Consider the following 230,686-nt stretch of genomic DNA (forward strand, 5'->3'; position numbering starts at 1 on the left):
GCGATGGCGCGCTCGATCGCGGCATCCACGCCGTCGACGGCGATGGCGTCGGTGCGCGCGATCAGGAAGAAATCGGCGTCGGTCTTGGCATCGGCGGCCGCCTTGACGCGATCGGCCATTTCACCGGCGGAGACGATCTCCTTGCCGGGACGATGTCCGCAACGCTTGGCGCCGACCTGATCTTCGATATGACAAGCCGCGGCGCCCGCCTTGATCAGCGACTTCACCGTGCGCGCGATGTTGAAGGCGCTCGGCCCGAAGCCGGTGTCGATATCGACCAGCAGCGGCAGCGGGCAGACGTCGGTGATGCGCCGCGTATCGATCAGCACATCCTCGAGCGTGTTGATGCCGAGGTCCGGCATGCCCAGGGAACCGGCCGCGACGCCGCCGCCGGACAGGTAGATCGCGCGGTATCCGGCGCGCTGGGCGAGCAAGGCGTGATTGGCGTTGATGGCGCCGATGACCTGCAGCGGCGATTCTGCGGCAAGCGCGGCGCGGAACCTTGCGCCGGCGGAAGACTGGGACATCTGTGAGCTCCGTACGGATTGACTCGTGACGGCGGCATTTTACCCTGACGCGCCCGTGACGGCCTCGTCGTAGCCGACGATGCTGCGTCCTATCCTGCCTCGGTGCCGGCAACCCGGTGCTCAGCCTCCCGCGTCCGCCCCCCGAGCCAGCGCCTGCTTCACTTCCTCCAGCGCGTTCGGATCGTCCAGCGTGGACAGATCCCCAGGATCGCGCTGTTCCGCCAATGCCTGCAGCGAACGCCGCAGCAGCTTGCCCGAACGCGTTTTCGGCAGCGCGGCCACCACATACACGCGCGCCGGTCGCGCCAACGCGCCCAATTGCCGGCTCACGCAATCGCGCATTTCCTCCGCGGCCGTCGCCGCGATGCCCGCCTGCTTGAGCGTGGCGAACACCACGGGCACCTGCCCCTTCAGTTCGTCGCGCACGCCGATCACCGCGGCTTCGGCGACGTTGGGATGGCTGGAAACGGATTCCTCGATCTCGCGCGTGCCCAGGCGATGGCCGGCCACGTTGATCACGTCGTCGGTGCGGCCGAGGATGAAGGTGTAGCCGTCCTCGTCGCGAATCGCCCAATCGAGCGAGCTGTAGACGAGTTGCTTGAAATGCGAGAAGTAGCTCCGCACGAAGCGGGCGTCGTCGCGCCAGACCGTCGTCATGCAGCCCGGCGGCAACGGCGGCTCGATCACCAGCACGCCTTTCTGGTTCGGCGCGACTTCCTCACCGCTCACCTCATCGATCACGCGCAGGTTGTAGCCGGGCGTCGGCAAGCCCGGCGATCCGAACTTGACCGGCTTGAGTTCCAAACCCGGCATCAATGCAAGCACCGGCCATCCGGTTTCGGTCTGCCAGTAGTTGTCGATGATGGTCTTGCCGATACCGTCGGTGATCCAGTGCGCGGTCGGCTCGTCGAGCGGTTCTCCGGCGAGGAACAGATACTGCAATGACGACAGATCATGCTTCTTCAGCCACGACGCATCCTGCTTCTTCAGCACGCGGATACCGGTCGGCGAGGAGAACATGGTGCGCACGACGTAGCGTTCGCAGATCGACCACCAGATGCCGGGATCAGGCGCCGTGGGCAGACCTTCGTAGAGGATCGAGGTCGCACCCGCGATCAGCGGGCCGTAGACGTTGTAGGAATGACCCACCGCCCAGCCGACGTCGGACGTGGAGAACATCACCTGCCCCGCGCGCACGTCGTAGATCGACCACATCGACAACGCCAATGCCACGGCGTAGCCGCCGACATCGCGCTGCACGCCCTTCGGCTTGCCGGTGGTGCCGGAGGTGTAGAGCAGATAGCTCGGTTCGTTCGATTCGAGCCAGGTGACGTCCACCTGCGCATCGGCGTGTCGTTCTCGCAGCGTTGCGTAATCGACGTCGCGGCCTTCGACTTTCGCGTAATCGGGATCGAGCCCGCGATCGACCATCAGCACACGCGGCGGCGGAAACGATGCTTCCGCGCAAGCCGCATCCACCAGCGGCTTGTACGGAATCACCTTGCCGCCGCGGCTGCCGGCATCGGCCGCGATCAGCAGTTTCGGTTCCGCATCATCGATGCGCAGCGCCAGGTTGTGCGCGGCGAAGCCGCCGAACACCACCGAATGCACCGCACCGATGCGCGCGCAGGCCAGCATCGCGAACACCGCCTCGGCGATGTTCGGCATGTAGATCACCACGCGATCGCCACGGCCGACATCGAGCGACTTCAGCACGGCGGCGAAGATGTTCACTTCGCGATGCAACTGGTGATAGGTGATCTCGCGGGTAAGGCCGGTCTCGGTGGAGATCGCCACCAGCGCGAGCTGATCGCCCCGTGCCGGCAGATGCCGATCGACCGCGTTGTAGCAGAGATTGGTTTCCCCGCCCGCAAACCAGCGCCGGAACGGCGGGTTGTCGTATTCGAGGATCTTGTCCGGCGTTTTGTGCCAGTGGATCGCCTGCGCCTGTTCGGCCCAGAACGCCTCGGGGTCCTCGATGGAGCGGCGATGGAAATCTTCGTAGCGCATGGCGCGTCTCCGGCTCTTTCCCTTCTCCCACCGGGAGTAGGTGGCGCGCAGCGCCGGATGAGGGCGGGAAAATCACTAGCCGGGGAACGATACCGCGAGTGGGATTCCCCCGCCCTCATCCGCCCCTACGGGGCACCTTCTCCCAGAGGAAGAAGGAACAGCAGAGACGAAGACTAAACTGCACGTTCGTATACCCGCGCTACGACCTTGGTCGTACTCAGCCATGCTCCCGCAGGCGCGCGATCACGGGCGCGACCTGGGATTCACGACCGAGCCCTGTCCCGACAGCCAGCAATGCCTGTGTCAGCGCTTCCACGGAATCCGCGCGCAGCGTGGCGTGTCCGACCTTGCGCCCCTGGCGCGGCGATTTGCCGTAATCGTGCCAATGCCCGCCGGCTTCTCGCAACACGGCGCCAGCATCCGGCATCTCCCCGATCCAGTTGAGCATGCAGGCATGCCCGCGCATGCGCGTGGAGCCGATCGGCAATCCGAGCACGGCGCGCAGATGGTTCTGGAACTGCGAAGTCTCCGCGCCCTCGATGGTCCAATGACCAGAGTTGTGCACGCGTGGCGCCAATTCGTTCGCGAGCAATTGGCCCTCCCGGCAAAACAGTTCGAGCGCGAACACGCCGACGTAATCCAATGCTTCCGCCAGCGCACGCGCGTGGCCGAACGCCTGCGCAGCGAGCGCCTCGCCCGCACGCGCGGGCGCGAGACTGGCGGAGAGCACACCGTCGACGTGCCAGTTCTCGGTCAGCGGCCAGGCCAGGAATTCGCCGGCGCGGCTGCGCACCGCCACCACGCTCAATTCACGCTCGAAGGGAATGAACGCCTCGACGATCAATCCCACCGTCTGCGCCTGCGCGCCCAGCGCTTCCCATGCGGCATCGATGTCGGCGGCGGTCTTGATGCGGAACTGGCCCTTGCCGTCGTATCCCAGGCGCCGCGTCTTGAGAATGCACGGGGCGCCGATGCGAGCCACTTCGGCGTCGAGCTGCGCGCGCGTATCCACCGCCGCGAATTCGCCCACCGGAATGCCCAGGCTGCGGAACAGCGTCTTCTCGACCAACCGGTCCTGCGCCGCCGCCAACGCATGCGGATTGGGGAAGACCGGCACGCGCTCGGCCAGCCAGCGCGCGCTTTCGGCGGGCACGTTCTCGAAATCGAAGGTCGCCACGTCGACGGCGGCGGCGAACTCGGCCAGCGCCTTCTCGTCACGATAATCGCCTACCAGCAGCGGCGCGAACTGCCCCGCGCAGGCATCCGGCTCGGTATCCATCGCCAGGAAGCGCAATCCCAGCGGCGCGCCGGAAAGGGCCAGCATGCGGGCCAGTTGCCCGCCGCCGAGGATGCCGACCGTGGTCATTTGCGCGGATCGTCGTTATTGGCGACGTCGTCGGTCTGTTTGCGGCGATACGCCGCGAGCGCTTCACCGATCGCAGGATGATCCGCCGCCAGCAGCGCCGCGGCGAACAGGGCCGCGTTGGCCGCGCCGGCCTGGCCGATGGCGAAGGTGGCGACCGGAATGCCGGCCGGCATCTGCACGATCGACAGCAGCGAATCCAGCCCGTTCAGCGCCTTCGACTGCACCGGCACGCCCAGCACCGGCACGGCGGTCTTGGCGGCCAGCATGCCCGGCAGATGCGCGGCGCCACCGGCGCCGGCGACGATCGCCCGCAAGCCACGCGATTGCGCGCTGGCGGCGTATTCGAACAGGACATCCGGCGTCCGATGCGCCGAAACCACGCGCGCCTCGAACGGGACGCCCAGCGTCTCCAGCATCTGCGCGGCGTGCTGCATCGTCTCCCAGTCGGAGCGCGAGCCCATGACGAGGCCGACGAGCGGCGCGGCGGCGTTGAGGGCAGCAGTGGGCTGGTCCGGCATTGGTCGTCCCCAGTCGCAAAGACGTATTCTACCGGCCCCACGATGTAGATGGCTGTATCAATACCCCCATGGATCGCAAACTGCTCGACATCCTCGTCTGCCCGGCCACCCGCCAGTCGCTGTCCCTGCTCGACAAGGCCGGCCTGGACGCGCTCAACCGCACGATCGACGGCGGCGGCATCAAGCGGGCCGACGACAGCCTGCAGTCCGAAGCGCTGCGTGAAGCCCTGGTGACGCGCGATCGCAAGCTCGTCTACCGCATCGACGACGGCATTCCGGTGCTGCTGGCCGAAGAAGGCATCGCGACCGCGCAGGTCTCCGACTTCCCGAAGGCATGACCCAGACGACATGACGGCCGACGACAACCGCTTCGCTCCGCCGCCGGCCGCGATCGTCGAGGCCGACGTCGCCCGCGCGCTCGCCGAGGACCTAGGCACCGGCGACGTCACCGCCGCGCTGCTGCCCGATCACGACGACATCGCCTATCTGCTCTGCAAGGAGGACGCCGTGGTCTGCGGGCGTCCCTGGTTCGACGCCTGTCACCATGCGCTCGACCCGCGGGTAAAGATCGACTGGCGCGTGGCCGAAGGCGACCGCGTCGCCAAGGGCACCGTGCTGGCCACGCTCGCCGGACGCGCCCGCAGCCTGGTCAGCGCCGAACGCACGTCGCTGAATTTCATGCAGACGCTTAGTGGCGTCGCCACCGTCACCGCGGCGTATGTCGAAGCCGTGCGCGGCACGCGGGCGAAGATCCTCGACACGCGCAAGACGATTCCGGGCCTGCGCCTCGCAGAGAAATACGCGGTGCGCGTGGGTGGCGGCAGCAACCATCGCATCGGCCTGTTCGATGCCGTGATGCTGAAGGAAAACCACATCCGCGCCGCCGGTTCGCTCACGGCCGCGATCGACAAGGCGCGCGAAGCGCAACCGACACTGCCGCTGATCGTGGAAGTGGAAACGCTGGTGCAGCTGCGGGAAGCGCTGCAGGCCGGCTGCACCCGTATCCTGATCGACGATTTCGATGCGGCCACGCGACGTGAGGCGGTGCGGATCGCGGCGGAAGCGCCTTTCAACGGTTCGATTCCGCTGGAAGTTTCCGGCGGTGTCGACCTGACCAGCATTCGCCCGGTCGCCGAGGACGGTGTCGACTGCATTTCGATCGGTGCATTGACCAAGCACGTGCACGCGATCGATCTGTCGCTAAAACTCGGCCCTCCACCCGGCTGAGCCTGCCGACATGCCTACCCTGGTCATCCTCATGATCGTCGGCGCCGCCGCATTCGCGTACTGGAACGCGGCGCGCGCGGCGACCGAACGCGCCATCGAAGTCGGCCGCAACGCCTGCCGCGCCACCGGCGTGCAGTTGCTCGACCAGACCGTGCACGCCAACGGCCTGCGCCTGCGTCGCAACGAGGATGGGCGGCTCGGTTTCGAGCGCAGCTTCCGCTTCGAATATTCGTACGACGGGCAGGACCGCCATGTCGGCCGCCTGATTCTGCGCGGCGACGAGCTGGTCTACTTCAGCGGGCCGACGCAGGCGGAGAACGTGATCAGTCTCAACTGATCCGGGCGGCGTAAATTCTCAGGCTTCACACGGAATCGAAGCCGAACAAACCGATTACTTCACCACGCGCAAATGCCCGCCACGACGCGGCGGCGGCGTCTCGTCATCATCCGGCGGGCCGTCGGCGATGTCGCTTTCACTTTCGGAGATCGGCATTTCTTCATCGCCCTGCGCGTCGCCGTTGCCGGGAATGTCTTCCGGCAGCGCCATCCCCTGCCCCGTCTCGCGCGCGTAGATCGCCAGCACGGCGGAAATCGGCACCGCCACCGGATGGCTGACACCGCCGAAACGCGCGGTGAAGCGAATGCTCTCGTTGTCCATCTCGAGCATGGCGACAGCGCGCTCGGCGATGTTGAGCACCACCTTGCCTTCCTTCACCGTGTGCGCGGGCACGCGCACGCCGGGCTGGGTGGCATCGACGAGGACGTGCGGCGTCATGCCGTTGTCGATGATCCATTCGTACAGCGCCCGCAGCAGGTACGGACGATGGCTGGTCATCACGAGGGGCGCATCGCTCATGGCGCCAGTGTAAAGCCGGGAGTCGGAAATGGGGAATCCGGGCGAGTCAAAAACAACGGTGAAACAGGATTCGATTCTTGCCGGAATGACGATTTTCCGGCGAATCTTCTCTCGGTTTTAACGATTCCAGATTCCGGGCTTCACGCCGGGATTTCGCGCAGGCTCTTTTCCTGCGGTGTGAGGCTGCGCACGAATCCGGGATTGCGGAAGATGCGGTTGCCGTAGTCCTCGATCGCCTTGCCGTCCTTCGGCAGCGGGATGTCGAGCGATTGCAGGCGCCAGATGATCGGCGCCATCGCGCAGTCGGCGAGGCTCATTTCCGGATTGAGGAAGAACTTGCTGGCCTTGAACAACGGAACCGCCGCGGTGAGCAGTTCTTTCAAGCGCTTGCGGCCGGCTTCGGCCTGCTGCTTGTTGCCGAGTTGGATCGCCTGCACCTGCGGCACCCAGTCGTGCTCGATGCGCAGCATCGCCAGGCGCAGGCGCGCGCGGGAAAGCGGATCGACCGGCATCAGCGGCGGATGCGGATAACGCTCGTCGAGGTATTCGCTGACCACGCTGGCCGCGTACAGGACGAGGTCGCGCTCGACCAGGGTCGGCACCGAGTGATAGGGGTTGAGGTCGATCAGATCCTCCGGCGGACTCTGCGGGTCCACCGCGATCAGATCGTAGGTGACGCCCTTCGCGGCCAGTACCAGCCGGGCCCGATGGCACAACACGTCGTCGACAGAGGAAAACAGGGTCAGGGCATTACGCATACGCGGACTCGTCGCCATCATGGGCATTCTCCAACGGCCGGAATCCGCCAGCCGTACCAACGCCGCCTGCCCCTCGCAGACGGTCGCCACGGTTCCCCCGGTCTGCGGATCCTTCCGCAAGAGTCCGCGCGCCCCGCCGCGCCGACGACGCGGCCGCGATGCGCGAACTTTCCAAGAAGCGCCGCGTGGGGCGGCATTCCATTCCTGGAAACGCCCTTCACCTCAGTGCACGTCTTTCCAGTATTCCTTCTTCAAGAGCCAGGCGAGGAACGTGAAGAACGCCAGGAACAGGATCACCCAGACGCCAAGGCTCTGGCGCTTGAGCGCGGCGGGCTCGCCGGCGTACTCGAGGAAAGTGGTGATGTCGCGAACGGTCTGGTTGAACTCGACTTCGTTCTGCGTGCCCGGCTGCGCCAGCTCCAGATGCTCGACCGGCGCATCGCCGGCCGCATCCTTCTTGCCGTAGACCGGACGCTGCAGGCCCTGCATTTCCCACAGCGGGTTGGGCATCGACGCGTTCGGGAACACGGTGTTGTTCCAGCCGAGCGGGCGCGACGGGTCCTGATAGAACGACTTCAGATAGGTGTAGATCCAGTCGCTGCCGCGCACGCGCGAGATCACGCTCAGATCCGGCGGCATCTTGCCGAACCACTGCTTGGCATGATCCTCGGTCAACGACACCTGGATCTGCTCGCCGAACTTGGCGCCGGTGAAGTTGAGGTTGTTCATCACCTCGTCCTCGGTCAGACCGAGATCGGTGGCGATGCGCGAGTAGCGCAGATACTTCAGCGAATGGCAGCCGGAGCAGTAGTTCATGTACAGCTTGGCGCCGCGCTGCAGCGATGCGCGATCGCCGATGTCGGTACCCGACTGCAGCAGGCCGCCGCCTTCCGAAGCGAAGGCCCCGAAGGAGATCAGCAGGCCGGCGGTGACAGCGGCGAATTTCCGGGCGAGATTCCGCATAGCGTTCTTAGTCATGCATCGTCACCCGTTCCGGCACCGGCTTGGTCTTGTCCGCCTTGGTCCACAGCGGCATCGTGATGAAGAAAACGAAGTACAGGAACGTGAGGACGCGACCGATGATGGTCTCGACCGGATCGGTACCGGGACCAGCGCCGATCTTGCCCAGCCACACGAACGACACGGCGAAGATACCGAGCATCAGCCAGGACAGCTTGCCGCGCGACTTGAACGACCTCACCGGGCTCTTGTCCAGCCACGGCACCAGGAACAGCACCGCGATCGCCGCGAACATCACCAGCACGCCCCAGAGCTTGATGGCGAAGAACGACGGCACCACGCGCAACATCGCGTAGTACGGGGTGAAGTACCACACCGGCTTGATGTGCTCCGGCGTCACCAGACGGTTGGCCTCGGTGAAGTTGTCGTGCTCGAGGAACCAGCCGCCGAAGGTCGGCGCGAAGAAGATGATGAAGGCGGCGATGACCAGGAAGAAGCCGACGCCGAAGGTGTCCTTCACCGTGTAGTACGGATGGAACGGGATACCGTCGGCCGGCGCGGTCTTCGACCAGCGGTTGCCCTTCGGGCCGTGCTTGATATCGACGCCTTCCGGATTGTTGGAACCGACCTCGTGCAGCGCGCCCAGGTGCAGCACCACCAGCAGCAGCAGCACCAGCGGCAGCGCGATCACGTGCAGGGCGAAGAAGCGGTTGAGAGTGGCGTCGGCGGGCAGGTAGTCGCCCATGATCCATTCGGTCAGGCCGTTGCCGATCACCGGGATCGCGCCGAACAGCGAGATGATCACCTTCGCGCCCCAGAACGACATCTGGCCCCACGGCAGCACGTAGCCCATGAAGGCTTCGGCCATCAGCACCAGATAGATCAGCATGCCGAGAATCCACACCAGCTCGCGCGGCTTCTGATAGCTGCCGTACATCAGCCCGCGGAACATGTGCAGGTAGACGACGATGAAGAACAGCGAGGCGCCGGTGGAGTGCATGTAGCGGATCAGCCAGCCCCACTCCACGTCGCGCATGATGTACTCGACCGAGGAGAAGGCTTCCGCCGCGCTCGGTTTGAAGTGCATCGTCAGGAAGATGCCGGTGACGATCTGGTTGACCAGCACCAGCAGGGCCAGCGAGCCCATGTAGTACCAGAAGTTGAAGTTCTTCGGCGCGTAGTACTCGCTCATGTGCTTGCGGTACATCGGCATCAATGCCGGCGCGCGCGCATTCACCCAGTCGAACACGTTGTTGGCGGTACGGACGATCACGTTCGACATGGCTTACGCGGCCCCCTTGCCGTTCGAGGGATCAACGCCGATGACGATGGTGTTGTCGTCCTGGTAGTGGTGCGGCGGCACCAGCAGGTTGATCGGCGCCGGCACGCCCGCGAACACGCGGCCGGCCATGTCGAAGCGCGATTTGTGGCAGGGGCAGAAGTAGCCGCCCTTCCATTCCGGATCGAAGGGTTCCGGCCGGATTTCGGCCTTCAGCTCCGGCGCGCAGCCCAGATGAGTACACAGGCCGACCAGGACCGAGATTTCCGGCTTGATCGAGCGCAGCTCCGGGTTCGCCTCGCGGACGTACTCGGGCTGCTGATCCGTGGTCGACTTGGGATCGGCCAGGCGCGGATCGAGCGTCGGCAGGATGTCGAGCACCTGCTTGGAGCGCTTCACGATCCAGATCGGCTGACCACGCCATTCATCGACCAGACGCTGGCCCTCGGCCAGCGCGGTGATGTCCACGGTAACGGGCGCGCCGGCCAATTTGGCGCGTTCGCTCGGATTCCAGGACTTGATGAACGGGACTGCGACGAACCCTGCACCAACAGCGCCCACCACAGCGGTGGTCGCGGTCAGGAAGCGGCGGCGGCCGTGATCGACCGTCCCTCCACCTTCACCAGGGTCAAGAACTGCTTCATTGGCCATCCGGCACTCCGCAAAACGTTCGGTAGCTGATACTTACTGGCTGCCGCGAGCCGGTTCCGACTCCGGAACGGCCGCAAAAGACGACAAAGTGTAACGGAACGCTGAATCGGCCGACAATGCTTCGGACCTTCGCGCGGGAATTCCGGCGCATCGCGACGGGTCAATCGCCCCCGCCTCCACCGCCGTCGCCACCATCCGAGCCGCCATCGCCGCCGGAAAACTCGAGGCGGCTGCTGTCGAAGACCAGGACGACGCCCAGCAGCAGCAACACCGCGCCGATTTCCCACGACGCCTGCGAGAACAAATAAAAACCACCCGCCACCGCGGCGAATCCGATCAGACGCCTGATCATTCCCCTCGCCCCGGTCGATTACTGTTTGGTCAAACCGCCCCGATAGCGCTGCGCGAGGATGGCGACGCGCTGCACGTAGCGCTGGGTTTCGCTGTACGGCGGCACGCCGCCATAGCGGTCGACCGCGCCCTCGCCGGCGTTGTAGCCGGCCGCGGCCAGGGTGAGATCGCCGTTGAAGCGCTTCAGCAGCCAGGCCAGGTACTGCACGCCGCCCTGGATGTTCTGCGCGACATCGAAGGCATTGGAGACGCCGAAACGCCGCGCCGTCGCCGGCATCAGCTGCATCAGCCCCTGCGCGCCCACGCGCGAGAGCGCGCTCGGGTTGAACGCCGATTCGGCATGAATGATCGCGCGCACGACCGCCTCCTCCACACCGTACTGGCGCGCCGCGGCGCTGATTTCGGCGGCATAGGCGGAGGTGTTCAGGCTCAGCGTATTGAAGTTCACGCCCGGATCGGGAGCGCAGGCGAAGCAGGTCTCGATGAACTTGTAGCGGATGGTCCGCATCGCGGTGGCGCCGGCGAGCCCCTTGGGCGGCTTGCTGACGTAATGGCGCACGCCATCCTTGATATAGGAGTAGAGCTGGCCCTGGACGACCCGGGTCTGCCCCCGCTTCTGCAACGGAAGCGGTGCGGGAAGCGGGGCCGCGGAAGCGGGCGGCGCCGGAGACGCGGTCGCGCCGCCGCCCATGAACGTGGCTGGCGGGTTGGCGTCCAGATTCGCGGGCGAGCCCGGCACAGCATTCGAGGCGATGACGGCCCCGGCCGCCGGCGCGGGTGTGGCGACGGGCTTGGGCTCGATCGAAGCCGTCTTCCGGCGCGGACTCGGCGCCGCCGACGCGATCGCCTTGCAGGTCGCCCCAGGCACGCGCTTGCTGCCGTAGGTGAGGCCGGCGGCGCTTTCGCAGCGGTAGATGGTTCCGGCGGCAAAGGCCGGCGCGGCCGCAAGCAGCCACAGAATCGCCGACAGTCCCAGAGCCCCCTTCATCCGGCCGAGTGTCCCGTGTTCGCCGCTGGTTGCCAAGTCCTTGATTGGTGAATGGAGCAGGCGGTCGCGGCTCGGGCGCCCGCATGGGTTCAAACCGGCGTCCTCCATGGGGATAATGGCCGCCCACCAGCTATCCGGCCCGGAATCACCTCCGCGCCCCGGAACCGCCATGACTGAAACCCTCCTTACGGGCGCCGAGCCCGTTTCCGCAGCCTCCCCCGTTCCCTCCAAGGGCAAGCTGTTCATCCAGACCCACGGCTGCCAGATGAACGAGTACGACTCGGCCAAGATGGCCGACGTCCTCGCCGCCAGCGACGGGCTCGAACTCACCGACAACGTCGAGGAAGCCGACGTCGTCCTCGTCAACACCTGCTCGATCCGCGAAAAGGCGCAGGAGAAGGTATTCAGCCAGCTCGGCCGCTGGAAGCGCCTGAAAGCCGACGGCAAGCCGGTGATCATCGGCGTCGGCGGCTGCGTCGCCTCGCAGGAGGGCGATGCCATCGTCAAGCGCGCGCCCTACGTCGACCTGGTGTTCGGCCCGCAAACCCTGCACCGCCTGCCGGAACTGATCCGCGCCCGCCGCGTTTCCGGCCGGCCGCAGGTGGACATCAGCTTCCCCGAGATCGAGAAGTTCGACCGCCTGCCCGAGCCGCGCGCCGAAGGCCCGAGCGCCTTCGTCTCGATCATGGAAGGCTGCAGCAAGTACTGCAGCTTCTGCGTGGTGCCCTACACGCGCGGCGAGGAAGTCAGCAGGCCGTTCGAGGACGTGCTGGTCGAAGTGGCGCAGCTCGCCGCGAAGGGCGTGCGCGAAGTGAATCTGCTCGGGCAGAACGTCAACGCATACCGCGGCCCTTACGGTGAAGGCGAAGTGGCTGATCTCGGCCTGCTGATCCGCGCCATCGCCGAGATCGAAGGCATCGGCCGCATCCGCTTCACCACCTCGCATCCGCTGGAATTCTCCGATTCGCTGATCGAGGCCTACCGCGACGTGCCGCAGCTGGCCAATTACCTGCACCTGCCCGTGCAGTCCGGCAGCGACCGCATCCTCGCGGCGATGAAGCGCGGCTACACCGCGCTCGAATTCAAGCAGAAGCTCCGCAAGCTGCGCGCGGTGCGGCCGGACATCTCGATCTCCTCCGACTTCATCGTCGGTTTCCCCGGCGAGACCGAGGCCGATTTCGAGAAGACCATGAAACTGATCGAGGACGTCGGCTTCGACCAGTCCTTCTCCTTCATCTACTCGCGTCGTCCCGGCACGCCCGCGGCCGATCTCGAGGACAACGTCTCCGATACCGAGAAGCACGCGCGCCTGTCGCGCCTGCAGGCACACATCAACGACTATTCCGCCGGCATCTCGCGCACGATGGTCGGCAGCGTGCAATCGGTATTGGTGGAAGGCCCGTCGAAGAAGAATCCGAACGAACTCACCGGCAAGACCGAGAACATGCGCTCGGTGAATTTTCCCGCACCCGCGCGGCTGGTCGGTCAGTTCGTCGATGTGGTCATCACCGAGGCATTGACCAATTCGCTGCGTGGTCGCATCGCAACGATCGCATAAACCGCTGCGACACGACCTAAGCCTCTACACATTCTTTCTCTTCACGGAGAAGAGCCCTTTAGTAAGGGGGCGCGGCGAAGCCGCAGGATTTGGAAGCAATGCGCTGGGGCCCAAAGCTTGCTTCCACCAACTTTGGGGTTTCATCTGGCGCCTCGCCAGATGAAACGCGCTGCGCTGCAGCGAGGCTTCATCGCGCATCTGCGCTATGGTTCCGCCCCGATGGTGGCGAGCAAGACGCAAGCACGCGCGGAACCCGTCGCGCGATCCGAACGCGAGACCGTGCTGGTCAGACTTGATCAGCGCTACCGGCCCGCGTTGATGTCCTTCTTCCTGCGCCGCGTGCCGGACCCGAGCGAAGCCGAAGACCTCACCCAGGAAGTGTTCGCCAATCTCGCCGCTTCGCGCGAGGGCGCGACGATCGGCGTCGACGGCTACGTGTTCCAGACCGCGGCGAACCTGCTGCGCGATCGCCAACGTCGCGAGAAGGTGCGCTCGCTGCACCGCGCGCACCTGGCACTGGACGAAAGCGCGAATGTCGAGGCGCTGGAACCGCCGCGCGTCGTGGCCGGCCGTCAGGCGCTGGATGAAGTCGCCGAAGCACTGGACGAACTCCCGTCGAAGACACGGGCGATCTTCCTGCTGTTCCGGCTGGAACACATGAAACAGGCCGAGATCGCCCAGCTCTACGGCATCTCCGTCAGCGCGGTGCAGAAACACCTGCTGCGGGCGATGGCGCATCTGACCTCCCGACTGAGGGAGTACGTGTGAAACGAACAGAAGGCCCATCCGATCGCGACAGTCTCGAGCGTGCCAGCGCCTGGTGCCTGCGCCTGGCCGAAGGCGAGTTGTCGGCAAACGAACAGGCCGATCTGCAAGCCTGGCTCGACGCCGATCCGCAGCATCACGATCTGCTGACTGCCGCGCAGCGCGCCTGGCGCATCACGGGCGAACAGCCAACGCATCCGCGGATGCAGGCATTGCGTCGCGCCGCCCTCGAGGACGCGCACGCCAGCCGCCGCGCGCGCCGCAGAACGGCCATGCTCGCCACGGCCGCCTGCTGCCTGCTCGCAGTTGGCCTCGTCTGGTGGTGGTGGATGCCGCGCGTCTACCAGACCGGCATCGGCGAGCGCACCAGCGTCACTCTCGCGGACGGATCGACCCTGCTGCTGGACGCGGCAACGCGCGTGGAAGTGCGCATCCGCGCGCAGCGGCGGGACCTGCGGCTGGAATACGGCCGCGCGACATTCGCGGTCGCCAAGGATCCTTCACGCCCGTTCTCGGTCAGCGCCGGCGACAGCACGGTGATCGCGACCGGCACCCGCTTCAGCGTCGAACGGCTGCCGCGACAGCTGCGCGTGGTGCTGTACGAAGGCCGCGTCGAGGTGGCGGACAACGGCGTGGCCGCGAGCGGCATCGCCCACACGGATGCCAATCACAACCGCACGCTGACTCCCGGCCAGGAACTGATCGCCTCATCAGACGCCACGCGTGACACACGCATCGCGCGCGTGGACACAGGCAACGCCCGCGCGTGGGAACGCGGGCTGCTGGTGTTCCGCGACGAATCGCTCGACCTCGCGGTGGCGCGCGTGAACCGCTATTCGCGGCAGACCCTGCGCATCGGCGACACGGCCGCATCACGCATCCGCATCAGCGGCGTCTTCAAGGCCGGTGATACGCCCGCCTTCGTCGCTGGCGTCACCTCGGCATTTCCCTTGCGGGCGAACCGCGGCGATGACGCGATCGTGCTCGAATCCCGCTCGCACTGAGAACCCGGTCAAAATTGCCGTCAGCGCCAAGTGAGGGTTTTCCGCATTCATGCGTACTACCTCTATCGAAACCGTCGCGACACTTGCGGCGGACGGGAGGAGAAACCACGTGGTCAAGACTTTTCAGTACCGGACATTTCCGTACCGCAACACCGCCCTCGCCTACGCTCTGGCGGCGATCCTGACCTCGGCGCCGACCGTGGCCGATGCGCAGACGGCCGACACGCAAACCGCGCAGGCCGGCAATGCGACCTTCGCGTTCGACATCCCCGCGCAGGAACTCGGCGCGGCGCTTCGTCAATTCGGCCAGATCACCGGACAACAGCTCGTCTTCGACGAAGCCTTGGTAAGCGGCCGGCGCAACGCGGCGCTCAACGGCAGTTTCAACGCCGGGGAAGGCCTGCAACGGTTGCTCGCGGGGACCGGTCTGACGGTGCGGCCCGCCGGCAACGGCGTCGTCACGATCACCGATTCCAATTCAACGCGTCCCAATCCCGCGCAGTCCCAGCAGTTATCGACGGCCACGCCCGCGCAGGCGCCTCCGGGCGGACAGGAACCAAAATTGCTCGAGCGCGTCGTGGCCACCGGCACCACCGCGCGACATCGCACCGTGCTCGAATCCTCGTCCGCGATCACCGTCGCCGATCGTCAAGCGCTCGACCGCAAAGCGCCACGCAGCACGGCGCAGGCGCTGGAGCTGGTGCCCGGCATCTTCGTGGAAGGCACCGGCGGCGAAATCTCGAACAACTTCTCCGTGCGCGGCATGCCCGGTGGCGGCCAACAATTCGTGCAGCTGTCCGAGGATGGCCTGCCAATCTTCTATACCGATGCGCTGTCGGACACCATCCTCAAGCAGGAACTCTTCATCGATCGCCTGGAAGCGGTGCGCGGCGGCACCTCTGGCATCCTCACCGTCAACGGCGCGGGCGCCAACATCAACTTCATCACCCGCAAGCCCGGGCCGGAACCGGCTGGGTCGATCCGCGTGACCGGCTCCGACTTCGGCACCGCACGCGTGGATTTGTGGCAAGGCGGTCCGATCAACGACGAATGGAGCTACAGCATCGGCGGCTTCTTCCGCCATTCCGACAGCATCCGCGACAACGGCTTCACCGGCGATCACGGCGGCATCTTCCGCGCCACCATTGGCCGCATCTTCGATCGCGGTGAGTTCGGCTTCAATCTCAAGCTCGTCAACGACCACAACACCTTCCTGCTGCCGATTCCGCTGCAGGACCCACGCAATCCGCGCAGCGTTCCGGGCCTCGACGCCAACGACGGCACCATGATCAGTCGCGACAACATGATCATGAACGTGCGCACATCACCCTATTCCGGCCGGCAACTGCAACGGCACGATCTGCGCGACGGTGTCGAAACGGTCGCCTTCGCGCCGGGCTACCACTTCGAATACGACCTGACCGACACCCTTACCTTCCGCAGCAAAGGCCGCTACACCGACTTCAAGAACAACTTCAATTCGGTGTTCAGCAGCGACAACAACTCGCTGGTGCCGGCGACCTACCGGCTCGATCCGGCCAATTTCAGCGACGTCGCGCTGATGATGAATCGCTTCGGGCCACAGGGCGCGGTCAGCGCCGGATTGCGGCGCGTGTCCACCGGCGAAGTCATTTCCGGCGCCGACGCGCTCAATGCCCTCAATGGCAACGGCCTGGTGACCCACAGCATCACCGGCAACAACCGCAAGGAAGTGAAGGAGTTCGTCAACGACGCCAGCCTCACCTGGGAAACCGACCGCAATGCGTTCACCGTCGGCCTGCTCTATTTCCATACGCGCGCCAAGGATTCCAACATTGGCGCGTCGAGCTTCGTCAGCGAGGTGAAAAATCATCCCGATCGGATGGACATCGTCGCGCTGGACGCCAACGGCAACGTGGTCGGCTCCCTGACCGAGAACGGCCTGCTCAACTACAGCAACTGGGGCGACTCCAACACCCACTACACGGCCGACTCCTACTCGCTCTACCTCAACGACGAATTCCACGTCACCGACCGGTTGCGCATCGACGGCGGCGTTCGGGTGGAGAAATACGACATCACCTTCTACGAAGGCATCTCGACACCGATGATGCCGATCGACGGCGCATTCGATGCCAGCGGCAATGACGTGGACAACATCATCGCCAACAACTATCTCGCGCAGTTCGGCGGTGGCGCCTTCACCGGTCAGTACAACCGCTACAACGCCGGCTTCACCGAGACCGCGGCGACCGTCGGCGGCACTTACCTCATCACCAACAACTTCTCCCTGTATGCACGCTACGCCCGCGGCTTCCAGGCCAACGGCCGCTTTGATCCGGTGAAAATCGACTTCGGCGAAATCGGCTTGCGCTTCCAGAACGATGTCGTGAGCGCGTCGCTGACTGGCTTTCGCACCACCTACAAGGATTTCCTGTTCTCGCGCCTGCCGCCCGGCGGATCGACCGAAGTGCGGTTCTATTCCGACATCGTCTCCACCGGCGTTGAATTCGACCTGCTGTGGAAGCCGGTCGACTGGTTTCAGTTGCAGGCCACCGGCGTGGCGCAGAAGTCCGAAGTGGAGATCACTAACGACCAGAACAGCGGCTTCGCCAGCGCGTTCGATGGTAACAAGCCCGAACGCACGCCGCCGCTGAACGTCACGGTGACGCCGAGCTTCCTGTTTCCGAACGATCGCGGCGAGGTCTATGTGTCCTACCACTACCTCGACAAGATCTACTCGGACATCGCCAACACACTGGAACTGCCGAGTTACGGCGTGTGGAGCGCGGGCGTGATCTACAACCCGACCAAGCAGTGGCAGCTGCAGGCCAGCATCGACAACATCACCAACGAGATCGGCCTGACCGAGGGCAATCCGCGTTCTGGATTCTCGGAGAATCCGGCGGTCTCGGATTTCTTCTACGCACGTCCGATCGTGGGGCGCAACCTGGTGTTCAGCGTCACCTACAACTTCTGATGCGACGTATGAGCATGCGATATTCGATCATGGGCAGGCTGTTGGCCGTAGCCGTGTTTGCTTGCGTCTCCCTTGCCGCCAATTGCGCGCCATCACCCGCCGATGGCGCGGCACGCACGACAACGGATGAAACGCTGCGCTTCACCATTCGTGAAGGCGACATCCTCAATGCCTTCTACCGGCAAGGGCCGATCGCCGCGCATCTGCTTTTGAGTTCAGGACGGCAACCGCGCGCATTGGTGGCCTTCCCCGCCGGCAACAGCGGTGTCGGATTGTGGTTCGCCCCCACCTCGGCACCGGTCGAATGGCGTTTGCGCGGCGAGCCTCGCGGCATCACACGGCGCGATCCACAAGGCCGGATATTGCGCGGGATCGAGGCGGAAGTCGAAACCAACGCGTCACGGCTGGTACCACGGGAAGCGGTGCTGGGCAGCGTGCGCGTGCTGCGCGACTACCAAGTCCTCGGCACGCGCCCGGACGCAGTCGCGACGAAGCCTCAGGTGAAATCACGCAGTCTGCGCTGGGCGCGGCCGCGGCTGGATGGCGCACCGGGCTATGCGCTTTCGGTCGAGGTGCTGGCTGGCGAGATCGCCCATGAGTCCGTCAAGCAGCAGAACAGTTCGATCGCGATCACGGCGCCACGCAATCGGCCACTGCGGCTGCGAATCACCGCGCTCACCGGCGAAACACCGCTGACGCCACTGTCCTCGTCACAACTGCTGACGGAAGCGGCCGCGAACGACACCCGCAGCCGCGACGCGCTGACCTTCCTCAGCTACCAGGAAAAATTCCTCGCCGGCTCCTGGCGCTTCGACACCTACTTCGGCCGCGACACGCTGATGTCGATGCGCCTGCTTCTGCCCGCGCTTGCTCCCGAGGCCGCCGAAGCCGGTCTCGGTTCGGTGCTGGAACGCTTGAATGCCGACGGTGAAGTCGCGCACGAGGAGGACATTGGCGAATTCGCCGTGCTGCGGCATCGTCAGGAAGGCGGCACCGGCGACGCGCCGGTCTACGACTACAACATGATCGATGATGATTTCATGCTCGCGCCGGTGGCGGCCTCGTACCTGCTCGATCACCCGCAAGGCCGCACCCGCGCGGTCGCTTTCCTGGCGCGCAAGACCGGCACCGGCGAGCATTTCGGCGACGCGCTGGCGCGCAATTTCGCCTGGGTGACGGCGGCGGCGGCGCCGTTCACGCGCGAACAGAAAGCAAACCACCTGATCGCATTGAAATCAGGAAAGAACACCGGCCAGTGGCGCGACAGCCAAGATGGCTTGGCCGGCGGCCGTTATCCCTACGACGTTAATGCGGTTCTCGTGCCAGCGGCGCTGTCGTCGATCGCGCGACTGCGCGCCGCCGGATTGCTGAAGCCCTACCTCATGCCGCAGCAGGACAACACACTCGCCAACGCCGATCAATCCGCGAGCGTCTGGCTGCGCGCCGCGCCGCCATTGTTCGTCTTCGAGATCAATGCCAAACGCGCGCGCAGCGCAGTCTCCGACTATGCCAAAGCCCAAGGCGTGGATCCGGCATCGGCACTCGCGTCATTGCCGAAGGGCGCACTGCAATTCAACGCAATCGCGATCGACGCCAAAGCACGTGCGATCCCGGTGCTGCATTCCGACGATGGCTTCGACCTGCTGTTCCTCGATCCTCCGGCACCGGCCCTGGAACGCTCCGTGCAGGCGCTGATGCGTCCGTTCCCTGCTGGCCTGATGACCGACATCGGTCTGCTGGTCGCGAATCCCGCCTATGCCGACGCGCACATCCAAAGCCTGCTCGGCCGCAACGCTTATCACGGCACGGTGGTCTGGGCCTGGCAGCAAGCGGTTCTGGCCGCGGGCCTCGATCGGCAACTGCAGCGTAACGATCTGCCCGAAACGACACGCGCACGCCTCACCGACGCACGCACGCGACTGTGGTCGGCGATCGAGGCCGCGCACGATGTACGCACTTCCGAACTGTGGTCGTGGTCCTATGCCGACGGCCGCTATCGTGTCGAGCCATTTGGCCAGCGCGGCGGCGATCAAGACGAATCCAACGCCGCGCAGTTGTGGAGCACGGTCTTCCTGGCCCTGAAACCGCCGGCACCGCGATAGCGCCGGCCATTGATCGAAGCCGTTCGCATGAGCGGCTGATCACCAGGTCAGATCATCAGAATCAGGAGTAATGTAACTGTCCTCCGATACGATCTTTTGACGTCATGCCGCAACCGCCACGCGCCTTCTCGCCGGTCCGCCGTTATGCGCTGGCCATCTGGTTCTGCGGCATCGCGGTGATCGGCGCGATGGAATTCCACCGCACGGCGTTCGCCGCGGGCCATTTCGCGCCAACCTTCATTGCCTGGCTATGGCTGGCGGGCACGCTCGTGACCGCGGTGATCGGCATCCTCTTGGCGCTGCGTGAACGCCGGGCATCTCGATCGGATCGCTAACGCGGCTCCCGCAATCGCCAGAGAACACGTCGCCCCTCTTCCTCGAAGACCCACCAGCGACCGTCGGGAGAGATCGCGATAGGCGCCGACGGCAAACCGACGGCCGGCTTGCCTGAAACGATCACACGACGCGCCTCGATCTTCCACGGCAAGCCCGGCGGCAAGGCGCGCGTGGACAGCGTCGCATCGCCCTTGGAAGCGGCGACTTTCGTGTCGGTGAGCGGCTCGTAAATCTCGCGTTCGAGGCGACAATTCGCATTAAGCCGAACTCGATGGGTGACGGGTCCCACGCCATCCGAGTAGGTATCGGCGGCGGCGTCGATTCCAACATCGTCGACCGCGAGAAGACGATCCAGTTCCACCTCGCTGCTGCACGCGCGCGCGCCATCGCGCCAGCGCGAGGCATGACCGGCAATCACCCACAAGTCGCCATTGACGGCGTAACCGAGATCGGACACCCAACCGCCCGCTGGATGCTCGCTCGGCGCATTGCCATCGAGATCGAGCACCTGGAACTTCTCGCCATCGGCCCACACGAGTCGCGGATGCCGTGGATCGAACGCCACCGCGCCAGCGCCGAGCAAGGGCGTGCGATCGCGCAAGGCCACCTGGCCGTTTTCGCTCGGCAGTTCCACGGGCGGTGATGGCCAGGCCTTCGCGTTGGCAGAAGCAGGCGCATCGTTCGATCGCGCGGCATGCTCGGCACGACAGGCCGGTGCCAGCGCGACCAGCAGCGCCATGAACAAGGAAACAGATCGCGGCAAGGACATCCCGGGCCTCGATGGTGACAGCAGCAAAGCCTGCGGGCTCAGATTACTGCGATCACGCACGATTTGTGATCATCGCTGCCCGATTCCCATGCGATCCCAGACGCCTTCCAGCCCGTCGCGATTATGGGTTCCGGCCATCCCACCTGCGTCGCCGGCACCGAAGCCTGGATGGTATTCGACGTGCGGCCGATCCGGACTGCGCCAGTTGCCGCCCCAGGTCAGGCCGTTGTCCGCTGCGATCTCGCCGTAGCGCGACCAGTTGTTGTTGGCCGCCCAGGCGTCCGCGCCCGGGCGATTGCCGAAGGAAAGGTCGACGGCGAGACCATAGTTGTGCCAGGACTGGCCGCCTCTTGCATTGGTCACGACATTGCCCGGCGCGGTCCGTCCCTGCGCGTACAGCTGATTCTGCTCGGCGAAGGTACGGAAGCCGGTATCCACGCGCAGGCTCATGCCTTCACGACGCGCCTGCTCGATCACATCCTTCACGCGATTGGTGAAATCCTGATTCAAGTTCGGATCGCCCAGGCGATTACGGGAATCCGCCGGGCGCAGATCGAGCACGGTCTGCATGTTTACGCCGAGCTGCTCCCGCAACTCCACGCGCGCATTGATGTCACCGTAGACGCTGCGTGTCTGCTCCTCGCCGTTGAACTGCACGGTGCCGTTGTTGCTGATCGTACCCACCACCTGACCATCGGCGTTGACGAGACTGCCCTGGTCGATGCTGTAGGTCTGTCCATCCATCGTCAGCGTGCCCGCATCCGGTGACATCAGCGAATGCGACGCGGCCAGATTGACGCCGAGATCCTGCGCGACGCGCCCCTCGACGTAAGCAGCAGTGGCGGCATTGGGCGCGGTCATGAAATCGTTGAGCGCCTGGACCTTCTGCTCCTCGGTCATGTTGTAGCAGCTGAGGTTTCCGGCCAGCCTGTCGAGCGCCTGCACGGCTTGCGGATTGTTGGCCAGCTCGGAACGGATTTCCTGCTCGCGCGTCCTGGACGCCGAGGTCTGTTCCTGCGACAACGCATCGGACAATGACGATGACGATTGCGCGGAAGATGAAGAATCAGAAGAGTTGGTGCCGTCGACAGCCATGTGCCCGTCCTCCCATCCGTAGTCAGGGTCGCGCGCCTCGCAATGCGGCAAGACGCGCAGCGAGACATCGTTGTATCGCATCGAATCGCACGCGCCACCTGGGGTAGACCCTAGCCGCCGATGTAATCGGCGGTGTAACGCCTCATTTTTTGAACGTCATCGCAGGGCTTCACATTCGAAAAGCGATCGCGTGCACGCTACGCCATGAATCCCAGATTGCGGCTGGCGAAATTGCCGAGATTCGGGAAGATCAGACCGAGATCGGTATCGGCCACGCCGAACCAGCGCGCCAGCGTCGCGGCGTACTGATCGACCGATGTCGTCGGAATGATTTGTCCCCAGCCCGCATCGTCGGGACCATCGTTCTGCAACACCGGCATCGTTCCGTAGAAGCGCCCGCCGCGCACCGCGCCGCCGACCACAAAATGATGGCCGCCCCAACCGTGGTCGGAACCATCGCCGTTCGATGAAAGCGTCCGTCCGAAATCGGAAGCCGTGAACGTGGTGACACTGTTGGCGACGCCGAGCTCGACCGTCGCGGCATGGAACGCGGTGAGCGCCTGCGCCATCTGCGCCAGCAGAATTGGCTGCTCGCTGAGCAGACGATCGTGATGATCGAAACCGCCGATCGAGACGAAGTAGATCTGGCGCTTCAGTCCCAGCGTGGCGCGCACCTTGATCAGGCGCGCCACCATCTTCAGCTGCCAGGCCAGATCGTTGTCCGGGAAGATAGTCGTCAGCGGCGTGGAAGCATCCAGCGCGGTTCCGACGGCATCCGCGTTCTCGCGCGCACGGCGGAACGAAGCCGCATAGCTGCGCCCGAAGGCATGCGTCTGCACTTCCGGTGCCATCATTCCCAGGAAGGCGCGGCGGCTGTCGCTGTCCCATTCGAAACGGCTGAAGTAACGCGGCCCGTCGTTGCCGATCACATACGGATTGCTGTTGGCGGCACGCTGCAGCACGCTGCCGGAGTTGAGGGCGATATTCATCGGAATGAAGGCGCCCGGATTGGCATCCTGCAGCAGATCGGCGATGCGCCCGCCCCAGCCGAGATTTCGGCCGTCGTCGGTACGCGAGATCTGCCAATAGGCCTGCTGGTTGTTGTGCGAGAACAACTGCGGCGGCAGCTGCGCGGAGCTATTGCGGTATTCGGTCTTGGTGACTGGCCGGATCAACGTGCCGACATTGCCGAGGATCGCCGCCTTGCCGTTGCTGAACAGTCCCTGCAAGCCGGCGACGCCGACCGTGTCGCCATCGCTGGTCGACTTCTGCAATCCGTAGCTCGCGCCATCGGAGGCGCCGCCACCGGCCTGCGGCGTCAACGACAGCAGATCACCTTTCGCCACGGCGAGCGTGGCGCGCGCCGCCGCGTATTGCGCGTAGTGCGCGTCGTCGCGTGGGATCACCATGTTCAGGGCATCGTTGCCGCCGAACATGAAGACGCACACCAGCGCCTTGTAGTCGTCGAACGCCGTCGGCCCGTAGGCGCGCGTGGCCGCTTCGACCAAGCGCAGATTGCCCAGCGCCGAATACAGCCCGGCACCGCCAAGGCCGGCACAGATCGCGTTGCGCAGGAAATCCCTTCGATTCATCGCTGCGTTCTCCTGTGGTTGTCCGCGCTCATTTCTGCACCACGTATTCGGGCGAATTGACGATCAGGTACAGCGCTTCCTGCACCCGCGTGCGCCGCTCCTCGGCGGTGCCCGCCGGCATGCCGTTTAAGCGTTCGAGCAGAAGCTGGCGCATGGTCGAGGACATCTGCCCCGACAGGAACAACACGTTGTAGCGATCGAGCAGCGCGCCGGGATTGGCCGCGAGCGGCGTGTCGCGATTGAGGTCGATGGCGTACTCGTTCGGCCCGACATCGGGATTTCCGACGTAGACGTCGTAGATCTTGCCGCCGAAATAGCTCTCCGTGCTCGGCATCATGTAGTCGGTCGCCAGCTGCAGTTCCGGTGCGGCCAGGCCGAGCTGGGTCAACTCGCCCGTCGGCCGGTATTCCGGACTGAAGAAGTTGAACACCGATGGCGCGTACTGCGGCGACTGGCCGAGATTCATCTCCAGCGTCCAGAACTCGTCCAGATGCCCGGACTGCGAGTGCGCGTTGAGCGCGCGCCACAGATGCGTCAACCGCAGCAACGGCTCGCGCACCTTGCCGAAATGTGGCGGCTGCGATGCCAGAACACGCGCTTCGGCGTCGTACAGGATCGCCTTGATCACCGCCTTCATGTCGCCGCGCACACCTGAGCCGTTGTTGTTGAATACCGCCGCGACACGCGACACATAGCCCGGACTCGGGTTGCTGGTGACCAGCCGCTGGATCAGCTGCTTGCCGATGAACGGCCCAACATTGGGATGATTGAAGATGTTGTCGAGCGCGGCTTTCAGATCGCTCTGCGCGGTGCCGCCACCGGCCAGGACGCCGTTCGGCAGTGCCACACCCGGATACACCAGCAGCTGCTTGCTCTGTGCCGAGGCGTGATACGCCGCCTGGCTTTCCATCCGCGTCACCCAGGCGGGATCGGCGGAATCGTAGATGTAGCAATCGGTGAAATACCCCATCGCCTCGCAGCCATGGAACGTCCAGCCGGTGAAAACGTGGGCGAAGCCCTTGACCGTGTTCTGGTTGTAGGTCGGGATCGGATTGCCGGCGCTGTCGCGCTTGAGCGTGCCGTCAGAATTCAGTTGCACCAGACCGACGCTGAAAAGCTGCATCACCTCCCGCGCGTAATTTTCGTCAGGGCGAATGTTGCGCGTCTCGTCCGGCTTTTGATTGCCGAGCATCGACAGGAAGATGCCCATCACCGGATGCAGGGTGACGTCCTCCAGCAACGTGCGGAAGTTTCCGAAGGCATCGCGTGCCAGCGTGTCGTAGTAGTGCGTCATGCCGTGCGGCGCATTGCCGAGCTCGTCCGAAGCGGCATCGGACACGACGAAGATCTCGCTCAGCGCGAAGGCCACGCGCTGACGCAGCTGGTCCTTGTGCACGAACGATGCGTCGAACGGGTCCTGCCCGCCGATCGCGTTCATGAACCACGCATCCACGCGCCAGTCGCGCTGCGTATCCGGGCCGGCTTCCTTCAGAAATTTCAGCTGCGAGGACACCGGCTGCGCGATCTGATCATCGATCCAGGCCGCGTAACCCATCTGACGCACGCGAGCCATCTCCTCCAGCGTCGGGCCGAAGGTCGCCTGCGTGAGGAAACGCGCCGCGTCGGCGTCGGTGAGCGCCTTGCGAACCGGCGGCGTCGGCCCCGAGACCGGCGGAATCCTGATCGCACCCCCGGACACGATCGGCACGGGCGCCGCGATCGGCAACGCCCGCCGCCTGGTGTCCTCGCGCACCGTCACCGCCACCACCACGAGCAGGAGCACGCTCGGCCACCACGCACTCGACCACCATGCACCCGGCCGCCACGCGCTCTGCCACCAGGACAGACGCGTCCACCAGTCCCAAACTCTCATCGCCACGCTCTCCCCTGGGCGTCGGCGTGCAATCTAGCGTTCGGACGAAACCTTGAACGTGATTCTCGACACAGCTTGTACGGGCGTCCAGTGCGTGCCCAGCATTTAGTCGAGGCGCTTGCGGAAGCGCAGGATCGCCAGCGTCATCATCACCGTGGTGAAGGCGAGCAACGCGAGCACGTCCGGCCAGAGTTCGAACAGGTTGGCGCCGCGCAGCATGATGCCGCGAATCAGGCGCAGGAAATGCGTCAGCGGCAGCACCTCCGCCAGCCATTGCACCACGCGCGGCATGCCGGCGAACGGGAACATGAAACCCGAGAGCAGGATCGACGGCAGGAAGACGAAGAACGTCATCTGCATCGCCTGGAACTGCGATTGCGCGCGCGTGCTGATCAGCAATCCCATCGTGAGGTTGGCTAGGATCAGCAGCACCGCGGCCAGATAGACGTCGAAAATGCTGCCTCGGATCGGCACATCGAACAGCCACATGCCGAGCAGGAGCACCACGCTGGTCTGCACCAGCCCGATCACCGCATACGGCAGTACCTTGCCGATCATCAGCTCCGAACGGCTGACGGGCGTGGCGATCAGCAGCTCCATGTTGCCCCGCTCGCGCTCGCGCACGATCGCGACGCCGGTGAACAGCACCATCGTCATGGTCAGGATCACGCCGATCAGGCCGGGTACGATGTTGATCGCGGAACGCCGCTCCGGGTTGTAGAAGCTCACCACGCTGATCTGCCCGCCACCCGACAGGCCGCTGCCGGCTTGCGCGGCGCCGACGCGCGGTGAAATCAGGTTGGTTGTCGGCGTGCCATCGAGCGGCGTCTGCGCCAACTGGATCGCGGCACTCTGCACCACCGTGTCGCTGCCATCGACCAGCACCTGCACCGCCTCGCGACCGTCGTAGCGGCGGCGCTCGAAATCCGGCGGGATCACGATACCGACACTGATCTCGCCGCGGCGCAGATGCTCCATCAATTCCTGCGGCGCGGTGGTGCTGATCTCGGGCGCGATCACGCCCGTCGCCACCATATCCATCACCAGCGCGCGCGATGCCGCGGTATTGGCCTGGTCGGCGACACCCGCCGATAGCCCGCGCAGATTGAGATTGATGGCATAGCCGAACAGCACCAGCTGCATCACCGGAATGCCGATGATCATCGTTAGCGTGATGCGATCGCGCCGCATCTGCCGCACTTCCTTCAGCATGATCGCGAAAAGCCGGCGTAGTCTCATGCGTGCGTCTCCGGCCGCGTGTCCTCGCCCCTACCACGGGTGGCGGAGACGAACACATCCTCGAGATTCGGTTCGGCGGTTTCCACATCCGCTTGCAGGCTTGCCGCCGACAATACTTCGCGCAATCGACCGACGGCATCGCCGTCGCGCTCGGACAACACGCGCAGACTGTTGCCGATCTGCGCCACGCTCAGCACGCCCGGTACGTCGATCAAGGCCTGCTGCGCGGTGCGCGGCTGCGCCGCATGCACCACCGCCGTGCGACCTGCCAGCGCACGCGTCAGTTCGATCGGCGTGCCGTCGGCGACCAGCACGCCACGATCGAGGATGGCCAATCGGTGGCAACGCTCGGCCTCGTCCATATAGTGCGTGGACACGAGGATGGTGGTACCGCCATCGGCGAGATCGAAGAGCTTCTCCCAGAAATCGCGGCGCGATTCCGGATCAACCGCGCTGGTCGGTTCGTCGAGGAACAGCAGCTCCGGCTGATGGATCACCGCGCCGGCAAGCGCGAGACGCTGCTTCTGTCCGCCGCTCATCGTTCCAGCTAGCTGCTTCTGGCGATCGGCGAAGTGGTACTGCTCGACCAGCTGATCGATGCGCCGTGCCGTCTCGGCCTTCGGCACCTCCTGCACGGCGGCGAGGAATTCCAGGTTCTCGCGCACGCTCAGGTCCTCGAACAATGAGAACTTCTGGGTCATGTAGCCGATCCGGCGACGCAACTCCTCAGCCTGCTCCGGAATCTTCAGGCCGAGCACCTCGATCTCGCCATCGGTCGGCGTGAGCAGTCCGCACAGCATGCGAATGGTGGTCGACTTGCCGGAACCGTTCGGGCCGAGGAAGCCATAGACATGCGCCTTGGGCACGGTGAGATCGACGTGGTCGACGGCGACGAGCTCGCCGAAGCGCTTGGTCAACCCGCGAGCACGGATAGCGACGTCGGCAGCCATTACGCAACCTCGATCCCGATCACTTGCCGCCGCCAGGCACGAATTCGACCCGCACCGGCAATCCGGCAGGCAACTCTCCCGCCCCTTTGTCCAGCTGGATCTCGGTCAGCCAACTCAAACGCGTCGCATCCTTTCCGGACAACGCGTAGTAAGGCGTGAAACTCGGATCACTCCGAATCATCCGAACCCGCCCGTTCAGCGCCCCATCGCGCCCGTCGACGAATACCTGCACGGCCTGCCCCACGCGCACATTCGCGCGAATCGGCTCCGGCACGTACACGCGCGCATACGGCACCGACCCCACCAGCATCACCACCAGCGGCGCTCCGACCGGCGCCTGATCGCCAAGCTTGTAGGGAATCGTATCGATGCGCCCATCGCGCGGTGCGACGAGGTCGAGCTTGCCCAGCGTCACCGATTGCGCCTTCGCCTGTGCTTCCGCCGCGGCGAGCGCGGACTCGCCCTGCGCGATCTGCTCGCTGCGCGTGCCACGCTCGAGTTCCAGCAACGCTTCCTGCGCGGCGCGTACCTGCGCCTGCGTGTTGCCCGCGTTCGCGCGCGCGCGATCGACGTCCGATGCCGCCACCAATCGTTGCCGCCCCAGCGGCAACAAGCGTTCGTAGTACGCCTGCGCATCGCGCGCCTGCGCTTGCACGGCCGCCAGGTTGGCGCGCGCCTGCGCGATGTCCTCGCTGCGTGGACCGGCCTTCAGTTCGCCCAGCCGCTCGCGCGCTTCGCGCGCCTGCGCTTGCGCGGCCGCGAGCTGCGACTGCGTGAGCGCCAGTTCCAGTTGCATCAGCGGCTGTCCCGCGGTCACGCGCTGGCCTTCGCGCACGTCGATGCGGGCAATGCGCTCGGAGGCGGGTGCCGGCAGGGTGACGCGATCGTATTCGAGCGTTCCCAAGGCATGCGGAGTTTCGCCGGTGCAGGCGGCAAGCGACAACACCAGGGCGGCCGCGACACCAGCGCGACGCATCGGGGAAATCCGGTCTGTCGTGGCGAGCATCATGATTTCAGCTCCAGTCCGCGATCGAGCAATGCGATCGCATGGGTTCGAACATCGTCCAGGTCGAGATCGTCGGCATCGAACAGGCGGCGCCAGATCGGCGCACCCGCGACCGGGAACAGGGTCAGCCCGACCAGCGAGGTCATCAGCAGGCGCGGATCGAGATCGGGATTGAGCTCGCCGCGCGACTGTGCATCCGCGAAGCGCTTGGCGATCAGACGCGCCACGCCCGGCGCCGCGTGCTTGATCAGCAGATCGCGCAGCGCTCCGCCCTCGCTCAACACTTCCCGCACCCATAGTTGCGGCCACCACGGGTTCTGCTTCATCACTTCGGTGACGCTGCAGACGAAGCCGGCAACGGTCGCGGCGATGTCGTCACCGGCAGCCTGGACGCGCGCGCGCACCGACTGCAACGCAGGCAACATCCGCTCCGCGACCAGGGCCTCCACCAGCATCGCCTTGTCGCCAAAGTAGTAATGCAGCAGCGCCGGCGTGACCTTGGCTTCGGTGGCGATGTCCCGCAGCGAGGTCGCCGCGATGCCGCGGCGGACGAAGCAGGCCAGGGCCGCGTCGAACAGATGGTCCCGCGAAACGGGCGCCGCGCCTTTCGGGCGTCCGGGTGCGCGCTTCTTGGCGACTGGGGCGGGTTTCCCGCCCCCCGGCGGTGAAGCAGCGGCGCGTTTGCGCATCGGGGGCTGGCGAGCACTCATGGCTAATATTTAATTCAATAGTTAATTAAAATACAAGCCCCGCTTTTCCTGCCCGCCTGGCCCTGCTTCAGGCTCGTGCTGCCCCACCTCAGATCAGCGGCCTTGCCCGACCCCACGACCGGTACCACGCCTGGCTATTGATGCGCCCATTCACGCCAAAAATCCCGAATCCGCGCCCCAAACCCGCCCGCACCGCCTCCCTCGCGGCCCCTCGGGGGGCGCCACGATCTCTCGCAACCCCTTCACTTTCCCGGTGTTATCGATAACGGAACGCCCGCCACAGGGCCGACAGCGTGCATCGCCATGTCGATCGCGCGGGCATCCAGTGCTGCAGCAGGACATCCCGATCCCATCTCTTCGAGGAGCGTGCTCATGACGTCGAACCAGAACCGATCTCCAGCCCTGATCCTGCCGCCCGAGCGCGAACTGATCGATCCCTCGCGCCGCTCCTTCCTGGGCTCCACCCTCGCGGCGGGCACGGTCGGCGCGCTGGCGGGAGGATGGTCGCCAGCGAGTTCGGCCGCGCAGGCGAGCACGCGCATCGTCGCCAAGCTGACCGGCCCGAACTCCTGGAACGACAAGTGGGCGCTGGTCGGCACCGACCTCGGCGTGATGTGGGACGACATGCGCGGCAACGTGCTGTTCGCCTTCGGCGACACCGCCAACACCATCAATCCGAATGGCGGGCCGGGCAATTTCCAGGCGAAGAACGCGCTGGTGCGCAGCCGCGCCACGTTCGAGGACATGCGCAACGGCATCATCTTCGATTCCGGCGTGCGCGATCAGTGGGGCAACGTGCGCACCATCTTCGAACCGCAGTATCCGCAGTGGTCATGCATTCCCACGTCCGGCTTCGCCGCGGGCTTCGGTTCGACCTCGCGCCAGATCATGAGCTACATGCAGGTCTACGACTGGAACGACGACGGCCGCTGGAGCTGGAAGACCGATCACAGCGGCCTGGCCTGGTCCGACGACGACGGCGAGCACTGGTTGTGGATGGAAGGCGCGTCCTGGGCCAACAATCCCGATCGCGCCGATGTGTTCCAAGTGATGGCGCTGGCGCCGGACGACGACGGCTGGGTTTACCTGGGCGGCACCCAGAACGGCCGCCGCAACGACGGCCTGCACATGGCGCGCGTGCGCATCGATCGCATGCACGATCGCACCCAGTACGAATATTGGGACGGGCGCGAGTATCGCGTCGGCGCGCCGGCGGTCTCGATCGTGCCCGGGCCGGTGGGCGAACCGAACCTGCACAAGTTCGGCGCGCTGTGGCTGCTCACCTATATCAACGTGTTCGCCAACTTCTTCACGGGCGCGATCCAGTTGCGTACCGCGACGCGTCCCGAGGGCCCCTGGTCGGCGCCGCTCAACCTCATCGGGCCGGCGCAGCTGCCCGGAATGTATGGCGGCTTCATGCACCCCTGGAGCCGCGGCAACACGCTCTACACCACGGTGTCGCAGTGGAATCCGTACTGCGTCTATTTGTGCGAGCACATCCTGCCGTTCAACATGAACACCGGGCCGGGGCTCTGAGCACGTCGCGACCGCGATAGCCAAGGCCAGTTGGAGCGGACGCGCCGGTCCGGCCGGCCAAGCGTCGTCTCGCCCCGCCAGGAAACAATTCTCGCGCCGGCGTGAGAGGGCGTAGTCTTGATGTCCCCTCAGGCACGCCCCACATCCCTGTCGATGAGTACTCCGCATCAACGCGACTTCACCCTCGATCCCGCCGACAACGAACGCCTGGCCAACCTCGCCGGCCCGTTCGATGGACATCTGCGCCAGATCGAACTGCGGCTGGGCGTGGAGATTGCCAACCGCGGCAATATCTTCCGCGTGACCGGCGCCGATGCCGACGCCGTCGAGCGCGCCGAGAAACTGCTGCGCACGCTGTACGCCGAAGCCAGCGAGGAAGTCTTCGATGGCCAGAGCATCAACCTCCGCCTCAACGCGGCCGGCGCCGACAAGATCGACGGCACGGACGCGGGCTACGCACCGCAGGAGGTCGCGATCCGGGTCAAGCGCGGCACGATTCGCGGACGCGGCCCCAACCAGCAGAAATACCTGCACGCCATCGCCACCCACGACATCAACTTCGGCGTCGGCCCGGCCGGCACCGGCAAGACCTTCCTCGCCGTCGCCAGCGCGGTCGAAGCACTGAACGAATCGCGCGTGCAGCGCCTGATCCTCGTGCGCCCCGCCGTGGAAGCCGGCGAGAAGCTGGGCTTCCTGCCCGGCGATCTGTCGCAGAAGGTCGATCCCTACCTGCGCCCGCTCTACGACGCCCTCTACGAAATGATGGGCGTGGAAAAAGTGCTGAAGTTGCTGGAAAAATCGGTGATCGAGATCGCGCCGCTGGCCTATATGCGCGGCCGCACGCTCAACGATGCCTACGTGATCCTCGATGAGGCGCAGAACACCACCATCGAACAGATGAAGATGTTCCTGACGCGCCTGGGTTTCGGCAGCACCGCCGTGGTGACCGGCGATCTCACCCAAATTGATTTGCCCAAGCACGTGAAATCAGGGCTGCGCGATGCCGTCGACGTCCTGCGCAACGTCGATGGCGTGAGCTTCACCTTCTTCGAGGCGCGCGACGTGGTGCGACACCCGCTGGTGGCGCGCATCGTCGATGCCTACGACCGGCGCGACACCAGCGATGCCGAGACCGGGCCGTCGGCGTAAACTCGTCATCATGCTTTCCGATACCAGACACCAGTCTTTCTCGGTATGACCAAAGGCCCGATCCGCCTTGATGTCTCAGTCGGCTACGCGCTGCCCCGCGCTGGACTGCCCGCGGCCGTGAGTTTCCGCCGCTGGGTCGCGGCGGCACTGGCCGGACGCATCCGCGAAGCCGATCTGGCGATCCGCCTGGTCGACGCCAAGGAGGGCCGCGCGCTCAACCGCCACTATCGCGGCAAGGATTACGCCACCAACGTGCTGAGCTTCCCGGCGGAGTTGCCGGAAGGCGTCAAACTTCCCCTGCTCGGTGACCTGGTCCTGTGCGCGCCCGTGGTCGCCCGCGAGGCGCGCGAGCAGAAGAAGACGCTGGCCGCGCATTACGCCCATCTCACCGTGCACGGCACGCTGCATCTGCTCGGCTGGAATCATGAGGATTCCCGCGAGGCGGAATGCATGGAGGCGCTGGAACGCGAAATCCTGGCGTCGCTCGGGATCGCGGATCCCTATCTGCTGTCTTGACCGGCGTCAGGCCCCTCGGCGATTCCGATCGATCGGAATCACCCTTTCCGCTATTTCTCGTCATTCCCGCCTTAGCGGGAATGACGAGCGCGTGAACCAAAACTTTCTAGAGGCAGTCGATCAACCCGTCATAGATGGATTGATCCGATCCGGGAAGGGTTGCGTAGAGCGGTCGGCTACCCTGCAGCGCAGCCAGGAAGGACTCGATCGTGGTCCCCGGCGCCAATGGCGTCTTGCATCGCCAGAACGCCTGACGCACCGAAATCTTGCCGGTAGCCGGATCGATTTCCTCGATGCTGCCGGCGAACACCCAGACGCACATGCCGATGCGGCCGCTGGCTTCGTCTACCGAACAGGTGTATCTCAGCGATTGGATGTTGCTGTAATCGCCTTCGCAGAAGGTGTCGCCACAGATGTCGTCGAAATTGCGGCGAAGACCATGCTGAATGTCGAACCAGGCTTCGTATTCGGCATCGGTATCCAAATAGGAAATCGCCTCGACATAGTTCGCGCCCGGTTCGCTTTGCGCATGCGCAGGCAGGCTCATGCTCACGACGGCAAGCACCGCGGAGACGGCCAGGGAGTACAGAAATCTGAAACGTGGATGCATCGGAATCCTCTCGATCATGTCAGTAGTGTTCGCGTCCGCCATTCCTCGGCGGGCACGAGCAGAGTGCCGGGACGCACGAACGGCCGGTATCGCGAATCCGAGCACTGGCGCATCGGGGTGCCGGGCATCGCGCGGTCGGCTTTTCCTGACAGCGGCGCAAATCAATCACTTACGAAACAGATTCCGCATATCACAGCATTTCTCAACGTGTGGCCTATGGTTCGCCGGCAGCCTGCTAAACTGGGGACAAGGCCCATCTGGGCACTGATATGACCGCAATGTCTGAGGACGACAGTAGTAAGCCCTCCCCCGAGGTTCCGGAAAAACGGGACGCTCCCGAAAAAAGACGCTCCTGGCTGGACCGGATCGGTTCCATGCTCTCGGGCGAACCTTCCTCCCGTGAAGATCTGGTCGAGTTGCTGCGCGACGTGCAGGCCGACGGTCTGATCGAGGCCGACACGCTGCGCATGATGGAAGGCGCGCTCAACGTGTCCGACCTCTCCGTCGGCGACGTGATGGTGCCGCGCGCGCAGATGGTGGCATTGCCGGCGGACGGTAAGTTCCTCGATCTGATGAAGCAGGTGGTCGAATCCGGGCACTCGCGCTTTCCGGTGCACGGCGAGGACAAGGACGAGATCCTCGGCATCCTGCTCGCCAAGGACCTGCTGCGCGGTGTGGTGGCCGACAACGGCCCCGGCACGATTCGCGAACTGCTGCGACCCGCGGTGCTGATCCCGGAAAGCAAACGCCTGGACGTGCTGCTGCGCGAGTTCCGCCAGTCGCGCAACCACATGGCGATCGTGATCGACGAATACGGCGGCGTCGCCGGATTACTGACGATCGAGGACGTGCTGGAGCAGATCGTCGGCGAGATCGACGACGAGCACGACGACGCCGAGGACCCGAACGCCCTGATCGCGGCCCAGGCCGACGGCCAGTACGTGGTGAACGCGCTCACGCCGATCGCCGACTTCAACGAGCGCTTCGGCGCCGATTTCGACGACGACGAGTACGACACCATCGGCGGCCTGGTCACCGCCGCCATCGGCCACCTGCCGGAAGCCGGCGAGGAACTGACGCTGGGCCGTTTCGGTTTCCGCGTCGCCCGCGCCGATGCGCGCCGCCTGCATGCCTTGCATGTCAGCGTCCTGAGCGACAATTGATGCTCCGCTTTCCTTCTCCCCTCGGGAGAAGGGAAAACAATTTATTTCCCTCTCTCGCCTCTTCCCTATGCGCCCAATCCTGGCCCTGCTCTTTCTGTGCCTGTTGCTCCCCGCGGCCGCATCGGCCGCGCCGCGCATCGGCGTGATGACGATGGAGCCCGGCACCATCTTCTTCGAGCGCTTCGGCCATGACGCTCTCGTCGTCGACGATCCCGCGCGCGGCGAAACCATCTCGTACAACTACGGCTTCTTCGATCCCGGCGAACCCGGTTTCGTCGGACGCTTCGTCCGCGGCGTGATGATGTATCAACTGGTGGCGCTGCCGCTGGCGCAGGATCTGCAGTACTACGATGAAACCGGTCGCGGCGTGTCGATCCAATGGCTGAACCTCAGCGACGCCGAAGCCAAGCAGCTCTCCGCCGCGCTGGCCGTGAACGCCAGGCCCGAGAACGCGCGCTACCGCTACGACTACTTCACCGACAACTGCTCCACGCGCGTGCGCGATGCCGTCGACAAGGTGCTGGGCGGCGCGCTGAAGCGGCAGATCGAAGGACGCTCGCACGGCAATACCTATCGCGGCGAATCGGTGCGGCTGGCCTCGCCCGCCTGGTGGATGTGGCTCGGCTTCGACATCGGCCTCGGTCCCGCGGCCGACCGGCCGCTGTCGGTGTGGGAGGAGTCGTTCGTGCCGATGCGCCTGGCCGATGCCCTGCGCGAGGTGAACGGCAGCGACGGCAAGCCGTTGGTGCGCTCCGAACAACGTCTGCTGCCACATCGCATCGCACCTGAGCCGGCGGAATTCCGCTTGGCCTGGTGGCCCTGGCTGCTGTGCGGGTTGCTGATCGCCGCCGTCGCGGTGTGGGCCGCCAGGCGTCGTCCACGCACGGTCGCGGCCGTGGCGCTGCCGTTCTGGGCCCTGTGCACGATCCTCGGTGTGCTGATGGGCTTCATCTGGCTGTTCACCGCGCACCGTTTTGGTTGGAGCAACCACAATCTGCTGCTGTTCAATCCGTTGTGCCTGTTGCTGCTGCCCGGCGGCTGGCGCATCACGCGCGGGCGCGAGGCCGGGCCCTGGTTTGGCCGTTGGCTCACGGCGATCGTGGTCTGCGCCGTCCTGGCGCTGTTCCTGCTCTGGCTGCCGGTCGAACCGCAGCGCAATGCGCACTGGCTCGCGCTGTTGTTGCCGGTCCACTACGGTCTGTTCCTCTCATTGCGTCGCCGCTGACTTGCGGACAAGCGCCACGCGGCGCACGATTTAGCGATGAACGACGCCGTACAAGCCCCTGTCACGCCCGCTCCCGCAAGGCCCACATGCGTGGTGAACTGCTCGCTTTACAACAAGCAGGGCAAGCTGCGCGATATCTCCCTCGACGAAATCAGCGATGTGCTCAAGGTCGACGACGACAGCTTCCTCTGGGTCGGCCTGTACGAGCCCGAGGACGAGGTGCTGGAGAAGCTGCAGGAAGAATTCTGCCTGCACGATCTCGCCATCGAGGATGCGCAGAAAGCGCATCAGCGTCCGAAGATCGAGGCCTATGGCGATTCGTTGTTCATCGCGGTCAACACCGCACAGGTGATCGACGAGCGCATCCGCTACGGCGAAACCCATGCGTTCCTCGGCCCGCGCTACCTGGTGACGGTACGCCACGGCGCCTCGCTGTCGTACTCGCCCGCGCGCGCGCGCCTGGAGCGCGAGCCGGAATTCCTGGAGATGGGCCCGTCATACGCGCTGTACGCGGTGCTGGATGCCATCGTCGACAACTACCTGCCCATCGTCGACGAATTCAAGGACACGCTGGTCACGCTGGAGCAGGACGTCTTCACCGAAACCTTCCGCCGCGGCATCCTCAAGCGCCTGTACGATCTGAAGCGCGAACTCACCTACATGCGCGTGGCGGTGACGCCGCTGCAGGACGTGCTGTCGCAGCTGGTGCGCACCACCAGCCCGCTGGTACCCGACGAAGTGCATCTGTATTTCCGCGACGTGCTCGATCATTCCGTGCGCATCAACGAAACCATCGATGCCTTGCGCGACATGCTGGGCACGGCGCTCGGCGTGAACCAGGCGCTGGTGACGCTGGCACAGGGCGAGGTGGTCAAGCGCCTGGCCGGCTGGGCGGCCCTGCTCGCGGCGCCGACCCTGGTCGCCAGCTGGTACGGCATGAACTTCAAGCACATGCCGGAACTGGACGGGCCCTACAGCTACTACATCCTGATCGGTGGGCTGGCAGTGGCCTGTTTCGGGCTCTATCGCTATCTGAAGAAGATCAAGTGGCTTTGAAATCGTACCGGCACGCTCTCCCCTCTTCTTCTTGTCGACTGCAATCGCTCTTTCATTTTTCCTGACTCGTCGACCCCGCTAGAAAACCATCGATCGTCGCGATTTCGATGCGCTGCCCCTGATAGTCGGTAGCGATACTCTCGAAGAAGTCGCCGAGCGCTTCGTACAAGCGCGCGGTGGCCGGACTATCGCTCGCGAAAGCAGCAATCTCGCGCATTTCGGCTACCCAGCGATATGCCTTGGGATACATGTCCGGAAGCGTCGTCGTTAGCCGCTCAAGCAGCTGGGGCTGGCTGGCCTGCAATTCTTCACGAAGAGCAACGGTCGCACCGGCACGACCGGCCGCCAGCACCATGGCGGCGGCGATTCCGGTCAACCCCTTGTTGATGCCGGCATAAGACATCTTGAGCGCGGACGCGGCGCCAACAGGCCCTTCGATGATCCGCGCATTCAATCCAAACTCGGCGAGACCGCCAAGCTCCCGCGCCGGCTCGCCGGAAAAATAGAAGGTCGGGCCGACCGCATCGGGCACGGGTGGAAAGCCGATGATGGCGGCGTCCGCGAAGCGCGCACCGCTCGCGGTCACGATGTCGCCAACACGCTGGACCGTTCGAACATCGATGGCATTGCAATCGACGAAGATAGGCCGATGGACATTGCTTCGGAGAAAGGGAGCAAGCTCCACGGCAAGAACGACTGCCTGAGCCGGCGGAACGATCGACAGGATCACGTCGGCTTCGGCGATACGTTGCATCTCGACGCCAATCATGCCGGCTGCTTCGGCTCGGCTTCGCGTGCCAGCACTGCGCCCCTCAAGCACCGTGATCACGCGGACACCGTGATCGGTCAACCGACGTGCCACGGCACTTCCCATGGCGCCCGGCGCGATGATGGCGATCTCCCGAAACATGAACATTCTCCTTTTATCGAATCAGATCTGACATCACGGCATAGAGCGCCGGCTGCGCCTCGAAGCCGATGCCCGGCAAGGCGGGAAGTGTCGCTCGACCGTCCGCGATCCGGACCTCATGACTGAACCCGCTAAAGACACCGAACTGTTCCAAATAAGCCTCCACACCACCGAGACCCAGGCCAGCCACGGCATGCAATGACATCAGGTTACCGCCATGCGGGTAGATCGAGGCATGTGGCACGCCATGCGTCTGGGCGGTTGAAAGAATATCGAGAAGACCTGTAATGCCGTAAGCAAGTGGCGGGTCTGGCTGCAACACGATATTGCTTCCCAATCGGGCATAACGCAGGAAGTTGTCGAACTCGCGTGCGCCGAAGAGGTTTTCACCGCCTGCGATCCCGACACCCGTCTCGCCGACGGCATGGTAGCCATCGTAGTCGAGCGGATCGCACGGCTCCTCGAGCCACCAGAGCCCGTAAGGTTTCACGTCCTTGGCGAAGGCGACGCCAGCCTGCGCATCGAAGGCACAGCTCAGATCGAGAGCCAATCTTCCGCCTGATGGCAGCAGGTCGAGAGCTGCTTCGATGCGTTTTCGATCGAGGTCCAGCGAAACACCGCCCGCCTTGATCTTCGCGTCCCGATAGCCTGCATCGACCCAGCGGGAGACTTCGTCGCGCAACGTAGCGACCGGATCTTCAGCGCCATAGAAGCCGCCCCCGACATACACGGGGACAGTTGTGGCACTACGGCCCGTTCCAAACCGATCCGAGAGCACTTGATAAAGCGGACAACACTCGATCTTGGCGACGATATCCCACAATGCGCAATCGAGTGTCCCCAGCGCCATTGAACGTTCGGCATGCCCACCGGCCTTTTCGCGCGCGAGCAGCGACGCCAGGATGCGTGGCGGGTCCAGGTTGGTTCCCTCGTCATCGAGGAAGCTTTCGGGTTCAGTCGCCAGCAACCGTGGAATGAAGCGCTCCCGAAGCGGCCCACCGCAAGCGTAGCGCCCATAGGAATTGAAGGCGTAGCCGACGACTGGGCGCCCTTCCTGAATCACGTCCGTGACTACGGCCACGATGGTCGCGGTCATTTCGCTCAAGTCCACGCGAGCGTTCCGGATTTTGCTTTCAACCTTGATCGTTCGCTCGATGACGCGCGTGATCCGCATGGGAGTTCCTTTGATTTCTGGATGATGGCCGTCAGGCCCGGCCGTATCGGACGGAAACGTCATCGGTCTCGGGTAACCCGGATCGACGCGAGTCGTCGAAGGCCTTGTCTCTGATCTCGACGGAAGTACCGCCATTCGCGCGACCGGCGAAAATGGCAATCAACGCCGACAGCAGGGACCAACCGGCGAGGACATAAAGGCCAGACTCGAAACTGCCGGTCTGAGACTTGATCCATCCAACGCAGAATGGCCCCATGTAACCACCAAGCTGGGCTGTCGCATTGATGAAAGCAAAAGCCACGGCCGCCTCGCGACCGCTCAGAAAAGATGAGGGAATCGCCCAGAAGACGGCGCGGATTCCGAACAAGCCAATCATCGCCACACTCATGGCGGCAAGCGCCCACCAGCTCCCAACGATGAACCCAGCGGCAAACAGGCCGACCGCTCCCAAGGCACAAGCAGTGACGGCATGCCATCGCCGCTCATTCATGCGATCAGACGACCAGCCCCACAGAATCAGGCCAAATACACCCACGATGGATGGGATTGCATAGAGAGTCCCCAGCATCATCTGGGAGACATGCAATCCCTCGATGATCTGTGGCAGGAAGAACACGACGCCATAGTTGGCGGTGACGGTGCTGAACCAAAGAAGGGCGAGCGCCAGAACCCGGCGATCGAGGCAGGCCGCTATCCAGTGACGTTGGGGTTGTGACCCGCCATCACGCGCCTCTGCAGCGAGAGACGTCTGCAGCCAAATTTTCTCACTTTCCGCCAGCCAAGCCGCGTCGGCCGGCCGGTCTGGCATGGATCTCAAGATCACCAGCGCCAATGCAATCGGCGGGATTGCTTCGATGAGAAAGATCCACTGCCAACCGTGGAGCCCGAAAACACCATCCAGGCTCAGAATTGCGCTTGAGGCGATGCCTCCCACCGCGTTGGCGACCGGCTGAGCGAAGTAAAGCGCCGCGAACACTCGCGCACGGTAACGCGAAGGGAACCAGTAAGTGAAATAGAGCACGAGGCCCGGCAGCAACCCCGCTTCTGCGACACCGAGCATGAAACGCGCCGCATAGAAGCTGGCGGGCCCGTTAACGAAGGCGGTCAACCCGGAGACGACGGCCCAGGTCAACATGATGCGGCCGATCCAGATTCTGGCGCCCGTGCGCACCATGATCAGGTTGCTGGGAATTTCAAAGAGAAGGTAGCCGATGAAGAAAATCCCGGCCCCGATTCCGTAGACATACGCCGAGAAACCTAGATCCCGGTTCATGGTGATGGCGGCAATGGAAATGTTCGTACGATCCACATAGGCCAGAAAAAAACTCAGCATTGCGATCGGCAACAAGCGAACCGCGATCTTTCGAATGACCGCACGCTCCAACGCATCCATTGACGCTTCGGACATCACGTTTCTCCACATTGCTTCTGATCCGCCAGGCTCTTTTCTCTATTCGTTCTCATGCCTGGCTCGTCTGACGGTGACTCGCCCTACTCGTGTGCGGGCGGACGCGTGGCTTCGTATCTGGCCTTGGTCTCGACATTCATGGGATAAAGACCTGGCAGCGGCACGCCCCGATCAACTTCCTGCATGATCCACGCCTCCATGCGCTCCTGCTCGGGGGCGAGTTCGACGACATCCGCGATCAATGCGCTCGGAATCACCACGGCGCCATCGTCATCCGCGACGATGAGATCATCCGGGAAGACCGCGACACCGCCACAGCCGATTGGTCTTTGCCAGTCCACGAAGGTAAGGCCGGCCACCGAGGGCGGCGCGGCCGCGCCGCGGCACCAAATGGGTAAGCCGGTCGCGAGGACACCCGCCACATCCCGCACCACACCGTCGGCGATCAATGCAGCGACGCCGCGCTTGCGCATGCGGGCGCACAGGATGTCGCCGAAAATTCCGGCATCCGACACACCCATCGCATCGACAACGGCGATGCATCCTTCCGGCATCTCCTCGATCGCGGCGCGAGTCGATGTTGGCGACGACCAGGATTCCGGCGTCGCCAAATCCTCTCGGGCAGGCACGAAACGCAGAGTGAAGGCACGGCCAACAAGGCGTGCTTGACCGGAACGTATCGGGCGCGCTTGCCGCATCCAGACGTTGCGCAATCCTTTCTTGAGCAGGATCGTCGTGATCGTCGAGGTGGAAACCGAGCGGAGAATATCCGCCGCCCGTTCAAAGTTCGCTGGAATGGTCTGTTCCATGAGAGGCCTCGCGATACCCTTCTGTTGTCAGATGCTGGGGATGAGCCCGCCATCCACGCGCACGAGCGAACCTGTCATGTACGAGGCCGGGGCGCTTGCAAGGAAGGCGACCACATCCGCGTATTCCTCGGGCGTGCCGTAGCGGCCCGCCGGGATCGATGTGACGCTTTCAGCGGTGACGTTCTCGATGCTTTTCTTCTGTCGTCCCGCTTTTTGCTGATCCAGGAAGCGGGTGCGATCGGTGGCGATACGCCCGGGAAGGACGACATTCACCGTGACACCGTCCGCCGCGACCTCCCGCGCCAAGGTCTTCGACCATCCCAGCAGGGAAAGGCGCAATGCATTGGAGATCGCGAGGTTCTCGATCGGCGTGACGACGCCTGAAGATGCCGACGTGATCACCCGTCCCCAGCGGCGTTCCCGCATTCCGGGCAGCACGTGGTCGGTGACGGCGATGATGGACATGACCATCGATTGGAACGACCTCTGCCAGAGGGCTGGATCCTGGCCCGCTGCCGGCGTCGGCGGCGGACCGCCCGTGTTGTTGACGAGAATGTCCACGGGACCGAGCGCAGAAGCGATCTGCTCGATCTTCGCCGTGATCAGGTCAAGGTTCGAAATATCCCAGCCGAGCGCTAGCGCCCGTCCACCGGCGGCTTCGATCTTGGCTTGCACGCCTGCCGCCGCGGCCAAGTCGAGATCGGCCAGGGCCACGACGGCACCTTCACGTGCCAACGTTCGCGCGATCGCGCTCCCTAAACCGCCGCCCGCTCCCAAAACCAATGCGGTCTTACCGTTCAGCCCCAGCTCCATGATCTGCTCTGTTCGCGTATCTGTGTTGTTCCAAACGATACGCTGGGGTGTGAAGCGGAAGAATGTATTCTGCGCTGTATCAAACCGTAATTTTTTTGGGTTATGGATACTCGCCTTCTCGACAGTCTCGTCGCCGTGATCGAAAAGGGGTCGCTGACAGAAGCGGCCCAACATCTGAATCTCACCCCGACGGCCATCGCTCAGCGCATTCAGGCGTTGGAAAAAGATATCGGAGCGCGATTGATCCAGCGTGCCGGACGAACGGTGCGTCCCACGCCCGCGGGCTCCGAACTCGCGGAACGATCGCGTGTCATCTTGCAAGACATCCGTGCGCTTCGATCCATCGTGACCGAAGGCGTCCCGGTGGGAGAACTGCGGCTCGGCGCCATCGCCACGGCGATGACCGGTCTTCTGCCGGCGCTGCTCACACGTTGTAACGCCGAGTTTCCGGGAATCGACGTCCACGTGACGCCGGGCACTTCTCGTGATCTGTATCCCCGCGTGCTCGAAGGCGACCTCGACGCGGCCTTCATCGTGCAGCCGGACTTCGCCCTGCCGAAGTCATGCGCCTGGCGCACGCTGCGCGTGGAGCCGATGATCGTGATCGCGCCAGCCACCGCGCCTCAGGACGAACCGCACCATCTTTTGAGCACGCAGCCCTTCATCCGATACGACCGATCGAACTGGGGCGGGCGCCTCGCCGATATCTATCTGCGCCGCGCAGGCATCCAGCCTCGGGAACGGTTCGAACTCGACTCTCTCGATGCCATCGCCGTGATGGTGGACCAGGGGTTGGGCGTGTCACTGGTGCCGGACTGGGCGCCGCCATGGCCCACGGGACTTTCTCTTCGCAAACACGAACTTCCCGACACGGATCTTCGTAGAAGTCTCGGCGTGGTCTGGCTCCGCACATCACCTCGATCACGTCATGTCGCTGCATTTCTCGGCTGAGCCCGCTGACGCCCAGAGCCTGCGACCAAAGTCGTAGGCCCGAAATCCCCCTCATTGCGGCATTGCGCATTGACCTTGGCCCGTCCCCGCGCGACCCTGCGCCATCGCTCGGAGAACAGGGCCTATCGTCAGGTATGGAAGGGGTCGCGTTGCTTCTCAAAGGCCGTCAGGTGGTGTCGCGCGGCGCGGCGCCTTGCTACCTGCAAGGTCAAGCCGTGCGGCGCCGCACGGCGGCCTTTGAGAAGCAACCCGAAAGGCCGGGTCTGCGGACGCGCGATGCCGCGTCATCGCTCGGTCGTGGATCGACATCCACTCCTTCGCTCTTCCTTGCCTCGCACGTCCGCAGACCCGGCGCGACCCCTTCCATACCTGACGATAGGCCCTACCAATGAAGAACGGTTTCGGCAAGCTGACGTGGGCGGCGCTCGCCATCATCGGCGCCTTCTGTCTCGGCACGATCGCGCTGCGTCGCGGCGAACAGATCAACGCCTTGTGGATCGTGGTCGCGGCGATTTCGCTGTACCTGATCGCCTACCGCTACTACGCGCTGTTCATCGCCAACAAGGTGTTGCAGCTCGATCCCACGCGCTCGACGCCAGCCGTGCTCAACAACGACGGCCTCGACTACGTACCGACCAACAAGCACGTTCTGTTCGGTCACCACTTCGCCGCGATCGCCGGTGCGGGCCCGCTGGTCGGCCCGGTGCTGGCGGCGCAGATGGGCTACCTGCCCGGCCTGCTCTGGTTGATCGTCGGCGTGGTGTTCGCCGGCGCCGTGCAGGACTTCGTCGTGCTGGTGCTATCTTCGCGCCGCAACGGCCGTTCGCTGGGCGATCTGGTACGCGAGGAGATGGGCCAGATTCCAGGCACCATCGCCCTGTTCGGCGCCTTCCTGATCATGATCATCATCCTCGCCGTACTGGCGATGGTGGTGGTGAAGGCGCTGGCGGTGAGCCCGTGGGGCATGTTCACCGTGGTGGCAACGATGCCGATCGCCATCCTGATGGGCGTGTACATGCGCTACATCCGTCCCGGCAAGATCGGCGAGATTTCGATCGTCGGCGTGGCCCTGCTGCTGTTCTCGATCTGGCTGGGCGGCAAGGTCGCCGCCGATCCGGTCTGGGGACCGGCTTTCACCTTCAGCGCCACGCAGATCACCTGGATCCTGATCGGCTACGGCTTCGTCGCCTCGGTGTTGCCGGTGTGGCTGCTGCTGGCGCCGCGCGACTATCTCTCCACCTTCCTCAAGATCGGCACGATCATCGCGCTGGCGATCGGCATCTTCGTCGTGATGCCCGACCTGAAGATGCCTTCGCTGACGCAGTTCACCAACGGTGACGGCCCGGTGTGGAAAGGCGGCATCTTCCCGTTCCTGTTCATCACCATTGCCTGCGGCGCGGTTTCCGGTTTCCACGCGCTGATTTCTTCCGGCACCACGCCGAAACTGTTGGCGAGTGAAGGCCATGCGCGCTACATCGGCTACGGCGGCATGCTGATGGAATCGTTCGTGGCGGTGATGGCGCTGGTGGCGGCATCGATCATCGAACCGGGCGTGTACTTCGCCATGAACAGCCCGCCGGCCGTGGTCGGTACCGACGTGCAGGCCGTCGCGGCCACCGTGTCGCAATGGGGTTTCACCATCACGCCCGACCAGCTGGAAGCCACGGCACGCGAGATCGGTGAGACCACCGTGCTCGCCCGCGCCGGTGGCGCGCCGACGCTGGCCGTCGGCATCGCGCAAATCCTGCACAGCGTGCTGCCCGGCGAAGGCATGATGGCGTTCTGGTACCACTTCGCGATCCTGTTCGAAGCATTGTTCATCCTCACCGCGGTGGACGCCGGCACGCGCGCCGGCCGCTTCATGCTGCAGGACCTGCTCGGCAACTTCATTCCGCCGCTGCGCCGCACCGAATCGTGGACCGCCAATCTCATCGCCACCGCGGGCTGCGTGGCGTTGTGGGGCTATCTGCTCTATCAGGGCGTGGTCGATCCGTTCGGCGGCATCCAGACGTTGTGGCCGCTGTTCGGCATCTCCAACCAGATGCTGGCGGGCATCGCGTTGATGCTCGGCACCGTGGCGCTGTTCAAGATGAAGCGCGACCGCTACGCCTGGGTGTGCGCGGTGCCCGCGGCATGGCTGGTGATCTGCACGAGCACCGCCGGGTTGATCAAGATCTTCGACAGCAATCCCGCGCAGGGCTTCCTGGCGCAGGCCGGCAAGTTCCAGAAGGCGATCGCCAGCGGCGAGATCGCCGCGCCCGCGAAGTCGGTGGAACAGATGCATCAGGTGGTCACGAACGCCTACGTCAACACCGGGCTGACCGCGCTGTTCCTGTTCGTGGTGTTCAGCGTGCTGATCTATTCGGTGCTGAGCATCGTCAAGGCACGTCGCAATCCACAGCGCACTGACAAGGAAACGGCATACGTCGAACTCGATCCGCGGCAACTGGCGAACTTGTGATGGGCACTGCACTCGTCACGCTCGACCACTACCAGGCGCACAAACGCGTCTGGCGACGACTGGTGCAGACCGCGCGACTGTGCTGCGGCGTGCCGGACTACGACAACTATGTCCGGCACATGCTGGAGAAGCATCCTGATCGCGAGGTGATGGATTACCCCACTTTCTTCCGCGAGCGGCAGGAAGCGCGGTATGGCGGCGGAAAAGGCTTTCGCTGCTGCTAGTTTCGTGGAGCGGGACACATCCCGCTCCGTGAAATGATTCGCGCATCACGGGCGCTCAACGCTTCCTGATCACGCACTCTTCCGACGGATGGCAGACCATGCCCCGAGAACCGTCGCCGCGCGGCAGGCCTATCCGGCGCCTGCCATGGCGCGCAAAGTGATCCCTACGATATAGGCCAGCACCGTCCCGGTCGCATAACCCAATGCACCGAGCAAGGCGCCTACCGGCGCGAGCGAGGGATGAAACACCGACGCCACCACCGGCGCCGAGGCTGGTCCGCCAATATTGCTTTGCGAACCGAGCGCGAAATAGAAGAACGGCACGCGCAGCAGTCGGCCGACCAGATACAGCAGCGCGATATGCACCAGGATCCAGATCAGGCCCAGCGCGAACAACCAGGGCTTGTCGGCCAGCGCCCGGATGTCCATCTGCATGCCGATGCAGGCGATCAGGAAATACAGGAACAGCGTGCCGATCTTGGACGCACCGGCGCCGTCGAATTCGCGCAAGCGGGTGAAACTCAGACCCAGGCCGATGAACGTGGACAGCACCACGACCCACACGAAGGGTTCGTGCAAGCTCACCGTTTTCGCCCACGATACGTTGGCCAGGAACCAGCCGGCGATGGGCGTGGCGATCGCGTGCGAGAGCCCGACCGCACCCAACGCGATGCCGACGATGATCATCAGGTCCGACAGGCTGGCGATGCGCTGGTGCTGCTTCTGATAGCTGATCAAGCGCTGCTTCAGATCCTCGATCGCGCGCGTATCCGCGCCGCTGCGCGCATCGATCGCCTGCGCGCGGTTAGCAAGGAAGATCAACACCGTCATCCACACATAACCGACGCCGACGTCGATCACCACGAACTGGCCGAACGTGGTTTCGTCGACGTTGAACACTTCCTTCATCGCGACCATATTGGCGCCGCCGCCGATCCAGCTACCCGCCAGCGCCGCCATGCCACCCCACGTATCACCGGCCACGGTGTCCGGATGCACCAGGCCCATGATCCAGAATGCGGCGAAGGCGCCCAGCATCACGCTGATCGATGCCGTCGCGTACATGACCAGTAGTTTCGGGCCAAGCCGGAGCACGCCCTTCAGGTCGATGGTCAGCGTCAACAGCACCAATGCCGCGGGCAGCAGCACGCGACTGGCGACCGGGTTGTAGAGCTTGCTGGCATTGCCATCGATCAAGCCGACGCTGTTGTAGATGCCCGGAATGAAGTAGCACAGCAGCAAGGCCGGCACGTAGGTGTAGAAGCGCCTCCAGAAGCCCGATTCACGCGATTCGGTCCAGAACACCAGTCCCAGCGTTCCGGCGATCAGGCCGAGCACGACGATGTCGTTGGTGATCAGGGCAGTGCCGGCGGGTTCGCTCATCGTTCTCCCAAAACGGTTTCGGACGCGACTCGGGGTTCTGGCCGAAGGCCGTTACCGATGGACCCGCGCCTCATTGCCGGGTAGCGATTGTCGCTACCCGGCCACGGGTCACTGGCCGATGTGCTGCTTCAACCAAGCATTGACCGTGTCGTGCCAGAGAATGCTGTTCTGCGACTTCAACACCCAATGGTTCTCGTCGGGGAAGTACAGGAACTTAGACTCGATGCCCTTGCGCTGCAGCGCCGTGAACGCGCCGATGCCCTGCTCCACCGGAATGCGGAAGTCTTGCTGGCCGTGGATGACCAGCATCGGCACGCGCCAATCCTTGACGTGGTTGACCGGATTGAACTTCTCGTAAGCCTCGGACTTGTCGTATGGCGTGCCGCCCTGCTCCCACTCGGTGAACCACAATTCCTCGGTGGAATAGCCCATCATGCGTTGATCGAACACGCCGTCATGGTTGACCAGGCACTTCCACGGTGAGTTCCCGCTCTTATCGAACCAGTTGCCGGCGATCCAGTTGACCATGAAACCGCCGTAGCTGGCGCCGAGCGCGCAAGCCTTGTCACCGTCGAGGAAATCGTATTTTTCCTGCGCGGCCTTCCAACCTTTCTGCAGATCTTCCAGCGGGCGATCGCCCCAGTGTTCGCTGATTGCGTCGGTGAATTTCTGTCCGTAGCCGGTCGAACCGTGGAAGTCGATCATCACCACGGCATAGCCTTGTCCGGCATACGTCTGCGGATTCCAGCGATAGCTCCAGCCGTTGCCGAAGCTACCCTGCGGACCGCCGTGGATCAGGAACGCCACCGGATACTTCTTGCCGGCGGTGTAGTTCCAGGGCTTCACGACATAGCCATAGACGGTGTCACCGTCCCAGCCCTTGAAGTTGAACTGTTCGAAGTCGCCGAAGCGAACGTCCGGAAGCTGCTCCGCGGCGCTGGGAGTGATCTCGCGCATGGCGTTATCACTCCCATCCTCGAGTCCCACCGCAACAAGAATCCGATTGCCGCTCTTCAACGAATTATTGGCGACGGCGAGCGTCTTGCCGGCGATCACAAATTCGGCGACCGACTCACCACCCACCATCTGCGAAACACTGCCATCCTCTATCGTGACTTCGAACAGCGGGTGATTCCCCAGTTCCTGCGCGGTGGTGTAAATCTCCTTGCCGTCCTCAGACAAGGTGATGCCGTCGGCGGAGCGATCCCACTCCGGCGCGATCTCGCGCGTGGTGCCGCTGGCCAGATCCATCGCCATCAATGCGAAGCGATCGGCCTCGAAGCCGGGACGCTTCATGGCGCGGTAATACAGCGTCTTGCCATCGGCGGAGAATGCCGGGCCGGTGTCCCAGGCGGGGTTGGACGCGGTGAGGTTCTTCGCCGTGCCGGTGCCGTCCGCGCTCACCAGATACAGATCGAAATTGGTCGACCACGGCTCGGTGCGATCGGCCTTGCGCGCGCTCAGCACCAGCGACTTGCCGTCCGGCGCCCAGGCATATTCGCTGCTGTCGCCGAACGGCTTCGACGGAACGTCGCCGGAGACGTCGGCGCCGGTCAGTGTCGCGACCGCGGCGGCCTTGGCCTTCGCGCCCGGAAGCGCGGCGACGAAGACGCGGTTGAGACGGCCGTCGTTCCAGGCATCCCAGTGACGGATGAACATGCGGTCGAAGATCTTGCCGCTGGCCTTTGCTTTTTCGGCGGCGTCAGCTTTGTCCTTCGTGCACTTGAAGTCGGCCTTGCAGTCAGCGAACGCACCGGCGCTGAAGGCCACGCGCGTGCCATCCGGCGACAGCTTGTAGCTCTCGACGTCGGCGGCGAAAGAAGTGAGCTGACGCGGCGTTCCGCCCGCGACCGGAATTGCATACAGCTGCGAGGAACCCGACTTCGCGCTCAGGAAGTACACGGTGGCGCCATCCGGCGAGAACGACGGCGAATTGACGTTCCAGCCTTCCGGTGTCAGCCGCTTCGGCGGCGCCGCGTCGCGCGCGAACAAGTCTTCGATCCACAGCGACGTCGAGCGTTTTGCGAGCGCCTCGTCGATGACTGCCTTGGCGAACACCAACTTGCGTCCATCCGGCGACAGCGTCGGCGAGGAATAGCGATCGAGCTTGACCAGATCGCGTACTTCGAAGCCGCGTTCGGCGAACGCCGAGACGGGCAATGCGAGCAGAAGCGCGGCGGACAGGACGGCGTGTTGAAGCTTCATGGAAATCCTTAATCGGAAAGTCGATCGCCATCGCGCCACTGGATCGCGGCGCGATGGCACTTCAGGAGCATCACATCGGACCGGGTTCGGCGTCGCCCAAGGCAAGCTTTGACTTGGTACCAGTGCGATAGATCAGCCAGCCAATATAAGCAAGCACAGCCAAGCCTAGGAATTGACTGCCTATCTCGCTCAATCTGAATTTTTCTGGCAAGTTCAGAATGGTCCCATTTTCGTAGTACCAGATGGGCACAGCGATCACGATACCCATCAAGGCTTCGCCTGTAATTAGGCCTGCAGAGAACAAAGTACCCGGACGATGCAAACGATCTCGCGCTTCTTCGTCACTCCCCTTCAAGCCACGACGACGTTCAACAAAATAAGATAGAAGGCCGCCCAGAAAGATCGGCACCATCAGCTCGAGCGGTAGATAGATGCCAATAGCAGCCGCGAGCACTGGCACGCGGAAACTCGAACCGCGCTTCTTCAGCACCTCATCGAGCGTGATGACAAGTGCGCCGATCACAGCGCCAGCGATGATCATGTCCCAAGGCAGTTCGCCGCCAAACATGCCCTTGGCGACTGATGCCATTAGCGTTGCCTGCGGTGCATTAAGCGACTGCGGATGCTCCGGCGTGGCGGGTCCGATTCCATAAGCATGCGCAAGCAAGTTCAACACAGGAGCCATGATCAACGCGCAGGAAAAAGAACCGATACCAAGCATTAGCTGCTGTTTCCATGGCGTGGCACCGACCAGATAGCCGGCCTTGAGATCCTGCAAATTGTCACCGCCCACCGCCGCTGCGCAGCACACCACAGCGCCGATCATGATTGCCGCCACCGCGCCAATCTTCGAATCGCTGCCCAGCAGCAGCATCAAGACGACTGAAGCGAACAGGATCGTGGCAATAGTGATACCGGATACTGGGTTGTTCGACGAACCTACCAAGCCGGCGAGATAGGCCGACACCGAGACGAACAGGAACCCCGCGACGATCATGATCAATGTCATCGGCACGCTAACTGTCCAGTCATGCACGATCAACTGGTACAACACCAGCAGAGGCAGCACAAACAGCACCAGCGCAACCAGCATCCACTTCATCGGCAAATCGCGTTCGGTTTCGGCGACAGCCTCACCAGAACCCTTGCGTGCCGCTGCGATGCCGCTTTTGATGCCCGACAACAATGATTTGCGTAGGGAAAACAGCGTCCAGATACCCCCGATCAGCATGGCGCCAACGCCGAGGTAGCGCACACGTTCGCCACGGATGAGACTTGCCGCTTCCGTCGCGCTCTTGCCGACCAGTTCGGCAGCGAACGTTGGATCGATATGCTGTGCGAAGGCGTGATAGAACGGAATCGCGATGTTGTACGACAGCACGCTGCCGGACAGCACGACGATGCCGATGTTGAGACCGACGATGTAGCCCACGCCGAGCAGCGCAGGCGACAGACCGGTGCCCATGTAGCCGAGATACTTGCCGAAGAAGCCGGCGCCGGCCGCGTTGTCCGGGATCATGCGCAGACCGCTTTCGGCCATCAGCTTGACCACCGCGCCGATGGTCGCGGAAATACCGAGGATCTTCAGGCCCGGGCCGGGATTCTCGCCGGCCTTGAGCACTTCCGCCGCCGCCTTGCCTTCGGGGAACGGCAGCGGTTCCTCGACGATCATCGAGCGACGCAGCGGCACCGAGAACAGCACGCCGAGCAGGCCACCGAGGCCGGCGATCGCCAGCACCCACGAATAACGGAAGTCCTGCCAGTAGCCGAGGATGATCAAGGCCGGGATTGTGAAGATCACGCCCGCCGCGATCGACGAACCCGCCGAGGCGCCGGTCTGCACGATGTTGTTCTCGAGGATCGTGCCGCCGCCGAGCAGGCGCAGCACGCCCATCGAGACGACCGCCGCGGGGATCGCGGTGGCGATGGTCAGGCCGGCGAACAAGCCCAGGTAGGCGTTGGCCGCGGAGAGGATCACCGCCAGCACCATCGCCAGCAGTACGGCCCGGAAGGTCAATTGCGGTGGCGCCGGCTTGTTCATTTTCTAGCCTCAGAACCAAATTAGCCCGCCAAGCTAATCGCTGGGGCCAGGCAAGTCCAGTGCAATAGGCTCGAAAAGGTATGGAGAAATGCCATGTCGGCACGGCCAGAAGCCGGCTCGCCGGGGCTCGTCCCGCTCCTTTCCTATAATCGCGCGTTTCCGCCTGGAGCCGCGTGTGTCCGCCACCCTCGCCAGCGACCCCGCGCGCCCGAACACCCGCAAGGATTTTCTCGGGCATCCCAAAGGCGTCTACGTCTGCTTCTTCACCGAAATGTGGGAGCGCTTCTCGTTCTATGGAATGAAGGCGCTGCTGCTGTTGTATCTGCTCAAGCATCACGGCTTCGGCGACGACGCCGGGTACGACCTGATCGGCGCCTATGGCGGCCTGGTCTACGCGGTGCCGGTGATCGGCGGCATGATCGCCGACCGCTGGCTCGGCATGCGCAAGTCGGTCGTACTGGGCGGCGTGTTGCTCTGCCTGGGCCATCTCGGCATGGCCGTGGAAGGCGAGCAGGCGCGGATGATCAACGGCGTGATGGTGCGTGATGAAACCGCGCTGCAGGTGTTCTATCTGTCGCTGGCGTTGATCGTGATGGGCGTGGGCTTCCTCAAGCCCAACATCTCCACCATCGTCGGCAAGCTGTACGCGGAAGACGATCCGCGTCGCGATTCCGGCTTCACTGTGTTCTATGCGGGCATCAATATCGGCGGCCTGTTCGCCGGCCTGGTGTGCGCATTCCTCGGCGAAACCTACGGCTGGAAATACGGCTTCGGCGCGGCCGGAGTCGGCATGGTGGCGGGACTCGCCATGTTCCTGTGGGGACAGCGCTATCTGCACGGACATGCCGAGCCGCCCGATCCGGCCAAGTTGCGCGACAGCGTCGGCGGGTTGCGTCGTGAATTCTGGATCTATCTCGGCACGTTCGCCGGCGTGGCGCTGATCTGGCAATTGATCCAGCGCAATTGGACCGTGCAGGGCGCGATGCATCTGGTCGCGCTGGCCTTCGGCCTGTGGTTCGTGTGGTTCCTGATCCGCCACTGCAGCAAGGTAGAACGCCAGCAGATGATCGCACTGCTGGTGATGATTCTCGCGGTGCTCGTGTTCTTCACCCTCTACGAGCAAAGTTACGGCTCCTGGGTGACTTTCACCGATCGCCTGATGACCAAGGACATGTTTCCCTCCCTGGTCAGCGACGCCAGCGGCACCCTGCCCTGGTCGTTGTTCGTGATGGCCGCCAGTCCGATCCTCATGGTGATCGCGCTGCGCGCGAGCGATCGCGGCGATCGCACGCGCGCGCTCGCGATGGTCTGGCTGCTGGTGATCGGCATGGCCGTGGCCTGTTTCCGCGACGTCGTGCTGGTGCCACAGACCGCAGGCTCCCTCACCTTCCTCGGTTCGTTCTTCATCGTGCTGCTGTCGCCGCTGTTCGCCTGGCTGTGGCCGTGGCTGGAGCGCCGGGGGCGCAATCCGAGCAAGCCATTCAAGAGCGGCATCGGGCTGCTGTTCGCCGGACTGTCGTTCCTGCCATTGCTGTTCGCTGCGCAGACCGCTGGTACTGGTGTTCCCGCCAGCGTGTGGTGGCTGGTGCTGGCCTATCTGCTGCTGGAGATCGGCGAGATGTGCCTGTCGCCGATCGGATTGTCGGCGGTCACCCAGTTGTCGGTCGCGCGCGTGGTTGGCCTGATGATGGGCGGCTTCTGGCTGGCGACCGCGTATTCGGAACTGCTGGCCGCGCAGTTCGGGAAGCTGGCGTCGATCGAAGTGCCGGAAGGCACGACGATGAACATCGCCGAGGCCGCGTCGAAGTACGCGCACCTGTTCTCGCTGATGCTGTGGATCGGCTTGGGTTGCGCCGTCGTCGCCTTCACCATCGCGCCGCTGCTGCGGCGGATGATGCATGGCGTGAAATGAAGCGGGCCGGAGATTCCGGCCCGCCTGGATTCGCTTATTTCGATTTCACTGGAGCCGGAGCCGCGGTCGCGCCTCCGATGTTGCGGCTGAGGAAGGCCAGGAGCTTGGTGTAGAACTCCGCCTGATGTTCCGGCCTGTAGAAGCCGTGACCCTCGGTCGGGTAATACAGAGTCTCGACCGGCACGTTGGCGGCGCGCAGCGCCTTCTCCATCTTCTTGCTGTGCGCGATCGGCGCGATCTCGTCCTCACCACCGGCAGCCAGGAATACCGGCACCTTGATCTTGTCCGCCAACCGGTTTGGAGAAGTAGTGGCGAGCTTGTTCTCGTCGTCGCCCATCCAATCCGCCGACCAGTTGCCGAAGCGCTTGCTCTCTCCTCGCATCTCCTTGCTCAGATCCGGCAGATCGTAGACGCCGACATATCCCACCGCGCACTTGTACAGGCTGGGCTCCTTCACCGCGCCCATCAGTGAGGCATAGGCGCCGTAGCTTCCGCCGTAGATGCAGATCCGGTTCGCATTGGCGATGCCTTCCTGTATCGCCCATTTGGTCGCGTCCGTGACGTCATCCTGCATCCTCCCGCCCCACTCGCGCGCACCGGCCAGATGGAAGGCGCGGCCGCGGCCGCCAGAGCCGCGGAAATTGATCTGCAGCACCGCGTACCCAGCGCCAGCGAGTGTCTGAGCATCAACGTCATAGCCCCAACTGTCATAGATACCGAAAGGACCGCCATGCGGCACCACGACCATCGGCAGGTTACGCGCTTCGACGCCGACAGGAACCGTGAGGTAGCCCTTCAGAGCCAGACCGTCGCGCGCCTGCACGGTGATCGGACGGCGCTCGCCGCGCTGCTTGGGATCGATCCAGGGCCGCGTGCTGAGCAGGAACGCGGCCGTCTTGGTCTGCGTATCGAAAATGTAGAACTCGTCAGACTGCCGGTCACTGCTCACCTGCACCAACGCGAGCTTGCCGTCGGCGGTATAGGAAGTGACGAACGGCGCCTGGTCGGCAAACGCTGCCTCAAGCGACCGGTACAAGCGAGCTTCTGGCGAGGCCTTGTCGAAGAATGCCGTGTGCGGCTTCCCTACGTAATAGCGGACCCCTACCGGAATCAAGGTGCCCTGGCGATAAATGATGGCGCCGGGATTGGCATCCTCATCCTGCAACACATCCTTGCGCGTCTTCGACTCCATATCCATGGCCACGATCTTGTCCGGCCCCTTCGCTTGCTGGACCCGGATATAGGCGGTCTTGTTGTCCTCGGCGAAGCCAATCGGATATTCGGCGTGGTCGCTGGCGTTCTCATCGTTGATGATTTCCCAGTCGGCGTCAGGCCCGGATCGGTGATACAGTTTGTTGGCATTGTTGACGTCGACACCGTAGACGAAGCGGATTTTTCCGGTGTTGTCGGTCACGAAATCCGCATTGCGGATGGGGGCTCGCGCAATCTGCCTGCGCTTGCCATTGCGCACATCCATGATTTCGGCGCGTGAGACCGGATCGTTGCCGAACGTGCTGACCGAGATCACCACGTTGTTCTCGTCATCCGGAAGGCTGTCGATCAGAAAGGCGGCGACGGTCTCGTTCTTCTTGGTGACGATATTGGAGCCGGTAGTCATCACGTCAACGCTCTGCCCCACCAGGATTTCCGCGTTCGTACCGTCAGCATCGACGCCATAGAGATCGCCCGTCAGCATGGGATTGTCCAAGGCGCCGAATTTCCTCGATGTGCTAATCAACACGCGCTTCGGATTGACCCACCAGAAATCGGCCACATGGGTGTTCTTGCCGATGCTGAATCCACCCGTGACCTTGTTGTCGGCCCGACGCAGGATGACCAACCCCGTCCTGTCCTCGAAGGGAATGGTCGCGGCGTAGTACTCGCCGGTCGGCGAGATCTTGATGTCTTCGAATTCGGCCTTCTTGATGTAAGGCGTGATGTCGAATTGCGTGGCCGGTTTGTCCTGTGCCGTCGCCGATACCGCAAACGTCAACGCCAGCGGCAGGAATGCGGCCGACGCCGCCTTGAGTACTCGCTTCATGATGCCCCTCTGATCTGCCTTGCCTGCTTGCCGACGATTGCATGCGTCGACCCGCAGCGAACTTTCATCCCCACCGACAATCCGGCCGTTGCGATCCGCAACGGCCGGTGCCGGCACTACTTCACTTCTTCGTTGTTTCCGATGCCGAAGCCGTCGCCGCGCCACCGCCGATGTGCTTGTCGAAGAACGCCAGCATCTTCGTATACAAGTTGAGATTGTTCTCTTCCTTGTAGAAGCCGTGCATCTCACCAGACTGGATGATCATCCCCTCCGGCGGATTCCCTGCGGCCGTCAATGCCTTGTTCATCGCCTCGGTGTGCTCCGGCGGACAGCGCGGATCGCGCGCACCGGCGGCCAGATAGACGGGCAGCTTGATCTTGTCGACGTAGTTGATCGGCGACATCGCATCCTGCTCCGCGCGCGTCTTGCCGAAGGCGCGCAGCAGATAGCGGCGGCCGTCCTCGCGTTCGCTGGTGTCGCTCTTCTCCATCTGGATCTGCGCGTCGTACAGGCCGACGTAGCCGAACGCGCACTTGAACAACCCAGGATCGCGAGCCGGCGCCATCAGCGACGCATAACCACCGAAGCTGCCGCCGTAGATGCAGATGCGGTTCTTGTCCGCATATCCCTGCTGCACGGCCCAATTGGTGGCATCGATGACGTCGTTCATGATGCCCTGCGCCCACTGGCCGTAAGCCTTGTCCTGGAAGCCTTTTCCGAAGCCGCCAGAGCCACGGTAATTCACTTGCAGCACGAGGTAGCCGCGGCTGGCCAGCAGCTGCGTCTCCCAGTTGAAGCGCCAATCATCGCGCGGCCCCATCGGACCGCCGTGCGGATTGACGATCATCGGCAGGTTCTTGCCGTTCGATCCGTTGGGAATCGTCAGGTAGCCATAGACCTTGAGCCCGTCACGCGTGGTGAGCGCGAAGGATTTCACGCTCGCCATCTTCTTCGGATCGAGCCACTTGCGGCCCTGCAGCAGGAAGCGCGCCTTGCCGGTGTCGCGATCGTACAGATACAGCTCGCCGGGATTGCTGTCGCTGTAAACGGACACGACGATCTTCTTGCCGTCCGTGGTCGCGCTGGAGAAATCCACGAACTGACCGGGAAACGCCTCGGCCAGCGATCCGTAAATCTCGGCATCCGGATGCTTCTCGTCGACCATGGTGACGCGCGGCGCACCAGCCTCGGTGACCACCGCCAGGATCGTGCCGCCGTCGGATGCTTCGATATATCCGGCCGGATCGGAAACGGGGTCCTGGAACAAGCTGCGGAACTCGCCGCTGGTCTTGTCGATGGTGCCGAACGCCTCCGGCTTGTTGCCGTCGCTCTGGGTCGCGTAGATCGTGCCGTCCGGCGACGCGCTCACCACCGAGAGCATCTTGCCCGAGGACTTGGAGCTGTTAAGCAGCTTCCACTTGCCGCTCTCCTCGCGCACGTACAGCTCGTTCTGCGAGTCGTAGTCGCCCTCCTCGTTCTCGCTGTCGTGGCAGATCGCATAGCGCGGCGCCTTGGCGGCATCGAGCACGATCTCGCAATTCCCGCGCGGCGCGCGCGTCAGCGACTTGCGGCGACCACTGATCGTATCCAACAGCACGATCTCGGTTCCGATGTCTTCGGACGAGCGCGGATAGTTCACGCTCATCACGACGTTGGTGTCGTCGTCCCTGAGAGTGTCCAGCAAGGCGAAGCTTTCGCTGCCGGTCTGCTTGCCGCGCTGCGTCACATCGCGTGTTCCGTAGAACACGAGTGGGCGTGGCTGCGAGCCATCGGCATTCACGCCATACCATTCGCCGGTACCGAACGGCCTCGCGAAACGCCCGACCTTGCGCACGGAATTGAACAGCAGCCGCTCGGGGCTCACCCAATAGAACTGTCCGACGCTCTTGTCGTCGGGCAACTGATTGAGTTTGACCAGGCTCAGGTCCTTGGTCCGCATCACCGCGAGGACGTCCTGTTCGCCCTTGTCGACGGTCATGGCCAGGTATTCGCCGGTCGGCGAAATCTTGACCGCGCTGTAGGTTGGATGCTTGACGAAGTCGCTGATCGGAATCTGATCAGCGGCCAGCGCCGAGATGGATGGCGCAGTGGCGGCAACGGCAACGAGCGCCGCGAACGCGGTGACACGTGATTTCACGAATTCCCCCTAGACACGTCCTTGACCTATCGGTCGGTCGGGGGATTCTAATGTCAGCCCGGGGCGAGGTCATCCAGGACGCGGGCCAGGTCCTGCTGCCAGAGCGGCAATTGCAGGGACAAACCGGCTTCGAGGTTCGTGCAATCCAGCCTCGAATAGGCCGGGCGCCGCGCGGGCGTGGGGTATTCGGCGGTGGTGATCGGCCTGACGGCCGGCGGCGCCTTGCCGAGCAGCCCCTTGGCCGCGGCCTGAGCGACGATCGCCTCGGCGAAGCCATGCCACGTCGTTTCCCCGGCCGCGGTCAGGTGGTGCACGCCGCGGAAGGACGGCTGTGCCACGGCACGCGCGGTGACGTCGGCGATCAAAGCGGCGGAAGTCGGCGTGCCGACCTGGTCGGCGACGACACGCAGTTCGTCGCGTTCCTTCGCCAGGCGCAGCATGGTCAGCAGGAAATTCTTGCCGTGGGCGGCATACACCCAGGCCGTGCGCAGGATCAGATGACGGGCGCCGCTGCCCTGAATGGCTTGTTCGCCCGCCAGCTTGCTGGCGCCGTAGACACCGAGCGGCGCGGTCGGGGCGTCTTCGCGGTAAGGACGGGTCGCGGTGCCGTCGAACACGTAGTCGGTCGAGTAATGCACCAGCGGGACGTCGCGCTTGGCGCAAGCGTCGGCGATCACGCGCGGCGCCTCGGCATTCGCGCGGAATGCCGCCTCCTGGTCCTGCTCGGCACGATCTACCGCCGTGTAGGCAGCGGCGTTCACGATGAGATCGGGCGCGATGCGGTCGATCAACGCGGCCAGGCTCGCCGGCTGATCGAAATCGGCCGTCTCGCAAGGCACGCTACCCGGCAATTCACCGCCACGCGTGGCGGGCACGACTTCACCGAGCGACGCGAGACTGCGCCGCAACTCGGTCCCGACCTGTCCGTTGGCACCGAACAGCAGGATCTTCAAGACGCACCCTTCGCTGGTACGTAAACCGGCAGACGCGCTTCGGGCACGTCCACGAGCAACGGCGCGCGCGTGTCCTTCTCCGACAGCAGCGGCTCGGCCACCGGCCAGTCGATCGCCAGTTGCGCATCGTTCCAGCGCACGCCGGCGTCGGCGTCGCGGTCGTAGGTCTCGGTGCAGAGATAGGTGAACGTGGCGTACTCGCTCAGCACGGCGAATCCATGTGCGAAGCCTTCGGGAATCCAGAAGTGGCGGCGGTTCTCGCCGCTCAGCACCACCGCCGTCCACTTGCCGAAGGTCGGCGAGCCGCGGCGGATGTCGACGGCAACGTCCCAGACCTCGCCTTCCAGCACCGACACATACTTCCCCTGCGGCTTCGGCCACTGGTAATGCAGACCGCGCAGCACGCCGCGTGCCGAACGCGAGACGTTGCCTTGCACGAAGCTCGGCGTCAGTCCATGCGCGGCAAGCTTGTCGCGATTGAACGATTCGAAGAAATAGCCGCGGTCGTCGCCGAACACTTGCGGCTCGAGCACCACGCAGCCCGGCAGATCGGTTTCGATGACTTTCATGGCACGTGCCCGCGTTCGGCCAGGCTCAGCAGATACTGGCCGTAGCCGTTCTTGGCAAGAGCGTTACCCAGCACCTCGAGCTGCGCGTTGTCGATCCAGCCGTTGTTCCAGGCGATCTCTTCCGGACAGCACACGCGCAATCCCTGCCGTGCCTCGATGGTTTCGATGTAGTTGGATGCTTCCAGCAGCGACTGATGCGTGCCGGTATCCAGCCAGGCGTAGCCGCGGCCGAGCTGTTCCAGATGCAGGGCATTCTCGTCGAGATAGCAGCGGTTGAGATCGGTGATCTCCAGTTCGCCGCGTGTGGACGGCTTCAAGCCCGCCGCGAAATCGCTGGCGCGTCCGTCGTAGAAATACAGGCCAGTGACCGCATAGTTCGAGCGCGGCTTCGCCGGCTTCTCTTCCAGACCGACGACCTTGCCGGCGTGATCGAATTCGGCGACACCGTAGCGCTCCGGATCCTTGACCCAATAGCCGAACACCGTCGCGCCGTGATCGCGCGCGTCCGCGCGCTTGAGCAGCGCGCTCAGGCCCGGGCCATGGAAGATGTTGTCGCCAAGCACGAGACAGCTCGGTTTGCCGTCGACGAATTCCCGGCCGATCAGATACGCCTGGGCGAGCCCGTCCGGGCTCGGCTGCACCGCGTACTCGATGCGCATGCCCCAACGCGATCCGTCTCCGAGCAGGCTCTGGAACAACTGCTGCTCGTGCGGCGTGTTGATGATCAGGACTTCGCGAATCCCCGCCAGCATCAGCACGCTGAGCGGGTAGTAGATCATCGGCTTGTCGTAAACCGGCAGCAGCTGCTTGCTGATCGACTGGGTGATCGGATACAGCCGGGTGCCGGAACCACCCGCCAGAATGATGCCTTTGCGTTCAGTCATAGATTGCCTTTAGGGAAGTCCGCGCGAAGCGGACAGGCTCTTGCGAAGGACCAGGTTTTTGGAAAGCCCGCACTTTGAATGCGCGGGCTCTTACGAAGAACTTGTCTTACGCCGCGTTGCCGATGCGCTCGAGACGGTAACTGCCATCGAGCACACGCCGCACCCACGCTTGATTGGTGAGATACCAGTCGACCGTGTCGGCGATCCCCTGCTCGAAAGTATGCGCCGGTGACCAGCCAAGTTCGCTCTTCAGCTTGGAGGCGTCGATCGCGTAACGCCGATCGTGGCCTGGGCGATCCTTGACATAGGTGATCTGCGAGTTGCGCGGCTTGCCGTCCTCGCGCGGACGGCGCGTGTCGAGCAGCGCGCAGATCGCGTTCACCACTTCGATGTTCTGGCGTTCGGCGTCGCCGCCGACGTTGTAGGTCTCGCCGACGCGGCCGCGTTCGAGCACGGCGCGGATCGCCGAGCAGTGATCGCCAACGTACAGCCAGTCGCGCACGTTCTTGCCATCACCGTAGATCGGCAGCGGCTCGCCCGCGATCGCCTTGGCGATGATCAGCGGAATGAGTTTTTCCGGGAACTGGTACGGACCATAATTGTTCGAGCAATTGGTGGTCAGCGTCGGCAGCCCATAGGTGTGGTGGAAGGCGCGGACCAGATGGTCGGAAGCCGCCTTCGATGCCGAGTACGGCGAGTTCGGCGCGTAGGCCGTCTGTTCGGTGAACTTGCCGTCCTCGCCGAGCGAGCCGTACACCTCGTCCGTGGACACGTGCAGGAACCGGAATGCCGAGGCCGCATCACCCTGCAGCGACTTCCAGTAGTCGCGCGAGGCTTCCAGCAGGGCCAGCGTGCCGACGACATTGGTCTGGATGAAGGCGCCGGGGCCGTCGATCGAACGATCGACGTGGCTTTCGGCGGCGAAATTGATCACCGCGTCCGGACGGCGCTCGGCCAGCAGCTGGGACACCAGGGCGCGATCGCCGATGTCGCCTTGAACAAAGGTATAGCCCGGACGCCCCTCGATCGATGCGAGGGTGTCGCGATTGCCGGCATAAGTGAGGGCGTCGAGGTTGATGATCTCGATCCCTTTCGCAACCGCTTCCAGAACGAAGTTACCGCCGATGAATCCGGCTCCGCCGGTGACCAGCCAGGTTGGCATGCAGGGGGACTCCTACGAAGTAACGCGAACCCGGCCACGTGGCCGGAAACAAGAATCCTGAACGAAATCAGGGCAAGGCCGCATTGTACATGGCGTGATATGCAGCACCGGTGCAGAGCCGACACGCCATCACGGTTGTTTCGGAAATCGTTTCCAAGTTGATGAAGGCACGTCTCGGCACGCAGGCGTGGCTCGAACACATACGGATTTCGTCCCGTCCGACGTCATACCCAATGTATGGGGAATGCAGGTCTGCATGCCGTGATGCCGGCCATCACGATCGATCGAGCATGGGGGTTTCGATGGAATTCAAATCGTGGTGCGCACGAGTTCTCCGGCTGCTTGAACTCTGGAACCGGTTTCACCGTCGCCGCCATTCGGACCCCGCGCCTGATGCAAGCACGTTCGCCGAATTTGACAGTCGACATAGCTTATTTTGTCGACCGCTAGACAAAATTTAGTCGCTTGTCAAGTAGTCGGTTGGCGCGCATGATGCTCGGTATTCCCCCGATCGCGCCAGCGATATCAGCCCTGTTCCGGCTGGAGTCCGGACACCCAAGAAGCAAGGTTTCGGATGACGCAGCCAGCAGTAGTGATCGACAACCCGATGCAAACCAACAGAGGCGTGAGACAACCGCCCGCGGACAAATTCCACGCACGGCGCGCCGAATTGGCGGAAGCAGCGTTGGAAACCCTCGGCGAACTCGGCTACGCGCGTACCAGTCTGCGTGAGATCGCACAAAAATCGGAATTCACGCACGGCGTTCTTCACTATTACTTCACGGACAAGCTGGATCTGATCACCTGCAGCATTCGCCACTACAAGGCGAAATGCGTCACCCGCTACGATGCGGTGATCGCTTCGGCGCAGACGCGTGAAGAATTGCAGGAAGGATTCATCGACAGGCTCTCGGAGACGATCCGCGAAGAGCCGCGCATGCATTGCCTGTGGTACGACCTGCGCTCGCAGGCGCTGTTCGAAGACGGATTCCGTGGCGATGTCGCGGAGATCGACCACAAGCTCGAGGACATGGTCTGGCGCATCATGAGCCGATACGCCGAACTCGGCGGCCGCGAACTCATGATTTCGTCGAGCGCGCTCTACGCGTTGTTCGATGGGCTCTTCCAGCAATATCTGCTGCGGCACGTGTCGAACGATCCCGATGCGGTGCCCGAGCTGCTGCAGGAAGTCCGGCGCTTGATGCCGATGGTCGGCTGACCGGGAAGACATCTCCCCTCCCGGCAACCACCACGGGCACGGATATCGCCTGTCTGGGGGCGACGCCCCGCTTCGGCAACACGATCTCACGGTGGCATCGTTCGAACGGGAATACACCATCCCGTCCTCACGGCATCGCCTTGACGCGCGGCCCGCGTACATTGCGCGTGTCCATTCGCCGCCGTTGCTTCCATGAAACCGAATCCACCGGTGCCGGGCACCACGCCCATCGATATCGCCGCGCTCATCGACAACAGCAAGATCGGCGCGTTCCAGATCGGTTTGTTCGCGCTGTGCGGCTTGTGCCTGATCATCGACGGATTCGACGTGCAGGCGATGGGCTATGCCGCGCCGGCGATCCTCCAGGACTGGAAGATCGACAAGGCCAGCCTCGGCCCGGTCTTCGGCGCAGGGCTGTTCGGCATGCTGATCGGCTCATTGGTGTTCAGCCCCGTCGCCGATCGGATCGGGCGTCGCCCCGTGCTGATCGGAGCCACGGTGTTCTTCGGTGTGTGCATGCTCGCCACGGCGCACGTCGGAACGATCGACGGCCTGCTGGCACTGCGCTTCATCACGGGCATCGGGCTCGGCTGCATCATGCCCAACGCCATGGCGCTGGCGGGGGAGTTCAGCCCGTCGCGAAACAAGGCTTCGACGATGATGATCGTCTCCTGCGGATTCACGCTGGGCGCGATCGTAGGCGGGCTCGTGTCGGCGATGCTGATTCCGACATTCGGATGGCGCGCGGTGTTCCACGCGGGCGGCATCGCGCCGCTGGTCATCGCGGCCTTCATGATTTTCTATCTGCCCGAATCCTTGCAGTTCCTGGCGCTGCGCGGCGGGCGCGAGGAACGCATCACCGCGAGCCTGAAGCGCATCGTTCCTGATCTTCGGTTCGACGGCGATGTTCGATACGCGATGCACGAACAGGTTTCCAAGGGAATCCCGATCGCGCACCTGTTCCAGGACGGCCGCGCGATCGGGACGCTGCTGCTGTGGGCGATCAACTTCATGAACCTGATCAACCTGTATTTCCTTTCGAACTGGCTGCCGACATTGATCAACGATGCCGGACACGCGACCACCTATGCGGTGCTCGCGGGAACCACGCTGCAGGTAGGCGGCGCGATCGGCACGCTGGCGCTCGGCTGGATCATTGATCGCAAGGGTTTCGTCCCGGTACTGGTGGTCTCGTTCCTGCTGGCGACGTTCGCGATCGCGGCGATCGGACAGCTCGCCGCAACATTGATCCCGGTATTCGTCGTGATCTTCATCGCCGGCTTCTGCATCGTCGGCGGACAACCCGCGGTCAACGCGCTGGCAGCGAGCTACTACCCGACCTCGTTGCGTTCCACGGGCATCGGCTGGAGCCTTGGCGTCGGCCGCGTCGGCTCGATCATCGGCCCCGTGCTCGGCGGCGCGCTGATCGGCATGCACTGGTCTTCCGCCTCGCTGTTTCTCGCTGCCGCGGTACCCGCCGCGATCTCCGCCTTGCTCATGCTGGGCATGCGCTCGGCAACGGCGCGGTGAGGCGGCCTTCGGTGTCGATTCGGCGTCGGATCAATGCGCGGGCGAACGTCGCGCCGCAATCGCAAGCACGCACATGACCAGGCCCAGGCCCGCCGCCGCCCAGAACGGCAGAACCGGCCACCAGTCGAACAAGGCGCCTGCCAGCGCCGTCGCGATCGAAAATCCTACCGTGTGCGCCACCGACAGCGCGCCGGCCACACGCGATTGCCCCGCTTTCCCTGCCGACAACGAAGCCAGTGCCGTGTAGGTCGGCACGAGCAAGGCACTGGCGATGCCAAGTGCAGCGAATCCAAGCCAGATGCCGCTCATGTTCGATGCCGATGCGAACGAGATGCCGGAAAGCGCCAGAACACCGGCGCCGATCCACAACATGCCACGTCCAGGACGACAACGCGGCACGATCCACAACTGCAGCACGATCACGATCGCCGCCGTCGCGGTGAGCATCCAACCCACCGACGCGGATGCCGCTGTCGACGACAAGCCGAAATGCACGCCGAGCCACGGCCCCACCGCGTACTGGATCTGTCCGAGCGCGGCCTGCATCGCGAAGGCCAATGACAGCCACAGCCCGATCGAACGCCAGGGGACTTTCGCCTTCGCGATCGCTGCAGCATGCGTCTTCGTGGTTCTGGCCAACGGCAATGCAAGCAATGCGGGACATGCCGCCAGACTCAACAACCACAACGGTCCGTCCTGGCTAAGCCAGAGACTGGCGGCCGCCAGCGCAGGCCCGAGCAATCGCCCTAACGTGAGCCCGGCCGACAATCGCGACAGCACACCTAGACGCTGCCCAGGCGTGGAAAGATCGGCAAGCCAGGCCTGACAGGTCGGCACCAGCCCAGACACCGTCAGCCCATACAGCACGCGCCCGGCCAGCAGCATCGCGTCGTGCCCTGCCCAATGCGGTCCACGACCGAGCTGCCATAGCAGCAATGCATGACTGAGCGCGAATCCGAGCAGGCCCACGATCACCATCGCGCGCCGCCCGATGCGATCGGAGCATCGACTCCATGCTGGCGCACCGATCAGGAACAACGCCGATCCGATCGCGAATGCGGTGGCAACACGCGCCGGCGACAAGCCGGTGCGTTCGAGCAGCACGGGCACGAACGTCAACAGCGTCGTCTGCCCCAAGCCCATCACCAGCACCGACGCGGCGAGCACGATCACCGTGCGTCGATCGACGCTCTCGTACTGATGCTGATCGCGTGCGGATGCCGCCTGCGGCGCGATGGACGCATCGGTAATCGTGATTTCCGCTGCGTCCGTTCGACTCGCGTCGCGCACTTTCACCTGCCGTATACAAAGCTTTCTGACATCCGAAATTTTAAGCGAAAGTCTTTATTTTGCAAACGAGAATCGTTATCTTTTGACGCCTTTCCGGGACAACTGTCCCTACTCCAAGCACGCTCCCCCGACGTGGACACTCTCTCGATACGCCGCGAATTCGCTTCGCTCAGCGCTTTCATGAATTCGATTTGCCGCGAATGGCCGGCCGCCACTTGGCTCGCGCGCGACGAACATGCCCTGGCACAGCCTGACGGTGCATTGCGCCTGCCGCTCACCCGCCCTGCCGGTGCGTTGCTGATACCTGTCGTGCATCGTTCGCCGGCGGGACGTCACCGTTTCGCCGGTTCGATCCATCTCGTGCTCGCGAATGGCGCGGAGAGTGAAATCGATTTCGCGCAAGCCGTCGCTTTCCTCGCCGCTGAGCCTTCGCTCGCGCCCGGTGCCAGCGATCGCACGCGACGCTTGTTCCTGCGTCGCGTGCTCGACAGCGCGGCGAACGTACTCGATGCGGAGTCCGAGCGTTCCGACGAGCTGTCGAAACTGGCCTGGCCGGAAGCGGACTATCTCGCCGCCGAGCAGGGACTGGTCTACGGCCATGCAGTGCATCCCACGCCGAAGAGCCGCGACGAATTCACACGCGAGGATCTCGCCCGCTACAGCCCTGAATTCGGCGGCCGCACGCCACTGAGCTGGTTCGCTCTGCGCGAGAAAGCCTTGTGGCGCACCGATGTCGGCGCTGGACATGCCGCTGGTTCGGCCTTGGATCAACTCTCCGCGTTGATCGAAGCCGATCCGGCACTTGTGGCGATGGCGGCGAAATATCCGCGCGCCGAAGGCTGGCAGTTGCTGCCAGTGCATCCGTGGCAGGCGCGCCTGCTGCGCCAGAGCGCGGCTTACCTGCACTGGCGCGAACGCGATTGCCTCGTGGATCTCGGCGAAGCCGGCGCCGACTGGTTCCCGACCTCCTCGCTGCGCACCCTGTACGCGCCACAGGCATCGGTGATGCTGAAATTCTCGCTGTCCGTGCGGCTCACCAATTCCAAACGCGTGCTGCAGCCGGGCGAAGTCGCGCGCGGCCGATTAATCCACGGCGCGTTCGCCAGCCACATGGGACAGGCCTTGCGTGAGGAATGCCCGACGATCGGCATCCTCCACGAGACCGCCGCGCTCGCGCTCGCCGCGCCGGATGGAAGCCCACTGTCCGAAAGCTTCGTGATCTTCCGCGACAATCCGTTCCGCACCGGCGCCACCGCTTACACGATGGCGACGTTCTGCCAGGACGGCGTCGCTGGCCTGCCCTCGATGGCCGCGCGTCTGGTCCAGCGACTCGCCAGTGATGCCGGCCGCTCCGTGCCCGAACTCGCATCGGAATGGTTCGAACGTTTCCTCGATGTCGCGCTGAAGCCGTTCCTGATCGCGCAAGCCGACTACGGCTTCCTGTTCAGCGCGCATGCGCAGAACACCGTGCTCGAACTCGAAGCGGGTTGGCCGACGCGGATGTGGTTCCGTGACTGTCAGGGCACTACTTTCCACGCCGACACCATCGCTGCGTTGACCACGGAGGTTCCCGGCATCGAAGCGGCAAGCGAATTGAGCTTCGACGAAGCCGCCACCAACCGCTTGTTCGGCTATTACCTGATCGTCAACAACGTGCTCAATCTGGTGTCCACGCTCGCCGCCGACGGCGTCACGACCGAAGCGGCACTGCTCTCGCGCATGCGCGAGTTCCTGCGCACGTTACGCGCGCGACGCTCCTTCAAATATCCCCATTTCATCGATTACCTGCTGACCTCCCCCGAGCTGATGAGCAAAGGCAATTTCATGATCTGTTTCGCCGACTTGAACGAAACCACGCAGCCGGAGGGATCGTTCCGTTCCTACGTGCCCTTGCCCAACCCGCTCGCGGAGGCACAGGCATGAGCCACTATCGTCTGCCGCTTGGCGATGGCCGCGTCGCCCATGCCACGCGTAGTGGCGCAGGCTATGCCCTGATCGTCGGGGGCAAGCCGCAGGCGTTGCTGACGACGGTGGCATCGGATTCACAACAGGTCACCTTGCGCGGTCCTGTACCCGGTGCCGATGCACTCGCCCTGATTCCTGTCCTCGCCGAACTGTTCTGCCGGCAGCCGGAGCTGCGAACGGTGGCATTGGAACTCGACTGCGACCACACCTATGCCGCGGCTGCCACCCGCGCGGGCGTGGTCACCCAAGCGAGCGCAATCGACTCCCGCTGGCACCTGCAGGTCGAACGCGGAAGCTTCTGGCAACACCCCGCGCTGTGGCTCACCGCTCCAAATTCCGCCGGCATGGCGCTGCGCTACACGATGACCGGCGAGAAACGTCATCCGCTGCGTGCGCCGCAGGCACGCGGCACGGTCTATCGCCGTTATCTTCCGGAGCTGGACATGACGTTGAGCTTCCGCGTCGCCGATCTCAAGCGCGATCTGGACACGTTCCATGCCTGGATGAATCAGGATCGCGTGCATCGCTTCTGGGAACTGGCGGGCGATCGCGAATCGCATGCACGTTATCTGCAAGGCCAACTCGATGATCCCAAGGGACTGCCGCTGATCGCGGAATTCGACGACGAGCCCTTCGCCTATCTGGAAACCTACTGGGCCAAGGAAGACCGGCTCGCGCCGTTCTACGACGTACATGACTTCGATCGCGGCTGTCACGTCCTGGTCGGCAACAGCCGCCATCGCGGCCCCGCCAAGGTCACCGCGTGGATGCGGGCGATGTGTCATTACCTCTTCCTCGACGATCCGCGCACGCAGCGCATCGTCGGCGAACCGCGCGTGGACAACGCGCGCTTCATCGACTATCTGCAGGCGCAGGGTTTCGCCAAGCTCAAGGAATTTAACTTCCCGCACAAGCGCGCGGCGATGGTGGTATTGGAGCGCGAGGCGTTCTTCGACCAGTACGGCCCCTGGGGTGAGGCATGAACGCCGTCGCGCGCCTCGAACAGCTTGACGTCGGGCAGGACACCATCGAACAAGGCTTCACGGCACTGCATTCACCGGCCCTGTGGCGTCGCGCCAACGTGCGCATGATCGAAAAGGCACTGTCGGAACTGAGTTTCGAAGGCGTGATCGTGCCGCAGGTGGAGACGACGGACGGCGGCACCCAGGTGTTCACGCTGTCGTTGGATGGCGGTGGCTTCCGCTGGCACGGCCGGGTGAATCGTTGGCAGCAGCCGATCATCCTGCCGGGCAGCGTGGTCGATCTGTCCAGTGGAGAACAGGCCGCAGATGCCACGGCCGTGCTCGCCGCGGTACTGGCGCCGTTGAAACTCCCTGCGATCACGCTCGCCAACTATCTGCGCGAAACCCTCAACACGCTCGCCGCCGACACGCAAATGCTGGCTTCGCGCGAAGGCCTGCGTGCCATCGATTGGCTGGCATTGCCAGGCGATCGCCTGCAAAGCCTGCTCGATGGTCATCCCAAGGCGATTCCGTCCAAAGGCCGCATCGGCTGGGGCGTCGAGGACAACCTGCGCTACGGCCCCGAACGCGCACCGGCGTTCCAATTGCAATGGCTGGCCGTACGCCATGATGTGGGACGCCTGAACTCCACGCTTGACTGGGACGCCGATCGCCTGGTCGCGGCAAGCTGCGCGCCTTCCGAGCATGCGTGTCTGCGCGAGCGGCTCGCCGCCGCCACATCGCGGCCAGAAAATTACTGGCTGCTGCCGGTGCATCCCTGGCAATGGCAGGCCGTGATCTCACCGCAGTTCGCGCAACTGCTCTCCGATGGCCGCATGATCGCGCTCGGCGAAGCCGGTGATCGCTACACGCCGCAACAATCCTTGCGCACGCTCAACAATATTGATCGGCCGGAACGACCCAATCTCAAGCTGCCGCTGACGATCCTCAACACCTCGGCTTATCGCGGCCTGCCCGCGCGTTATCTCGCCATCACGCCGGCGCTTTCCGATTGGCTGCAAGGCCTGTTGGCTTCCGATGCACTGCTGACCGAGTGCAACACGGCGGCACTGGCCGAGCCGGCAACCGCCTTCGTGCCGCATCCCGTGTTCCACGGACTGGAAGGCGTTCCCTATCAGTTCGACGAAATGCTGGGCGCGGTCTGGCGCGAAAGTACCGAACAGCGCCGCACTGCCGGACAACGCATTCTGATGGCTTCAGTATTGCAGCAATGCGACGACAATGGCGTTCCGCTTGTGACCGAGCTGATCCGCGCCTCGAAACTGTCGACACAGGAATGGCTGTCGCGCTTGTTCGACTTGGCCGTGGTGCCGCTCTACCACTTGCAGGCGCGATACGGACTCGGCTTCATCGCTCATGGCCAGAACCTGATGCTGCGATTCGAGAACGAAGCGCCCGCGGGCATTTTGCTCAAGGATTATCAGGGCGATCTGTTTCGCGCCGATGCTGCCTGGGCGACATCCGAAGGCCTCGCGCCTGAGGTGTGAGGCGCGTTGCCAACGATGCCGCCACATTACCTCGTGCACAATTTGTGGACGGGACTGTTCGCCAGTGTCTTCCGCTTCATGGCCAGCGCATTGCACGGATATGGCACGTTCGACGAGGAAGCATTCTATCGCTTGCTGGCCGAGCGCTTGCGTCGCTACCAGGATGCGCATCCGCAATTGCGCGAACGCTTCGCCGAACTCGATCTGTTCACGCCACAGATGCCGCGGCTATCGCTCAATCGCGCGCGCTTCGCCGCCGGCTATGGCGACTCGGCCGAACGCCCGATCCACGCGCGTGGCCCCGACCTCCCCAATCCGCTGCTGTTCGCGACGACCTGAGCCCTCTCCCATGTCCGAACTCATCGACATCGCCGGCATCGGCGCCGGCCCGTTCAATCTCAGCGTCGCCGCCCTGCTCGCGCCGCTGGAACACGTGCACAGCCGCTTCTACGAGCGACGCACACGGTTTTCCTGGCATCCCGGCATGATGCTGCCAGGCGCGAAACTGCAGACCTCCTTCCTCAAGGATCTGGTCACCGCAGCCGACCCCACCAGCGATTACAGCTTCCTCGCCTATCTGGTCGCGCATCGGCGCTTCTATCGCTTCATCAACGCCGAATTCCAGTCGATCGAACGCCGCGAATTCGCCGATTACCTGCGCTGGGTGGCCGAACGCCTGCCCAACCTGCGCATGGGCGTGGATGTGCGCGAAGTACGCCTAGGCGAACATGGTTTCACCTTGCTGCACGCCGATGCGAGCCGCACGCATGCGCGGCATCTCGTCGTCGGCACCGGCGCCAGCGCGCATGTTCCGGAGTGGGCGCGACCACATGTCTCGCATACGCACTGCCTGCACAGCTTGCGTTATCTGGATCGCGTGCCTGATGTCGAAGGCCTGCGCGTGGCGGTCATCGGTGGCGGCCAAAGCGGTGCCGAGATCGTGCTCGATCTGCTGTCGGGTGCTCGCGGCAGGCCCGGCTCGATCGCTTGGGTATCGCGGCGACAGACCCTGGAAGCACTGGACGAGTCTCCATTCTCCAATGAGTTCTTCACTCCGCACTACGTCGACGCGTTTCATCGATTGCCTGCCACGCGCAAACCACCGATCGTGACGCGGCAGAAGCTCGCCAGCGACGGCATCTCACCGACGACGCTCACCCAACTCTATCAGACGCTCTACAACGAAAGCTTCCTCGGCGGCGATGCATCCGGCGAAGGAAACGATCGCCTGCGCATCCTGCCGCATCGCGAGGTGCGCACGATGGAGCGCGAGGGCAATGCCTGGTCGCTGGTCGCGCACAACGGTTTCGATGGCGGCAACGAGCGCATCGATGCCGATGTGGTGATCCTGGCGACCGGCAATCAGACCTCACTGCCGGAGTGCCTGGAACCTTTGCGCGAACGCCTGAACCTCGACGCCGAAGGACGCTACCAGCTGCATCGCGACTTTTCCGCCGATTGGGACGGCCCAGCCGAGCATCGCATCTACATCCAGAATGGCGGGCGCTACAGCCACGGCATCGCCGATCCGCAGTTGAGCCTGACTGCCTGGCGTGGCGCGACGATCGTCAACTCGATTCTTGGCCGCGCGCATTACGCGACCGAAGACGCGGCACTGCCAATCGAGTGGGCGACTCGCGACAATGCCGAACCGGAGCCGTCGCAAGTGCAGCGTGTGGCGTAAGCCGACTCTTGTCGGCCAACGTTCTTTCGCTCGTCATTCCTGTCTTCGCGGGAATGACGAGCACTATCCCTGCCGAGAAAACGCCTCAGTAGCGGATGCTGTAGCTGAGCCCGAAAGTCCGGCCACGGCCGCGGAAGTCGAACGTTTCCTTCGCCGCCAGCGCACCGTAGTACACCTGGGCGCGCTGTCCCCAGATGGTCGTGTAATCCTCGTCGAGCAGATTCTGCACGCCGAAATTAAGTGTGCCCTTCGGCAATTGCCAATGGCCGACGAGATCGATCGTCGTGTAGCCGTCGAGTTCGCGATCGTCGCCGTCTTTCAAGTCGAAGCTGCGCAACGCTTGCAGGCGGACGCCGATACGCTCCCCTTCCCATCCCGCGAAAGCGCCAAGCTTTGACGGGCTCGCGTCCGTGACAGCCGCGCGCTCCCAATCGCCTGCGTCATTCTCGTTCTCGGTGCGGATGGCGAGTAGGTTGCCGCCGACCTGCCAACCGCCATGGAGACGCCACGTCAGTTGCGCTTCCACACCGAAGTTGCGCACCTTGCGCTCGATCTGATCAATGGCCAGCGTCACCGGCACCAGCACGATGTCGCGATCGGACCAGGCATAGAAAGCCGCGGCCTGCAGATCGAAGCCTTCGCCGTACTGGCGCCAACCGATTTCGACCTGTTTGGTCTTGATCCCATCCAACGGCTCGTTGCTGACACCGACGCCGTTGAGCAAACGCCAGTGCGCACCATCCAGCACATAAGCGCCCTGGCCGTAGTACTTGCCCGGGTCCGGCACCTGGAAGCCTTCCGTGTAGTTCGCCCACAGCTGATGCTGCTTGTCGAACGCCCACACCGCGCCGACGTTGAACAGATCCACGTCGTAATCATTCCTGCCGCCAGCGATCGCGTCGGCGCTGGTGCCGATGTTGTTCGCCATCGCGGTCTGCTGGCCGGTGGCGACGAAGTCACCGACTTCGATCTTGGTCTGCTGGTGACGCCAACCAGCGTTCAGACGCAAGGCGTCGCTGACCTGCCACTGGGCCTGGATGAAGCCGGAAGTCCCATCGACCGTATATTTCGGATAACGGCCAACCTCAGCCACCTGACGCATGACGAGGCCGCCGCTGGCGAATGCCTGGCGGATGTCGAACAACGCCTGGCTGGAATCGAACGTTTCGTGGTCGACGTCGAAGCCGTAAGTCAGCCCGAAATTATCCCACTGTTTCTCCAGCACCGCCTTGAAGCCGGACAGATCCGTGTTCTGCTTCGAAGCCGAGTAGTACGGCAGCGAGCCGCGGGTGGTGTCCACGCGTCGATAGCTGAAGGTGCCTGGGAATGGATGGAAGTCGAGCTTCTCCGAACGCGCGAACGCCTGTAGATAGAAGTGCTGACCGCCAAGCACGTCCTGCGCATGAAAATCGGCATTGACCTGCCGGCGCCGGCTCTGCGGTTCGACGTCAGAATCGAAACCATCGCGTACCTCGATCAGTTCGGGACGCGCTGTGGCCGCCGGGATCGCGCCACTGAGATTCGGACCCAGGTACAGGCCGCGATCGCCGTCATACCCCGAATCGTAGACCTGTCCGGTCAGCCGCAGCGTCTTGCCATCGCCGAAATCGAAATCGAGGTTGCCCATCACGTCGAGCGACCTGTTGTATTGCAGGTCGGTCTGGGTGATGTCCATCAGCACCTGCTTGCCGTTGGCGTCGTAGGCGGCGCCATTGTCCTGATAGGCCACGGCGAGACGGCCGGCCAGGGGGCCGTTGCCACCGGAGATCGATTGCGCCACGCGCAGGTCGTGATCGCTGCCGGACTCGAAGCCGCTGCGCACGCCCACTTCGGTCTCGAAGGCCAGGCCTTCTCCGCCGCGCTTGGTGATGATGTTGATGATGCCGCCGGTGGCGCCGCCGCCGTAGATCGCGCTGGCGCCGGAGAGTACTTCGATGCGCTCGATATTGAACGGATCGATGCTGTCGAACTGGCGGCTGATCGCGCGCGAGCTGTTGAGCGAGACGCCGTCGATCATCACCAGCACGCTGCGGCCGCGCAGGTTCTGGCCGGCGTTGGTGCGGCCCTGCGGGCCAATGTCGAGCCCGGGAATCAGCTGCGACAGTGCTTCCTTCAGCGGCACGCCGGCGCGGAACTGTTCTTCCAGTTGCGCTTGATCGATGACCCAGACGGTGCCGGGAATGGCGCTGATCGATTGTGGCGTGCGCGATCCGACCGCGACCACGCGTTCGAGTTCGGTGGCGTCGGCGGCATCGGCGGCGAGAGCGGAATGAGAGGACAGCGCGACAAAGACGGCGGTGGCGAGGGGGGCGAAATGGAGCGAAGACAAGGTAGAAATCCCGTTGAATTCATGTTCCTACATTGTAAATGAGAATTAATGTTAATTAGCAATATTTCTCATTCCTCAATAAACTGGCATCACTGCGCGGCAGCCCTCCAGGCCGTCGCTCGTCCACGAACCGGTCGGAAGACGCCGTATGCCCCTACTCGGCCTGTTGCTGGCGCTGACAGCCGGCCTCGCCTGCTATCTCGCCTCGCCGCAGCGGCGTCTGTGGCTCGGGAGTTCGCTTCGTCTCTGGCGCTGGTTGGCCGTCGCTTGCGCGCTGGCGGCATTGCTCGTCTGGATACGCGCACTTGGTGTCTTCGCCGGATTCTTCGCCTGCCTGAGCGCGCTGATGCTGGCCTGGGTCGTCCTGCCGTACCTCGCCGCGACGCGGAGGCAGGATTGATGGCCGCCGGCACGCGTATGACCAGCCGCACCATCGCCGGCATCGTGCTGGGCTTCACCCTCTCCTGCGGCATCGGCGGGCTGTACACGGTGTTCGGGCCGCAGGCGTATTCGGAAAATTTGATCGTGGCGCTGATGGTGATGCTGCCGATCTGGATCGCGGCCTGGGCGTCGAGCTATGCGGTCGCCAGCGCATCGCGTGCCTGGGGATGGTTGCTCGCCGCCAATCTCGTCGTGCATGTGCTGCTATGGGTATCCCGGCATCAGCACTGGGGAGGCTGGGCGTCATGAAGGCCGCAACACTGCGCGCGTTTCTCACCGTGCATACCTGGACCGGGCTGATTGCCGGCATGGCGCTGTTCATCGCCTTCTACGCCGGCGCGTTCACGGTATTCCAGTCGGCCACCGCGCAGTGGCAGCGGCCTGAATTGCGCGAGTCGCCGGCGACGACGCCTCAGCAACTCGAATCGCTGCTCGAAGAGGTGACGCGCACGCATCCGCGCGCGAAAGAGAATCTCTGGGTCTATCTGCCAAGCCCGTTCGCGCCGCGCATGTTCGTGTTCTGGCGCGAGAAGAAGCCCGAGGCGGAGCATCTGTTCGCGTTCGGGCGTGACGGGCGCGCGCACGAGATCAGCGAGGAATCCAAGCTTTCCGATCTGATCAATCAGGTGCACTACAGCCTGGGTCTGCCCGAACGCTGGGGTACCTGGCTGATGGGCATCGTCAGCATTCTCTATGGCTTGGCGCTGGTGTCGGGCGTGCTGGTGCATCTGCCAACGCTGGTCCAGGATCTGTTCGCGCTGCGGCGCGGGCGCAACCTCAAGCGGATGTGGCAGGACGCGCACAACGTGATCGGCGTGCTGTCGCTGCCGTTCCACATCGTGTTCGCCTTCACCGGCACACTGCTGTGTGTGCTGGTGCTGTTCGTGGCGGGCCTCAACTTCATCGGTCTCGGCGGCAAGGGTGCAGCGCTCTATCAGCAGGCGCGCTATGCGCCGGAGATGACCAAGCAGGACGCTGGCGCCGCGATGCTGCCGCCGGCCGCCCTGCTCGCCGCTGCGCGTGATCGCGCGCCCACGCTGCAGCCGCACTTCATGAACTACCGCAGCTACGGCGATGCCGCGGCCACCGTCAGCATCGCCGGCCCGGTGCCTGGCCATCTGTCGGATCTCGGCATCGTCACGCTCGAGGCGCGCAGCGGCAAGGTCGTCGGCGTGCAATTGCCGGGCGAGCGCGGCAACGCGCACGCCGCCGTGCGCGGCGTGACCTCGATCCATTACGGCACCTTCGGCGGCCTGCCTGTGCAGTGGCTGTATTTCCTGCTCGGACTGGCCGGCGCCTTCCTGTTCTATTCCGGCAATCTGTTGTGGATCGAGTCGCGGCGCAAGCGGCGCCAGATCGAGCAGCCGCGCGTGCATCGTTTCCTCGCGCGGTTGACGGTCGGCGTGTGCCTGGGATGCTGCGCGGCGTTGTCGGCGACCTTCGTCGCCAGTCTGCTGCTGCAGAACGCGGGGGGAGAATGGCGCACCTACTACGCCGTCTTCCTCGGCAGCGTGCTCTGGGCGCAGCTGCGGCCTCCGGCGCGCGCGGCGATCGAGCTGGCATTGCTCGCGGGCGTGCTCAGCCTGGCGGTGCCGGTCACCAATGCCATCGTGACCGGCGATCACCTGTTCCGCACAGCGATGACCGGGCAATGGCAGGTGTTCGGCGTCGACGCCGTGGCGATCGCCTTGGGCCTAGGCTTCCTGCGCATCGCCCAGGTCACGTGGCGCCGGGCGCGCAATGGCGATTCGAACAGTGTCTGGTCCCTGGCACCGCCGGCGGGTACCGCCCAGCCCGCCGAATGACCGGCAAAAGAAATGGCGGGGAGTGAACTCCCCGCCATCGAGATCGGTACAAGGTTGGCCTAAGGCCGTGTCTCAGAACGGAATATCGTCGTCCGAGAAATCGTCCATCGGCGGCGCCGACTGCTGCGACGGTGCCGGACGGCGCTGCGGCGGCGCGGAATCCTGACGCTGCGGGCGCGACGGGCGTTCGCCGCCGCCGGCGGCGTCACCGCGGCCGCCCAGCATCTGCATCTCATCGGCGATGATGTCGGTGGAGTACTTCTCCACGCCATCCTGGCCGGTGTATTTGTCGTAGCGGATCGAGCCTTCCACGTACACCTGGCTGCCCTTGCGCAGGTATTCGCCGGCGATCTCGCCGAGCTTGCCGAAGAACACCACGCGATGCCATTCGGTGCGCTCCTGGGTGTTGCCGTCCTTGTCCTTGCGGACCGAGGTGGTGGCCAGGCTGATGCGGGTGATCGCCATGCCGCCCTGCGTGTATTTGACGTCGGGGTCGTTGCCGAGGTTGCCGACCAGAATGACTTTGTTGATGCCGCGGGCCATCGAAGTTCCTTGAATTTCGCCAGTACTGGCGAGCAGTCTGCAATTATAAGCGTTCGCGGGGGAGAGGCCCGAACCCCGCCCTGGGGTCGGGAAATTCCCCATCGGAGCGGCCCCATCGAACAGGCTCCATTGAAAAAGCCCCCTGCGAGCGGGCCAGGCAGGCCGCATCCACGCAGCGCGGCTACGTATAATTGCCACTTGCCCCACCGGACCCCGCATGCACGCCTCAGCAAGCCCGCGGCAGCTCGATCTCGCCGCCATTCAGGCCCTCGCCGCCGCCGACATGGCCGCGGTCGATGCGCTGATCCGCCGCCGCCTGGCTTCCGACGTGGTGCTGGTCAACCAGATCGGCGAGCACATCGTCGCCGCCGGCGGCAAGCGGTTGCGCCCGATGCTGCTGTTGCTGGCCGCGCGCTCGCTCGGCCACGGCGGCCCGGACGCGCATCAGCTGGCGGCGGTGATCGAGTTCATCCACACCGCGACCCTGCTGCACGACGACGTGGTCGACGAATCCGACCTGCGCCGAGGCCGCAAGACCGCCAATGCCCTGTGGGGCAACGCGCCGAGCGTGCTGGTCGGCGATTTCCTGTACTCGCGCAGCTTCCAGCTGATGGTGGAACTGGATCGCATCGAAGTCATGCGCATCCTCGCCGACACCACCAACTCCATCGCCGAGGGCGAAGTGCTGCAGCTGCTGCACGTGCGCAATCCCGACACGGACGAGACCGCCTACCTGCGCGTGATCGAGCGCAAGACCGCGGTGCTGTTCGCCGCCGCCACGCGCCTGGGCGCGCTGCTGGCCGGCGCCGACACGGCCACACAGCAGCGTCTGCACGATTACGGGATAAATCTGGGCTACGCCTTCCAGATCGCCGATGATGTGCTCGACTACAGCGCCGACGAATCCGCACTCGGCAAGCATCTCGGCGACGACCTAGCCGAGGGCAAGGCGACACTGCCGCTGATCCATGCGATGGCGCATTCCGATGCCGCCACGCGCGCGCGTCTGCGCGAGATCGTCGAGAACGGTGACGTCGAGGCCTTGCCGGATGTCATCGCCGCGATCCAGGCGCAGGGTAGCCTGGACTACAGCCGTACTCGCGCGCACCAGTACGCGCAAGCCGCGCAACGTGCGCTGGATGGATTGGCCGATAATGAAGCGCTTGCCGCCCTGCGCGGGCTGGCGCATTACGCCACCGCGCGCGATCACTGATCGCTGTTGTTCAAGCGCTCGCCGGTCATTCCCGCCTCAGCGCGCTGACGGCGCGCTTCGGTGCGGGAATGACCGACATTGCGTGGGATCAGTCTTCGCCGAACCGCTCTTCGAAGAAGTTGTCCATCATCTTGTAGGCGCGCTTGGCGGCACGCTCGTTGTACATGCAGCCCGGCTTGTTGGCAGTCTCGAGCGCGAAGCAGTGGACCGCGCCGCTGAAATTGACGAACTGCCAATCGGCGCCGGCGGCGGTCATTTCCTTTTCCAGGTCGGCAACGTAGGGCTGGGTGCTTTCGTCGTCGGCGCCGTTGAGGATCAGCAGCGGGGTCTTCACGGCCTCCGCCTTGGGACCATAGGCCCGCAACCCGCCGTGGAAGGTCACGATGCCCGCCAGCTGTGCGCCGCTGCGTGCCAGCTCGAGCACCGTCGCGCCGCCGAAGCAGTAGCCGAACGCACCGATCTTGCTGGCGTCGAGCGGCGCATTTCCGGCCTGGGCCTTCAATACTTCGACCGCCTGCGTGATGCGGGCGCGCAACGCCGGGATGTCGGCATAGAGTTTCTGGACCTGCGCCAAGGCGGCCTTGTCATTCTTGGGGCGCACTTTCTTGCCGTACATGTCGACGACCAGGATCACGTAATCGTCGCCGGCGAGCTGCTTGGCCTTGTCGATGGCGGCGGAGGTCACGCCGTACCAGTCCGGCACCATCAGCAAACCGGGGCGCTGTTCCTTTGAAGCATCGTCGTAGACCAGGAACCCGCTGAAGGGCTGCTTGCCGACCTTCCATGCCACGGGCTTGGCCTGCATCGCGGCGAACGTCGGTACGGACAGCAGCAACAGAATCAAGGCGAGACAAATGCGACGCATGATGATCTCCCAGCTAGAAAGAATTTCCCGAATTGGAATATCCGCCGCGAGGCGGGGCGCAGATTGTAGGCCCGCCGCGGCGCCATTGCCGTGACGAAAACAGTGTTCCGGGCGGAACGCGACAGTGACTCGATCGGAATGCCGGCGTTACGGCGCGATGCCCAGCCCTGGGATCGCCGTGATCGCATCCGGCGAGAACCCCGCCAGCTGCGCGAAATGCCGGCCGCGCTCGGTGTAGTCGCGATAGGCACCGAAGCTCGGCGCGCCCGGCGACATCAGGACCACGCCCTCGCCCGCCAGCGCCTGCCGCGCCAGTGCGACGGCTTCGCTCAGATCTCCGGCCTCACGTAGGACGAAACCTCCCTCACGCGCCAGGCCTTCGAGCAAGGCATGGATGCGCCCGCCGTTCTGCCCCATCGTAATGATCGCGACCGGAGCCTGCGTCCGCATTGCTTTGGCGAAGTCCGACCAGTCGAGGCCGCGATCATGGCCACCGACGAGCAAGGCCACGCGCCGACCTCGGAAAACATCGAGCGCGGCCAGACTGGCATGCGGTGTGGTACTGATCGAATCGTTGACGTAGGTGATGCCCTCGCGCGTGCCGATCGTCTGCAGGCGATGCGGCAGCGGCCGGAACGAAGCCGCATGCGGCGCAAGCGCCGCGGCATCGAGGCCGAGCGCTTCGATCGCCGTGAGCACGGCGCAGAGATTGCCGCGATTGTGGCGGCCCGGTAGCGGAATCAAGGCGGTGTCGAAGATTTCGTCGTCGCCACGGCATAGCACGTCACCACGCAGATGCCAGCCGTCCTCGCGCCCGAACCAGCGCACTCCCGAATCCGGCAGCGTCAACGCGGCAAGACGACGGTCGACGGCATTGAGCACGGCGATGCGCGGCTTCGCTTCGGTGAGCAAGGCGAGCTTGTCGTCGACGTAGCGCTGTTCGCTGCCGTGCCAATCCAAGTGCTCAGGAAAGATATTGGTGACGACAGCGATGTGCGGCCGAACACCGGCACCCGCGACATCACGCGTCTGATAACTCGACAGTTCGATTGCCCAGAACTCAGCTTCGGCATCGAGCAGTTCCAGCAGCGGCAGCCCGATGTTGCCGCACAACGCCGTGCGATGGCCGCCCGCGCGCAGCAGATGCGCCAGCAGCGCAGTCGTGGTGCTCTTGCCCTTGGTACCGGTCACGCAGACGGCGCGCGCATCGGGGCGCTCGGCGAACCACAGCGCGGTGCCGCCGACGAAGCGCGTGCCCTCGTGCATGGCGACCATCGCCTCGGGCCGGTAGGGACTGATGCCGGGCGATTTGACGACGACATCGAACGCGGACAGACGCCCCGCGCTGGCTTCGGTTTCGACCGAGAGTGCCGTATCGCCGATGCCTCGCGCATCGGCGGCCTCTTCGGCGCTGCAGAACAGCGTCAGCGGCAATCCGGGCAGCCGCGCGCGGATCGCGTGGTAGGCCGCGCGGCCTTCGCGGCCCCAGCCCCACAGCGCGACTCGCTTGTCCTCAAGCTGTGAAATTCGCACGCAACTGTCCCCACAACGCGGGCGGGATGCGATGTTCTTCATCGATCGTCAACAGCGGCTCGATGGCGAACTCCGTGGCGTCGAGTTGCGGCCGGATTTCCCGGTTGAACCGCTCGACCACCACATCCTCGCGCCACTCCGGCCGCTCCGCCAGCGCCGCCATCGCGGCGCGCGATTCGCGGCCTTCGCCTACGCATTCGAACGGCTTGTGATCGCGGTACTCGAGCAATGCGTCATACCCAGGAATCTGCGCCGCATCATCGAGCAGATTGCGGCCGAAGATGCCCACCAATCGCGGCTTGGGCATGAACGGCGCCAATGCCAGGAACACGAAATGGCATTTCGGGCAGACCCCGCACCAGCGACTGGTCGGACGCTCGCCGAGCAGGTGGAAATTGCGGTTGCAACTGGAAAAGTGCGCGTCGTAGCGATCGGTCTTGGCGAATTGCCGCGCCACGGCCAGCTCGCTCAGCGGTCGCAACAGCGAGTAGTAATGCAGATCGGCGGCGATGCGGCGCTGCACTTCCTCACCGAATGCACGCTCGCAGGCCCAGCCCTTGGACCACTGATGGTTCACCTCGCCCGTGCCTTCGATCAGGCTGCCGTAGCTAGCCGAACGTTCGTTGGAGAACACGACCTGATCGACACCGAGCAACACGGCGGCGAACACCATGATCGCGGAATTCAGCACCGTCACCGGGATGTGACCGTTCCAGGCGCCCTGGCGGTTGAACTCGAACAGTTCCGGCGCGAGCTGGCGGCCGAGATTGAGCGTGGGCAACTCGGTGCGCTCGGCGCAGGCCTTGATGAGTTGCGAACCACCGATCCAGGTGACCGTCTGTTCGACACCGATCGAGCGCAGGGCTTCGATCGAGACCAGCGAATCTTTGCCTCCGCCGATCGCGACCAGCGCATGCTTGCGCAGGCCCAACGCGGGCGCGGCTTCATCGGTCGAAAGCGCCTGCTCGACCGGGAATTTGATGCGGCCGTGCAGATTCAGCCCATTGCGATAGGCGAATTCGCCGAGGCCGTTGACGTAGATCTCTTCCAGCAGCGCCGCCGTGCCCGCATCGATGCCATACGACTCGATGCGGATGTCCTCGGGTACACCCGCCTTGTAGTAGCTCACGCCGGCAATCAGGTGCAACAAACGTAGCGCCTGCTCGACGGCGCGCGCGCGCGCGTCGTCGAGCACGAACGGTGCGCCAGGAATCGTCACCGTCTCGATCAGCTCCGGCCCCTCGTCGAAGGCATACACGAGCTGCCCGACGCCAGTTTCGGCATCGAACGCGCAGCGCACGAAGCGGAATACGCGAACGGCATCGCGATCAAACTGCCAAGCACTCATGCGATGACATCCTCTGCCGGCAACGCGCGCAGGTTGTAGGTATTGGACATGACGAAACCGTAGGCCCCGGCATCGGCGACGAGCACGATATCGCCTTCTTGCGTCTCCGCGGGCAGCGGGCGCTGCACGCCGAGCACGTCGCTGGATTCGCAGATCGGGCCGACCACGTCGAACAGCTTGTGCGTGTCGGCCGGCTCGGCAAGACGCGTGAGGTTGTGAACACCATGATACGCGTCATACAGCGCGGGCCGCATCAGCGTGTGCATGCCGGCATCGAGACCGACGCGGCGCACGCCCTGCTTCTCCACCACCTGCGTGACGCGCGCCAGCAGTACACCGCATTCGGCGACGAGGTAGCGCCCGGGCTCGATCGCGAGCTTGTAGCGCGGATAGGCCGCCTTGATTTCGGCCAGGCCCACCGCCCAGGCATCGAGATCGAAGGGCTCGGCATCCGGCTTGTAGGGAATCGGCAGACCGCCGCCGATGTCGATCGTGTCGACGGTGCCGACGCTGTCGGCGAAACCGGCCAGTTCGGCGTACACGTCGCGCCAGTGCGCCGGCGAATCGATACCGCTGCCGAGATGTGCATGGATGCCGGTGATGCGCACGTCGAGCTTGCGCGCCGCCTCGACGAAATCATCGAACGCGGACAGCGGCAGACCGAACTTCGAGGCCGTGCCACCGGTGACCACCTTGGCATGGTGGCCATCACCGCGCCCCAGATCGATACGCAGCCACAGATTGCGGCCACGGAACGTGTCCGGCCAGTTGCGCAACGCTTCGATGTTGTCGAGCGTAACGATGATGCCACGCGCGAAAGCCGCGTCGTATTCGGCACGCGGTGCGAAGCTCGGCGTGAACAGCACGCGCGCGGGATCGAGGTCGGGCAGCACGGTGAAAACGTGCTCGAACTCGCCGCGCGACACGCATTCCAGGCCGAAGCCTTCCGCCACCAGCGCGCGCAGCAGTTCCGGCCGTGCATTCGCCTTGACGGCGAAGAAGCGGCGGTCGATCGCGGCGACCGCGTTCAAGGCCGCCGCACGCGCGCGCAGCGTCGGCAGATGGTAAACGTAACCCGGCGTACCGGCTTCGGCGCATGCGAGCAGACGCTCACGCTCGCCCTGCCACCACTGCGGCGCACGCTGCGGCTTGCCGTGCGCGATCTCGCGCCAGCTGGGGCCGAACACGCTGGCGTCCTGCACCGGCATCGCGCCGCTTTCGATCAATTCGGCGTGCAGTTCCGGCAACAGGCCGTCGGCATCGGCTTCGTCGATGACGAAGGTGAGGTTGAGATCGTTCGACGACTGCGAGATCAGATGCACGCGCTCGCGTCCGAACGTGGCCCAGATGTCGGAAAGCTTGTGCAGCAGCGAGCGCATGCCGCGCCCCACCAGCGTGATCGCCGCGCACGGCGCGATCACCTTCACCCGGCAGAATTCGGCCAGATCGTCGGACAGGCGCGCCAGCACATCGGTGCTGACCAGGTTCTCGCTGGGATCGAGCGAGACGGTGACGTTGGTTTCCGAGGAGCCGATCAGGTCGACCGACAAGCCGTGACGCTTGAAGCGCTCGAACACGTCGGCGAGGAAGCCGACCTGCTGCCACATGCCGACGGTTTCCATTGAAACCAGCACGATGCCGTTGCGGCGGCTGATCGCCTTCACACCCGGCACGGTGACGGCGCCGCCGTCGATGCTGGTGCCGGGAAGATCGGGGCGCTCGGTGTCGAGGATCGCCATCGGCACCTGGCCATCGCGGCAAGGCTTGATCGAGCGCGGATGCAGCACCTTGGCGCCGGTGGTGGCGATTTCCTGCGCCTCGGCATAGTCGAGGCGGGTGAGCAGGCGCGCATCCGGCACTTCGCGCGGGTTGGCGCTGAACATGCCGGGCACGTCGGTCCAGATTTCCACGCGCTGCGCGCCGAGCAGTGCGCCGAAATACGCGGCGGAGGTATCGGAGCCGCCGCGACCGAGGATCGCGGTACCACCATCGCCATGCCGTGCGATGAAGCCCTGCGTGAGCAGCAGCCGCGTCGGCTGCGCGGCGAAGCGTTCCCGCCACGCGGCGTCGGCCTCGCGCTTGCAGTTCACCGACAGGCGGCCGGCCCAGTCGCTCTGGTTCGGCAACGCCACGGCGTCGAGCCACTCGCGCGCGTCGCACCAGCCGAAATCCAGGCCCTGCGCGTGGAGATAGGCGGTGCCCAGCGTCGAGGAGAGCAATTCGCCCTGCCCCAGCACTTCCGCCTGCCAGTCGAGCGGGCGCGATGTCGCGCGCGGATCGTCGAGCAGCGCCTGCAACGCGGACAGTCGCGTGCCGAGCGCGGCGTCGGCATCGAGTTCGAGTTCGCTCGCGAAGCCGCGATGACGCTCGATCAGCGCCGCCACGCGCGCGGCACTGTCGGCAGCGCCGTCGGCGATCGCCGTCAACTCGTTCGTCACACCGGACAACGCCGACACCACCACCAGCACGCGCGCATCCCTGTCGTCGGCCCGCTGTTTCGCCAGGCGTCCTATCGTGTCCCAGCGATGGCGACGCGACACCGAAGTGCCGCCGAACTTGAGCACGATCCAGCGATCGGCCAAGTGGGAAGTCCGCACAGGGATGTGCGGGCTCTTGCGAGTGACTCGCATGTCGGATGTGGGCATTGATGAGGGGGAGTTGAGTAGAATCGGAATTCGCGCCCGGCGTCCGGATGCGAATTCCGGATTCTAATCGAAGGTACGACCGTCATGACCCGCCGCCGCTACCTTCAGCTCGACGTTTTCGCCAACCGTCCCGGCGCCGGCAACCCGCTGGCGGTGGTCCTCGACGCGGAAGGGCTGGACGATGCCACGATGCAAGCCATCGCGCGCTGGACGCGGCTGCCGGAAACCACCTTCGTGCTGCCGCCGGCATCGGCGGACGCGGACTACCGCCTGCGCATCTTCAGCCCACGTCGCGAGGTGCCGTTCGCGGGCCATCCGAGCGTCGGCACCGCGCATGCGGTGCTGGAGGCCGGGCTGGCGACGCCCAAGGACGGCCTGCTGGTCCAGGACGGCATCGCCGGCAAGCTGCCGCTGCGCGTGGAAGGCACCGGCTCGCGCCGCACCATCGCCGTGCGCACGCCGCGCGCGCAGATCGGCGAGATCGCCTCCGCGACCGATCCGCGCCTGCGCGAAGCGCTGCAAGGGCTGTCGCTTGGCGCGCTGCCGCCGGTGCTGATGAACGGCGGACGCCGCTGGTGGCTGGTGGAACTCGCCGACGAAGCCGCGTTGCGCGGCGCGACGCCCGACTGGACCGCGATCGGCGAGCTCGCCAACGACACCGAGAGCATGGGGCTGTGCGTCTTCGCGCGCAGCCAGGACCCGGTCTACTACCTGGCGGTCCGGGCCTGGGTCGGCGCGCCGTCGCAGTTCGAGGATGCCGCCTCCGGCGCCGCCAACGCCACACTGGCGGCGTGGCTGGCCTCGCAGAACGCCCTGCCCGGCAGCAGCGGGCATTACCGCATCAGCCAGGGCCGCGAGGTCGGGCACGATGCGATCATCGAGTTGCGCGTCGACGATCAGGGCGATGTGTGGTCCGGCGGACGCGTGGTGACGGTGGTTCGAGGCGATCTGGACTGGATCGGCAACTGAATCGACAAAAACGGAAGGAAGGAAATCTCATGCGATTGATCTTAGTGGTAGCCGCCATGCTTGCCATGCCCTGCGCGGCGCGTGCCAAGGCGCCGGATTGTCCCAGCTGGCCGACCAACATGGCCTTCGTCCACCTCAAGAACGCCGGCCTCGTGAGCAACGAGCATACGAACCCGGAGAAAGCGACGGTGGTCCGGCTCGCCTCCGAGAAGATTGACAAGGACCGGTACAGACAGGTCTACCGGATCGCCTTCCACAGCGATACCGGCCCGGACGTGGAAGTCATCACCAGCAGCGAAGCCTCGTTCGAAGAATGCTCGATGAGTCCTGTCGACGTTTACGTCGTATCGAGGCATCTCGGCGGCAAATAGCCGCACTGGCGCTTCTGGATTTTCGCCATCTTGTCCCGACGCCACTAGCGCGGCGCCTGCAATTCCCCGAGCAGCCCGGTGCCGGGCCAATCGCGCCGGCCTCCCTGCTCCGCCGCATGCACCAGGGCAAGCAGTTGCGCATTGACCGGCGCTGGCCTGCCGAGCTTCGTCGCCAGCCGCACCACTTCGCCGTTGAGCCATTCCACCTCGGTCGTGCGCCCAGCCTCCAGGTCTTCCCACATCGACGAGCGCGCCAGCGGATCGATGCGCAGCATGCGGCCGAACAGGATTCGGAACAGGAAATCCGGAAGTTCCAGCGCGCCCGGAATCCAATGCACCGGCAACGGCGTCAGCTTCGCTGGACGAATACCGGCGGCGTCCAACAATCCCAGCGCCTCACGCTGCGCGAGCGCGAGGCAACGCCGATACGCGCGCTGCGACAGTTCCTCCCGCAGCGGCCGTCCCGACAAGGCATTCACCGCATTGTTGAGATTGAGCAGCAGCTTTGCCCACTGCACGGCCCGCATGTCGTCGTGCAATTGCAGCGGCAGGCCCGCGCTATCGAAAAGCGGGAGGAAAGGCGACAGCGCATCGTGCCGCGCCACCGCCAGATCGCCTTCCGTGCCCTGGTGGAACGCGCCATCGCCACCTTGCACCACGTTGAACGGCACCATGCCGGTCAGCACCGTGCATCCGGGCAAGGCCGCGCGCAGGAGGTCGTCGTTGCCGAGGCCGTTCTGCAGACTGATCACCACGGTGCCGGGCCGCAACACCTGCGCGAGTTCGCGACCGGCATCGGCGGTGGCGGCGGCCTTCACCGTCACCAGCACCAGATCGGCGTCAGCGGCCGCCTGGGGTGTTTCCCGGAAGGCGACCTTCGCAGGCGGAACGTACACATCCAGACCACGGTAATCGCTCAGGCGAAATCCGTGCGCGGCGATCTCGCGCGCCAGCCGCGCCCGGCCGACGAAGCTGACGGCCGCGCCCGACGCCAGCAGACGCCCGCCGACATAGCAGCCGATGCTGCCGGCGCCGAAGACGCAGATGCGCGGCGCCGCGGTCACGACCCGGGAATGTCCGAAACCGAGGCACGCGCCTCCTCACGCGCCACCGCGCGCCGCCCGAGCACGACCATCGCCAGCGCCGGCAGGTACATCAGCAATCCGTAAACGGCGCCCGGCATGGCGATCTGCGGCGATTGCAGCAGGCTCAGCGCGATCACGATCGCCAGCGTGCTGTTCTGCACGCCGACCTCCATGCCGACGGTGATCGAGTCGCGCAAGGCGAGCCCGCTGATGCGCCCCAACAGATAGCCGAGGCCGATCGCCGAGCAACACAGCGTCAGCGCCGCGGGGCCGAGCTGGCTCAGCCACTCCGGCAGACGCTCGCGCTCGGCGACCGAGATGGCGACGATCAACAACAGCAAGAACCCCAAGGCGAATTTGCTGACCCACGGTTCCACCCGCACGGCAAACCCGCTGGCATAGCGCCGGATTCCCATGCCCAGCAACACGGGGATCAGCACGAGCACCGCCAGATGCAGGATGGTCTGCCCCACCGGCAGCCGGATCTCGCGCGTTTCGCCTGCGAAGAATTGCAGCGCCAGATTCACCAGCAGCGGCACGCTGACGAAAGTGATCAGCGCACTGATCACCGTCAGCGTGACCGCCAGGGCCACGTTGCCGCGCGCCAGGAACGTCAGGGCATTGGACGTGCTGCCACTGGGGCAGGCGGCGACCAGCACCAAGCCGACGGCGAATTCGGGCGACATCGGAAACAGCCACGCCATCGCGAACCCCAGCGACGGCAGCAGCAGATAGTGTCCGAGCACACCGATCAGCACCGGCTTCGGGTTCTCGCCGATGCGGCGGAAATCGCTGCCGCGCAGGGTGAGCCCGATGCCGCACATGATCACCGCGATCGCGATCGGAAGCGCGATCTTGATCAGTGGGTTGTCCTGCACGATGCCCTCCCAAGGCGTCCGCGAAGGCGCGATGGCGGCGATCGTAACCCGGATTCCCGGCGCGCAACGGCTCCGTACAACGAAGAAGGGGCCAATGGCCCCTTCTCCTTATCCGCCCAATGCAGTCCCGCCGCTCATTCGGGACGCACGTCCACGCGCACGCGGATGGTGTCGCCCGGATGGTAGTTGGTGCGGGTGGTGTAGCGGCGCCCACCGTATTCGTAGGTGACGTCGTAGGCGGCCACGCGCGAAGTGTCGACGCGGTAGTAATCGCCATTGGCCGGCACCGGATCGCAGACCGTCACTTCGGCACGGCGCGGCGGCTGGCGATTGCGCTGATTGCTGTCGTAAACGCCACGGCCGGCCATGCCGCCGACCATCGAGCCGATCGCCGCGGTGGCGTAGCGCGCCGAACCGCCGCCGACCTGGCTGCCGAGCGCGGCGCCGACGATGCCGCCGATCACGGTGGCGACATTGCGACCGGTTTCGGTGCCGCCGCGATAGTCGCGATCATCGCGGTAACCGTCGTTGCGATAGCCATCGTCACGGGAGTAGCCGTCGCGATCGTAACGATCGTCGCCGTTGTAGTAGCCGCCGTCCTGGCGCGTGTAGCAGCGCTGCTGCTGCGAGGACGGATAGCCGGATTCGATCACCGGATCGACGCGCACCACGCGCGCGTAGTCGTACTGCGAGCCGCTGCTGTTGCCGTAGCGATCCACGGTCGGCTGCGGGTAGTAGTCGTCACGCGAGTAATAGTCGGACTGCGCGGAGGCGGTCCCGACGGCCGCGACGAGGCCCAGGGCGAGGAACGAGCTTGCAAAAAGCTTGGAGGTCGCAAGGCGCTTCATGGTGGCCGGCTCCAGGGCCGCGGGTGCAAACGCCGAATTGGCGCGTGTCTAACCTAGGGGCGGTTCGGTAACGCCGTGCTGAATCGAAAGCGTTTACAGTCTGACGCCCCCGTCGCGTTTAGCGCGCCGACAGCCATCGCGCGACCCGCGATGACACCTCGACGGCCTGACGTCCGAACAAGGGACCGACGTGGCTGCCCGCGGGATCGTGGATCAGATCCGCATGCCAGCCCCGCGCCCACGCCGCGGTCAGCGCCGGAGGGACGTCTTCATCGCCTTCCGAGGCGATGAACAACACCGGGCAACCCGGTTTCTCCACCGGAACACCGGCGTGCGCCGTGCGCAGCACCGCGCCGCTGTCGTCACGCCAACGGCGGAAGGCGTACAGCGCGGTGGCGTCGTCGGCATCGATCATCGCCCGGCGCGTCGACGCCAGCCTTGCCTCGCGCCGCCATGCAATCACGTCCGGCCAGCTCCGTTCAGACAATCCTTCGTGCCAGGGCGATGGCGGCAGCGGGTTGATCAGCACCAGCGCATCCGCCTCATCGGCGCAAAGCGCGGCCAGCAGACCGCCGAGACTGGCGCCGATCAGCGCACGCGGACGCGACAGCACGCGCAGCTGCTCGCGCACTTGACGCACGTAATCGTCGAAGACGGTGAACGCCAGGCCGCGCGGAGACGGCAGCAAATCGAGCGCGTGCGCCTCCACACCCGCCGCGAGCAAGCGCTCACGCCAGACGTTCCACTCCCATCCGCCACCGCCCGCGCCGTGAATGCACAGCGCGGAGAATTTGTCGTCAGGCAAGCAGCTCGGCTTCCAGCGTGATCGGCACGGCCGAGAGCGCCTTCGAAATCGGGCAATTCTGCTTGGCGTTATCGGCGATGCTGCGGAACTTTGCCGCGTCGATGCCCGGCACCTTGGCCTGGGTCTTCAGGCGGATCGCGCTCAGCGTCGGGCCGCCTTCCAGCGACAGATCGACTTCCGCCTGCGTGTCCAGCGCCGTCGGCGGATGTCCGGCCTCGGTGAGCTTGGCCGACAGCGCCATGGTGAAGCAGCCCGCGTGCGCGGCGGCGATGAGTTCTTCCGGATTGGTGCCCTTCTCGTCGCCGAAGCGGCTGTTGAAGCCGTAACGGGTGTTGTCGAGCAATCCACTTTGCGGGGTAGCGAGGCTGCCCTTGCCGGATTTGAGATCGCCTTCCCAGTGTGCGTTGGCCTTGCGCGTGATGCCCATGTCGGTGCTCCGGATCGGGGGAATGAGATTGAGAAGGATATCGCCGCCAGCGTTACAGAAGCGTCCGGTCTTCGGAGAATTCGTGCTTTCGGCGTGACGGATTCTTCACTAATCCAGGCGGATTGCTGCGCCGCAACGGGACGCTATGTTTCTCAGCGAGGTATGGTGCATCTCCGCCATGACCGCCCGCCGAGCGCATCCGCTTAGGCGTTGCGCTCCTTCCCGGACAGCCATGACGTCCCTTTCCACCCAATCAAGGGAGAAACGGACTCATGTCCTACAGCACAGCGCAAATCCGCAATGTGGCCCTCGCAGGCCACCCCGGCGCCGGCAAGACCACCCTCTTCGAAGCCCTGCTGCATGCCGGCGGCGCCATCCAGGCGGCAGGCACCATCGAACGCGGCAGCACCGTGTCCGATTTCGATCCGATCGAGAAACAACGCGGCCACTCCATCGACGCCGCCATCGCCAGCATCGATCATGCCGCGGCTGGTCAACAGCTTGTCCACGTCAACCTGATCGACACTCCCGGCTATCCGGATTTCCGCGGCCCCACCCTCTCGGCGCTGGCCGCGGTGGAGACGGTCGCGATCGTGATCGATGCCGATTCCGGCGTCGAATACGGTACCCGGCGCATGATGGAGCGGGCGAAAGAACGCAATCTCTGCCGCGTCATCATCGTCAACAAGATCGATCATGACAGCGCCAACTGTGCCCGCGTGCTCGAGGAACTCCGCAACGAATTCGGCCCCGAGGCACTGCCGCTGAACCTTCCTGCCGACGGCGGCAAGCGCGTGATCGACTGCTTCGGCCAGTCATCGGGCGACAGCGATCTCGGCCCGGCCGCCGACTGGCACCAGAAGATCATCGACCAGGTGGTCGAGATCAACGAAACGGTGATGGATCACTATCTCGACCTCGGCGAGAGCGGCCTCTCCGGCCAGGAGCTGCACGATGCGTTCGAGCAATGCCTGCGCGAGGGGCATCTGCTGCCGATCTGCTTCGTCTCCGCGCGCAGCGGCGTCGGCATCAAGGAACTGCTCGATATCGCCGAGAAACTCTTTCCGCATCCGGGCGAGGCCAATCCGCCGCCCTTCGTGAAAGGAACCGGCGCGGACGCGCAACCGGTGGCCGCACAGCCCGATCCGAACGCGCATGTCATCGCCGACGTATTCCGCGTCGTCAATGATCCGTTCGTCGGCAAGCTCGGCATCTTCCGCGTCTATCAGGGCACGGTGAAGAAGGACACGCAGCTGTTCGTCGACGACGGCCGCAAGCCGTTCAAGGTGGCGCACCTGTTCAAGCTCAAAGGCAAGGAACACGTCGAGATCGCGCAGGCGGTGCCAGGCGACATCGCCGCGGTCGCCAAGGTCGACGAACTGCATTTCGACGCCGTGCTGCACGATTCTCACGACGAGGATCAGATCCATCTCGCGCCGCTGGATTTCCCCAGGCCGATGTTCGGCCTCGCCGTGGAAGCCGCCAGCAAGGGCCAGGAACAGAAGCTGTCGACCGCCCTGCACAAACTGGCCGAGGAAGACCCCTGTTTCCGCGTCGAGCACGAGACCGAGACCAACGAGACGGTGATCCGCGGGCTGTCCGATCTGCACCTGCGCATCAACCTCGACCGCTTGAAGGATCGCCACGGCGTCGAGGTGACCACGCGCCCGCCGCGCATCGCCTACCGCGAGACCGTCAGCGCCAAGGCCGAAGGCCATCATCGCCACAAGAAGCAGACCGGCGGTGCCGGCCAGTTCGGTGAGGTCTTTCTGCGCATCGAACCGCTGCCGCGCGGCAGCGGCTTCGAGTTCGTCGATGAGGTGAAGGGAGGCACGATTCCGGGACAGTTCTTGCCGGCCGTGGAAAAAGGCGTGCGCCAGGTGCTCAGCGGTGGCGCGATCGCCGGCTATCCGATGCAGGACGTGCGGGTGATCGTCTACGACGGCAAGCACCATCCGGTCGACAGCAAGGAAGTCGCCTTCGTCGCCGCCGGCAAGAAGGCCTTCCTCGATGCCATCACCAAGGCCCGGCCGCAGGTGCTGGAACCGATCGTCGATCTCGATGTGGCCGCGCCCGAGCAGAACATGGGCGACATCAGCGGCGGCCTCGCCGGCAAGCGCGCGCGCATCAACGGCACCGACGCGGCCAAGGGCGGCGAGATCGTGATCAAGGCGCAGGTGCCGCTGTCGGAACTGGAAGGCTACGCCGCGGAGCTGAAGTCCGTCACCGCCGGCCGTGGCCGCTATTCACTGGATTTCAGCCACTACGAGCCGGTGCCGACGCAAGTGCAGCAACGGTTGGTGGATGCCTACAAGCCGAAGCACGAAGAAGATTGATGGAGACCGCCTCGAAGGGATTCGGCGGAGAGGCCTATGCACTTCGCCGGATCCTTTCGTTGCATGCGCGACACGGCTCCCGCGACGGCTACGCTCCTTCTGAAAGCCTCCTGTCAAACAGCCGGAGCCCGCCGGCATGATGGACCGCTCCTGCCATAAGCGCCTCCCCGCATGAACTCGCTGTCACCCGACGCCGCCCGCTGGCTCGCCGACGCCATCCTGGCGCTGCACGTGGGCGTGGTGGCGTTCGTCGTGCTGGGGATGCTGGCGATCCTGATCGGCGGCCCGTTCGGCTGGGCGTGGGTGCGCCGACCGGCCTTCCGCATCGCGCATTTGCTGCTGATGCTCTTCATCGCGCTGCAGGCCTGGCTGGGCGAACTTTGCCCGCTGACGGTCTGGGAGCAGGCGCTGCGAATCCATGCCGGACAAGCCACTTACAACGAATCCTTCATCCAGCACTGGCTGTCGCGGATGATCTTTTTCGACGTGCCGTGGTGGACTTTCGTTGCCGCCTACAGCGCGTTCGCCGCACTCGCCGTGCTGTGCTGGATGCTCTGGCCACCCCGACGCACGCGTCGGCGCTGACCGCCGTCCCTCCCCCATTCGTAAAAAAACAGCGCTTTTTTTGCGTTTTCCTATTGGCGCGGACGCGCAGTTGCCCTACATTTCCACTGCCGACAAGATCGGCCAGACAATTCCAATCATCCATTACGGAACAGGAAAACATGGCGAAGAAAGCAAAAACTGCGGCTAAGAAGGCTGCCCCGAAGAAAGCAGCGAAGCCCGCGGCGCCGAAGCCGATCAAAGAGGCGCTCGGCAAAGCGGGCCTCGTGGCGTATATCGCCGATGCCACCTCCGTCGCGGCGAAAGACGTCCGCGCCGTACTGGCTGCGCTCGAAGGCGCGGTCCACGCATCGGTCAGCAAGAAGGGCGCGGGTACGTTCACGCTGCCGGGCCTGCTGAAGGTCAATGTCCAGGACGTGCCGGCGAAGCCGAAGCGTAAGGGCATCAATCCCTTCACCAAGGAAGAGCAGTGGTTCGCCGCCAAGCCCGCGACCCGCAAGGTCAAGGTGCGCACGCTGGCCAAGCTCAAGGCTGCCGCGCTGTCTTGATCGTGCTGTTCTGATTCAGGCGTCGTGCCATCGGCGGGGACGTGGCAACCCCCTTCCCGCCGATGTCGAGAGGCCGGAGCTTTTCCTCGGGAAAGCCCGGCTTTTTCATATCTGCGTGAACATACCGGCCATCGCGTCACCGTCGACGCCGCGAGAAGCACGCAGTAGGATGCCGCCGTTGCCCAAGGCCGGAGAATCCTCGTGAACAAGCGCATCGTGATCTGCGGCCTGCTGATGTCGCTGGCTTCGCTGATCCTGGGATACGTCGTGCATGGTCTGCTGCTCGGCCACGACTATCAGCCGTTGATGGGCACGCTGATCCGCACGCAGGAAGATTCGCAGCACTACTTCCCATGGATGATCGTCGCCCACCTGCTGACCGGCTATGCGATGACCTGGATCTACGCGAAGGGATTCACCGCCGGCAAGAGCGTGTCCGGCCAGGGCTTGCGCTTCGGCATCGCGGTGGCGCTGCTGGTGGCCGTTCCCCACTACCTCATCTATTACGCGGTGCAGCCGACGCCGGCCGTGCTGGCGGTCAAGCAGATCGTGTTCGACAGCCTGCGCTTCGTGCTGCTGGGCCTGCTCGTGGCCTACCTGCACCCGCAGCGCGCGACGCTGGCCGAGCGCGCATGAAGCGAGCTTGCATAAGGTGAGCTTGTATAAGGCATGTACTCATTCACTAATGGAATGTTCACCCGGCTTGCGTAGGGTGCGCATGAAAACTTCCCGCTGACCGGAATCCGATGGCGATGGCTTCCTCCACGAAATCCTGGCTGCTCGCAGGCACGCTCGTCTTCCTCGCCGCCTGCGGCGGCAAATCGGCGACCGATGCGCAACAGCAGGACGACCAGCAAGCCGGCCTGCCGAAACCGCAGCAAGGCGATGGCTCGGTCACCGGCATGTCGTCGAAACCGGGGCCGGGCGATGTGCCGCTCTCCGGTAGTCCGCCACCCGCGCCGGCACCGGCGCAGGATCAAGTTGACCTGCTCAATCCGAATCCGGAGACAGGCGCCCTTCCTGGTGGCGTGCCCGCCGCCGACAACACGGGCGCGGCATCGACGGAACCGACCGCCGAGGACGCGGCGGCCGTCATCCGCGATTACTACAGCTCGATCGACAGCCGCAGCTATGCGCGCGCCTACGCGCTGTGGTCGAACGGCGGCCAGGCCAGCAATCAGACGCCGCAGCAGTTCGCCGACGGCTTCGCCAACACCGCGCGCGTCAGCGTCGAGGTCGGCGCACCCGGCAACGAAGATGCCGGTGCAGGCCAGCGCTACATCCAAGTGCCGGTGACGATCACCGCCACGCAGGCCGACGGCAGCGTGCGCCGCTACGATGGCACCTATACCCTGCATCGCACCGTCGTCGACGGCGCTACCGCCGAGCAGCGCGCCTGGCGTATCCATTCGGCGGATTTGCGCGAACTGAAGCTGTAACCCGCGAGACTTTGCCGCCCCGCCTGTTTCACTTCATTCCCGCCTTCGCGGGAATGACAACCGCAACGAGCTTCTACAACTCGAATCGATAGCTGAGCTTCACCAGCAACTGCTCGTCATCGCGCAACGCGAAGCTGTCGTGCAACAGGCCGCCGAGGTCATCCGAATCGTCGTGCCGGTCGAGCCCGCCTCGGCCATAGACCACATAGAGATACGACAGCGGTGCCAGTTCGTAGCGATAGCGGATCTGGAACCCGAGATTACTCAGGCCAATATCGTTGACCGGCTCATTGCTGGGCACCGCATTGCCGGCCGCATCCACACGATACGCTTGTTGCAGCTTCGCGTTCACGGCGATCGCCTGCAGCTTCACCCGCAACTCCTGCCGGCTGCCGATGTTCCAGTTCAGCCCGGCGTTGAAATCCACCTCGCGCTCCTCGAACCGGCCGATCAGGTTGTCGTATTCCCAGTTCAACCAGTTCTGGATGTGGTCGGTGTAGAAGCCGGCATAAACGCTGAAGGCATCGCTGATGAAATAGGTGCCGGTGTATTTGAGGCTGTAGCCGAGCCGCCTGCTTTCGTTCACCAGCCCGCGAGTAAACAACTCCGATTCGAGTTCATGCGCCCAGTTGCCCTTGCGTGGACGCTCGTACTGGAAATCGACGTAGAACCCCGCCGGAATTTTCAGCGCACCATGACCGCGGGTCAGCAGATCGTCGACGCCGGCGCTGTTGAGATTGATCTGCGCATACTCGTAACTGCCGTCGCGCAGGCGGCTTTCGCGGCTGATGCGGAACTGGTCGTTGAGCCTGTCGCCGTGATCGTTGCGGTTGGTGGTAATGCGGAAGCGCCAGTCCTTGGAGGCATAGCGCGATTCCGCCGGCAGATCGGTGAAGCGGCGATTGACCTGCCAATGCAGATAGTTGGTGCTGTTGCGCGACAGATAACCGGCGTCGTTGATCTGCAGATCGTTGCCGAAATGCATGGCGATCCACTGCTGGCGCCAGCCATGGTCCATCTCGTAATCGGCCCAGACGGTCGCGCCCATGTCGCGCACGGTGTCGCCTGACTGTTCGATCTGGCTGCCGAAAAGACGCGTGCGGATGTTCCAGCGTGGCGTCGGCCGCCAGTTGTGATCGAAGCCGAGCACCGTGGCCTCGCGATCGAGATAAGGCCGCTCAACCTGGGTGAGCATCATGCCCAGGTTCTGATTGCTGAAATCGCGCACCAGGCGCAGTGCGCGGAACGAACGGCCGACCTCGCCCCCCTCCTCCGCGACGAACACGCCGTACTTGGTCGCACCCACGCTGCCGTTGAGCTTGACCGCCGCCGTGATGTCGCCGGACCCGTTGCCGTCGTCGGCCGGGCCACCGACGCGCCGCGTGTAGAGCAGCTGACTGAAGTCCGACGGTGTGGTGTATTCGAACAACCCCTGGTTTTCGGTGAAGAACGGCCGCTTGTCGCTGATGAAGGTCTCGGTGGCACCGAAGTTGACCACCAGGTCGTCGCTCTCCACCTGCCCGAAGTCCGGATTGATCGTCGCCGTCGCCTGGAACTGGCCGTTGGGCTTCCAGAAGATGTCGACGCCGCCGTCGAAATCGCGATCGTGCCGCACGTTGTCGTACAGACCGGAGACGTAGGGCGTGATCGCCAGCAACGCCTGGTTGTACTGCTTCAGCTCCACGGCGTTGAAGTCGGACAGGAAGCGTGGCCGCTCGTAACTGGCAACCGGCCAGGCCGAGCGCTCGCCGGTCGAGCCGATCACGCGATCCAGATAGAGCTTCACCGTGCGCATGTCGCCATCGGCCTTGTGCATCGGCGCGATGTACCAGGGAATCAGCATCTCGACCGTCCAGCCGTCGGCGTCCTCGGCGACGGCGCGCTGCCAGTTGCCGTCCCAGTCCTCGTTGAACTGGTTCTCGTTGGTGATCACCGCGTCGTAGACATCGCCGGTCGAGGCGACCGTGAAGTCGTAGCCGGTGCGGCCGTCGCCGTCGAAATCGATCATCAGGTTGACACGGTCGACCTGATCGTTGAAATCGCGCTGCACGCGCTGGCGCGTGCGTGGAACGGACGCCGGCTGCAGGTTCCTGAAAGCGATCGCCAGGCCCTCTGGCGTGGCCAGGATCCAGGCTTCCGTCGGCACCGAGGCCGGCGTGCCGTTCAGTGGTTGCACCTTACGGAAGTCGGTGACGTGGCGCGCGTCGCGCCACTCCTCCGGATCGATCCGGCCATCGATTTCAACAGCGTAGGCGGGTGCGGACAGTGCGGTCAGCACAGCCAGGGCCAGTCGGGCAGCGCGCATCAGAGGATTCCCATCGGGCCGATGCCCGTTGGCGCGCAAGTTAGCGTCGCCGCCAGCCGTTACCGACTGGCATCAGTCATGGCAACCTTTTTCCGCTTTGCTGCATCCGGCAGGAAGAGACGACCCGCCGGCCGGCGTTTTCAGCGCTTGGGCTGGAGCATGGTCCCGGTGCAGTTCTTGGCGCCGCACTTGCAGGCCCACAGCTTCTTCAGCTTGGCGGTGTGCGGCTCGTCGAGGACGATGCCGTAGTTGTAGGTCAGCTCCTCGCCCGGCTTGATGTCGCGGCTCGCCTCGATGAACACCTTGTCCTTGTGGCGCTTGCCCTTGCCGTTTTCCTCGATCACGGATTCGCAGTTCGGCTTGCAGCTGTGGTTGATCCAGCGCGCGATGTTGCCGTCGACATTGGCGTCGATCACGTAATCGTCGTTGAGCGTGAACAGGAAGGTGTGGCCGTTCTCGTCGTCGTCGCCGTAAGCCTCGTCGACCTCTGCGTGGGTGCGGAGCTTGCCCTTGTAGCGAACGATGCGCTCGCCTTTCTTGATTTCTTCGGTGGCGAAAACGCCGTTGCCGTGGATGGGGGACAAGCGGGCGGCGATCTTTTTCTTGGGCATGGGCGATCCGTGGGGGTGAGGAGCCGCGCTTAGCCGATGCCCTATCGGCATCGGCTGCGGCCCCGAACGCCCGGCCATGGATGGCCGGGCCGGTGCATCCGCAGCCGACTAAGTCGCGCCACGGACGGCCCCCATATTACCAAGGCACGCAAGCCCACCTTCACCCTCCCCAGACACGCACCACGACCACGCAACGATCCGTTGCGCCATCCCCCGCCAAACAAGCCCTCCCCACACCGATTCGGCCATTGAGCCCGACCTGGCTAAAAGAGTACAATTTCGGTACTATTTGTTCAGTACCATTTAAACTCCCAGCCAGAAGCCGTCGCACGCGCGGCTGCTTCGAGCCAGCCGCCATGCTCCGAATCACCAAGCTCACCGACTACGCCACCGTCGTCCTGACCGTGCTGGCGAACGAACCCGAGGCTGTCGCCAGCGCCGCCGGTCTCGCCGAGCGGGCGGGCCTCGAAGCGCCGACCGTGGCCAAGGTCCTCAAACCCCTCGCCCAGGCCGGCCTGGTCGAAGCCTTCCGCGGCGCCAACGGCGGCTATCGCCTGGCGCGCCCGGCCAGCGAGATCAGCCTGCTCGAAATCGTGAACGCGATGGAAGGCCCGCTCGGCATGACCGAATGCAGTCTGCACTCGGGCACCTGCGGCATCGAACGCTCCTGCAACGTGCGCGCTAACTGGCGCCGCATCAACGACGTCGTCGCCGATGCCCTGCGCGGCATCTCGCTCGCGCACATGCTCAACGACACCCCGCCCGACGCTTCTCCCCTCACCCGCAAGCCAGCCGGTACGCGTGCCGCATCCCGCGGAATCCCTGCGCGGCTGGCAGCCAGCTGACCCCACATGTCCGTAGAAAACGCCGAAATCCTCGAACAGCTCGGTCGCCGCTACAGCGCCGGCTTCGTCACCGACATCGAGTCCGACAGCTTCCCGCCCGGCCTCGACGAAGACGTCGTGCGCGCCCTGTCCGCGAAGAAGCAAGAGCCCGAGTGGATGACCGAATGGCGCGTGGCCGCCTACCGCCATTGGCTGACTATGCCGATGCCGCACTGGGCCAAGCTCAACATCGCGCCGATCGACTTCCAGACGATCAGCTACTACTCCGCGCCGAAGGCCAAGTACGCCTCGCTCGACGAGGTGCCGCAGGAACTGCTCGACACCTACGAGAAGCTCGGTGTGCCGCTGCATGAACGCGCCAAGCTCGCCGGCGTCGCCGTCGATGCGGTGTTCGACTCGGTCAGCGTCGGGACCACCTTCCGCGCCGATCTGGCCAAGCACGGCGTCATCTTCTGCTCGATGTCCGAGGCGATCCGCGAACATCCGGAGCTGGTCAAGCAATACCTCGGCAGCGTCGTCCCCACGCACGACAACTACTTCGCCGCGCTCAACGCGGCGGTGTTCTCCGACGGCAGCTTCGTCTACATCCCCAAGGGCGTGCGCTGCCCGATGGAGCTGTCCACGTATTTCCGCATCAACGCGATGAACACCGGGCAGTTCGAACGCACCTTGATCATCGCCGAGGACAAGAGCTACGTCTCCTACCTGGAAGGCTGCACCGCGCCGATGCGCGACGACAACCAGCTGCACGCGGCGGTCGTCGAACTGGTCGCGCTGGAAGACGCCGAGATCAAATATTCCACCGTGCAGAACTGGTATCCGGGCGACGAGGAAGGCCGCGGCGGCATCTTCAACTTCGTCACCAAGCGCGGCGAGTGCCGCGGCGCACGCAGCAAGATTTCCTGGACACAGGTCGAGACCGGCTCGGCGATCACCTGGAAATATCCATCCTGCGTGCTGCTGGGCGACGACTCCACCGGCGAATTCCACTCCGTCGCCCTCACCCACCATCGCCAGCAGGCCGATACCGGCACCAAGATGATCCATATCGGCAAGCGCACCAAGTCGAAGATCGTCAGCAAGGGCATCAGCGCAGGACGCGGCCAGAATTCCTACCGCGGCCTGGTGAAGGTGGAGCGCAGCGCCGAGGGCGCGCGCAACTACACGCAATGCGACTCCCTGCTGATCGGCAAGCAGTGCGGCGCGCACACCTTCCCGTACATCGAGGTCAAGCATCCCAGCGCGACCGTCGAGCACGAAGCCACCACCTCGAAGATCTCCGACGACCAGCTGTTCTATTGCCGCAGCCGTGGCATCTCGCAGGAAGACGCGGTGAGCCTGATCGTCGACGGCTTCTGCAAGCAGGTATTCAAGGAACTGCCGATGGAGTTCGCGGTGGAGGCGAAGAAGTTGCTGGAAGTGAGTCTGGAGGGTTCCGTCGGATGAAAATCACGTCACTGCTTGTACTTCTTGCCTTGTCGCAGAGTGCCTTCGCCGGCGACACCGAGACCACGCAATGCCAGGCCGACGGCAGCCAGCAGCAGTTGAACGCATGCGCGGCCGAGGATTTCGCCAGAGCCGACAAAGAGCTCAATGGCGTCTACAAGCAGATCCTCTCGGAATACAAGGACAATCCGTTGTTTCTCGAGAAGCTCAAGGCCGCCCAGCGGCTTTGGGTGCAGCTGCGTGACGCCGAGGTCGAGGCCAGATTCCCTGTCGCCAAATCCGAGACTGGCACCCAGGTTTGGGGTTCGTCCTATCCGATGAGTGTCGATGGCTACCGTGCCGAGCTCACCAGACAACGAACACGCCAACTGCATCTCTGGCTCGACGGCTTGCCGGAAGGCGACCTGTCCGCCGGATCGGTCCGCTGGAAACAGGACTAAGCGGCGAAACCAGCCGGTCGAATGCCGCCGCACCGCCATCGGACGACTGATCGTCAATTTTCACAGCTTTCGCAGAAACACACTCATGCTCAAGATCAACAACCTCCACGCCAGCGTCGTCGGCAAGGACATCCTCAAAGGCGTCACGCTCGAAGTGAAGCCGGGCGAAGTGCATGCCATCATGGGGCCCAATGGCGCCGGCAAGTCCACGCTCGGCAACATCCTCGCCGGACGTGACGGCTACGAGATCACCGAAGGCAGCGTCAGCTTCGGCGATCAGGATTTGCTCGAATTGGAGCCGGAAGCGCGTGCCGCCGCCGGCGTGTTCCTCGCCTTCCAGTACCCGGTGGAAATCCCCGGCGTGAACAACACCTACTTTCTGCGCAGTGCCCTCAACGCGCAGCGCAAGGCGCGGGGTGAATCGGAACTGGATTCCATGCAGTTCCTGAAACTGGTGCGCGAGAAGCTCGCCGTCCTGCACCTGGACGACAAGCTGCTGCATCGCGGCGTCAACGAAGGATTCTCCGGCGGCGAGAAGAAGCGCAACGAGATCTTCCAGCTCGCCGTGCTCGAACCGAAACTCGCGATCCTCGACGAGACCGACTCCGGCCTCGACATCGACGCGCTCAAGCACGTCGCCGAAGGCGTCAACGCGCTGCGTTCACCCGAGCGTTCCTTCCTGGTGATCACGCACTACCAGCGCCTGCTTGATTACATCCGCCCCGATGTTGTTCACGTGCTCGCGGACGGTCGCATCGTCGAAACCGGCGGACCTGAGCTGGCGCTCGAACTAGAACAGCACGGCTATGCCTGGATCCGCGAGCGGATCGCCCCCGAGGCGGCTGCGTGATGAGCGCGTTGCTCCAATCCTTCCGCGAGTCCATCGCGACGCTTCGGTCCTCGAGCGGTCCAGCAATTAGCGACGGCGATCGCCAAACCGCGATCGAATCGATCGTGCAAGACGGCCTGCCGGGCCCGCGCAGCGAAGCCTGGAAATACACCTCGCTGCGAGCGCTGGAACGCCGCGCGTTCGCGCCGTCGCTGGATTTGCCTGCTTTTGACGACACCCTGCTTGCCGGCATTCCCGCGCCGCGCCTGGTTTTCGTCAACGGCTGCTTCGATGCCGCGCGCTCCGATACCTCCCGCCTGCCGGCCGGCGTCGAATTGCGCGTGCAAGCGATCGGAACTCCGTCCTCGGCCAACGACGCAGGCGACTCGCCACGCAGCGATGCGGTATTCGCCAGGCTCAACGACGCATTGGCTGAGACCGGCGTGCAACTGCGCGTCGAAGCCGGCGTTGCGGTCGAATTGCCCGTGCATCTGGTTTTCGTCGGAGCACCCACCCCGCGCGATCTGGCCTGGCACCTGCGCCACGACGTCGTGATCGGCGACGGTGCCGCGTTGTCGCTGGTCGAACACCATCTCCAGGCAGGCGCGCATCGCCACCTGGCCAATACGCGGTTGATGTTGCGGCTCGGCGCCGGGGCGACACTGCATCATGCTCGCGCCCAGCAAGAAGCCGACGGCGCGACCACGGTCCTGCACACCGACGCGACACTGGCGCGCGAAGCCGCTTACCACCGTCTCGATCTCGAACTCGGTAGCGCGCTGTCCCGCCACGAACTCAACATCCGCCTCGACGGCGATGGCGCGCGACTCGTCGCCAACGGCGTCCTGCTCGCCACCGGCAAGCGCCATCTCGACACGCGCCTGGCGATCGAACACGTCGCCCGCGATACCGCTTGCTCGTTGCTGTGGCGCGGCATCGGCGCCGGACGCGGTCATGCCGTGTTCCATGGCGGCATCACCATTCACGAAGGCGCCGACGGCAGCGATGCCAATCTTTCCAACAAGAATCTTCTGCTGAGCGAGAACGCCGAGATCGACACGCAGCCGGTGCTGGTGATCCACGCCGACGAGGTGAAAGCGGCGCACGGTGCCACGGTCGGTCAATTGGACCCGACGGCGATGTTCTATCTGCGTTCGCGCGGACTGCCGTCGAACGAAGCGCGCCATCTTCTGACCGCCGCATTCGTGCGCGAACCACTGGCCGCGGCCACGTCTCCGGAGTTGCGTGAGGCATTGCAAGCCCGCCTCGATGGAGCCTTGCAAGATCTGGTGAGCGAATGAACGAATCGCCATCCATCGGCCCAACTCCCGTTACTCAGCCGGGTGCGGACGTGTCGCACAGCATCGATTGGGATCGCATTCGCGCGGATTTCCCGCTGCTGCGGCGCCAGGTCCACGGCAAGCCACTGATCTATTTCGATTCCGCCAACACCGGACAGAAGCCCGCGGCGGTGATCGAGGCTGTCGATGATTTCTATCGCCGGCACAACGCCAACGTCAGCCGCGCGGTACATCAGCTGGGCAGCGAGGCGACGGAATCCTACGAGAGTGCGCGCAAGAAGCTCGCCCGCTTCCTCAACGTGCGCGCGGACGAACTCGTGCTGTGCAGCGGCACCACTTTCGCGATCAATCTGGTCGCGTACTCGTGGGCGCTGCCGCGATTGAAACCCGGCGACGCCATCCTGCTCACGCGCATGGAGCACCACGCCAACATCGTACCGTGGCAATTGATCGCCGAGCGCACGGGCGCCAGCATCAAGGTGGTCGAACTCACGCCCGAAGGCGCGCTCGACCTCGACATGCTGCACGCGCTGATGACGCCCGAGGTGAAGCTGCTCGCCGTCGCCCACGTCAGCAATGTGCTCGGCACGGCGAATCCGGTACGCGAGATCTGCCGCGAGGCACGGCGCCGCGGCATCGTCACGGTGGTCGACGGTTCGCAGGCGGTGCCGCACCGTCCGGTCGACATCAAGGCGATCGGCTGCGACTTCTACGCCCTCACCGGCCACAAGATGTGCGGCCCGACCGGCACCGGCGCGCTGTGGGCGCGCAAGGAGCATCTTGTCGCGATGCCGCCGTTCATCGGCGGCGGCGAGATGATCAAGGAAGTCAGCTTCGACGGTACCGTCTACAACGACGTGCCCTACAAGTTCGAGGCCGGCACGCCCAACATCGCCGGATTCGTCGGGCTCGCGGCGGCCGTCGATTATCTGGAAGCGCTCGGCATGGCCAATGTCGAGGCCCGCGAGCAGGCATTGCTCGCGCACCTCATGGAAGAACTGTCGAAGTTCGACGGCCTGCGCGTCTTCGGTACCGCACCGGGCAAGGCCGCCGTGGTGTCGTTCCTGGTCGAAGGCGCGCATGCGCACGACCTCGCCACCCTGCTCGACCTGGAAGGCGTGGCCATCCGCTCCGGCCAGCATTGCGCGCATCCGCTGCTGCAGTGGTTCGGCGTGGCCGCCACCTGCCGCGCCTCGCTGGCGTTCTACAACACGCACGAGGAAGTCGAACACTTCGTCGCCGCATTGCACAAAGTACGCAAGCTGCTCGGCTGAGCAGACTGGACCATCGCATGCATTCCTCGCTCGCACGCGATCGGGAAGATCTCGACGACATCCTTGCGCAGGCCTTCCGTCATGCGCAGGCCTATCTGCACGGTCTCGACCAACGCCCCGCCATCGCGGGACTTGCCGAAGGCGATGTCGGCGATACCACCGCACTGCCGGAGAGTGGCCCAGGCGCGGCCGCGGCACTGGATGAGTTCCACCGCGAATTCGAACACCATCTCTCGGCGAGTCCGGGATCGCGCTATTTCGGCTTCGTCACCGGTGGTGCCACGCCGGCGTCATTGGCCGCGGACTGGCTGGTCGGCGCCTACGATCAGAACGCGCAACTCAACAACGACACCTGCGCGCCGCACATCGAAGCCCAGGCCATCGACATGCTGCGTCAGTTGCTGGACTGGCCCGCGCACTGGAACGGCACCTGTGTCACCGGCGCGACGATGGCGAACTTCACCGGCCTGGCGATCGCGCGACAGTGGTGTGGCCGCGAGCTTGGTCACGACATCGCCGCCGAGGGTCTGCACGGCTTGCCTCCGCCGACAATTTTCGCCGGCAGCGCGCATTCCAGCACGCTCAAGGCATTGGCGATGCTCGGCCTGGGCCGCAACGCGTTGCATGCCTTGCCGCTGCTGCCGCAGCGCGAAGCACTTGATGTGTCCGCACTCGAATCCGCATTGGAAGCACTGAACGGCGCGCCCGCCATCGTCTGCGCCAGCGCCGGCACGGTGAATACCGTCGACTACGACGACCTCGCCGCGATCGCGCGTCTCAAGCAGCGTCATCGCTTCTGGCTGCATGTCGACGCCGCCTTCGGCGGTATCGCCGCGGCCTCGAATCAACACCGCCATCTGCTCGAAGGCATCGAGGCGGCCGACTCGGTCACGGTCGACGCGCACAAATGGCTCAACGTGCCCTACGACTGCGCGGTGCTGTTCACGGCGCATCTGCCATTGCAGTTGCAAGTGTTCCAGAATCACTCGCCCTACTTGCCGCCGCCGCGTGCCGTCGTCAACAACTATCTGCACCTGGGCCCCGAGAATTCGCGCCGTTGGCGCGCGCTCCCGCTGTGGATGACCCTGCGCGCCTACGGCCGGGACGGCCATGCCGAGATCGTGGAACGCAATGTCGACGCAGCCCGTTATTTCGGCGAAGTGATCGCCACCGAGCCGCGTTTGCGACTGGCGGCACCGGTACGTCTGAACGTCGTCTGCTTCGGCCTCGCCGACAACGACGATGCGAAGCTCGCGGCGCTGAAGCGACGCCTGGATGCCGAAGGCACGGCCTACTTCTCCACATCGCGCCTGGGCGACCAGGCGATCCTGCGAGCGGCGATCTGCAACTGGCGCACCACCCGCGCCGACATCGATCGCAGCTTCGCCGCGCTGCGTGACTGCCTTGACGCCGAACTGCAATAATCCCGCACCCGTCGTCCCTTCCGCGCAGATGACTTCCACCCTGCAATTCCGTGCCGCCACGGCCGCTGACATTCCCGCCATCGTCGATCTCGTCACCTCCGCCTATCGCGGCGACGCCAGCCGCGTCGGCTGGACCACCGAGGCCGATTTCCTCGACGGCAACCGCATCGATCCGGTCGTGCTGCGGCACGACATCGAGCGCCCGCGCAGCCGCGTCGTGCTGGCCGAGCGCGACGGCACGCTGCTGGCTTGCGCGCATGTCGCCGAGGAAGGCGAGCATGGCTACTTCGGCATGTTCTCGGTCGTTCCCGGCCTGCAGAACGGCGGCATCGGCAAGTTGCTGCTGGCCGAGTGCGAGCGCATCGCGCGCGACGAGTGGACCCTGCCCGACATGCAAATGACCGTGATCGACATTCGCGACGAGCTGATCGCCTTCTACGAACGTCGCGGCTACCGTCGCACCGGCGTCTACAAGCCCTTCCCGCACGGCGATGCACGTTTCGGCATCGCCAAGCGCGACGACCTGCGCTTCGAAGTCCTCGAGAAGGCACTGTAGCCTCGCTTCTGGCCAACGTTTTCGAACAGGAGCAAGCCCTCATGTCCGACTGGATCCGCGTCTGCGCCACGTCCGAGCTGCTGCCGGGCGAGACCGCCGTGGCCTGGGACGGCGACACGCCGATCCTGGTCTTCAACTACGACGGCGACTACTACGCGCTGGAAGACCGCTGCAGCCATGAGGACTTCGAACTGTCCGCTGGTATTTTCGATGCCGACGAGGCCACCATCGAGTGCGCGCTGCACGGGGCCAAGTTCGATGTTCGCGACGGCCGGGCCCTGTGCGCGCCGGCCTATGCCCCGGTCCCCAAGTTCCCGGTCAAGGTCGAGGACGACGCGGTCTGGACCCGCGACGACCGCTGAAAACACCCTTTAACCGGCCCTAGGCCGGCCCAAACGCCTGCCGCGCCTTTGTAATCAAGAATAATTATCATTAAGATATGGGTGAGCCGGCCGTCGGCCGGGATTGGGATCGCCCTGTAATGAATATCTCCGCGTTGGCTGTCGCTCCACTGGCAGCCGCCCTGGCGACCGCGCTCGCCTCCCCCGCGTCGGCGTCCGACGCGCTCCCCGCCACGACCGTGGCCGCGACCGGATCGGCCACATCCGCCGAGGCCGAACAGAAGGAAGCGACCCAGCTCGACACGATCGAGGTCGAGGGCCGCCAGGTCCGCAAGGTCGCCTCCCCCAAGTACACCGAGCCGCTGCTCGACACGCCGCAGTCGGTCACCGTCGTCACCAAGCAGGCGATGGACCAGCAGGGTCTGCTGTCGCTGCGCGATGTGCTCTCCACCCTGCCCGGCATCACCTTCGGCGCGGGCGAAGGCGGCGGCGGCTACGGCGACAGCATCACGCTGCGCGGATTCAACGCCAGCAGCGACATCACCACCGACAACGTACGCGACAGCGCGCAGTACAGCCGCACCGATACGTTCAACATCGAAGCGGTGGAGCTGATCAACGGCGCCAATTCGGTGTATTCCGGCGCCGGCTCGGTCGGCGGCAACATCAATCTGGTCAGCAAGTCCGCGCGCGGCGGTGATTTCACCCTGCTGCAGGGCGGCGCCGGCACCGACGGCTACGGCCGCATCACCGTCGACAGCAATACCGATTTCGACAACGGCACCGCCTTCCGCATCAATGCGATGGTGCACCAGAACGACGCGCCGGGCCGCGATTTCGAGGACTTCGAGCGCTGGGGCATCGCGCCGTCGATCGCGTTCGGCCTGGGCAGCGACACGCGCTTCACGCTGAGCTATCTCCATCAGCACGACGAGAACGTTCCGCAGTACGGCGTGCCGTACTTCAGCGCCTTCGGCGGACCGCTGCCGGGCGTCGATCCGGAGAACTACTACGGTTATCGCAACCTGGACAAGCAGGAGATCGACGTCGACATGCTCACCGGCGTGTTCGAGCACGATTTCGGCGAGAACACGACGCTGCGCAGCCTGGCGCGGTTCCAGAAGGTCGATCAGCTCACCGTCGTCGATGCGCCGCAAGGCACGTGGTGCCTGGAGAACGGTATCAATCCGGCGACTGGCGCGACTTGCACATCGCCCAATACCTATCGGCCGAGCGGCCCGCGCGGCCACTCGCGCGACACCAGCAACGCGATCGCGATCAGCCAGACTGACCTGACCACACGCTTCAACACCGGCGCGGTCGAGCATGCGCTGGTCGCCGGCGTCTCGTTCTCGCATGAAAGCTTCGATCTGGACACGGTGAACCTGACGCGCAATCCGGACGGCAGCCCGGTCACGCTGCCGCCGATGTCGCTCACCGACCCCGACGGGCGCTACACCGGCCCGATCAATCCCACCCTGACCGGCCGCACGGAAGGCACGCTGGACAACCAGGCGTTCTATCTGTTCGACACGCTCAAGTTCGGCGAGCATTGGATGCTGAACCTCGGTGCGCGCTACGAGCACAACGAGGGCGACAGCGCCATCTGGAACATCAAGACCTATACCGCGCCGACGTCGACCAATCCGAACCCGGACAACAGCAACATCGGCGCCGTGCTCGGCAGGGGCACTCCAGCACGCAATGAGGACGACCTGTTCTCCTATCGCGCCGGCCTGGTCTACAAGCCGACCGCGAACGGCACGATCTACCTGTCGTACTCCAACAGCAAGACGCCGTCGAAGGCCTCGGTCAATGGCTCATGCACGCTGACCAGCGCCACAGGCACGGCGAATTGCAATGTCAATCCGGAAACCGCGGTCAACATCGAACTCGGCACGAAGTGGGAATTGTCCGAGGGACTGGCCCTCACCGCGGCGATCTTCCGCAACGAACGCCAGAACTACAAGGTGGCGGACCCCGGCAATCCAGACAACCCTCTGGGCGAGCAACAGCTCGACGGCGAAGCGCGCGTGGACGGCATCACGCTGGGGCTGGCCGGCCGCATCACCGAAGCCTGGGAGGTGTACGCCGACGTCGCCTGGCTCGACAGCGAAGTGCTGCAAGGCATCTCCGACTACAGCAAGCGCACAGGTGTCGTCGATCTGCTCAAGGGTCGATCGATCAGTGGCACGCCGGAGCGCTCCGGCAGCGTGTGGACCACCTACGACTTAAACGCCTGGACCTTCGGCTACGGCATCACCTATCAGAGCGGCTACGAGTGGTACAACGCCAGCGGCGCCAACGGCGGAGACGTCAGGGGTTACACCACGCATCGCGCGATGGTCGCCTACGAAGTCAACGATCGACTGAGCCTGCAGCTCAACGCCAACAACCTGTTCGACAAGGAGTACTACCTCCGCGTCCGCAACAATGGCTGGGCGACGCCGGGCGATGGCCGCCAGGTGGTGTTGAGCGCCAGTTACAGGTTCTAATCCGCCAACTCCGGCCACGCGGTGCTCGCCCCGGCGAGCACCGCATCGAGAGCAAGCCATGCTGTTGCAGATTCCCCAAGTCCTCACCGCCGAGCAGGTCGCGCATTGCCGCGAACGGTTGGAACAGGCCGACTGGGCCGACGGCCGCATCACCGCCGGCCATCAGTCCGCCAAGGCCAAGGACAACGCGCAGCTGCCGGAAGATTCTCCGGTGGCACGCGAACTGGGAACGCTGGTGCTTGAGGCGCTCGCGCGCAACAGCACGTTCTTCTCGGCGGCGCTGCCCAAGCGAATCTATCCACCGCTGTTCAATCGTTACGCCGGCGGGCAATCGTTCGGTTATCACATCGACAACGCGATCCGCTACGACCGCAGTAGTGGCCGCGCCGAGCCGATCCGCACCGACCTGTCGGCAACACTGTTCCTGAGCGCGCCGGAAGAGTACGACGGCGGCGAACTGGTGATCGAGGACACCTTCGGCGCGCAAAGCGTGAAGCTGGCCGCGGGCGATCTCGTGCTGTATCCCGGCACCAGCCTGCATAAGGTGCTACCGGTGACGCGCGGCACGCGACTGGCCTCGTTCTTCTGGATCCAGAGCATGCTGCGCGAGGATTCACAGCGACGCCTGATGTTCGAACTCGATGTATCGATCCGTCGCCTCACGCAGACCGTGCCCGAACATCCGTCGCTGGTGCAACTGACCGGCGTGTACCACAACCTGCTGCGGCGCTGGGCGGAGCCGTGAGCGACGCCGCACGCACGCCGGCCGCCGACATCTCCGCACAACAGCGGCGCGGCTTCTGGTTGCGCACGCTGCATCAATGGCATTGGATCAGCTCGGCGGTGTGCCTGATCGGCATGCTGCTGTTCGCGATCACGGGCATCACGCTCAACCATGCCGCGAAGATCGAAGGCAGCCCGAAGGTCGTCAACGAGAAACTCGTGCTGCCGGCGACATTGCTCGGCTCGCTCGGCAAGCGGGATGCCGGCAACGCGCCCTTGCCTTCCAGTGTCGGCGACTGGCTCGGTGAGCGGTTGAAGATTTCGATCGGAAGCCGCGAAGCGGAATGGTCCGAGGACGAAGTCTATCTCTCCATGCCGAGTCCCGGCGCCGATGCCTGGCTCAGCATCCAGCGCGCGGACGGCACCGTGGAATACGAGCGCACCGATCGCGGCTGGATTTCCTATCTCAACGATCTGCACAAGGGCCGCAACGCCGGGCCGGCCTGGGGCTGGTTCATCGACATCTTCGCCATCGCCTGCGTGATCTTCACCGTCACCGGACTCTGGCTGCTGCAACTGCATGCGCGGCAGCGCCGCATGACCTGGCCCTATGTCGGGCTCGGACTGCTGGTGCCGCTGCTGCTGGCACTGATCTTCATTCACTAATCGCAAGGCTTCTTCATGCGCGTTCAACTCACCATTGCTCTGAGCGGCCTGCTGGCCATGCCGGCCTACTCCGCCGAATTCGATCTCGACATCGAGATTCCGCAACTCAAGGTCGCCGAATACCATCGTCCGTATGTCGCGGTCTGGGTGGAAGGCGCGGACCAGAAGGCGGCGGCGAATCTCGCGGTCTGGTACATGAGCAAGGACACCAAGGAAGGCCACGGCACGAAGTGGCTGCCCGACCTGCGGCAATGGTGGCGCAAGAGCGGACGCACGCTGAAAGTGCCGGTCGACGGCGTCACCGGCCCGACGCGTCCGGCCGGCAAGCACGCGCTGAATTTCGATAGCAAGAGCCCGCAGCTGGCACAGCTCGCGCCCGGCGACTACACGCTGGTGGTGGAAGCCGCGCGCGAGGTCGGCGGTCGCGAACTGCTCAAGATTCCCTTCCGCTGGCCCGCGCAATCACCGCAGACCGGCAAGGCGCAAGGCACGACCGAACTCGGCGCGATCGCGCTCTCGATCAAGCCTTGATCGTCCATCCGATTTTTCTTTCTCCGGCACCCCACGTTGCCGCTTCGACGGAGCACATCATGAAACGTCTGTCCTTCTTCACCCCAGCCGTCCTCGCGCTGGCGATCGCCGCGCTTCCCCTGTCGGCCTTCGCTCACAAAGCCTGGTTGATGCCATCGCAGACTGTGATCGCGGGTGAAGATCCGTGGATCACCGTCGACGCCGCCGTCTCCAACGACCTGTTCTATTTCAACCACGTGCCGCTGCGTCTGGACAACGTCGTCATCAGCGCGCCGGATGGCAGCCGCGTGGAAGCGCAGAACAGCGCCACCGGCAAGTACCGCAGCGTGTTCGATGTGCAGCTCAAGCAGGCCGGTACCTACAAGATCGGCGTCGTCAATGATTACGCCATCGCCAGCTGGGACGTGAATGGCCAACGCAAGCGCTGGCGCGGCACGCCACAGGCACTCGCCACCGAGGTGCCGAAGGATGCGCAGAAGCTCGAGATCGGGCAATCGCTGAGCCGCGTGGAAACCTTCGTCACCAATGGCTCGCCGAACGACACCGCGCTCAAGCCCAGCGGTGACGGCCTGGAACTGGTGCCGGTCACGCATCCCAACGACCTGTTCGCCGGCGAGGAAGCGAAGTTCCGCTTCCAGATCGACGGCAAGCCGGCCGCCGGCCTCGCGGTCGAGATCATCCGCGGTGGCACGCGCTATCGCAACGCGCAGGACGAGATCAAGCTCACCACCGACGCCAACGGCGAGTTCAGCGTAAAGTGGCCGGAAGCCGGCATGTACTGGCTCAACGCGAGCAGCGAGGACGACAAGGCGACGGTGCCGCAGGCCAAGCAGCGCCGCCTCGGCTACGTCGCGACGCTGGAAGTGTTGCCTCAGTAAGGCGGCCGCTGTTTCGGTCACAAGCCGTCTTATTCGACCGTGTCGGACTCCGCGTCTTCCATCGCCACGCAAGCCGTGCACATGCTCTATGGCGAAACCATGGGCACACGCTGGCGCGTGAGCGCGGTAGCGTCCACGAATGTCGATCTGCATCTTCTGCACCACGACATCCAGTCCCGGCTGGATGTCGTGGTGGCGCAGATGAGCACGTGGGAAGCGGATTCGGATATCTGCCGTTTCAACCGCGCACCCGGCGGTACTTGGCACGTGTTGCCGCAAGCCTTCTTCGATGTCCTGCGTTGCGCGCTCGACATCGCCGAGGCGAGCGGCGGCGCTTACGACCCCACCATCGGGCCGTTGGTCGGCCTGTGGGGGTTCGGTGCCAACGGCGCCGGTCATCGTATTCCGGAAGCAGAAGAGATCGCCGCTGCGCGCGCGCGTGTCGGCTGGCGGCGCATCGAACTCCGCGCCGAAACCCTGTCGGCCTTGCAGCCAGGCGGTGTTTCACTCGACCTTTCGGCGATTGCAAAAGGTTACGGGGTGGATGCAGTCGTGATGTGCCTACGCGAACGCGGCATCGCGGCGGCGCTGGTGGACGTGGGCGGCGAACTTCGCGGTTACGGCCACAAGCCGGATGGCAAGGCATGGCACGTCCTCGTCGAGTCCGAGGAAGAATCGGATGACGACGAACCTTGCGTGCTCGTCCTGGAAAGTGGCAAAGCAGTCGCGACCTCCGGCGATCGCTGGCATCGCTTCGAACAGGATGGCCGCCGCTATGCACACACGATCGACCCACGCAGCGGACGACCGGTCGAACACGCGCCGGCTTCGGTCACCGTCATCGCCGACACCGCCATGCAGGCCGATGCCTGGGCGACCGCATTGACCGTCATGGGCATGCAGGACGGCGTCGCCTTCGCCACACGCCATGGCCTGGCGGCACGCTTCGTTGCACATGCCGAGGGGCGAATCGACGTTCGCGCCACGCCAACCTTTCCGCAACCGCCCGCGGCATGAGTTCGCGGCGCAAGTCGAAGGTGATGTCACGACAGTTGCTCGGTAACGCGGCCGTCCTGTTTGTGCTGTTGATCGCGATCGTGGCCCTGCTGCCGCTGCACGACGATGTCTGGTGGTATGGATCGCCGCGCGCGGAACGGTGGGCGCTCGCAATCTTCGCGATCGTGCTTTATGCCGCATTCTGCGGCGCTCTCTGGTGGCGGACGTCGAGCGCTTCGCGCGAGGCGCGCCAAGCCCTTGCGGCATCCGGTGCGAATGCCGGCATCCTCGTGGCCTGGGCCAGCCAGACGGGCTTCGCCCAGCAGATCGCCGAACGCACCGCTGATTCGCTGGCGAAGGCGGGAGTCGCCGTTCGGCTCAGCGAGCTTGCCGATATCGACGCGTCCATGCTTAGCGCGCACGAGCGCGCCTTGTTCGTCGTCAGCACCACGGGCGAAGGAGACGCCCCCGATCATGCCCTCGCCTTCGTGCGCGATGTGCTCGACCGGGAAGTCGCACTCAGCAACCTGCACTACGGCATCCTCGCGCTCGGCGATCGCAAGTACGCGAATTTCTGCGGCTTCGGTCATCGGATCGAGCAATGGTTGCGACGCGGCGGTGCGACATCCATGTTCGATCTGATCGAAGTCGACAACGGCGACGCGGGCGCGCTGCGTCACTGGCAACACCATCTCGGCCTGCTCGCCGACGCGCCGGAGTTGCCGGATTGGGCGCCAGCCAGCTACGAACGCTGGGTGCTGCACGAACGGCACGAAGCGAACCCCGGAAGCACCGGCGGCAGCGCCTATCACATCGAGCTGCGGCCGCCGCCGGAAACCACACCGGGCTGGCAAGCCGGCGACATCGCCGAAATCGGTCCGCGCAATGCGCCGTCAGCGGTCGCCGCTTCCCTTGCCGCGCTGGGAATCCGGGGCGATACCGAAGTGGTTCGTGACGGAGAAAAAATCACGATCGGAGAACTTCTGGCCCGATCGCATTTGCCGGCAACATCGGAAGCCGTGACTCCGGACGCGCAGACGCTGGCTCAGAATCTGAACCCGCTACCGCATCGTGAATATTCCATCGCGTCGCTGCCTCAGGACGGCGGTCTGCACCTGCTGGTGCGGAAGATGCGACGCGGCGATGGTCAGCCCGGACTCGGCAGCGGATGGCTATGCGATCACGCGCTTCCAGGCGGCGAGATCGCATTGCGGATTCGCAGCAATCCCAACTTCCATCCGCCCGCCGAGGAACGACCGATGCTCCTGATCGGCAACGGCACGGGCATCGCGGGCTTGCGCGCGCACCTGAAGGCGCGTGTCGCCGCCGGCGCGCGGCACAACTGGCTGGTGTTCGGCGAGCGCAATGCCGACCGCGACTACTTCTATCGTGATGAGATCGAAGGCTGGCGAACGGATGGTTTCATCGAGCACCTCGATCTCGCGTTCTCGCGCGATCTGGCCGAAAGCGCCGAAGGCGTCATTGAGAAGCGCTACGTGCAGCATATTCTGCGCGACCGTGCGGAGCGTCTACGCGTTTGGGCGGCAGAGGGCGCGGCGATCTACGTCTGCGGCAGTCTCGAAGGCATGGCGCCGGGCGTGGACGCCGTGCTGCGCGAGACCTTGGGAGATGCCGCGGTCGACGGCATGCTGATCGACGGCCGCTATCGTCGCGACGTGTACTGATCGGCGCTTCGGCGCGATGCGCCTATGACGACGGGAGCGATGCGATCCGGATCGCCAGCAGCTCGCCGCCGCCATCGAGCAGGAAGCGTTTGCGACTCGGCTCCGAGAGCAACGCGGTATCGCCGGTCTGCAATTCGGGAAGTTCCGAGGCAGTATCGAATCGCGCCGCGCCGGCGATCAGATGCAGCGCCCAAGTCGTTCCCGGTTCCGTGAAGAAGACCATCGGCCCGACCAGCGGCCGATGATGCAACTCCGCCTCGCACACACTGCGGCGCCACATCAGATTGAAATCCTGGGTAGGCCCGTCGACGAGTTCGCCGGTGACGACACGCTCGCCGGCAAAACGCAGGCGGCCATGCGGCGGTTGCAGGAGATGCGATTCGCCATCATCGAAGCGCAGGCGCAGCCCTTCTCCGCTGAGCAAAACGAGTTCGCGTTCGATACCGGGAAATGCCGAGAACGGCGCGTCCTGCTCGATTTCGGCGATCGACAGGCGCCAATCCCAGCCCTGACTTCCCAGAGGCACATGGGCGTGGATCTCGCGCGTCCACCCCAAGCCGTTGCGCCAGCGTTCCCGGCGGTATTCGGATGCCGGAATCACCCGTGTCCGGCTCGTCTGTGTCTGTTCGTCTGCCATTGCGACAGTGTAGAGGCTGCCCGGATTGCGCGAGCAGTGAAAGCACGCATCGGCCGCACTATCAATGCGGCGAGAATCGGGATTCCGGAGGGCCCACATAAAGAGTCGCCCGGCCGCACACTACCTTGTGCACAGCTCGGGCGACGGCACATCCTTGTAGGCAATCCTTGCCATTCCATATGAAGCTTCCCGCTTCCGCTAGCCGCCCTGCTCGTCCTGGCATGGCGTTAGCGACCGGAGGGATCGTCCGGACCGGTTCCCTTCGAACCGATCCGGACACGCCGAAGTTTGTGCCCCTGCTCGCACTCCGGCCCCGATGACAAGCACTTGCGTGCCTGGCCTGCACCCGCCTTCCGTAGCGCGTGCAACGTGAAACTTTGCTTCCGCTTCCGCTCTTAGCGCTGCATCGCCGCGCGCGCCGAAGGCCTGGCCGGCGTCGCGGTCGTGCGAGACGCTGCGGCCGTGCGAGGCGCCGCGGACGACGCACCGATGAGGATGCGGTCGCGGTTCTTCTCCACTGTCTTCAGCCCGATCCCCTTGACCATCGCCAGCTGTTCCGGACTCCGGAACGCGCCGTTCTGCTTGCGGTAGGCGACGATCGCTTCGGCCTTGGTCGGACCCACGTTCAGCAGAACGCGGTCGAGTTCCGTGGCGTTGGCGGTATTGATGTTGACCTTGTCGGTGGCCAGCGCGCTTCCGGCCAGCACCAGCGACAGCATCAACGAGGTGAACACTTTTTTCAGGGTCGAGGTCTTGAAGAACTTCATGGCATTGCTCCTTGATTTGGTATGGGATCCATCCCTGGCGGTTCGCTCCGCCAGTGGAGACAGTGTCCATGACTCCATCGGCACAGCGTATCGCCGCACCGGCTGCGGAACAGCCGGGGGATGCCGCATCGCCGTGTAGGAAAAACCCTACCCCCCGGCGGTAGAATTGGCGTATCCCCCTTGCAGTGAGGTTTTTTCCATGGACGACAGCCAGTTCGAGCCAGCCCGTGTTGAGCGCTTCGTCTCGGAAAAATGGGACGACGATATCGTTCCGCAGCTGGTCGAATACATCCGCATCCCCAACAAGTCGCCGATGTTCGACACCGACTGGGTCCAGCACGGCTACATGGACGACGCCGTCCGGCTGATGGAATCCTGGGCGAAGGCGCAGTCGGTTCCCGGCATGACCGTGGAGGTGGTGCGCCTGGAGGGCCGCACGCCGCTGATCTTCCTCGATATTCCGGCCTCCGGCCCGACCGCCGGCGCCTCGGCGGCGGTGGCGGGCACGCCGGGCGATGACTGCGTGCTGCTCTACGGCCACCTCGACAAGCAGCCGGAGATGACCGGCTGGGACGACGACCTCGGCCCCTGGAAGCCCGTGCTCAAGGGCGACAAGCTGTTCGGCCGCGGCGGCGCCGACGACGGCTATGCGATCTTCGGCTCGCTCGCCGCGATCCAGGCGCTGAAGGAGCAAGGCGCGCCGCATGCGCGCTGCGTGGTGCTGATCGAGGCCTGCGAGGAATCCGGCAGCTACGACCTGCCCGCCTACGTCGACCATCTGGCCGACCGCATCGGCAAGCCCTCGCTGGTGGTGTGCCTGGATTCGGGCTGCGGCAACTACGACCAGCTCTGGTGCACGACCTCGCTGCGCGGCCTGGCCGGCGGCAACCTGACGGTGAAGGTGCTGGACGAGGGCGTGCATTCGGGCGACGCCTCGGGCATGGTGCCATCGAGTTTCCGCCTGCTGCGCCAGCTGCTTTCGCGCATCGAGGACGAGAACACCGGCCGCATCCTGCTCGACGGCCTGTTCGCAGACATCCCCGCCGACCGGCTGGCGCAGGCCAAGCGCGTCGCCGAAGTGCTGGGCACCGCGATCTACGACAAGTTCCCGTTCCTGCCCGGCATGACACCCATGGCGGACGATCTGACCGAACTCGTGCTCAATCGCACCTGGCGCCCGGCGCTGTCGATCACCGGCGTGGACGGCATTCCGCCGCTGGCCTCCGCCGGCAACGTGCTGCGCCCGCACACCTCTGTGAAGCTGTCGCTGCGCCTGCCGCCCACCGTCGACGGCAAGCGTGCCGGCGAACTGCTGCAGGAAACCCTGCTGCGCGATCCGCCCAACGGCGCCAAGGTCACGCTCGATCTGGAAAAGGCCGCCACCGGCTGGAACGCGCCGGCGATGGCGACGTGGCTGGAGCACGCCATCAACGACGCCAGCCAGGCCTTCTACAACCGGCCCGCGATGTACATGGGCGAAGGCGGCTCGATTCCGTTCATGGGCATGCTCGGCGAGAAATTCCCGGGCGCGCAGTTCATGATCACCGGCGTGCTCGGCCCGCATTCCAACGCGCACGGTCCGAACGAATTCCTGCACATCCCGATGGGCAAGCGCGTCACCGCCAGCGTGGCGAAGGTGATCGCGGCCCATCACGCCGCCAGCGTGCGCGGGGAAACCACCGGCTCGGCCGTCGCCGCGGACAGCGGTGACCGGCATGGGGATCACGGCTGCTGCTGAATCCTGAATCGGCCTCGGCTGGAACTGCGAAATCCGTTCCAGTTCGAGGCCCGTCTGCTAAAGTGCCGCCGCCATCCAACCACGGGAGCGCGGCAACATGTTCAACGGCATCTTGGGTTACATCATCGGCGGTGCGGTGATCGGCATCCTGGCCCGGTTCTTCAAGCCCGGCGCCGATCCGATGGGCTGGATCCTGACCATCCTGCTGGGCATCGCGGGCGCGGTCGTCGGCGGATACCTATCGGGCATGCTCGGCGTGACCAGCCGGTTCCTGGTGTGGGTGATCGCCATCGTCGCGGCGATCGTGCTGCTCTTCATCTACGAGATGCTCCGCAAGAAGAAGAGCTGACACGGCTTCGGCCATCACCGCGAAAAAGAAACCGCGCCCAATGCGCGGTTTCTTTTTTCAGACAGCATCGTTCCGTCCGCATCACAGGACGACTTGCGGCCCGGCATGCGATATTTCCGGTCGAGTCCGCTCCACGTTTCCAATTTCGCCCACGTTTTTCGCCCACGCTCCCGATTTCAGCTTCGAGGCCATCCCCATGCCCGCCTATCGCTTCGTCACCGTGGACGTCTTCACCGATCAGCGCTTCGGTGGCAATCCGCTCGCGGTGTTTCCGGATGCGCGCGGCCTGTCGGATGCCGAGATGCAGTCGCTCGCGGCGGAGTTCAATCTCAGCGAAACGACATTCGTGTTTCCGCCCGAGAATCCCGAGCACACGGCGCGCGTCCGCATCTTCCACCGCACCGCGGAGATGCCGTTCGCCGGACATCCCACGGTCGGCACGGGCTACGTGCTCGCGCGCGAGGGACGCGGCGGCGACGGCACGCTGCTGTTCGAAGTGCCGGCGGGTGTCGTGCGGGTGACCATCGAGCATGATGATGCCGGTGAAGTGACCGGAAGCATGATCTCCGCGCCGCAGCCGTTATCGACCGGCCTGGAATTCCCCGTCGAAACGATCGCGACATGCGCCGGTCTCGAGATCGACGACATCGTGCTGACGACGCATCGCCCGATCCATGCCTCGGTCGGCACCTGGTACGTCATCGCCGAGGTCACGTCCGATGCGCTCAAGCGCGCCAAGCCAAGCCTGGAAGCGTTCCACAAAGTATGCGTGGAGCGAACGGAATTGAACGGCCGATTTTCGCTGCATCTCTATGCGCACGAACGGGCGGAAGGCGACTCGATCCACCTGCGCGCGCGCATGTTCGCGCCCGAGGCCGGCACGATCGAGGATGCCGCGACCGGCAGTGCGAACACGGCGCTCGCCGCATTGCTGTTGTCACACTCGAACGATGACGCACGTCGTTTCAAAATCATGCAAGGCGTGGAAATGGGGCGCCCGAGCCTGCTTCATGCAACGGCGTCGCGCGCGGCGGATGGCATCCGCGCGACCGTCGCGGGTCATTGCGTGCCGATGTTGCGTGGCGAAGCCCTGCTTTGATGCGCATGCTCGCTGTTCTCACGCGAGCGATCTGTCGCGGTTGACCCCGATCACAATCTCGACCGCGATCGACACCGATGCCGCGACGACGCGGCGACGATCACATTGATGCTCGGCGGAAGTCGATAGGCTGCCAGGACCGGAGGGGGGCCGGTAGGCGCCGCATTCGACAAGCGGAAAGCTCCGGACACCCCGGAGTTTCCATGGATCAGGAACCCTCAAAGGACATATCGATGAGCAAAGTCGCAACACTGGTGTTGTTGGGCGCAGTGCAATTCGGCGTTCTCGGCTTTGGCGTGGGCAACGCATCCGCACAGGAAATTTGCCTTCCGCCGGCGGACGATGGGACTGGGCAGTTGCCCCCGGACGATTGCATTCCGGCGGATCCCTCGCCGCCTGGCCCACCCGGCCCGTCGCATCCTCCGGGCCCGATACCGAATCCGCCTGCGGAAGATCCTTGAGCCGTTGACGAAAAAATTTAACGCATCACGATGGCGCGGCCGGACACGATCGCGCCATCGTGCTTCAGACAGTGCCGTCGGACACGCGCTACTCGTCCAGTATTTTCGCGATCACGCGCTGCGCCAGCGCCTCGGAGGTATGCGATAGCGTGTCGAGCACGATCTCCGCGTTCTCCGGCGGCTCGTAGGGCGAATCGATGCCGGTGAAGTTCGGCAGTTCGCCGCGCCGCGCCTTGGCGTAGAGTCCCTTGACGTCGCGACGCTCGGCTTCCGCGAGCGGCGTATCGACGAACACTTCGATGAAATCACCCGCCGCGAACAGCGCGCGCGCGGCCTCGCGCTCGGCGCGGAACGGCGAGATGAAGCTGATCAGCACGATCAGGCCGGCATCGGTCATCAGCTTGGCCACTTCCGACACGCGGCGCAGGTTCTCGACGCGGTCCTCGTCGGTGAAGCCGAGATCGCGATTCAAGCCATGCCGCACGTTGTCGCCGTCGAGCAGATAGGTGTGGAATCCGCGCGCGAGCAGTCCCGCTTCGACCAGGTTGGCGATCGTCGACTTGCCCGCACCGGACAAGCCGGTGAACCAGACGCAGCGTGGATGCTGCCCCTTCAGCGCGGCGCGCGCCCTGCGATCGACACTGAGCGCCTGCCAGTGGATATTGTCGGCGCGGCGCAGGCCGTGGCGGATCATGCCGCAGCCGACCGTGGCGCGCGTGAGCGGATCGATCAGCACGAAACCGCCGAGCGCGCGCTCCTGCGCGTACGGCGCGAAGGCGATCGGCGCATCCAGCGACAACGTGATCTCGCCGATGTCGTTGAACTCCAGACGCTTCGCGGCCAGCGGCTGCAGGCTTTCCGGGTCCAATTTATGTTTGAGCTCGCTCACGCGCGCGCCGATGCTGCGCGCACCGAGCTTGAGTTGATAGCGCCGGCCAGGCAGCAATGCGGCCTGATCGAACCACAGCACGTCGGCGGCGAACTGATCGCTGGCCGCCAGCGGTGCCTGCGCGATCGCCAGCACGTCGCCGCGCCCGGCGTCGACATCCTCGAGCAATCGCACGGCGACAGCGTCGCCGCCATGCGCGACATCGGTGACATCGCCGGAACGGGTGATCTCCGCGACGGTGGCAACCACACCCGCCGGTTCCACGCGCAGCGTATCGCCGGCATGCAGAACGCCCGAGACGAGCGTGCCGGCCAGCCAGCGCGCGCCGTTGGCGCCGCGCAGCACCGCTTGCACCGGCAGCCGCGCCGGCAATGCGGCCTCGCGATTCTCGATCTCGACGTTGTCGAGGTGCTCCAGCACCGTCGGCCCCGCGTACCAGGAGAAATTCGCCGAACGCGCGGTCACGTTCTCGCCCGTCGCCGCGGCGAGCGGGATGGCGACGACGTCCGTGATGCCGAGCTGCGCGGCATGCGCGCGATAAGCGTCGGCAATCCCGTCGAAAAGCGCGCGATCGTAACCGTCGCGATCGAGCTTGTTCACCGCCAGCAGAATGTGGCGCACGCCGAACAGCGCCGCGATCGCCGTGTGCTGGAACGTTTGTGGCAGCAACCCCTTGCCGGCATCGACGAGGACGATGGCGAGATCGGCGACCGACGCGCCGGTCGCCATGTTGCGCGTGTACTGCACATGGCCGGGGCAGTCGGCGATCAGGTAGCGGCGGTGCGCGGTCTGCAGATGACGCCAGGCGACGTCGATGGTGATGCCCTGCTCGCGCTCGGCTTCGAGGCCGTCCAGGAGCAATGCGTAATCGAGTTCGCCGCCGCGTGTGCCGTGGCTGGCACTGGCGCGCGCGAGCGCGACGCGTTCGTCGTCGGAAAGGCGGCCGGCTTCGGCCAGCAACCGGCCGATCAGCGTGCTCTTGCCGTCGTCGACGCTGCCGCAGGCGACGATGCGCAGGATGTCGCGTTCGGCTCGCACCGGTTTGGCTTCCTCATGCCCGGCTTCCGCGTGGATGCGTGGGACGGCCACCATCTCAGAAGTACCCCTCGCGCTTTTTCTTCTCCATCGTATCGCCGTCGGCGTGGTCGATGAGGCGGCCGGCGCGCTCGGATTGCGCACTGGTTTCCATTTCGGCGATCACGGCGTCCAGATCGGTGGCCTCCGACTCCACCGCGCCGGTCAGCGGGTAGCAGCCGAGGGTACGGAAACGCACGCGGCGCAGCTGCGGGGTTTCGCCGGCGTCCAGGCGGAAGCGTTCGTCGTCGACCACGATCAGGGCGCCGTCGCGCCGCACGGTCGGACGCTCGGCGGCGAAGTACAGCGGCACGACGGGAATGTTCTCGCGGCGGATGTAGCGCCACACATCGAGTTCGGTCCAGTTCGAGAGCGGGAACACGCGCACGCTCTCGCCCTTGCCGACGCGGCCGTTGTACAGCTGCCACAACTCGGGGCGCTGCCGGCGCGGGTCCCAGCGCTGTTGCGCGTCGCGGAAGGAGAAGATGCGCTCCTTGGCGCGCGATTTCTCCTCATCGCGGCGCGCACCGCCGATCGCGGCGTCGTAGCCACCGATCTCCAGCGCCTGCTTCAACGCCTGCGTCTTCATGATCTCGGTGTGCACGCTGGCACCGTGGCTCTGCGGGCCAACACCGTCGCGCACACCGTCGGGATTGATGTGCACGCGCAACTCGACACCGGTTTCGGACGCGCGCTGGTCGCGGAAGGCGATCATCTCGCGGAACTTCCAAGTGGTGTCCACGTGCAGCAGCGGAATCGGCGGCACCGCCGGCGCGAACGCTTTCAGCAACAGATGCAGCAGCACCGAGCTGTCCTTGCCGATCGAATACAGCAGCACGGGCTTGCGGCTCTCGGCGGCCACCTCGCGCAGGATGTGGATGCTTTCGGCTTCGAGGCGGTCGAGTTCGTCGCGGGGACGGTCGATCGGCTCGATTGGATTGGTTGCAAGGGAAACGGTCATCGGCTCGGATCGGCGGCTGTTCGAAATTGTAGCCAGGGGCCCCACACCCTCAGTAAATGACTGCGGGGCATAACCGAATAACTCAGCTTCCTTTCCGCATCGCCGCCGGTACGCCTAGTGTCGTCCCAATCCCGTGACCGGAACAATGGCCGCTCGCGATGCCATCGCCCAATTCCCTGCCTGCCCCGCCCTTGTCCGAAGAACAGGCGGATGCGATCGCCAAGTTGACCCGCGCGCTCGACGCGCCGGGGCTGTGGTGGCTGTCGGGCTACGCGGCGGGTCTGGCGACCTCGCGACCGGCTCCCGCACAGTCCGCTCCTGCCGTTGCCGTGCGCCCCGATGCCGCGACGGCAGGGCGGCTGACCATCGTCTACGGCAGTCAAACCGGCAATGCCAAGCGCGTCGCCGAGCAGCTGGCACTGGAAGTCGAGGGCGCCGGGCTCGCCGTCCGCCTGTTGCGCGCCGATGCCTATCCGGTGCGCGAACTGAAGACCGAACGCCATCTGTACCTGGTGATCAGCACCCAGGGCGACGGCGATCCGCCGGACGACGCCCGCGAACTGTTCGAATTCCTGACCGGCAAGCGCGCGCCCCGCCTGGAGCAGCTGCATTACGCCGTGCTTGGCCTTGGCGACTCCAGCTATCCGCAGTTCTGCGCCATCGGTCAGCGTCTGGACGAGCGCCTGGCCGATCTGGGCGCGCAACGCCTGCTGCCGCGCGGCGAAGCCGATCTCGACATCGACACCGTCGCGGCGCCGTGGCGCACGCAGGCCGTGTCCGCGGCCAAGGAAATCGTGAAGCCGCTGGCGACGGTGACGCCGCTGCGCCCACAGATCGCCGCATCGGCGGCAACCCACGGCCGCGATCATCCGTTCTCGGCCGAGCTGATCGCCAACCAGCGCATCACGCTGGTGCATGGCCGGGCGGCTTCACCCAAAGACATCCGCCACATCGAACTGTCGCTGGAAGACTCCGGCCTGCACTACGAGCCCGGCGACGCGCTCGGCCTGTGGCCACGCAATCCCGACGCGCTGGTCGATGCGATCCTGACGACGCTCAAACTCGACGGCGAACAGGCCATCGCGCAAGGCGACACTACCCTGCCACTGCGCGAATGGCTGGCGAGCAAGCGCGAGCTGACCAAGCTCGCCCGCCCCTTCATCGCCGCCCAGGCCGAACGCAGCGGCGATGCCGAACTGCAATCGATCCTGCAGCCCGGCAACGTGGTGCTGGGTGAGTGGCTCGCCAATCGTCAGGTCATCGATCTGCTGCAACGTCATCCCGCCGACTGGTCGGCCGAAGCCTTGGTCGCCGCGCTGCGGCCGCTGACGCCACGGCTGTATTCGATCGCCTCCAGCCGCAAGGCCGTGGGCGACGAAGTGCATCTCACCATCGCGCACGTCGAATACGACAGCGGCGCCCAAGATGGCATGCTCCGCTGGGGCGCGGCATCGCATTACCTCGCCACCCGTGGCGAAGGCGAGCGTCTGCCCGTCTACATCGAAACCAACGAGCGCTTCCGCCTGCCCGTGGACGCCTCGCGCGACGTGATCATGATCGGCCCCGGCACTGGCGTGGCGCCGTTCCGCGCCTTCGTGCAGGAGCGCGCGGCGGTGGGTGCGCCCGGCCGCAACTGGCTGTTCTTCGGCAACCCGCATTTCCGCAGCGATTTCCTCTACCAGCTGGAATGGCAGCGCGCGCTGAAATCCGGCGAACTCGATCGCATCGACCTCGCCTTCTCGCGCGATCAGGCCCAGAAGATCTACGTGCAGGACCGCATCCGCGAACGCGGCGAGGACCTCTACGACTGGCTGCAGAACGGCGCGCACCTGTACGTCTGCGGCGCCATCGCCATGGGCAAGGACGTGCACGGCGCATTGCTCGACATCGTCGCCGAGCACAAGCACGGCGACCGCGACGCGGCGGCCGAATATCTCGACGATCTGCAGCGCCAGGGCCGCTACGCCCGGGACGTGTACTGATGTCCGAGGCCATGCGATGAGCGCGCACTCCGTCGAAGACATCAAGCAGCAGAGCGCGCGACTGCGCGGCTCGCTGCTGCAGAGCCTGGCCGATCCGGTCACCGGCAGCCTGCGCGAGGACGATCAGACGCTGATCAAGTACCACGGCAGCTACCAGCAGGACGACCGCGACATCCGCGACGAGCGCCGCCTCGCCAAGCTGGAGCCGGCCTACAGCTTCATGATCCGCACGCGCACGCCGGGCGGCGTGGTCACGCCCGCGCAGTGGCTGAAGCTCGATGCCATCGCCACCACGTTCGCCGAACGCGGCCTGCGCATCACCACGCGGCAGGCATTCCAGTTCCACGGCGTGATCAAGACCGAACTCAAGGCGACGATGCAGGCGATCAACGCCGCCCTGATCGACACTCTGGCCGCTTGCGGCGACGTCAACCGCAACGTCGCCGTCGCCGCCAATCCGCATCTTTCCGCCGCGCATGCGACCGTGCACGCGCAGGCCGCTGCGCTGTCCGAGCACCTGCTGCCGAACACCCGCGCCTACTACGAAATCTGGCTGGACGAGGAACGCGTCGCCGGCAGCGGCAGCGAAGACGAGCCGATCTACGGCGAGCGCTACCTGCCGCGCAAGTTCAAGATCGGCTTCGCCATCCCGCCGACCAACGACGTCGATGTGTTCGCGCAGGATCTCGGCTTCATCGCGATCATCGATGAAAATTCAGTCGACGGAACCGGTGTGCTCGCCGGTTACAACGTCACCGTCGGCGGTGGCATGGGTGCCACCCACGGCGATCCGGAGACGTATCCACGCCTCGGCAGCGTGATCGGCTTCGTCACCCCCGACCAGATCACCGCCGTCGCCACGGCCGTGGTCACCGCGCAGCGCGATTTCGGCAACCGCGAAGTCCGCAAGCGCGCCCGCCTCAAATACACCATCGACGACCACGGTCTCGACTGGTTCCGATCCGAAGTCGAACGGCGTGCAGGTTTCCCTCTCCTTCCTGCACGTCCGTTCGGCTTCGCCCACAATGGCGATCGTTTTGGCTGGAGTACCGGCGAAGACGGTCGCTTCCACTTGACCCTGCGGATTCCGGCGGGCCGCATCGTCGACGGGGCACTCGATGATCTGGGCGAAGCAGTCCGGCATCTGAGCGGTCTGCGCCGGATCGCGCAGATCCTCGAAGCCGCCAACACTGCCGCGCCCGACGCGCAGCAGGCGCATTTCCGCCTGACGGCGAACCAGAACCTCGTCATCGCCAACATCGTGCCCGATCTGCGCGAACGCATCGACGCGCTGACGACGGAATACGAACTCGATTCCTGGCGCCGCGCCAATCCGCTGCGCCGCAACGCACTCGCCTGCGTGGCGTTGCCCACGTGCGGACTGGCGATGGCCGAGGCCGAACGCTATCTGCCCGATATCGTCGGCAAGGTCGAAGCCTTGCTCGCTCGCCACGGCATTCCCGGCGCGCCGATCCACCTGCGCATCAGCGGCTGCCCGAACGGCTGCTCGCGCCCCTATCTCGGCGAAATCGCCCTGGTCGGCAAGGCGCCCGGCCGCTACAACCTGATGCTCGGCGCCGATCATCGCGGCCAGCGGCTCAACACGCTGTACCGCGAGAACATCGCCGAACCCGAGATCCTCGATGCGCTCGATCCGCTGATCCGCGACTACGCGCGCGAGAAGCACTTCGACGAAGGCTTCGGCGACTTCCTGGTCCGCAGCGCCGTCGTTTCCATCCCCGACAAAGACACACGTAACGGAATCCCCGTAAAGGTACTGGCATGAGTCCGCCCGATCCCATCACCGCCGCCGAATCGACCCAGGCGCTGGCCGAACTCAACCGATGGTTGGGCGAGCGCAGCGCCGAGGAGCGCGTGGCCTGGGCCCTGGAAAACACCGCCGGCGAACACGCGCTCTCGTCCAGCTTCGGCGCGCAGGCGGCGGTCTCGCTGCACCTGGTGACGCAGCAGAAACCCGATATCCCGGTGATCGTGATCGACACCGGCTATCTGTTCCCGGAAACCTATCGTTTCATCGACCAACTGAGCGACAAGCTCACTCTCAATCTGCAGGTTTATCGCCCGCAGATCGGCATCGCCTGGATGGAAGCGCGACTTGGCAAAATCTGGGAGGAAGGCGTCGACGGCATCACCCGCTACAACCGCCTGCGCAAGGTGGAACCGATGCAGCGTGCGCTACGCGAGTTGAACGTGCGCACCTGGATCGCCGGCCTGCGCCGCGGACAGTCCAGCACGCGCAAGGCCATCGATTACCTCGAACTGCGCGACGGCCGCTGGAAACTACACCCGATCGCCGACTGGAGCGATCGCGACGTCTGGAATTATCTGCAGGCGCACGACCTGCCCTACCACCCGCTCTGGCATCAGGGCTACATCTCGATCGGCGACACCCACACCACCCGTCCGCTGGAACCGGGCATGCGCGAGGAAGACACGCGCTTCTTCGGTCTCAAGCGCGAATGCGGGCTGCATTTCGACGATGGGGCCAACGTCGCGGCCTGAACATTTCCGGTTTGGGTGCCGAAACTTGGCGCCCGCATAAGATTCGGGACTTAGCCGGCAATCTGTTGCGCCAGCCATTCCAGCCTTATGAAATCAGCCAGCGGTGCCGTCGAGCAATTCATCCGGATGTGGGTACGCACATACGCTCCCCTCGCGAGACCCTTCAATCTCAACTCACCGGATGTCACATCCCAGGCCATTACCTGAGTCATGTTTCGCTTTTTAATTTCACCCTACGAAACCGGCAGATGACATGACGTACAAAACAGACGCCCAGAACAGAAATTGCGGGGAATACCCAACCCGCTAACAATTGGGCCGCGATGGTGTTGTTGTCGTAACGCATCCAGGGAGCATGAATCCCTTGTGCCGATGCCGCAGCCAGGCCCAACGGGTTGTAAACGAGGCCTGCATAGAAAACCGATATCGCCCAGGTAACCAGAATGGCGATCGCACCTCGCACGAACAGTTGGCGTGGGTACGGAAGCAATGTGAGCGCTATCGCCACGGCAACGGACAGCGCTCTGGAACCCAAGTCGGCGACTTGGAACAGTTGCTGCGCGGTCATATGCGCCCCGTCCTACACCGTGATCGGCTGACTCAATTCCACCCACGCCGGCGGCGTCGGCCACTGCGGCTCCAGATTGCCTTCGAGCACGCGACGCAGATCGCGCGGATCCAGCTGCGGCGCGAGATGGTGCAGCAGCGCCAGCGCGTAATCGCGCAGCACGCGGCCGCGCGGGATCACAGCCCAGGTGATGCATTCGGGCAGTGCTTTCGGCGCGGGCAGGATGCGCAGATCCGCGTCCTCGCGCGCACCGATCGCCATCTCCGCCAGCAGTCCGGCGCCGAGGCCGGCGCGCACGTAGGTCTTGATGAGATTGGCGTCGCGCGCGGTCATGGCGATCTGCGGTTCGACGCCTTCGGTGGCGAACGCGCGCTGCAGCGAGGAGTCGGCGCGGATCGAGGATTCGTAACTGATCAGCGGATGCTGCGCGAGCTCGGCGAGTGTCGGCGCGCGACCGAGATCGGCCAGCGGATGCGTGCGCGGCAGCAGCAGCACGCGCCGCCAGCGATACAACGGCACCGCCATTCCGCCCGACGGCACGCTGCCGGCGCTGCTGATCAGGGCGAGATCGGCGTTGTCCTGGGCCAGCTTCTGCAGTACTTCCGCATCGCCCGCGGCCTGCAGGTCCACGTTCACCTGCGGGAACTGGCGCTTGATCGCCGCGATCGCCGGCGGCAGCACGTAGCGCGCCTGCGTGTGCGTGGTGGCCAGCAACAGACGGCCGGCATGCTCGCCGCGCTCGTTTGCGGCATAGCTGCGGATGTTGGCGGCCTCCTCGAGGATGCGCCGCGCGTGCTCCAGCACACGCTCGCCCGCCGGCGCGATGCCTTCCAGGCTGCGCCCTTTGCGCACGAACAGCTGGAAGCCGAGTTCATCCTCCAGTTGCTTGAGTTGCTTGGACAGGCCCGGCTGGGTGGCGTGCACGCGCTCGGCCGCGAGCGTGATGTTCAGCCCGGAATCGACGATGGCGACAAGATAGCGAAGTTGGGTGAGGGTCATCGCGACAGGTACCGTGGAGGCGCCCCGGAAGCGAGGCCACCTCCGGAGATATATCTTTTTATCATGATGAAAGGATTCGTCAACATATCGTTACGCCTGGAACCTGTCCAGGGCGGACTTCATCTAGCTTATGCCGATAAGGCATAAGCGCAGGAGTCGGCGCCATTTCCGCGCCGGAACGGCCATCGCTAGCGTCGGTCTCCCAGCCGAGGCTTTCACATGCCCGACGATTCCACCCCTCTCTACCCCCTGTTCGCCGATCTGCGCGGTCGTACCGTGCTCGTGGTCGGTGGCGGTACGGTGGCCCGGCGCAAGGTCGAAGCGCTACTGGAAGCAGGCGCCCGCGTGGTGGTCGGCGCGCCACGGCTGGAACCTACTCTCGCGGACTGGGCGACGCGGCATCGCATCGCCCATCGCGCCGGTGAGTTCGATCCGGACTGGCTGGCCGACGCCTGGCTCGCCATCGCCGCCACCGACGATGCCGCGGCCAACCATGCCATCGCCGATGCGGCCGAGCGGCGCTACGTCTGGGTGAATGTCGTCGACGATGTCGAGCTGTCGCGCTTCCAGGTACCAGCCCGCGTCGAACGCGGCCCGCTGCAGATCGCGATCTCCAGCGGAGGCGGCGCGCCGATGCTGGCGCGGCTGATACATGAACGGCTGGAAGCGCAGTTCGACGAATCCTACGGCGCGCTGGCGCAGCTGCTGACGCGGCATCGCGAGCGCATCCGCGCGCGATGGCCGGCTCATGGCGAGCACGGTCTGGCCGCGCGCCGGCGCGGCATCGCGCGCCTGCTCGCCGGGCCGCTGCAATCGCTGCTGCGCAAGCGGCAGCACATCGCCGCGGAGCATGCGTTCGAGAAGATCCTGGATGCGGATTCCGCGCATGAAGCGTCTTCGCCCGTTGAGACGCCGATCGGCTCCGTGGCACTGGTCGGTGCCGGCCCCGGTGATCCCGGCCTGCTCACGCTGCGTGCGCTGCGCGTGCTCAACGAGGCCGATGTCATTCTCCACGACCGCCTCGTCAGCCCGGAAGTGCTGCAACTCGCGCGCCGCGATGCCGAGCGTATCGAGGTCGGCAAGCAGGCGGGCCACCATCACGCGACGCAGGAACGCATCAACGCGCTGCTGATCGAACATGCGCTCGCCGGCCGCCGCGTGGTGCGACTGAAAGGTGGCGATCCGTTCGTGTTCGGCCGCGGCGGCGAGGAACTCGAAGCCCTGCGCGCCCACGGAATCCCATTCGAAGTCGTCCCCGGCATCACCGCCGCGGTCGCCTGCGCGGCCTATGCGGGCGTGCCGCTGACCCATCGCGATCATGCGCAATCGGTGCGCCTGGTCACCGCGCAATGCAAAACCTCGCTCGACACGCTGGACTGGCCGGCGCTGGCGCAGGAACGGCAGACGCTGGCGGTCTACATGGGCGTGGCGATGCTCGATACGTTGCAGGCACGGCTGATCGCGCATGGCCGCGACGCGGCGACACCGTTCGCCCTGATCGAAAACGGTTCGCACGCCGGCCAGCGCGTCGTGACAGGCCCGCTGTCGCAACTCGCCGAACGTACGCGCGGACATGACGTGCAATCGCCAGCGCTGTTGATCATCGGCGAAGTGGCCGCGCTCGCCGAGACGCTGCATTGGTATGGCGAGGCGCCGCTCGGCGCGCTTCAACCTGTACTGGATAAAGCCGCATAACGCCTCCCTCTACCTGCGGGGGAAGGAAGCAAAGAAACCAAACTCATACATTGAAGACACCACCATGGCCCTTTACGACAGCATTCTCGACACCATCGGCCACACGCCCATCGTCAAGCTGCACCGGTTGCCGCCCAAGCACGTCACGCTCTACGCCAAGGCCGAATCGTTCAACCCCGGCGGCTCGGTCAAGGATCGTCTCGCACTGGCCATCGTGCTCGATGCCGAAGCCAAGGGCTTGCTCAAGCCTGGGGATACTATCGTCGAGGCCACGTCGGGCAACACCGGCGTGGCCTTGGCGATGGTGGCCGCCGCGCGCGGCTACAAGTTCGTCGCGACGATGACGGAAACCTTCTCCATCGAACGCCGCAAGCTGATGCGCGCCTACGGCGCCAAGGTGATCCTCACGCCCGCCGCCGAACGCGGCAGCGGCATGGTGCGCAGGGCCGAGGAGTTGGCGAAGAAGCACGGCTGGTTCCTGGCGCGGCAATTCGAGAATCCGGCCAATCCTGCGTATCACCGTCAGACCACGGCGGCGGAAATCCTGCGCGACTTCGCCGGCAAGCGCCTCGATTATTTCGTGAGCGGCTGGGGCACCGGCGGCACACTCACCGGCGTCGGTCAGGTGTTGAAGGTTGCGCGCCCGGAAACGCACATCATCGCTTCGGAACCCGCCGGCGCCTCGCTGCTCAACGGCAAGGACTGGCAGCCGCACAAGATCCAGGGCTGGACGCCAGACTTCGTGCCCGCCGTGCTCGATCGCGAGGTCGCCGAACAGGTGCTACCGATCGATGACACGCTCGCGCGCGACACCTCGCGTCGACTGGCCGCGGAGGAAGGCATCTTCGTCGGCATTTCCGCAGGCGCCACTGTCGCCGCGGCCTTGCAGGTCGCCGAACGCGCGCCGGAAGGTTCGGTGATCCTCGCCACGCTGCCGGATACCGGCGAGCGCTATCTGTCGACATTCCTGTTCGAGGGCGTCAACGAAGGCTCGGACGACGACTGGCTGGCTTCGCTCGACGCGAAGGCGGAAGCGGCTTGATCTCCATGTCGACGCCGGGAATGAAACGCAGGCGGAATGGGATCTGCGATCGCTGTCCTCGCAACATTTAAGGTTTGTTGCAGTCTCGATCCTCCCCCGCGTCGACCGGTCCTCCGGAGACGCTTCCCTCAAGCTCTCTTGAAGGAGACGCGCATGTCCGCGCCGCTTGCACGCCATCGCTTTGCCCGTCTGAGCCTCGCCGTCGCCCTGTCGACGACGGCGCTACCGTTGTTCGCCGCCGATCCGCCCTCTCCGCAACAACCCACCGTCGAGGATCTCGAACGTCGTTTACGCGCCCTGGAGCAGCGTTACGGCGACGCGCCCGCGAACGATGGCGGGGACGCGAGCGTCGCCGACCTCGATCAGCGCCTGCGCATCCTCGAACGCAGACTGGAACTGCAGGAAGAAGCCGCAACGGCCAAGGCGGCCTCGACACCCGTTGTCGCCATCACGCCTGAGAAAGGGCTTTCGATCAAGTCGGCGGACGGCGACAACGAAATCCGCTTCCGCGGCCTGGTGCAGGCCGATGGCCGCTTCTTCATCGGCGACGACGAACAGCCGCAGAACGACACCTTCCTGCTGCGCCGCGTGCGTCCCACTATCGAGGGCACCTGGGGTAAGTGGATCGGCTTCCGCATCACGCCCGAATTCGCGGGCGACAGCGCGACGCTGGTGGATGCTTACATCGATCTGAAGTTCGATCCGCGCGCCACCGTGCGCGCCGGCAAGTTCACCGCGCCGGTCGGCCTGGAACGCCTGCAATCCTCCGCGTCCACGGCGCTGATCGAGAACGGATTCCCCACCGAGCTGGTGCCCAATCGCGACATCGGCGTGCAACTACAAGGCGAATTCGCCAAGGGCGCCGTCAGCTACGCCGTCGGCATCTTCAACGGAACGGTCGACGGACGCGATGCGATCACCGCCAATCCCGACAACGAACTGGAAACCGCCGCACGCATCTTCTTCGAACCCTGGAAGAACAGCGGCAATGCGCTGTCCGGTCTCGGTTTCGGCATCTCCGCCACCAGCGGCGACAAGCGCGGCACCGGCAACAATTTCCTGCCACGCTACCGCACGCCGGGACAAGCGACCTTCTTCAACTATCGCAGCGCGGTCGCCGCGGACGGCGATCACACGCGCTGGTCGCCGCAGGCCTGGTACTACCGCAATTCGCTCGGTCTGCTGGGCGAGTATGTCAGTTCGAAGCAGGAAGTCGCGCTGCCCGCGAGCGGCACGCGCGCCGATCTCGACAATCGCGCATGGCAGGTGGTCGGCAGCTACGTCCTGACCGGAGAAGACGCCAGCTACCGGGGCGTGACGCGGCCTAACCATCCTTTTACGCCCGGCGGTGCAGGCTGGGGCGCATTCGAGATTGCCGCACGCTACGGGAGGTTGACGCTCGACGACGACGCATTCCCCCTGTTCGCCGACCCCACGGTCGCCGCGCAGGAAGCCACCTCATGGGGATTGGGCCTGAACTGGTATCTCACCGCCAATCTCAAGCTGATCGCCAACTACACCCAGACCAAGTTCGATGGCGGTGGCGCGAATGGCGATCGCGAGGACGAGAAAGCGTTCTTCACCCGTGCGCAGGTGTCCTTCTAGGAGTCTCGTATGTCGTCCCAGCATTCAAAGCATGATCGGACTTGCTTATGGAACGTTCGGAGCTGTTGTCGATGTCGATAGGACATCGATGAAGCGCAGCCCCTCACTCCCCACAGAGAACTCCATATGAAATCCCCACTTCGTACACTAGCTCTCAGCCTTGCCCTCGCCTTGTCGGTGGGGGCTGTACAGGCCAAGGAACTGCTCAACGTCTCCTACGATCCCACCCGCGAACTGTACGCGGACTACAACAAGGCCTTCGCCGCGCACTGGAAACAGCAGACCGGCGAAACGCTCGAAATCCGCGCCTCGCATGGCGGTTCCGGCAAGCAGGCGCGCGCCGTGATCGATGGACTCGAAGCCGACGTGGTCACGCTCGCGCTCGCCGCCGACATCGATGCGATCGTCGACAACGGCAAGCTGCTGCCCGCCAACTGGCAGAGCCGCCTGCCGCACAACAGCGCGCCCTACACGTCCACCATCGTCTTCCTGGTGCGCAAGGGCAATCCCAAGCAGATCAAGGATTGGGCCGATCTGATCAAGCCGGGCGTCGGCGTGATCACACCGAATCCGAAGACTTCCGGTGGCGCTCGCTGGAACTATCTCGCCGCCTGGGCCTGGGCCTCGGCGCAATATCGCGACGGCACCAAGGTGCTGGATTACCTCAGCAAACTGTTCAAGAACGTCCCCGTGCTGGACACCGGCGCGCGCGGATCGACCACCACGTTCGTCGAGCGCGGCATCGGCGACGTGCTGATCGCGTGGGAGAACGAGGCCCTGCTCACGCTCGGCGATGCCGACACGCGCGACAAGTTCGAGATCGTCGTGCCCAGCCTCAGCATCAAGGCCGAACCGCCGGTGGCGTGGCTCGACAAGAACATCGACAAGCACGGCACGCGCAAGCAGGCCGAGGCCTATCTGCAATGGCTGTATTCGCAGGAAGGACAGCGCCTGGTCGCGCGCTACGGCTATCGCCCGGCGGAGCCGGACAAGGTAGACAAGGCGGAACTGTCGAAGTTTCCCGAAGTGAAGCAGGTGACCATCGACAACGCCTTCGGCGGCTGGAAGAAAGCGCAGAAGGAGCATTTCGCCGACGGCGGATTCTTCGATCAGATCTACAAGCCGGCGAAGTGAAATTGCTTCGCCCCCTCTCCTGTACATGGGAGAGAGGGCTGAAGCGGATGTTCGCAATGCGATTTCTCTAACGTCCAGATCATTGCCCTTCAGATCATCGCAAGGAATTTCTTGGCCTTCCGGACATGACCGCCTCGACTCTCTCCCTGCCCGCTCTCGCACCCACGCGCCTGCGCAGGCCGTTGCCGGGCTTCGGCCTGAGCCTGGGGCTCGGCCTGGCCTGGCTCGGCTTGATCGTGATGCTGCCGCTGGCGGCGCTGGCGATTCGTGCGGCCGGACTCGGCACCGACGGCTGGCTGCGCGCGATCCAGGACGAGCGCGTGCAGGCGGCATTGAAACTCAGCTTCGGCACCGCGCTCGTCGCCGCGTTGATCGCCTCGCTCGCCGGCGCGCTGATCGCGTGGGTGCTGGTGCGTTACCGCTTCCCGGGACGGCGCCTGTTCGACGCCGTCGTCGACCTGCCGTTCGCGCTGCCCACGGCCGTGGCCGGCATCGCGTTGACCGCGCTGTATTCGCAGACCGGCTGGGTCGGCCGCTGGCTGGAGCCGCACGGCATCCACATCGCCTACACCTCTACCGGCATCGTGATCGCGCTGGTGTTCATCGGCCTGCCGTTCGCGGTGCGCACCGCGCAGCCGGTGCTGGAAACACTCGGACGCGAGCAGGAAGACGCCGCCGCTTCGCTCGGCGCCTCGCGTTTCACCACGCTGCGGCGCGTGATCCTGCCGGAACTGCTGCCAGCATTGCTCACCGGCTTCTCGCTCGCCTTCGCGCGCGGCCTCGGCGAATACGGCTCGGTGATCTTCATCGCCGGCAACAAGCCCTACCAGACGGAAATCGCGCCGCTGCTGATCACCATCCGACTGGAGGAATACGACTACAACGGTGCCATCGCCATCGCCGCGCTGCTTCTGGCGGCCTCGTTCCTCTGCCTGCTGGCGATCAACGCGATCCCGACCCTGTTCGCGCACGAACGCAAGGGACGCCGCGATGTCTGAACACGATCATCTGCAAGGACCCGCTTGGTTGCGCTGGGGATTGATCGCACTGGCGCTGCTGGTCATGGTGCTGCTGTTGGTGCTGCCGCTGGCGATGGTGCTGGGCGCGGCGTTCGCCAAGGGCGTCGATGTCTGGTTCGCAGCGTTGAAGGAGCCGGACGCGGTCTCGGCGCTGAAACTCACGCTGTTCACCGCCGCGATCGTGATCCCGCTCAACGCGGTATTCGGCGTGTTCACGGCCTGGGCGGTGACGCGCTTCGAATTCCCGGGGAAACGCGTGCTGATGGCATTGATCGACCTGCCCTTCGCGGTGTCTCCCGTGGTCGCCGGTCTATGCCTGGTGCTGTTGTTCAGCACCAGCCACGGCTGGTTCGGGGAGTGGCTGAGCGATCACGGCTACAAGATCCTCTTCGCGCGGCCCGGCATCGTGCTGGCCACGTTGTTCATCACCTTCCCGTTCGTGGTGCGCGAACTGATCCCACTGATGCAGCAGCAAGGCAGCGACGAGGAAATCGCCGCACGCTCGCTCGGCGCCAGCGCGTGGACCATGTTCTTCCGCGTCACCTTGCCCAACATCAAGTGGGGACTGCTGTACGGCGTCTTGCTGTGCGGCGCGCGCGCGATGGGCGAATTCGGCGCGGTTTCCGTGGTCTCCGGTCACATCCGTGGGCTCACCAACACGCTGCCGCTGCACATCGAGATTCTCTACAACGAATTCAACGGCACCGCCGCGTTCGCCGTGGCCTCGCTGCTCGCCGGGCTGGCACTGATCACGCTGGTGCTCAAGTTCTGGCTCGAAGCCCGCCACGGCGACGCCCTGGCGCAATCCCATCGTCGACATTGATCCCGGGCATCCGCATGGCTTTCGTCAACATCATTCCCATCGAACCGCCGACGGATGCACCGGCAGGCGCAATCGTTCATGATGAACGCATGGCCGATTCCCACAAGCACGACTCTCCGAAGCACGGCGTTTCGCTGCATCTGCACGGCATCAGCAAACGCTACGCCAACAACGTCACCGCGCTCGATGCGGTGAGCCTGGACATCGCCTCCGGCGAGCTGGTCGCCCTGCTCGGCCCGTCCGGTTCCGGCAAGACCACGCTGCTGCGCGTGATCGCGGGCCTGCTGCATCCCGACAACGGACGCCTGCTGTTCGGCGACACCGACGCCACGCGACTGCGCCTGCGCGAGCGCAACGTCGGTTTCGTGTTCCAGCATTACGCGCTGTTCAAGCACATGACCGTGGCGGAGAACGTCGCCTTCGGCCTGCGCAGCCGCCCCTGGCGCAAGCGGCCGAAGCGCGCCGTGATCGCGCAGCGCGTGCAGGAGCTGCTAACGCTGATCCAACTGCCCGATCACGGCTCACGCTATCCCGAGCAACTGTCGGGCGGACAGAAGCAGCGCGTCGCGCTGGCGCGCGCCCTGGCCATCGATCCCACCGTGCTGCTGCTGGATGAGCCGTTCGGCGCGCTCGACGCCAAGGTACGCGTTGAGCTGCGGCGCTGGCTGCGCAAGCTGCACGAACAGACCGGACAGACCACGGTCTTCGTCACCCACGACCAGGACGAGGCGCTGGAGCTGGCCGACCGCGTGGTCGTGCTGCGCGACGGCCGCATCGAGCAGGTCGGCACGCCGGAAGACATCTACGCGGCACCGGCATCGGCTTACGTTTTCGAATTCATCGGCCGTGCCAACGTGATCGAAGGCCAGGTGGCGAACGGGGTGTTCTCGATTCAGGATCAGTCTTGGCATCTGCCCGCCGACGATCTGGTTGAAGGTGCGGCGAAGTTGTACGTGCGACCGCACGATTTCGTCATCGCGCCTGTCGGTGAAGGCCTGTTGCGCGGCCATGTCGTCGCCGCGCACCGGCTCGCCGATCGCATCGTGGTCGAAGTGGCGCTGCCCGAGCGTTCACGCACGCTCGAGATCGATCTCGTCGCCACACCCGGCATCGAAATACCGGCGCCTGGCAACGAAGTGGGATTGCGCCCGCTGCGTTTCCGGATCTTCCCGGCGACCGAGGATCAGAACGGCGGCGCGTGACGGATGAAGGGGCTGTAGCTCGGCGCTTCGGGTTTCAGCTGCCCGCGTTCGTCCCAATCCTCGTCTCGGTTGAACGGCACCGTCGGCAGGCGGTCGATCGTGGTCATCGCCTGCTCGAATCGCGACAACTGCACCGCCAGATGCGCGTCACGTTCGCGCGGATCCTCGCCTCCGTGCGCGCCGTGGATGCCATACAGGATCACCGGCTCCAGCACATCGAATCCAACGTAATGCAACGAGTACAGAATGGGCCATAGGATCAGGCGGGTATCGCCTTCCCGCCCGGTCGGCGAACAGTCCTCGGCGGAAGAACCGGCGGTCACGGACAACAGTACCCGCTTGCCACGACAGACACCGTTGTCGAAACGCCGCCTGCTCGAATACATGCCGCCGTAGACGAAGACGCGGTCCATCCAGCCCTTCAGGATCGCCGGAACGCCGAACCACCAGAGCGGAAACTGCAGCACCAGCAGATCCGCCCAGAGCAGATCATCGAGCTGCCGGGCCACGTCCGCCGGAAGCGAACCGCCATCGTGATTGAACCGCTGCTCGTCCTGCACGAAGAAGCGATCAGGATCGCGGCGATAGTGATAATGGCTGCCCCGTTCGCGCGGATCGAAATCGAGCGCATACAGATCGGTGCCACGCACCTCATGACCGCGCTCGCGCAGCAGGCGTTGCGCCGTGCTCGAAAGCCGCGCGTTGAACGATTTCGGTTCTGGATGGGCGCTGATGACGAGCGATTTCATACGAGTACGGGCTTCCGGGATCGGACGGCGATATCCTTCCACACAGCGTGCTGAGGCCATCGCCACCGGTCAATTACGCACTTCCAGGTAACCATTGCCATGTCCGCCTCCCAGCTTCGTCACGGCGACGTCTACGACCCTTCATGTTCGGCGCGCGATGTGCTCGAACTCATCGCCAGCAAGTGGGTGATGCTGATTCTGCCCGCGCTCGCGCAAGGCCCGCTCAGGAACGGCGAACTTCTGCGCAAGATCCGCGGTATTTCGCAGAAGGTGCTGACGCAGACGTTGAAGGATCTCGAACGCAACGGACTGGTGTCGCGGCTGGACATCGCCGACGTGCGCCCTCACGTGGAATACGATCTCACCGATCTCGGGCGCTCGCTATGCGGCACGCTGGAAGTGCTGGATCGCTGGGCCGAGACGCACTTTCCGGCGCTCGATCAGGCCAAGGAGCAATACGATCTTCGGCACGACGGCGGCGCGTGCTCCTGAGTGTGGGCCTGGGCGCGACGCACCGGATCCGTCACGAACGCCCGTAGACGTCCTCGTAACGCACGATGTCGTCCTCGCCGAGATAACCGCCGGACTGCACTTCGATCACTTCCAGCATCTCCGAGCCCGGATTCTCCAGCCGGTGCCGCGCGCCCAGCGGAATGTAGGTCGACTGATTGGGATGCAGGTCGAACACGTCATTGTCGCGCGTGATACGCGCGGTGCCGCGCACCACGATCCAATGCTCCGCGCGATGCTTGTGCGATTGCAGCGACAGTCGCGCGCCCGGTTTGACCTTGATGCGCTTGACCTGGAAGCCGTCATCGGCATCGATGGAATCGTAGCTGCCCCAGGGCCGGTGCACTTCGCGATGCAGGACCGCATGGCTGCGCTGATCGGCCTTGAGCTTCGCCACCACATCCTTGACCTGCTGCACGCGATCCTTGCGCGCCACCAGCACGGCATCGTCGGTTTCCACCACGACCAGATCATCGACGCCGACCAGCGCCACCAGTCGTCGCGCATAGGCGTAGCTGTTGCGCGTATCCACTGCGATCACGTCGCCGTGATGCGCGTTGCCGTCGCCGTCCTGTTCGCTGACTTCCCACAGCGCCGACCACGAACCGACGTCGTTCCAGCCGATATCCACCGGCAGCACCATCGCGTGATCGGTCTTCTCCATCACCGCGTAGTCGATGGAATCCGAAGGACTGGCGGCGAATGCTTCCTTGTCGAGGCGGATGAAATCGCCGTCGTTCTTGGCCGTTTCGAAAGCGCGGCGCACCGCGATGAGGATATCGGGACGGAAGCGCTCCAGCTCGGCCAGATAGCGCGAAGCGCGGAACAGGAACATGCCGCTGTTCCAGTAGTAGCCGCCGGCATCCAGATAGCCCTGCGCCGTGGCAGCGTCGGGTTTCTCGACGAAGCGCAGCACGCGGCGCACCCCGTCGCCCTCGGCGTCGGCTTGTATGTAGCCGAACCCCGTCTCCGGAGCCTCCGGCACGATTCCGAACGTGATCAGCGCATCTCCCGCGACGGCCGCTGCAGTTTCGACCGCGCGCCTGAATGCCTGCACGTCACGCACCACGTGATCGGAAGGCAGCACCAGCAGCAGCGGATCGTCGCCGCCCGCCAGCGCCTGCAATGCCGCCGCCGCGATCGCGGGCGCGGTGTTGCGACCCACCGGTTCGAGCAGGATCGCGGCATGTTCCACCCCGACCAGCCGAAGCTGCTCGGCGGCGAGGAAACGATGCTCCTCGTTGGCCACCACGATCGGCGCGGCGGCGGCCAGCGGTGCCACGCGCTCCCACGTGTCCTGCAGCATCGTCCGCTCGCCGGCCAGCGCCAGGAACTGCTTGGGATAGGCCTCGCGCGACAATGGCCATAGGCGCGTCCCCGACCCTCCCGACAGCAGGACCGGTTGCACGCGTGGATTTGCTGAACTCATGGACCATCTCGCCCGTTGCGTGCCGGGAGTTTACCCTGTTGCACGTCAACAAGAGGCCGCACCCCTTGCCACACTCCGCCATACCGCGCGACCAGCAGCGTCTGGATTGGGCCCGGACCGCCACCGGCCACGATGCGCTCGATCTGCAACGCGCATCCGTCGACGCGGGTTTCCGCAGCTACTGGCGCGCCACCGCCGATGGTCAAACCTCGATGCCCTCGACGACCTGGATCGTCATGGACTCGCCTCCCGACAAGGAGGACGCCCGTCCCTGGCTACGCATGCGCGAACTGCTCGTGGCCGGCGGCGTGCGCGTGCCCGAGGTGCTGGCGCAGGATGTCGAGCATGGCTTCCTGCTGCTCGAAGACCTCGGCGGCCCGACGCTCGCGCAAATCTTGAACGAAGACAATGCCGATGCGCATTTCGACGCCGCGATCGAACAGTTGCTGCGACTGCAGTCGATCGCGCCTCCGTCCGATCTCGGCAGCTTCGGCGAAGCATTGCTGCAACGCGATGCGGGGTTGTTCGAGGAATGGTTCCTCGGGCGTCATCTCGGGCTGCAACTGGACTGCGGCGACAGCGATCGCCTGGAACTCGTGCAACGCCGCCTGATGGACAACGCGCTGGGGCAGAAACGCGTGCTCACCCATCGCGATTACATGCCGCGCAACCTGATGCCCGTATCCGACGGGCCGGCCGTGCTGGATTTCCAGGACCTGGTCAGCGGCCCGATCGCCTACGACCCGGTCAGCCTGTTCAAGGATGCCTTCCTCAGCTGGCCACTGGCGCGCGTGGATGGCTGGCTCGCGCGCTACCACGCGCGCGCGGCGGCGGCCGGACTTCCCGTGCCCGCTCTCGATGTCTTCATGCGCGATGCCGACTGGCTCGGCGTGCAACGCCATCTCAAGATCCTCGGCATCTTCTCGCGTCTGCATCATCGCGATGGCAAGTCGCGCTACATTGCCGACGCGCCGCGCTTCATCGCCTATCTCGACGAAGTGTTGCCGCGGCATCCGCAGCTGCACCCACTCATCGATCTGATCGAAATGCGGGTGAAGCCGGCCATGCGCACAGGCGTCGCCGCATGAAGGCATTGATCTTCGCCGCCGGGCTCGGCGAACGCATGCGCCCGCTCACCGAAACCACGCCGAAGCCCTTGTTGCAGGCGGGCGGTAAACCCCTGATCGTCTGGCATCTGGAAAAACTGGCGGCGCTCGGCATCCGCGATGTGGTGATCAACACCTCGTGGCTGGCCGAACAGTTCCCACGCACGCTCGGCGACGGCGCGCACTGGGGATTGCGCATCGCCTATTCCTACGAAGGCGGGACGCCGCTGGAAACCGGCGGCGGCATGCTGCATGCCCTACCCTTGCTCGGCGCCGAGCCCTTCCTGCTGGTCAACGGCGACATCTGGACCGATTTCGATTTCGCCACGCTGCCGCTCTCACCGCCCGGGCTCGCGCACCTGGTCATGGTCGACTCGCCCGGATATGCCACGCAGGGCGATTTCGCCCTCGACGAAAACGGCCTCGTGCGTTCGGAAGGCGCGCGCATGCTCACCTATTCCGGCATCGGCATCTACCGGCCGGAACTGCTCGCCGGATGGCGCGGGACGATCGATCCGACAGCGGAGGCGCAGCAGACACCGCCGCGCTTCAAGCTCGCTCCGCTGCTGCGCGCGGCGATGAAAGATGGAAGCATTTCCGGCGAACACCATCGCGGCGCCTGGACCGACGTCGGCACACCGGAACGATTGCGACAACTCGATGCATCGCTCGCCATGCACGGCGAAAACACGTCAAGCCGACAATAAGCGGTTTGGAATTCCGGGAAGAACGAATCAAGGATTCGTCCGCGCGGTGAAACAACCCGCGCGGATCGGATGACGCGGCTTCGAACCGTCGCGCTCACACCACAACATCCTTGCAACGCCGATTACCGATCCGTAACGCAGAAAGGCGACGACGCCCTACCTCTGCGTCATTTCGATTCGTTATCTGAAAATCAGAAGGACGCGTTGGGGTGATGCGCGCCGGATGCGTTCTGTGTAAGGGGACGCGAAGAGCCGAGAGCTGAGCGTCACTCGCTCACTCTTTACCAGTATGGAAATCACTCGATGAAGAAGTTGTCTAAGCGGAAATTCGCCGTTCTCGGACTCGTCGCCGCCTGCGCCGGTGTCCTCGTCATCGCACGCCAACCGGCCGCGCAATCACCGACGATCGGCACGCAACATAATCCCCTCGCCACCAACAGCAATACCCTCAGCGGATTGCTATCGCCGACATCCCAGCCCGTCGCGTATTCGACTCCGACCCCACGCAATCCCGCGCAAGCGAAACTTGGTGCCGGCCAATTGCTGCAGGCAGTGCAATTGTTCGCGCAGAACCAGAGCGGGATCGCGCCGGCATCGCAGAACAGCACGCCGGCACGCGCAACCCGGAGCAGCACATCTCAAGCCTCCATCGCGGCGCAGATCGCCGCGCTCGACGCGGCCGGCATTCCACTGAGTTTCCGCGACGGCGAGAAGGTCAAGATCAACATCAATCTGGGGCTGCCCTTCGAGGAGCTCCAGAATCCGAGCCTGCTCGATCGCGCCACTTCCACGCTGCACGAAACCCTGCTTTCCGCCGGCCTGGAAGCGCAGAAGATCAACGGCTCCCCCAGCCTCGAGGCCAAGGTGCCGCTGGCACGCCTGGAATGGGTGGCAGGCCTGGCTTCTGTAGCCCAGGTTTCGTTGATGGTGATGCCGCAAACCGTGGCGTTCACCGATGGCGCCGGCGCGAGCAATCTCGACAAGCTGCGTTCGCTCGGCAATTACGATCAGCTGACGGCGGGATTGCGTCGCGATCTCAAGGGCGAAGGGCTGACGATCGCCGTATTCGACCAGTTCGCCGACACCGCCGGCGAAATCAAGAAACTGCAGGACGCTAGCGAATGGCCGAAAAACACCACGTCCGTGACCGACAAAGTGACGCTGTTCAAACCGACGGCGGGTGCGTTCGGTTACACCGCGCAGAAACACGGCAACGCCGTGGTCGAGATCGTCTACGACCTCGCGCCTGAAGCCAAATACCGTATCTACGACGCCGGCCAGACTGGCGATTGGGTGAAAGGTATCCAGGATGCGGCCAATCTCAATGCGCTCAATGAGCCACAGGGTGAACCACGCGCGCAGGTGATCACCGCATCGCAGGGCACGACGCTGCTCGCTCCCGGCGACGGCACCAGCACCGGCAGCAGTAATCTCAAAGGGCTGTACGATGCGCTAGAAGCTGCCTCACGCAATGGCGTCCTGATCTTCAACGCAGCCGGCAACGAAGCAGACGGCAAGTATTGGGACGGCGACGCCACCGCCGGGGATGGCATCAATGTTGTGCAGGATTTCGACGCCGGCAACCGCGATGCCAACGATCAGCCGATCCTCGACAGCATCAATCGTGTGCGCAACACGCAGTTCGCCGACTGCGTCCCCGTCGGCTCGACCGTCCGCGCCAATGATGGCTTCGCACAGATCATCGTGAGACTGGCCTGGAACGATTGGACCAGCGCCAACAACACGACCAATGCCGATTACAAGCTCGAATTGGTGTATTGGGGTGATGAAGTGCGCAACTGGTTGGGGCAAGTCACTCAGGCAGCTGGTTGGAGAGTGCTCAATACGGCCGACACCGCTCAGACTGGCCAGCCCGGCCAGGAACCCACCGAATTCGTCGGCGTGCAACTTCCCAGCGCGGCCAAGACTTCGCAGTGCAATGGCGTTTTCAATTGGTCGGGAGCCGGTTTCGCCGGCGGCGGCAAGTTCGGCGTTCGCGTGACTCGCAAGACCGCCAATGTGAGCAATTTCCTGCGGCTGTCCGCGAGCGGTTACAACGGCAAGCTGGGATATTCGCAGTCGGCTCGCTCACTCGTTCAACCCGCTGATCTGGCCAGCGTCGTCACGGTGGCGGCCCTGGACGCGGCGACCTCGAACCTGGAAGCCTACAGCTCACGCGGCCCGATCCTGGCTGCCGGTGGCGCGCGTCCGGCAGGACAGGCCGAGGGCAACGCCAAGCCCGATCTGGCGAATTTCGCCAACGTCGACACCGTCAGCTACGGCGACAATGCGTTCAACGGCACATCCTCCGCGACACCGCACGCCGCCGCGCTGGCACTGCTCGGCCTGCAACATCAGCGCCAGCTCACCAACGCGACGGTGCCGGCGCCGTTGCCAGCGGATGCGACCGCGCAGCAGAAAGCCGATCGCGCCGCCTTGTTGAAGCAGCGCAACGTCAATCTGTCCGATTCGACCTACGACTCCCTGATCTACGTCGCCAGCACCGGCGGCAATGATCTGGGCGATGCAGGATTGGACGCCAGCTATGGTCATGGCCGCCTCAAGTTCCACGACCAGGCGGAAGCCTGCTTCCTGGCGGCGACCTATGACGCCAAGTATCGCTCGCTGCTGCCGGCGCAGCTCAGTCCGCTCCCCGAAGGGCAGAAGAGCTACGACCAGCTGCAGACCGAGAACAGCACGCTCTGCGCGGCCGTGGCCGCCGGCAACGCAATTGCGCCGACAGCGGTGAATTGAACCACTGAAGCGCAAGACGTCCGCGCCGCTGCGGGGCGGCGCGGGCTCTCTCCTCAGCACCGGGGGAATCTCCGGTGCTTTTTTTATTCCGGTGATCAGGCGATCGGCCGGGCAGCGAACGGCATTCCGATCTCGGCCCTCACACGCTTGCATGTGACATCATCGGACGGAAGAATTCGCGGCGAAAACCTTCCATGCCCGCCCTGCAATGACCGCGAATCCGATTTCGACCAGCAAGTTCCTCAGCCTGATCCTGCGCCACGAACCCGAGGCGATCGGCCTGATGCTGGACGGCCAGGGCTGGGCACAAATCGATGAATTGATCCTGCTCGCCAACGCGCGCGGGCATGCGCTGTCGCGCGATCTCGTCGAACAGGTCGTACGCGAGAGCGACAAGAAGCGCTTCGCGATCAGCGACGACGGCCTGCGCATTCGCGCCAACCAGGGCCATTCGATCGGAATCGACCTGGCATTGACGCCGCAAGCCCCTCCATCCACGCTCTACCACGGCACAGCGACCCGCTTCGCTGCGTCGATCCGCGAACAGGGATTGCTCAAACGCGATCGCCAGCACGTGCACCTGTCGCCAGATACCGATACCGCGATCAAAGTCGGCAGTCGTCACGGCAAGCCTCTGGTGTTGACGATCCGCGCGGGCGAGATGCACGAACGCGGCATGGCTTTCTTCCGTTCCGAGAACGGCGTCTGGCTGACCGACGCCGTGGCGCCGGAATTCATCGACTGGCCCGCGCAGGAGTGACGCATGCGATTGAGCGCACTGCAAGGCGACATCACCACGCTCGCGCTCGATGCGATCGTCAACGCGGCCAATTCCTCGCTGCTCGGCGGCGGCGGCGTGGACGGGGCGATCCATCGCGCCGCCGGCCCCGATCTCGTTGCCGAATGCCGTCTTCTGCACGGCTGCAAGACCGGGGAGGCCAAGCTCACACGCGGCTATCGCCTGCCGGCGAAATACGTGATCCACACGGTCGGCCCGGTCTGGCGCGGCGGCAGCGATGGCGAGCCGGAATTGCTGGCTTCGTGCTATCGGCGCTCGCTCGAAGTCGCGGCGAAGCATGACATCGCCAGCATCACTTTCCCGTGCATCAGCACCGGCATCTTTGGGTATCCGCCAGAGCCTGCGGCGCGCATCGCCATCGCGACGGTGCGCGAAACGCTGGCGTCGCTCGATGCGATCGAGGAAGTGGTGTTCTGTTGTTTCTCGACGGGCGATCTCGCCATCTATCGCGACCTGCTCGCTGAAACCTGATCGTCATTGCCGCGCAGGCGGGAATGACGACAGTCGAGTGACGAGGGATCAGTCGATTCCCAAGGTCTGACGCAGGAACGGCACGGTGATGCGCCGCTGCGCCGCGAGCGACGCGCGATCGAGCGTGTCGAGCAGCGCGGCCAGGCTGGCGAGGTCGCGATCGACGCGCTTGAGCAGCCAGTCGATCGCCGCATCCTCGATCACCAGGCCACGGCGTTGTGCGCGAAGGCGCAGCATCTCGCGCCGGCCGGCGTCGCCGAGCATCGTCAGCACGACACGCGTGCACTGCGAGAGTCGAGAATGCAGATCCGGCAGCACCAACCCCAAGGCATCCGGCGCCTTGCGCGCGGTGTAGAGCACGGCCTTGCCCGCGTCGAAGGCACGATTATGGAAATCGAACAGCGCGACCTCGTCATCGCGATCACCGGCGATGACGTCGAGTCCGTCGAGCGCGATCAGATCGTTGTCGTGCAGGGACGCGAGCGCATCGCGCAGTCTTCCCGCGGCCGCCGTCAGTGGCAGATAGGCACTGCGACGCCCCGCGGATTCGGCCGCGGCGCAAGCAGCGAGCGCCAGATGCGTCTTGCCCGCCCCCGCGCTTCCAGTGAGATAGAGCCCACGGACAATCGCCTCATCCGCCGCGCGCTCACCATCCACTCCTGACGACATCGCCACCAACAGCGGCAACGCGCCCTCGGGCGCGGCAACGAAGGTCTCGAAGCGCTGATCCGGCGGATAGCGCAAGGCCAGGGGCAGTTGCGCACCCTGCCCTGCGCCCGCTCCCGTCTTCGGACCTGAAACCGACCGGCTCACGCCTGGTCGCCGTCCTTGCCGTCGTTGGAAGGTTTGGCGCTGTCCGGAACGATGATGCTGCTTTCAGCGGGCGCTTCCGGCATCACGATCGCCGGCGCATCGCCGGCGTACAGGCGGCTGTGCGTGTAGCGCTCGTGCGCGTAGCGCAGCAGCACGTTGGCGACCGCCGCCACCGGCAGCGCCAGCAGCATGCCGAGGAAGCCGAACAGTTGCCCGCCCGCGAGCACGGCGAAGATCACCGCCACCGGATGCAGGCCGATGCGATCGCCGACCAGTTTCGGCGTCAGCCAATAGCTCTCGATGATTTGGCCGATGCCGAACACCGCCAGCACGCCCGCCACGTGTTTCCAGTCGCCGTATTGCACCAGCGCGGCGATCACGCCGAACACCACGCCGCTGACCGGGCCGAGATACGGCACGAAGGTGAGCAAGCCGGCGACGATGCCGATCAACAGACCGAGATCGAGCCCCACCGCCCACAACCCGAAGCCGTACATCGCGCCCAGGATCAGCATCACCGTGAACTGGCCGCGCAGGAAACCGCCGAGCATGCTGCTGGACTCGTTGGCCAGCCGCGAAACGGTGCCCAGGTACGCACGCGGCACCAGCGCGGCGACGCGTTCGATGAAGACGTCCCAGTCGCGCAGGAAGAAGAACGTCAGCACCGGGATCAGCACGATGTTGGCCATCCATGCGAACAGCGCGAAACCCGAACGCGACAGATAGCCGAGCGCGGTGGTGGCGATGCCGCCGGCGCGCTCCCAGTGCGTGCGGACCTGCTCGATCAGGTATTCCGGATCGAGCCAGGTGGCGATCTCCAGACCGGTGCGATGCTCGATCCACGGCACGGCGGTGTAGATGAACCAGTCGCGATACTGCGGCAGCGATTCGACCAGGGTGAGGATCTGGCGCTGGATGGTCGGCACCAGGATCACCAGCAGCAAGGCCAGCAGCAGCGCCATCAAGGTGAACACCAGGATCACCGCGGTGTTGCGCGAGCGGCCGCGGCGCTCGAGCCAGTCGACCAGCGGATCGCCCAGCCAGCCCAGCAGCGCGGCGACCACGAACGGCGTGAGCACGGGGCCGAGCAGCCAGATCAGCCAGCCGGCGGCGAGCGCCACCAGCGCCCACTGCAGGCGTTTGAGGAACAGCGCGATGTCGCCCAGCGCTTCAGCGTTCATGTTCGAGGCCTCAGCGCAGGGTGAACACGACGGGTGCGACGATCGGGCCCGTCGCTTCGCCTTCCGGACTGCTCACTTCCACCAGTGCGCCGTCGCCGCCGAGCATGCGCCGGAATCCGGGCAGACCGGTCAGCAGGTCGAGATCGACTTCCAGCGCTTCCGGCGTCGCCCGCACCGGCGTCACGCCGCGCACCACCGACATGCCCTGGAGGATCGCGGTCAGGCGGATGTAGTCGTCGGCGCTGCGCAGGCCGGTGAAGATAACGCGGTACTTGCCCGGCTGCCCCGCTGCGCTGCGCTTGGCGTATTTCTTCATCAGCGCGTCGGCCGCGCCATCGGCGCCGTTGGCCATCGCCTGGCGCGCGTCGCCCTCGTTGCCGCTCCACTTCGACAGCACGCGCCCGTTGTCGACGAAGACCCAATCGGCGGTCCAGCCGCCCTTGTCGCGATAGAGCTTGCCGATCAGCTGCATCGGCGGGCTGTAGCGCGCCGACAGGCGCGCGATGGCGGCGGTATCGCCGCGCCAGATCGCGCCCACGGCGGCCTGCTCCGCGGCGCTGCCGGAAGGCAGGCCGAGGCGGTAGCCGCGCTCGATCGCCCGCTGCAGCACCGAACGGGCGACGTTGTTCTGCGCCAGGCCCACCAGCCGCGCACCCGAACCGTCGTCAATCGCCAGCCACAGCACCGGCTTCGGCCGCGGCTCCGGCCAGACCGGCAGTCCCAGGGCCGAGGCGATGCCGTCCACGTCCGCCTGCTTGAAGCGCACCACCAGCGTGGTGCGATAGGTCGGCGTGCCGTTGGGGGTGGTGCCCTCGTCCTGGCGGTAGTCGTAGGTGTCGACGAAATCCCTGGCGCGGCGCAATTCCTTGCCCACGCCCGGGCGGGAGGGCGCGCCACGGTCGCCGGACAGCTTGCTCAGCACCTGCGCCAGCGCGCGGGCGAAGGCGCCGTTGCGGGCGGCATCGGTCTGGTCCTTCACCGGCACTTCGGCCTCGTAGACGCCCTGCGCCGCCGCGCGATCGCCTTCCACGCGCTGGGCCTGGGCGGTCGTCCCGGCGACGCATAGGGCAGCCGCCAGCAACCACTTCCAATGTCCCGTGAACCGGAATGCCAGACGCATCATTCGTCCTTCAGCCAAAGAATTCGGAGGAAATGGTAGCGCAGCCGCCACTTCAGCCGTGATTTCGTCGCCTGCGCCCGCTGTGGCGCTGTTAAAATTCATGGTTTCCCGCCTCAGCGACCGCCGTGACGACTCCCACACCCCTCACCTACCGCGATGCGGGCGTCGATATCGACGCCGGCAACGAAGTCGTCGAACGCATCAAGCCGCTGGTCAAGCGCAGCTTCCGCCCCGAGGTGATGGGCGGACTGGGCGGCTTCGGCGCGCTGTTCGACCTGTCGAACAAGTATCGCGAACCGGTGCTGGTCTCCGGCACCGACGGCGTCGGCACCAAGCTCAAGCTCGCCCAGCAGCTGAACCGCCACGACACCATCGGCATCGACCTGGTCGGCATGTGCGTGAACGACGTGCTGGTGCAGGGCGCCGAGCCGCTGTTCTTCCTCGACTACTTCGCCACCGGCAAGCTCGACGTGGACACCACGGTGGCCGTGGTCGGCGGCATCGCCAGGGGCTGCGAACTGGCCGGCTGCGCGCTGATCGGCGGCGAGACCGCCGAGATGCCCGACATGTATCCGCCGGGCGAATACGACCTCGCCGGCTTCACCGTCGGCGCCGTGGAAAAATCGCAGCTGCTCGACGGCAGCAAGGTCGGCAAGGGCGACGTGCTGATCGGCATCGCCTCCAGCGGCCCGCATTCCAACGGCTATTCGCTGATCCGCCGCATCTATGACCGCGCCGGACGTCCCGCCGATCTCGACGTCGGCGGCGTCAAGCTGGTCGACGCGCTGATGGCGCCCACCACGCTGTACGTGAAGCCGATCCTGGAACTGCTGCGCGGCGAACACGGCCCGCGCATCCACGCCATGGCGCACATCACCGGCGGCGGCCTCACCGAGAACATCATCCGCGTCGTGCCCGACGGCCTCGGCCTCGACATCACCGCCTCCACGCTGACACTGCCGCCGGTCTTCGACTGGCTGCAACGCGAAGGCGCGGTGCCGGACGCCGAAATGTGGCGCACCTTCAACTGCGGCATCGGTTTCGTGCTGATCACCTCGACGGACAGCGCCGCCGCGATCGAGGCCGAACTCGATCGCCTCGCACTCGCCCATCGCCGCATCGGCGAAGTGGTCGCCGCGCGCGGTGACGAGCGCGTCCGGATCGGATAAGGCATCCTCAGAGCAGAGCAGCTCGCTCCATCTTCACCCGCTCATCACTTCATATCCGAACCGGCGCGAAATCTTCCCGCCCTGTCCCGGTTTCATCCCCAAACGTTCCTGTCCCCGGCGCCGCCATCTGGCTAGCGTCGATATCCATCCGGCGCGCCGCGCCGGAGGGTTTCTTCGAACAGGAAGGGGGTTCCCATGTTTGGCAATGGAGATGGCATTTCCCGGCTACGGCGTTCGCTCGCCGTCGCCGCGGCCAGCGGGCTGTTGCTGGCGTCCTCGCTCGCGCAGGCGAGCTTCGAGAGTCACTACGGTGAAAAGGAATGGCGCGACGGCGGCGAGGACGTCAAGGCCGTGCGTTATTGCAAAGGCGGCGGTTCGGTCGTCGCGGGCACGCGGTACTCGCCCGATGGCGCGAGCGAAGTTCTGATCGTCCACGCCGACAACAACGGCGCGGTCATTCCGCCCGCGCAATGGACCTATCGCATTGCCGGCGCCGAGAAATCCAGCGCCTACGGCATCGTCGAATTGCAGGACGGCCGTGGATTCGCCGTCACCGGCGCCGTGAACACGGGCGATGGCAGTCAGATTTTCGTCCTGCAGATCAATTGCGAAGGCAAGCCGCTCTGGACCACCCTGCTCGGCAATCGCAGCGACAAGAATCGCGCCACGGGTTACGACATCCTGCAGAGCGCCAGCAAGGGCGATGTGGTCGTGGTCGGCGACGAACTCGACAGCGACGGCGGCCTCGGACGCGGGCGCATCGCACGTCTGGACCTGTCCGGCGGCGTACTCTGGGATCGGGGCTACGACGGACCGGAAGTCGGTCTTGGTCTGCGCTTCCGCGCGGTGACCGAGAATCTGGCCAGCAGCGGCGCCTCCACCGATCTGGTCGTGGCGGGCTCCGCCATCGACAAGAACACTCTGCGCCGTGCCCTGATGTTCCGCACCGATGGCGGCGGTAATCCAGTGTGCAATTCGATCCTCGGCGACGGTCAGGATCATCGTGATTTCCTCGGCCTCACCGCGCTGCGCACGCCGAATTTCCTCGGCGAGACGGTGCTGGTCGGTGTCGTGTCCGGGCTCGACGAAGGGGCTCCGACCAGTGCGTATCTGGCGCGCTACACGCGCGGCGGTTGTTCGGTGCGGATCCAGAGCGTCGTTTCCGACATCGGCAACGTCTACGCCTACGACGTCGCGGAAACACCCGAACTGGGCACCAGCGGCAGCGCGCTTGCCGTCGTCGGCACGATCAGCAATGCGAGTGCCGGCACGCGCGGCCATCTGTTCGTCGCCAACATCAGCAATCTGCTGTTCAACATCGCCCCGCCGCGGCTGTACGGCAACAAGCTCAAGCATGCCGAAACGCTGTTCGCGATCGATCGCAAGGCCGATCACTTCGTTCTGGCCGGCAGCACGTTCAGCGATCCCGAGCATGTCGGCGATTCACAAGACTTTTTCCTCGTGCAGACCGATACCGGCATGTGGACCGGATGCACCGATCCCTGGAAGCCCGAGGTGAAGGCGTCGACGCCGAATCCGAAGAACTTCCCGCCTCGCGTCGAGAAGATCGTCGAGTTCAAGCAGACGGACAGTGCATTGGGCGACGCGCACGATGCCGGCATCGACTGCGATCCCACCAAGGACTGCGAGGCGGTGATCAACAACGGCACGGTGAAGCTCGGCGTGTCCAAGACCGGCTACCTCAACGTCGATTGCCCGGATGCCAAGCCGTCGATCGGACGCGCCAGCACCACACGCGTCGGCCTGCGCTACATGAAGTCGCCGCCTTCGGGAACCGATGAAGCCGATGCCGCCTCGCCCGGCTGCCCTTGCGAGGGTTGGGGCGTGGCCGCCGCCGATCTCGGCGTCACCGCGCACACCTCGATGTGGGAAGGCACCAGCGCCAACATGTTCGTCGATTCGTTCACCTACACGGCGAGCGATGCGACCTCCGTGGTGCGGATCCTCGACTCCTCGGGCGGCCCGTCGCTTCGCGTCACCCATCGCTACATTCCGATCACTGTCACGCCGTATCTGTATCGCGTGGAAGTGAAGATCGAGAACATCGGCACGAAGGCCATCAACGATCTGCGCTACACCCGCGGCATCGACTACGACGTGCCGCCGAATGCCTTCTCCGAATACATCACCATTCAAGGCGCGGCTTCGCCGATGGTGATCCAGGCGAACGACGACGGCTTCAATTCGGTCGATCCGCTCGCGCCCAACTTCAACTTCGGCGGCGTGGGCAATTTCATCGACTGGGGCGCCGGCGATTACGGCGCGCATTTCGACTTCAAGCTCGCCGGCACGCTGAATCCGGGACAGGCGCGCGGCCTGATCACCTACTACGGCGCGGCGCCGAAGGAAACGGCGGCTCTCAATGCCCTCAGCCTGGTCGGCGCGAACATCTACTCGCTCGGCCAGAGCAACTGGAGCGGCGGACCGTTCGGCTCCGGCGGCGGCCCGACCGGATCTTATGGATATACGACCGGTGAGCCGGTGACGTTCATGTACGGCGTCGACGGACGCGAACGATAAGGCGTCGCTTCCGCACTCCGGCCTCGTGACCGGAGTGCGGCTATCGCCGCGCAGCAAGCGAGGACGGCTCGAAGCACGCTTCGAGCCGTCACCGTTTCAGTCCTTCATCAACGCCCGGCCCCATCCGTGCGCGAGTACCGCATCGATGCGTCGTTGCAGCTCGGCGCGCATGCACTGCTCCAGCGCGCACTCGTTCAACACGTAATAGGCCGATCGCACCACCTCGCGCCAGCGCGGATGACGCGGCAGTTTCGCCAATGTCAGATAGCGCTCCATAGCGCGGGCGCGCAGGCGGCCGTCGTCGATCGTGACGCGCCAGATGCGGCTCTTCTCCGCGAACTCGAGCCGGCGCAATCCCGTGCTGCGTTCCCATGCCTCGACCACGCCCAGCATCAACTCGACGAGCGCGTAGCGGAACGATTCGCGTGTACCCGCATCATCCGTCGGCGAAGCGGTCGTTGCCGCCACGACTTCCCGCGTCATGCCCGCGGCGGCAACGGGAACGGCAACCGTCTCGGTCGCGGCACGCAGGCGGCGCCTCCCCTGCACGTGGGCGGCCGAAGTGCTCGCGAGGACCCATCGCCATGTCTTCATGCACCGTGTCCCTGGTTCGTCGCGACCGAAATCGCGGCGGCAATTGTTGTTCGGAGTCCCTAATCAACTCGCGAAACGATATTGCAACCCGACACGCTGTCCAGGAACGGACGATACATTTTTCCGAAAGGAGACGCGGCATCCGCGCCTCCCCGGCATCGGATCACCTTTACTGCGTGATGAATGCCTTGTACGGCAAGGGCAACGGCGATGCCCAGATCGCTGAATACGGGCAGTCGTTGCGCGCCGGCAATCCCTTGAAGCGATTGGCCAGATAGTTCAATGCGGGCAAGGCACCTTCCGCTTCACCCGCGATGTGCACCAATCCGATCAGCGGTATCGGCGTGAAGGTGCGCATCACCTCCACCGGAACGCCTTCGCGGCAGTATTGCAATGCAAGATCGTTGTCGGCCTTCACCGGAACGAGTTCGTCGAACTCGTCATGATAATTGAGGATCGGCACGGTGCGCGGCGCGCGCTTTCCGGCGAGCGTGTTGATGCCGAAGACGTACTTGCCGACCTTCGACTCCGGCACGGGCACCCATGGCTCCTTGGTGAACATTTCCAGCGGCGCCAGAACGGGACGCTTGAGAATCCCCTCGATTAAGGTTTCGTCCTGCGCGGAATCGATCAGCTGCTTGCCCGCGGGATTGAGGTACTCATAGATTCCCGCCTCCGGAAATGCGCGATCCAAACCGGCGATCGCCGTCACCAGCAAACTGCCAGCGACGAATTTGCCGTTGTTGTTGTAATACATCTGCACCAGATCGGACGCCGCGCTCGCACCGACCGCGGCGCCCTTGACGTTCAACTCCGGCGCATACGATTCCTTCAGATACGCGGCCCAGCCGGTGGCATGACCACCGCCGGAATAGCCCCACAAACCGACCGGCGTGTTGTACGCCAATCCGGCCGGCGCATAGTTCAACACCGCGCGCACGCCGTCGAGCACGCCGTGCCCGGCCTGCGGGCCGGCGATGAATTGTGCGTGCGGGCCTTCGTAGTCCGGATAGACGATCGCATACCCATAGGCCAACGCCGGCAGCGAAAGCGACACCTCGAACGTCGGATTGGCCAGCGCGCCCGCACTCAGCAAACCCGCGCGCAGCGTGTAGGAAGGCGCGGCGCGCGTGGTGGTGGAGTCCTGCGCCACTTGGTAGGAGATCAGTGGACGCGGCCCGCTCCCGATCCACGGCCCTTGCGGAACGAGCACCGTCGCCACCTGCGCCGTCGGTCTGTCGTGACTGTCGAGCGATTTGTACAACACCTGATAGGCGTTGATCTTCAAATTCTTGAGTTGCTCGAACCACGGAAAGAATTTCTCGGCCGAGCCGCCAAGCTCGCTCAGCACATCCGTGGACAGAAACGGCAACAGATATTGCGCATTGATCGTCCTGTCACGAAGCACTGTGCCATTGGGCAACGATTCGTAACCGGATGGCGGAACGTAGAACGGATCATCGTCCGGCAACGGCACGACTTCGGCATGCGCCGGATTCGCCGCGACACCGATCAATCCAAAGATCAAAGCAAATGCCCATGCGGCGAACCCGACATGGCGGCGCACAAACCTATCGCCGCGCGCACGCTGCGCCGGCTGGATGACAACACTCATCGCTTACCCTCCCGAGGTAATGGCACTCCGGCCTGCTTGTATCCATGTGTATACCTAACAAGGGAGGGGGCCGGGCGCAACCGGCAGACGACGAGCGGTCCCGGCGTGGCCCGATCTGCACATCTTCCTGTCCTATCATGCTGGCCCCTTTCCGTCGGCCGCTGCATGCCCCGTTTTCTGCGTCTCGCCGTGCTCGCCTCCGGCCGCGGCAGCAATCTGCAAGCCCTGATCGACGCGATCGCCGCGGGCGAACTCGCGGCCGAGATCGTCGGCGTGTATTCCGACAAGGCCGACGCCGGCGCCTTGCAGCGCGCGCGCGATGCCGGCATTCCCGCGTATGCGATCACGCCGAAACAGTTCGCCACGCGCGCCGAATTCGACGCCGCGCTGTTCACGCGGATCGACGCGGCGACACCCGACCTCATCGTCTGCGCCGGCTACATGCGCCTGATCACCGGGCACGTCGTCGAAGCCAGGCGCGGGCGCATCATCAACATCCACCCTTCGCTGCTGCCGGCGTTCAAGGGTCTGCACACGCACGCGCAGGCGCTGGCGGCAGGCGTGCCCGAGCACGGCGCCAGCGTGCATTTCGTCACCGCCGATCTGGATGGCGGCCCTGTGATCGCCCAGGCGCGGGTGCCGGTCCTGCCCGGCGACAATATGGAAACCCTCTCCGCCCGCGTTTTGGCCGAGGAACACCCGTTGCTGGTGGAAACCGTCCGCTGGCTGGCCGCGGGGCGGATCGTCCTGTCAGAAACCGGCTCCTCGGACACCGGTCCTGCTGAAGCCCCCATTCATGTCGATGGTGCACCGCAGCCACCGCTTCAGCTGGGAGCCAACCGCCGCTTTGCATGATGGCCGCCAAGCTTTCGAAGACTCCCCCATGAAACCCCTCATGCTGACCGCGGTGCTCGCCCTCGCGGCATGGCTGCCCGGCAGCCACGCCCAGGAAGTCGCGCCCGCGCCAGCATCCGCTTCCGCACCGGCATCCACATCCGTGCCGGAGACTGTCGCGACGACGCCTCCCGAGCTGCAACCGTTCGTGGCCAGCTATCAGGCCTACAACGCCGGAAAACTGGCCGGAAACGCCACCATGCGCGTCGTCCACAATGGCGGCACGCAATGGCGCGCGGATCTCGGTATCGAGGGCAATCGCGGCTTCATCGGCATCCTCGGGCTGAACATCCAGCAAAGCACGGTGTTCGACGATGTCGACAACCGTTATCGCCCGCTCACCCAGAGCACGGTGCGCAAGGGCCTGTTCCTGGGCAAGAAGGTCCTGGGCGTGTACGACTGGAACGCGCGCAGCGCGCAGTGGCAGGGCGATCTCAAGAAGGACCGCCGCAAACCAATTCCCCTGCAGGACGGCGACATGAACGGCCTGCTGATCGACCTCGCCATCATCCGCGATGCCCAACCCGGCAAACGCCTGCAATACCGCTTCGTTGAACTGGGCCGTGCCCGTGACCATATCTACGAAGTAGCGAAAGAACCGGAAACCGTGGCCGTGGGCGAACTGAGCTATTCCGCCCTGCGCGTTTCACGCGTCAACGGCGGCAACGACGAGACCATTTTCTGGGTCGCCGACGGCGTGCCGACCCCGGTACGCATCCTGCAGCGCGAAAACGGCGAGGACGGCATCGATCTTCGTCTGACCGAATACCAAGGAGTGAATTGATGATCCTGTCCCCCAAGAAGCATTCCCTCGCCACCGCCGCGCTCGCCCTCGTGTTCGCCAGCGCGCCGGCCTTCGCCGTCAAACCGTTCTCCGCCGACTACCAGGCCAGCTACATGGGCATCGCCGGCGTCGGTAAGATGACGCTCGAGCCACAAGGCGGCGACAAGTGGAAGTACACGCTGTCGGTCGGCAGCGGCGGCATCCAGCTCAACCAGAACACCGTGTTCGACGACAAGGGCGGACAACTGCGTCCCCTGTCCGGCCGCGACTCGGCGCTGCTGCTGATCAAGAAAAGCGACAAGACCGCGAACTACGACTGGGACAAGGGCGTTGCCACCTGGGGTGGCGACGTAAAGCCCGAACGCTCCGGCCCGGTGAAGCTGCAATCGGGCGACGTCGACGGCCTGTTGCTCAATCTCGCCATCGCGCGCGACGTGGCAGCCGGCAAGCCGCTCAACTACCGCTTGGTCGACGAAGGCCGCGTCAAGCAGGTCAGCTTCAAGATCGTGGGCAAGGAAGCGATCACGATCGGCGGGCAGTCGAAGCAAGCCACGAAAGTCGTGCAGACCAATGGCGAAGGCAAGCAGATCACCGCCTGGGTCGTCGACGGCATGCCCGTGCCGGCGCGCATCCTGCAGCGCAAGGACGGCAAGGACGACATCGATCTGCAGGTGAAGGCCGTGCACTGAGCACGTCCGCCCCTTCTGCGTGATTCCCAGCGGAGCCCGATTCATTCGGGCTCCGCTTTTTTTATGGCTCGCGACGCAGCGCGACCTAGGGCAAGCCCCAGGTGGTTTTAGGGTCAGCCCTAGCTTGGTTGTGCGAACCCGGTTCGAGACGATAACGGCATCCGTCACGATCGGCGCTGCGCCTGCCGGGAGACCGCGATGATTCCTCGCGAAGATGTCTACGTTCCGCCGCCGCCACCGCCGCCTCCACCGCCGCCGCCCCCGCCGCCTCCACCCGAACTGGCCAAGAAGCCTCCGGCGGAGAAGCAGCAGATCGTCGATGGCATGACCGAACAACAGGTCAAGGATTACAAAACCGAAGTCGACAAGCTGCCCAAGAGCGAGCAGCAAGATGTGGCCAACAGTTTGGCCAAGGATCTCGACGCCAAGCAGCTGGCGAAACTGCGCCCGGCCTTCAGCGAAGGCGACAGTGGCAAGAACGCCGTCGACCAGGCGGTCGACAACTTCGGCAACGCGCAGGTCAAGGCCGACTATCCGAAGGAAGTCATCGCCAACGATCCCGCCATCCACAACACGCTCACCAAGCTCGGCTTCAATCAGCAGGAAATCGACAACGCTTCCGCCAAGACGCTCAGCGCGCTCACCCAAGCCGCGGAACACGTCAACCAGAAGGAATACGGCAAGGCCTTCGACGAGTTGAAACAGCTCGCCGCCGACGGCCAGCAAGCGCTGGCCGAAAAAGCATTCTCCGGCGTCGCCAAGCAGATCGAAAACCTGCCCGAATCGGTGCGCGACATCCTCAGCGACGGCAACGCGGTCAAGGAACTGATCAACGCCGGTGGCGATGTCATCGACAAGCTGCTGCAGGGCGACATTCCCGGCGCGGTCGGCGCCATCGGCAACAACAAGCCGCTGCGTGATGCCGTGATTGACGCAGCGCTGAAGAATCCTGATTCCAATTTCAGCAAGGGCGTGAAGACACTCGGCCTCGATGCCGACAAGCTGAAGGAAGCCGGCGACGCCGCGCCCTCGCTGCTGCAAGCCGCCCAGCACGCCGCCAAGGGCGAATGGGCGCAAGCCGGCACCGCGCTGGCGGGTGCCGCCGAGAAAGCGCCCACGCTGGTCGCCGACGGCATCAAGCACATCGCCGACAAGTTGCCCGAACCCGCCAAGTCGATCCTGGGCGACGACAAGGTCGCCGAGCATCTCTCCAAGGCCAGTCCGGAGGTGCTCAAGAATCTGATCGAGGGCAAGCCGGTCGAAGCACTCAAGGGCCTCGGCGAGAACAAGGAATTGCGCGACGCCGTGATCGACGCGGCGTTGAAGGACAAGAATTCCGACTTCAGCAAGCAAGTCGAGAAACTAGGCCTGTCCGCCGACGATCTGAAGAGCATCGGCGACGGCATCCCCGACGCGATGAAGGCGATCGAACACGCCGCCAAGGGCGAGTGGAAGGACGCCGCGCTCTCGCTGATCGACGCGTCCACTCACGCACCCGACGTCGCCGCCAAGGCGATCCAGCATTTCGCCGACAAGCTGCCGGAACCGGCCAAGTCGATCGTCGGCGACGACGCCGTCGCCAAGAAGCTCGCAGAGGCGAGCCCCGAAGCACTCAAGGCACTGGTCAACGGCGATCCGAGCGGCGCCCTGCAGCACATGGCGCAGGACAAGGGCTTGCGCGATGCCGTGATCGACGCGGCGCTGAAGGACAAGAACTCCGACTTCAGCAAGAAGGTGGAGAAACTCGGCCTCACCGCCGACGATCTCAAGCAGGCCGGCGATGGCTTGCCCGACGTGATGAAGGCGGTCGATCTCGCCGCCAAGGCGCAGACGCCGGAAGACTGGAAGAACGTCGGCCTCGCGCTGGCCGATGCGGCCGGCAAGGCACCCGACGTGGTCGCCAAGGGCATCCAGGGGCTGGCCGACAAACTGCCCGAAGGATTGGCGAAGACCATCCTCACCGACGAGAACGTCGCCAAGGAACTGGCCAAAGCCAGCCCGGAAGCAATCAAGGCCATGCTCAATGGCGACGCGGCCGCCGCACTCAGCGCGGTGGGCGGCAACAAGCCGCTGCGCGATGCGGTAATCGATGCCGCGGTCACCGATCCTTCTGTGAAGCCGCTGCTCGAGAAGTACGGCATTACCGCGACCGATCTGAAGGAAGCCGCCGACGCCGCCGGGCCGCTGTTCAACGCCGTCAAGTACGCTTCCGAAGGCAAGATCACCGAAGCGCTCAACGAATTCCAGAAGGTCGGCGACGCCGCGCCCACGCTGTTGCCGAAGATCGCCAAGGCGATCTACGAAAAACTGCCCGAAGCCACCCAGCAGAAGCTCAAGGACTTGGGCTATGGGATGGAGAACATCGGCGAAGTCGCCAAGGCCCTGCCCTCGCTGGTCAAGGCCGGCGAGGCCATGGTCAAAGGCGACTGGAAGACCGCGATCAGCGAAGTGCTCAATGCCGGCGAAGCCGCGCCGACCGTGGGCAAGGAAGCGATCCAGAAACTCGGACAGCAGATCCCGGACGGCAAGTTCGATCTGGTGAAGAAACTGCTGGCCGACGACAAGGTCGCCTCCGGCCTCGCCAGCGACACCGCGCTGCACGATGCCATCGACAAACTGCTCGACGGCAAGACGCTCGAAGGCGCCAGCGAACTGCTGCACAACGACGGCATGCGCGATGCCGTGCTCGATGTGGTCAGCAAAGACCCGAAGGTCGTCGAAGCACTCGGCAAGGCCGGCCTCACCGCGGAAGACCTCAAGCAGGCCGGCGCCGCGTCACCGCATCTGCTCGATGCCGGCGTCGCCTTGTCCAAGAGTCCACCGGACTGGTCGGGCGCACTCGACGCGCTCGGCGAAGTGCAGAATGCCGCGCCCGATCTGCTCGGCAAGGTCGCCGGCAAGATCTACGATCAGTTGCCGCAGCCGATCAAGGACAAGTTCGGCGAACTGAAGATCACCAAGGAAGACCTGCTAGAAGCCGGCGCCGCACTGCCGCATTTCGTCGATGCGGTGAAAGCACTCGGCAATCCCGACGGTCCCGACTGGCAAGGCGCGCTGCAGGCGATCGGCCAGGCCGTCGACGCCGCGCCGGGCCTGGTCACCAAGGCGATCAACGCGCTCGGCGCGAAGATCCCGGACAAGCCCGAAACGCAGCTGCTGCGCGCGATCCTCACCGACGAGAACCTGATCAAGACATTGGTCAGCGACAAGTCGCTGCACGAATCGCTGAAGCAGATGCTCGACGGCGACATCGCCAGCGGCCTGAAGGGCATCGGCGACAACGAGCAGGTGATGGGCGCGCTGGCCGACGTGTTGTCGAAAGACAAGGCGTTCATGGCGCGGCTGGAACCGCTCGGCATCAAGACCGTCGACGATCTCAAGCAGCTCGGACCGTCGGTCGCGAACATCCTCGAGATGGCGGATGCCATCCAGACCGGCAACGTCGGCGAGACCATCAAGGCCTTCGCCACGTTCGCCAAGGAACTGCCGGACGGCATGAAGCAACACTTGATCGACACCGTCGTCGACAAGTTCAAGCTCAAGCCGGAAATGAAGCAGTTGCTCTCCGGCGTGCTCGAAGCGGCTTCCACGCCGGAAGTGGCGCAGGCGATCGGCGATGCGGTCAAGGCGTTCGCCGGCGGCGATCCGGTCGAGTTCATCAAAGCGCTCGGCAACGCCGGCAAGATCATCGCCGAGAAGACGCCCGATCTTGCCGTCACCTTCCTCAATGCGCTGAGCAAGCTGCCCGGTTCTGTCGGTGAGTTCTTCTCCGACGCCAAACTCAACGAAGGCATCGTCAAGTCCGGCGCGCTGTCGAGCTTCTTCGATGCCGTGACCAAGGTCGCCGACGGCGACATCGGTGGCGCGATCGGTTCGCTCGGCGATGCCATCGGCAAGTTGATCACCTACGGCGAGCCGGCGCAGGTCGGTCCGTTCAGCGTCGGCATCGGCCCGCTGAGCAAGGATTTCGGTCCTTACGACCTGCCCTTCGGCAAGGATTCGATCGAACTGATCGGCCGCCTGGTCACGCAGTTCGTCGATGCGATGCCGGACAAGGTCAAGGCATTCCTCAAGGAGAAGGCGGGCGAAGCCGTCGCCAGCACCGGCCTGAAGTCGATTCCTGTGGTGGGCCCGGTGATCGGTGTGGTCGATGCCGGCTCGGACCTGATCAGCAGCATCTCCAACGGCGAGAGCGGCCTGACCATCGCATTGAACGCCGCGGATCTCGCGATCAACGCCGCCAGTTTCTTCCCGCCCGCGCAGGCGGTGCTGACGCCGTTGAAGACATTGCTGGGCGTGGCCAAGGGCGTCAACGCCACGGTCGAGTTCGTCAACGACATCCAGGACTTCGGTCAGCAATTCACTGGCATGAGTTGAACCTCACGCCAATCCCAATCCTCTCCCGCATGAAGGGAGAGGATTGGAGACGAATGCAGAGTCGTGCGCGGAATCGTGGCTTCGCGTTTTCGAGATGCCTCAACCGAGATTCAAGCCGCGCAGGAATTCCAGCGTCTTCGCGACGCGCTCCGCGTGCGGTGTTCCGGGCTCGAGTTCGAGCAGACGCCCGGGCGCGACAAACTTGTTGGTACGCTCGTGGATGAAACGCTTGGCCTCGGAACGGAACATGTTGCCATCGCCTTCCGACACACGTGGCGCGGTGGCGCGCTTCTCCACTTCCGACCAATCCACCACGCAGGCGTCGACATGTTCGAGATAGCTGAGCCATGCGGTGCCGTACAAGCCGAGACGCGCCTTGTCGCCGTGCAGTCTCTGCAACGCCTGCCGGTAATAACCCGCCAATGCATCGACGGGGCCGAGCGTGTGACCGGCGTTCTGCAACAGCGCGTCCAGGGTCGTCTGATCCTGCGCCATCGCTTTCGAGATTTCGTCGTTGCTGACCGGATGGAATCCGGCCTCGCGAAAGACCTCGTCGGCCCAGGCATCCGTGTCCAGCGGCGGGTTGTCGAGAATGATCGCGACCTGACTGCCCATAACGCCCCCGTTACTTTTGAAATTCCAGTATAGCCTTCAATAACATCATCTTCTGACAACGGAGACCTTGGATGAAAATCCAATCGCTGTCCTTGCTGGCCGCCGCCATGCTCGCCTGCGCCGCGTGCAAGAACAACGCCGAGGCACCGGCCGCAACCGCTGATGCGTCGTCGCCCTCTTCCGCGCAAACGCCAACCGCCGAAGCGCCTTCCGCGGACAGCGCGACCACAGCCGACGCCGCGGCCGCGACGGCACCCGCCGCGGATGCAGCCAGCGCCGCCGCATCGACCACCACTTCGAGCGGTTGGAGTTACGAAGGAAGTGACGGCGCGAAGCGCACGGCCAGTGTGTCCGGACACGGCAGCGACGGCGGCGGCGCACAACTGGTCTTCGCCGACGATCCGGTGTGGGGCCGCACCGCGTATGTCGAATTCGCGCGGGACGGCATCGATTGTCCGACCGGCTGCAAGGCGCAGATCAGCGTCGACGGCGGCGCCGCGAAAACGGTCCAGGCCTCGCGACCGGAAACGCCGCAGCCGCGTCTGTCGCTGCGTGAGCCAGACAAGCTTTGGCAATCGATCGCGAGCGCGAAAACGCTCTCGATCGAATTCCCGGCCAAGTCCGGCACCGGCAAGATCGAATTCGACGTCACCGGCGTCGACACCAGCAAGCTTCCCGCCGGCTGGAACTAAGCACATGGGCGCCTGGACCTACGAGAGCACAGCGGTCGACGGCGGCACGCGCGTCACCGCCACGCTGACCAGCATGATGCGGGTGTACCTGGACGGCAGCGGCGCGAACTTCGTGCGACTGGTGTTCCGCGACGATCCGATCTGGGGCTACGACGTGCATCTGGCGCTGGAAAGCGGCGACTTCGATTGCCCGACCGGCTGCAGCGTCGATATCGCCGTCGACAGCGGGCCGTCGCGCACCATCAACGCTTCGCGCCCGGAGTCATCGACGCCGATTCTGTCGATCCGCGAGCCGCGCGAACTCTGGTATGCGTTGCGGGATGCGCAATTGCTGACGGTGGATTTTCCCGCTCGCGGCAAGGGCATGCAGCGCGCCAGCTTCGATGTCAGCGGGCTGGATCGTTCGCGTCTGGACTGGGATCGGCAGCCCTACGCGCGGACGCATGCATCCGCGACGTAGGCACAGGCAAGCACCCGCGCGAAATTGACGCCTACTTGCCGTCCTTGCCGGCGACTTCGGTACGGCAAGACACCCGGAACGGATCTTTCTCGCCCTTGCCGATCCAGTAGAACGTGCGACAGGTGCGCGCACCCTGCTGTGTGGTGCGCACACCCACGGCGTACGCGGACTGCAGCATCTCCAGATTGGAGACGTTGCCGTCGCCGTTCCAATCCATTTCCTTCGGCTGCACGCCCGCCGTGAAGGCGACGCCGACATACCAGGCCCAGCCTGCGTAGGCGACCAGGACGACGCAGACGATCCACCATAACCGGCGGCGCCTGCTCAAACGTGTGCGTGGGTCTGTCGGCATATCGTTGTCCTCAGTCGATGCTGTGGAACACTCAGTCGATCCTGCGAATCTGCGCGCCGAGCGCGGACAGCTTGTCCTCGATGCGCTCGTAGCCGCGGTCGAGATGGTAGATGCGGTCGATGATGGTATCGCCGTCGGCGACGAGGCCGGCGAGGATCAGCGAGGCCGAGGCGCGCAGATCGGTCGCCATCACCGGTGCGCCGCTCAACTGCGCCACGCCGTGCACGGTGGCGCGATGGCCCTCGATGTGGATGTCGGCGCCGAGCCGCAGCAGTTCGTTGACGTGCATGAAGCGGTTTTCGAAGATCGTCTCGTCGGTGATGCTGGTGCCTGTCGCTACACAGTTCATGGCCATGAACTGCGCCTGCATGTCGGTCGGGAAACCGGGATGCGGCTGCGTGACGATGTCGACCGCCTTCGGCCTGCGCCCACGCATGTCGACGGTGATGCGGTCGCCCTGCACGCTCACATCGGCGCCGGCCTCCGCCAGTTTCTCGAGCACCGCTTCCAGCGTGCCGGGATTGGCATGCGTGGCGGTGACATGGCCGCCGGTCATGGCCGCAGCGACGAGGAAAGTGCCGGTCTCGATGCGATCAGCGACGACGCGATGGGTGCCGCCGTGCAGGCGCTGCACGCCCTGCACTTCGATGCGGCTCGTGCCCGCACCTTCGATCTGCGCGCCCAGTTCGACCAGGCATGCGGCGAGATCGACGATTTCAGGCTCGCGCGCGGCGTTCTCGATGACGGTGGTGCCTTCGGCGAGCGTGGCCGCCATCAGCGCGTTCTCGGTGGCGCCGACGCTGACCATCTCGAAATTGATGCGCCCGCCCTTCAGGCGCTTCGCCTGCGCCTTGATGAAGCCGTGTTCCAGGGTGATCTCGGCGCCCAATGCTTCCAGCGCGCGAATGTGCAGGTCGACCGGACGCGATCCGATCGCGCAGCCGCCCGGCAGCGAGACTTCGGCGGCGCCGTATTTCGCCAGCAGCGGCCCCAGCACCAGTACCGAGGCGCGCATGGTCTTGACCAGCTCGTACGGCGCGACGTGGCTGTGCACGGTGCGCGGATCGATGCGCAGCGAGTAGTCGTCGGCGATCTCGACACCGGCGCCCAGTTCGGTGAGCACGCGCAGCGTGGTCTTGACGTCGTGCAGCCGCGGCACGTTGCCGATCGCCACCGTCTCATCCGCCAATAGTGCCGCGCACAGGATCGGCAGCACGGCGTTCTTGGCGCCGGAAATGGCGACTTCGCCCGCGAGCGGACGCCCGCCGGTCACTACGATCTTTTGCATTTAGACGCGCTCTTCTTCAGGTGTCAGCGTGCGCAAGGCGAGCGCGTGGATCGCGCCGCCCATCAATTCGCCCAGCGTGGCGTAGACCATGCGATGCCGTGCCAGCGGCAGCTTGCCCCGGAACGCCTCGGAGACCACCGTCGCCTCGAAATGCACACCGTCGTCGCCCTGCACGGCGGCGCGCGCGCCCGGCAAGCCCTGTTCGATCAGATTGCGGATGGTATTGGCGTCCAAATCTCTGCTAGTCCTGCCTGCCGTACCGGTGCTTCCGGACGGTTCTTGAATCGCGGCACTACGGTAAGTGCGCGGTTTTTGGGAGTTTCCGGGCTTTTGCGGGAATAACCGCATAAAATGAATGGATTAGATTAACGGAAACGGCCCCGGTCTGGTATGCCCGCCAACGGAACACAGCCCATCGACGACGCAGCGCTCGCCGCCAGCGGCCGCCGTGTTTTCGAGATCGAACAGCAAGGTCTCGCCGCCGTCGGTGCGCGCATCGATGGCGAGTTCTCGCGCGCCTGCCGCCTGATGCTGGCCTGCACCGGCCGCGTGGTGTGCCTGGGCATGGGCAAGTCGGGACACGTGGCGCGCAAGATCGCCGCCACCCTCGCCTCCACCGGCACGCCGTCCTTCTACGTGCATCCGGGCGAAGCCGGCCACGGCGATCTCGGCATGATCACCGACGCCGACGTGGTGCTGGCACTGTCGTACTCGGGCGAGTCCGACGAGATCCTGACGCTGCTGCCGGTGCTCAAGCGCCAGGGCAATCTGCTGATCGCGATGACCGGCCGCCCGCAGTCGTCGCTGGCGCGCGAGGCCGACGTGCATCTGGACGTCAGCGTGCCGGCCGAAGCCTGCCCGCTCGATCTCGCGCCCACCACCAGCACCACCGCCTCGATGGCGCTGGGCGATGCGCTGGCGGTGGCGCTGCTCGATGCACGCGCCTTCACCGCCGATGATTTCGCGCGCTCGCATCCGGCCGGCGCGCTCGGCCGGCGCCTGCTGCTGCACATCCGCGATGTGATGCACACCGGCGAGGAAGTGCCGCGCGTGCCCGGCGACGCCACGCTGGCCGAGGCGCTGATGGAGATGAGCCGCAAACGCCTGGGCATGACCGCGATCGTCGACGGCGACGATCGCCTGCTCGGCCTGTACACCGACGGCGATCTGCGCCGCACGCTGGCCGATCCGACCATCGACGTGCACGGCGCGCGCATCGCCGATGTGATGACGCGCGCGCCGGTCACCATCGATGCCGACGCGCTCGCCAGCGAAGCCGCGCGACTGATGGAAACCCGCAAGATCACCATGCTGATCGTGCTCGACGAGACGCAGCGCGTCGTCGGCGCGCTCAACATTCACGACCTGTTGCGCGCGCGCGTGGTGTAAGAACCGACTCGACATGCCCTTGAACGGACCCATAGACACCTTCGTGCCCAATTCGCCCACCTATCCCGCCGACCTGCTCGCACGCGCCGCGAAGATTCGCCTGGCGTGCTTCGACGTCGACGGCACCCTGACCGACGGGCGCCTGTATTTCGACAGCGAAGGCCGCGAACTGAAGGCCTTCCACGTCCTGGACGGCCAGGGATTGGTATTGCTGCGCAAGACGGGCATCACGGTGGCATTCGTGACGGCGCGCAACAGCGTCGTCGCGGAAAAGCGCGCCGCCGAGCTCGGTGTCGAAGCGCATATCGGTGTCAAGGACAAACAGGTCCGCGTCGACGAAATCCGCGCACGCCTGGGCCTCAGTGCCGAACAAGTCTGCTTCATGGGCGACGATCTGCCCGACCGCGTCCCGATGCAGACCGCCGGCCTGGCGGTGGCGCCAGCCAACGCGCACGCTTCCGTGCTCGCACATGCGCACTGGCGCACGAGCGCGCGCGGGGGCGAGGGCGCCGCGCGTGAGCTGTGCGACCTGCTGCTCCTCGCGCAGGGCCATGACGCGACGGAGGTCGCATGACCTGGCGCGGCGTCCTGACGCTCATGCTCCTGGCGGCTGCCATCATCACCGGCTGGTCGGTGTGGCAGCAGCGCTCCGAACAGGTCACGACTGTGACCGCCAGCACACGCCCGAGCTACTTGCTGCACGATTTCGAGGTCATCGCCCTCAACAAGCAGGGCAAGGAATCCCTCACCTTGCGCGCGCCGCAACTGGCGCAGAACCCCGACGACAGGACGATGTCGATCGAAACGCCGCTGTTCTTCCTGCCCGACAAGGAAGGCCAGCGCTGGGAAGTGCGTTCGAAAACCGCCTGGGTGGCCGCCGACAACAGCGAAGTGCGCATGCGCGGTAATGTCGTAGCCAACAGCCCGCCTGGCGCGCAGAAGCCCTCGACGCTGAAAACCGAGCAACTGAACGTTTTCCCGGACAAGAACGAGGCGACCTCCGAGGTTCTGGTCACGGTCACGTCCCCGGGCTCTACAATGCAGGGTGTGGGGATGCAGGCCGATCTGGCGGATAAGCGCATCCGCCTTCTTTCCAAGGTACAGATGACCAATGACCCGAAGCGCCGTTAGCCTCCTGCCCTTGATCGTGGCCGCCTTCTTGCTGGCCGGCCCTGCCTGGTCGAAGACTTCCGATCGCGATCAGCGAATGAACGTGACGGCCGACAGCAGCGACTGCTCGACCACCGACGGTCCCTGCCTCCTGATCGGCAACGTCCACATCGTGCAGGGCACGCTGGACATCCAGTCGGCGAAGGCCGACTTGCGCCGCGCCGACGGTGACATCAAGACCGTGAAGCTCAACGGCTCGCCGGTGAAGCTGAAACAGCAGAACGACGACGGCAGCTGGATGAATGCCACCGCCGATCAGGTCGACTACGACCTGCCCAACGACACGGTGGTGTTCACCGGCAACGCCCACGTCGATCAGCCCGGCCGCGGCTCGATGGCCGGCGGCCGCATCGTCTACAACACCAAGACCGGACAGGTGCAGAGCGGCGGCGACGCCGGCGGCGGACCGGTGCAGATGACCTTCGAACCGAAGAAGAAATCCCAGCAGCCCGCCGAGAAGAAGACGCCAAGCCAGACGCCGCCGAAGCAGGACAGCAAGTAATGCTGGTCGCGAAAGGACTGCGCAAACGCTACCGCTCGCGCGAGGTCGTCCGCGATTTCGGCCTGACGCTCGATGCCGGCGAAGTGGTCGGTCTGCTCGGCCCCAACGGCGCCGGCAAGACCACCTGCTTCTACATGATCGTCGGCCTGGTGCCGGCCGATGACGGCGAGATCGTGCTCGACGGCCGCGACATCACCGCCGAGCCGATGTACACCCGCGCCCGCCTCGGCGTCGGCTATCTGCCGCAGGAGCCGTCGGTGTTCCGCAAGCTCACGGTGGCCGACAACATCCGCCTGGTGCTGGAACTGCGCGAGGATCTGGATGCCCGCAACCGCCAGCGCGAGCTGGAAAAGCTTCTCGACGAGTTGCAGATCGGCCACGTCGCGGACCAGATCGGCGCCAGCCTCTCCGGTGGCGAGCGCCGCCGTGTGGAAATCGCGCGCGCGCTGGCCGCCAATCCGCGCCTGATGCTGCTCGATGAGCCTTTCGCCGGCGTCGATCCCATCTCGGTCGGCGAGATCCAGCGCATCGTCGAACACCTCAAGCATCGCGGCATCGGCGTGCTGATCACCGACCACAACGTGCGCGAGACCTTGGGCATTTGCGATCGCGCGTATATCCTCAGCGAAGGCGGCGTGCTCGCGCAGGGGGCTCCGGACGCGCTGCTGGCCAATCCCGATGTGCGCCGGGTCTACCTGGGGGAATCCTTCCGCTTGTAGATGACGGGGCGCGTTCGACGGATGTCATCGACATCTGTCACGCTCTCCGAACGCCTGGTCACGGATGGCTAGGCCGTGGGCTTCCAGAGCCCGTCATTTCGCGCCAGGGACGACGACGCGAGGTAGCGGATTTCGGGAGACCACGGGCAACATAACGTGGATCCCCCGATGAAGCCGCGCCTCCAGACATCCCTCAGCCAACAGCTCGTCCTGACGCCCCAGTTGCGCCAGGCGCTACACCTTTTGCAACTCTCGGCGCTGGAACTGGAAGCGGAAATCAACGCCGCGATCGAGAGCAATCCGCTGCTCGACTGGGAAGAGGCCGAGCCGCTGCGCGTCGCCGCCTCGTCCGACAAGCCGACGTCCCAGGCCGCGGGCAACGATGAACCCGACGCCGACGCGCACCGCTGGGAAGGCGCGCACGAGGACAGCTGGCAAGAGCACAGCTGGCAGGAGCATTCCTGGCAAGAGCCGCATGAAGGCGGCCGGCCCGGCCATGAGGACGACAACGCCGCCGAGCGGGTCGTGCAGACCGACGATCTGCGCGATCACCTCACCTGGCAGCTGCGCCTCACCCAATTGTCCTCGCGCGACATCGCCATCGGGCTCGCCCTGATCGACGCCATCGACGACGACGGCTATCTGCGCGAGCCGCTGTCCGCCATCGCAGAAGCGCTGCAGCCGGACCTGGTGTGCAGCGAGGACGAGATCGTCGCCGTGCTGCGTCAGATCCAGCGCTTCGACCCCTCGGGCGTCGGCGCGCGCGACCTGGGCGAATGCCTGTCCCTGCAGCTGGACGTCCTCCCCGACGACACCCCCGGCAAGGCCCTGGCCCGCCGGCTGATCGCCGGACCGATCGATCGCCTGCCCAGGATCGGCATCGCCGGGGTCGCCGCCGAGCTGAAATGCGACGCCGAGGCCGCCGCGATCGCGCTACAGCTGCTGCGTACCCTCGATCCGCGCCCGGGCGCCCAGGTCGGCGCCCTGCCCACCGACACCTATGTCACCCCGGATTGCGTCATCAGCCGCCACCAGGGCATCTGGCGGGTCAGCCTGGCCGACGAACGCCGCCCGCGCCTGACCATCCACCACGGTTACGAACAGATGATCCGCCACGCCGGCGCCAGCGACGCCGGCTACCTGCGCGGCCGCCTCCAGGAGGCGCGCTGGCTGCTGAAAAACCTGCACCAGCGCGGCGAAACACTGCTCAAGGTCGTGCAATGCCTGGTGCGCCAACAGTCCGGATTCCTGGAATTCGGCGCCCAGGCGCTGCGCCCGCTGACCCTGCGCGAGGTGGCGGCCGAGATCGGCCTGCACGAGTCCACCGTTTCGCGCGCTGTGGCGCGCAAATACGTGCGCACGCCGCGCGGCACCCTGCCGCTGCGCGCCTTCTTCGCCTCGGGCATCGATACCGGCGGCGGCGGCGAGGCCTCCAGCACCGCCATTCAGGACATGATCAAACGCCTGATCGGGGCCGAGAACCCCGGCAAACCGCTCTCCGACGCGCGCCTGGCCGACATGCTGAAGGCCTCCGGCGTGCCGGTGGCGCGGCGAACGGTCGCCAAATACCGGGAGGCGCTCAATATCCCCTCCTCGCACGATCGGGTGCGCGTGGACTGAGGCGGCAAACCGCGCAGGCAGCCGGCGGAGCCGCGCAAACCGCCGCGGCGCTCCGAAACATGACGGAAACCTGTCCGTCGACCTTGGTAGACACTGTCATAAACGTCTCTTCCCGTCACCTCCGGGCTGCGTTAACCTGCTTTTAGCCATCGACGCCAAAGTTGGCGCGATGCTGTCAGCCGTCTTAAGTCGAAAGGAGAAGCGGATGCGTATCGAGACCCATGGTCAGCAAATCGAAGTCACTCCCGCGCTGCGCGATTACGTTGAAAACAAACTGCAACGACTCTCGCGCCATTTCGACCAGCCCTTCGATGTCCGTACCCAGCTCAGTCTGGACAAACCGAATCACTGCGCCGAAGCCACCGTCAATCTCGCCGGCAAGACATTGCATGCCGATGCCAATGCAGTCGACATGTACGCCGCGATCGATCTGCTCGCCGACAAGCTCGATCGCCTGTTGATGAAGCACAAGAGCAAGGTCGTCGATCATCATCGCGGCGAAAACGCATCCCGCAACGGGAGTTTTGGGTGAGGGACCGCGCTTGGTCGATGCCCTATCGGCATCGACTGCGGTCCCGAACGCCCGACCAGGCATGGTCGGGCCGGACGATCCGAAGCCAGCAATCTCGCGCCACGGATGGCAGCCAAGACGCATCAAACCTCAAAAGATAAACACCCAACGATGTCGCTCGCCACCCTGCTCGCCCCCGAGCGCATCGCCCTGCTCGCCGATCCCATCGATCGCGACGACGTGCTCGACGCCGCCGCCCGCCTGCTCTCCGCCGCATCCTCCGCGCAAGCTTCCGGCATCGCCGAAGCGTTGCGCGAACGCGAGCGCGAGTGCTGCACCGCCATCGGCTGCGGCGTCGCCATCCCGCATGCGCGCGGCGCGGCCTTCGTGCAGCCACGCGGCGCATTCCTCCGTCTCGGGCACGCGGTCGATTTCGGCAACGGCGACAAGCCCGTTGATCTCGTCTTCGCATTGAGCGTGCCCGAGGACGCACCGGAACTGCACTTGCAGGCCTTGTCCGAACTCGCCGATCATTTCTCCGATGCGCAATTCCGCGAGGCCTTGCGCAGCGCGCGCGACCGCCCCGCCTTGTGCGAGGTGTTGCTCGGGGAATCCGACAGCTCCACGACGACGGCCAAGACTGCTCGATGAACGCCAGCATCACCGCGCAAGATCTGTTCGACCAGTTGCGTGATCGCCTCGGCCTGCGCCAGCTCGCTGGACAGCGCGGCGAATCGCGCGTGCTCGAAGCGGTGGAAACCGTGGCAAGGCGACCGTCGCTGGCCGGCTATCTCAACATCATCTATCCGAACAAAGTGCAGATCCTCGGCACCGAGGAACTGGCCTGGCTCGACAGCCTGGAATCGCGCATCCGCTGGGCGACGATCGAGAAGATCATTCAGTACCGGCCGCTGGCGATGGTGATCAGCAAGGACCAGATCTGTCCCGAGGACCTGCGCCGCGCCGCGGAAGAATCCGACACGCCGCTGTGGACCTCGCCCAAGCGCGGCCACGAACTGCTCAACCACGTCCAGTACTACCTCGCGCGCACGCTGGCGCCGCGCGTGACGCTGCACGGCGTGTTCATGGAAATCTATTCGATCGGCGTGCTGATCACCGGCGAGTCGGGCTCGGGCAAGAGCGAACTCGCGCTTGAACTGATCACGCGCGGCCATCGCCTGGTCGCCGACGACGCGCCGGAATTCACCCAGATCGCGCCCGACGTGCTCGACGGCACCTGTCCCGAACTGCTGCAGGACCTGCTGGAACTGCGCGGCCTGGGCGTGCTCAACATCCGCCAGATGTTCGGCGACACCGCGGTGAAGCGGAACAAGTACCTGCGCCTGATCGTGCATCTGAGCCGCCCCAACACCGAGCCCGGCGCCGAGAGCGACGGCATGCACCGCCTGACCGGCGACCTCGGCGTGCGCCAGGTGCTCGATCTGGACGTGCCCATGATTACCCTGCCGGTGATGCCCGGCCGCAACCTCGCCGTGCTGACCGAGGCCGCCACGCGTACCCACATCCTGCGCGCCAAGGGCGTCGACCCGGCCGCGGCGTTCATGGCGCGGCATTCGCACTTCCTGGAGCGCGGGGACCGGGACGGGTCGTGAGGGACCGGAAACCGGAAAAGCCCCCGCTCTTGCTCGTCATTCCCGCGAAAGCGGGAATCCAGTGCCTTTCGGATCAGATCAAGCAAAAGCCTAAAGTCGCTGGATTCCCGCTTTCGCGGGAATGACGAGCCCAAACAACGCCGCCGGATTGCCCTTACCGGCCTTCCGTGCTGGAAGCCGCCACGAATCTTTGAAACCATAGGGCCGATGAACGACACCGGCCCTCCCCTGCTCCTCGTCGTCAGCGGCATGTCCGGCAGCGGCAAGTCGGTGGCGTTGCACACCTTCGAAGACCTCGATTTCTACTGCGTCGACAACCTGCCGCCGGAACTGCTGCCCAATTTCATCGACAGCGTCGCTCGCGAGCACGGCGCGCCGCAGCGCCTGGCGGTGGGCATCGACGTGCGCAACCGCCAGAGCAACCTCACCAACATCCCGGAATGGCTGTCAGCGGTGGGCGCGCTGGGACTCGATCCGAAACTGGTGTTCTTCGACACCCGCGACGAAGTCCTGCTCAAGCGCTACGCCGACACGCGCCGCCGCCACCCGCTCAGCCAGCGCGGCCTCGCACTCGGCGACGCCATCGCGCTGGAGCGGCAGATCCTGAAACCGTTGCGCGCGCTGGCCGACGTCATCATCGACACCAGCGACCTCAACGTGCACCAGCTGCGCCGGCGCATGCGCTACGAGCTCGACCTCGAACGCGAACTGCCGTTGTCGCTGCTGTTCGAATCCTTCGCCTACCGGCGTGGCATCCCGGCGGACGCGGACTTCCTGTTCGACGCGCGCATGCTGCCCAATCCGCACTGGGACGCACGGCTGCGCCCACTCTCCGGCCGCGACACTGGCGTGCGCGAATATCTGGAAGCGCAGCCGGAAGTGAACGAGTACCTCCAGCAGATCACCGGCCTGCTCGACACCTGGCTGCCGCGCATGCATTCCAGCACGCGCAGCTACGTCACCGTCGCCTTCGGTTGTACCGGCGGGCGCCATCGCTCGGTCTATCTCGCCGAGAAGCTGGCCGAGCATGCGCGTGAGATGGGGTGGCCGGATGTGTCCACCTATCACCGCGAACTGGAGTGAATAAGCCGCCGCTCCCAGCCCTTACCCGCCGTCACCAACCTCTGTTAAGTTGACGGCATGGCCGTCGGCATCCTCCTCGTCACCCACCAGGGCATCGGCACCGCATTGCTCGCGGTGACGACGGCGTTGCTGCGCAATCTGCCGCTGAAGGTCGAGGTGTTCGAGGTGCCGTTCGAAGGCGACCCCGATGCCCTGCTCCCGCAGGCCAGCGCCGCCCTGCGCCGCGCCGACGGCGGCGATGGCGTGCTGGTGCTGACCGACCTCTACGGCGCCACGCCCAGCAACCTGGCGGCGAAGCTGGCGCGCCTGGGCACGCCGGTGCGGCGCGTCTCGGCGCTGAACCTGCCGATGCTGCTGCGCGTGCTCAACTACCCCGAACTTCCGCTCGACGAATTGCCCGCGGTCGCCGCCGCCGGCGCCCGCAACGGCGTGGTTCATAACGATGCGTAACACTAATGACACGCAATCCAATGACGCATGAGAGACAGGTTCTGAGATGATCGAACGCGAACTGATCGTGTCCAACAAACTCGGCCTGCATGCGCGCGCCACCGCCAAGCTCGTGCAAGTGCTGTCCGGCCATCGCTGCAGCGCCACGCTCATCGCCAAGGGCCGTGAGGTCAACGCCAAGAGCATCATGGGCGTGATGCTGCTCGCCGCCGGCTACGGCACGCCAGTCGTGCTGCGCGTGGATGGCGAGGACGAGACCGCCGCGATCGATGCGGTGGTGGCCTTGTTCGAGCGAAGATTCGACGAGGAGGCCTGATGCGGCAACTCCTCTCCGGCCATGGCGCGTCACGAGGCAATGCCCTGGGCCGGGCACGGGTGCGTCATCCGCACGCGCTGGAGGTTGCCGAGGAACGGATTCCCGCCGAGGCCGTCGATGCCGAAATCGAACGCATGCACGAGGCGATCGCCCTGGTGCAGGCGGAGATGCAGGCCATGCGTCAACGGCTGCACGGTGCGCTCGCGCAGGAGATCGGCGAGTTCATCGACATGCACGCGCTGCTGCTCGACGATCCCGAGCTGCTGCAAGGCCTGGACCAACTGATCCGCCAGGCCCGCTTCAGCGCCGACTATGCCCTGCGCCTGCAGCGCGACCGCCTCGCCGGCGTGTTCGAGGCGATGGACGATCCCTATCTGCGCAGCCGTATCGATGACATCGATCACGTCATCGGCCGCCTGCATGCCGCCCTGCACCGGCGCGATGCCGATCTGCAGGGCGTGGCCGGCGAAATTCTAGTCGCCGACAATGTCGCACCGTCGGAACTGGTCCAGCTGCAGGCCCAGGGCGTGATGGCGATCGTCACCGCGGCCGGCAGCACGCTCTCGCACAGCGCGATCCTGGCGCGCAGCATGCATCTCCCGCTGGTGGTCGGCGCCGCGCAGGCGTTGCATGCGATCAACGACGGCGACGTGCTGGTGGTCGACGGCGCCAGCGGCCTGCTGGTGGTCGAGCCCAACGCCGACGACCTGCGCGCCTACCGCAATCGCCTGCGCGAGGAGAAACGCGAACGCAAGCAGCTGTACCGCCTGCGGCGCGAACCCTCGCGCACGCTCGACGGCGTCGATATCAAGCTCTTCGCCAACGCCGAATCACGCGAGGACGTCGCCGAGGCGCATGCGCTCGGCGCCGCCGGCGTCGGTCTGTACCGCACCGAGTTCCTGTTCCTGCAACGCAGCGAGTTGCCCGACGAGGAAGAACAGTTCCGCGCCTACCGCGACGTCGCGATCGGCATGACCGGACGCGCCGTCACCATCCGCACCCTCGACGTCGGCGCGGACAAGGCCGACCGCACCGGCCTCGCACTCACCAACGAACCGAATCCCGCACTCGGCTTGCGTGGCGTGCGCCTGTCGCTTGCCCGCCAGGACGTGTTCGAGACGCAACTGCGCGCCATCCTGCGCGCCTCCGGCTATGGTCCGGTGCGCATCCTGGTGCCGATGATCACCAACCGCGAGGAAATGCTGGCGGTGAAGCGGCTGATCAAGCGCGTGACCGCCGATCTGCGCAGCGAAGGCCACGAGATCGGCGAGAACATCCCGCTCGGCGCCATGATCGAGGTTCCGGCCGCGGCGATCGCCCTGCCTTCGATCATCGGCACCGTGGATTTCATCTCGGTCGGCACCAATGATCTGGTGCAGTACCTGCTCGCAACCGATCGCGGCAACGAAGCGCTCGGCGACCTGCATACGCCGCTGCACCCTGCTGTGCTGCGCCTACTGTTCGAGGTGATCCGCACCGCCAAGCGCCGCGGCAAGCCCGTTGCGGTCTGCGGCGAGATGGCCGGCGATCCGCTGTTCACGCCGCTCCTGCTAGCGCTTGGCCTGGAAGAATTCAGCCTGCACCCCGGCACGTTGCTGGAAGTACGGCGCGCGATCCGCGCCAACGATCTGGCCGCTTTGCGCGGCAATGCGCGCGCGCTGCTGCGCGCCCGCGATCGCGATGCGATCGAAGACTGGCTGCGCAAGGTGTCTTCCGGCGGCATCGCGGCGGCTGGGCACTGAGGCCACAGCGCCACGCATTCGCGATCGTCGCGAAGAATATTCGCCGCATCCGCGCCGCGCCTCGATTTTCCAGATCCGTTGGCACATGCGATCAAACATGTGACGGGTTCCGCGAACCCCCGTATCGCGCTAAAACGATACTCGTCGCAAACCGAGCCGACATCGGAGACCTCGCTCTCAAAATGTCGTTGACAGCATCCGCACGACGAACTTGTCGCATGCGTTAACGCCGTTACGTCGGTAACGCCCTCGATCCACCGCGACTTCTTCCGCCGGTGATCAACGCCATCTGTACACGCCCGGCCGCTGTTACGCGGCCGCTTCGCGTGCGTTGCCGTAACGATACTTATCGCCCCCGGACGCGCTTCCTAGAGTCGCAGACGTCGGTAATGCGTTCCTGATTGCAGCCACGACCAGGAATCAGGAACGCATGTGATCCCGGCATCCATGAACTCTTCCAATCGCACTCCAGAGGATTCTCCAATGAGCAACCTGACTCTTTGCAACAACACGTCCTATATCGCCCAGTACGTGGTCCTGAACGGCGAACAGGTGATCGCGCGCATTCCCGGCATCGGACCGGGTGCGCAGATGCAGATCCCGACCAACGACACCTATCAGGTGACGGCCACGGCAGTGATCAACGGCAATACCTACATCTCTGCGCCGCTGGATGTGAACGGCCCGACCAGCTTCCTGGCGCAAGTGGTGCAGGTGCAGGCACAAGGCACCTACGAGTTCAACCTGGTCGAACTGCCCAGCAGCAATCCCAATCAGCTGCAGTTCCAGAAAACCTGCCTGAGTTCGGTCACCTTCACCATCAGCAAGAACGGCGCGCCGCTGCAGACGGTAGTGGTCAACAACGCCTTCGAGATCCAGACGCTGACCATCGGCGACACGTTCTACATCTACGCGGTGATCAACGGCGTCACCACCGATACCACCACCACCACCAATCCGAACGCGGTGATCGCAGCCAACACCGACACCAGCACGCTGGAGTTCGGTTACTTCACGCTCGATGTCGGTTGACGGCATTTCCGTCGACAGCGAACAGGCATCGCCATGCGGCCAGCTTCCGCCCCCCGCGCAGGCGGGGGGCCGGCCGCGCGATGACGCCCCTTCTCTTCTGCAAGGAAAACTCCCATGAGCACAACCCAATTCACCCTGTGCAACGACGGGGTGCCGCCGAGCATCGGCCTGCTGACCTACATGATCAATGATGCCGCGGGAAAGAATTCCAAGATCACGGTGGAGTACGGGAGTACCGTGTTGTACCCCACATCGCCGAAGCACGCACCGTGGACCGTCACATGCCAGATCACCGGCAGCAAGAGTTCTATCCCCATCCTGTCCGGCGATACATGCACGATCGGCGACCCGTCGGCCGAATTCAATGTGGACTTCAACTTTCTGGTCGTTGCCAACGAAACCCCGACGCCACCGGATAACGGATGGCCCGATGACTGGAAGCCGATCTATGCACCCATCGCGCACGCTCCGCTATTCGAAGCGCCCGTCACCAAGAAGCTGGACTTCCCCATGCAGGCGCAGGCGCAGACCCAGTGGTGCTGGGCCGCGGTGAGCTCATCGGTCGCCGACTTCTACCGGCCCTCCGGCACCGAACCTAATCCCGATTTCACCCAATGCAGATTGGCGGGCTGGGCATTCGCACCGCCTGGCAAGCCGGACGAATGCTGCAAGGACGGTGGCAGCTCGACCTGCAACAAACCGTACAAGACCAGGCTGGGATTGCAGCATGTGCAACACCTGCACGAAACGCTCGAACACCGCCTGAGCTTCGAGAAGATCCAGGAGGAAATCGTCGGCGGCCGTCCGATCGGCGTGTCGATCGGCTGGACCAGCGGCGGCGGCCATGCGGTGGCAATCACCGGCTACAGCACGATCGATAACGTCCAGTACATCCGTGTACAGGACCCGGGCGGCGCCACCAAGAAGCTGGTGCGGTTGACGAGCTTCCCCAGTGGCGGCACCTGGCGGCGAACCTTCACCACTCAGGCCTGAAACGGAGATACCACGATGAAAATCATACAAAAGCACAATCTCCCGGCCGTCGATTATCTGGTCCGTGAGCTGGTACAAGGTGCGCACGCTCAGGGACTGCTGTCTTCGGAGCTGCAGGACGCGGAACTGTCGGACATCGAAAGCGGCATGCTGCACGAGATTCGCGAGATCTCGCTGCACCATCTGGCCGAAGGCGGCGGATTCCAGCACGCCGTGCCGACCGGACTGCGCTGCCTGCTGCGCAGTGGCAGAATCGCCAGCGCCGCGGTCGATCTGGACACAGGCGGCGCGCAAGACGATGGCGATGTCGAAATCGAGGGGCTGGTCGAAGGCGACCAGATTCGCCACGTCGGACAGACCTTGCAACGCATCAAGGCGCATTCGCCGAGCAACGGTGGCGACGCAGGCGTGCTCTCGCTGCTGCGTTGCCGCGCCCTCAACCTCGAAGTCCTGGTCATGGAGCCCGAGGATGGCGGCAAGCCACTGGTCTTTCCGTTGCTGCCCGGACTCGCGCCACTGAAAGAGCGCGTCTACAGCGAGCCCGCGTTCCGCAAGGCGATCCAGCCCGAAGCCAAGCGCGTGTTGGCCGAGTATTCGCGCGCCAGCGGCGAAAGCCTGGAAGGCTGAGTCAGTCGTACCTGGATGTCCCCGCCAGGGATCGGCGGGGACGCATCCGCAAGCCTCCAAGGAAATCCCGTCATGCACAGCCATCGCGAGCCATCGACTCCCGTGCCGGACGCGATTCCGGCTTACAACCATCACTGGCGAAAGACGGCGCGCGCCGGCTTCGAGATCGAGGTGGCGTGGCGCTGCCTGGATCGTGGCCGCGCGATCGAGGGACAGGTGCGCGACCTGCGTGGATCGGCCTTGATGCCGTTCGCGTTGTCGTTGGACGGACACACACGCACCGTGTTGGTCCTGACGCATTCGACGCAGCCGCAGGCCAACGAGACCTTCGTCGACGTCACCCTGCAACTGCAGCGCAGGGATGATCTGGTCCTGCTTGACTGCAACCTGCCGATCAGCGACAGCGAGTACTACAACGGACCGATCGGCCAATGGCAGTTGTTCGATCCGCCGACGCCGGGGCCGTCGCCCGCCCCCGATCCCGGCGACGAGGACGACATCTCGATCCTGGCACCGATGGACGCGGGCGATCTGTTCCCGTTCGTGTGGATGCAACCGCTCACACCACGCCAGCTCGACGAGATTCCTTTGCGCTTCGTGCATTGCGCGAACCCGTCGTCGTTGCCGCTGTACCAGCAGTTGCTGCAGGCAGGCAGTGCGGCGGCGAAGATCGCCGACGCGCAAACTTTCCATGCCGGCAGCGGTTTCGTGAAGGATCTATCCGCGCTCGGACCGACCGTGGCGCGCATGCCCGGCGTCTGCCGGCAATTTCTCGACCTGACCGGCAGGATCGAACCGCTCGAACTGACCGAACTGGCAGAACTGGAACTGGGATTGCCACCGGGCACGAGCCTGGAGGAATACCTCCATGGCAGCGAGTGGCAGGCAGCGCTGTCCGCGCTGTGGCAAAGCGTGTTCGCGATCGCGCTCGCGGGCACACCCGCCGATGCCGCGATCGCGGCGCGCATGTGCGCGACGCTGCGCCTGGGGCAGTTCCTGACGCTGGTAACGCAAGATGCCGTCACGACACCGGCACTGGACACCGAAGCGGCGCGGCATCTCGCGCTGCAGGCGCGACTGGTCGTGCCGGACGCGGTCGCCACGCAGCCACCATCGCCTTCCCTGCACGGCGGCACCGAGAGCGCAAGCTGGGAAGTGCTGGGCATCGGACAACTCAAGCTGGCACGCCATCGCCTGGTCGGTTATTCGGCGGGCGAACTCGCCGACGTGGTCAACGTGATGCCGCGCGAGCGCCAGGAAGTACAGGAACACAGCCTCACGCACGCATCCGCGCACGAGCAGATGCGCAGCGCCGGCGAACGCGAGCACGAGCAACGCCGGCAACGCTCGGACAGCAGCGAACTGGCCGATGCCGTCGCCGAAGTCATGGCCGCCGATGGTCTTGCACGTAACCTCAGCAAGGTCACACCCGCTTACGAGAACCTCAACATGTCGCTGTCCGGCACCTGGGCCGGCAGCGCAGCCAACGCGGCCTGGAATCGCAAGGACCAGACCTCGCTGGTGCAGCGGATCACCGAACGCGCGGTGCATCGACTCAACGACCGCGTCAGCCAGCGTCGCGGCCTGGAATGGCAGGCGCTGCGCGAACAGCGCCGTTCGCAATTGATCGACAACAGCGGACACGGCCGTCTGGTCGGCCTCTACCACTGGATCGACCGCGTGGTGCGAGTACGGCTGGAACCATTGGGCGGTCGGTTGGTGCTGGAATTCCTGCTTTCCGATCCGGCCGGGCCTTGGCTGCAGCAGTTGTGCGATGCCAGCCATCCGCCTCTGCAGAAACCGCCGTCATTGCCGGCACCGCAATCGCAACAACCGCCCTACAGCATCGTCACAGCCGACAACTACCAGGAACTCGGCGCCAGCTACGGTCTGCTCGATCTCGAACCACCGCCGCCGCAACAACTCGCGGTGAGCGCGACCATCGACCAGATCACCCTCGGCGATCTTTCGCGGCTACGCATTCCCGACGGTTACCAGGCCGCCTCCGGCAGCGCCACTCTGGCCGTGGCCGACAGCCGCTATGCGCTGGCCTGTTCGATCGGCGGCATCGATCTTCCCGCCACGAAAGCAGCCGCCGAACCGCAACTGTCGGCCTCCGTGCCCGCCTGCACGAGCAGCAGTGCCGGCCCGGTGGTGATCGCGCCACCATCGCCCGTGGCGCCGCTGTTGCAGACGAGCGCGCTGAGCGGGATCGCCAAAGCGACAGGCGCGGTGCCGGTGACCGTCATCACCGCCGCGCCGGCCTTCGCCGTCACCGTGCAACTGCAATGTGAACTGGCGGGCACGCTCGAGACCAATCCGTTGTATGTCGCCTGGCAGATGCGCGTCTATGCACGTTTGCTCGAAGCCTGGCGCGAAGCCGACGCGCGCTACGCGCTTGCACTCTCCGAACGCATCCGCATCGCCGCGCCGCATCCTGGCGATCTCCAGCGCAAATTGTTACGGCAGGGCTGTCTCGACGCACTGGCGCCCGCGCCGCAAACCGACGGCCACAGCCAGCGCGATTACGCGGCGCTGTTCGGTTGGGCGCACATGACCTGGCAGTACATGCAGCACCCGACCGATGGCGGCCAGAGCTGGCCGGAACCGGCGCCTTCGGCGCATCTGCGGCCCCGTGTCGAGGATGGACTGGACGATTTCCTGCATGCATCCGCCGCACGCGTGCTGCTGCCGGTACTGCCCGGTTCGGAAGCCTGGCTATTGTGGTTGCTGCAATTCCCGATTCCCTGGGCGGGTGGTCCCGCCGACGTGCCCGCCACGGCCGGGACCGTGGCGTTGCTGGAAGAATTGCAGCCGACGCCCGAAACGATCGTGGAACCGATCCCGTGCTGGACGCTGCGCGTCCCCACCACATTGCTGTACCTGCAGTCCGGCTCACGATTGCCGCCGCCACTGTTGGATGTCGCACCCGCCATCGTCACCGAGGAGATCACCGATGCATCCTAGCGGCGAGCTGCCCTGGGCGTATTTCCCGGCGCTGCTGCCGGTGCCGGGCGCGCTGCCGATCGGCGCGGTGCTGACGTATGCCGGTCCGTTGGCGACAAGCGACACGCAGCCGCCGGGATTGAATCTCGCCGAAGTCACCACACGCCTCGCCGCCGCCGGCTGGCTGCCTTGCGACGGCCGCTCCCTGTCCTGCGGCGACTATGCACTGCTCTACGGCGTGATCGGCAAGGCTTTCGGCGGCGACGGCACGCATTTCAATCTGCCGGATCTGCGCGGCCGCTTCGTGCGCGGCGTCGATGGCGGCGAAGGACGCGATCCCTCGACGGCGAAGCGCACTGCTTCGAACAAAGGCGGCAATAGCGGCGATCAGGTCGGCTCGCTGCAGAGCGACGCCTACCAGGGTCATGAACACGACTACAGCGCCGCCAACACCAGCATCGTGGTGCAGCCGGGCGAAACGACCGTGTTCGGACCGGCCGAAATCACGCAAGCGACCACGGGACAGATCGCCGACAAAGCCGGTAACGGCACACCGCGCGCGGACAAGGAAACACGGCCGATCAACCTGTATCTGAATTACATCATTCGCTACAAATGAAGCATCGCGACATCGGTACTTCATTCTTCAAGAGATCTTGAACGTCTCCCGCACGGCATGCGCGTGCGCGAACGCCGCGCTGGCGGACGCGGCGAACACTTCCTGCTTGAGACGAACGCTGATCGACGCCGCCAGCGCCTCCTGCGCACGCAGCACGTCGTCGTCGGCGTGATCGAACCGGGCCGACCAGATCAGGCAATGGCTGCGGGCGTCGATCAGCCGCATCGTCGCCCGCAGCATTCCCGCCGCCTGACGCACGCCGCCTTCCAGCCGATAGTCGGCCTCGCGGACCTCCGCGTCGTCGTGCGCCAGCACCGCCACGGCCACCAGGCCGTGCAGTTCGCCGAACAATCCATGCAGCAGTTCCTCACGCAGGCCCCGCGTGAAGGGCAGGATCGCCGGCTCGTCACCGACACCCTCGATCACATCCAGCACCAGCACCTGATAGAAGGCCTTGAACGGCGCCTGCCGCCGTTCGCGCGAGACGCTGGACACGGTCGTGGCATAGCTGCCCTGCGGAATCTCGAAACGCACCGTGTCCGCGCTGCCGTCCTCCTCGTAGTAGCGGCGCAGACGATCGCGCAGACGCCCCATCTGCACGCGCACGCTGGGATCGTCGCCCGGGCTGTAGAGGTTCGGATCCTTGCCCAGCGCTTCCAGGCCGATGCTGTACTCCGTCAGTCGTCGTAGATCGCCGGTGACGCTGTGCTGCACCACGAAGCGAAGCAGCCGACGCATGCACGGCGACTTCGCGAACAATGGGCTGTCCAGCACCCGCGCCAGGGCCGCCATCGCCTGTTCGGGCTCGACGACGCCCTCACTGGCCGGAGACGCATCACGGCGCCTGGACAGCGCATCGGCGGCGACCGTGGACGCGATGGTCTTGCTGGTATTCATCGATGACTCCGAAGCCGGTTTCCGCGTGAACCCATGAGCCGCGCCGACGACGCATCCGCAGTCGCCGCGACATCAAATGTGTCGGCGATCGCATTCCGGTTCGAGCCGGGTTCTCACCGCCGGCCGCAGTGCAACGCACTCCCCGTCCGAAATCCCTTCCGAATACCTTACGATTCACAACGCTTTGAAAAGAAAAGCGAATTGCGCCACCCATCCACTCGGTTGCCTGCGGCGGATTGGCGGCAAGCGGCGTCAAACGGCGTCAAATGGGGGGCGCTGGCGGATGTCCCAGGCGAGTTTTCGCTTCGGCGAGTGGCGGGTCTGGCCACAGGCCAATGCCATCGGTCGTGACGGTGTACGACGGCAGTTGGAGCCGCGCCTGATGCAGGTGCTGTCGGTGCTGTGCGCGCGCAGCGGCGAGGTCGTCAGCACCGAGGAATTGCTGCGGCTGTGCTGGGGGTCCACCGTCTACGGCGACGGACCGGTGCACAAGGCGATCACCCAGTTGCGCAAGGCGCTCGGCGATCAGCCAACCGAAGCACGCTACATCCAGACCATCCGCAAGCGCGGCTATCGCGCGGTCGCGCATGTGACGAACCCGGATGGAATCCGCTCGCGACGCGAGCCGGTCGAATGGCGCGACGGCTCGCCGTTCCGCGGCCTGGAACCTTTCGACCGGCGCCATGCCGGCGTGTTCTACGGTCGGGCACAGGCCGGGGCCGGATTATTGGCCTGCCTGCGCGCGCAGACGGCGCAAGGTTGCGCAATGGTCCTCCTGCTGGGACCCAGCGGCAGCGGCAAGACCTCGCTCGTGCAAGCCAGCGTGCTGCCTGCGCTGATGGGCGAAGGCGAAATCGCCGCCGGCGCGATGAATGCAGGTGCGATGGATGCAATAGAACAGGAAGACCCCATCCCACTGGCAGCCGTTGCGAATCTGGATGTCGCGAATCTGGATTCGACGCGCCTGGACGATCATGGCCCCTGGCGTTTGCTCGCCGAGGCCATGCTCGACTGGCGCATCGGCGCCCGCGCCGTGTTGCCGCCGCAATCCGTCGAAGTGCTGGCGCAGCGCCTGGCGCAATCGTTCGAGCTGGTGCAAGCCGAACTGCGCTGGCAGCTGGATGGCCTCCTCGGCGGCGCGCGCAAGCAGGCGGCGTTGGGATTGTTCGTCGATCAGCTCGAGAAACTGTTCCTCGCTCCGACCCTCGATCCGGCAGCGCAGGACGCCTTCATCGCCGTATTGCACGCGCTGGCCAGCGACGGCGACGTGCTGGTGATCCTGGCCTGCCGCAACGATCTGTATCCACGGCTCGCGCGCCAGCCCTTGCTGATGGCGCTGAAGACGCGCGGCGGGCACTACGATCTTCCGGCGCCGAGTCACGCCGAGATTTCGCAGATGATCCGCATCCCCGCGCACGCGGCCGGTCTCTCGTTCGGGATCGATCGCGACAGCCAGACGCATCTGGACGATGCGCTGTGCGCCGCGGCCGCCGCAAGCCCCGATGCGCTGCCGCTGCTGCAATACGCACTGCATCTGCTCTACGAGGCACGCTCGACATCCAACGAACTCGACTTCGCCGCCTATCGCCGCATCGGCGGCATCGAGGGTGCGATCAGTTATCGCGCCGAAACACTGCTGTCTGGCATGGGCGAACGCGAACAGGCCAGCCTGCCGCACGTCCTCGCGTTGCTGGTTTCGCTCTCGGAAGACGAGGGTGTCGTCGTCGGCCGCCGCGCCCTCTGGAGCGCACTGCGCTCGGAGGCCGAACGCAACCTCGTCCGCGCCCTGGTCGATGCGCGTCTGCTGGTCAGCGAACTGGTGGCCGGCGCTCCGGGCTTCGGCGTCGCGCATGAAGCGCTGCTGCGGCGTTGGCCGCGCGCCATTGCCTGGATCGAACAGCATCGCTCGCTCCTGCGCGCGCATGCGCGTCTGTCCACACTGGCCGCGCGCTGGCAGGAAGCCCAACGCAGCCATGACCTGTTGCTGCCCGATGGCCGTCAATTGGAGGAAGCCCGGCAATTGCTCGCGGATGAAGTGATCGTGCTGGCACCGGTCGAACGCGCCTTGATCGACGCTTCCATCGCACGCGCCACGCGGCGACGGCGACTGCGCGGCGCAGCCCTCGCCAGCATCGGCGCGCTGGCATTGCTGGTCGGCGTGCTCGGCCTGCTGGCGATCCGCGCGGATCGTGCCGCACAGGTCCGACGCGTTCAGGCCGAAGGACTGATGAGTTACATGCTCGGCGATTTCGCCGACAAACTGCGTCCGCTCGGCCGACTCGATCTGCTCGAAGGCATCAGCGCGAAAGCCTTCGCCTATCTCGCCGACACACGTGGCGAACGCCTCGACCCGGCCGAACAGAAGCAGCGCGCGCAGGCGCTGCAGGTCATCGCCGAAGTGCAGATCTCGCGCGGCGCGCCGGAACAGGCCGACAAGGCCCTGAATGCCGCTCGCACGCTACTGTTGCGCCGCCTCGACGAATTTCCGAACGATGCGGACGCGCTCAAGCTGCTCGGCGTCAATGCGTTCTGGCTCGGCAGCATTCGCCTGGACCGCAACGAGCTGGCACAAGCGCAGGGACATTTCGACGAATACCTGCGCGCCAGCCGACGCCGCCATGCGCTGCGGCCGGACGATGTCGATGCCTGGATCGAGGAATCCTATGCCCTCAACAGCCTCGGCACGCTCTCGCTCAAGCGCGGCGACTTGCAACGCGCGGCCGACGCCTTCGCCCGATCGGTCGATCTCAAGCTGCGCGCGCTGCAACGCCAGCCGCAGGACGCCACGCTGAAAGCCGATCTCGCCGACAGCATCTCCTGGGAAGCCACCACCCAGCAGCGCGCCGGACAACTACAGGCCGCGCTGGCGGCTTACGCGCGCGAGGCGGCCATCATCACGCGCCTGCAGGGCAATCCGCCGGTGGAAGCACTCTGGCGGCATCGACTGGCCTACGCGTTCGTGCACAGCGCCGAACTGCGGCTCGCGCTCGGCCAGCACGAACGCGCGGCCAAGGAGCTTCGGCAGGCATTGCACGAACTCGAGGACATCGTCGCCGCGCAACCGGACAACCTCGATTGGGCCAGCGATCTGCTGTACGCGCGATTGCTCTGGGAAGACCTTGCCTCGGCAATGGCGCGGACACGCTCCCTCGCCGCTTCGCAAGCCCTCATCGCGCAATCACAGGCGCTGACCGCGCACGATCCGAACAACGAACCGTGGCGGCGTCTGCGCGCCAATGCCGGCGTGCAGCTTGCCCTGGCACTGGCCGAACGCGGCGACCGCGACCGCGCACGCACTCAAATCGCCACCTCCCTGCAAGACCTGCAATCGATTTATCGCCGCGATCCGGACAGCCAGGCCAGCATCCAGGCACTGGCCGAAGCGTGGCTGGCATCGGCGCGGATCACGAACGGCGACGCGGCACGCGAAGACTGCCGGCGCGCGGCCGAACTGTTACGCGGCGCCGCGAACCAGAGTCGCGACTACCGTATCCTCTCGCCGTGGCAGCGCAGTCAGACCTGCCTGGGGAATCACGCGGAAGAAGCCGCGGCCACGACATGGCTGGCTCGCATCGGCTATCGCGAATGGCGCGCGCCCGAGATCACCAAGCACAAAGGAAGCCAGCATGAATGACCGCAGCACTGCCCCGAATCCCGCCATCGAAGTGAACATCGAAGTCGAAGTGGACGTGTTCCGGGTCGCGGAAATGCCCGCGGGCAGCCTCGGCAACACCGCCAGCGGGCGCTATCTCTTCATCTTCAGCAAGGACGTGGTGCATGTCGATGCCGTCGGCGTCAACACACGAATCGTCTACCGGCTCTCCCCCGGCACCATCGCGCGTGGCTTCAGCTTCATCGACGCCTACATCGACGACAGCAAATTCCAGCTTGTCGGCCCTTACCTGGAATGCACGTTGGACAACGATTCCGGGAATGAACCGCTCTACGACACGCTCTGGTTCGACCACAGCAACACCCATGCCTCGCTGATCTCGATCTCGCTGCAGGTCGAGGACCATCAGGCCCCGCCCGAGTTGCGCCGGGTCGCCTACGACCCGCAGGTCACCAACAAACCCGGCCGGACCTGAGCACCGCTCGGATCGAGCAGCCACTCACGGGACAGCGCATTCGACGCTGGCGTGGAACACGCGCATCGGTCGGCAGCCTCGCCGATGCGCGCCCGGAACGACATTAAGGGTAGGCATTGCGGACCGCGCGGGCGATAATGTCGTCATGAACGCCTGATCCTGTCGCGCCTTTGTGTCGCGACGCTGCCACGGAAGTACCGAATGGCCGAAGCCGTCCGCCACGACAAAACCGCGCGTCAGCTGCGTCTGCTCTCGGACGCGCTCGACAGCGGGCGTCTCGGCCCGGTGCGGCGCCTGGTCAACACCCTGGCTCCCGCGGAAATCGGCAACCTGCTCGAATCGCTGCCGCCGGGCAAGCGCGAGATCGTCTGGGGACTGGTCGATCCTGAAGACGACGGCGAGGTGCTGGTGCACGTCGGCGACGAGGTGCGCGAGAGCCTGATCGCGGACATGGACCCGGACGAGATCGTGGCCGCGGTCGAGGACCTCGATATCGACGACCTCGCCGACCTCGTCGAGGATCTGCCCGACACGGTCATCGACGAAGTGCTCAAGTCGATGGATCGCGAGAACCGCGAGCGCCTGGAACAGGTGCTGTCCTACGACGAGGACACCGCCGGCCGCCTGATGAACCCGGACGTGGTGACGGTGCGCGCCGACACCACCGTCGACGTCGTGCTGCGCTACCTGCGCCTGCGCGGCGAGCTGCCCGAGCACACCGACCATCTGTACGTGGTCAGCCGCCGCCATCAGTATCTCGGCCGCATCGCGTTGCAGGCGCTGCTCACGCATGAGAGCAACACGCCGATCAACACTCTGGTCGACGACGAGCAACCCGCCATCGACGTGGGCGAATCGTCGGAAGAAGTCGCACGCCAGTTCTCCGACCACGACTGGATCAGCGCGCCGGTGGTGGACGACAACAACATCCTGCTCGGCCGCATCACCATCGACGACGTCGTCGACATCATCCGCGAACAGGCCGAACACCAGGCCTTCTCCGCCGCCGGTCTGGACGAGGACGAGGACATGTTCAGTCCGGTGCGGCGCGCGTTCCGGCGCCGGCTGCTGTGGCTCAGCGTCAATCTCGGTACCGCGTTCCTGGCGGCGAGCGTGGTCGGTCGTTTCGAAGGCACGATCCAGAAGATCGTGGCGCTCGCGGTGCTGATGCCGATCGTCGCCGGCATGGGCGGCAACGCCGGCACCCAGGTGCTGGCGCTGATGGTGCGCGGCCTTGCGCTCGGCCAGATCGGCCGCTCCAACGCCACCACGCTGCTTTGGAAGGAAATCCGCGTCGCGCTGATCAACGGCATCACGCTCGGCGTGCTGCTCGGCGCGATCGTGTTCCTCTGGTACCGTGATTTTCCGTTGTCGCTCGTCATCGCCAGCGCGCTCACCATCAATCTCTGCTCGGCCGCGCTCGGCGGCGTGCTGGTGCCGCTCACGCTCAAGCGCATGGGCTTCGACCCGGCGCTGGCCGGCGGCGTGATCCTTACCACCGTCACCGACGTGATGGGATTCCTGAGTTTCCTCGGTCTGGCGACGTTGGTTCTGTTGCACTGATCTGCTGCACTCACCGGAAAGGACTATCGAACGACACCATGAAGACGAAACTGGTTTCTGTCATTCTTCTGACCGTTTTCCTGCTGAGCGGATGCCAACACGGCATGGTGCGAAACGAACGCGGCGGCAAATTCGTGGCCCGCGAAGTCACGGTGGACGGTGTCGCGCGCCGCTACCAGGTCTTCGTGCCATCCAAGCAGAGCGGCGGCGAGCATCCGCCGGTGATCCTGTTCCTGCACGGCTCGGGCGAGCGCGGCAGCGACGGCGTGAAGCAGACGCAATCCGGACTCGGCCCCTACGTGCGCGCGCATGCCGACAGTTTTCCGGCCATCGTCGTGTTTCCGCAGGTGCCGGACAACGAAGAGTGGTATCAGGGCAGCGCCAAGGTCGCCTTCGCCGCGCTCGATGCCGCGACGGACGAATTCGCTGGCGATCGCGATCGCACCTACCTCACTGGCCTGTCGATGGGCGGTTACGGCAGCTGGGAGCTGGCACTGCGCGATCTGCAGCGCTTCGCGGCGATCGTGCCGATCTGCGGCGGCATCAAGCGCGCGCATGACGAGCGAGCCTTGTTCGTGACGCAGGTGGTCGACGATCCCGATCCCTATGCGACGGTCGCGCAGCGGCTGCGCGACAAGCCGATCTGGCTTTTCCACGGTGCCCAGGACAACATCGTCTCGCCCGAGGACGATCGCAAGCTGTTCGCCGCGTTCAGCGCCGTCAAGGCACCCGACGTGCACTACACCGAATTCGCGGACGCCGACCACAATTCCTGGGATCCGACATACGCGATGCCGGAACTCTGGAGCTGGCTGTTCGAAAAACGGCGTTGATTTCCATACTGCACCGTATGTTAGGATTCGCCTGACGACTGATTGCGGCCAGAAGAGATCCGACGATGCGGTTTTCCGAACTGATGCGCACCGTGACACGCGAGGGCGATGCCTGGAAGGCGGAGATTCCTGAAGACTGGACCCAGGGCCGAAGCCTGTTCGGCGGCTTGCAGGCGGCGCTGCTGGCGCGGGCCATGCGCGACCTGCTTCCGCCCGATCTGCCGATGCGCAGCCTCCAGATTGCCTTCCTGGCACCGGTCCCGGCCGGCACCGTGGAAATGCACGCGCGGGTGCTGCGCACCGGCAAGAACGTGCAACAGCTGGAAGCACGCATCGTCTCGGGCGAGCAAACGCTGTGCCTGGCGATCGGCATCTACGGCGCGGCGCGGGAATCGCAGGCGCGCCGATTGCCCGAGCAGCCGCCGGCGCCCGTGGGCAAGTCGATCGCGATGCCGTACCTGCCCGGCATCATGCCCGACGATCTGCCGCGCAGCCTGCCCGCGCCGTTCTCCATGCCTTACGTCCAGGGGTTCATGTCCAGCTTCACCCAGCATTTCTCCTCGCGCTGGCTGCAGGGCGCCCTGCCCTACTCCGGCGGCACCGAGAGCCAGTACGTACTCGAACTCGATCTGCTGGACGAGGACAACGCCGCCCTCGACGAGACGCATGTGCTGGCATTGGCCGACTTCATTCCACCGATCGGGCTGAGCATGGTGACGACGCCGGTCACCGGCAGCTCGCTGACCTGGATGATCGAACTGCTGCGCGATCGTTTCGACGATCTCGGCCCGACCGGCTGGCGCGTCGATGCCGAACTCTTCGCCGCGCGAGATGGCTACACCAATCAGGGACTGACGCTGTGGGGGCCGGGTGGCGTGCCGGTGGCGTTGAGCCGGCAGACGATGGTGGTGTTCGGATAGACGCGAGTCGCCTGTCCAAAGTCGTCTGTTCAAAACAGGCCTTGCTTCAACGCGTCAACAACGCTTCCAGCACCGCCATCCGCACCGCCACGCCATTGGCGACCTGACGCAGGATCAGCGACCGCGGCCCATCGGCGACATCGCTGTCGATCTCCACGCCGCGATTCATCGGCCCCGGATGCAGCACCACCGCATCGGCGGCGGCACGCTTCAAGCGCGCGGCGGTCAGGCCGTAGTCGCGATGGTAATCCTCGAGCGAATCGATCAATCCTTCCTCCATGCGTTCGCGCTGGAGGCGCAGCATCATCAGCGCATCAACACCCTCGAGCGCGGCATCGAAATCCTGCGTGACCGTGCAGCCCGCGAGCGTGTCGTTGTCGGGCAACAGCGACTTCGGCCCGCAGACGCGAATCTCGCCCGCGCCGAGCGTGCGCAACGCGTGCAGGTCCGAGCGCGCGACGCGCGAGTGCTTCACGTCGCCGACGATCAGCACGCGCAGCTTCGAGAAATCGCCGCCCTTGGCCTGGCGCAAGGTCAACATGTCGAGCAACCCCTGCGTGGGATGCGCGCTGCGGCCGTCACCGGCGTTGAGCAGTGCCGTTCCGGGATTGGCGGCGGCGGCGAGCCGCGCGACCGCGCCGTCATCGGAATGCCGCACCACGAACCCACGCACTCCCATCGCCTCGATGTTCTTCAACGTGTCGAGCGCGGTCTCGCCCTTGGTCGTGGAGGATGTGGCGGCGTCGAAATTCAGCACGTCGGCGCCGAGCCGCTGCGCCGCGCGCTGGAAGCTCAGGCGCGTGCGCGTGGAAGGTTCGAAGAACAGCGTGCACACGCCGACGCCGCTGAGCGCGCCACGGTCGGCGCCACCATCGATGATGGCCTGGGCACGTTCGAGCAGCGCGACGATGCCGGTGCGCGGCAGCCCCTCGAGCGTGAGCAGATGTTTCAGGCGGCCGGTGTCGTCGATCTGTAGGGAAGACATGCAGGGTCCAAGTGTTTTCGCCTTCCTTCCCGGGAGAAAGAAGGAAGATTCAAACCTAATTCAACGTCGTCGCATCCTGCGGTGCCGCCAGCCAGCGCTCGACGATCACCGCCGCCGCGACCGCATCCAGCGCCGCCGCGTCGCGACGGCGCCTGCGCCCTTCGGCGCGATCGACGGCGAAACGCTTCGCGGCCTCGATCGAGCTGGCGCGCTCGTCCATCAGCACCACCGGCTTGGCGTACCGCGAGCGCAGTTCGCGCGCGAAATCGTGTGCGCGCTTGCGGATCGGCTGGTCGCCGCCCTCGAGCGTCATCGGATCGCCGACCACGAAGCCGTCGGGCCGCCACTCCTGTTGCAGCTTGTCGATCGCTTTCCAGTCGATATGATCGCCGTGCACATCGATCACCGCCAGCGCACGCGCGCCGTGACCGAAAGCGCTGCCGACCGCGACACCAATCCTGCGCGCACCGACGTCAAAGCCGAGCACTGTGCCGTCCGGCTTGATCACGTCGTTGCTCATGGTCATGCGTGACCGGCGTAATCGGCCATGCGCGTCATGTCGACGCCGATGCGGCCCGCGGCGGTTTGCCAGCGTGCTTCCAGCGGCGTCGCGAACAGCAGGTCGGCGTCGGCCGGCACCGTCAGCCAGCTGTTCTCGGTGAGTTCGTATTCGAGTTGACCCGCGCCCCAGCCCGCGCAACCCAGCGCGACTGCGGCGCGCTCGGGCCCTTCGCCACGCGCGATCGCCTCGAGTACGTCGCGCGAGGTGGTGACGAACAGGCCTTCGGCGATCGCGAGACTGGAATCCCACGCCCGCGCGCCGTCATGGATCACGAAGCCACGCTCCGGATGCACCGGCCCGCCAGCCAGCACGGTCTGACCGCGCAACATGTCGTCATCGGTATCGATGCCCATCTGCTGCAGCACGTCGCCAAGGGTGTATTCGGAAGCGCGATTGACCACCACGCCCATCGCGCCATCGGCATCGTGCTGGCAGATCAAGGCGACCGAGCGCGAGAAATTGGGATCCTCGAGCGAAGGCAGCGCGATCAGCAGCTGATTGGCGAGCGGGAGCGAAATGCTGGACATGGCGGCATTTTAGAGCGAAGCGGCGAATTTGCGAGAGGAAATCCACCTCGACGCCGTCGACCGCGTCCTGATGAACCCGCGGACAAAATGCCAACTCGCGGACAACCCCGCCACCCGCCCGGCACCCAATGGCTTACGGGAATCACGCCCGCGGCAGCCCCACTTGCTTCAGGCGATCAGAGCCCGAACTGGATTTCCTGCGGCGTCGCCACCCGGACATCGACGACTTCCAGTTCCGCGTGGAAGGTGCGCCCGGCCAGCGGATTGTTGCCGTCCACCGTGATCTGGTCGCCCGCCACCGCCGTCACCACGACGTTGAGCGGTCCGCTGGCGGTCTGTGCCAGCAGTTTCTTGCCCACCTGCGGCACCGAGGCGTTCTCGCCCAGCATGCTCAGCGGCAGCGTCTGCACCAGTGCGTCGTGACGCGGGCCGAAGCCGAGTTCGGGCGGTACCGTCACCTTGAAACGATCGCCCGGCTGCTTGCCGGTCAACGCTTCTTCCAGGCCAGGCACGATCTTGCCGGTGCCATGCAGATAGACCAACGGATCGTGCCCACGGGTCGTGATGATCTGTTGGCCTTGCTCGTCCGTGAGCGTGAAATGGACGGTGGCGACGCGACGATCGGCGATTTCCATGGGCAATCTTTCCGGTGGCGGTCCGTCATGGTCGCCCGAGCGCGAATCCTCACGCAACCCCGGACGGAATGCGCGAATCACGATTCCGCGATGCTGCACTGCGATTGCGCCATGCCAGCATCCGCTATCCTGCATGCATGGCCAGCTACTGCGACTTCGCGCCCGGGCATCCGCTGCACGGGCCTTATCACGAATACGAATACGGATTTGCGCAGCGCGAGGAAGCGGTTCTGTTCGAACGGCTGCTGCTGGAGATCAACCAGGCCGGACTGAGCTGGGAAACCATTCTGCGCAAGCGCGAGGCCTTCCGTCTCGCGTATCACGGCTTCGATGTCGACAAGATCGCCGCGTACAAGGAGAAGGATCGGGAACGCCTGCTGGCCGACCCCGGCATCATCCGCAATCGCCTGAAGATCGACGCCGCCATCCACAACGCCCAGATCGTGCGCGGCTTGCGCAAGTCGCATGGCGGCTTCGCGGAATGGCTCGACGCGCATGTATTGGTCGACGGCAAGCAACGTGACAAGGCGGCCTGGGTGAAGCTGTTCAAGCAGACCTTCAAGTTCACCGGCGGCGAGATCACCGGAGAATTCCTGATGAGCCTGGGCTACCTGCCGGGCGCGCATCGGCCGGGGTGCCCGGTCCTGAAGAAGATCGAGGCGGTACGGCGAAACATCGCCCGCTGACCTCAGCTTTCCTGTCCCGAAGGCCGGAATCGCCGGCCCCGCATCTATCAGCCTAGGGTATGCCCTAGCTGTGTCCGGGCCGGAAAGTTGCTATCGTCTGTTACTGAAAACGTTTTCATACGGGCTTCATATCCCGCGCGACGATTTCTTCAAGGAGGGCTTCTCATGGCAGACGCCAGTTCCGGGGCTTCCGGCGCATCCGGTTCCCAAGATTCCGCGGCCTCCCGCGCGCAGGAAAGCCAAGCGGCTGCCGAGGCAGCGGAAGCCCAGATGGCTGCCGCGGCAGCGGCCGTCAATGCCGCGCCAACGCCTTCGGTCACTTCGATCAATCCCGCACCCATCGATCTGTCGATTCCGACGGGCGTGCTCTCCCAGCTCAACACCATGCAGGTGAGCACGCCGACGCTCGATTTCTCGTCGTTGAGCACGCTCGGAGGTATTCCCTCCAATCCCACCTACGCGGACATCGCGACGGCCACCGCGCCGACGACGCCGACTGTGCAGGAAATCAACGCCTTCTCGCCCACTTTCAGCATCGACGGCATCAACACGGCAAACCCCGCCGCCACCGACATCAGCGCCGTCGGCGTGAACCTGGGTGTGAACTACACGGGCGCGACGGTCAACGCCAGCCTCGCGGCCCGCATGGGGCTCAGTCCGCTCAGCGCGTCGGTGACCGGCAAATTCGGATACGCCGCCGACGTGAGCATGCCCGGCCAGATCAACGCGTTCGATCTCAGCCTGACGGCAGGTCCGTTCGGCACCGCGGCCGCGCCGAATTACGGCGCCACACTCAACACCAGCCTCGGCCTGACCGATGTGGATTCGCTTTCCGTGGGCACCTCGTTGAACTTCGATACCGTCAACGGGTTCAAGAACGGCAGCGCCACGCTCGGCCTCACGCATGACTTCAGCGACAACCTCTCGGGCTATGCGAAGGGCAACGTGGGCTTCGATACCGACGGCATCACCAATGTCGGTGGTGAAACCGGCCTCGGCCTCAAGGGCGAGGACGGCGCTTCGCTGGGCCTGACCGGAAGAGGCAACTACGACGTGAGGACGGGAGATTTCACCGGCTACGCCGGCGTCCGCGCCAATTTCAAATTCTGATCGGCACTCCGATCACTGACGGGTCCTTTCCCCGAACGAGGAAAGGACCCGTAGCCAACCACTATTCGACTCAGGCGCCGACGGCAGCCTGGTAACGACGCTCGACTTCGTTCCAGTCGATCACGTTGTAGAACGCCGCGATGTAGTCCGGACGGCGGTTCTGATACTTCAGGTAGTAGGCGTGCTCCCACACGTCCAGCCCCAGGATCGGCGTGTTGCCAGAACCGACGCCCTTCATCAGCGGGCTGTCCTGGTTGGCGCTGCTTTCGACCAGCAGCTTGCCGCTCTTGTCCGTGCTCAACCAGGCCCAACCGCTGCCGAAGCGCGTGAGCGCCGCCTGGGTGAAGGCTTCCTTGAACTTGTCGAAGCCGCCGAGATCGCTGTCGATATGCTCAGCCACCTTGCCGACCGGGTTGCCACCGCCCTTGGGCGACATCACCGTCCAGAACAGACTGTGGTTGGCGTGACCGCCGCCGTTGTTGCGCACCGCGCCACGGATCTTCTCCGGCAGCGCATCGAGATCGGCGATCAGCGCTTCGGCCGGCTTGTCGGCCAGATCGGTGCCTTCCAGCGCTTTGTTGAGGTTGTTGATGTAGGTCTGATGATGCTTGGTGTAATGGATTTCCATCGTCTGCGCGTCGATATTGGGCTCGAGCGCGTCGTAGGCATAAGGCAGTTCGGGGAGGGTATGGGCCACGTGCGTTCTCCTATCGGGGATGGGCGGTATTGTCCGCCAAGTCAGGTAAAGGTCGCGATAAGGATAAGGGGATCGCGGGGGCTTTTCCCAAGCCCGGAGAGCCGACAACAGACTGTTGCAATGCGTTTTCGGCCAAACGTCGCGCATCGTCGGGGATATTGACGACGATCATCGGCTCGGCCTATCGCATCGCGCGACGCGTCCACGCGCGCCAGCCCGCGTACACCGGCACGCCCAGCGCGATGATCACCAGGCTCATGCCGACATCGCGCGGATTGTCCAGCGCCGTCGCCAGGATCACGCCGGGCACCGTCAGCACGAACAGCAGCGGTACCCACGGATAGCCCGGCACCCGATACGGTGGCGGCTCATCCTTCAGAACGCGGCGATACCAGAACAGCGTGGCGATGCCGAACGCATGCGACAGCCACTCGCCCACCGTGGTGTAGTTCAACAACTGGCCGAAGCTGCCGGACAACGTCAGCGCGATCGCCCACGCGCCGAGCGCGAGCAGCGCCACCTGCGGCGCATGCGTGCGCGGCTCGACACGGCCGACCGCGCGGAAGAACATGCCGTCGGCGCCCATCGTCTGCAGCACGCGTGCACCACCGGCGACGGCGATGTTGCAGTATCCGAATGTGGAGCAAGCGATACCGATCGCGATCAGCGTCGCGCCCTGCGCACCGAACAATCGGCTCATCAGATCGGCCGCGGGCGCCTGGCTGCTGGCCAGCCCGGCATGGCCGAGACCGGCCAGATATGCGACGTTCACCAGCACGTAGGCCAACACCACACCGATCATTCCCAGCGCCAACGCGCGCGGCAAGGTGCGCTGCGGATCGCGCACTTCGCCGGCCAGATCGTTGAGATAGTGGAAGCCGCCGTAGGCGAACAGCACCGGCACGATCGCGCTGACGAACGCGCCGGGAGACACCGGATGCGCGAGATTGGTGTCCAGGACGCCGCCGAGATGCCCGCGCGCCAGCACCAATCCGACCACGACCAGCAACGCAACCACGCTCAGCTTGAGCACCGTGAACAGATTCTGCACCCAGGCACCGGCGCGGATGCCGAACAGATTCACGCTCACCAGAAATGCAATCGCCCCCACCGCGACCGGCTTGATCCAGAACTGCGGTAACGCCAGCGCCTTGCACAGATAGTCGGCGAAGGTGGTGGCCACCGCCGCGATGCTGCCTGGATAGTTGATCAGCGCCATCGTCCAGCCGAACAGAAAAGCCGGCAGCTGACCGAAGGCCTCGCGCAGATAGACGTAGGTGCCACCCGCCTGCGGACGTCGCGCGCCAAGTTCGGCATAGCTCAGCACGCCCGCCAGCGTGAGCAGTCCGCCGAGCACCCACAACAGCAGCACCTGCCAACCCGAATCGGTGCGCTCGGCGACGGTCGCGGGCGTGCGGAAAATGCCGGCGCCGATCACGCCGCCGATCACGATCATCGCGGCGTCCCAGGTACCGAGGCGGCGCACATAGGCGCCGGATGCGGGGGCGGTCATGCCGGCCACCATGCCAGCAGCCGCGGCGTTGCGCTAGCTGCGGGAACACAACACAGCGCGTCGGAAACGACATCGGCCGGGAGTCCCGCGGCCGACTCGCAATCACTGTCGATCCTGTTTCAGCCCCTACATGCGACGCAGAACCTGGATGGCATCGATACGGGCGCGCTCCAGATTGTTGATCCGTTTGAAATCGAGATGGATCTTGCCGTCGGTAACGTCGGCGAAGATGCCATAGCGCAGGGCATAACGCTGTCCGACCAGCTGATAGGGGCTGAAGTTGTCGAGCCGCTGGACCTCGTTGGGCAGCACCGGATTGTTCATGGTCACCTGCATCACGCGATCATTGACGGCGTCCACCGGGTTGTAGGTCTCCGCGAAATGCAGAACCACGTAGTACTTGCCATTGGGCACCGGAATCCCGTACTGGAACGACCAGTAAGTCAATCGATAGTCCCAGTACAAGGCATCGTCGCGCGTTCCGTAGATCGGCTCCTTGGCCTGATCGCTGGTGAGATCGCCGCCGACGAAATACTGATCGGCCAGATATCGGGTGCCATCCTTGGCGACGTATTCCGGCCCGCCCGCGTTGATCGCGATCACCGTCGGCACCGGCCCTGTCGCGGGTATCACCATCAGGCGCTGATCGTGCGTCACCGTGGTACTGCCATCACTGACCTGCGCGCGGATGCGGTAACTGCCCACCGGCGCGCTGACCACCGTCGCGCGCCAGGGATCGTCGGGATGCACCTGCAGGACCACGCCAGCCGGTGATCCATACACGCTCCAGGTCACCTGCAGCGGGCTCGGCCCGTCGTCGTTGCCTGCCAGCGCCACGAATTCGACTTTCTCGCCGGCGCGCGCATAAGGCTCACTAACCACTTTCAAGCTTGGAGCCTTGTTGGCGGCCGCGGGCACCTGTACGCGCAACGTGTCGGAGAATTCGGTCTTGCCGAGCAACGCGGTGTCGTAACTGGTCCCGGTCCCTTGCACACGGAGAATGTTGCTGCCGTTCGCCAACGGAACCGCCGCGGCCTGCCAATTGGACGTACCGCTTGCCGCACCACTGCTTCCGCCCGAGAACCAGCGGATGGCACTGATGGCCGCGGAAGCAGGACCGGCTGTGCCCGCCAAGTTCAACGAACTTGCATTGGTTTGCCAAAACGGCACCGTGGTCGGCGTATCGATGCGCAGGAGGGGCTCGGGCAATTGCGGTGGACGGCCACGACGTTGCGCGATCAACCAGGAGAACAGCGGCTTCTTGGCATAGCTCTGAACCCAGATGCCATGACCGCCAGTCGCATACTCCGTATAAACGGGATCGCCTCCCGCCGCGCGAATGGCCGCGACAAGATTGCTGGAATTGGTCGAAGGACAACAACCGCCATCGTTCGCCGCATGGAACAACCACATCGGCAACATCACCAGACGCTTCGCGTCCTGATTGTAATTGTCGTTGCGTGCGATCGGCACGGCCGCCGCGAATACCTTGCTGTAAGACATCGCGATTCCCGTCGTGCCGCCACCACCCAGCGACAAACCCGTGAGATAGATGCGCTCCCGATCGTATGGGAATTCCTCATAGACATCGTCCAGGATGTTGATGATGGGAGCGGACGTCCAATTACCCACCACTTGCGGCGCCACCATGATCATCGGCTGCGTCGCCTGGTTGACATCCGACAGCCAGGCGAACACACCGTTGCCATTGTTGTTGAGCTGCTTGTTGTTGTCGGTTCCACTCTCGCCCGACCCGTGCAGAAACACGACTATCGGACAACGCTGTGTCTGGCACATGGCCGGAACGTAGATTCGATAAGGCAGTTGCCCTGCGGGTGCCGGCTCGTTGCGGCGCAGGAAATCCGCGGCGGTCACCGCCTGTGCCAAACCGTGGACCCATAGAAGACCTGCTGCGAGCAGAGTCACGAACTGCAAACGCGCCATGATTCCTCCTGATTGATGGTTGCAGCGTACTGACGGCGCATGTTTGCGCCGTGATTTTCGGGAGGCGGAAAGCATGTTTGTCTGCGATGCGCCTCCCTGGCATCGGCGCATTGCACGCCGGCGTCATCCTTGACTGGAGCAGACACGGCGCAACCATAACCACGCCGAGCGTGCACCCGTAGTGACCGATATCCCGCTCCCCGGATTTTTAACGGAGTCTCGTGCCGACAAGCCAATCGTACTCGGCACTTTCGACATACAACTGAAATGTCCCGGAACAGAACAACCGCATCGACGAATCGAAATTGCGGCTCAGATTCACAACGCCCAAAACAAAACTGCCGGAGGCCTATCAGGCCTCCGGCAGCATTTCATTCGAATCTAGAGCGTCGAAAGAACCGCGGATCGATTACCGCACTTCCGCCACTTCCACGCCATCCAATCCTTTCGCCAGGGTGTGCGCGTCGCCACCTTGCGCGAGCTTGATCGACAGCCGCACTTCGTTGGCGGAGTCGGCGTAACGCAGGGCGTCCTCGTAGCTGATGTCGCCGGCCTGATACAGCTCGAACAGGCTCTGATCGAAGGTCTTCATGCCCTGGTTGGTGGATTCCTTCATCACTTCCTTGAGCTTGTGGATCTCGCCTTCGCGGATGTAGTCCTGGATCAGCGGCGTGCCAAGCAGAATCTCCATCGCCACGCGTCGCCCCTTGCCGTCGGGCGTGGGAATCAGCTGCTGCGCGACCACGCCCTTGAGGTTGAGCGAGAGGTCCATCAACAGCTGCTTGCGGCGGTCTTCCGGGAAGAAGTTGATGATGCGGTCCATCGCCTGGTTGGCGTTGTTGGCGTGCAGCGTGCACAACACCAGATGGCCCGTTTCGGCGAAGGCGATGGCGTGGTCCATGCCCTCGCGCGTGCGCACCTCGCCGATCATGATCACGTCAGGCGCCTGACGCAGCGTGTTCTTAAGCGCGTTCTCCCAGCTGTCGGTATCGATGCCGACTTCGCGCTGGGTGATGATGCAACCCTCGTGCTTGTGCACGAATTCGATCGGGTCCTCGATCGTGATGATGTGACCGGTCGAGTTCAGATTGCGGTAGCCGATCATCGCCGCCAGCGAGGTCGACTTACCGGTGCCGGTCGCGCCGACGAAGATGATGATGCCGCGCTTGGTCATCGACAGCGTCTTGATGATCGGCGGCAGGCTCAGCTCCTCCACCGTCGGAATACGCGTCTCGATGCGTCGCAGCACCATGCCGACCTGGTTGCGCTGGTAGAAGCAGCTGACGCGGAACCGGCCCACGCCGGCCACGCCGATCGCGAAATTGCACTCGTGCGAGCGCTCGAACTCCTCGCGCTGCGGCGGCGACATCACGTTCAACACGAGATCGCGGCTCTGCTGCGGGGTGAGCGGGCTCTGCGTGATGGGCGAAATCTTGCCGTTGACCTTCATCGACGGCGGCATACCGGCGGTGATGAACAGATCCGACGCCTTCTGGTGCGCCATCATCTTGAGGAAGGAGGTGAAGTCGATGGTGCTCATGGCGAAACTCCGATAGACGCAAGACGGGAAGAGGGAGACGTGGAATCCGGTGCGGCGCGCTTGCGTCTCCCGTTTGCCGTCTCTCTTCTCCCGTTATTCGAACAACCGCTTGTCCTTGGCGTATTCCTTCGCCTGCGGACGCGTGACCAGGCCGCGCTTGACCAGATCCTGCAGATGCTGGTCGAGCGTCATCATTCCGTATTGCTGGCCGGTCTGGATCGAGGAATACATCTGCGCGACCTTGTCCTCGCGGATCAGGTTGCGGATGGCCGGGATGCCGACCATGATCTCCCACGCCGCGGTACGGCCGCCGCCGACCTTCTTCAGCAGCGCCTGCGAGATCACAGCGCGCAGCGATTCGGACAGCATCGAGCGCACCATCGGCTTCTCGCCTGCGGGGAACACGTCGATGATACGGTCGATGGTCTTGGCGGCACTGGAGGTGTGCAGCGTGCCGAACACCAGGTGGCCGGTTTCCGCCGCGGTCAGCGCCAGGCGGATGGTTTCCAGGTCGCGCAATTCGCCGACCAGGATGTAGTCCGGGTCCTCACGCAGCGCCGAACGCAGCGCTTCGTTGAAGCCGTGCGTGTCGCGATGCACTTCGCGCTGGTTGATCAGGCACTTCTGCGCGGTGTGCACGAATTCGATCGGATCCTCGATGGTGAGGATGTGGCCGTATTCCTGCTTGTTGATGTGGTCGACCATCGCCGCCAGCGTGGTCGACTTGCCCGAACCGGTCGGGCCGGTGACCAGGATCAGCCCCTGCGGCTGATTGATCAGCTCGCGGAAGATCGGCGGGCAACCGAGGTCCTCGAGCGAAAGCACGTCCGAGGGCACGGTACGGAACACCGCGCCCGCGCCGCGGTTCTGGTTGAAGGCGTTGACGCGGAAGCGCGCCAGGCCCGGAATCTCGAACGAGAAGTCGACCTCGAGGAATTCCTCGTAGTCGCGGCGCTGCTTGTCCGACATGATGTCGTAGACCAGCGCGTGCACCTGCTTGTGATCGAGCGCCGGAATGTTGATGCGGCGCACATCGCCGTCCACTCGGATCATCGGCGGCAATCCGGCCGACAAATGCAAGTCGGACGCCTTGTTCTTGACGGAAAACGCCAACAGTTCGGCAATATCCACGCATGCTCCCCTGGTACAACCCACTGGAACGAGTGGGTCCCCAAGCGGCAGTATAGCCCCGGTCCCCAGGGCAAAATCCAGCCGCAACAACTTGCAAGGGTATCCGGCTTTGTTAGCTCAAGCGCTGCACCGCGTCACGCAACGGCTCGCTGATGCCGCACGTAGTGCGGGTCGGCCGGCACCGCGATTGCTGGCGGTCTCCAAGACACAACCCGCCGCCGCGATCGCTGAATTGGCCACCGCGGGCCAGCATGCGTTCGGCGAGAACTACGTGCAGGAAGCCCTGGCAAAGCAGACGGAGCTCAAGCAGGCAGAGCCGCACGCCCTGCCGCTGGAATGGCACCTCATCGGCCATCTGCAATCGAATAAGGCGCGCGAGGCCGCGACCGCATTCGATTGGGTGCAGACCGTCGACCGCGCCAAGCTGGTCGCCGCCCTCGCCCGCCATCGTCCGGCCGAATCGCCGCCGCTCAATGTCCTGATCCAGGTCAACATCGACGACGAAACCAGCAAGCATGGTTGCACGCCGCAGGAAGTCCCCTCGCTCGCCGCGGCCATCGCCGCCGAGCCGCGCCTGCGCCTGCGCGGCCTGATGGCGATTCCCGCACCCGCGCCGGAGGCAGCCGTCCGCCGCGCCGCCTTCGCGCGCATGCGGCACCTGTTCGAGGCGCTCGCCATCGAACACCCGCAGGTGGATACGCTGTCGATGGGCATGAGCGACGACATCGAACTGGCCGTCGATGAAGGGGCGACTCTGGTGCGCGTGGGCACGGCCCTGTTCGGGAAACGGAATTGAGCGGACGGCCGTCCCGTTCGACGGGATTGCTATCCTGAGCTTTCCGTTCCAGTGATTTCGTCCATGCCGACTTCAGATTCTCCCTCCGGCCCCATTGCCTTCATCGGCGGCGGCAACATGGCGCGCAGCCTGATCGGCGGTCTGGTCGCGCGCGGCACGTCGGCGGCGTCGATCCGCGTCGCCGAGCCGATGGATGCGCTGCGCGACGGCCTCGCGAAGGACTTCGGCGTTCACGTCTTCTCTGACAACCGTCAAGCAGCCGACGGTGCCGCCGTCTGGATTCTCGCCGTCAAGCCGCAGGTGATGCGCCAGGTGTGCGAAGCGCTCGCGCCGCTGGCGCAGGAAGCACGTCCGTTGATCGTCTCCATCGCCGCCGGCATCACCAGCGCGCAGCTGGGACGCTGGCTCGGCGGGGGCGAGCTGTACGACGGCGGGCTGTCCGACAGCGTGATTCGGATCGTGCGCTGCATGCCCAACACCCCCGCCCTGCTCGGCGCGGGCGTGACCGGTCTATTCGCCAACGCCGCGGTCGACGCCGCCGGACACGCGCAGGCCGAAACGCTGCTGTCCGCCGCCGGCGCGACGGTCTGGATCGAGGACGAGGCACACATGGATGCCGTGACCGCCGTTTCCGGCAGCGGCCCGGCCTACGTGTTCCTGCTGGCGGAAGCGATGGAAGCCGCGGCGCGATCCGAAGGCCTCTCCGACGACGCGGCACGCACGCTGGTGCTGCAAACGGTACTCGGCGCCGCCCGCATGCTCACCGAATCCGGCGAGGCGCCGGCGGAATTGCGCCGCCGCGTGACCTCGCCGGGCGGCACGACCCAGGCCGCCGTCGAAACCTTCGAGGCCGGCGGCCTGCGCGATCTCGTGGCGCAGGCCATCCGCAATGCCACCGAACGCGGCAAGCAGCTGTCGGCCGCCAACGATGCGGATGCGTGAATTGCATCGGCCCACCGCCCTCATCGCAGCAGGGGCCTTCGTACTTCTGCTGCTGACGGCTTGCAGCGGCGGCAGTCCGGACGCCGCCCGCGAGCATGCGAACGCGCAGGCGCGCGAGGAAGCCCTCGCCCGCGCGGGTGACGCGACGGTGCGCGCGAACGCGATCCCGACCGCCCTGCTCGGCGAAGCGGTGGCGAAGCAATACGGCATCGTCCGCGGCGACAACGCGGTGATGCTGATGGTCGGTGTGCGCCTGCCCGCGGGCGCGCAGGAAACCGCGCTGCCGGCCCGCGTGACGGCGACGGCGACCGATCTGCTCGGCAAGCGCCAGACCATCGCCATGCGCGAAGTGCGCAGCGGCGAATTCGTCGACTATGTCGGCACGGCGACGGTGATCGCGCCCGATACACTGCGCTTCGACATCGCCGTGGATGCCGGCGCGGGTCGCCGCGCGACGCTGCAATTCAACCGCGATTTCTTCCCGCGCTGAGAGCGCGGCATCGGGCGCCGGCTGCCGTCAGTACTCGCCGGCATCAACGCGCGGTGTCATCAACGCGCGGTGTCATCAACGCTGATTGATCGCATAGCCGCCGGGGCCGAGCAGCGCGATCGCGACGGCCGTGAACAGGAACATGCCCTGCAGCTCCAGCGCCCAGCCGCCCTGGCCGTTGAGCTGGCCGAGCTGTCCCGTATGCGCCAGCACGAACGCGAACAGCATGTTCACCGCCACCAGCACCGCGCCGATCCGCGAGTACCAGCCCAGCAGCAGCAACGCAGGCGCCACCACTTCGCCAACCAGCGCGCCGTAGGCGAGGAAATGCGGCAAACCATGCGCCCGCAGCATGTCCTCGATCGGGTCCAGGCCATGCTTGAGCTTGGATATGCCGTGCAGCAGGATCAATGCACCCAAGACGATGCGCAAAATGAACTTGCCGATGTCCTGTTGGGTGGATGCATTCATGCGTTGGCTCGGGAATTCGAAAATGGAGTGGCGGACATGATCGCAGATATGGTGGCCGATGGAACGGCCTGCCGGGAATGCCTGGACACTCCGTCATCCCAGCTTTCGCTGGGACGACGACATCGAAGCTCTAAGCGTGGCTTCTTTGCCAAGCGCGGATGATCGCCGCCATCTCTCGCACGCCATCCGACAAAGCTGCCGGACCAGGCTGCAGGATCACAGGCGACTTGATTTCGTACAGTTCGCCATCGCGCACGGCCGGAATCGCTTCCCAGCCCACACGCGCCGCGACCTTGTCGGGACGGAACTTCTTGCCGCACCACGAACCCAGGATGATGTCGGGCGCGCGGTGAATCACCTCGCCGGGATCGGCAAGGATGCGTTGCTTCGCCAGCGGTTCGGCGGCGTGCTCCGGGAAGACGTCGTCACCACCGGCGATGCGGATCAGCTCGGCGACCCATTGAATGCCGGTGATCGGCGGTTCGTCCCATTCCTCGAAATAGACGCGCGGCCGATGCGTGAACTCCGCGGCCTCGGCCGCGATGGCATCAAGCCCACGCTGCAATTCGTCCGCATAGGCATTCGCTTTTTCGGAGGCTCCCACCAGCGCGCCGAGCCGGCGGATGTAATCGAGGATACCGTCGACACTGCGGTGATTGCTGATCCACACCTCGACCCCGCGGCGAATCAATTCCGCGGCGATCTCCGCCTGGATGTCGGAAAAGCCGATCACGAAATCCGGCCGCAGCTTCAGGATCTCCTCGATCTTGGCGCTGGTGAAGGCACTGACCTTCGGCTTTTCCTTGCGTGCGATCGCAGGCCGCACGGTGAAGCCGCTGATGCCGACGATGCGATGCTGCTCGCCGAGCGCGTACAAGGTCTCGGTGGGTTCTTCGGTCAGGCAGACGATCCGTTGCGGGCCCGAGAGCCTCACGGATACAGCATCCGCTTGCGCCAGACGCCGGCCTGGTCGCGCTCGTACAACCAGCGCTCGTGCAGACGGTAGGTGGCCGCGTACCAGAACTCGATCCGGCGCGGCCGCACGCGGAAGCCGGTCCAGCCGACCGGCCGTGGCACGTCGCGCCCTTCGAATTCCTTGCGCGCCTGTTCGATGCGCTGCTCGAACACATCCCGGCTTTCCAATGTTTCCGACTGGCGCGAGGCCCATGCGCCCAGCTGGCTGTCGCGCGGGCGCGAGGCGAAGTACGCGTCGGCTTCCTCGTCGGGCACGGTATGCACGCGCCCTTCGATCCGCACCTGCACGCCATCGCCGATGCGCGGCCAGTGGAACAGCAGCGCGGCGAAGGGATTGGATTGCAGTTCGCAGCCCTTGCGTCCGTCCAGATGCGTGTAGAACACGAATCCGCGCTCGTCGTGCGCCTTCAACAACACGGTGCGCAGCGAGGGAACGCCGCCGATGGTGGCGGTAGCCAGGTACATCGCGGTGCGGTCGGGTTCGCCGACGGCCTGCGCCTGGTCGAACAGACGGTCGAATGTGGCCAGGGCTTCGGCGTAGAGATCGGGGTCTGTCATTGCGTTATTGTGGCGCGATGCAAGCCTCCGCGCATCCCGCCGGCTACCCCGAAAACGTCGTCGCGGGCATTCTTGACGATATCTTGACGCACGACGGCACCGCCATTTACGCCATCGCCGGGCTGCAGGGTAGCGGCAAGTCGACGCTGGCGGCACAGGTCGCGGCGCTCGCGGCCTCGCGGGGCCGGCGCGTCGCCGTGGTCTCCATCGACGATTTCTACCTGGATCGTGACGACCGCGAACGGCTCGCCCGCGAAGTGCATCCGCTGCTCGCCACGCGCGGCCCGCCGGGCACGCACGATCTCGCGCTTGCGCGGGAAACACTGGACGCGCTGCGCTCAGGCCATCCGGCGCGGCTGCCGCGCTTCGACAAGCTCGCCGACCGGCGCCTGCCGGCATCGCAATGGCCGCATGTCGAAGAGGCAGACCTGACCATCTTCGAAGGCTGGTTCCTGAAGACCCCGCCGCAATCCGAGGCCGAACTCGTCACGCCGATCAACGCGCTCGAACGCGACGAGGACGGCGACGGCCGCTGGCGCCGCTATTGCAATGATGCGCTCGGCCGCGATTACCCGGCGCTCTGGGCATGCATCGATCGCCTGCTGTTCCTGCAAGGTCCCGGTTTCGATGTGGTGCCGGCGTGGCGCTGGCAACAAGAGCAGGCGTTGCAAGCGGCACAGCCGCAACGCCAAGCGATGTCGCGCGCGCAGGTCGAACGCTTCGTGCAGTTCTTCGAGCGCACCAGCCGGCAGGCCTTGCGCACGCTGCCGGACATCGCCGAGACCGTCGTCCGGCTGGATGCCGGACGCGGCATCGTGCCGTAGCCGCGCCCGTCGCGCAGCCACGGCACTCGATCAGTTACTGAACGATGAAAGTGATGCGCAGATTGACGCGCCACTCGGTGATGTTGCCGGCATCGTCGGTGACCGCCTTGATCTCGTTCACCCATACCCCCTTGATGCCTTTCACCGTTTCGGAAGCTTTCTTCAGGCCGTGCTTGACCGCATCCTCGATGCTGACGTTGGAGGAAGCGTTGAGTTCGATGACCTTGGCGACGGACATGGGAGTCTCCTGTCTGGGGCGGCGATTCGCCGGGGACGCCTACCCTAAGCCCGGCGGTGTTAAGAGAACGCTTGCCGCGCGCATTCGCTGCTAGCATGCGAGGCATGTGTTCCAGCGCCAATCCCGGACCCGATTCCGGCACCAATTCCGACGCCGACACTGACCGCGCCACCGCTTCTGGCACGGCACTGCCGGCCATGCACGGCGTCTCGGCTCCGAACCTGGTCCTGGTCGGTCCGATGGGCTCCGGCAAGTCATCCATCGGCCGGCGCCTGGCCGAGCGTTTCGGGCTGGTGTTCGTGGACGCGGACCGCGAGATCGAAGCGCGCACCGGCGTCAGCATCAACACCATCTTCGAATGCGAGGGAGAGGCGGGATTCCGCGAGCGCGAGCGCGCCACCCTGGCCGAGCTGATGAACGCCAGCGACACCGTGATCGCCACCGGCGGTGGCGCCGTGCTCGATGCGCAGACACGCCGGATGCTGCGCGAGCGCGGCTTCGTGGTGCACTTGCATGTCAGCGTCGAACAGCAGCTCGAGCGACTGGCGCGCGACCGCACGCGGCCGCTGCTGGCCGGCCCCGATCGCGAGGGCGTGCTGAAGCGGTTGTCGGAAGCGCGCGAGCCGCTGTACGTCGAGGCCTCGCACCTGCGTTTCGACACCGATGCACTGACGACGGCCGAAGCCGCTTCGAAACTCGGACATCTCCTGGACACCCATTGGCGGCACGCGACCGGCATCGACCCCGGTGCGGCGCGAGACGCAGGCATGAACGCATGACAGACAGACGCACGGTCGCCGTCGGCGGCACGCAGCCCTACACCATCACCATCGCGCCGGGGCTTCTCGATGACGGCGCGCTTCTTGCCGCGTATTTGCGCGGTCGTCACGCCCTTGTCGTCAGCGACGGTCATGTGGCGCCGCTCTACGGGCAGGCCGTGGTGGAAGCCCTGCGCAGCCAGCGCCCGGATGCGCGAATCGAATCGCATGTGATCCCGCCGGGCGAATCGTCAAAGACATTGGCGAATTTCGGCGGCGCCGTCGATGCGCTCGCAACGCTTGGGGCCACGCGCGATGCCTGCGTGTACGCGCTCGGCGGCGGCGTGGTCGGCGATCTCGCCGGTTTCGCCGCGGCCTGCTGGATGCGCGGCATCGATTGCGTGCAGCTGCCGACCACATTGCTGGCGATGGTGGATTCCTCGGTCGGCGGCAAGACCGCGGTCGATCTGTCGCAGGGCAAGAATCTGGTCGGCGCGTTCCATCCGCCGCGCGCGGTGCTCGCCGACACGGCCACCCTGCGCACCTTGCCCGCACGCGAGTTGCGGGCCGGTTTCGCCGAAGTGATCAAGTACGGCGCGATCGCTGACGCGCCTTTCCTCGATTGGCTGGACGCCAACGCCGACGCACTGCTCTCCGGCGACGACAGTGCCCTTGCCGAAGCCATCGCGCGCAGCTGCGCGCACAAGGCGGCGATCGTCGAACGCGATCCGTTCGAGCGCGGCGATCGCGCTCTGCTCAATCTCGGCCACACCTTCGGTCACGCCATCGAGACGGAGCAGGGCTACGGCAGCCCCGACAACGACAACTTCAACCACGGCGAGGCGGTGGCGATCGGCATGGTGCTGGCGGCGCGGTTGTCGCGAACGCTTGGCCTGGCTTCCGAAGCCGACGTCGAGATCCTGCGCGCACTGCTGCAACGTTTCGGGTTGCCCGTTTCGCTGCCGAAATCGCTGGACGCCGAGGCGCTGCTCGCGCACATGCGCCTGGACAAGAAGGCGCAGGCCAGCGGCCTGCGCTTCGTGCTCTGGGACGGGATCGGGCGCGCGCGCGTGGTCGCGGATGTCGCGGAAGACGCCGTGCTCGCGGCGCTGCGGGCAGGTTAAACGCTGCCTTCCCTCTCGATCACCAGAATGCGTGCCTGTCCCACGGGATGCGCCGCATGCTCCATGCCCTCGTGGGCATGGAAAACATCGCCGGGCTGTAGAACGACGACGTTTTCCCGGCCCTCTTCGCGATAGCGCATCTCGACGGCACCGTCGAGAACGACGAACACTTCCTGCCCATCGTTGACGTGCCACGGATAGGGCTGATCGGTCCAATGCAGGCGCGTGGTGATGCCCTGCATGTTGGCGATCTCCAACGCACCCCAGGGGCGATCGGCGGTGAACTCGCGGCTCCGGACGATTTTCATGAGCTTCGCTCCCGCCCGCGGTTCAGAACGGCAGCGCCAGTTCGACACGCTTGCCCGGCTCCAGGGAGATCAGGCGCGCGCCGATACCGAGCGTGTCGAAGCTGAAGGCAAGATCCGCCTGCGATTCCTTGAAATGCACCCAGCCGCGGTTATGCACGGCGACGATCTTGGCCTGCGGAAACGCATGCGCGGTTTCGATGGCGTCGTTGCTGTCCATCGTCATGCGGAACGGCCCGCGGGGTTTCGCCGAGCCGGTGAAGACGATGACCAGTTTCGGCGAATAGCGCCGTGCGATTTCGGCGATTCCGTCGTACCAGACGGTGTCGCCGGTGACGTAGATCGCATCACCCGGCTGCTCGCGGCCGATCAACAGGCCGATCACTTCGCCGGAAATCGGTTCGATGCCCGCCGGTCCATGCCTGGCCGGCGCGCCGGTGACGAACAGTTTGTCGCCGGCCTGATTCACGAACTCGACGGTTTCAAAGGGCTGCAATCCACGGGCGTTGCCGCCGAGGCGCTGCGCGCCATCCACGGTGGTGAACGTGGCGGCCGCCTTCGCCAGCAGGCCGCGGCCGGAACGATCCAGGTTGTCCAGGTGCTGGTCATGGCTGAGCAGCACGGCGTCCACCGGACCGATGTCGTCGATCGCGATCGCCGGCCCCTCCGTCTTCTCCATGTGCACGGGCTGCTTCTGGAACAGGCCCGGGGGATCGAAGGTCGGATCGGTCAGCAGGCGCAAGCCGCCGATCTCGATCAGGGCGGTCGGGCCGCCGATCAGGGTGAGGCCGACCGAGGTTTCGGTGGGCGCGACGGTGTCGAGCAATGCGTTCATCGGAAAATTCCGTACTCGCGGTGTGGGGAGGCCATTCTGGAAATCCCCCGCCCTCGCCGATAGTGGCCCGAATGACAATATTCGATAGAATCGGGCCATGACCAATTCCCCCACTTCCACCCGGATCGCGGTCATCGCCTTCGATCGCATCAGTCCCTTCCATCTGTCCGCGCCGTGTCTGGTGTTCAAGGATCACGGTGACGACGATCTGCCGCGCTTCGACCTTCGCGTCTGCGCGGCGGAGCCCGGGCCGCTGCGCACCGAGGCTGGTTTCAGCATCCAGACCCGCCATGGCCTGTCGGGCCTGCGCGGCGCCGACACGGTGATCGTGCCGTCCTGGCGCGACATCGAGGAACGCCCGCCGGAACCGCTGCTGGCCGCGCTGCGGCGTGCGCATGCACGCGGCGCGCGCATCGTCAGCCTGTGCCTGGGCGCCTATGTGCTGGCCGAGGCCGGCCTGCTCGACGGCCGCCCCGCCACCACCCACTGGGCCTGGAGCCCGCATTTCCATGCGCGCTATCCGCGGGTGTCGCTGCAGCGCGACGTGCTCTACGTCGACGAGGACGACATCGTCACCTCCGCCGGCACCGCCGCCGCGCTCGACTGCTGCCTGCATCTGCTGCGCCGCGACCACGGCGCCGACGTCGCCAACCGCGTCGCGCGGCGCCTGGTGCTGGCGCCGCACCGGCAGGGCAGCCAGGCGCAGTACATCGACCAGCCGCTGCCCGCCTCGCCCGACGACGATCGGCTCGGCGCCACCCTGACCTGGGCGCTGGCGCATCTCGAACAGCCGCACGACCTCGACAGCCTCGCCGCGCGCGCGCTGATGAGCCGCCGCACCTTCACCCGGCGCTTCCGCCAGGCCACCGGTACCACCGTTGGCCAGTGGCTGCTCAACCAACGCCTGGCGCGCGCGCAGCGATTGCTGGAAACCTCGCGGCTGCCGCTCGAAGCGATCGCCGCGCAATCCGGCTTCGGCTCGGCCACGACCTTGCGCCAGCGGTTCGCCGCGGTGCTGAAAACCTCGCCCTCGGTCTACCGCCGGGAATTTCGCGAAGCCTGACGTCGATCGCAGGCCCCCGGTCGAAACGCGCCTCACGCGGAACGGCAGGGCCGCTGCCCTACAATCCGCACCATGCGCCTGCTCCTGCAACAACGGCCCGACGGCCGCGAAGCGCCACGCTTCGTGCAACTGATGCTGCAACCCGACCTGCTGGGCGGGTGGACGCTGCTGCGCGAATCCGGCCAGATCGGCGGCCGCAGCCAGATCCGGCGCGAGCAGCATCTCGATCAGGCCAGCGCGATCGCCGCGCTCGAACAGGCTCGCGATCAATTGATCAAGCGCGGGTTCCAGTTGATGTTTGCGCAAGGCGCTGAAGCCCCTCCTCCCGGCCAGTCCGGCCGACAGACACATCCATGACATTGAAGAACGATCGTTTCCTTCGCGCATTGCGCCGCGAGCCCGTCGACCGCACCCCCGTCTGGCTGATGCGCCAGGCCGGCCGCTATCTGCCCGAATATCGCGCCACCCGCCAGCGCGCCGGCAGCTTCCTCGCCATGGCGCAGAACCCGGAAATCGCCTGCGAGATCACACTGCAGCCGCTGGCACGCTTCGATCTCGATGCCGCGATCCTGTTCTCCGACATTCTCACCGTGCCCGATGCGATGGGGCTCGGCCTGTATTTCGTCGAGGGTGAAGGTCCGAAATTCCGCTCGCCCGTGCGCGATGCCGCCGCCATCTCACGTCTGGCCGTGCCGGACATGGAAACCGAACTGCGCTACGTGATGGATGCGGTGCGATTGATCCGGCGCGAACTCGATGGACGCGTGCCGCTGATCGGTTTCTCCGGCAGTCCGTGGACACTGGCCTGCTACATGGTGGAAGGCGGTGGCAGCGAGAACTTCGCCACGATCAAGGCACTCGCGCTGAACGATCCGGCCGCGCTGCATGCGCTGCTGTCGGTGAACACCGACGCGGTGATCGCCTATCTCTCCGCGCAGCGCGCCGCGGGTGCGCAGGCCTTGCAAGTGTTCGATACCTGGGGCGGCGCGTTGAGTCCCGCGATGTATCGCGAATTCTCACTCCCTTATCTGACTCGCATCGCACGTGAACTCGAGCGTGGCATCGAGCCGCCTCGTCAAGGCGGCGAGGATGCCGAACATACGCCGCTGATCGTGTTCGGCAAAGGCAACGCGCCCTATCTCGAAGAGCTGGCCGCCTCCGGCGCGGAAGCTCTCGGCGTGGATTGGCTGGTGGAACTCTCCGAGGCCGCGCGTCGCACGCAGGGCAAGGTCGCGCTGCAGGGCAATCTCGATCCGACGATGCTGTATGGCTCGCCCGACGCGATCCGCACGCAGGTGCGCAACGCGCTCGACAGCTATGCGGCCGGCAACGGTGGTTCGCGCGACGGCCACGTCTTCAATCTTGGTCACGGCATGTCACCGGACATGAATCCGGAACATGTCGCCGTGCTGGTGGAAGAAGTGCACGCTCACAGCGCGCGTTGATCCTGGAGTCCCTCTCCTGCAAGCGGGAGAGGGATTATTCGAACGGCGCTAAGAAGCGGGCTGCGCCTGCGTGAGCGCGGCATTGATCGCATCCGCCAGCATCTCGCCGGTCACCGGCTTGCGCAGGAACCCGTCGAATCCCGCCTCGCGCGCCGCCGGCTCCGCATCGGCGTCGGCGCGGGCCGTCACCGCGATCATGGGTTGCGTGAAGCCTTGCGCGCGCAGCTGCTGTGCGAGCGCGAGACCGTCGATGCCCGGCAAATCCAGATCGAGCAGGGCGAGATCGAAACGCTGGCTCGCGATCTCGGTGAGCGCCGCCAATCCATGCGCGACGTGCACCACGCGATGCCCCTGCGCACGCAGCAGTTCGGCGATGACCTGGGCGATGGTGGGATCATCCTCGACCAGGAGCAGATCGCAGATCGCGCACGCGCGCTTGCCTTCCGTGCTCGCGGGCTCCTCCGACACGAGTTCCGGCGCATCGACGCCGGACAAAGGCAGTTCGACGAGGAAGCGCGTGCCCTGCCCCAGACTGCTTTCGACTCCGATGCTGCCGCCCATCGCCGCGGCGAGTTCCTGGCAGATCGCCAACCCCAAGCCGCTGCCGCCGTAACGCGATGCGGTGCGCATGCCTTCGGCCTGTTCGAAGCGGCGGAACAGGCGACCGCGCTGCTCTTCGCTGAGGCCCGGCCCGGTATCGCTGACGATGAAACGCACACCGCCCGCCGTGGCTTCCACTCGCAGGCCAACCTCGCCGCGCTCGGTGAACTTGATCGCGTTTCCAAGCAGATTGAGCAGGATCTGGCGCAGCCGCACAGAATCGCCACGAATCCAGGCCGGCACGTCCGATGCGATCGCCGTCTTGAATTCGAGTCCGCGCTGACGCGCCATCGGGCCCATCAGATCGATCACGTCGTCGAGCAATGCGCGCAGCTCCGTCGGTTGTGCATCCAGTTCGAGCTTGCCCGCCTCGATGCGCGCGAGATCGAGCGCATCGTTGACCAGCCGCATGAGATGGTCGCCGGCGCGATGGATCGATTCGGTGTAGCCGCGCTGCCTGTCATCGAGATGGGTGGTGAGCAGCAGCTCGCTCATGCCGAGCACACCGGTCATCGGCGTGCGCACCTCGTGGCCGAGGGTGGCGAGGAAGCGCGTCTTGGCCTCCGATGCCTGTTCGGCCAGCTCGCGCTTTTTCTGGTGCAGTTGCCAGTCGCTTCTGCGCCGCAGGCGCCGCTGGTACAGCCGCGTGGCGATCCAGAACCAGAGCAGCACGATCAGCGCGTATGCGAGATAGGCCCAGGAGGTGCGCCACCACGGATAAGGCACGTCGAGCGCGAAACCGCGCGGCTGCGACCAGATGCCGTCGACGCCCGCGGCCTGCACCACGAGGCGATACTGTCCGGGTTCGAGATGCGAGAAGACACGCTCGCCGTTGCTGTTGTCGGGCGACACCCAATCCGGGTCGTAGCCTTCCAGCTTGAAACGATAGGTGTGTGAGCGCGGATCGACGAAGGACAGCAGGCGCGCCACGATGCGCAGGTCGCGATCGCCCGGCAACAGCTCGATCACGTTGGCCGAGGGATCGAGCGGCCATTCGTCCTCCTCGCGCCGCACGCTGACGCTTTCCAGCGAAAGACGAGGCGGCTCGGCCTTCGTCATCTGCATGTCGAGGTCGAACAGGATCACCGAGTTGTTGGAGAGCGCGGCCGCGGTCGCGTCCGCGCCGACTTGCAGATTGGTCAGCAGCAGATTGGGATCGGGCAGGCCACTGCCGGCACCGAACATGCGCAGGCTGTCGCGCTCGGGCGAATACAGCCACAGCCCGCGCGCGGTTGCCAGCCACCCGCGATTCTTCGTACTGATGCAGATGTCTCCGATGTCGACATCCGGAAGGCCGTCCGCATGGGTCAGACTGTATTCGAGCGCGAGCTCGCGGCCATCCCAACGATAAGTCTCGACCGCGCCCCGGCGCGCCAGCCACAACTGGTGCGGTCCCGCGAAGCGGAATGCCGAGATGTCCGGAATACGCCCACCAGGTACGAGCACGAAGCGACCCGACTGCAAACGGTAGAGTCCATCCGCGCCGGCATACCAAAGCGTGCCGTCGGAGGCCGCGGAGAATTTCGCTCCGTTCACGCCATAGCTGTTGATCAGCTTTTCCGCGTCGCCTTCCGGATACGCTTCACCGGAAGGGTGATAGCGCCGGGTACGGCCATTGGCGAACGACAACCAGAGCGTGCCGTTCGGCTCTTCGTGCATGTACCAGACCGAAGCGTCGATGGGTCGGCTGCCATCCCAGGGACCCGGCCTGACCCCATTGCGCTTGGGATCGTAGAGAAGCAAGCCGCTGCCGTAGGCAACCCAGATGCTGCCGTCGTCGCGGATGTAGATCGAATTGATGACATCCGCGCCGAATTCGCGCATGTCCGCTTCATGCACGAGCGTGCTGCTGCCGCGCTTGAGCCAGTACAGATCGTAGATCGAAGCGACCCAGAACCCGCCCTCGCCGTCCGACGTGATATCACGCATGTCCAGCTTTTCCAGCGGCGTGCCGTCGGCCTTGATGATCGACGTGAAGCGATTCCAGTCGGGCGGCAGGTAGATCACGCCTTGGGAATAGGTGGTGAACCAGATGCCGCCCTCGTTGTCCTGGCGCATCCGCAGCACGCCGCTCTGCTTGTCCCAGATCCCGTCGCCGACGTCGCCTTCCAGAAAACGTTCGTGCCCGTAGCTGTCGATGCGATGGAGCCCGTCGCTGGAGCCGATCCAATAGCCGCCCCCCTGATCGCGCTCCACGATCGCATTCCGGCTGTTGGCGGCCATCGGCCACGGCGCCCTTTCGTAGGCATCCTTGTCGGTGAGGTAATACAGCCCCTGTTCGCTGCCGATCCAGATCTTGCCTTTGCTGTCCTTCGAGAGCGCGCCGATCGGCACACCCGCCAATACGTCCTCGCCGACGCGCGTGAACTTGCCGCCCTCATGACGTGCCAGGCCTTTCCCGCTGGCGATCAGCAATCGCCCTTTCGCATCCACCAACAGCGCCTTGACGCGACCTCCGGGCAATTGCTTCGCGATGCCCTCCCCGGGCCTGAAGCGCGTGATCTGTTCGGATCGATCGACCCGATAGAGATCGCCATTGGTGATGCCCACCCAGACCGAACCATCAGGCGTGGCGGCCAGCACGGTGCCGTCCACCGAGCAACCGCTGTCGCTGACCGGAACGTTGACACGCACGAACTCATGCCGATCGCGACCAAGCCGACTCAAGCTGGAACAACCGGCCACCCAGACCCGATCCAGCGCATCCACCAATACGGCGACCGTATCGTTTTCCGGTAGCGACCCGGGCTGGCCGAGAGTGCGCCGCCACAATTTGAAATCGACACCGTCGTACCGGGCCAGGCCGTCCGAGGTCGCGATCCACAGATAGCCCTGCCGATCCAGCGCGATGTCCCAGGCCGTGAGGGGCAACCCCTGCTCGGGGCCGAAGCGCCGGAAGCGCGGCGTTTCCGGCAACGCGGCCAAGGCCTGCCCGATCATCGTCAGGGCAAGCATCAGCACACCGATCGCAACGCGCAGTCTCATTCGTTCCCCTCGCGTTGCCGGAAGACCGGAATCGGTTCGTCTCGACTCGGTTCGTCTCGATTCACCAACGATCCGCGCACGGGCGCGGCGCCCCATCCTGGTTCCGGCATCACATTTAAACGGTCGTTCGACGGACATGCTCGCAACACAGCGTTGTCGGTGCAACCATGGCAACGGGCCTCGAGCCGGCATGTTCATGAGCGCCGGACTAGACTCGTCCCGCCGCCATCCTTTCGGACACCCATGATGTTCCCTCGCCTGCTCCCGCCACGGTCCCTGCTCGGCCTGCTGGTCCTGGCCGGCGCGCAGACCGCCGCAGCGGCAGAAGCGGACATCGCGCACTATCGTCTGGACCCCGTGCATACCCGCGTCATGTTCGCCATTTCACATGCCGGTTTCTCCAACGCGATCGGTACCGTGTCCGGCAGCACCGGCACGCTCGCCTTCGATCCGGAGGATTGGAATACCGCAAAACTCGAAGTCACCGTTCCATTGGACCGGCTCGATCTAGGCGACGAAAAATGGAACCGTGCCGCCCTCGCCTCCAACCTGCTGGATGCCAAGGACCATCCGATCGCGACATTCACCTCGACGCGGATCGAACCGAAAGCCCCTGATGCCGCCTCTGTCTGTGGCAACCTGCAATTGCGGGGCGTCACCCGGGAGGTCTGTCTGGACGTGAAGCTCAATGCCTTGAAGCGGCATCCCCTGCCGCCGTTCCGTCGCACCGCCGGCTTTTCGGCGACGGCGACGCTGAGCCGCAAGGAGTTCGGCATCACATCCTGGCCGAGCGTGATCGGCGACAGCGTCGAACTGCGGATCGAGGCCGAGGCGACGCGTGCGCGAAGCACCCGGCACCAGGAGGATGGCAACAAGGCAGACGACACACCTGACATCGAGCAAGACGTTCCCACCACCACGCCCCCATCGAACGAACCCACGACAGAGCCAGAGCCGACACCATGACCCTGAAGAACACATCCGACCGCTGGGGCGCGGTAAGCCAGACCTTGCACTGGCTGATCGTGCTGCTGATCCTCTGCCTCGCCATCGTCGGACTGACGATGACCGAACTGCCGAAGACGCCGAAATATTTCTGGGTCTACACCCTGCACAAATCGTTCGGGATCACCGTGCTGGTCCTGGTGCTGGCGCGGCTGGCCTGGCGCCTGCACGCGGGCGCGCCCAAGCCCGTGCCGGGCACGCCGCACTGGCAGGAACGCGCCGCTTCGCTCACGCACTGGGCGTTGTACGCGCTGATCCTGGCGATGCCGCTGTCCGGCTGGCTGTACGACTCGGCCAGCGGCCTGCGTCCGTTCAAGCTGTTCGGGCTGGTCACCATGCCCAAGCTCAGCGGACCGAACGAATCGATCCGCGACTTGTCTCATGGTGCGCACGTCTGGCTGTTCTGGGTGCTGGTCGCGCTGATTGTCCTGCACGCGGGCGCCGCGCTCTATCACCACGTGTTCCAGAAAGACGAGACGCTGACGCGCATGCTGCCGCGCAGGCGACCCAAGACTCTCCCACAAACATCCCCCCAGGAACCCGATCATGTCCCGTAATTTCAACTCGCCCCTTGCCGTTGCCACCGCGCTGGTCGCGATGATGTCCGCGCCAGTGTTCGCCGCCGACTATGTGCAGGCCCCCGGCTCGACGCTCGCCTTCGCCAGCAAGTACGACGGTGAAGTGTTCACCGGCACCTTCCCCGGCTTCTCCACCAAGCTCAGCTTCGATCCCGCCAATCTGGCGACCGCGAAGCTCGACGTGACGATCCCGCTGGCCGGCGCCAAGACCGGCAACAACGATCGCGACAGCACGCTGCAGGGCGCGGACTTCTTCAACGTGGCGAAATTCGCCCAGGCACGCTACACGGCCAGCAAGTTCCGCAGCCTCGGCGGCAACCAGTACGCCGCCGACGGCACCCTGAGCCTGCGCGGCGTGAGCAAGCCGGTCACCCTCACCTTCACCTGGACGCCGGGCGCCAAGCCGACGCTCAGCGGCAAGGCCACCGTGAAACGCCTGGACTTCGGCGTCGGCGGCGGCGACTGGACCGATACCGACACGATTCCGAACGAAGTGGCGGTCAGCACCAAGGTGCTGCTGACGCCGGCGAAGTAACGCGCCAGCCGCCCATCGCCGTCGAGGGGATGGGCGGATTTTCCCGGGAGGGTCTTCGCGGGACTATCTTCGCGCGATCATCAAGGAAGAGGCTCTGGCGGAAGAGGTTCCGGCGCATTCTGCGGCGCGTCGGCATATAGCCCGCAGAACTGCGAACCGGAAGGCCCGATCAACTTGCCCATGCGATAGCCGAGCGCGCCCAGCACGTCGCCGGTTCTCCGCTGCTTGTGGCATTCCAGGCAGGACGATCGCGCCCGGATCGGCCCCGTCACCCGCACCTCGTCGCCCTCCGACTTCACGATGAGCTGCCACCCTTCCGTCAGCATGCGCACGGCCTCGCGCTCCGAGGCCGTCAGATCGCGCGTTTCGCCGTTCGACGGGCTGTCCTCGTTGCGATCGGTGTGCTGGAACCCCGAAAACGGGCTGGGTGGATAGACCACCGGCGGATCATGCTTGGCGATGCCGATCAGCTCGACACTCATCACGCACAGACCGGTATCGCCCACGGCCGAGCCGTTGTTCTTCATCATCAACCGCATCATCGGCGGGGACCGGGTCACGCCGAATCCCTCGCTATCGACAAAAGCCTCGACGAACTGCGCATGCATGCGCTGCAGTGCCTGTTCTGTCGCCGCAGGCGCGGCCGCCTGGCCCGGCGTTATCCACGCCATGACCAATACCCACGAAATTACTCGACGCATCCGGCATCCCCCCAATCCTGGAGCGCGAGCTTACTCCGGCAATCCCACCGGCTTTGCGACCGCCACCTCGTTTCGCCCGCGACTCACCCAGCCAGCAGAAAGGCCTGCAACTGGCCTGGATCGAACGGCCAATCCAGCTCCCGGCCCGTTCCCCGATCCTGCAGGACCGGCACGCGCGCTCCGTAGCGCTGCTCGAGCTCGGCATCGTCGTCGATGAAAACGCTCTCGAAATCGGGCACTCGCGCCACCGCCAACACCTCGAGCGCCAGATCGCACAAGTGGCAGTCGTCGCGCTGGTAGAGGATGAGAGACATGCGGCCGTCCGGCGTGCGGTGATCCCGTGTGAAAACATCGCGCACCGCAACACGGAGGTACAGCGCGCGGGATTAGAATAGCGCGATGGCAGTCAGCACCTTCGACCTTTACAAGATCGGCATCGGGCCGAGTTCCTCGCACACCGTCGGGCCGATGCGCGCGGCGGCGCGCTTCGTTGATCGCTGGCTGACCGAACCCGGCCGCCTCCAGGACGTCGCCCGCATCCGCGCCGAAGTCTTCGGCTCGCTCGCGCTCACCGGCCGCGGCCACGGCACGGACAAAGCGGTGCTGATGGGCCTGGAAGGACATCTGCCGAACGAGATCGACCCCGACATCATTCCGGACGCGCTCGTACGCATCCGTGGCGAGAAGCGCATCCTGCTCGCCGGCACGCATCCGGTGGCGTTCGACGAAAAGCGCGATCTTGTGATGAACAAGCGCCAGAAACTGCCCTACCACACCAACGGCATGCGCTTCTCCGCCTTCGACGGCAACGACGAACTGATCGCCACGCGCGACTACTACTCCGTCGGCGGCGGATTCGTGGTCAACCAGGACGAGGCCGCCGAAGACCGCATCGTCGCCGACACCACACCGTTGCCCTATCCATTTCACACCGGCGATGAATTGCTGGGACAGGCGCGTGCAAGTGGACTGACCATCTCGCAGCTGATGTTCGAGAACGAAAAGTCCTGGCGCAGCGAAACCGAGATCGTCGCCGGATTGCGCGAGTTGTGGGCCGCAATGCAAAGCTGCGTCGCGCGCGGCATTCGCGAAACCGGCACGCTTCCAGGCGGATTGCACGTCTCGCGCCGCGCGCCGTCACTGCACGCCGAGCTATCGACCAAACCGGAAGCGGCGATGCGCGATCCGCTCACCGTGCTCGACTGGGTGAACCTCTACGCACTGGCGGTGAACGAGGAAAACGCCGCCGGCGGCCGCGTCGTCACCGCGCCGACCAATGGCGCCGCCGGCATCCTGCCCTCGGTGCTGCATTACTACGATCGCTTCTGCCCCGGCGCCAACGAGAAAGGCGTGTTCGACTTCCTGCTCACCGCCGCCGCGGTTGGCATTCTCTACAAGGAAAACGCCTCGATCAGCGGCGCGGAAGTCGGTTGCCAGGGCGAAGTCGGCGTGGCCTGCTCGATGGCCGCCGCCGGACTCACCGCCGCGCTCGGCGGCACGTCGAGCCAGATCGAGAACGCCGCCGAGATCGGCATGGAACACAACCTCGGCCTCACCTGCGACCCGATCGGCGGCCTCGTGCAGATTCCCTGCATCGAACGCAACGCCATGGGCGCGGTGAAAGCGATCAACGCCTCACGCATGGCCTTGCGCGGCGACGGCAAGCACAAGGTCAGCCTCGACAAGGTGATCAAGACCATGCGCGACACCGGCCGCGACATGCAGGACAAGTACAAGGAAACCAGCCGCGGCGGATTGGCGGTGAACGTCATCGAGTGCTGAGCGGATGATCCGTGCGCTGGTCCTGCCAGGCATGGATGGGACCGGCGAACTGCTCTCGGATTTCGTTGCCGAACTCGCACCGGAGATCGCCGCCGAAGTAGTGATTTATCCGGCCGATCGTGCGCTCGGCTACGACGCACTGAGCCGGATCGCGGAAGACGCCCTGCCCGCGCATGGAAAATGCCTGCTGCTTGCCGAATCGTTTTCGGGGCCGGTCGCGCTGCGACTCGCGCAAGCACGCCCGGATCGTCTGCTTGGCGTCGTCCTTGCCGCATCATTCGCCAAGGCACCGCGAATGCCGTGGCTTCCCATCGCCAGTGCATCGCTGGGGCGGATCGCATCCTACCTGCCGGTCCAGCAAATACCGCGCGCCTTGCTTGCGTTCTTCATGATGGGGCGATGGGCAACCCGCGAGTACCGCGACCGCCTGGACAAGGCACTGCATGCCGTGGACCCACCGGTCATTCGCCGTCGCATTCTGGATGCGACGCGTATCGATGCGCTCGCCTCGTTGCGTGACCTTCCCGTTCCGTTGCTTTACCTGCTGGCGACGCACGACCGGATGATTTCCGATGCGAGCTGGAAAACCGTGAAGGCGACGCTTCCAGAGGCTGCGCTTGCCAAGATCGAGGGGCCGCACTGCTTGTTCCTGGCCAGGCCCGACGCCTGCGCCCAGGCGATCAAACGCTGGGCAAGAGAGACGATTAACTAGTGTGGGGAACTCCACGCACGCCGCCGCGCGGCGCCATCGCAATCCCAGGCACCCGGCCCCACGCTTGCGGATGTGCGAAGGCGTGCAATCGCCCATCTGCTGCGCGGACAGCGCTGGCTGATGGAAACCGGCGCCCCTGGCGACTTCGCACCCGTTACCGGAATCGCGGCCTCAATGGGTCGCGTAGTACAGAGCCTTTCCGAACACCTGACCAAAATCGTAGAGGACGTAGACCGCCGCCAGGGCACAAATCACCAGCACCGCTTTCATGACTTCGGGACTGAGGCTGTGCTGATGCTGTACCAGCACCGGTGATCCGCCTTCCTGCCGCGGCTGTTCCGGCTGGCTCGTGTCCGTGGCGTGTCCGACCGCATTGAGCTCGACGGGTTCGACGCCGAACGCCGCGGCCAGCGCCAGCCTGGACTCGTGCGACGCCTTGCCGTCCGCTTCCAGTCGCTGGATGGTGCGTGCGCTCAAGCCAGTGACGGCCGCCAGATGCTCCTGCGACCAGGCCCGCTCCTCGCGCAGATGCTTGATCAGATCCTTGTCGACGTTCATTCCTGGAATCACGATGGTCGCTCCCGGCGATGATAGAAAACGTCCGGAAGCTAGTCCACGGAGCGGGACGGCACCACGACAAAAGCACGACAGGGCGCCGACACGGCCTCCATGGCGGTGCGAAGTCGAGTGAAGAGCGGGTCAAACCGCACGGCCATCACCGGAAAACAGCATCGCATCGGCGCATACGTATTCGTGTTCGCGCGGTCGCGATTCCGGCGTACCATGCTGCAATGCAGCAAAACCCGCTTCTGCAACGCCCCCTGCTCTCGCTCTCGGCCGCCGCCTTCGGCATCGGCACGACCGAGTTCGTCATCATGGGCCTGCTTCCCGACGTCGCCGCGGACCTGAACGTGAGCGCGCAGAGCGCCGGCATGCTGGTGTCCGGCTACGCCCTGGGCGTGGCGGTCGGCGCGCCGATCCTGGCTATCCTCACCGCACGCTGGCCGCGGCGCGCGGCGCTGCTGGCGCTGATCTCGCTGTTCACCCTCGGCAATGCCCTGTGCGCGCTGGCGCCGGGCTACAACACGCTGATGGCGGCGCGGGTGATCACCGCGTTCTGTCACGCCGCCTTCTTCGGCATCGGCGCGGTGGTCGCCGCACAACTGGTATCACCGAACCGGCGCGCGCAAGCGGTCGCGATCATGTTCACCGGCCTCACCCTCGCCAACGTGCTCGGCGTGCCGTTCGGCACCGCGCTCGGGCAGTGGCTCGGCTGGCGCGCGACGTTCTGGGCGGTGGTGCTCATCGGCCTGGTCGCGCTGATCGCGCTGTGGCAATGGCTGCCGCGCACGATCGCGATGACCGCCTCCGGCGGCCTGGTGCGCGAGTTCCGCAGCCTGGCGCGCCCGCAGGTGCAGTTGGCGCTGCTCATCAGCACGTTGTCCTCGGTCAGCCTCTTCAGCGTTTTCACCTACATCGCCTACATCCTGCGCGACGTCAGCGGCTGGCCGACGTCCGACCACAGCTGGATCCTGCTGATCTTCGGCACCGGCATCACCGTCGGCGGCCTGCTCGGCGGCCGTCTCGCCGACTGGCGCCTGCTGCCGGCGATCGGCATTTCGCTGGCGGCGGTGATCGTGGTGCTGACGCTGTTCACCTGGACCAGCCAGTCGCCGATCCCGACCCTGCTCACGCTGTTCGTGTGGGGCGTGGCTTCGTTCTCGGTCGGTCCAGGCACGCAGACGCGCGTGATCGACACCGCGCGCGAGGCGCCCAACGTGGCTTCGACGATCAACCAGGGCGCGTTCAATCTCGGCAACGCCACCGGCGCCTGGCTCGGCGGCATGATGATCGGTGCCGGTGTTTCGCTCACTCGCTTGCCTTTGCTCGGCGCCGCGATCGCGGCGCTCGCATTGTTGGCGCTGCTGCTGTCGATCTTCCTGGAGCGGCGTGAAACGCGTTCGGGTTTGCAATCCGGGCCACTCGCCGATCAGGAATGCGCTTCGGGTTAGCATCGCATCTCCACTCCGCACGGAGAATGCGATGACGCTTGGTTCGCACCTTGTCCTGGCCGCGCTGCTTGTCCTGCCCTGCGGCGCCTTCGCCGCTGATCGCGCGGACGCCATCCCGCGATACGGCATGCAGCTGGAAGGTTTCGACTATCCCTACGAAGTAAAGCGCTACACGTTCGATTCGCAGCGGCAATCGTTGTCGATGGCCTACCTCGATGTCGCGCCCAGGAAGCCCAACGGCCGCGTCGTGGTGCTGTTGCACGGCAAGAACTTCTGCGCGGCGACATGGCAATCCAGTCTCCAAGCGCTCGCCAAGGCCGGCTATCGCGTGATCGCGCCCGACCAGATCGGTTTCTGCAAATCTAGCAAGCCCGAGCGCTATCAGTTCTCGCTGGCGCAGCTCGCGGACAACACGCATGCGCTGCTGCATTCCCTCGGCATCGAGCGCGCGGCGGTAGTCGGCCATTCGATGGGCGGCATGTTGGCGATCCGATACGCGTTGCTCTACCCGGATGCGGTGGAACAGTTGCTGTTGGTCAATCCGATCGGCCTGGAGGACTGGAAAGCGCTCGGCGTGCCCTGGCGCAGCGTCGATGCCTGGTATGCACGCGAAACAAAAACCAGCTTCGACACCATCAAGCAGTACCAGCTGACCACGTACTACGGCGGCAAGTGGAAGCCGGAATATGATCGCTGGGTCGGCATGCTCGCGGGCATGTACGCCGGCCCCAGCGGCGATCGCGTGGTATGGAACCAGGCGCTGACCTCGGACATGGTGTTCAACCAACCGGTCGTCTACGAACTGCCGAATCTGAAAACGCCCACCACATTGTTCATTGGGCAGCGGGATCGCACCGCGATCGGCAAGGATCTGGCATCGCCCGAATTGCGCGAGAAGCTCGGCGACTATCCGGCCCTCGGCAAGCGCGCCGCGGCGGCGATCCCGGGCGCGAAATTGGTTGAGTTCGACGATCTCGGTCATTCGCCGCAGGTCGAAGCGCCGAAGCGCTTCAATACCGCGCTGCTCGATGCCTTGCGGGCTGTCCACTAGAAACGCCCTGCGCGACCGCCGTCGGCGTGGCGAGGCATGCCATGCATTCCACGCCAACATTCCGAATGCGATTTCGGCCAGATCGCGTGCCGCGCAAATTCCTCGATCGGCTCGATGAAGACAATCGCATACCGCTTCGCTTGAGAAGCGAGCCATCGCCGAGTCATGCAGCGGTCACGACTTGCTTCCTTCCTGTCCAAATGTGCAACGCATCTCGCGATTGACGGGACTGCGCGCGGATTTCGCGTCGCTGCATTCGCACATTTTCACGCGTCATTCCTAACTATCGTTGTCATGGGCAAAACGTGCATTACTTCGCATTAAACGGCGAAATCTTCTGACAACGTTGTCACGCACGACGGTTTTCGCCGCCATGCCCTCCGGGGAAGCGCCGCCGCAACCGACGAAGTCGCCAAGACGGCGTATTCCCCGATCAACGCACGCGTTCGTGAACTTGCACGGGAGAGAAAGCTCATGAGACACGCATTACGTTGCACGTTGTCATCGTTCCTCTTGTTGATCGCCTCCATTCCAATCGCACATGCGCAAACCGCGTCGTGCACTGGCGTACCGGCCTGGAATGCCTCGACCATCTACAACCCAGGCGACCGGCTGGTCTACGAGAACCGCCTGTACGAAGCGAAGATCCAGATCTGGAACGCGCCACCGACGCATTGCCCGAGCTGCGGCTGGTATCAGGATCTCGGTGCCTGCGGCACGGGCGGCGGCAACCAATCGCCCACGGTGGCGTTGACCGCGCCCGCCAACGGTTCCACGCACACCACCGGCAGCAACATCGCCGTCAGCGCCAACGCTTCCGATAGCGACGGCAGCATCGCGCAAGTGGAATTCTTCCGGGGCAGCGCCTCGCTCGGTGTCGATACCACTTCGCCGTACAGCGTCACCTGGAACAACGCCAGCGCCGGCAGCCACAGCTTCACCGCCGTCGCCAAGGACAACCAGGGCGCGACGACGACGTCCGCCGCGGTGAGCATCACCGTCAACGCCCCGTCCGGCGATACCACGGCCCCGAGCGTGCCCGCGGGCCTGTCGTCACCGTCACAGACCGCGAGCAGCATCACGTTGAGCTGGAGCGCTTCCACGGACAACGCCGGCGGCAGCGGCGTGGCCGGTTACGACGTCTATCGCAACGGCAGCCTGGTCGGATCGCCGACTTCCACCGGCTACACGGATGCGGGCCTGTCCGCGAACACGACGTACACGTACCGTGTGCGGGCGCGCGACAACGCGGGCAACGCATCCGCGCAGAGCGCGCAAATCAGCGCCACCACCAAGAGTTCCGGCGGCGGCGGAAACAAGCGCGTGATCGGATATTTCGTGCAGTGGGGGATCTACGGCCGCAACTATCGGGTGAAGAACATCGACACCAGCGGCTCGGCGGCGAAGCTCACGCATATCAACTACGCCTTCGGCAACGTCCGCAACAATCGCTGCGAAGTCGGCGTGACGCAGCCATCCGATCCCAACACCGGCGCGGGCGGCGACGCGTTCGCCGATTACACGAAGGCCTTCCAGGCCGGTGAAAGCGTCAGTGGCGCCTCCGACACGTGGGATCAGCCGCTGCGCGGCAACTGGAACCAGCTCAAGCAGCTCAAGGCCAAGTATCCCGGCCTGAAGGTGCTGATCTCGCTGGGCGGCTGGACCTGGTCGCGCGGCTTCTCCAGCGCGGCACGTCCGGAAAATCGTCAAGCCTTCGTCGCTTCGTGCATCGACGCCTACATCCGCGGCAACCTGCCCGTCACCGACGGCGCCGGCGGCACGGGCGCGGCGGCAGGTGTGTTCGACGGCATCGACATCGATTGGGAATATCCGGTCGCCTGCGGCCTGAGCTGCGGCACGCCCGAGGACAACGCGAATTTCACCGCGTTGCTCGCCGAGTTCCGCCGCCAGCTGGATGCGGTGCGTCCGGGCCTGCTGCTCACCATCGCGGCCGGCGCCGGCATCGACAAGATCCGCGTCACCAATCCCGCCGCGTACCAGGCCTCGCTCGACTTCATCAACGTGATGACCTACGACTTCCACGGCGCGTGGGACCCGCAAACCAATCATCACTCGGCACTGTTCGATTCGCCGAACGATCCGTCGACCGGCGATCAGCGCTTGTACAACTCCAACGACGCCATCGAGGGCTTCATCTCGCGCGGCGTGCCGGCATCGAAGCTCAATCTCGGCATCGGCTTCTACGGACGCGGCTGGACCAACGTATCCAGTGCCAACAACGGCCTGTACCAGAACGGCAGCGCCGCGCCGGGCACCTATGAATCGGGTATCGAGGACTACAAGGTGCTCAAGAACGTGGCGGGCACGATCCACACCGATGCCAACGCACGTGCGACCTGGAAATACAACGGCACGACGTTCTGGAGCTACGACACACCCGAAATGATCACCGAGAAGATGTCCTACGTGAAAGCGCAGAGCCTCGGCGGCGCGTTCTTCTGGGAGTTCAGTGGCGATGATGCGCAAGGCAGTCTGGCGACTGCGATCAGCAACGGATTGAAATAATCCGGGACTGATGTCGTTCAAAAGCAAAGAGGCGCCGGTTTCAGGCCGGCGCCTCTTTAAGGTCGTGCTGAAAAAGGGACGTCATCCCAGCGAAAGCTGGAATGACATCTTTCGAGATATCTCAAAGATCGTGAACGGACTCTCAGGCGGCGATTCTCAACACGTCATCGATCAACGCCGCCGCGGTCACTTCCGCTCCCGCGCCCGGCCCCTGGATCACCAAAGGCTGATCGCGATAACGATCGCTGCGGATCGCAACACGATTGTCGGTGCCGCTACCGAGGCACAGCGGATGATCGACGGGCAACGCCTGCAATCCGACTTTGGCATGTTCGGCATCGAAACGGCCGACGAAACGCAGCTTCGCGCCCGCGCGCGAGGCTTCCTGGAAGTGCCGGAGCAAGGGCGCGTCCAGGGCTTCGAGATTCGCATCCACGGCATCCGCGCTGACCGATGCCAGGGATTCGGGGACCAGCGACGCCACTTCGACTTCGTGCGCTTCCAGCGCCAGACCGGCGGCGCGCGCCAGAATCAGCAGCTTGCGGCGCACGTCCTCGCCCGACAGGTCCTGACGCGGATCGGGCTCCGTGTAACCGGCATCGCGCGCCTCGCGCACGAGCCCGGAGAACGCACGCGTGCCGTCGTAGCGATCGAACAACCAAGCCAGCGAGCCCGACAGCACGCCTTCCACCGCATGGATGTGATCACCGCCAGCGACGAGTTCGCGGATCGAGCGCAGCAGCGGCAATCCCGCGCCGACCGTGGCCGCGTCACCGTAGCGTGCGCCGCCCGCGCGCGTGGCCCGGACGATCGCCTGCGCGCGCAGCAGATCGGCACCGTTGCCGAGCTTGTTCGCGGTCACCACGTGCACGCCGTGCGACACCCATTCCGCATGACGCGCGGCGACAGCTTCACTTGCTGTCGCGTCGACGACGACATCGCCTTGAACCAGGTGTGCGTCGCGGACATTCTGCGGATCGCGTCGAGCGTCATCCGCATGCGTGGCCAGCTGCAATGTGCGGTGCGGATCGTCCTCGCAAGAGAACGCGCCACGCGAATTGGCCAGCAATGCCAGCCGCGGCAGCACCAGACCGCGCGCCGCAAGACGCTGCCAACGCGAGACAAACGCCGCGCCGACCGTGCCGGTGCCGATCAGCGTCAAGCGAGGCACGCGCGCGGCGGTTGCCACCACACCGTCTTCGGAGCGGACGACGGAGTTCACGCATCCACCCGTTTCAAACGTTTGTGGTCGATCGCCGCCTGCGCGCGGTCCAGTGCCGCAGCGAGGTCCGCCTGCAGATCGTCCAGCGCCTCGATGCCGACCGACAGGCGCAGCAAGCCATCGGAGATGCCGGCTTCGGCGCGTGCTTCCGGCGTCATCGCCGCATGCGTCATCGTCGCCGGATGCGCGATCAGGCTTTCGACACCGCCCAGCGATTCGGCCAGCGTGAAGCATTGCAGACCTTCGATGAAAGCGCAGACAGCATCCTCATCACCGTCCAGCTCGACCGACAGCATCGCGCCGAAGCCCTTCTGCTGGCGCGCGGCCAATGCATGGCCCGGATGATCGGCGAGACCGGGGAAATACACCTTCGACACCGCCGGATGCACATCGAGCTGCGCGGCGATCGCCGTGGCGTTTTCCTGGTGCACGCGCAGGCGCGCATCGAGCGTGCGCAGGCCGCGCAGCGTGAGGAAGCTGTCGAACGGCGAGCCGGTGATGCCGAGTGCGTTCGCCCACCACACGAACTGCTCGTGGAGAGCCGCATCCTTCGCCACCACGGCGCCACCGACCACGTCGCTGTGGCCGTTGATGTACTTGGTGGTGGAATGCACCACGACATCGGCATCGAAATCGGCGATCGGCCGCTGCAATGCCGGTGACAGGAAGGTGTTGTCGACCACGGCCAACGCACCGGCCTTGTGCGCGGCGTCGATGACGAAGCGCAGGTCGGTGATGCGCAGCAACGGGTTGGACGGCGTTTCGATCAGCACCAGCGTCGGCGACTGCGCCAGCGCGTCGGCCAGCGAACGCGGATCGGTCAGATCGGCGGTGATCAGTTCGAAATGGCCCTTCTTCGCCAACGCGTTGAACAGACGCCAGCTACCGCCGTAGGCATCGTGCGGCACCACCAGGCGATCGCCGGGCTTGAGCAGCGCATGCAGCACCAGCGTGATCGCGCCCATGCCGGTCGCGGTGACCACGCCACCGGCGCCGCCCTCGAGTTCGGCCAGCGCTTCGCCGAGCAGATCACGCGTGGGATTGCCGCTGCGCGTGTAGTCGTACTGGCGCTTCTGGTTGAAGCCGGTGAAGCTGAAATTGGAGGAGAGCACGATCGGCGGCGTGACCGCGCCGAAGGCGGTATCGCGGTCAATGCCGGCGCGCACGGCGCGAGTGGCCTGGGCGATGTCGTGGGACGTACGACAGTCGCCCCCGTTGGTGTCATGGTGGCTCATGCGGAGTCTCCTTTGTTGCGCAGTGCCGCGGCCAGGATGGCGTCGATGCGGTCGATTTCTTTGAGGAAGGCGTCGTGGCCGTAGGGCGAGCGCAGCACGCGCAGCTGGCCGTGGGTGCCGAGGCCTTCGACCAGGGCGACGGAGTCGCTCAGGGGAACGAGGCGATCGCCTTCGACGGCGACGACGGTGGTCGGGATGCGTACTTCGGCCGGGTCGACGCGATGCAGATCGATCGATTCCGACAGCCGCAGCCACGCCGTCACCGGCGTGCGCGCGACGTACTGCGCGCCGGCGGCGTCGAGATAATCCTCGGCGGCCACGCGCACGCGGCCATTGATCACTTCCGGCAGCGCATCGAAGCGCTCGGCGAATTCTTCCGGCGTGCGATAGCTCAGCATTGCGAACTGGCGCGCCAGCGAGAGGCCCTGCGCATCCGCGCACTGCAGCTGGCCCAGCGCCACGGCCTTGCGCTGCAGCGCGCGCCACGCGGCGGCATAGGGATGCGCGCGATGCGCGCCGCTCACCGCGATCAGCTTATGCAGGCGCGAGTCGTGGCGCACCGCGAACTGCAATCCGACCAATGCGCCGTAGGAATAGCCGACAAAGGACCGCAGCCGCTCGATGCCGAGCGCGTCGAGCAACGCCGCGATCGCGTCGGCCTGATCGGCGGTGTCGATCGGTGCGTCGAGCTTGCCGTCGGTACCGATGTAGTCGAAGGCGAGGATACGGTTGCGCGTCGGATCGAGCGTGCGGCCGGCGCCGGTCAGGCCCTCCGCCCATCCCTTCTCGGCGAAGACGGTGTTGGAGGAGACGTGCTTGTGCGCGGAAATGCCGCCAGCCACGAACGTGACGGGTGCGCCGGCGGCGCCCACGAGTTCGTAGGACAAACGCAAGCGCCGCGTTCCGGCGTGGCGCATCGACAGTTCGATCTCGACATGACCACGCACCGCCTGCGCGCCGGCCGTACCGGCGTACGAAATGGCGTGCAGGGGCAGCGGCGGCGTATCGAAAGCGAGGGGTTGCGCGGCGGTGTCGACGAAGCTCATGGCGATATCCGGTTTATTGAAAAGTCCGCACAGGGATGTGCGGGCTTTTGCGGAGGGATCCGCATAAAGCCATCGATGCGCGCGGGGAGACTGGAAGAAGCCGACGATGGGTGTCGGCGGAAGCGGGAACGCGCCTGGGCGACGAATCCGCAACCATCTTCCGGTGGACACTCAGGTCCCCGCAGGACTTGGCACCGCGATAGAGCGCTGCTTGTTGAGCAGCGGCTCCATCAGGTTGCCCCGGCGTCTTCGGGCCTGTCCCTCAGCCGGTCTCGATGGATGGCGCACAGATTGCCAGCGGATTTTCGCGATGTCAATCTCTTCATCGGCATGAAGCGATATGATTTCGAATGAAACCGCTCTGCAAATGCCCGTCCTCCAGGAGGCGACGGACGCAGGGTCCTGTCGCCAAAGCGTGTTGATTTACAAAGGGTTTCAGCCGAAGGCTGCCTCTCCCTCCTTTCTTAATTCAGCTGCTGCGCGAGCGGCGCCTCCAACTCCCGCATAATTCCACCATGCCGTCCCCCGCCCTCAGCCACGCCTGGCGCGATAGCGCCGGACCCTTCCGAACCTGCGCCGCGTCCACGGCGACAGGGGCGGAAAACGGCATTCCTCCCCGCCGGTCGAAACGGCGTTCCTTCGTCGGAGCGCGAATCAGACGCTCGTCGGCGCATCGCTTCGCCCTGCTCTGCCTGGCATCGACTGTGCTCGCGGCCTGCACCTCGGTGCAGGTGACCAGGCCTGTCTCGCTCCCCACACCACCGGCTCCATCCGGCGTACTCGTTCCCGAGCGCTACATCGCCGCGGGCGACGCGCATGCAAATTTCAATGCGCTCGCCACCTGGCCCACCGAGAACGGCGGTGCCTGGCTGATCGCGGGTTCCGCCACCGGACACACCCTGACGGTGTTCGATGCGGACAGCGGTGCGCGCATACGCGATATCGATGCGCGCAAGGAAGCCCCCGGCCCCTTGCTGGAGCCGTCCGCGCTCGCTGTCTTCGGCGACCACTTGTTCGTGACCGAAACGAATGCACATCGCGTCGGCGTGCTGTCCCTGCCCGACTTCACACGCATCGGCGCCTTCGGCGAAGGCGAATTGTTCAAGCCCGGCGGCATCTGGGTCCGCGAGCGCGGTCCGCAGGAGCTGGTGGCTTATGTCACGGACGAAAGCATCGGCAAGGCGGGCGGACGGCGCTATCTCGTCGAATTCGACGACGCGGGACAGCTGCGCGCGCGATCGGAAGCCGCGTTCGACCATATGGGCGCGCCCGACACTGGCGGCGACCTGCCGTGGGACAGCTACCACGGCACCGCCAACAGCATCGTCTGGTGGTCGTGCGGTACCGATGTCGGATATTGGATCGCGGTCGATCCCAGCACAGTGCCGACCCGATT

Annotated in this window: 209 protein-coding genes, 1 pseudogene and 1 riboswitch (2 of these 211 only partly in view); of the genes and pseudogenes, 122 read left to right on the plus strand and 88 right to left on the minus strand. The window is 65.0% G+C overall.

The window, feature by feature from the left end; all coding sequences use genetic code 11:
• The 4 genes from prpB to purE form a co-directional block, all read right to left on the minus strand.
• Positions 1-527 carry the 5' portion of a methylisocitrate lyase gene (gene prpB, locus LG367_RS08365; protein WP_226468790.1) on the minus strand. The gene continues 358 nt to the left of window position 1, outside the view, so the window shows 527 of its 885 coding nt (coding positions 1-527); it begins with the start codon at positions 525-527; its stop codon lies beyond the left edge, outside the window.
• Between the two features lie 120 nt (positions 528-647).
• A complete protein-coding gene (prpE, locus tag LG367_RS08370; RefSeq protein WP_226468791.1) occupies positions 648-2,537 on the minus strand; it encodes a propionate--CoA ligase in 1,890 nt (629 codons plus the stop codon).
• 217 nt (positions 2,538-2,754) lie between these two features.
• Positions 2,755-3,903: a 5-(carboxyamino)imidazole ribonucleotide synthase gene (locus LG367_RS08375; RefSeq protein ID WP_226468792.1), complete on the minus strand. Its 1,149-nt coding sequence runs from the start codon at positions 3,901-3,903 to the stop codon at positions 2,755-2,757.
• Entirely contained in the window at positions 3,900-4,421 is a 522-nt protein-coding gene (gene purE, locus LG367_RS08380) for a 5-(carboxyamino)imidazole ribonucleotide mutase (protein WP_226468793.1), read from the minus strand. The genes LG367_RS08375 and purE overlap by 4 nt, the downstream gene beginning before the upstream one ends.
• Positions 4,422-4,489: 68 nt before the next feature.
• On the opposite strand from purE, the gene LG367_RS08385 reads away from it, so the two are divergent.
• From LG367_RS08385 to LG367_RS08395, 3 genes are read left to right on the plus strand one after another with little or no spacing between them, the layout of a single operon-like run.
• Complete coding sequence (locus tag LG367_RS08385) at positions 4,490-4,759, plus strand: Trm112 family protein (RefSeq protein WP_226468794.1); 270 nt, start codon at positions 4,490-4,492, stop codon at positions 4,757-4,759.
• A gap of 10 nt (positions 4,760-4,769) precedes the next feature.
• Positions 4,770-5,648: a carboxylating nicotinate-nucleotide diphosphorylase gene (gene nadC, locus LG367_RS08390; RefSeq protein ID WP_226468795.1), complete on the plus strand. Its 879-nt coding sequence runs from the start codon at positions 4,770-4,772 to the stop codon at positions 5,646-5,648.
• A 10-nt stretch (positions 5,649-5,658) separates the two neighbouring features.
• Entirely contained in the window at positions 5,659-5,985 is a 327-nt protein-coding gene (locus LG367_RS08395) for a DUF3301 domain-containing protein (protein ID WP_226468796.1), read from the plus strand.
• 54 nt (positions 5,986-6,039) lie between these two features.
• Here the strand turns inward: LG367_RS08395 and LG367_RS08400 are convergent, their stop codons facing one another.
• From LG367_RS08400 to LG367_RS08430, 7 genes are all read right to left on the minus strand, one after another.
• Entirely contained in the window at positions 6,040-6,504 is a 465-nt protein-coding gene (locus LG367_RS08400; RefSeq protein WP_226468797.1) for a ClpXP protease specificity-enhancing factor, read from the minus strand.
• Positions 6,505-6,644: 140 nt separating this feature from the next.
• Positions 6,645-7,280, minus strand: coding sequence for a glutathione S-transferase N-terminal domain-containing protein (locus tag LG367_RS08405; protein WP_226469252.1), 636 nt, complete (start codon positions 7,278-7,280; stop codon positions 6,645-6,647).
• Positions 7,281-7,484: 204 nt separating this feature from the next.
• Positions 7,485-8,225, minus strand: coding sequence for a cytochrome c1 (locus tag LG367_RS08410; RefSeq protein ID WP_425490944.1), 741 nt, complete (start codon positions 8,223-8,225; stop codon positions 7,485-7,487).
• Between the two features lie 7 nt (positions 8,226-8,232).
• On the minus strand, positions 8,233-9,504 hold the full coding sequence (locus tag LG367_RS08415) for a cytochrome b (protein WP_226468799.1): 1,272 nt from the start codon (positions 9,502-9,504) through the stop codon (positions 8,233-8,235).
• Between the two features lie 3 nt (positions 9,505-9,507).
• The gene (petA, locus tag LG367_RS08420; protein WP_226468800.1) at positions 9,508-10,152 is read right to left on the minus strand and encodes a ubiquinol-cytochrome c reductase iron-sulfur subunit; all 645 of its coding nucleotides are present in this window, start codon (positions 10,150-10,152) and stop codon (positions 9,508-9,510) included.
• 160 nt (positions 10,153-10,312) lie between these two features.
• Complete coding sequence (locus LG367_RS08425; RefSeq protein ID WP_226468801.1) at positions 10,313-10,504, minus strand: hypothetical protein; 192 nt, start codon at positions 10,502-10,504, stop codon at positions 10,313-10,315.
• An 18-nt stretch (positions 10,505-10,522) separates the two neighbouring features.
• On the minus strand, positions 10,523-11,491 hold the full coding sequence (locus tag LG367_RS08430) for a lytic transglycosylase domain-containing protein (protein ID WP_226468802.1): 969 nt from the start codon (positions 11,489-11,491) through the stop codon (positions 10,523-10,525).
• 169 nt (positions 11,492-11,660) lie between these two features.
• Between LG367_RS08430 and miaB the strand changes: the two genes are divergently transcribed.
• The 6 genes from miaB to LG367_RS08460 all read left to right on the plus strand — a co-directional run bounded on the left by miaB (position 11,661) and on the right by LG367_RS08460 (position 20,214).
• On the plus strand, positions 11,661-13,049 hold the full coding sequence (miaB, locus tag LG367_RS08435; RefSeq protein ID WP_226468803.1) for a tRNA (N6-isopentenyl adenosine(37)-C2)-methylthiotransferase MiaB: 1,389 nt from the start codon (positions 11,661-11,663) through the stop codon (positions 13,047-13,049).
• Between the two features lie 159 nt (positions 13,050-13,208).
• Complete coding sequence (locus tag LG367_RS08440) at positions 13,209-13,817, plus strand: RNA polymerase sigma factor (RefSeq protein WP_226468804.1); 609 nt, start codon at positions 13,209-13,211, stop codon at positions 13,815-13,817.
• On the plus strand, positions 13,814-14,818 hold the full coding sequence (locus tag LG367_RS08445; protein ID WP_226468805.1) for a FecR family protein: 1,005 nt from the start codon (positions 13,814-13,816) through the stop codon (positions 14,816-14,818). The genes LG367_RS08440 and LG367_RS08445 overlap by 4 nt, the downstream gene beginning before the upstream one ends.
• 109 nt (positions 14,819-14,927) lie before the next feature.
• Positions 14,928-17,777: a TonB-dependent siderophore receptor gene (locus LG367_RS08450; RefSeq protein ID WP_226468806.1), complete on the plus strand. Its 2,850-nt coding sequence runs from the start codon at positions 14,928-14,930 to the stop codon at positions 17,775-17,777.
• A 29-nt stretch (positions 17,778-17,806) separates the two neighbouring features.
• Positions 17,807-19,879 carry a hypothetical protein gene (locus tag LG367_RS08455; RefSeq protein WP_226468807.1) on the plus strand — a complete coding sequence of 691 codons (2,073 nt, stop codon included), beginning with the start codon at positions 17,807-17,809 and terminating at the stop codon, positions 19,877-19,879.
• 104 nt (positions 19,880-19,983) lie between these two features.
• Complete coding sequence (locus tag LG367_RS08460) at positions 19,984-20,214, plus strand: hypothetical protein (protein ID WP_226468808.1); 231 nt, start codon at positions 19,984-19,986, stop codon at positions 20,212-20,214.
• Here LG367_RS08460 and LG367_RS08465 read toward each other — a convergent pair.
• The 8 genes from LG367_RS08465 to LG367_RS08500 form a co-directional block, all read right to left on the minus strand.
• Positions 20,211-20,984, minus strand: coding sequence for a hypothetical protein (locus LG367_RS08465; RefSeq protein ID WP_226468809.1), 774 nt, complete (start codon positions 20,982-20,984; stop codon positions 20,211-20,213). The two genes, LG367_RS08460 and LG367_RS08465, sit on opposite strands and share 4 nt — an antisense overlap.
• 69 nt (positions 20,985-21,053) lie before the next feature.
• The gene (locus tag LG367_RS08470; RefSeq protein WP_226468810.1) at positions 21,054-22,160 is read right to left on the minus strand and encodes a M15 family metallopeptidase; all 1,107 of its coding nucleotides are present in this window, start codon (positions 22,158-22,160) and stop codon (positions 21,054-21,056) included.
• 116 nt (positions 22,161-22,276) lie between these two features.
• Positions 22,277-23,671 (minus strand): DUF1501 domain-containing protein, encoded by a 1,395-nt coding sequence (locus tag LG367_RS08475; RefSeq protein ID WP_226468811.1) that lies wholly within the window; start codon positions 23,669-23,671, stop codon positions 22,277-22,279.
• A 28-nt stretch (positions 23,672-23,699) separates the two neighbouring features.
• Positions 23,700-25,544 carry a DUF1800 domain-containing protein gene (locus LG367_RS08480; protein WP_226468812.1) on the minus strand — a complete coding sequence of 615 codons (1,845 nt, stop codon included), beginning with the start codon at positions 25,542-25,544 and terminating at the stop codon, positions 23,700-23,702.
• A 105-nt stretch (positions 25,545-25,649) separates the two neighbouring features.
• Positions 25,650-26,783: an ABC transporter permease gene (locus LG367_RS08485; RefSeq protein ID WP_226468813.1), complete on the minus strand. Its 1,134-nt coding sequence runs from the start codon at positions 26,781-26,783 to the stop codon at positions 25,650-25,652.
• Positions 26,780-27,715, minus strand: coding sequence for an ABC transporter ATP-binding protein (locus LG367_RS08490; RefSeq protein ID WP_226469253.1), 936 nt, complete (start codon positions 27,713-27,715; stop codon positions 26,780-26,782). Before LG367_RS08490 ends, LG367_RS08485 begins: the two co-directional genes overlap by 4 nt.
• Before the next feature lie 37 nt (positions 27,716-27,752).
• Positions 27,753-28,709 (minus strand): HlyD family secretion protein, encoded by a 957-nt coding sequence (locus LG367_RS08495; protein WP_226468814.1) that lies wholly within the window; start codon positions 28,707-28,709, stop codon positions 27,753-27,755.
• 29 nt (positions 28,710-28,738) lie between these two features.
• Entirely contained in the window at positions 28,739-29,428 is a 690-nt protein-coding gene (locus LG367_RS08500) for a TetR/AcrR family transcriptional regulator (protein WP_226468815.1), read from the minus strand.
• A 393-nt stretch (positions 29,429-29,821) separates the two neighbouring features.
• Between LG367_RS08500 and LG367_RS08505 the strand changes: the two genes are divergently transcribed.
• The 3 genes from LG367_RS08505 (at position 29,822) to ybeY (ending at position 32,650) form a co-directional block, all read left to right on the plus strand.
• On the plus strand, positions 29,822-30,985 hold the full coding sequence (locus tag LG367_RS08505) for a glycoside hydrolase family 183 protein (RefSeq protein WP_226468816.1): 1,164 nt from the start codon (positions 29,822-29,824) through the stop codon (positions 30,983-30,985).
• Positions 30,986-31,138: 153 nt separating this feature from the next.
• On the plus strand, positions 31,139-32,134 hold the full coding sequence (locus tag LG367_RS08510) for a PhoH family protein (RefSeq protein WP_226468817.1): 996 nt from the start codon (positions 31,139-31,141) through the stop codon (positions 32,132-32,134).
• Positions 32,135-32,179: 45 nt separating this feature from the next.
• A complete protein-coding gene (gene ybeY, locus LG367_RS08515; RefSeq protein WP_226468818.1) occupies positions 32,180-32,650 on the plus strand; it encodes an rRNA maturation RNase YbeY in 471 nt (156 codons plus the stop codon).
• Positions 32,651-32,756: 106 nt separating this feature from the next.
• Here ybeY and LG367_RS08520 read toward each other — a convergent pair whose 3' ends face one another.
• Complete coding sequence (locus tag LG367_RS08520) at positions 32,757-33,365, minus strand: hypothetical protein (protein ID WP_226468819.1); 609 nt, start codon at positions 33,363-33,365, stop codon at positions 32,757-32,759.
• A gap of 173 nt (positions 33,366-33,538) precedes the next feature.
• On the opposite strand from LG367_RS08520, the gene LG367_RS08525 reads away from it, so the two are divergent.
• From LG367_RS08525 to LG367_RS08535, 3 genes are all read left to right on the plus strand, one after another.
• Positions 33,539-34,423, plus strand: a complete 885-nt coding sequence (locus LG367_RS08525) for a CorC family transporter (protein ID WP_226469254.1) — start codon at positions 33,539-33,541, stop codon at positions 34,421-34,423.
• 67 nt (positions 34,424-34,490) lie between these two features.
• Positions 34,491-35,648 carry a lipoprotein N-acyltransferase Lnb domain-containing protein gene (locus tag LG367_RS08530; RefSeq protein ID WP_226468820.1) on the plus strand — a complete coding sequence of 386 codons (1,158 nt, stop codon included), beginning with the start codon at positions 34,491-34,493 and terminating at the stop codon, positions 35,646-35,648.
• Positions 35,649-35,684: 36 nt separating this feature from the next.
• On the plus strand, positions 35,685-36,704 hold the full coding sequence (locus LG367_RS08535) for a magnesium and cobalt transport protein CorA (protein ID WP_226468821.1): 1,020 nt from the start codon (positions 35,685-35,687) through the stop codon (positions 36,702-36,704).
• Positions 36,705-36,756: 52 nt separating this feature from the next.
• On the opposite strand, the gene LG367_RS08540 is transcribed toward LG367_RS08535, so the two are convergent.
• From LG367_RS08540 to LG367_RS08560, 5 genes are all read right to left on the minus strand, one after another.
• Positions 36,757-37,614, minus strand: a complete 858-nt coding sequence (locus LG367_RS08540) for an NAD(P)-dependent oxidoreductase (RefSeq protein ID WP_226468822.1) — start codon at positions 37,612-37,614, stop codon at positions 36,757-36,759.
• Positions 37,615-37,627: 13 nt separating this feature from the next.
• Positions 37,628-38,788, minus strand: coding sequence for an enolase C-terminal domain-like protein (locus LG367_RS08545; protein WP_226468823.1), 1,161 nt, complete (start codon positions 38,786-38,788; stop codon positions 37,628-37,630).
• Positions 38,789-38,819: 31 nt separating this feature from the next.
• Positions 38,820-40,196, minus strand: a complete 1,377-nt coding sequence (locus LG367_RS08550; RefSeq protein ID WP_226468824.1) for an MFS transporter — start codon at positions 40,194-40,196, stop codon at positions 38,820-38,822.
• Positions 40,197-40,279: 83 nt separating this feature from the next.
• Positions 40,280-41,005, minus strand: a complete 726-nt coding sequence (locus LG367_RS08555; protein WP_226468825.1) for a ribonuclease activity regulator RraA — start codon at positions 41,003-41,005, stop codon at positions 40,280-40,282.
• 27 nt (positions 41,006-41,032) lie between these two features.
• Complete coding sequence (locus LG367_RS08560) at positions 41,033-41,818, minus strand: SDR family oxidoreductase (protein ID WP_226468826.1); 786 nt, start codon at positions 41,816-41,818, stop codon at positions 41,033-41,035.
• 102 nt (positions 41,819-41,920) lie between these two features.
• Between LG367_RS08560 and LG367_RS08565 the strand changes: the two genes are divergently transcribed.
• The 3 genes from LG367_RS08565 to LG367_RS08575 all read left to right on the plus strand — a co-directional run bounded on the left by LG367_RS08565 (position 41,921) and on the right by LG367_RS08575 (position 45,454).
• A complete protein-coding gene (locus LG367_RS08565; protein ID WP_226468827.1) occupies positions 41,921-42,769 on the plus strand; it encodes a LysR family transcriptional regulator in 849 nt (282 codons plus the stop codon).
• A 388-nt stretch (positions 42,770-43,157) separates the two neighbouring features.
• The gene (locus tag LG367_RS08570; RefSeq protein ID WP_226468828.1) at positions 43,158-45,230 is read left to right on the plus strand and encodes a carbon starvation CstA family protein; all 2,073 of its coding nucleotides are present in this window, start codon (positions 43,158-43,160) and stop codon (positions 45,228-45,230) included.
• Entirely contained in the window at positions 45,230-45,454 is a 225-nt protein-coding gene (locus tag LG367_RS08575; RefSeq protein ID WP_226468829.1) for a YbdD/YjiX family protein, read from the plus strand. The genes LG367_RS08570 and LG367_RS08575 overlap by 1 nt, the downstream gene beginning before the upstream one ends.
• Positions 45,455-45,583: 129 nt before the next feature.
• Here LG367_RS08575 and LG367_RS08580 read toward each other — a convergent pair whose 3' ends face one another.
• The 3 genes from LG367_RS08580 to LG367_RS08590 form a co-directional block, all read right to left on the minus strand.
• On the minus strand, positions 45,584-46,837 hold the full coding sequence (locus tag LG367_RS08580) for a DUF819 family protein (protein WP_226468830.1): 1,254 nt from the start codon (positions 46,835-46,837) through the stop codon (positions 45,584-45,586).
• A gap of 108 nt (positions 46,838-46,945) precedes the next feature.
• Positions 46,946-49,042 carry a S9 family peptidase gene (locus LG367_RS08585; RefSeq protein WP_226468831.1) on the minus strand — a complete coding sequence of 699 codons (2,097 nt, stop codon included), beginning with the start codon at positions 49,040-49,042 and terminating at the stop codon, positions 46,946-46,948.
• A 70-nt stretch (positions 49,043-49,112) separates the two neighbouring features.
• A complete protein-coding gene (locus LG367_RS08590; RefSeq protein ID WP_226468832.1) occupies positions 49,113-51,083 on the minus strand; it encodes an OPT family oligopeptide transporter in 1,971 nt (656 codons plus the stop codon).
• 175 nt (positions 51,084-51,258) lie between these two features.
• On the opposite strand from LG367_RS08590, the gene LG367_RS08595 reads away from it, so the two are divergent.
• Positions 51,259-52,995, plus strand: a complete 1,737-nt coding sequence (locus LG367_RS08595) for a peptide MFS transporter (protein WP_226468833.1) — start codon at positions 51,259-51,261, stop codon at positions 52,993-52,995.
• A 34-nt stretch (positions 52,996-53,029) separates the two neighbouring features.
• Here the strand turns inward: LG367_RS08595 and LG367_RS08600 are convergent, their stop codons facing one another.
• The 6 genes from LG367_RS08600 to rfbB all read right to left on the minus strand — a co-directional run bounded on the left by LG367_RS08600 (position 53,030) and on the right by rfbB (position 60,741).
• Positions 53,030-55,036 (minus strand): alpha/beta hydrolase family protein, encoded by a 2,007-nt coding sequence (locus LG367_RS08600; protein WP_226468834.1) that lies wholly within the window; start codon positions 55,034-55,036, stop codon positions 53,030-53,032.
• Between the two features lie 121 nt (positions 55,037-55,157).
• A complete protein-coding gene (locus LG367_RS08605; protein WP_226468835.1) occupies positions 55,158-57,173 on the minus strand; it encodes an alpha/beta hydrolase family protein in 2,016 nt (671 codons plus the stop codon).
• Between the two features lie 53 nt (positions 57,174-57,226).
• Positions 57,227-58,126 (minus strand): dTDP-4-dehydrorhamnose reductase, encoded by a 900-nt coding sequence (rfbD, locus tag LG367_RS08610; RefSeq protein WP_226468836.1) that lies wholly within the window; start codon positions 58,124-58,126, stop codon positions 57,227-57,229.
• Positions 58,123-58,695, minus strand: a complete 573-nt coding sequence (gene rfbC / locus LG367_RS08615) for a dTDP-4-dehydrorhamnose 3,5-epimerase (protein ID WP_226468837.1) — start codon at positions 58,693-58,695, stop codon at positions 58,123-58,125. The genes rfbD and rfbC overlap by 4 nt, the downstream gene beginning before the upstream one ends.
• The gene (gene rfbA / locus LG367_RS08620) at positions 58,692-59,579 is read right to left on the minus strand and encodes a glucose-1-phosphate thymidylyltransferase RfbA (RefSeq protein WP_226468838.1); all 888 of its coding nucleotides are present in this window, start codon (positions 59,577-59,579) and stop codon (positions 58,692-58,694) included. Before rfbA ends, rfbC begins: the two co-directional genes overlap by 4 nt.
• 106 nt (positions 59,580-59,685) lie before the next feature.
• Positions 59,686-60,741 carry a dTDP-glucose 4,6-dehydratase gene (gene rfbB, locus LG367_RS08625; protein WP_226468839.1) on the minus strand — a complete coding sequence of 352 codons (1,056 nt, stop codon included), beginning with the start codon at positions 60,739-60,741 and terminating at the stop codon, positions 59,686-59,688.
• 607 nt (positions 60,742-61,348) lie between these two features.
• Here rfbB and LG367_RS08630 point away from each other — a divergent pair.
• Complete coding sequence (locus LG367_RS08630) at positions 61,349-61,960, plus strand: TetR/AcrR family transcriptional regulator (RefSeq protein ID WP_226468840.1); 612 nt, start codon at positions 61,349-61,351, stop codon at positions 61,958-61,960.
• Between the two features lie 192 nt (positions 61,961-62,152).
• Positions 62,153-63,490: an MFS transporter gene (locus tag LG367_RS08635; protein ID WP_226468841.1), complete on the plus strand. Its 1,338-nt coding sequence runs from the start codon at positions 62,153-62,155 to the stop codon at positions 63,488-63,490.
• 30 nt (positions 63,491-63,520) lie between these two features.
• On the opposite strand, the gene LG367_RS08640 is transcribed toward LG367_RS08635, so the two are convergent.
• Positions 63,521-64,780, minus strand: a complete 1,260-nt coding sequence (locus LG367_RS08640; RefSeq protein ID WP_319004009.1) for an MFS transporter — start codon at positions 64,778-64,780, stop codon at positions 63,521-63,523.
• 180 nt (positions 64,781-64,960) lie between these two features.
• Here LG367_RS08640 and LG367_RS08645 point away from each other — a divergent pair, with 180 nt between their 5' ends.
• The 4 genes and pseudogenes from LG367_RS08645 (at position 64,961) to LG367_RS08660 (ending at position 70,899) form a co-directional block, all read left to right on the plus strand.
• Positions 64,961-66,703: an IucA/IucC family protein gene (locus LG367_RS08645; protein ID WP_226468843.1), complete on the plus strand. Its 1,743-nt coding sequence runs from the start codon at positions 64,961-64,963 to the stop codon at positions 66,701-66,703.
• Positions 66,700-67,728, plus strand: a complete 1,029-nt coding sequence (locus tag LG367_RS08650; RefSeq protein WP_226468844.1) for a GNAT family N-acetyltransferase — start codon at positions 66,700-66,702, stop codon at positions 67,726-67,728. Before LG367_RS08645 ends, LG367_RS08650 begins: the two co-directional genes overlap by 4 nt.
• 413 nt (positions 67,729-68,141) lie before the next feature.
• Positions 68,142-69,554: pseudogene (locus tag LG367_RS08655) on the plus strand (IucA/IucC family protein).
• A 10-nt stretch (positions 69,555-69,564) separates the two neighbouring features.
• Positions 69,565-70,899, plus strand: a complete 1,335-nt coding sequence (locus LG367_RS08660) for a lysine N(6)-hydroxylase/L-ornithine N(5)-oxygenase family protein (RefSeq protein WP_226468845.1) — start codon at positions 69,565-69,567, stop codon at positions 70,897-70,899.
• A gap of 85 nt (positions 70,900-70,984) precedes the next feature.
• Here the strand turns inward: LG367_RS08660 and LG367_RS08665 are convergent, their stop codons facing one another.
• A complete protein-coding gene (locus tag LG367_RS08665) occupies positions 70,985-73,228 on the minus strand; it encodes a TonB-dependent receptor (RefSeq protein WP_264179840.1) in 2,244 nt (747 codons plus the stop codon).
• A 148-nt stretch (positions 73,229-73,376) separates the two neighbouring features.
• On the opposite strand from LG367_RS08665, the gene LG367_RS08670 reads away from it, so the two are divergent.
• The 3 genes from LG367_RS08670 to LG367_RS08680 are packed head-to-tail and all read left to right on the plus strand — an operon-like array spanning position 73,377 to position 75,474.
• Positions 73,377-73,628, plus strand: a complete 252-nt coding sequence (locus LG367_RS08670; RefSeq protein ID WP_226468846.1) for a hypothetical protein — start codon at positions 73,377-73,379, stop codon at positions 73,626-73,628.
• Positions 73,628-73,918, plus strand: a complete 291-nt coding sequence (locus tag LG367_RS08675) for a hypothetical protein (protein WP_226468847.1) — start codon at positions 73,628-73,630, stop codon at positions 73,916-73,918. Before LG367_RS08670 ends, LG367_RS08675 begins: the two co-directional genes overlap by 1 nt.
• Positions 73,915-75,474: a PepSY-associated TM helix domain-containing protein gene (locus tag LG367_RS08680; protein ID WP_226468848.1), complete on the plus strand. Its 1,560-nt coding sequence runs from the start codon at positions 73,915-73,917 to the stop codon at positions 75,472-75,474. The genes LG367_RS08675 and LG367_RS08680 overlap by 4 nt, the downstream gene beginning before the upstream one ends.
• 72 nt (positions 75,475-75,546) lie before the next feature.
• On the opposite strand, the gene LG367_RS08685 is transcribed toward LG367_RS08680, so the two are convergent.
• The gene (locus LG367_RS08685) at positions 75,547-76,017 is read right to left on the minus strand and encodes a single-stranded DNA-binding protein (RefSeq protein ID WP_226468849.1); all 471 of its coding nucleotides are present in this window, start codon (positions 76,015-76,017) and stop codon (positions 75,547-75,549) included.
• Between the two features lie 217 nt (positions 76,018-76,234).
• Between LG367_RS08685 and LG367_RS08690 the strand changes: the two genes are divergently transcribed.
• Entirely contained in the window at positions 76,235-77,230 is a 996-nt protein-coding gene (locus LG367_RS08690; protein WP_226468850.1) for a polyprenyl synthetase family protein, read from the plus strand.
• Between the two features lie 88 nt (positions 77,231-77,318).
• On the opposite strand, the gene LG367_RS08695 is transcribed toward LG367_RS08690, so the two are convergent.
• The 4 genes from LG367_RS08695 to LG367_RS08710 all read right to left on the minus strand — a co-directional run bounded on the left by LG367_RS08695 (position 77,319) and on the right by LG367_RS08710 (position 83,606).
• Positions 77,319-78,095, minus strand: a complete 777-nt coding sequence (locus LG367_RS08695; RefSeq protein WP_226468851.1) for a dienelactone hydrolase family protein — start codon at positions 78,093-78,095, stop codon at positions 77,319-77,321.
• Between the two features lie 147 nt (positions 78,096-78,242).
• Positions 78,243-79,628 (minus strand): UDP-N-acetylmuramoyl-L-alanine--D-glutamate ligase, encoded by a 1,386-nt coding sequence (murD, locus tag LG367_RS08700; protein ID WP_226468852.1) that lies wholly within the window; start codon positions 79,626-79,628, stop codon positions 78,243-78,245.
• On the minus strand, positions 79,609-80,976 hold the full coding sequence (gene murL, locus LG367_RS08705) for a UDP-N-acetyl-alpha-D-muramoyl-L-alanyl-L-glutamate epimerase (RefSeq protein WP_226468853.1): 1,368 nt from the start codon (positions 80,974-80,976) through the stop codon (positions 79,609-79,611). Before murL ends, murD begins: the two co-directional genes overlap by 20 nt.
• Positions 80,973-83,606 carry a bifunctional aspartate kinase/diaminopimelate decarboxylase gene (locus tag LG367_RS08710; protein WP_226468854.1) on the minus strand — a complete coding sequence of 878 codons (2,634 nt, stop codon included), beginning with the start codon at positions 83,604-83,606 and terminating at the stop codon, positions 80,973-80,975. Before LG367_RS08710 ends, murL begins: the two co-directional genes overlap by 4 nt.
• 99 nt (positions 83,607-83,705) lie before the next feature.
• Between LG367_RS08710 and LG367_RS08715 the strand changes: the two genes are divergently transcribed.
• Positions 83,706-84,590, plus strand: coding sequence for a PhzF family phenazine biosynthesis protein (locus LG367_RS08715; protein ID WP_226468855.1), 885 nt, complete (start codon positions 83,706-83,708; stop codon positions 84,588-84,590).
• A gap of 29 nt (positions 84,591-84,619) precedes the next feature.
• Entirely contained in the window at positions 84,620-84,961 is a 342-nt protein-coding gene (locus LG367_RS08720; protein WP_226468856.1) for a hypothetical protein, read from the plus strand.
• Positions 84,962-85,005: 44 nt separating this feature from the next.
• Here the strand turns inward: LG367_RS08720 and LG367_RS08725 are convergent, their stop codons facing one another.
• From LG367_RS08725 to LG367_RS08745, 5 genes are all read right to left on the minus strand, one after another.
• Positions 85,006-86,025 (minus strand): 2-dehydropantoate 2-reductase, encoded by a 1,020-nt coding sequence (locus LG367_RS08725; protein WP_226468857.1) that lies wholly within the window; start codon positions 86,023-86,025, stop codon positions 85,006-85,008.
• Positions 86,022-87,020: a bile acid:sodium symporter family protein gene (locus tag LG367_RS08730; protein WP_425490945.1), complete on the minus strand. Its 999-nt coding sequence runs from the start codon at positions 87,018-87,020 to the stop codon at positions 86,022-86,024. The genes LG367_RS08725 and LG367_RS08730 overlap by 4 nt, the downstream gene beginning before the upstream one ends.
• Before the next feature lie 38 nt (positions 87,021-87,058).
• Complete coding sequence (locus tag LG367_RS08735; RefSeq protein WP_226468859.1) at positions 87,059-87,772, minus strand: glycine zipper 2TM domain-containing protein; 714 nt, start codon at positions 87,770-87,772, stop codon at positions 87,059-87,061.
• Between the two features lie 118 nt (positions 87,773-87,890).
• Complete coding sequence (locus LG367_RS08740) at positions 87,891-88,577, minus strand: alpha/beta hydrolase (RefSeq protein ID WP_226468860.1); 687 nt, start codon at positions 88,575-88,577, stop codon at positions 87,891-87,893.
• Positions 88,570-89,004, minus strand: a complete 435-nt coding sequence (locus LG367_RS08745) for an OsmC family protein (RefSeq protein WP_226468861.1) — start codon at positions 89,002-89,004, stop codon at positions 88,570-88,572. Before LG367_RS08745 ends, LG367_RS08740 begins: the two co-directional genes overlap by 8 nt.
• 272 nt (positions 89,005-89,276) lie before the next feature.
• On the opposite strand from LG367_RS08745, the gene fusA reads away from it, so the two are divergent.
• From fusA to LG367_RS08770, 5 genes are all read left to right on the plus strand, one after another.
• Complete coding sequence (fusA, locus tag LG367_RS08750; protein WP_226468862.1) at positions 89,277-91,340, plus strand: elongation factor G; 2,064 nt, start codon at positions 89,277-89,279, stop codon at positions 91,338-91,340.
• A gap of 171 nt (positions 91,341-91,511) precedes the next feature.
• Positions 91,512-91,925 (plus strand): DUF2784 domain-containing protein, encoded by a 414-nt coding sequence (locus LG367_RS08755; RefSeq protein ID WP_226468863.1) that lies wholly within the window; start codon positions 91,512-91,514, stop codon positions 91,923-91,925.
• Positions 91,926-92,065: 140 nt separating this feature from the next.
• On the plus strand, positions 92,066-92,452 hold the full coding sequence (locus LG367_RS08760; protein WP_226468864.1) for an HU family DNA-binding protein: 387 nt from the start codon (positions 92,066-92,068) through the stop codon (positions 92,450-92,452).
• Between the two features lie 201 nt (positions 92,453-92,653).
• Positions 92,654-93,088: a hypothetical protein gene (locus tag LG367_RS08765; protein ID WP_226468865.1), complete on the plus strand. Its 435-nt coding sequence runs from the start codon at positions 92,654-92,656 to the stop codon at positions 93,086-93,088.
• A 116-nt stretch (positions 93,089-93,204) separates the two neighbouring features.
• Positions 93,205-93,891 (plus strand): hypothetical protein, encoded by a 687-nt coding sequence (locus LG367_RS08770; RefSeq protein WP_226468866.1) that lies wholly within the window; start codon positions 93,205-93,207, stop codon positions 93,889-93,891.
• A 73-nt stretch (positions 93,892-93,964) separates the two neighbouring features.
• Here LG367_RS08770 and LG367_RS08775 read toward each other — a convergent pair whose 3' ends face one another.
• Both LG367_RS08775 and LG367_RS08780 read right to left on the minus strand, forming a co-directional pair.
• Complete coding sequence (locus LG367_RS08775; protein WP_226468867.1) at positions 93,965-96,196, minus strand: DUF5916 domain-containing protein; 2,232 nt, start codon at positions 96,194-96,196, stop codon at positions 93,965-93,967.
• A 140-nt stretch (positions 96,197-96,336) separates the two neighbouring features.
• Positions 96,337-96,807, minus strand: a complete 471-nt coding sequence (locus tag LG367_RS08780) for an SET domain-containing protein (protein WP_226468868.1) — start codon at positions 96,805-96,807, stop codon at positions 96,337-96,339.
• Positions 96,808-97,163: 356 nt separating this feature from the next.
• Here LG367_RS08780 and LG367_RS08785 point away from each other — a divergent pair, with 356 nt between their 5' ends.
• The 16 genes from LG367_RS08785 to LG367_RS08860 all read left to right on the plus strand — a co-directional run bounded on the left by LG367_RS08785 (position 97,164) and on the right by LG367_RS08860 (position 113,237).
• The gene (locus LG367_RS08785; protein ID WP_226468869.1) at positions 97,164-97,652 is read left to right on the plus strand and encodes an SUF system Fe-S cluster assembly regulator; all 489 of its coding nucleotides are present in this window, start codon (positions 97,164-97,166) and stop codon (positions 97,650-97,652) included.
• A 6-nt stretch (positions 97,653-97,658) separates the two neighbouring features.
• Positions 97,659-99,098: a Fe-S cluster assembly protein SufB gene (gene sufB, locus LG367_RS08790; protein ID WP_226468870.1), complete on the plus strand. Its 1,440-nt coding sequence runs from the start codon at positions 97,659-97,661 to the stop codon at positions 99,096-99,098.
• Positions 99,095-99,538 (plus strand): lysozyme inhibitor LprI family protein, encoded by a 444-nt coding sequence (locus tag LG367_RS08795; RefSeq protein WP_226468871.1) that lies wholly within the window; start codon positions 99,095-99,097, stop codon positions 99,536-99,538. The genes sufB and LG367_RS08795 overlap by 4 nt, the downstream gene beginning before the upstream one ends.
• An 85-nt stretch (positions 99,539-99,623) precedes the next feature.
• Entirely contained in the window at positions 99,624-100,388 is a 765-nt protein-coding gene (gene sufC, locus LG367_RS08800; RefSeq protein WP_226468872.1) for a Fe-S cluster assembly ATPase SufC, read from the plus strand.
• Entirely contained in the window at positions 100,388-101,668 is a 1,281-nt protein-coding gene (gene sufD / locus LG367_RS08805) for a Fe-S cluster assembly protein SufD (protein ID WP_226468873.1), read from the plus strand. The genes sufC and sufD overlap by 1 nt, the downstream gene beginning before the upstream one ends.
• On the plus strand, positions 101,665-102,942 hold the full coding sequence (locus LG367_RS08810) for a cysteine desulfurase (protein ID WP_226468874.1): 1,278 nt from the start codon (positions 101,665-101,667) through the stop codon (positions 102,940-102,942). The genes sufD and LG367_RS08810 overlap by 4 nt, the downstream gene beginning before the upstream one ends.
• A gap of 17 nt (positions 102,943-102,959) precedes the next feature.
• On the plus strand, positions 102,960-104,366 hold the full coding sequence (locus tag LG367_RS08815) for a pyridoxal phosphate-dependent decarboxylase family protein (RefSeq protein WP_226468875.1): 1,407 nt from the start codon (positions 102,960-102,962) through the stop codon (positions 104,364-104,366).
• Between the two features lie 28 nt (positions 104,367-104,394).
• Positions 104,395-104,922, plus strand: coding sequence for a GNAT family N-acetyltransferase (locus LG367_RS08820; protein ID WP_226468876.1), 528 nt, complete (start codon positions 104,395-104,397; stop codon positions 104,920-104,922).
• A 41-nt stretch (positions 104,923-104,963) separates the two neighbouring features.
• A complete protein-coding gene (locus tag LG367_RS08825) occupies positions 104,964-105,284 on the plus strand; it encodes a Rieske (2Fe-2S) protein (RefSeq protein WP_226468877.1) in 321 nt (106 codons plus the stop codon).
• Positions 105,285-105,403: 119 nt separating this feature from the next.
• Complete coding sequence (locus LG367_RS08830; protein WP_226468878.1) at positions 105,404-107,758, plus strand: TonB-dependent receptor; 2,355 nt, start codon at positions 105,404-105,406, stop codon at positions 107,756-107,758.
• Positions 107,759-107,816: 58 nt separating this feature from the next.
• Positions 107,817-108,503, plus strand: coding sequence for a Fe2+-dependent dioxygenase (locus LG367_RS08835; protein WP_226468879.1), 687 nt, complete (start codon positions 107,817-107,819; stop codon positions 108,501-108,503).
• A gap of 29 nt (positions 108,504-108,532) precedes the next feature.
• Complete coding sequence (locus tag LG367_RS08840; protein WP_226469256.1) at positions 108,533-109,147, plus strand: PepSY-associated TM helix domain-containing protein; 615 nt, start codon at positions 108,533-108,535, stop codon at positions 109,145-109,147.
• Positions 109,148-109,162: 15 nt separating this feature from the next.
• Complete coding sequence (locus LG367_RS08845) at positions 109,163-109,678, plus strand: DUF2271 domain-containing protein (protein ID WP_226468880.1); 516 nt, start codon at positions 109,163-109,165, stop codon at positions 109,676-109,678.
• A gap of 59 nt (positions 109,679-109,737) precedes the next feature.
• On the plus strand, positions 109,738-110,556 hold the full coding sequence (locus LG367_RS08850) for a DUF4198 domain-containing protein (RefSeq protein WP_226468881.1): 819 nt from the start codon (positions 109,738-109,740) through the stop codon (positions 110,554-110,556).
• An 81-nt stretch (positions 110,557-110,637) separates the two neighbouring features.
• Positions 110,638-111,573 (plus strand): FAD:protein FMN transferase, encoded by a 936-nt coding sequence (locus tag LG367_RS08855; protein ID WP_226469257.1) that lies wholly within the window; start codon positions 110,638-110,640, stop codon positions 111,571-111,573.
• The gene (locus LG367_RS08860) at positions 111,570-113,237 is read left to right on the plus strand and encodes a sulfite reductase subunit alpha (protein ID WP_226468882.1); all 1,668 of its coding nucleotides are present in this window, start codon (positions 111,570-111,572) and stop codon (positions 113,235-113,237) included. Before LG367_RS08855 ends, LG367_RS08860 begins: the two co-directional genes overlap by 4 nt.
• A gap of 22 nt (positions 113,238-113,259) precedes the next feature.
• Here the strand turns inward: LG367_RS08860 and LG367_RS08865 are convergent, their stop codons facing one another.
• Positions 113,260-113,874, minus strand: a complete 615-nt coding sequence (locus tag LG367_RS08865; RefSeq protein WP_226468883.1) for a HutD/Ves family protein — start codon at positions 113,872-113,874, stop codon at positions 113,260-113,262.
• Between the two features lie 395 nt (positions 113,875-114,269).
• Entirely contained in the window at positions 114,270-114,719 is a 450-nt protein-coding gene (locus tag LG367_RS08870) for a ComEA family DNA-binding protein (protein ID WP_425490946.1), read from the minus strand.
• 121 nt (positions 114,720-114,840) lie between these two features.
• Here LG367_RS08870 and LG367_RS08875 point away from each other — a divergent pair, with 121 nt between their 5' ends.
• The 3 genes from LG367_RS08875 (at position 114,841) to LG367_RS08885 (ending at position 117,827) form a co-directional block, all read left to right on the plus strand.
• Positions 114,841-116,379 (plus strand): M20 family metallopeptidase, encoded by a 1,539-nt coding sequence (locus LG367_RS08875; protein WP_226468885.1) that lies wholly within the window; start codon positions 114,841-114,843, stop codon positions 116,377-116,379.
• 97 nt (positions 116,380-116,476) lie between these two features.
• On the plus strand, positions 116,477-116,728 hold the full coding sequence (locus tag LG367_RS08880; protein ID WP_226468886.1) for a GlsB/YeaQ/YmgE family stress response membrane protein: 252 nt from the start codon (positions 116,477-116,479) through the stop codon (positions 116,726-116,728).
• Positions 116,729-116,924: 196 nt separating this feature from the next.
• Positions 116,925-117,827 carry a PhzF family phenazine biosynthesis protein gene (locus LG367_RS08885; protein WP_226468887.1) on the plus strand — a complete coding sequence of 301 codons (903 nt, stop codon included), beginning with the start codon at positions 116,925-116,927 and terminating at the stop codon, positions 117,825-117,827.
• 549 nt (positions 117,828-118,376) lie between these two features.
• Here LG367_RS08885 and cysC read toward each other — a convergent pair.
• Positions 118,377-120,269 (minus strand): adenylyl-sulfate kinase, encoded by a 1,893-nt coding sequence (gene cysC / locus LG367_RS08890; protein WP_226468888.1) that lies wholly within the window; start codon positions 120,267-120,269, stop codon positions 118,377-118,379.
• A 1-nt stretch (position 120,270) separates the two neighbouring features.
• Positions 120,271-121,212, minus strand: a complete 942-nt coding sequence (gene cysD / locus LG367_RS08895) for a sulfate adenylyltransferase subunit CysD (protein ID WP_226468889.1) — start codon at positions 121,210-121,212, stop codon at positions 120,271-120,273.
• Positions 121,213-121,370: 158 nt separating this feature from the next.
• Between cysD and LG367_RS08900 the strand changes: the two genes are divergently transcribed.
• From LG367_RS08900 to LG367_RS08910, 3 genes are read left to right on the plus strand one after another with little or no spacing between them, the layout of a single operon-like run.
• The gene (locus LG367_RS08900; RefSeq protein ID WP_226468890.1) at positions 121,371-123,194 is read left to right on the plus strand and encodes an assimilatory sulfite reductase (NADPH) flavoprotein subunit; all 1,824 of its coding nucleotides are present in this window, start codon (positions 121,371-121,373) and stop codon (positions 123,192-123,194) included.
• A 16-nt stretch (positions 123,195-123,210) separates the two neighbouring features.
• On the plus strand, positions 123,211-124,980 hold the full coding sequence (gene cysI, locus LG367_RS08905; protein WP_226468891.1) for an assimilatory sulfite reductase (NADPH) hemoprotein subunit: 1,770 nt from the start codon (positions 123,211-123,213) through the stop codon (positions 124,978-124,980).
• Positions 124,977-125,717, plus strand: coding sequence for a phosphoadenylyl-sulfate reductase (locus LG367_RS08910; RefSeq protein WP_226468892.1), 741 nt, complete (start codon positions 124,977-124,979; stop codon positions 125,715-125,717). The genes cysI and LG367_RS08910 overlap by 4 nt, the downstream gene beginning before the upstream one ends.
• A gap of 208 nt (positions 125,718-125,925) precedes the next feature.
• On the opposite strand, the gene LG367_RS08915 is transcribed toward LG367_RS08910, so the two are convergent.
• Both LG367_RS08915 and LG367_RS08920 read right to left on the minus strand, forming a co-directional pair.
• Positions 125,926-126,285, minus strand: a complete 360-nt coding sequence (locus tag LG367_RS08915) for a hypothetical protein (protein WP_226468893.1) — start codon at positions 126,283-126,285, stop codon at positions 125,926-125,928.
• Positions 126,286-126,297: 12 nt separating this feature from the next.
• Positions 126,298-127,284, minus strand: coding sequence for a LysR family transcriptional regulator (locus LG367_RS08920; protein ID WP_226468894.1), 987 nt, complete (start codon positions 127,282-127,284; stop codon positions 126,298-126,300).
• 219 nt (positions 127,285-127,503) lie between these two features.
• Between LG367_RS08920 and cysG the strand changes: the two genes are divergently transcribed.
• From cysG to LG367_RS08955, 7 genes are all read left to right on the plus strand, one after another.
• Positions 127,504-128,979 (plus strand): siroheme synthase CysG, encoded by a 1,476-nt coding sequence (gene cysG, locus LG367_RS08925; RefSeq protein WP_226468895.1) that lies wholly within the window; start codon positions 127,504-127,506, stop codon positions 128,977-128,979.
• A gap of 64 nt (positions 128,980-129,043) precedes the next feature.
• Positions 129,044-130,021, plus strand: coding sequence for a cysteine synthase A (gene cysK / locus LG367_RS08930; RefSeq protein WP_226468896.1), 978 nt, complete (start codon positions 129,044-129,046; stop codon positions 130,019-130,021).
• A gap of 153 nt (positions 130,022-130,174) precedes the next feature.
• On the plus strand, positions 130,175-131,626 hold the full coding sequence (locus tag LG367_RS08935) for an OprO/OprP family phosphate-selective porin (RefSeq protein WP_226468897.1): 1,452 nt from the start codon (positions 130,175-130,177) through the stop codon (positions 131,624-131,626).
• Between the two features lie 126 nt (positions 131,627-131,752).
• Positions 131,753-132,760 (plus strand): sulfate ABC transporter substrate-binding protein, encoded by a 1,008-nt coding sequence (locus tag LG367_RS08940; protein ID WP_226468898.1) that lies wholly within the window; start codon positions 131,753-131,755, stop codon positions 132,758-132,760.
• Positions 132,761-132,885: 125 nt separating this feature from the next.
• The gene (gene cysT, locus LG367_RS08945; protein WP_226468899.1) at positions 132,886-133,758 is read left to right on the plus strand and encodes a sulfate ABC transporter permease subunit CysT; all 873 of its coding nucleotides are present in this window, start codon (positions 132,886-132,888) and stop codon (positions 133,756-133,758) included.
• Complete coding sequence (cysW, locus tag LG367_RS08950; RefSeq protein ID WP_226468900.1) at positions 133,751-134,602, plus strand: sulfate ABC transporter permease subunit CysW; 852 nt, start codon at positions 133,751-133,753, stop codon at positions 134,600-134,602. The genes cysT and cysW overlap by 8 nt, the downstream gene beginning before the upstream one ends.
• Positions 134,603-134,691: 89 nt before the next feature.
• Positions 134,692-135,804: a sulfate/molybdate ABC transporter ATP-binding protein gene (locus LG367_RS08955; RefSeq protein ID WP_226468901.1), complete on the plus strand. Its 1,113-nt coding sequence runs from the start codon at positions 134,692-134,694 to the stop codon at positions 135,802-135,804.
• Here LG367_RS08955 and LG367_RS08960 read toward each other — a convergent pair.
• Complete coding sequence (locus tag LG367_RS08960) at positions 135,786-136,553, minus strand: NAD(P)H-dependent oxidoreductase (protein WP_226468902.1); 768 nt, start codon at positions 136,551-136,553, stop codon at positions 135,786-135,788. The two genes, LG367_RS08955 and LG367_RS08960, sit on opposite strands and share 19 nt — an antisense overlap.
• 99 nt (positions 136,554-136,652) lie before the next feature.
• On the opposite strand from LG367_RS08960, the gene LG367_RS08965 reads away from it, so the two are divergent.
• Positions 136,653-137,045 carry a winged helix-turn-helix transcriptional regulator gene (locus tag LG367_RS08965; RefSeq protein ID WP_226468903.1) on the plus strand — a complete coding sequence of 131 codons (393 nt, stop codon included), beginning with the start codon at positions 136,653-136,655 and terminating at the stop codon, positions 137,043-137,045.
• A 31-nt stretch (positions 137,046-137,076) separates the two neighbouring features.
• On the opposite strand, the gene LG367_RS08970 is transcribed toward LG367_RS08965, so the two are convergent.
• Positions 137,077-138,492, minus strand: coding sequence for a mannose-1-phosphate guanylyltransferase/mannose-6-phosphate isomerase (locus LG367_RS08970; protein WP_226468904.1), 1,416 nt, complete (start codon positions 138,490-138,492; stop codon positions 137,077-137,079).
• Between the two features lie 38 nt (positions 138,493-138,530).
• On the opposite strand from LG367_RS08970, the gene LG367_RS08975 reads away from it, so the two are divergent.
• From LG367_RS08975 to LG367_RS08995, 5 genes are all read left to right on the plus strand, one after another.
• Complete coding sequence (locus LG367_RS08975) at positions 138,531-139,580, plus strand: aminoglycoside phosphotransferase family protein (protein ID WP_425490938.1); 1,050 nt, start codon at positions 138,531-138,533, stop codon at positions 139,578-139,580.
• Complete coding sequence (gene murU / locus LG367_RS08980) at positions 139,577-140,305, plus strand: N-acetylmuramate alpha-1-phosphate uridylyltransferase MurU (RefSeq protein ID WP_226468905.1); 729 nt, start codon at positions 139,577-139,579, stop codon at positions 140,303-140,305. The genes LG367_RS08975 and murU overlap by 4 nt, the downstream gene beginning before the upstream one ends.
• Positions 140,306-140,608: 303 nt before the next feature.
• The gene (locus LG367_RS08985; RefSeq protein WP_226468906.1) at positions 140,609-143,059 is read left to right on the plus strand and encodes a S8 family serine peptidase; all 2,451 of its coding nucleotides are present in this window, start codon (positions 140,609-140,611) and stop codon (positions 143,057-143,059) included.
• Positions 143,060-143,267: 208 nt separating this feature from the next.
• Positions 143,268-143,819, plus strand: coding sequence for an RNA 2'-phosphotransferase (locus LG367_RS08990; RefSeq protein ID WP_226468907.1), 552 nt, complete (start codon positions 143,268-143,270; stop codon positions 143,817-143,819).
• A 3-nt stretch (positions 143,820-143,822) separates the two neighbouring features.
• Positions 143,823-144,329, plus strand: a complete 507-nt coding sequence (locus LG367_RS08995; RefSeq protein ID WP_226468908.1) for an O-acetyl-ADP-ribose deacetylase — start codon at positions 143,823-143,825, stop codon at positions 144,327-144,329.
• A gap of 48 nt (positions 144,330-144,377) precedes the next feature.
• On the opposite strand, the gene hda is transcribed toward LG367_RS08995, so the two are convergent.
• The 3 genes from hda to LG367_RS09010 are packed head-to-tail and all read right to left on the minus strand — an operon-like array spanning position 144,378 to position 147,443.
• Complete coding sequence (gene hda / locus LG367_RS09000) at positions 144,378-145,142, minus strand: DnaA regulatory inactivator Hda (RefSeq protein ID WP_226468909.1); 765 nt, start codon at positions 145,140-145,142, stop codon at positions 144,378-144,380.
• Complete coding sequence (locus LG367_RS09005) at positions 145,139-146,323, minus strand: AI-2E family transporter (RefSeq protein ID WP_226468910.1); 1,185 nt, start codon at positions 146,321-146,323, stop codon at positions 145,139-145,141. The genes hda and LG367_RS09005 overlap by 4 nt, the downstream gene beginning before the upstream one ends.
• Before the next feature lie 10 nt (positions 146,324-146,333).
• Positions 146,334-147,443 carry a DUF2066 domain-containing protein gene (locus tag LG367_RS09010; RefSeq protein ID WP_226468911.1) on the minus strand — a complete coding sequence of 370 codons (1,110 nt, stop codon included), beginning with the start codon at positions 147,441-147,443 and terminating at the stop codon, positions 146,334-146,336.
• A 125-nt stretch (positions 147,444-147,568) separates the two neighbouring features.
• Here LG367_RS09010 and purM point away from each other — a divergent pair, with 125 nt between their 5' ends.
• Together purM and LG367_RS09020 are read left to right on the plus strand one after the other, a co-directional pair.
• On the plus strand, positions 147,569-148,612 hold the full coding sequence (gene purM / locus LG367_RS09015; RefSeq protein ID WP_226468912.1) for a phosphoribosylformylglycinamidine cyclo-ligase: 1,044 nt from the start codon (positions 147,569-147,571) through the stop codon (positions 148,610-148,612).
• A 195-nt stretch (positions 148,613-148,807) separates the two neighbouring features.
• Positions 148,808-151,153 (plus strand): hypothetical protein, encoded by a 2,346-nt coding sequence (locus tag LG367_RS09020; protein ID WP_226468913.1) that lies wholly within the window; start codon positions 148,808-148,810, stop codon positions 151,151-151,153.
• Positions 151,154-151,249: 96 nt separating this feature from the next.
• On the opposite strand, the gene LG367_RS09025 is transcribed toward LG367_RS09020, so the two are convergent.
• Both LG367_RS09025 and LG367_RS09030 read right to left on the minus strand, forming a co-directional pair.
• Positions 151,250-151,747 carry a hypothetical protein gene (locus LG367_RS09025; RefSeq protein WP_226468914.1) on the minus strand — a complete coding sequence of 166 codons (498 nt, stop codon included), beginning with the start codon at positions 151,745-151,747 and terminating at the stop codon, positions 151,250-151,252.
• Between the two features lie 169 nt (positions 151,748-151,916).
• Positions 151,917-153,362 (minus strand): lipase family protein, encoded by a 1,446-nt coding sequence (locus LG367_RS09030; RefSeq protein WP_226468915.1) that lies wholly within the window; start codon positions 153,360-153,362, stop codon positions 151,917-151,919.
• A 165-nt stretch (positions 153,363-153,527) separates the two neighbouring features.
• Here LG367_RS09030 and purN point away from each other — a divergent pair, with 165 nt between their 5' ends.
• The 4 genes from purN to LG367_RS09050 all read left to right on the plus strand — a co-directional run bounded on the left by purN (position 153,528) and on the right by LG367_RS09050 (position 160,106).
• Positions 153,528-154,217, plus strand: a complete 690-nt coding sequence (purN, locus tag LG367_RS09035; RefSeq protein WP_226468916.1) for a phosphoribosylglycinamide formyltransferase — start codon at positions 153,528-153,530, stop codon at positions 154,215-154,217.
• 28 nt (positions 154,218-154,245) lie between these two features.
• The gene (locus LG367_RS09040) at positions 154,246-155,040 is read left to right on the plus strand and encodes a DUF3108 domain-containing protein (RefSeq protein WP_226468917.1); all 795 of its coding nucleotides are present in this window, start codon (positions 154,246-154,248) and stop codon (positions 155,038-155,040) included.
• The gene (locus tag LG367_RS09045) at positions 155,040-155,729 is read left to right on the plus strand and encodes a DUF3108 domain-containing protein (protein WP_226468918.1); all 690 of its coding nucleotides are present in this window, start codon (positions 155,040-155,042) and stop codon (positions 155,727-155,729) included. Before LG367_RS09040 ends, LG367_RS09045 begins: the two co-directional genes overlap by 1 nt.
• A 198-nt stretch (positions 155,730-155,927) precedes the next feature.
• On the plus strand, positions 155,928-160,106 hold the full coding sequence (locus LG367_RS09050) for a hypothetical protein (RefSeq protein ID WP_226468919.1): 4,179 nt from the start codon (positions 155,928-155,930) through the stop codon (positions 160,104-160,106).
• 99 nt (positions 160,107-160,205) lie between these two features.
• Here LG367_RS09050 and LG367_RS09055 read toward each other — a convergent pair whose 3' ends face one another.
• Positions 160,206-160,721, minus strand: a complete 516-nt coding sequence (locus LG367_RS09055) for a hypothetical protein (protein ID WP_226468920.1) — start codon at positions 160,719-160,721, stop codon at positions 160,206-160,208.
• A 71-nt stretch (positions 160,722-160,792) separates the two neighbouring features.
• Here LG367_RS09055 and LG367_RS09060 point away from each other — a divergent pair, with 71 nt between their 5' ends.
• Complete coding sequence (locus LG367_RS09060) at positions 160,793-161,413, plus strand: hypothetical protein (protein WP_226468921.1); 621 nt, start codon at positions 160,793-160,795, stop codon at positions 161,411-161,413.
• Positions 161,414-161,417: 4 nt separating this feature from the next.
• Positions 161,418-161,873, plus strand: coding sequence for a hypothetical protein (locus LG367_RS09065; protein WP_226468922.1), 456 nt, complete (start codon positions 161,418-161,420; stop codon positions 161,871-161,873).
• 31 nt (positions 161,874-161,904) lie between these two features.
• Here LG367_RS09065 and LG367_RS09070 read toward each other — a convergent pair whose 3' ends face one another.
• Genes LG367_RS09070 through LG367_RS09080 form a run of 3 tightly spaced genes read right to left on the minus strand, consistent with a single transcriptional unit; the run spans position 161,905 to position 163,747 of the window.
• The gene (locus LG367_RS09070; RefSeq protein ID WP_226468923.1) at positions 161,905-162,225 is read right to left on the minus strand and encodes an EF-hand domain-containing protein; all 321 of its coding nucleotides are present in this window, start codon (positions 162,223-162,225) and stop codon (positions 161,905-161,907) included.
• Between the two features lie 31 nt (positions 162,226-162,256).
• Positions 162,257-163,513: a UDP-N-acetylglucosamine 1-carboxyvinyltransferase gene (murA, locus tag LG367_RS09075; protein WP_226468924.1), complete on the minus strand. Its 1,257-nt coding sequence runs from the start codon at positions 163,511-163,513 to the stop codon at positions 162,257-162,259.
• Positions 163,514-163,747, minus strand: a complete 234-nt coding sequence (locus LG367_RS09080; RefSeq protein ID WP_226468925.1) for a BolA family protein — start codon at positions 163,745-163,747, stop codon at positions 163,514-163,516. It lies immediately after the preceding gene.
• Between the two features lie 156 nt (positions 163,748-163,903).
• Between LG367_RS09080 and LG367_RS09085 the strand changes: the two genes are divergently transcribed.
• The 18 genes from LG367_RS09085 to LG367_RS09170 all read left to right on the plus strand — a co-directional run bounded on the left by LG367_RS09085 (position 163,904) and on the right by LG367_RS09170 (position 180,845).
• Positions 163,904-164,902, plus strand: coding sequence for a KpsF/GutQ family sugar-phosphate isomerase (locus LG367_RS09085; RefSeq protein WP_226468926.1), 999 nt, complete (start codon positions 163,904-163,906; stop codon positions 164,900-164,902).
• Positions 164,903-164,945: 43 nt separating this feature from the next.
• On the plus strand, positions 164,946-165,476 hold the full coding sequence (locus tag LG367_RS09090) for a KdsC family phosphatase (RefSeq protein ID WP_226469259.1): 531 nt from the start codon (positions 164,946-164,948) through the stop codon (positions 165,474-165,476).
• Complete coding sequence (gene lptC / locus LG367_RS09095; RefSeq protein WP_226468927.1) at positions 165,473-166,033, plus strand: LPS export ABC transporter periplasmic protein LptC; 561 nt, start codon at positions 165,473-165,475, stop codon at positions 166,031-166,033. Before LG367_RS09090 ends, lptC begins: the two co-directional genes overlap by 4 nt.
• A complete protein-coding gene (gene lptA, locus LG367_RS09100; protein ID WP_226468928.1) occupies positions 166,014-166,574 on the plus strand; it encodes a lipopolysaccharide transport periplasmic protein LptA in 561 nt (186 codons plus the stop codon). The genes lptC and lptA overlap by 20 nt, the downstream gene beginning before the upstream one ends.
• On the plus strand, positions 166,574-167,293 hold the full coding sequence (gene lptB, locus LG367_RS09105; protein WP_226468929.1) for an LPS export ABC transporter ATP-binding protein: 720 nt from the start codon (positions 166,574-166,576) through the stop codon (positions 167,291-167,293). The genes lptA and lptB overlap by 1 nt, the downstream gene beginning before the upstream one ends.
• A 168-nt stretch (positions 167,294-167,461) precedes the next feature.
• Entirely contained in the window at positions 167,462-168,913 is a 1,452-nt protein-coding gene (locus LG367_RS09110) for an RNA polymerase factor sigma-54 (protein WP_226468930.1), read from the plus strand.
• Positions 168,914-169,118: 205 nt separating this feature from the next.
• Positions 169,119-169,445, plus strand: a complete 327-nt coding sequence (gene hpf, locus LG367_RS09115; protein ID WP_226468931.1) for a ribosome hibernation-promoting factor, HPF/YfiA family — start codon at positions 169,119-169,121, stop codon at positions 169,443-169,445.
• A gap of 150 nt (positions 169,446-169,595) precedes the next feature.
• Positions 169,596-170,075, plus strand: coding sequence for a PTS sugar transporter subunit IIA (locus LG367_RS09120; protein ID WP_226468932.1), 480 nt, complete (start codon positions 169,596-169,598; stop codon positions 170,073-170,075).
• A complete protein-coding gene (hprK, locus tag LG367_RS09125) occupies positions 170,072-171,037 on the plus strand; it encodes an HPr(Ser) kinase/phosphatase (protein WP_226468933.1) in 966 nt (321 codons plus the stop codon). Before LG367_RS09120 ends, hprK begins: the two co-directional genes overlap by 4 nt.
• Positions 171,038-171,244: 207 nt before the next feature.
• Positions 171,245-172,120, plus strand: a complete 876-nt coding sequence (rapZ, locus tag LG367_RS09130) for an RNase adapter RapZ (protein WP_226468934.1) — start codon at positions 171,245-171,247, stop codon at positions 172,118-172,120.
• 57 nt (positions 172,121-172,177) lie between these two features.
• Complete coding sequence (locus tag LG367_RS09135) at positions 172,178-172,570, plus strand: PTS sugar transporter subunit IIA (RefSeq protein WP_226468935.1); 393 nt, start codon at positions 172,178-172,180, stop codon at positions 172,568-172,570.
• A 46-nt stretch (positions 172,571-172,616) separates the two neighbouring features.
• On the plus strand, positions 172,617-172,886 hold the full coding sequence (locus LG367_RS09140; protein WP_226468936.1) for an HPr family phosphocarrier protein: 270 nt from the start codon (positions 172,617-172,619) through the stop codon (positions 172,884-172,886).
• Complete coding sequence (gene ptsP, locus LG367_RS09145; RefSeq protein ID WP_226468937.1) at positions 172,886-174,628, plus strand: phosphoenolpyruvate--protein phosphotransferase; 1,743 nt, start codon at positions 172,886-172,888, stop codon at positions 174,626-174,628. The genes LG367_RS09140 and ptsP overlap by 1 nt, the downstream gene beginning before the upstream one ends.
• Before the next feature lie 483 nt (positions 174,629-175,111).
• Positions 175,112-175,660, plus strand: a complete 549-nt coding sequence (locus LG367_RS09150) for a hypothetical protein (protein ID WP_226468938.1) — start codon at positions 175,112-175,114, stop codon at positions 175,658-175,660.
• Between the two features lie 114 nt (positions 175,661-175,774).
• Positions 175,775-176,653, plus strand: coding sequence for a papain-like cysteine protease family protein (locus LG367_RS09155; RefSeq protein WP_226468939.1), 879 nt, complete (start codon positions 175,775-175,777; stop codon positions 176,651-176,653).
• A 15-nt stretch (positions 176,654-176,668) separates the two neighbouring features.
• Positions 176,669-177,280: a hypothetical protein gene (locus LG367_RS09160; RefSeq protein WP_226468940.1), complete on the plus strand. Its 612-nt coding sequence runs from the start codon at positions 176,669-176,671 to the stop codon at positions 177,278-177,280.
• A gap of 72 nt (positions 177,281-177,352) precedes the next feature.
• Positions 177,353-180,247: a hypothetical protein gene (locus LG367_RS09165; RefSeq protein WP_226468941.1), complete on the plus strand. Its 2,895-nt coding sequence runs from the start codon at positions 177,353-177,355 to the stop codon at positions 180,245-180,247.
• On the plus strand, positions 180,237-180,845 hold the full coding sequence (locus LG367_RS09170; RefSeq protein ID WP_226468942.1) for a phage tail protein: 609 nt from the start codon (positions 180,237-180,239) through the stop codon (positions 180,843-180,845). The genes LG367_RS09165 and LG367_RS09170 overlap by 11 nt, the downstream gene beginning before the upstream one ends.
• 27 nt (positions 180,846-180,872) lie before the next feature.
• Here the strand turns inward: LG367_RS09170 and LG367_RS09175 are convergent, their stop codons facing one another.
• A complete protein-coding gene (locus tag LG367_RS09175; RefSeq protein ID WP_226468943.1) occupies positions 180,873-181,742 on the minus strand; it encodes a hypothetical protein in 870 nt (289 codons plus the stop codon).
• Positions 181,743-182,025: 283 nt separating this feature from the next.
• Between LG367_RS09175 and LG367_RS09180 the strand changes: the two genes are divergently transcribed.
• From LG367_RS09180 to LG367_RS09200, 5 genes are all read left to right on the plus strand, one after another.
• Positions 182,026-185,376, plus strand: coding sequence for an nSTAND1 domain-containing NTPase (locus tag LG367_RS09180; RefSeq protein ID WP_226468944.1), 3,351 nt, complete (start codon positions 182,026-182,028; stop codon positions 185,374-185,376).
• A complete protein-coding gene (locus LG367_RS09185; RefSeq protein ID WP_226468945.1) occupies positions 185,369-185,830 on the plus strand; it encodes a hypothetical protein in 462 nt (153 codons plus the stop codon). The genes LG367_RS09180 and LG367_RS09185 overlap by 8 nt, the downstream gene beginning before the upstream one ends.
• Before the next feature lie 201 nt (positions 185,831-186,031).
• Complete coding sequence (gene mgtE / locus LG367_RS09190) at positions 186,032-187,393, plus strand: magnesium transporter (RefSeq protein ID WP_226468946.1); 1,362 nt, start codon at positions 186,032-186,034, stop codon at positions 187,391-187,393.
• 38 nt (positions 187,394-187,431) lie between these two features.
• Entirely contained in the window at positions 187,432-188,226 is a 795-nt protein-coding gene (locus tag LG367_RS09195) for a carboxylesterase family protein (RefSeq protein WP_226468947.1), read from the plus strand.
• Positions 188,227-188,291: 65 nt separating this feature from the next.
• Entirely contained in the window at positions 188,292-189,146 is an 855-nt protein-coding gene (locus LG367_RS09200; RefSeq protein ID WP_226468948.1) for a thioesterase family protein, read from the plus strand.
• A gap of 46 nt (positions 189,147-189,192) precedes the next feature.
• On the opposite strand, the gene LG367_RS09205 is transcribed toward LG367_RS09200, so the two are convergent.
• The 4 genes from LG367_RS09205 to LG367_RS09220 all read right to left on the minus strand — a co-directional run bounded on the left by LG367_RS09205 (position 189,193) and on the right by LG367_RS09220 (position 191,855).
• Positions 189,193-190,131: an aspartate carbamoyltransferase catalytic subunit gene (locus LG367_RS09205; RefSeq protein ID WP_226468949.1), complete on the minus strand. Its 939-nt coding sequence runs from the start codon at positions 190,129-190,131 to the stop codon at positions 189,193-189,195.
• 55 nt (positions 190,132-190,186) lie between these two features.
• A complete protein-coding gene (ruvX, locus tag LG367_RS09210; RefSeq protein WP_226469260.1) occupies positions 190,187-190,651 on the minus strand; it encodes a Holliday junction resolvase RuvX in 465 nt (154 codons plus the stop codon).
• A gap of 2 nt (positions 190,652-190,653) precedes the next feature.
• Positions 190,654-191,220, minus strand: a complete 567-nt coding sequence (locus tag LG367_RS09215) for a YqgE/AlgH family protein (protein WP_226468950.1) — start codon at positions 191,218-191,220, stop codon at positions 190,654-190,656.
• A 176-nt stretch (positions 191,221-191,396) separates the two neighbouring features.
• On the minus strand, positions 191,397-191,855 hold the full coding sequence (locus LG367_RS09220; protein ID WP_226468951.1) for an FKBP-type peptidyl-prolyl cis-trans isomerase: 459 nt from the start codon (positions 191,853-191,855) through the stop codon (positions 191,397-191,399).
• Between the two features lie 137 nt (positions 191,856-191,992).
• On the opposite strand from LG367_RS09220, the gene LG367_RS09225 reads away from it, so the two are divergent.
• On the plus strand, positions 191,993-192,541 hold the full coding sequence (locus LG367_RS09225; RefSeq protein WP_226469261.1) for a DNA-3-methyladenine glycosylase I: 549 nt from the start codon (positions 191,993-191,995) through the stop codon (positions 192,539-192,541).
• Positions 192,542-192,811: 270 nt separating this feature from the next.
• Positions 192,812-193,651, plus strand: coding sequence for a hypothetical protein (locus LG367_RS09230; protein ID WP_226468952.1), 840 nt, complete (start codon positions 192,812-192,814; stop codon positions 193,649-193,651).
• Positions 193,652-193,721: 70 nt separating this feature from the next.
• Here LG367_RS09230 and LG367_RS09235 read toward each other — a convergent pair whose 3' ends face one another.
• The 5 genes from LG367_RS09235 to LG367_RS09255 form a co-directional block, all read right to left on the minus strand.
• The gene (locus tag LG367_RS09235) at positions 193,722-194,348 is read right to left on the minus strand and encodes a superoxide dismutase (RefSeq protein WP_226468953.1); all 627 of its coding nucleotides are present in this window, start codon (positions 194,346-194,348) and stop codon (positions 193,722-193,724) included.
• Positions 194,349-194,529: 181 nt separating this feature from the next.
• Positions 194,530-195,861 carry an APC family permease gene (locus tag LG367_RS09240; RefSeq protein WP_226468954.1) on the minus strand — a complete coding sequence of 444 codons (1,332 nt, stop codon included), beginning with the start codon at positions 195,859-195,861 and terminating at the stop codon, positions 194,530-194,532.
• A gap of 126 nt (positions 195,862-195,987) precedes the next feature.
• A complete protein-coding gene (locus tag LG367_RS09245; protein WP_226468955.1) occupies positions 195,988-197,805 on the minus strand; it encodes a malectin domain-containing carbohydrate-binding protein in 1,818 nt (605 codons plus the stop codon).
• A gap of 409 nt (positions 197,806-198,214) precedes the next feature.
• Positions 198,215-199,345, minus strand: a complete 1,131-nt coding sequence (locus LG367_RS09250; RefSeq protein ID WP_226468956.1) for a PilT/PilU family type 4a pilus ATPase — start codon at positions 199,343-199,345, stop codon at positions 198,215-198,217.
• Positions 199,346-199,438: 93 nt separating this feature from the next.
• Complete coding sequence (locus LG367_RS09255) at positions 199,439-200,476, minus strand: type IV pilus twitching motility protein PilT (RefSeq protein ID WP_226468957.1); 1,038 nt, start codon at positions 200,474-200,476, stop codon at positions 199,439-199,441.
• 109 nt (positions 200,477-200,585) lie between these two features.
• Between LG367_RS09255 and LG367_RS09260 the strand changes: the two genes are divergently transcribed.
• The 3 genes from LG367_RS09260 to LG367_RS09270 all read left to right on the plus strand — a co-directional run bounded on the left by LG367_RS09260 (position 200,586) and on the right by LG367_RS09270 (position 202,704).
• Complete coding sequence (locus LG367_RS09260; protein ID WP_425490947.1) at positions 200,586-201,272, plus strand: YggS family pyridoxal phosphate-dependent enzyme; 687 nt, start codon at positions 200,586-200,588, stop codon at positions 201,270-201,272.
• 63 nt (positions 201,273-201,335) lie between these two features.
• A complete protein-coding gene (gene proC, locus LG367_RS09265; RefSeq protein ID WP_226468958.1) occupies positions 201,336-202,214 on the plus strand; it encodes a pyrroline-5-carboxylate reductase in 879 nt (292 codons plus the stop codon).
• Position 202,215: 1 nt separating this feature from the next.
• Entirely contained in the window at positions 202,216-202,704 is a 489-nt protein-coding gene (locus LG367_RS09270) for a DUF4426 domain-containing protein (RefSeq protein WP_226468959.1), read from the plus strand.
• Between the two features lie 75 nt (positions 202,705-202,779).
• Here the strand turns inward: LG367_RS09270 and LG367_RS09275 are convergent, their stop codons facing one another.
• From LG367_RS09275 to pdxH, 3 genes are all read right to left on the minus strand, one after another.
• Entirely contained in the window at positions 202,780-203,175 is a 396-nt protein-coding gene (locus LG367_RS09275; RefSeq protein WP_226468960.1) for a DoxX family protein, read from the minus strand.
• Between the two features lie 130 nt (positions 203,176-203,305).
• Complete coding sequence (locus tag LG367_RS09280; RefSeq protein WP_226468961.1) at positions 203,306-204,109, minus strand: cobalamin-binding protein; 804 nt, start codon at positions 204,107-204,109, stop codon at positions 203,306-203,308.
• On the minus strand, positions 204,106-204,708 hold the full coding sequence (pdxH, locus tag LG367_RS09285) for a pyridoxamine 5'-phosphate oxidase (protein ID WP_226468962.1): 603 nt from the start codon (positions 204,706-204,708) through the stop codon (positions 204,106-204,108). Before pdxH ends, LG367_RS09280 begins: the two co-directional genes overlap by 4 nt.
• A 17-nt stretch (positions 204,709-204,725) precedes the next feature.
• On the opposite strand from pdxH, the gene LG367_RS09290 reads away from it, so the two are divergent.
• Positions 204,726-205,532: a kinase gene (locus LG367_RS09290; protein WP_226468963.1), complete on the plus strand. Its 807-nt coding sequence runs from the start codon at positions 204,726-204,728 to the stop codon at positions 205,530-205,532.
• Positions 205,533-205,566: 34 nt separating this feature from the next.
• Here the strand turns inward: LG367_RS09290 and LG367_RS09295 are convergent, their stop codons facing one another.
• Entirely contained in the window at positions 205,567-205,770 is a 204-nt protein-coding gene (locus tag LG367_RS09295; protein WP_226468964.1) for a dodecin family protein, read from the minus strand.
• A 197-nt stretch (positions 205,771-205,967) separates the two neighbouring features.
• On the opposite strand from LG367_RS09295, the gene LG367_RS09300 reads away from it, so the two are divergent.
• Positions 205,968-206,549: a shikimate kinase gene (locus LG367_RS09300; RefSeq protein ID WP_226469263.1), complete on the plus strand. Its 582-nt coding sequence runs from the start codon at positions 205,968-205,970 to the stop codon at positions 206,547-206,549.
• Positions 206,546-207,652 (plus strand): 3-dehydroquinate synthase, encoded by a 1,107-nt coding sequence (gene aroB / locus LG367_RS09305; RefSeq protein ID WP_226468965.1) that lies wholly within the window; start codon positions 206,546-206,548, stop codon positions 207,650-207,652. Before LG367_RS09300 ends, aroB begins: the two co-directional genes overlap by 4 nt.
• Here the strand turns inward: aroB and LG367_RS09310 are convergent.
• Positions 207,649-207,960, minus strand: a complete 312-nt coding sequence (locus LG367_RS09310) for a cupin domain-containing protein (RefSeq protein ID WP_226468966.1) — start codon at positions 207,958-207,960, stop codon at positions 207,649-207,651. The two genes, aroB and LG367_RS09310, sit on opposite strands and share 4 nt — an antisense overlap.
• A gap of 22 nt (positions 207,961-207,982) precedes the next feature.
• The gene (locus tag LG367_RS09315; RefSeq protein WP_226468967.1) at positions 207,983-208,792 is read right to left on the minus strand and encodes an MBL fold metallo-hydrolase; all 810 of its coding nucleotides are present in this window, start codon (positions 208,790-208,792) and stop codon (positions 207,983-207,985) included.
• A gap of 97 nt (positions 208,793-208,889) precedes the next feature.
• Here LG367_RS09315 and LG367_RS09320 point away from each other — a divergent pair, with 97 nt between their 5' ends.
• The 3 genes from LG367_RS09320 (at position 208,890) to hemE (ending at position 211,300) form a co-directional block, all read left to right on the plus strand.
• A complete protein-coding gene (locus LG367_RS09320) occupies positions 208,890-209,855 on the plus strand; it encodes a GlxA family transcriptional regulator (protein ID WP_226468968.1) in 966 nt (321 codons plus the stop codon).
• Between the two features lie 72 nt (positions 209,856-209,927).
• Positions 209,928-210,212, plus strand: a complete 285-nt coding sequence (locus LG367_RS09325) for a WGR domain-containing protein (protein WP_226468969.1) — start codon at positions 209,928-209,930, stop codon at positions 210,210-210,212.
• Positions 210,209-211,300, plus strand: a complete 1,092-nt coding sequence (gene hemE, locus LG367_RS09330; protein WP_226468970.1) for a uroporphyrinogen decarboxylase — start codon at positions 210,209-210,211, stop codon at positions 211,298-211,300. Before LG367_RS09325 ends, hemE begins: the two co-directional genes overlap by 4 nt.
• A 48-nt stretch (positions 211,301-211,348) precedes the next feature.
• Here hemE and LG367_RS09335 read toward each other — a convergent pair whose 3' ends face one another.
• Entirely contained in the window at positions 211,349-214,885 is a 3,537-nt protein-coding gene (locus LG367_RS09335; protein ID WP_226468971.1) for a sensor histidine kinase, read from the minus strand.
• Between the two features lie 246 nt (positions 214,886-215,131).
• Between LG367_RS09335 and LG367_RS09340 the strand changes: the two genes are divergently transcribed.
• Genes LG367_RS09340 through LG367_RS09350 form a run of 3 tightly spaced genes read left to right on the plus strand, consistent with a single transcriptional unit; the run spans position 215,132 to position 217,003 of the window.
• Positions 215,132-215,851 carry a YceI family protein gene (locus tag LG367_RS09340; protein WP_226468972.1) on the plus strand — a complete coding sequence of 240 codons (720 nt, stop codon included), beginning with the start codon at positions 215,132-215,134 and terminating at the stop codon, positions 215,849-215,851.
• Positions 215,848-216,447, plus strand: a complete 600-nt coding sequence (locus LG367_RS09345) for a cytochrome b (protein ID WP_226468973.1) — start codon at positions 215,848-215,850, stop codon at positions 216,445-216,447. The genes LG367_RS09340 and LG367_RS09345 overlap by 4 nt, the downstream gene beginning before the upstream one ends.
• Positions 216,437-217,003 (plus strand): YceI family protein, encoded by a 567-nt coding sequence (locus LG367_RS09350; RefSeq protein WP_264179860.1) that lies wholly within the window; start codon positions 216,437-216,439, stop codon positions 217,001-217,003. The genes LG367_RS09345 and LG367_RS09350 overlap by 11 nt, the downstream gene beginning before the upstream one ends.
• Before the next feature lie 80 nt (positions 217,004-217,083).
• On the opposite strand, the gene LG367_RS09355 is transcribed toward LG367_RS09350, so the two are convergent.
• Complete coding sequence (locus LG367_RS09355; RefSeq protein ID WP_226468974.1) at positions 217,084-217,674, minus strand: c-type heme family protein; 591 nt, start codon at positions 217,672-217,674, stop codon at positions 217,084-217,086.
• Between the two features lie 113 nt (positions 217,675-217,787).
• Positions 217,788-218,018 carry a glutaredoxin family protein gene (locus tag LG367_RS09360; protein WP_226468975.1) on the minus strand — a complete coding sequence of 77 codons (231 nt, stop codon included), beginning with the start codon at positions 218,016-218,018 and terminating at the stop codon, positions 217,788-217,790.
• Between the two features lie 85 nt (positions 218,019-218,103).
• On the opposite strand from LG367_RS09360, the gene LG367_RS09365 reads away from it, so the two are divergent.
• Both LG367_RS09365 and LG367_RS09370 read left to right on the plus strand, forming a co-directional pair.
• Complete coding sequence (locus LG367_RS09365) at positions 218,104-219,486, plus strand: L-serine ammonia-lyase (protein WP_226468976.1); 1,383 nt, start codon at positions 218,104-218,106, stop codon at positions 219,484-219,486.
• A gap of 4 nt (positions 219,487-219,490) precedes the next feature.
• Positions 219,491-220,198: an alpha/beta fold hydrolase gene (locus tag LG367_RS09370; protein WP_226468977.1), complete on the plus strand. Its 708-nt coding sequence runs from the start codon at positions 219,491-219,493 to the stop codon at positions 220,196-220,198.
• A 171-nt stretch (positions 220,199-220,369) separates the two neighbouring features.
• Here the strand turns inward: LG367_RS09370 and LG367_RS09375 are convergent, their stop codons facing one another.
• Complete coding sequence (locus LG367_RS09375) at positions 220,370-220,756, minus strand: helix-turn-helix domain-containing protein (RefSeq protein WP_226468978.1); 387 nt, start codon at positions 220,754-220,756, stop codon at positions 220,370-220,372.
• Between the two features lie 233 nt (positions 220,757-220,989).
• Between LG367_RS09375 and LG367_RS09380 the strand changes: the two genes are divergently transcribed.
• The 3 genes from LG367_RS09380 (at position 220,990) to LG367_RS18625 (ending at position 225,787) form a co-directional block, all read left to right on the plus strand.
• Entirely contained in the window at positions 220,990-222,210 is a 1,221-nt protein-coding gene (locus LG367_RS09380; protein WP_226468979.1) for an MFS transporter, read from the plus strand.
• A 31-nt stretch (positions 222,211-222,241) separates the two neighbouring features.
• Positions 222,242-223,261 carry an alpha/beta fold hydrolase gene (locus LG367_RS09385; protein ID WP_425490939.1) on the plus strand — a complete coding sequence of 340 codons (1,020 nt, stop codon included), beginning with the start codon at positions 222,242-222,244 and terminating at the stop codon, positions 223,259-223,261.
• Positions 223,262-223,735: 474 nt separating this feature from the next.
• Entirely contained in the window at positions 223,736-225,787 is a 2,052-nt protein-coding gene (locus LG367_RS18625; RefSeq protein WP_319004011.1) for a glycosyl hydrolase family 18 protein, read from the plus strand.
• A gap of 142 nt (positions 225,788-225,929) precedes the next feature.
• On the opposite strand, the gene LG367_RS09400 is transcribed toward LG367_RS18625, so the two are convergent.
• Genes LG367_RS09400 through metX form a run of 3 tightly spaced genes read right to left on the minus strand, consistent with a single transcriptional unit; the run spans position 225,930 to position 229,290 of the window.
• Positions 225,930-226,979 (minus strand): homoserine dehydrogenase family protein, encoded by a 1,050-nt coding sequence (locus LG367_RS09400; RefSeq protein ID WP_425490948.1) that lies wholly within the window; start codon positions 226,977-226,979, stop codon positions 225,930-225,932.
• Positions 226,980-227,005: 26 nt separating this feature from the next.
• The gene (locus LG367_RS09405; protein WP_226468981.1) at positions 227,006-228,244 is read right to left on the minus strand and encodes an O-succinylhomoserine (thiol)-lyase; all 1,239 of its coding nucleotides are present in this window, start codon (positions 228,242-228,244) and stop codon (positions 227,006-227,008) included.
• A complete protein-coding gene (metX, locus tag LG367_RS09410; RefSeq protein ID WP_226468982.1) occupies positions 228,241-229,290 on the minus strand; it encodes a homoserine O-succinyltransferase MetX in 1,050 nt (349 codons plus the stop codon). The genes LG367_RS09405 and metX overlap by 4 nt, the downstream gene beginning before the upstream one ends.
• A gap of 150 nt (positions 229,291-229,440) precedes the next feature.
• Positions 229,441-229,572: riboswitch (SAM riboswitch) on the minus strand.
• Between the two features lie 422 nt (positions 229,573-229,994).
• On the opposite strand from metX, the gene LG367_RS09415 reads away from it, so the two are divergent.
• Positions 229,995-230,686, plus strand: partial view of an NHL repeat-containing protein gene (locus tag LG367_RS09415; RefSeq protein ID WP_226468983.1) — the 5' portion only. The gene runs 208 nt beyond the window's last position; only the first 692 of its 900 coding nucleotides appear in the window; it begins with the start codon at positions 229,995-229,997; its stop codon lies off the right edge, out of view.

Source organism: Luteimonas panaciterrae, from assembly GCF_020511115.1.
In the GTDB taxonomy this organism is placed as follows: Bacteria; Pseudomonadota; Gammaproteobacteria; order Xanthomonadales; family Xanthomonadaceae; genus Luteimonas; species Luteimonas panaciterrae.

Bases quoted from the DNA above. Each gene is read 5' to 3' on its own strand.
- LG367_RS08755 (WP_226468863.1), top strand. From the start codon at position 91,512: ATGAACTCGCTGTCACCCGACGCCGCCCGCTGGCTCGCCGACGCCATC.
- LG367_RS08485 (WP_226468813.1), bottom strand. From the start codon at position 26,783: ATGAGACTACGCCGGCTTTTCGCGATCATGCTGAAGGAAGTGCGGCAG.
- LG367_RS08505 (WP_226468816.1), top strand. From the start codon at position 29,822: ATGACGTCGAACCAGAACCGATCTCCAGCCCTGATCCTGCCGCCCGAG.
- LG367_RS09370 (WP_226468977.1), top strand. From the start codon at position 219,491: ATGATCCGTGCGCTGGTCCTGCCAGGCATGGATGGGACCGGCGAACTG.
- LG367_RS08585 (WP_226468831.1), bottom strand. From the start codon at position 49,042: ATGAAGCTTCAACACGCCGTCCTGTCCGCCGCGCTTCTGCTCGCATTG.
- LG367_RS08880 (WP_226468886.1), top strand. From the start codon at position 116,477: ATGTTCAACGGCATCTTGGGTTACATCATCGGCGGTGCGGTGATCGGC.
- LG367_RS09140 (WP_226468936.1), top strand. From the start codon at position 172,617: ATGATCGAACGCGAACTGATCGTGTCCAACAAACTCGGCCTGCATGCG.
- cysT (WP_226468899.1), top strand. From the start codon at position 132,886: ATGACCGCCTCGACTCTCTCCCTGCCCGCTCTCGCACCCACGCGCCTG.
- cysI (WP_226468891.1), top strand. From the start codon at position 123,211: ATGAGCGCGCACTCCGTCGAAGACATCAAGCAGCAGAGCGCGCGACTG.
- LG367_RS08535 (WP_226468821.1), top strand. From the start codon at position 35,685: ATGAACGACGCCGTACAAGCCCCTGTCACGCCCGCTCCCGCAAGGCCC.
- LG367_RS08635 (WP_226468841.1), top strand. From the start codon at position 62,153: ATGAAACCGAATCCACCGGTGCCGGGCACCACGCCCATCGATATCGCC.
- LG367_RS09320 (WP_226468968.1), top strand. From the start codon at position 208,890: ATGACCAATTCCCCCACTTCCACCCGGATCGCGGTCATCGCCTTCGAT.
- LG367_RS08795 (WP_226468871.1), top strand. From the start codon at position 99,095: ATGAAAATCACGTCACTGCTTGTACTTCTTGCCTTGTCGCAGAGTGCC.
- LG367_RS09050 (WP_226468919.1), top strand. From the start codon at position 155,928: ATGATTCCTCGCGAAGATGTCTACGTTCCGCCGCCGCCACCGCCGCCT.
- rfbB (WP_226468839.1), bottom strand. From the start codon at position 60,741: ATGCCAACCTGGCTGGTCACCGGCGGAGCCGGATTCATCGGCGGTAAC.
- LG367_RS08860 (WP_226468882.1), top strand. From the start codon at position 111,570: ATGAGTTCGCGGCGCAAGTCGAAGGTGATGTCACGACAGTTGCTCGGT.
- LG367_RS08430 (WP_226468802.1), bottom strand. From the start codon at position 11,491: ATGAAGGGGGCTCTGGGACTGTCGGCGATTCTGTGGCTGCTTGCGGCC.
- LG367_RS08460 (WP_226468808.1), top strand. From the start codon at position 19,984: ATGCCGCAACCGCCACGCGCCTTCTCGCCGGTCCGCCGTTATGCGCTG.
- LG367_RS09240 (WP_226468954.1), bottom strand. From the start codon at position 195,861: ATGACCGCCCCCGCATCCGGCGCCTATGTGCGCCGCCTCGGTACCTGG.
- LG367_RS08410 (WP_425490944.1), bottom strand. From the start codon at position 8,225: ATGCGGAATCTCGCCCGGAAATTCGCCGCTGTCACCGCCGGCCTGCTG.
- LG367_RS09355 (WP_226468974.1), bottom strand. From the start codon at position 217,674: ATGGCGTGGATAACGCCGGGCCAGGCGGCCGCGCCTGCGGCGACAGAA.
- LG367_RS18625 (WP_319004011.1), top strand. From the start codon at position 223,736: ATGAGACACGCATTACGTTGCACGTTGTCATCGTTCCTCTTGTTGATC.
- LG367_RS08580 (WP_226468830.1), bottom strand. From the start codon at position 46,837: ATGAGCGAACCCGCCGGCACTGCCCTGATCACCAACGACATCGTCGTG.
- LG367_RS08810 (WP_226468874.1), top strand. From the start codon at position 101,665: ATGAACGAATCGCCATCCATCGGCCCAACTCCCGTTACTCAGCCGGGT.
- LG367_RS08440 (WP_226468804.1), top strand. From the start codon at position 13,209: ATGAAACGCGCTGCGCTGCAGCGAGGCTTCATCGCGCATCTGCGCTAT.
- LG367_RS09175 (WP_226468943.1), bottom strand. From the start codon at position 181,742: ATGAATACCAGCAAGACCATCGCGTCCACGGTCGCCGCCGATGCGCTG.
- LG367_RS09030 (WP_226468915.1), bottom strand. From the start codon at position 153,362: ATGAGTGTTGTCATCCAGCCGGCGCAGCGTGCGCGCGGCGATAGGTTT.
- lptA (WP_226468928.1), top strand. From the start codon at position 166,014: ATGACCCGAAGCGCCGTTAGCCTCCTGCCCTTGATCGTGGCCGCCTTC.
- LG367_RS09185 (WP_226468945.1), top strand. From the start codon at position 185,369: ATGAATGACCGCAGCACTGCCCCGAATCCCGCCATCGAAGTGAACATC.
- LG367_RS09275 (WP_226468960.1), bottom strand. From the start codon at position 203,175: ATGAATGCATCCACCCAACAGGACATCGGCAAGTTCATTTTGCGCATC.
- sufB (WP_226468870.1), top strand. From the start codon at position 97,659: ATGTCCGTAGAAAACGCCGAAATCCTCGAACAGCTCGGTCGCCGCTAC.
- lptB (WP_226468929.1), top strand. From the start codon at position 166,574: ATGCTGGTCGCGAAAGGACTGCGCAAACGCTACCGCTCGCGCGAGGTC.
- LG367_RS09405 (WP_226468981.1), bottom strand. From the start codon at position 228,244: ATGAGCCACCATGACACCAACGGGGGCGACTGTCGTACGTCCCACGAC.
- LG367_RS09110 (WP_226468930.1), top strand. From the start codon at position 167,462: ATGAAGCCGCGCCTCCAGACATCCCTCAGCCAACAGCTCGTCCTGACG.
- prpE (WP_226468791.1), bottom strand. From the start codon at position 2,537: ATGCGCTACGAAGATTTCCATCGCCGCTCCATCGAGGACCCCGAGGCG.
- LG367_RS08415 (WP_226468799.1), bottom strand. From the start codon at position 9,504: ATGTCGAACGTGATCGTCCGTACCGCCAACAACGTGTTCGACTGGGTG.
- LG367_RS09340 (WP_226468972.1), top strand. From the start codon at position 215,132: ATGTTCCCTCGCCTGCTCCCGCCACGGTCCCTGCTCGGCCTGCTGGTC.
- cysK (WP_226468896.1), top strand. From the start codon at position 129,044: ATGGCCCTTTACGACAGCATTCTCGACACCATCGGCCACACGCCCATC.
- hprK (WP_226468933.1), top strand. From the start codon at position 170,072: ATGAACGCCAGCATCACCGCGCAAGATCTGTTCGACCAGTTGCGTGAT.
- LG367_RS08670 (WP_226468846.1), top strand. From the start codon at position 73,377: ATGCCCCTACTCGGCCTGTTGCTGGCGCTGACAGCCGGCCTCGCCTGC.
- LG367_RS08565 (WP_226468827.1), top strand. From the start codon at position 41,921: ATGGATACTCGCCTTCTCGACAGTCTCGTCGCCGTGATCGAAAAGGGG.
- LG367_RS08690 (WP_226468850.1), top strand. From the start codon at position 76,235: ATGCACGCCTCAGCAAGCCCGCGGCAGCTCGATCTCGCCGCCATTCAG.
- purN (WP_226468916.1), top strand. From the start codon at position 153,528: ATGCCCCGTTTTCTGCGTCTCGCCGTGCTCGCCTCCGGCCGCGGCAGC.
- LG367_RS08830 (WP_226468878.1), top strand. From the start codon at position 105,404: ATGAATATCTCCGCGTTGGCTGTCGCTCCACTGGCAGCCGCCCTGGCG.
- LG367_RS09195 (WP_226468947.1), top strand. From the start codon at position 187,432: ATGAAGACGAAACTGGTTTCTGTCATTCTTCTGACCGTTTTCCTGCTG.
- LG367_RS09345 (WP_226468973.1), top strand. From the start codon at position 215,848: ATGACCCTGAAGAACACATCCGACCGCTGGGGCGCGGTAAGCCAGACC.
- proC (WP_226468958.1), top strand. From the start codon at position 201,336: ATGCCGACTTCAGATTCTCCCTCCGGCCCCATTGCCTTCATCGGCGGC.
- LG367_RS08915 (WP_226468893.1), bottom strand. From the start codon at position 126,285: ATGACCGCGCAGCAACTGTTCCAAGTCGCCGACTTGGGTTCCAGAGCG.
- LG367_RS08500 (WP_226468815.1), bottom strand. From the start codon at position 29,428: ATGCGCAAACGCGCCGCTGCTTCACCGCCGGGGGGCGGGAAACCCGCC.
- LG367_RS09335 (WP_226468971.1), bottom strand. From the start codon at position 214,885: ATGAGACTGCGCGTTGCGATCGGTGTGCTGATGCTTGCCCTGACGATG.
- hemE (WP_226468970.1), top strand. From the start codon at position 210,209: ATGACATTGAAGAACGATCGTTTCCTTCGCGCATTGCGCCGCGAGCCC.
- LG367_RS09375 (WP_226468978.1), bottom strand. From the start codon at position 220,756: ATGAACGTCGACAAGGATCTGATCAAGCATCTGCGCGAGGAGCGGGCC.
- cysD (WP_226468889.1), bottom strand. From the start codon at position 121,212: ATGACCGTTTCCCTTGCAACCAATCCAATCGAGCCGATCGACCGTCCC.
- LG367_RS08910 (WP_226468892.1), top strand. From the start codon at position 124,977: ATGAGTCCGCCCGATCCCATCACCGCCGCCGAATCGACCCAGGCGCTG.
- LG367_RS08710 (WP_226468854.1), bottom strand. From the start codon at position 83,606: ATGCGAGTCACTCGCAAGAGCCCGCACATCCCTGTGCGGACTTCCCAC.
- LG367_RS08575 (WP_226468829.1), top strand. From the start codon at position 45,230: ATGGGCACTGCACTCGTCACGCTCGACCACTACCAGGCGCACAAACGC.
- LG367_RS08785 (WP_226468869.1), top strand. From the start codon at position 97,164: ATGCTCCGAATCACCAAGCTCACCGACTACGCCACCGTCGTCCTGACC.
- pdxH (WP_226468962.1), bottom strand. From the start codon at position 204,708: ATGACAGACCCCGATCTCTACGCCGAAGCCCTGGCCACATTCGACCGT.
- LG367_RS08885 (WP_226468887.1), top strand. From the start codon at position 116,925: ATGCCCGCCTATCGCTTCGTCACCGTGGACGTCTTCACCGATCAGCGC.
- LG367_RS08760 (WP_226468864.1), top strand. From the start codon at position 92,066: ATGGCGAAGAAAGCAAAAACTGCGGCTAAGAAGGCTGCCCCGAAGAAA.
- ybeY (WP_226468818.1), top strand. From the start codon at position 32,180: ATGACCAAAGGCCCGATCCGCCTTGATGTCTCAGTCGGCTACGCGCTG.
- murA (WP_226468924.1), bottom strand. From the start codon at position 163,513: ATGCAAAAGATCGTAGTGACCGGCGGGCGTCCGCTCGCGGGCGAAGTC.
- LG367_RS09170 (WP_226468942.1), top strand. From the start codon at position 180,237: ATGCATCCTAGCGGCGAGCTGCCCTGGGCGTATTTCCCGGCGCTGCTG.
- LG367_RS08555 (WP_226468825.1), bottom strand. From the start codon at position 41,005: ATGGAACAGACCATTCCAGCGAACTTTGAACGGGCGGCGGATATTCTC.
- sufD (WP_226468873.1), top strand. From the start codon at position 100,388: ATGAGCGCGTTGCTCCAATCCTTCCGCGAGTCCATCGCGACGCTTCGG.
- LG367_RS09385 (WP_425490939.1), top strand. From the start codon at position 222,242: ATGACGCTTGGTTCGCACCTTGTCCTGGCCGCGCTGCTTGTCCTGCCC.
- LG367_RS09135 (WP_226468935.1), top strand. From the start codon at position 172,178: ATGGCCGTCGGCATCCTCCTCGTCACCCACCAGGGCATCGGCACCGCA.
- LG367_RS08425 (WP_226468801.1), bottom strand. From the start codon at position 10,504: ATGATCAGGCGTCTGATCGGATTCGCCGCGGTGGCGGGTGGTTTTTAT.
- LG367_RS09180 (WP_226468944.1), top strand. From the start codon at position 182,026: ATGTCCCAGGCGAGTTTTCGCTTCGGCGAGTGGCGGGTCTGGCCACAG.
- LG367_RS09150 (WP_226468938.1), top strand. From the start codon at position 175,112: ATGAGCAACCTGACTCTTTGCAACAACACGTCCTATATCGCCCAGTAC.
- cysC (WP_226468888.1), bottom strand. From the start codon at position 120,269: ATGGTGGCCGTCCCACGCATCCACGCGGAAGCCGGGCATGAGGAAGCC.
- LG367_RS08405 (WP_226469252.1), bottom strand. From the start codon at position 7,280: ATGGCGACGAGTCCGCGTATGCGTAATGCCCTGACCCTGTTTTCCTCT.
- LG367_RS09350 (WP_264179860.1), top strand. From the start codon at position 216,437: ATGTCCCGTAATTTCAACTCGCCCCTTGCCGTTGCCACCGCGCTGGTC.
- LG367_RS09245 (WP_226468955.1), bottom strand. From the start codon at position 197,805: ATGGCGCGTTTGCAGTTCGTGACTCTGCTCGCAGCAGGTCTTCTATGG.
- purE (WP_226468793.1), bottom strand. From the start codon at position 4,421: ATGCCGGACCAGCCCACTGCTGCCCTCAACGCCGCCGCGCCGCTCGTC.
- ptsP (WP_226468937.1), top strand. From the start codon at position 172,886: ATGCGGCAACTCCTCTCCGGCCATGGCGCGTCACGAGGCAATGCCCTG.
- petA (WP_226468800.1), bottom strand. From the start codon at position 10,152: ATGGCCAATGAAGCAGTTCTTGACCCTGGTGAAGGTGGAGGGACGGTC.
- LG367_RS09225 (WP_226469261.1), top strand. From the start codon at position 191,993: ATGGCCAGCTACTGCGACTTCGCGCCCGGGCATCCGCTGCACGGGCCT.
- LG367_RS08470 (WP_226468810.1), bottom strand. From the start codon at position 22,160: ATGCGATACAACGATGTCTCGCTGCGCGTCTTGCCGCATTGCGAGGCG.
- LG367_RS08940 (WP_226468898.1), top strand. From the start codon at position 131,753: ATGAAATCCCCACTTCGTACACTAGCTCTCAGCCTTGCCCTCGCCTTG.
- LG367_RS09060 (WP_226468921.1), top strand. From the start codon at position 160,793: ATGAAAATCCAATCGCTGTCCTTGCTGGCCGCCGCCATGCTCGCCTGC.
- LG367_RS08960 (WP_226468902.1), bottom strand. From the start codon at position 136,553: ATGAAATCGCTCGTCATCAGCGCCCATCCAGAACCGAAATCGTTCAAC.
- LG367_RS08775 (WP_226468867.1), bottom strand. From the start codon at position 96,196: ATGCGCGCTGCCCGACTGGCCCTGGCTGTGCTGACCGCACTGTCCGCA.
- LG367_RS08825 (WP_226468877.1), top strand. From the start codon at position 104,964: ATGTCCGACTGGATCCGCGTCTGCGCCACGTCCGAGCTGCTGCCGGGC.
- LG367_RS09070 (WP_226468923.1), bottom strand. From the start codon at position 162,225: ATGCCGACAGACCCACGCACACGTTTGAGCAGGCGCCGCCGGTTATGG.
- LG367_RS09055 (WP_226468920.1), bottom strand. From the start codon at position 160,721: ATGGGCAGTCAGGTCGCGATCATTCTCGACAACCCGCCGCTGGACACG.
- LG367_RS08820 (WP_226468876.1), top strand. From the start codon at position 104,395: ATGACTTCCACCCTGCAATTCCGTGCCGCCACGGCCGCTGACATTCCC.
- LG367_RS08675 (WP_226468847.1), top strand. From the start codon at position 73,628: ATGGCCGCCGGCACGCGTATGACCAGCCGCACCATCGCCGGCATCGTG.
- LG367_RS09065 (WP_226468922.1), top strand. From the start codon at position 161,418: ATGGGCGCCTGGACCTACGAGAGCACAGCGGTCGACGGCGGCACGCGC.
- LG367_RS09120 (WP_226468932.1), top strand. From the start codon at position 169,596: ATGTCGCTCGCCACCCTGCTCGCCCCCGAGCGCATCGCCCTGCTCGCC.
- LG367_RS08900 (WP_226468890.1), top strand. From the start codon at position 121,371: ATGCCATCGCCCAATTCCCTGCCTGCCCCGCCCTTGTCCGAAGAACAG.
- LG367_RS08715 (WP_226468855.1), top strand. From the start codon at position 83,706: ATGACCCGCCGCCGCTACCTTCAGCTCGACGTTTTCGCCAACCGTCCC.
- LG367_RS08645 (WP_226468843.1), top strand. From the start codon at position 64,961: ATGAATTCGATTTGCCGCGAATGGCCGGCCGCCACTTGGCTCGCGCGC.
- LG367_RS08570 (WP_226468828.1), top strand. From the start codon at position 43,158: ATGAAGAACGGTTTCGGCAAGCTGACGTGGGCGGCGCTCGCCATCATC.
- murU (WP_226468905.1), top strand. From the start codon at position 139,577: ATGAAGGCATTGATCTTCGCCGCCGGGCTCGGCGAACGCATGCGCCCG.
- LG367_RS08965 (WP_226468903.1), top strand. From the start codon at position 136,653: ATGTCCGCCTCCCAGCTTCGTCACGGCGACGTCTACGACCCTTCATGT.
- LG367_RS08550 (WP_226468824.1), bottom strand. From the start codon at position 40,196: ATGTCCGAAGCGTCAATGGATGCGTTGGAGCGTGCGGTCATTCGAAAG.
- miaB (WP_226468803.1), top strand. From the start codon at position 11,661: ATGACTGAAACCCTCCTTACGGGCGCCGAGCCCGTTTCCGCAGCCTCC.
- LG367_RS09220 (WP_226468951.1), bottom strand. From the start codon at position 191,855: ATGGAAATCGCCGATCGTCGCGTCGCCACCGTCCATTTCACGCTCACG.
- LG367_RS09215 (WP_226468950.1), bottom strand. From the start codon at position 191,220: ATGTCCAGCATTTCGCTCCCGCTCGCCAATCAGCTGCTGATCGCGCTG.
- LG367_RS09085 (WP_226468926.1), top strand. From the start codon at position 163,904: ATGCCCGCCAACGGAACACAGCCCATCGACGACGCAGCGCTCGCCGCC.
- ruvX (WP_226469260.1), bottom strand. From the start codon at position 190,651: ATGAGCAACGACGTGATCAAGCCGGACGGCACAGTGCTCGGCTTTGAC.
- LG367_RS09040 (WP_226468917.1), top strand. From the start codon at position 154,246: ATGAAACCCCTCATGCTGACCGCGGTGCTCGCCCTCGCGGCATGGCTG.
- LG367_RS09155 (WP_226468939.1), top strand. From the start codon at position 175,775: ATGAGCACAACCCAATTCACCCTGTGCAACGACGGGGTGCCGCCGAGC.
- lptC (WP_226468927.1), top strand. From the start codon at position 165,473: ATGACCTGGCGCGGCGTCCTGACGCTCATGCTCCTGGCGGCTGCCATC.
- LG367_RS08770 (WP_226468866.1), top strand. From the start codon at position 93,205: ATGGCTTCCTCCACGAAATCCTGGCTGCTCGCAGGCACGCTCGTCTTC.
- LG367_RS09300 (WP_226469263.1), top strand. From the start codon at position 205,968: ATGCACGGCGTCTCGGCTCCGAACCTGGTCCTGGTCGGTCCGATGGGC.
- LG367_RS09380 (WP_226468979.1), top strand. From the start codon at position 220,990: ATGCAGCAAAACCCGCTTCTGCAACGCCCCCTGCTCTCGCTCTCGGCC.
- LG367_RS09020 (WP_226468913.1), top strand. From the start codon at position 148,808: ATGTTTGGCAATGGAGATGGCATTTCCCGGCTACGGCGTTCGCTCGCC.
- LG367_RS08540 (WP_226468822.1), bottom strand. From the start codon at position 37,614: ATGTTTCGGGAGATCGCCATCATCGCGCCGGGCGCCATGGGAAGTGCC.
- LG367_RS08400 (WP_226468797.1), bottom strand. From the start codon at position 6,504: ATGAGCGATGCGCCCCTCGTGATGACCAGCCATCGTCCGTACCTGCTG.
- LG367_RS08600 (WP_226468834.1), bottom strand. From the start codon at position 55,036: ATGAAGCGAGTACTCAAGGCGGCGTCGGCCGCATTCCTGCCGCTGGCG.
- LG367_RS08685 (WP_226468849.1), bottom strand. From the start codon at position 76,017: ATGGCCCGCGGCATCAACAAAGTCATTCTGGTCGGCAACCTCGGCAAC.
- LG367_RS08475 (WP_226468811.1), bottom strand. From the start codon at position 23,671: ATGAATCGAAGGGATTTCCTGCGCAACGCGATCTGTGCCGGCCTTGGC.
- LG367_RS08455 (WP_226468807.1), top strand. From the start codon at position 17,807: ATGGGCAGGCTGTTGGCCGTAGCCGTGTTTGCTTGCGTCTCCCTTGCC.
- cysW (WP_226468900.1), top strand. From the start codon at position 133,751: ATGTCTGAACACGATCATCTGCAAGGACCCGCTTGGTTGCGCTGGGGA.
- LG367_RS08720 (WP_226468856.1), top strand. From the start codon at position 84,620: ATGCGATTGATCTTAGTGGTAGCCGCCATGCTTGCCATGCCCTGCGCG.
- LG367_RS08935 (WP_226468897.1), top strand. From the start codon at position 130,175: ATGTCCGCGCCGCTTGCACGCCATCGCTTTGCCCGTCTGAGCCTCGCC.
- LG367_RS09310 (WP_226468966.1), bottom strand. From the start codon at position 207,960: ATGAAAATCGTCCGGAGCCGCGAGTTCACCGCCGATCGCCCCTGGGGT.
- LG367_RS08650 (WP_226468844.1), top strand. From the start codon at position 66,700: ATGAGCCACTATCGTCTGCCGCTTGGCGATGGCCGCGTCGCCCATGCC.
- LG367_RS08995 (WP_226468908.1), top strand. From the start codon at position 143,823: ATGCGATTGAGCGCACTGCAAGGCGACATCACCACGCTCGCGCTCGAT.
- LG367_RS08385 (WP_226468794.1), top strand. From the start codon at position 4,490: ATGGATCGCAAACTGCTCGACATCCTCGTCTGCCCGGCCACCCGCCAG.
- hpf (WP_226468931.1), top strand. From the start codon at position 169,119: ATGCGTATCGAGACCCATGGTCAGCAAATCGAAGTCACTCCCGCGCTG.
- murL (WP_226468853.1), bottom strand. From the start codon at position 80,976: ATGAGTGCTTGGCAGTTTGATCGCGATGCCGTTCGCGTATTCCGCTTC.
- rfbA (WP_226468838.1), bottom strand. From the start codon at position 59,579: ATGACTGAACGCAAAGGCATCATTCTGGCGGGTGGTTCCGGCACCCGG.
- LG367_RS08495 (WP_226468814.1), bottom strand. From the start codon at position 28,709: ATGCGTCGCGCTGGTGTCGCGGCCGCCCTGGTGTTGTCGCTTGCCGCC.
- LG367_RS08480 (WP_226468812.1), bottom strand. From the start codon at position 25,544: ATGAGAGTTTGGGACTGGTGGACGCGTCTGTCCTGGTGGCAGAGCGCG.
- nadC (WP_226468795.1), top strand. From the start codon at position 4,770: ATGACGGCCGACGACAACCGCTTCGCTCCGCCGCCGGCCGCGATCGTC.
- mgtE (WP_226468946.1), top strand. From the start codon at position 186,032: ATGGCCGAAGCCGTCCGCCACGACAAAACCGCGCGTCAGCTGCGTCTG.
- LG367_RS08680 (WP_226468848.1), top strand. From the start codon at position 73,915: ATGAAGGCCGCAACACTGCGCGCGTTTCTCACCGTGCATACCTGGACC.
- LG367_RS08780 (WP_226468868.1), bottom strand. From the start codon at position 96,807: ATGCCCAAGAAAAAGATCGCCGCCCGCTTGTCCCCCATCCACGGCAAC.
- fusA (WP_226468862.1), top strand. From the start codon at position 89,277: ATGTCCTACAGCACAGCGCAAATCCGCAATGTGGCCCTCGCAGGCCAC.
- LG367_RS09045 (WP_226468918.1), top strand. From the start codon at position 155,040: ATGATCCTGTCCCCCAAGAAGCATTCCCTCGCCACCGCCGCGCTCGCC.
- LG367_RS08590 (WP_226468832.1), bottom strand. From the start codon at position 51,083: ATGAACAAGCCGGCGCCACCGCAATTGACCTTCCGGGCCGTACTGCTG.
- metX (WP_226468982.1), bottom strand. From the start codon at position 229,290: ATGAGCTTCGTCGACACCGCCGCGCAACCCCTCGCTTTCGATACGCCG.
- LG367_RS09325 (WP_226468969.1), top strand. From the start codon at position 209,928: ATGCGCCTGCTCCTGCAACAACGGCCCGACGGCCGCGAAGCGCCACGC.
- LG367_RS08545 (WP_226468823.1), bottom strand. From the start codon at position 38,788: ATGCGGATCACGCGCGTCATCGAGCGAACGATCAAGGTTGAAAGCAAA.
- LG367_RS08990 (WP_226468907.1), top strand. From the start codon at position 143,268: ATGACCGCGAATCCGATTTCGACCAGCAAGTTCCTCAGCCTGATCCTG.
- LG367_RS09360 (WP_226468975.1), bottom strand. From the start codon at position 218,018: ATGTCTCTCATCCTCTACCAGCGCGACGACTGCCACTTGTGCGATCTG.
- LG367_RS08815 (WP_226468875.1), top strand. From the start codon at position 102,960: ATGCATTCCTCGCTCGCACGCGATCGGGAAGATCTCGACGACATCCTT.
- LG367_RS09365 (WP_226468976.1), top strand. From the start codon at position 218,104: ATGGCAGTCAGCACCTTCGACCTTTACAAGATCGGCATCGGGCCGAGT.
- LG367_RS08560 (WP_226468826.1), bottom strand. From the start codon at position 41,818: ATGGAGCTGGGGCTGAACGGTAAGACCGCATTGGTTTTGGGAGCGGGC.
- LG367_RS08510 (WP_226468817.1), top strand. From the start codon at position 31,139: ATGAGTACTCCGCATCAACGCGACTTCACCCTCGATCCCGCCGACAAC.
- LG367_RS09290 (WP_226468963.1), top strand. From the start codon at position 204,726: ATGCAAGCCTCCGCGCATCCCGCCGGCTACCCCGAAAACGTCGTCGCG.
- LG367_RS08525 (WP_226469254.1), top strand. From the start codon at position 33,539: ATGTCTGAGGACGACAGTAGTAAGCCCTCCCCCGAGGTTCCGGAAAAA.
- LG367_RS08660 (WP_226468845.1), top strand. From the start codon at position 69,565: ATGTCCGAACTCATCGACATCGCCGGCATCGGCGCCGGCCCGTTCAAT.
- LG367_RS09005 (WP_226468910.1), bottom strand. From the start codon at position 146,323: ATGAACGCTGAAGCGCTGGGCGACATCGCGCTGTTCCTCAAACGCCTG.
- LG367_RS08985 (WP_226468906.1), top strand. From the start codon at position 140,609: ATGAAGAAGTTGTCTAAGCGGAAATTCGCCGTTCTCGGACTCGTCGCC.
- aroB (WP_226468965.1), top strand. From the start codon at position 206,546: ATGACAGACAGACGCACGGTCGCCGTCGGCGGCACGCAGCCCTACACC.
- LG367_RS08735 (WP_226468859.1), bottom strand. From the start codon at position 87,772: ATGAAGCGCCTTGCGACCTCCAAGCTTTTTGCAAGCTCGTTCCTCGCC.
- LG367_RS08870 (WP_425490946.1), bottom strand. From the start codon at position 114,719: ATGGAGTCATGGACACTGTCTCCACTGGCGGAGCGAACCGCCAGGGAT.
- LG367_RS09025 (WP_226468914.1), bottom strand. From the start codon at position 151,747: ATGAAGACATGGCGATGGGTCCTCGCGAGCACTTCGGCCGCCCACGTG.
- LG367_RS09315 (WP_226468967.1), bottom strand. From the start codon at position 208,792: ATGAACGCATTGCTCGACACCGTCGCGCCCACCGAAACCTCGGTCGGC.
- LG367_RS08865 (WP_226468883.1), bottom strand. From the start codon at position 113,874: ATGGCAGACGAACAGACACAGACGAGCCGGACACGGGTGATTCCGGCA.
- LG367_RS09250 (WP_226468956.1), bottom strand. From the start codon at position 199,345: ATGAGCACCATCGACTTCACCTCCTTCCTCAAGATGATGGCGCACCAG.
- LG367_RS08395 (WP_226468796.1), top strand. From the start codon at position 5,659: ATGCCTACCCTGGTCATCCTCATGATCGTCGGCGCCGCCGCATTCGCG.
- LG367_RS09230 (WP_226468952.1), top strand. From the start codon at position 192,812: ATGGCTGCCGCGGCAGCGGCCGTCAATGCCGCGCCAACGCCTTCGGTC.
- LG367_RS08920 (WP_226468894.1), bottom strand. From the start codon at position 127,284: ATGACCCTCACCCAACTTCGCTATCTTGTCGCCATCGTCGATTCCGGG.
- LG367_RS08850 (WP_226468881.1), top strand. From the start codon at position 109,738: ATGAAACGTCTGTCCTTCTTCACCCCAGCCGTCCTCGCGCTGGCGATC.
- LG367_RS08845 (WP_226468880.1), top strand. From the start codon at position 109,163: ATGCGCGTTCAACTCACCATTGCTCTGAGCGGCCTGCTGGCCATGCCG.
- LG367_RS09010 (WP_226468911.1), bottom strand. From the start codon at position 147,443: ATGCGTCTGGCATTCCGGTTCACGGGACATTGGAAGTGGTTGCTGGCG.
- sufC (WP_226468872.1), top strand. From the start codon at position 99,624: ATGCTCAAGATCAACAACCTCCACGCCAGCGTCGTCGGCAAGGACATC.
- LG367_RS08530 (WP_226468820.1), top strand. From the start codon at position 34,491: ATGCGCCCAATCCTGGCCCTGCTCTTTCTGTGCCTGTTGCTCCCCGCG.
- rfbC (WP_226468837.1), bottom strand. From the start codon at position 58,695: ATGAAAGTCATCGAAACCGATCTGCCGGGCTGCGTGGTGCTCGAGCCG.
- cysG (WP_226468895.1), top strand. From the start codon at position 127,504: ATGCCCGACGATTCCACCCCTCTCTACCCCCTGTTCGCCGATCTGCGC.
- LG367_RS08630 (WP_226468840.1), top strand. From the start codon at position 61,349: ATGCAAACCAACAGAGGCGTGAGACAACCGCCCGCGGACAAATTCCAC.
- LG367_RS08970 (WP_226468904.1), bottom strand. From the start codon at position 138,492: ATGAGTTCAGCAAATCCACGCGTGCAACCGGTCCTGCTGTCGGGAGGG.
- LG367_RS08375 (WP_226468792.1), bottom strand. From the start codon at position 3,903: ATGACCACGGTCGGCATCCTCGGCGGCGGGCAACTGGCCCGCATGCTG.
- LG367_RS08835 (WP_226468879.1), top strand. From the start codon at position 107,817: ATGCTGTTGCAGATTCCCCAAGTCCTCACCGCCGAGCAGGTCGCGCAT.
- LG367_RS08955 (WP_226468901.1), top strand. From the start codon at position 134,692: ATGGCCGATTCCCACAAGCACGACTCTCCGAAGCACGGCGTTTCGCTG.
- LG367_RS09205 (WP_226468949.1), bottom strand. From the start codon at position 190,131: ATGTCTTCCCTACAGATCGACGACACCGGCCGCCTGAAACATCTGCTC.
- LG367_RS08465 (WP_226468809.1), bottom strand. From the start codon at position 20,984: ATGTCCTTGCCGCGATCTGTTTCCTTGTTCATGGCGCTGCTGGTCGCG.
- LG367_RS09295 (WP_226468964.1), bottom strand. From the start codon at position 205,770: ATGTCCGTCGCCAAGGTCATCGAACTCAACGCTTCCTCCAACGTCAGC.
- LG367_RS09160 (WP_226468940.1), top strand. From the start codon at position 176,669: ATGAAAATCATACAAAAGCACAATCTCCCGGCCGTCGATTATCTGGTC.
- rapZ (WP_226468934.1), top strand. From the start codon at position 171,245: ATGAACGACACCGGCCCTCCCCTGCTCCTCGTCGTCAGCGGCATGTCC.
- LG367_RS09165 (WP_226468941.1), top strand. From the start codon at position 177,353: ATGCACAGCCATCGCGAGCCATCGACTCCCGTGCCGGACGCGATTCCG.
- LG367_RS09200 (WP_226468948.1), top strand. From the start codon at position 188,292: ATGCGGTTTTCCGAACTGATGCGCACCGTGACACGCGAGGGCGATGCC.
- LG367_RS08745 (WP_226468861.1), bottom strand. From the start codon at position 89,004: ATGGGCATCACGCGCAAGGCCAACGCACACTGGGAAGGCGATCTCAAA.
- LG367_RS08695 (WP_226468851.1), bottom strand. From the start codon at position 78,095: ATGCGTCGCATTTGTCTCGCCTTGATTCTGTTGCTGCTGTCCGTACCG.
- LG367_RS08855 (WP_226469257.1), top strand. From the start codon at position 110,638: ATGCTCTATGGCGAAACCATGGGCACACGCTGGCGCGTGAGCGCGGTA.
- LG367_RS08875 (WP_226468885.1), top strand. From the start codon at position 114,841: ATGGACGACAGCCAGTTCGAGCCAGCCCGTGTTGAGCGCTTCGTCTCG.